Below are 228,357 nucleotides of genomic sequence, written 5' to 3'. Positions count from 1 at the left end.
CCGGCAAGCGGGTGTTCGACGTGAGCATCGAGGGCAGCAAGGTGCTCAGCGCCTACGACATCGTGGCCAAGGCCGGGGCGGGCAAGGCGGCCGCCGTGGAGAGCTTCACGGTGAACGTCACCGACGGCACGCTCAACATCGCCTTCGCCCGCCTGGTCGACAACGCCCTGGTCTCCGCCATCGAGGTCATCTCCAGCTCTGGCGGTGTGGCTCCAAGTAGTATTGCTTCTTCCTCCAGCAAAGTAGTACTGGAACCTGCCTCTCATAAGAACCTTGAAGCGAGGGTTCATCCAAATCCATTTGACGAAAACATTTATATACTCCTTAACTCAGAGAAGGAAGATGAAGAGTATGAAGTGAAGGTGTATGATGTTTTAGGGAATACTGCTTATAAAAAGTCTTTCAAACCTAATGCCATTGGAGAAAATGAATTTGAAATCTCTCTGAAAGACTCACAATTAAGCGCTGGTGTTTACTTGCTCTATGTGGTTAGCAAAGACAAAAGCTTCAATAGAATGTTCAAGGTTTTGAAAAAGCCTTAATGAGAAGGTAGGTGTTTGTTTTACCCATTGGAAAAGTTAAAAGGGCTTTTTGAATTGGCATGTGCTTGCCTTGTTTAAATCTAAGCGAATCCTAGAACAGATGAGCTTTCATAATTAAGTTGAATAAATCGATGCAGGAGTTACTTGCATCGATTTATTTTTTTTGTGCCTTTTTTAAAGGTAAAATTTACAATTAAGTTGTAATTGTAAGGTGTTTTAATGCTGAAATTATTATTGGAATAATTTGTCCGTTTTGAATTTTAATAAAATTATAAAGTAGTTATTATTTGTAAACAGGTGTGTATTGTGTTTGAGGTTTATATTTAGTAATATAGTGTAGTGGCTATGGGCTGGTGTTTGGGATTCTTTTGCTGTGGCATTCAGGAATGTAGTTAAAGAGATGGAGGGGAATGGTTTTGGTTATGTTTGTTGAAATATTTTTATGTAGTATTTATGTATATACTCTGATTTTTTGTAGCTGTAATATTTAAGTTTTAAGCTTGATATTTTTATTTTATAAATAATTGAATTTGCTTTATTTTAATAGTTGTAAGGTGGGTTTGGGGGAAATGGGCGGTTGGTTTTATCTGGTTTTAGATATGTTTTTAAAATTTATGCTTTAAATAAGAATGTACAACAAAGATACAGTTAGTGGTCCCTCTTTTTCTATTTACAACCGACTATTCAGATTGATCTGGCAAATAGCTGCTTCACTATTTTTTGCTTATACCCCTAAGCAACTGCATGGGTGGAGGTCTTTTTTGTTAAGGTTATTTGGCGCTAAAGTGGGTAGAGGTGTACACGTTTATCCTAAAGTGAAAATTTGGGCGCCTTGGAATCTTCAACTGGAAGATCAATGCGGGATAGCAAACGGAGTTATTCTGTATTCGCAGGGTAAGATCATCATTGGGAAAAGGGCGGTTGTCTCCCAGGGAGCGCATCTTTGTACAGGCACACATGATTATACAGACCCGGGTTTCCCTTTAGTCACCAAACCAATAAGGGTAGGTGATTTTGCTTGGGTGGCCGCAGAGGCATTTGTGCATCCTGGGGTTACCATTGGAGAAGGGTGTGTTATTGGGGCAAGGTCGGTTGTGACAAAAGATATGCCACCTTGGATGGTATGCTCAGGTCACCCGTGCAGGCCCATTAAAGGAAGGGTGGAGGAGGAACTGAAGCAAAAGAGGTTCTTAGAACCTGTTTCTTGATAATATGTTGACAACAGTAGCTGTCTTTTTTACATATTCTGATTAAAATGGCACGTAAACTCGATCTTACAATAGCTATCCCAGTAAAAAACGAAGAAAGGAATTTGCCTGATTGCTTAAAGTCTATCGGGCAAAATCTGGCACAGCATGTTGTAATCATTGACTCAGGAAGTACTGACAATACGAAAGAAATTGCAAAGGCCTACGGGGTAGAGGTCATAGATTTCGTTTGGGATGGCAGATACCCTAAAAAGCGTAATTGGTTTCTGAGAAACCATACCCCTAAAACCAAATGGGTGCTTTTTCTAGACGCTGATGAATATCTAACCGATGATTTTAAATCTGAACTCAAGGCTACTCTTCATAACAGTGACAAGGTAGGGTTCTGGCTTAATTACTCAGTCTATTTCTTAGGAAAGCAATTGAAAGGAGGTTATCCTTTGAAAAAGCTGGCCTTGTTCCAGGTAGGTACTGGGGAATACGAGCAGATAGATGAAGATAAGTGGACCCAGTTAGACATGGAGGTGCATGAACACCCAATTCTGCAAGGAAAAGTAGGTGTCATCAAAAGTAAAATTGACCACCAAGACTTCAGGGGCATATCGCATTTTGTGGTAAAACACAATGATTATGCAGAGTGGGAAGCTGCCCGGTTTCTGAAAGCTTTCACAAATTCTCCTTCGCTACATTCCTGGACCTGGAGGCAGCGGCTAAAGTATCAACTGATGCAAAGTATTTTTATTGGCCCTGTGTTCTTTATGGGAAGTTACATCTTCTTGGGCGGATTTAAAGACGGAGCAAGAGGCTTTGCTTATGCTGTTCTTAAGATGTCTTATTTTATGCAGGTTTATTGTAAAATAAAGGAGAATAAACGGAGGATACACTTGGTAAAACAAGTCGGGTCTTTGGGAACTGGGGATGTTCTTTCAGATAGGTTAATTACCTGGCGCGAGAATTAAAATCTCTTTTCTGCAACCTGAAACTGCCTCGGTTTATTTAGAAGGATTCAATGCCCTTTCAGGTGGATAGTCACTTTTTTTAAGTGTTATACAGGCGTCTTTAAAGTTGGTTTACTAAATGGAATTTAGGTTATGAAGAAAAGAGTTTTGCTCATAAGTTATAACTTCAAACCAGAACCAACGGGTATTGGAAAGTATTGTGGCGAGCAAATTCAGTGGTTAGCAAACAGGGGGTATGATTGTACGGTGGTCACTACCTATCCCTACTACCCTTACTGGAAAGTTCAAGAACCTTACTTTAGTAATAGGTTTCTGTATTCTTCAGAAATCCAGTATTTTGAGTCTGGAGGTAGAATCAAGACTTTGCGGTGTCCTATCTACGTGCCAGCAAAACCGTCTGGTGTAAAAAGAATCATCTTAGATTTTACCTTCCTCCTGTCGGCGGGATTGAGGGTGCTGGGTTTGGTTGCCTCTAAAAAGTTTAATGTGGTCATTACCGTGGCCCCTTCTTTTCTGATTGGGTTTCTAGGGGTAATGTACAAGGCGATAAGAGGAGCAAAACTTATATATCATATCCAAGACCTGCAAATAGAAGCGGCCAGGGATTTGCAAATGATAAAGAACCAAAGAATGGTAGATATGCTGTTCAAATTAGAGAAAATTATCTTCAATAAGAGCGATGTGGTGAGCAGTATCTCAGAGAGCATGGTGGATAGAATCCAAAGCAAAGCAAAGAAGAAAGTATTTCTGCACCCTAACTGGACCGATACTTCTCAATTCTACCCAATCAATGATCAGGAAAGCCTGAAAGAACAGTTCGGGTTCCAGCCTATGGATAAGGTAATTTTGTATTCCGGAGCTATAGGAGAGAAGCAGGGCCTGGAAGCCATCCTCCAAGCCGCACATAGGTTCCGGGACCAGGAACACTGGAAATTTGTTATCTGCGGGTCTGGGCCTTGTAAGGCACGCCTTATGGACTTGGCCCAAAGCCTGAGCCTGCAAAACCTTGTTTTCTTGCCCTTACAGCCTTTTGAGAAGTTCAACCAGTTTTTGAATATGGCTGACGTTCATTTAGTTATTCAGAAAAGTATTGCCAGTGATTTGGTTATGCCTTCTAAACTGACCACCATTTTAGCCGTTGGTGGCTTGGCCTTGATCACCGCCAACCCCGGTACCGGCTTGTATACGCTTGTTAATAAGCATAAGATGGGCATTCTTGTGGAAGCTGAAAATCAGGAGGCATTGAATACTGGTATATGGAATGCTTTGGCTGGTGCCAGTAATGAAAGTATCAGGTCTGCGGCTTGTGCGTATGCAGAAAAGTACCTTTCAATTGAAAACGTCATGCAATCCTTTGAAGAGCATGTGTTGTCAAATTCCACAGATTTTAGCACAACCACTAACGCAGCTTTGGCACCCAATGAACAGGAGTTGCTTGAGGTGAATGGCTAGAGCTGGTGTTGGACTTACGGGAACTACCTGTTTTTGCCCTTATTTTATGAAAAGAGCTAAAAATAGGAATGGTCAGGTAGCAAAATCAGGGTGCAGGAATGGACCTCACAAGCGGGGATGAGGGTGGAATTGAAAGTAGGTTCAGTCTGACTGTTTTCTCCCCACTATGATTGCTTCAGTGCTTGCCACACCCTTAACGCATGTGGCTTGATGGCAAAAAAATCTTCGTAGGCATCTCTGGCGTTGTTTCTCATTTGGCCTCTCTCTTCTTCTGATAAATCAATCCAGGTGCTTAGTAGCTCTTTTGTGCCTTCTTCTGTGTCTTTTGCTACCAAGCCGCCTCCAACCTGGGCAATTTCCCTCCAGATATTTACCTGGTCAGAGATTAGAACTGGTTTTCTGCAAGCCAGTGCCTCCACCACGGCAATGCCAAAATTCTCTTGATGGCTTGGCAGAATAAAAGCCTCGCAACCATAAAAAGCCCCCCATTTAGAGTCACCTGCCAGCATGCCAGGAAAGTAGATAGACCTATTGCCCGACCGGGCAGTTTCTTCGGCTTGTTTCTGTAGCATTTTCCCGTAAGGTGTGTCCAAACCCGGTCCGGCGATCACAAGGGCTGGCCATTGCCTGGTAGGTGCGAGTGTGCTGCTAAGAGATACATCATCTGCTTCGGCTAACTCAGGAACGGGCTTAAGGAGGTGGTGACGAATGGTCAACTCAGAATAAGCTTTAACGAGAAGATCAATGCCTTTTTTTTCGTGTATTCTGCTTAGGAAAAGAAGGTAAGGACGGGTCTGCAATTCAGGGCAAAGCGTGAGGAAAGATTCCTGCATGCTTGTAGTAAGCTTTGGGGGTTCAGGAATACCATAGCCTACGTTTACCTCCCTTTTCGGGAAATAAGGCCTAAAAGGCTGGCGTGCCAGGCTAAGCTCAGCTTCACAGGTAAATAGAACTCCAGCCGCTTCATTGATGATACGGCCTTCAATCAGTTTCCAATAAACCCAGTTCCTTAGGGCCTTTAATTTTCTACCCGCCGCTTTCTGGAAGTAGGGATCCAGCATGCCATGGGGCATGACAAAAAGGTTGGGTAGTTTGTTGCTTCCGGGTTGGGAGGCTGTTTTTCTCAATCTTAACTTATTTAAGGCTTTCCTGACGGCATAACCATGATGAAGCCAAAGGCCGTGCACAATGACCGCATCAAACCGGGGGAGGTTTTCAAGAAGCCAGGGGGTAAGTTTTGGTGAGTAGTTCCAAGGTCCTTTACCCTGCCCCAAGGCATGGATTGTAAATTCATCTTTTCCCATAAACGATGCCTCTGGAACGTCTAAACAAACTACCTCATTGGATACTCCCAACTTTTCAAGCTCAGGAATAGAATTCCGGATACCCTGGCAGGGACCACCGCTTGCCGGATTCATACTACCAATTACCCGTAATATCTTCATCAGAGATCCGCTTTAAGTTTTTACATCAATGAACAAAGCCCTCTGCTCTGGTAAAATACTTTGCGTGTTGGGGAATTTCACTAATCGCCTTTGCCGGTACCCCGCCGTACAGGGTCCACTCATCTTGCTGCGGTTTGTTAAGCAATGACTTTGCACCCAAAACAGAGAAAGAAGGCAAAAAGGCCCCTCCCAGTACCACCACATTGGTCCCCACAAAAGCATATTCTCCAATAAAAATAGGAGCGCAGTCTTGCCTATTCTCAAACACGTTGATGGAGTGGGTGAGAAATTGGGAATTATAACCGGCTATGGTGGAGTATTGCCCAATGGAGATGGTGTCTGTACAGTCAATATGGTGGTTTTTTGTGATGGCCGCACATGCACCCAACCTAAGTTCGGCTTTCCTTCCGGTGTTGTGTTTGAAATGAAGCGAACCACTTTTTGTAGGAAAGCCCGTGATCCAGTTCCCTCTGCCTATTTTTGATTTTTGGCCCATCTCAATCAAATCCAGGTTTATAGCTACGGTTAAATGGTCTATTTGGGCTCCCGGTGCCATTATTAGCTTCCTGGGGAAAATCCATGCAAAACCAATACGGGCCGAAGGGTGTATTTTGTAGCCAAACCAGGCTTCCAGGGCTTTTCGCCTAAGAAACCAGGGAAGAAGAAAAGTAATGCACTTCAAGAACATATGAGTTGAGCTTCTTTTTGCTTGATGCCATGAAGCTCCAGATAGGAGCCAATAATCTGTTTTCTGGAAAAGCGGCTGCAATTAGCAAGGCCTCTTTCTATCAAATCTGTTTGGATGAAGGAATCATTCAGGGAGAGGAGGGCTGCCGCGAATTCTTCTGGTTTATTAGGGTCACAATGGAGGGCGGCGCCTCCGCTCACTTCAGGCATGGGAGCTATATTGCTTGCAATAACAGGGGTGCCGCAAGCCTGCGCTTCAATGACCGGCCAGCCGAACCCTTCAGAATGAGAGGGAAAAATAAAGGCTTGGCAGGTATTGTAAAGCGCCTCTAAGGTGGCATGGTTAGGATTGACAATGGAGAAAACCCTTTCCTCCAAACCAAGTCGTTGCACGTGTGCTACCAGGGAAGGATCAAGGGGTTTGCCGGCATAGCAGATGTTTCCTTTCCATTTGTCTCCAAGCTTGTCTACCATGTCTAAAAGAAGCTTTCTGTTTTTCCTAGGTAGCGCAGAACCTACATGGAGAATGAAGGGAGCATCAAGGGGAAGGTTTTTATTCTTTAAAGTTTCTATTGCTTTCTTTTCAGGTATAAGTTCAAAGTCGGCATTGAATGCATTGTAGATGACTTTCCAGTCTTTCTGTTCTGGTTTTGCGCCTACGCTGAGGTCCTTTAATTGGCTGAGCGTAAGGTTAGAAACGCATGCCAAAGACACCGCAGAACTTAAATGTTTTAAGATCCAGTTCTGTAAAATCTTCCCAAAACCCGAAGCTGTAACATAGGTGTCTGGGTAGCCCTTTGCAGCTCTTATGGCAATCACATCATGGCAGGTAATGCTGGTTTTAGAAGAAGGCAGATATTGCAGGTATGGGGCATTGGAATGATCGCAAATGTGAAACCTGACTTCTTTGTCTTTCGCCATGATCTGAGATACCCGCCACTGCAGCAGAAAACAAAAGAGAATCCATTTGTCCAGGTACCCCATCCATTTTCCTAAACCAGAGGTGGTGCTCTGGAACAATGCCCCAAAAAAGACGACTGGCCGCCAAATCTCAGAGGCATGCCCGGCCTCCTGAAAGCCATGGTGCAGCATCTGGGCAAACCTTTCCATGCTCTCCTGCTTATCCCGGGGGTAATTGCCTATCAATATGAACTTAGCCATATTTGCTCGTTAAGGTGCGTGTTGAATTCCTTTCTGGTCAGTTGAAATCAGTCTCTACTCTGGGAAGCCATGTACAAGTATGCTTCATGATATTGGGCTTTTAAGGAAGGAGGGTTTGGCTTTTTGAAGGCCTAAGGGAGGCAATCATCAAACCTCCGATAAGGGTAGAGAAACCGAGCGCGGAAGGTTGGGCCCACTGCCCCTGTGGTACTATCAATAACCCGAAGCTTAGGAGCATCCAAGGGAGTAAGTCTCCTGTTACCAGTTTTTTATAAGCGGCTACCGAAATTTTAAGACAGAACCCTAACCTGATCAGGATAATAGCCAGGCCAAGGAAAAGCCCTAACTCCCCAATCAATCTTCCCCATTCTCCTTCTGAGATAAGGAAAGTTTTGCCACCTGACAGAAGCATACTACCTACGTTGGTGCCCATTCCCATCCCATAGCCAAAGAAGGGCAGGCCCTCGTTGCCCTGCAGAGAGCCAATCAAGCCCCCTAAGTACCGGTCTAACAAGACGCCTTCCAAGCCGTTTTCATTGGTGGTGGCAAGTTCAAAGCGGGTGGTAAATGCCTCCATGGCTGTTCCAAAGAAGCTGGTTTGGCTTAGGAGTAAGAGGGTAACGGCCATACCAATACTAGCCAGGATAAATTTGCCCGCATATTTTGGTTTGCGCGACACCGCAATGACGGCAAAAATCAGACTTACCCCAATCTGGAAAAATAAGCCACGGCTAATAGAAAGCGGTATGGCGGCAATCAATGCAGAAGTAGCCCCAATTAAAATAGGTTTACTTATTTTTTCAGTATTGAACCAGAAGTAAATAATAAACGAGGCCGCAAAGCCGTAAAAGAGGGTGAGTCCGTTGGTAAAGGAGAAGGTGCCCGGAGGCCGGAGGTACCCTAATGCTCCGCTAAAGCCCGCACCCGCTACATCTCCTCCCACACCCCTGTTTACCCAAGCCGTTTGCGGGCTATAAAACTGAAAAGCTATCAAAACTGCCATAGGAATGGCCATCCAAAGGGTAACTTTCCCAATTCTGATCACATCATCCTGGTTGAAGAGCCGCCCTATGGCGAACATCATTGGGAAATGCAGCAGTAAGATACGGGCCCCATATAAGGCAACCATAATATTCCCGTGGCCTAACAACGTGGCGGTGAAAATGCTGACGATGCCAATCAGCACGGGACCCAGTAAATATGGGTGAGAAGGAAACAGGCCTCGGTGCAGGGTCTTTGCCACAATCCAAAGCGCTATGGGGTCCCGGACAATCAACAAGGGAGTTGCCAAACCCGGAAATACCCATTTGCGGATGGCGCCTTCAAAGATGAGCAGTATGAAGTAAAGCCAGATTGCCTTCTTTAGCAGCTGGTCTGATTCTGACAAAGACGGGTTTGCTCTATAGCGGAAGTTCTCAAGCGTTGCTGCCTGAGTATCTAAAATGCCCTGCGGATTTCTGGTATAAGCGCGCATGTTGTTGAAATAAACCTAATTATAATTTAAGACTGTAGTTGCCAATTCTCGGCCGTAAACTTCCCAGGGGCGTTTGCGAGCGGTTTCCATGGCCGCTTTCCCCGCAGATTTGATGGTGTCAGGGTGCCCGATAAGTTTTTCAATAGATGCTCTCAGGGCATCTGCAGACCCTGCCTCCACCAACCAGCCAGAATGATCATGGGTGATAAGATCAGGGCCAGCCGTTCTTTCGGTGGTGATGACCGGGGTACCCTGAGACATGGCTTCTGAAATTACCAGACCAAACCCTTCAAAAAGAGAGGGGAAAACAAGTGCGTCCTGGGTGCGCATAAGGGAAAGCACATCTGCATGCGATAAACTGGGAATCCAGCGGTGGTTTGCCAGAGCCGTATCTAATGCAGGGCAGTTTGTGCTGGGTTTTCGCCCCACAATGGTCAGTTCCACATGCTTTCCAAGCGGGGTCACGGCGGCAAACAAATCGGCGATGCCCTTACGCTGGGAAAGCCCTCCTACAAACAGCAGCTTCAACCGTTTGCTTCCAGAGCCCGAGGAATAGTCCCTGCCGTTGATTACTGGAGGAAACCCGTAGGGGATGATTTCTATGGGGGCAAGAGCACCAGGATAGTCTTGTAAAGTTTTGGCGGTAAATTGGCTGGCTACAAAAATCCGGTCGGCTAACCGTAGTTCTTCGTCTTTACGCGCAAGCTTCTCTTCTGAGTCCTGAAGGCCCTTCAGGGTAGAGGCCCATTCAGGTTTCTGGAGCCGCTCGTTTTCCCACAGCCTTCTGGCAGTTCTCCAGTATCCAATGGGCAGATCGTATAGGCAGTGGAGGTGTAAGTTCTTGGCCTTTTTAAAAGAGTCCAAAGCACCGTCTTCAAAGGCATAGACCGCATTGGCTCCCTTTTTCAGGCCCGAGGTTATCTTGGACGCTACATGCCGGTCAAATTTGCGGTAAACCGCATCAATGCAGAACAGGCCGGTCTCGTGTTGCGTGAAAGGAGAAAGACCTGCCTTCGTGGCCAGGAGCCGACCTGCTTCCATCCATGGCCAGGTTTTGGTGACTGTTTTCAGGCTGGGGTCAAACCGTCTTCTACGTATTTCCTTCAATGGCCCAATCCCGCCAAAATTATCCAAGGCACTCCCGGGAAAAGAAGCGATAGAGGTTCTGAATTCAGAAAGCATGCCCGCTTCCTGGAAGCCGCGCGCCGCTGCCCGTACATTAGCATTTCCTGTTGGATGGGATAGAATAACCATGGGGCCTGAACGCTAATTAGGTGTTAAATTCAGCTTTAATGCTTCTTTCCATCTCTGCACGACCGCAGGGGCGGAAAACTTCTCAGCATAGAGCCGTTTCTGGGTTTCTTTTGAAATCTTGCCTGCCGCAAGGTCGGCTGCGAACAGCTCCACTGATTTCTTGATCTGCTCATAATCTGAATTAGCCGGTATTACTCTGGTTGAAACAGGATCACAGGCTATATCAGGAACCCCGCCGCGGTCTGTTGCCAACCAGGGAGTGCCGGCACTCATCACTTCCAGAAGGCTTATCGGCAATCCCTCGGGGTGCACGGAAAGCAGCAAGAATCCATCCAGCAAACCCAAAACCTTTTTAAGCTCTGTTACACCGGAGAAAGGGCCATGGTACCGCACCCTGGGAAAATTTTCAAAGTAGGAGAACGGATAGGCTTCCCCTTTTCCCCATATGTGAAATTCAACGCCCCCTAATGCCGGTTCTTCACTTAGCTTGCACAACAGGTCAATACCTTTTTCCGGAATCAGGCGGCCGTAATAACCCAGCTTTATCTTCCCGTTTTTGGTAAGAGGAAGCGGTTCCACCTCAATCTCCCGGGAGAGGCAAGGGATGGTATCAATGGTCCGGCTTAAAGCAGCCGACATTTCCAGGGCATTTCTGTGCGAGCAGGCAATAACTGTATCGGCTTTCTTGAGGGTGCCTATATAGTTGCTCCCCCAAGTGGCCTGGTCTTCTTTGTCTCCCGCAGTATGATGGTGGTGAACCCAGGTTCCTTTTATTCTAAGCAGTTTAGGTAAAACACCAATGCTTTCTCCCTGACCGTTGGTGTAGAGGGCATCATACTGGTTAAACTTCAATCTAAAAGCCACGGAAACCAGCCAGATGAGTCTTTCTGCCGAGGATTTGTTTTTGCCTAGAAAAACGTTCCGGCATTTGGCCCGGTACAGTTCCTCTGTGGCCGGAGGTATTCTGGAGTTAAGGACAATCAGGTCAATGATGACAGATTTGTCACTCATTTTCTGGCAGAACTCAAGAAGATGGCTTTCTATTCCGCCGGTGGGTAAAAGCTGAGTGGAATAAACAACTATCTTTTTCATGGTCTTCCTTTTAATACCCTCCTCTAAAAAGCTTATGAGTTCACTTGTTCAATGGCTCTTTCTCTGAAAACCCTTTTCATCTGCTCGTTCGCTAACCCTGATGTACATGCCGCCTTAACTCCCATTCTGTAAAGCTTTGCCATTAAAGTAGCCCTTTGCTTTATTTTTTGGAGTGCTGCCGTATCTGGGTTCCGCATTACATTGCCCCCCATGGCCACAGATTTGCTTACAATGGAAGAAAGGAACTCTTTCCTTTTTATCAGGGCAGCCTGGTTGACAACCGGTTTGGAGAAAGCGTTAGCGGCCAGCACATCTTCATAGGAAATAATGTCCAGGAACTCTGCTACGGTGGCCAACCTGGGGTCTGAGGGGTTAGGATGAATCAGCATCACGTTTGCGCCCATTCCAAGACAAGGTAAGGCGCAATGAATTTTGGTGGTTACCACCAGGGCCGCCCTGCAATATCTTTCAAGAAGCGAATTCATGTGGGGTTCTGATTTCTGCATGAATTCCTGAATGGTTCCGCTTACATCTGGCGGGTCATGTGAAACCCTAACCATGGAAGTCCCCAGCAAACCTTCTAACTTCAGTTTTACCTTTTCAGGGATAGGGTGGTCAATGTTGTCAACGAGTAAAATTTCGCCTTCGCCGGTGGTATTGATGGGGGCTCTTTTTGCGGTGGTGATAGTTAGGCAACTGGAGTAGTAGGCGGGGATACCCCATCCTAAAAACAGTTTCAAGGTTTTTGCATCTCTGCACCCAATAGGTGCATGCTTCTTGAAATGGTCTCTGACTTTTCTGTTTAATAGTAGTTCTGACTGGGCAACGTGAACAGAGACGTAGACCGGTTGTATGTTATCAGGTGGAGGAAATTTGTCAAAGGAATGCATGTACCAGCCATTTGCCACGAGTAACCCAGGTTCTGCAGCATCTATCTCTGCCAAGGCTTCCCGGTTTACCACCAGAGCATTTTCTGGTAAGAAATACTTAGCCACCATGCCTTGTAAGACATCTCCAATATTATTCCTGAGGTCTCCCTCAATCTGGTAGTAATATTTCATAATAAGCAACTGATAAAATGAAGTAATTCAATCTGCGCAAGTACTCGCTTCTTTGGATAGGATAGGTGGAAGGATGTGTTTGACTTGTTTTAAGAATAACTGTTAAATAGCGCTACCAAATCATGCCGGTCTTTGGTCCAGGGGTGGTGTAGGAAATCTGGGCTATCTGGTTTTGCCCCGTTAAAATGGAGAATGTGTACATCTTTTGACGCCTCTATAACTTTTCTCCTAAATCTTATTGGAATTTGGTTATTTTCTATGGCATTAAAAAACCTTGCTTGAAAATTCATTCTAAAATCAAAGGAGATAGGCTTGTTGAATTTCTGCATCCACAGGTAAATGATTTCCTGGTCACCTACGGTGCTGGCCCTAAACTCCTTTAAGATCTTCAATAGCGCCCGGTATTTATCTGGGGTTCTGTCTTGAGGTCCAATCCTTAAAACGCCTGAGTTCATAGAGGCGAACGGAGGTAAAAAGATGCCCATGGCCAACGCTTTGCAATAAGCGTTAGCAAGCTTATAAGCCTTGCTCAGCAACGGACGGTTGAAGGAGAAGACAGGTAAAATCCGTTCGTTGGCGGCGCTTATCCCCAGAAAGGAATCCTCCACCATAAAGGCGCTTAAATCTTTCAGTACCAACATGTCTGCATCTAACACCAGAATGTTGTTGTATTCTGAGAACAGGTCGCTCCAGAAATTCACGATGAAGAAGCCGGCATCATTAAAAGATTTTGATTCAAACTTCTCATTCTTGTCTATAAGCAGCTCCCGGTATTCAAACGCTTGCGGGTTGAAGCGTTTTGGGGATACTTTAGGGATAAGAGAGAAAAAGTCCTCCAACTCCCTGTCAACATCTGGGGTGAGAAATAAAAGAATAGGTGGGTGATTCACCCAGTTCTTCTTAATGGAGTTGATTAAAGTCTTTGCGTAGCGCGCAAAATCCTGATTCACAACAATGGCAATCGCGTTCTCTTTTGATGGTTGACCAAGCATGGCTTAATGTATTTCAAGAGCTAACCTTGTTGACAAACTCCGCCTTGTTCAAGGATTCAATGAATTTCTGGGCTATTTCCTGCAGTCTGGGTTTGGGGGCTTGCTTGGCGAAAACAGCTTCAAAACCCGATTCGCAGAAAAGTAGTTGGTCTGTAAACAAGTCGGTGGAGGCGGGATCCAGAATCTCCAGGGGCATGCTGCCTCTGAGTAAAACCGGGAGCCCATGCTCCAGCATAGCCAGGGTTGCCCCGCTTTTACCCCACATGGTAAAGTCAGACCTGGAAATGCCCACGTCAGCTAACTGAAGTTGCAGGGAAATTTCATGGGGCGGTAAACGGCCTAGTTCCCGTACATACTCTTTGCCCAAAACAAGGCTAGCTGCCTTTAAGGCGGCTTCTGCATGGGGACCTCCCTCTCCAAAAGATACCAATTCAGCCTTCAACCCCTTGAATTGCGCCGCTTTAGACAAAAACAACACCTGAGATCTGAAATCATCCAGCAAACCGGTGAAACTTCCGAAATGGACTATTCTCAAGCGGTCTTCCTGCTTTCTGGCGTATCCGTCCACAGGAACGATGGGAATATTTCCGAACAGGGGAAGGAGCTTGGTTTCTGGTTGCGGCAGTTGTTTTCTGTAGATGTCAATGGTGGTAGTGATGTGGTCAGGGGCAGTCCTTCTGAGCAGATCCCTGATAATGAGTTTCTGGGCTTGTTTTAGCAAACCCATTTTAAAACCCACTTTACCGTCAACTCCCACCCAAAGTTCATGGAACATGATATGGAGTTTGCTTCCTTTGGTCAGTTCTTTTAAGGATAGATTCAGCAAAAAGGGCAATCCTTTTTCGTGAAAAGAAAAGGGAACGTATTGCAAGCTAATCCAGTCAGGTCCAAACTCCTCCAAGTGCGCTCTTGCCATAAAAAACCGGGATTTAGCGGCAACCCCCGTAGGTAGTCGCACAACCTGTATGGAGATACTGCCCACTTCCTGGGTTTCTTTTAGCGGTATAGAGCAATACTTATCGTTTAGGGCAATAATAGATACCTGGTGGGCTTGCTTGATCAATTCTCCGGCAAGTCGCCGGGTGTAATCGCCCACGCCATCGCAGTCAGGTTCAAGGGAGCCGCAAAGGAAAACTACTCTCATCTCTTTACAGGACCGGTTCAAGTACAGTGGCTTCTGTTTTGGCTCGCTCTGTTTCAGGTGCCTTTTTGTTAAAAGTGAAGACAACTGATTGCAGTTGTTCCTGGATGTAATGGAGCAGCGTATTGATTAGAAGGATGATACCGGTTATCTCCAAGGTTTCCTCAATGGTGAATATGACAGAATAGAGGATGCCTTCCCTTCCGTAGTTTTCTACAATCCAACCTCCCACCATTTCCATGCCCAGGGTGCCTGATATAAAAATTAGGCCGGCCAGAAAGAAGTTACGGCTATACTTAGCGGGTAGAGACAGCAGAAACCTGATATAGGCTATGCTGAAAATGACCACGAACAAGCCGGCTCCCAGTACCCAGGAAAACAAGAATATGCCTGTAGGCTTTAAAGTATTAAAAGGAATAGCCAACATTTCATGAAATTGAAAACCTTCGTCACAAGCCAGAAGGCAAAATATTAGGGAGAGCCCGGCCCAATGTTTATAGAAAGGGTCTCCCGTTGATTTCTTCGCTTTGGAGATCAGGAAGAATAAGAAAGCGGAAAAGAATAAGATGGAGGTTGAAAAGAAGGCCGGCACGTTTCCCTCACTGTCCATGTAAAATTTTTGAATGAAGGTGAAAACAGACTCATAGCCCAGCACATTTCTCAGATAGCAGGCTATAAGGTTTAAAGCCACCAAGACCAAAGTAGTTTTTATCAAGAAGGATATTACTTTGGAAGGGATTACAGGCATGATAATCTGGGTATCTTTATGCATGTCAATTTGAATTAAACTTATGAATCAAGCGGGTGATAGATAATCTGCCTTGTATAGGTTTATACAATAGTGGAGAGCTTAAATAGGTTGGGTTAGGTATGTTTAACTTGGGAAATTTTCAAGATGCTGAAAATGGTGTTGATGAGTACCTGTATAAAGGCTATGAAAATGTTGAATAACAAAATGCCCTGCAGGGTAGCCACATCAAAAAGGAAAGCTCCAATTACCAGAGAAAGGACATTGAGGGGGATGGAAACAAAGGGATTGATTGCCCAGCCCCTGCTTGTGTATAAACCATACGAGATGGTAGAAATCAAGCCAAGGCAACTTCCTGCTATTTGTAAAAAGACTTCATCTTGCAGATTGGTGTAGTTTTTACCTAAAATCCATAACACTTCAGAAGGAAACAGCCACACTATGCTTAGTATCATGGTGCTTAACAGCGTGACCATGAACTGAATCTGGACATAACGGCTGAAAAGTAGTCTGGCATTGTGTTGCAGGCGGGCAAACCGCGGGAAAGTAAGCGTACTGAACAGGACTCTTATTACCACCAACGCCAAAGAGAGCCTGCTCATGGCACCTACTTGGGCTACGGCTTCGGTGGTGCCAAAGCTGGAAATGAGCCACAGCGTTAACTGACCAGATAAGCAGTAATAGATAGATCCAGGAAGGATTCTAGAGACAAAAGTTAAGATCTCTTTCCTTACCGCTGGGTCTGGCTCTTGGTGCAAATCGGCGTAACGGGCAGATAGCCTATGCAGTTTTAAGTTTGCCCAAATTTGGGGTAAACCACCAGCTAGCACTGCTACAAAAGCCCATGGGAAGGCAAACATGGTTAAGCCAATAAGGGTTAGCCTCCCTAAATTTACCTGGATATGGTTTTTCTGAAGGGGCACAATATCCTGGCGTAGCTTCAGGGCCGTTTCAAGCAGGGTGCCCGACAATGCTGATAAAAAAGCAGGGATCAGACTAGCCGTGATCAACCCCGCCATCAACCAGCTTGCCTGGTGGTGTCTCAGCAGATAGAGCAGGAGGGGAACGGCGATAGCCAGGCTGCCAATGGCAAACTTTTTTCTTAGCTCCAGCCCTGTATTTATGACAATGCCCAATTGCTGAGGGTTTTTCCACACCTTTCCACCTTGGGCCATCACGCCGGTGGAGATGCCCCCATCTGCTAAAATGGTCATTGTGCCAAGCATGGTGTTTGCCAGTGTATAAAGGGCATACTCATGCGTGGGGAGCAGCCGAATGACCAGGATGCCGCTCAGAAACCCCGTGATTTGTACCAGTAACTGAGCCGACCCCGTAAGGGTAATCAGCTTCCCCCATTCAATAGCCTTAGAATAGTATGACTTCTTGTATTTATGTTCAGCAACTGCTCTCATGACCTAAATAAATGAAAAGCTGATGTTCTGACTTAAATCACTAGTATGTTTTTGAGCGACTTTCAGCGATTTCAGCTTAAAACGGCAATGCCATTTTGAATACTTTGTTCACTTTGAGGTGAATTCTTTGGGGGAGAGTCCAGTGATTGGTCCAGTGTACCTGAAAGGAATTCCATCTCTTGATTTCAAGTTGCCTGGTGGTTGCCGGGGAGGTAGACAAGAGTTTTATAAGAGAGTTAGCCAAGTAGCCCGCCACCACCTCCGGGCTGAAATATTCTTTCCAGTACTGGTAAGCAGCCTGGCCTAACCTGCTGTAACTACCTTCTTGCTCTTTCAGAAAAGAATAAAGCTGGTCTGTTTTGTTCTGGGGGTAAAACAAAGCAAACTCGTTCCAGTCTGGCCCCGGGGGCGGAACAAACTCATCGGCAATGATCACGGGACATCGGCCAAGGGCCATGCTTTCATAAATCCTGAAGCTAACGGGGGCCCACCCTGCGGGGCAGAGTGAAAACTTGGCGTTCCGGATAAGTTGAATGTATCGTTCCTTTTCTTCTTGCTGGTGGTTTAGCCAGCTGTCTGTGGCCTCTATCTGGAATTCTGGATTTGATTTCAGGCTTTTGATGAGCTCTACTCTTATTTTGTTTGACTTGGTGTTTCCTCTCCAGCTGGCCAGGAAAAAAGGTGGCTCATCAACCAGGCTTTCTGAGAAGATTAGTTTGTTGGGGTACTCCATGTAAGGAACAGAGGCATGGATAGCTCCATCAAATCGCGTTTTAGGTAAGCTGGTGTATAGGCCTCTTAAAAGCCCGGTTGCGCAATCATCCCTATTGATAGTGTAGACCTTGGAAGCAAAGTCATTGATTAATGCATCTTTCAGTAAGCTCTTGATATATCTGAAATCTTTGTAAGACTCTTTTTCCTGGATTATGAGGGCATCGGCGGTGTCTGGTGAAAAGACTTCCTCCACAGATCCAGTACTCAAAAGCGCTTCCTTTACATTGGTAAGCATCTTTGAGTCAGGATCAGCTAGAGGTGATAAGTCGCTGGTTATGAAAAATAACTTTAGTCTCATCTATTCCGGATAATTTTTGAATATATGCCATGATATAATCTTGATTGCTTATTTAAAACTCAATGCTTCATTTGAAGTGATAAGCATGGGGTAGTTTCTTGTTTGTACAATGTGATATAAATAAATAGGCTGAAGAATTTAGAATAGAATATAAAAGTCAGCTGGCTGACTAGCTTAGAAGTTCTTTAGAGGGGGTAGGCGATTGATATTTGTTTTCATAGCCGTAGCCATACCCGTATCCGTATCCGTATCCGTTGCCGTTTTCTTTTCTGGCATCGTTCAGCACAATCATTGGATGAGGCAGGGTTTTGTTTCTGTAAATCTCATCAATCATTTCAATCTGTTTCCTGAAGGTGTAATTGTACCTCATTAAGTAAATGGTTGAGTCCACCAGGGTGCTTAACACCAAGGCATCTGCTACCTGCCCAATTGGGGAGGTATCAATAATGATATGGTCAAAGCTTTGCTTTACTTCATTTATCAAATGGCCTAGTTTTTTTGATACCATCATTTCTGCAGGATCTGGAGGAATGGGCCCCGCCGAGATAGCATATAACTCTGGTACCATTTCCGTTAATCTGATCAGATCATGAATCTGAACTTTATCGGATACCAGGTAATTGCTTACCCCAAGTCCTGTTGACAGACCCAGTTCGGCTGAAAGGCGCGGAGATCTTAAGTCAAGGTCAATGACTAGTACTTTTTTTCCGGTTAGCACCAGGCTGGCGGCCAGGTTGATCCCAAAAAAGGTTTTCCCCTCGCCACTCATGCTGGATGTAATAAGCATGACCTTGTTTTCTTTGTCTACTGCGGCAAAGTGAAGTTTTGCCCTTATAAGCCGGAACAACTCTACAATGGGTGCCCGGCTTCCTTTCTTAACAACCACAAAGTCTGGTGAATCCTTTTGGCATAACTCACCCAGAATTGGGGTGTTAGTGGCGTCTTCAATCTCTTTCTTCGTTTGAATTTTGTTTTTTAAGATGTTTTTCAGATAAATCCCTGCAAATGGAATGAGCAAGCCCAATAAAACTGACATCAGGTAGACAGTAGATTTACTGGGCAATACTGAAAATCCTTCCACAATAGCGGGGTCAATGATGCGGATGTGGGATACAGAGGAAGCCAGTGACAGGGCTGTTTCCTCCCGTTTCTGTAAAAGATACAGGTAGAGGTTCTGCTTTATACTCTGTTGCCGGTTAATCTCTAATAATTGCCGCTCCATTGAGGGCACTTTCTTAATCTTTGATTTGAATTGGCTTGAGGTTGCCTTTAGTTTATTACTGGTAATGAGCAAGCTTCTTTTTATGTTTCCGAGGTTCTCCAGCAGGTTTACCCTGAGGTTGGCAAGTTGCTCGTTTATGTTTTGGATTAAGGGACTGTTGGGGTTGGTTGTCCGGAGCATGCGCTCCCGTTCTAATTGCAATTCATTGAATTTGGCAATGAGGCTCATTAGGGTTTGGTCCTGAATGCCTAATGAACTTGGTACCATCCGGTATTCCCCTTTAGCCTGGCTGAGGTATTTCTCTATTGATCTGAGGATATCTATTTGGATGGCCCATTCGGAAAGCTGTTTATTATAATCGCTTGCCTGCGCCAGATAGTCACTTGCCTGGGTATTGACATCGGTGACTTCATTTTGGCTTTTATATTGTTCTACATTCTTCTCAACACCAGAGAGTTCGGTAGTTAAGTATTTAAGCCTGTCGTCTATGAAAGCGAGGGTATTGGTAGCCAGAACGTTTTTGTCTTCAATAGATTCTTTGTTGTAGAGTTCAACCAGCTTATTAAGAATATCTTTGGCTCTTTCTGGCTTGGAGTCTGTGAGTTCTAAACTGATTACGTTTGTCCAGGTCTTGCCTGCCTGCATTACCTTGATGGAGTTATGATAGCGGCTGGCAACATCTTGAATGTTCTTGAATTGAACCTTGACCTGGTTTAGGTTAGAGGAAGGGGTGGGGTTCAGTTTATAGGTGGCCAGCACGGTAAAGGTGCCATAGGGCTTTTGAATTCTCTTGCCAAAACTATGGATGCTTCTCTTGCCATCTTGTTCTTCAAGTACAAAACTATTGTTATCCTTGGTATAGATGGTGAGTTCTTTGTTGTAACCTGAGCTATTCAGGCTCTCCACAATTAGTTTTATCGGCAACTCCTTTCCATAGATTTCTATATCTTGGAATTGACCCTCAATGTAATAGTTGGTGAATAGCTCCAGGTCTTTGACCACCCTTTCCATCAAGGTTTTAGAGTCTAGAATCAAGATTTCATTGTCAACTACCTTCGTAGAGTTAAACATATCCAAGTCACTGAAAGCCCCTGCCCCAGAAATACCCTGTCCTCTTTGGTAGTCTTTTATAAGCAACTTGCTGACCACTTTGTACTGAACACTGGTGTGGTAGCGTAAGTACATAAAAGCAGCTCCCACACTAAAGAGGACGCCAATTAAGAATAAATACCAGTACCTGGAGTACTGGATGAAGGTGTTTCTAATATCATTGGTCTCCTTTTTCTCCGCTTTCAACGGAAACAACTCCTCTGTTCCTGCCAACCTTTGCATATCCTTTAACTTTAAATGAGTCTGGTAATAATGATGCTTATAAGCGAGATAATGGAAAGCCCAATAGAGATATTGCTTCTGGTATTACTCAATTGAGCATCACGGGCTTTGCTTGGCTCTACATAAACAATGTCATTTTGCTGTAGGTAATAATAAGGTGAATTTAATGCCTCTTTTTTGGTTAAATCTAACCGTGCGGTGCTGCGTACCCCATCTCTTTCTCTTATAATTAATACGTTTTCTCTCTTGCCATAAATGGTCATATCACCGGCCTGGCCCAATGCCTCTACTATGTTTACTTTTTGAGTGGGGGCTATATACGTAGAGGGTTTATTTACTTCACCCAGTACCGTGTATTTGAAGTTTATAAAACGGATATTAACAATTGGGTTTTTGACATGTTTTTTGATTTCATCGGTCATTCTTAGGGTGGCTTCAGCTTTCGTTAGGCCTGCCAACCTTACCTTGCCCAACACCGGGAAATTGATCTCCCCATTTTCCTCCACCAGGTACCCCTCCGTTGATACAGTTGCCCTGACTCCATCGTTTGTCATGCCCGGAGTCACCAAACTGCCCCCGTTGAACAATATGTTAGATTCTGGATTCAAACTGCTCACTGTTATGCCCAGTATATCACCTGATTGGATCTTGGGTTCATTTGCGTTGGAAATGTCTGTATTAGTTTCGGTGGAAGATATGTTTTTTAAATCTTCAAAATAGACCAGGTTTTTAGAGGGGCTGCATGAAGTAATTAAGAGTAGTAATATGGTATAAATGAATAGGTGTTTTTTGATTTTACGTAATCTAATGTTGACCTCCATGCTATTTTATTGATTAATGTTGTGGTTCCTGTTTTGTGTTTGAAATTATGAATTGGCCTTCTTTTAATTGCAGGCCCAATTCATAACCATCGGTAGTTTGGTGGTGTTTTTTGGTGACTATTGTGGTATATAAGTTTTAACTTTTTATATGGTGAATTTTATTTGGGTATATAATGCATGCTTGTTAAGGCTTTATATTATTTCTTATTTAAATAGAAGGTGCTTTGTTTTATTTAATCTAACTGAACTTGAGCTAAAGTAAATCTGCAGTTACTTTAGATAGGTAGTTATTTTCACTTTCTTAAAACGTGAAAGTGAAGAGGAGTAAAACGCGGTTTCTTTGGGTCTCTTTATCTGTACTCAGCTTAAATTCTATTAGGTATTACAACTGGGGGTTTCAGCAGATCTTGAGTATATCGCAGAGCAACAATCCATATAAAGGTCCACGCATTACAATTTTTTTGGTGTTTTAAACAGATTATACCCTATCAGACTAAATGTTGTACAAATTACTGTCAGTAGACTTTCCTGAGCTGACCAAGGGAGAGCAAGTAGAGGTTGTAGGTTTAAATTATGCAATTGTAACTTAATATAAAAATATTTTTCAAAATGATAAAAATAAATTATTGAGTTAGTTATAAATATTATAAAAATGTTTATCTTGACGGATGTTTAATGAGCTTTTTGTAGTAATTCTTAAAATTTAGGCGATTTATACCTATAGAGTAGTAAAAACCGAATAGAATAGCTAGTGATCTGGAGTGCCTTTTGTAGCCTATGTGTTGTACTAGGTGGCAAAAGGTTAATAGATTACCCTATGGGTAAATTGTAGTTTCGTTTGGCTTTGCTTCTATAATAGTACGCAATACCTTGCATCTTTCTTATGGCAGGATGTAGTGTGTTGTTGCTCAAAATAGGTTTTGGTTGTTGTTTACCGGATTGCATCTTTCTTCCCCCATTCGCACCGCCATGGCCCGCATCCCGTCCACGCCCCCGCCGGTCCCGCCCGTTCCCCCGGGGGAGCACAGGCCCCTGTGGTCGGTGATGATCCCGGCCTACAACTGCGCCGGGTTCCTGGCCGAGGCCCTCAGGGGCGTGCTGGCCCAGGACCCGGGCCCGGCGCTGATGCAGATCGAGGTGGTGGACGACGCGAGCACCGACGCGGACCTGGGGGCGCTGGTGCGGGAGCTGGGCCGGGGCCGGGTGGGCTACCACCGCCAGCCCCGCAACGTGGGCAGCCTGCGCAACTTCGAGACCTGCCTCACCCGGGCCCGTGGCCGGCTGGTGCACCTGCTGCACGGCGATGACCGGGTCCGGCCCGGCTTCTACGCCAAAATGGAGTACCTCTTCCAGCGCTTCCCCCAGGCCGGCGCCGCCTTCTGCAGAAACAGCTTTATAAATAATAAGGGAGTTTGGTCACATGATACCCCGCTTGAAGCCAATGATGACCTTGTCTTAGATAATTGGCTTCTTCGCATTGCGGAGAGGCAGCGTATCCAGTATGTATCTATTGTGGTCCGGCGAGAGGTGTATGAAACGTTAGGTGGCTTCTACGGGATGCCCTACGGCGAAGACTGGGAGATGTGGGTACGCATTGCCAGATTTTACCCGGTGGCCTACTCACCCGAAGTCCTTGCCGAATGCCGGATGCATGCTAGTTCCATCTCCAGCCGGTTGGGTACTTCTGGCCAAAGCCTTCCTTATCTGATCAAATGCCACACCCTGATTCAAGAGCATATCAGACAGGCAGATCTACCGGAGAGTTTGAAGGCCAAAGCTATTGCCAAGGGCAAGCTGCATTGTGCCTTATATTGCCTTTCGTTAGCAAAAGGAATTTACAAGAGAACCCAGGATAGCAGATTGGCTATGGGATATATTAAATCGGCTTTACAGTTAAGTAATCACCCCCTGGTCTATGTCAGGGTTCTGAAGCTTTGTGTCAAACTTGCCCTTCTGAAACATCAACTTTACTTCCTGTAGCAGAGTCATATTAGTTCAGGGGTTACACCGTCTTTCGCACCGCCATGGCCCGCATCCCGTCCACGCCCCCGCCGGTCCCGCCCGTTCCCCCGGGGGAGCACAGGCCCCTGTGGTCGGTGATGATCCCGGCCTACAACTGCGCCGGGTTCCTGGCCGAGGCGCTCAGGGGCGTGCTGGCCCAGGACCCGGGCCCGGCGCTGATGCAGATCGAGGTGGTGGACGACGCGAGCACCGACGCGGACCTGGGGGCGCTGGTGCGGGAGCTGGGCCGGGGCCGGGTGGGCTACCACCGCCAGCCCCGCAACGTGGGCAGCCTGCGCAACTTCGAGACCTGCCTCACCCGGGCCCGTGGCCGGCTGGTGCACCTGCTGCACGGCGACGACCGGGTCCGGCCCGGCTTCTACGCCAAAATGGAGGGCCTCTTTCAGCGCTTCCCCCAAGCCGGCGCTGCCTTCTGCAATTATGATGATATAAATGAGTCTGGTGCATATCTCAGAAGCTATGCGCCTGTACTGGAACAGGCCGGAATCCTGACAAACGGCCTTTTAACTGTAGCGGGACAGCAGCGCATTCAGTACGTTTCTATGGTAGTGCGGCGAGAGGTGTATGAAACATTAGGAAGCTTCTATGGCGTCACCTATGGCGAGGATTGGATCATGTGGGCTCGAATTGCAAAGAAATACCAGGTAGCGTACTCACCTGAACCTCTTGCCGAGTATCGTAAACACAAAGGTTCTATCTCTTGGCCTAAAGCAGAAAATGGGCAAACTACCAAAGACTTGGCTTATGTCATCAGGCATATAGAAGAGATGTTACCCCTTGAGGGGAAGTACGTCATGGCAAATGCAAAAAAAGGCTGCGCGCTTTACTGCATGGCCAAGGCTAACGTAATTTGGAAGCAATCCAAGAATCTAACGGCTGCCCGTGATCAGGTAAAATTGGCTTTGAGTCTGGACAGATCTGCCAAACTTTACTACCACATTTCTAAGTTTTACCTGAAGGTAGCGCTAGGGTAAGGTGCTTACCTGGCAGGTTTATAGTGGCATTGGTGTCATTATCCTTTTTGGATTCAGCCATATAGTAAATGAACCCTACTTTTGTGAACGTCCTTCTCTTCTGCCTTGAATAATTTTAGATTGGTTTTTTAGAACGCCTTAATAAAATTGAGGTTATTGCATCCTTCAAAACTTAAATCTATTGCTTCCTTCCAGCGGAAATGAGTAGGCCTGAAGGTCAACTGTTCCAGGAGAAGTTCTCAGGGGAAAGGCCTGCCAAAACCTTTCCCTTGATACAATGCATAACACGCCACAGAAGTACCATGGTCATATCATTACAAGTAAAGAGAGCCACCTTGGCCGGTCTGCTTCTGGCAACCGGTCTGTTGGCTTCCTGCCAGAAATTACCAGGAGCGAATACCATCACCGTGCAGAACCGTCTGGACCTGGACCGGTCCTCAGAGACCATCTCAGTTCCTGTTTCCAAAGTGCAGGCCCTGGTGGCGCAATTTGGGGCGGAGAACCTTCTGGTCAGGGATGCCGAGACCCAGCAGATCCTGGTAAGCCAACCACTTGACAAAGACCTGGACGGCACCGTAGATGAAATCCTGTTCCAGACCGACATTAAAGCCCGGGCCATCAAAAAGTTTTATGTGCAGGGTGCCACGAACGGAGCCGCTTCCCAGCCCAAGGCTGAAGTCAAAACCTACTCCCGGTTTGTGCCGGAACGCACCGATGACTACACCTGGGAGAATGACCGGGTGGCTTTCCGGACCTACGGACCCGTGGCGCAACAGATGGTGGAGCGGGGAGTGCCCGGCGGAACCCTCACCAGCGGCATGGATGCCTGGCTGAAGCGGGTGAGTTATTCAATCATTGATGCTTGGTACAAAGGATACCTGAACAACTCCAACTTTTACCACACCGACCGGGGTGAGGGGTATGACCCTTACCATGTTGGTCCCAGCAGAGGCATCGGCGGCATTGGTGTCTGGGAAAACGACTCTTTATATGTCTCCAGAAATTTCACCAGCTACCGGAAAATAGCGGACGGACCTATCCGGACCATGTTTGAGTTGACCTATGCGCCCTGGCAAGGCAACGGGAAAACCGTAACCGAGAAAAAGACCATCAGCCTGGACCTGGGCAGTAATTTGTCCCGGTTTGAGGTATCTGTTAAAAGCGATAAGCCCCTGCCCAACGTAACCGTCGGAATCACCCTGCATGACAAAAAAGGCGAAGCAAAGGGAGACCAACAAGCCGGTTGGTTCCGGTACTGGGAACCCATGGACGGTTCTTTCCTGGGCACCGGGATTGTCATGGCGCCTGCGGCGGTACAGGCATTCAAAGACCATCGGGTGGAGACCAAAGACATGAGTCACCTGTACGTGATGGTAACGCCTAAAGAAGATAAAGTGATTCACTACGCCGGATTTGGCTGGGTGAAAAGTGGGCAGTTCAAAACCGTGCAGGAGTGGGATGCTTACCTATCCGATTTCGCCAAACGGATTGCCTCGCCGCTAGAGGTGACTTTCTAGAGCCAATTGAACCCGCGTCTGCTTACAGGAAAAACCTGAGGGCACACCAGCGCAACTGCCTCCGGTTTCAGGGCCTTTTCATAAAAAAGGCCCTGAAACCGGAGGCAGTTTTTTTATCTGTAAATCTTCCCTTATTCCCAGGAAAGAAGGTTCTTAGGCCTTTGGCAGGTGCCTTTGTGTTGATCAAAGGGGATCTCGAAAGGGTAGCTATGTAGATTTTGAATCTTAGTAAATAATAATTGTTTTTAAGACACCTATTGCATAAATGGTAAAAGAAAGGCAGTTTTACATCAATTCATCAAAGACGAGGAGAAATTAAACAGCGGTATTAGCTTTTAGTGATTTTTGACTCTTACTGGAAGCGTATCCTGAACCCTGGATTTTTGAACTACTGGCTTTCCGGCCTGGCGCAGCCTTCTCTTTCCAGATTTCCTGTAAAGGGTTGTGCTGCTGCTTGTAACCATCATCCGGAGATGACCTTCGTTCCTTTTTGATATGATTTCTGTACATAAGGGCCTCCCTGGATGGGGCCTTGGTTAGATAAAATAATACACGCCGTCCTTCATGCGTGAATACTGAGGCGGGTGCCTGGCCTGAAAGCAAAGTTGGGCACCCGCTACTTTTATATTAACAGCAACCCAAAAATGTCGCCTACCCCCAAGGTTCTCTGTTCATGAAACTCAAGCTACTGGTTCTTGCCTGCCTTTTTCTGTCTTTTCTGGCAATATCAGCGGAGGCGCAACAAAAGAAAGCCGCAAAGACCAATGATAGAGTGGTTTGGCTCCGGCACCTGGACAAAATCGTTCGGCCGGTACTGTCCAATCTGGCAGAGGACAAGTTGAAGGAGAAAATGCCGGTGGCGCTGTCTACCAAGATCGACAATAAAAGCTCCCGTGAGAAAGTGTCTTACCTGGAGGCATTTGGAAGGATCATGAGCGGTATCGGGCCATGGTTGAACACTGAGGGCGGCTCGAAAGAAGAGGTGACGCTCCGGAACCAGTACCGGCAGTGGGCTTTGAAAGCGGTGGCCAATGCCGTGAACCCAGCCGCAAAGGACTATATGCAGTGGAACGGCGGACAGCCTTTGGTAGACGCCTCTTTTCTGGCTTTGGGATTGGTGCGCTGTCCTTGGCTCTGGGAAAACCTGGATGCGGGGGTGAGGGAGCAAGTCATCACAGCCTTCAAGACCACCCGCGAGACGGTGCCGGTGTTCTCCAATTGGGTGCTGTTCACCAGCATGATAGAGACTTTCTTCTGCCAGTACGGTCTGGAGTACGACCCGGTGCGCATTGAATACGGCGTGCGGGAGTTTGCCAATCATTGGTACCTAGGAGACGGCATGTACTCAGACGGGATGAACTTTGCCCAGGACTACTACAACAGCTACGTCATTCAGCCTTACCTGGCCACTATTGTGCGGGTAGCCCACGAAAAGAAGAAAAACTACATCTGGTACGTACCCAACCTGCTCAAGATAAACCAGCGGTACGCCGAACTCCAGGAACGCATGATCCACACCGATGGTAGTTTCCCGGTCATCGGGAGATCCATCACTTATAGGGGCGGAGCCTTCCATCACCTCGCTGATATGGCCCTCCGGAAGCAATTACCAGAGTCATTGAGCCCCGCGCAGGTAAGGAGTGCCCTCACGGCGGTGCTGAACAAGACCATGGAAGCGCCTTCTACTTTCACTAAGGACGGTTGGCTGAACATCGGGCTGTACGGGCACCAGCCAGATGTGGCAGATTTCTACATCACCACCGGGAGCCTGTACCTGTGCGCCACCATCTTTTTGCCCCTGGGCTTACCCGAATCTGATAAATTCTGGTCTTCTCCAGCCGAACCCTGGACGGCGGTGAAAGCCTGGAGTGGGCAACCGGTGCCGGCAGACCATGCCCTGGAATTGAAATAGCGTTTCTGAAAATAGAAGCCCCGCCTTTATGATGCGCCAACTGAAACCCTTGAAAACTATACCGCCGGTACAAAAGGCATTGTCGGGGCTTATTGCAGGGTTAAAGCGGTACCCTGCTGTTTTGGGCCTGTTTTCAGGAAAACGAGTCCTAAATGGTGGGAATGATTATGCGCTGCATTCAGCGTATGCCTTGCGGGGCACATTTATTTTGGCAAACTTCCATGTACAAAGAAGAAGGAAGCTATTACTTAGGAAGGGGCAAGGTTGATGGTGATTGGAGTAGGTGTAGTTTTGTAAGGCGGGAATTGAAGAATTGAAAACCAGCATTAAGCATATCATAAAGGGGCACAAGGTACGGCTGTCTCTGTATTTGAAAGTAATCCAACTCAGCATTCTGCTAGGGGTTGCTATTCCTTTGGCCTCCTTTTTGCCAAATCAGCCTAGAAACATCATCCGCCAGTATGGCGTGGAGGAAGGACTATCCCTGGGCATTGTCACCAGCATCAGCCAGGACCAGCGGGGTCTCATGTGGTTTGCCACTGAAGACGGCCTCAACCGCTTTGACGGCTATTCCTTCAAAGTCTTTAAATATGACCCGGCCCGGGAGAACAGCCTCACCGGAAACTTCATCCGCAAAGTCTTCACCGATTCCAAGGGAATGGTGTGGGTCTCCTCTCGCCACGGCCTGAACCGCTTCAACGCCAAAGGCGAGGCCTTCGTGCATTACAGTTACCGGGCCGGGGTTATAGGCTCGCTCGCGGGCGATGACATCAGTGACATCGCGGAGTCTAAGTCAGGTAATTTGTGGGTGGCTTCCTACAGAGCCGGGGTGTCTTTCTACCATCGGGGGAAGAACCAGTTCAGGGCTTACCGGAAAAAGGACTTGCCGGGCCTCCCCAGCGATAAAATCATCAGCCTTTTTGAAGACAGCAAAGGATGGCTCTGGATAGGCACCCAGGAAGCCGGCGTGCATGTGTACCAGGTGAAGGAGGGAACCGTGCTGGGCAAAGTTCCGCTTCCCGCCGCAGAAGGTTTAGCCGGAGCCAGCGTGTCCTGCATCTATGAAGACCGGTCGGGGCATGTTTGGCTGGGTGCCTCCACGGGCCTGTATCTCTATGCCGGAGACAACAGAAGTTTTACCGCCTTCCCGGGTTCAGAATACTTCCGGAATAGCAACATCGTCCTTTCGGTTTTAGAGGACAGCAAGGGCATGTTGTGGGTGGGCCTGCAAGATGGCGGGGTGTACCAACTGGATTTGCGCCATTTAAGGAAAAACGGCCCGGAAAAAGCCATCTTCACCGAGGCGCAGGGCAAAGACGGGCGTCCGCTCACCCAGCGGTCGGTGCAGGCCCTTTTTGAAGACAAAGACCAGAACCTGTGGGTAGGCACCTACGGTGATGGTATTAAGATGGTAGCCCGGGAAAATGAGAAGTTCATCAAATTCCGCCTTTCTCAGGACATTTCTGGGAAATCGGCCCCAAACGAGATCCGCTACTACGGCATCTGTACCGATGCGGAAGGCAATCTATGGCTGGGCACCGATGGCAACGGCATCTACAAATGCGATAAAACGGGCAGGATACTCAGCCATTATGCCAGCTCCCAGCCTGGAAAAGGCTTAAGTGACAATGCCATTCTCAGTGCGCTAAAAGACTCCAGACAGAACCTATGGTTCGGCTCCTATGCTAAAGGCTTGTTCCTGTATAAGAAAGAGACCGACTCTTTCCAGAATTTCCAGCATAACCCGGCCAACGTAAGCACCTTAAGCGGCAATGATGTGCGCGCGCTTTTCGAGGATTCAAAGAAAAACCTGTGGGTGGGCACCAACGGCGGCGGTCTGAGCCTGCTGCAACCCGCAGGGCAGGGTTTCAAGAACTTCAATACGGCCAACAGCGGCATTACCTCCAATGACGTGCGGGCCCTTGCCGAGGACAAGGCCGGTCGCCTGTGGATTGGCACCTACGGAGGAGGCTTAAGCTGTTACTCGCCCGGCACCCGGACCTTCAAAAAGTATGCTTACGTTGAAGCGAATGGCCGAAACCCCTCCAGTGAGGTGGTGCTGGCGCTTTTCGTGGACCAGAAGCAAAACCTCTGGATCGGGACGGAAGAAGATGGTCTGTTCAGGTACAACCTGGCTACGAACAAGATACAGCAGTACAGAGAAAAAGACGGCCTGGGAAACAACACCGTTTACGCCATTCAGGCAGACGTCATCGGGAACATCTGGGTGAGTACGAACCGGGGCTTGACCAAAATAGACGCCCAGACCGGGAAGCTGTATAACTATGGGCTTTCTGATGGTTTGCAGAGTGGGAAATTCAACCCGGGCTCGGTACTGGTAAATAGGGAAGAAGGGCTCCTGGGGTTTGGCGGTACCAAAGGCCTTAATCTTTTTTACCCCGGCCAGATCAAGGAGACCGTTTCTGCTCCCCGGGTCCTCATCACTGGGCTGCAGCTTTTCAACAAACCAGGCAGCCAGCAGCAGGAACAGCTCATTGAGGAAAACCAAACCCTCACCTTAAGGCCAGACCAGTCGGTTTTCATGATTGAATTCGGGGCCCTGGACTATGCGCATCCGGCCAAAAACAACTACGCCTACCGGCTGGAAGGCTTTGACAAGGACTGGAACTATGTGGGGCAGCAGCGCTCGGCCACGTACCGGTACCTGAGCCCCGGCACCTACACGTTTCAGGTGAAAGCCTCTAACCAGGAGAACGCCTGGGACCAGGAGTATACGTCTTTGAAAATAGTGGTGTCGCCTCCTTTCTGGCGGACGTACTGGGCGTATTGCCTGTATCTGATTTTGATTATCGCCACGGCGTTTGGGGTTTACACTTTCCTGGCCCGGCAAAAGAAACTCCGCCGGAAGTTAATGATGACTAAGGCGCAAAGCCGCAAAGAGCGCCGCATTGCCCGCGAAAGGCTGAGCTTCTTTACCGAAGTTTCGCACGAGTTCAGAACCCCGCTCACCTTGATGCTGGGTCCGCTGGAGGATCTGGTCAACAAGGAAACCACTTCTGAGGCGGGTAAGAAACTGCAGATGGTGTACCGAAATGCCCACAAACTCCTGACGCTGATCAATAAATTGCTGGATTACCGGAAAGCGGAAGCGGGTAGCCTGGTCCTCAAGGTGCAGGAAGAAGACATAGTGAGCTTCGTGAAAGAGATTTACATTTCTTTCCAAGATATGGCCTCCAAAAAGCAAATTCAGTACGAACTGGAGGTGCCAGAGGCGCCGGTGCCGGTTTGGTTTGACCGCGAGAAGTTGGAGATGGTCTTAAGCAACCTGCTGTCCAATGCTTTCAAATATCTGGGAGAGGGCAACCGCATCACGGTGGCGCTCACCATTGACCACGCCTCCGCCACGGTAGAGGTGAAGGACAGCGGCAGGGGCGTGCCGGTGAGCCAGCAGAAACACATCTTTGACTGGTTTTTCCAGGGAGACCCAGTCACGCCGATGAGTTCGGGACTGGGGTTGGCGCTGGCCAAAAGGCTGGTGCTGTTGCACAAAGGCGATATCTACGTCCAGAGTGAGGAGGGAACCGGGGCTACCTTCGGGTTCAAAATACCTTTGGGCGTGGAGCACCTGGATGCTGCCTCCATGGTGAGCCCCGAGGAGACGCCTCTGTTACCGGAAACCAAGCCGGAAGGGATTCCTGCCTTGCCTGACGTTTTAAGCCTGGATTCTGGAAATCACCCCAAAAAGGGCCAACGGAAGATCCTGATTGTGGAAGACGAGGAAGACATCAGAAAGCTACTGAAATACTATCTGAGCGAGCAATTCCACATTCTGGAGGCCTCTAACGGCAAAGAAGGGTTGGAACTAGCCCTGGCGCACCATCCTAACATCATCATCAGTGACGTGAAGATGCCCGTGATGGACGGCATACAGCTGTGCCGCGAACTGAAGACCAACATCAGAACCAGCCATATTCCGGTGGTACTGCTCACGGCTAGAACCGCCTTCGCCCACCACAAAGAAGGCCTGGATACCGGCGCCGATGCCTACCTGACCAAACCTTTCAGTCCGGAGCTGCTGCAGATCAAGATCAAGAACCTGCTGGAGTCTCAGGAGAAACTGAAGAAGTTTTACCTCAACCTGTTCAACATCAACAGTCCGCAGCCAGAAAAGGAAACCAACTCTGTTGATGAGCAATTCCTGAAACGCATCTATGAGGTCCTGAAAGAAAACCTGGACAATTCTGAATTCAACGTCAATGACCTGGCGGCGGCCCTGAACATGAGCCGGTCCCTGGCTTACAAGAAAATCAAACTTCTGACCGGTGCCTCACCCGTAGAGTACCTCCGCACCCTCAGGCTGCAGGAGTCGGCCAAGCTCCTGAAGACCGGCAAGTATAAGGTGTTTGAGGTGGCCTGCCAGGTGGGCTTCAATGATGATAAGTATTTCCGGCAGTGCTTCTCCAAGGAGTTTGGCTGCACCCCCTCAGAATTTGTTAAAACAGCAGATATATGCTGACACACAGGGGTGTTTTTGATAAAAATACACATATGCCCCCGTTTAAATAATAGTTTGTCACCTCTCTAATGAGGAAGGATGATGTTCCTTTGACATAGAAAAGCAAGCGAAAAGGTGCGCTGCCTGGCAGTTCAGAAAGTGCCGCCGCCTAAGCCTGCAATTCAAGAATTCGCTTAAGGAATTGTCAAACTAACCCATTCTTCCAAATGCTACAAACATTACTCAAAACAAAGAGGTACCTCCTGGTACTACCTCTTCTGCTCTTTCAGATGGGGGTGGCCCTGGCACAAGGCCATACCGTGAAAGGCAAAGTAACCGATGAGACCGGTACAGGCATGCCGGGGGTGACTGTATTGCTGAAGGGAACTTCCACTGCCGCCCCCACCAGTGCAGACGGAACGTACACCATCCAGACCCCGTCTGGCGAGGGAACGCTCGTGTTCTCCTTTATCAGCTACCAGACCCAAGAGGTAGCCATCAATAACCGGACTACCATTGATGTTACCATGAACACCGATGCCAAGGCTTTGGACGAGGTAGTGGTAGTGGGCTACGGTACCCAAAAGAAAGCCACCGTTACTGGGTCTATTTCTGAGGTAGGCGGGGCAGCCATCAATAAAAGCCCTCAGCCAAACGTGTCTAACGCCCTGGCAGGTCGGGTTTCTGGGGTGGTCATCAACAACCGCGGCGGTGAGCCCGGTTATGATGGTGCCGAAGTAAGAGTAAGGGGCCTGGCCACTACTGGTAACAACGATGTACTGATTGTGGTGGACGGCGTTCCCGGCCAGATTGGCGGCCTGGACAGACTAGACCCCAATGACATTGAAAGCATCACCGTGCTGAAAGACGCTTCGGCGGCAGTTTACGGAAACCGGGCCGCAAACGGCGTAATCCTGGTAACTACCAAAAGAGGAACCACCGGTAAGCCAACTGTTTCCTACAGCTACAACCAGGGATTCTCTTCCCCAACCCGCTTGCCTAAGTTCGCTGATGCCGCTACGTATGCCTCTATTCTCAACGAGATTGACTACTACAACAACACCGCCGGTGGGTTGAACCAACGTTATACCCCAGAGGAAATCGAGCTTTTCCGGAACGGTTCAGATCCTTTGAACTACCCCAACACCAACTGGCTGGATGAGGTACTTGATCCTTATGCCCTGCAAAACAGACAGAGTCTTTCTGTAAACGGAGGAACGGAGAACGTGAAGTACTTTGCTTCTTTGGGTACCCTTTCCCAGGACGCCCTTTATAAAGATGGTGCTACCAAGTACAACCAATATAACTTCAGAACCAACCTGGACGCCAACATCACTGAACGGTTCAGTGTGGGGTTGTCTTTGTCAGGCCGCCAGGAAGACAGACAATTTCCTCAGTTTGGCGCCGGCGGAATCTTCTGGCAAACGTACCGCGCCTATCCGTTCATCCCGGCCCGCTATCCTAACGGTCTGCCCTCGCAAGGGGTAGAAGGGGGTATCAACCCGGTGATGATTGTAACCGATGCCGCTGGCCTGAACAAAAACCAACGCCTTATCTTCAACGGAATCCTGAGAGGCCGCTATGACTTCGGCTTCCTGGAGGGACTGTCGGTAGACGGTTTCTACTCTGCAGACAGAGGCCAAAGCTTTACCAAATCCTTTGTGAAGCCTTACCTGGTGTATTCTTATGAAGGCAATGACACCTACAAGCCTATCACCGTTGGTGAGCCGAAAGCTTCCCTGTCACAGATCCAGGAGAATACCAACCTGCTTACGGCCAACATCAAATTGAATTTTGAGCGCCACTTCGGCGACCACGGCATCAACGCCTTTGTGGGCTATGAGCAAAGCAAGAACAGCCTGGAGCATTTAGAGGCTGGCCGCAGAAACTTCCCTACCATCCTTACCCCTGAATTGTCACAGGGTGGAACCGGACCTAATGACAGAAGCAATGGTGGCTGGAGCTGGGTGTTTACCAGAAGAAGTTACCTGGGCCGGGTTGCCTACAACTACAAAGAGAAGTACCTGGCAGAATTGCAGATGCGCGCCGATGGCTCCGCTAACTTCCCTAAGAACAGCCGTTGGGGTTACTTCCCGGGTGTTTCCCTGGGCTGGAGAATCTCTGAGGAGGGATGGTTCAAGAACAGCCTGCCTTTCATGAACGAACTGAAGCTTAGAGCTTCTTATGGTGAGCTTGGAAACGATAACGTAGGCTCCAACCAGTTCATGAACAACTACTCCTTTGACAACCGCTACGTGATTGGCGGAGAGGTGTACCCTGGCCTGAACCTGGTGAAACTAGCCAACCCTAACATCACCTGGGAAGTAGCCCAGAAAACAGACGTAGGGGTGAGCGGTATCTTCCTGAACAACTTCAACTTTGAATTCATCTATTTCCAGCAGAAACGGAAAGATATCCTGGCTAACAGAAACGCATCGGTGCCATTTGTAACCGGTATCGTGAACCCTTGGGGCTCAGATGCGCTGGTGCCTTCTGAGAACATAGGTCAGGTAAACAACAATGGTATAGAGGCCACCTTAGGGTTTGATAAAAATGCCGGTGACTTCAGATACAACATCTCCGGTAACATCACTTACGCCAAGAATAAGATCGTATTCATAGATGAGGCGCCAAGTATCCTTGATTATCAGAGACAAACTGGTGGTCCGATGAATACCTCCCTACTGTACCGTTCTATTGGCATCTTCCGGACTCAGGAAGATCTGGACAAATACCCGCATCCATCCGGAGCCAAATTGGGAGACTTGATCTATGAAGATTACAACAAGGATGGCAAGATCACAGCCGATGACATGGTAAGAACCGATCTGGGCAATATTCCACAGATCACCTACGGTCTGAACCTGGGCGCAGAGTACAAAGCCTTTGACTTCTCGGTTCTCTTCCAGGGCCAGGCCAAAGTAAGACAGTACGTGTTGCCAGATGTAGGACTCAGCGGAAACTTCTTCAGCACCTGGGCAGATAACAGATGGAGCCCAACCAACCCTAACGGTTCTTATCCAAGGGTAGATACCCGTACCGGTTCTGCGGTGAGCGGCGGGCTTTTCCCAAGTGACTTCTGGTTGTACAACACCGCTTTCTTAAGGGTGAAGAACGTTGAGTTAGGCTATACCCTGCCTTCTACTTTACTGTCTAAAATCAAGATTGAGAATGTGCGGGTGTATGCCAACGCTTTCAACCTGGCCACTTTCACCAAGGTGAAGGATTTTGACCCGGAGACCAGCTCAGGGAACGCACAATTCTACCCGCAGCAAAGAATCATCAACCTGGGGGTAAATGTCAAATTCTAATTCCAAGCACATCATGAAACTGAAAATATTTTCTGCCTTTGCCTTAGGATTGGCAATGTGCATGACCTCTTGTAAAGAAGATTTCCTGGAAGTAACGCCTACCGACAGGGTATCTGACGAAGCCATCGTGGGAGATTCAGTCCTCTTCGAGTCCTTCGTGATCAACCGCTACCTGGGCGCCCGGTTACAGGACAAAGAAGCAGACGGAGCGCCTCCGGGCTTTGGCAGGGGCTGGGAATACGCCTTGTGGTCTTCCCTTACAGATGAATCTATCTATAGAAGCGATGATAACACCTGGTTGGTGCAGCGCGGGCAGCTGGCTCCTGAGAATACCGGTATCACAGGTACTTTGTGGGGAAGAAGCTACCGCAGCATAAGAGAGGTGAATTACGCCCTGGCCAACGTGGACAAGGTGCCCATGAGCCAGTCGCACAAGAACCTGCTGGTGGCCGAGCTGAAGTTCATCAGAGCGTTCCGTTACCATGACCTGATCCGTAACTACGGCAAGGTAGTACTGGTGGGAGACAAGGTTTCTCAATTAGGCGAGGATTTCACTGATCCGGCCCTGTTTCAGCGGGCTCCGCTACAGGAGAGTATCGCTTATGCCACCGCGCAGTTAGACCAGGCCGCCGCTGCCTTACCGGCAGAAAACAGCAACAGTTGGCAGAAAGGAAGAGCCACCAAAGGTGCCGCTTTGGCCCTTAAATCCCGCCTGATGCTCTATGCCGCCAGCCCATTGTATACCCAGAACGGAAGCACGGTAACCTGGCCGCAGGCTGCCCAAGCGGCAAAAGACGTGATGGATTTGAATCTGTACACCCTGGATCCGCAGTACGCCAATATGTTCATCAACGAGGCCGGTAGCAGCAAGGAAATCATCTTCGCCCGCTATTACAACCTCAATTCACGCCATACAGCCCTGGAGATTGCCAACGGACCCAATGGGTATGATGGCTGGGGTGGAAACGCGCCTCTGCAGAACCTGGTGGATGCATATGAGATGTCCAACGGAAAGATGATCTCAGACCCAACCTCAGGGTATAATCCGCAGAACCCGTATGCAGACAGGGACCCTCGTTTCTACGCCACCATCCTTTACAATGGGGCGCAATACAGAGGACGGGCCGTGGAGACCTTCACCCCCGGCGGAAAAGACAGCAAGGATGGTCCGTCTAACTGGAATACTTCCCAGACCGGCTATTACCTACGCAAGTTCATGGATGATACTAACCCTATCCAGAACCCCTGGAACGTGGCCGGAAGACAGCCCTGGATTTATTTCCGCATTGCTGAGGTCCTGCTGAACTACGCCGAGGCCCAGAACGAAGCCGTTGGTCCGGATGCCACAGTCTATTCCGCCATCAACATGATCCGTCAGCGCCAGGCAGTGAACATGCCACCACTTCCCGCGGGACTTTCCCAGGCCGAAATGCGCCAACGCATACGCAATGAGCGTCAGGTGGAGTTAGCCTTTGAGGAGCATCGGTTCTATGATGTGCGCCGCTGGATGATCGCCGAACAAACAGAAAACACTCCTGCTTACGGCATGGAGATCACCAGACAGGGTACCAACTTCGTGTTCAACCGCAAGGTAGCCCTGGAAGGCCGTAGTTTCCAGAATAAGCATTACTGGCTGCCTATTCCTAGGGCAGAGATCCAGGCCTCCGGAAATAAATTAGAACAGAACCCGGGCTACTAAGCCTTCAGTAACAGATCTCCCATGGTGCACTTGCGTGGCGCCATGGGAGTCTTTACGCTCATGGTGCAAACCAAAAGGAATTTACTATGCTTACAGCTATACCCCGGGTCTTAAAAGAATCTGCTTTGGTTAAATCTCTCTTCCTCTCCACCCTTTTCGCATTCCTGGGCTGCACCGACGATGGTTCCACCGGGGCAGGGGATGATCCTTCCACCAACGCCTCGGTGAAAGTGACGGCTACCATAGACGTGACCAAGCGGTTCCAGAAGATAGACAACTTTGCCGCCTCAGACGCCTGGTCCTGCCAGTTTGTGGGAAATTGGCCCGAAAACAAGAAGAACGCCATTGCTGACTTGCTGTTCAGTACCGCCTCTGATGCCAACGGACAGCCCAAGGGAATAGGTTTGTCTTTGTGGCGGTTTAACATGGGCGCCGGCAGTACTCAGCAAGGTGAACAAAGCGGGATCAGAGATGAGTGGCGCCGTGCCGAGTCTTTCCTAGACAGTAACGAAAGCTATAACTGGCAGCGCCAAGCCGGGCAGGTTTGGTTCCTGAAAGCCGCCCAGGCCCGCGGCGTAAGTAAGTTCCTGGCTTTCCCCAACAGCCCTACCGTGAACCTTACCCGCAACGGGAAAGCGTATGCCTCCAACGGCAATCCCAACCTTGACCCCGCCAAATTTGAAGCCTTCTCTGATTACCTCGCCGATGTGATCCAGGGCATGCAACGGGTGCATGGCATCACAATGGACTACATCAGCCCGGTGAATGAACCGCAGTGGGACTGGAGCGATGGCGGACAGGAGGGAACCCCTTTCATGAATGAGGATGTGGCCGGCATTGTCCGGGCGCTGAACACCTCCTTGGCCAGAAGAAACCTACCCACTAAAATAGACATAGCGGAAGCCGGCAAGATAGATTACCTCTACCAGCAAGCCGATAAACCCAACCGCGGAAACCAGATTGACGCTTTCTTCTCCAAGAGTTCCCCGCATTACGTGGCAGACTTACCCCACGTGAGCAAGGTGATCTCCGGGCACAGCTATTTTACCACCTCTCCCCATGACCAGGCCGTAGCCAGCCGGAAACAGTTGGCCAGCAAAGTGGCCGAAGTGCCGGGTCTGGAGTTCTGGCAGTCTGAGTACTGCATCCTGGGCGACAATGCCGGCGAGATAGACGGCAACAAGCGCGCCTTGGGCATTGACCCAGCCATTTACCTGGCCCGCGTCATCCATAACGATTTGGTAGTAGCCAATGCCACTGCCTGGCAATGGTGGCTGGCCATCTCGCCCTACAACTACAAAGACGGCCTCATTTACATTGACCAGAACAAAACCGACGGCAATTACTATGACAGCAAGATGCTGTGGGCCCTGGGTAATTACAGTCGCTTCATCCGGCCGGGGGCTGAGCGCGTGGACCTGCAGGTAGCCGGCAATAACAAAGGAAACGATGCCTTGCTGGCCTCAGCTTACCTGGACACGGAGCAGAAGAAGCTTGTGTTGGTGGCCATCAACTCCAGCATTTCTCCTGTGCAGCTGAACATGCAACTAAAAGGTGCCACCCTCCGCAACATCAAGCCCTACGTCACTTCTGACAAGGAGAGCCTGAAGCCAGGTGCCACCTTGGAAAAGCAGGAAGACATCACCCTGGCGCCCCGCTCCATTGTCACCTTCGTGGCCGATGTGCAGCTTTGATAAAGCCAGGATTTAATGCCTGTTTTCAGGAAAACAGCCTCAAAACGGCTCCAGAGGAAAACATCAAATCAAAAGAGACAACTTGAAAGAATAGCATCATTTAATTCCCCTATAAATGAGAAATAGAATTTTACTCGTCTTCTTCACCACGCTGTTGATGTATACCTCGCAGGTATTCGCACAGCAGCCGCGCACCAAGGCGCTCTTCAACGACAACTGGAAATTCCACAAAGGCGACGTAGCCAAAGCCGAGGCGGTTGGTTTCTCTGATGCGCAATGGCGCAGCCTGGACCTGCCGCATGACTGGAGCATTGAAGGGCCTTTCAGCCAGGAATGGGCTAGCGCCACCGGTTATCTGCCGGGCGGCATAGGCTGGTACCGGAAGACCTTCAAAGTGCCCGCTGCCCAACAGAACAAACAACTCTTCCTCTACTTTGACGGGGTTTACAAGAACAGCGAAGTCTGGATCAACGGCCATGCCTTGGGCAAAAGACCTAACGGCTTCACGCCCTTTCAGTACGAGATCACCAAGCACCTGAACAAGACCGGAGACAACGTGGTGGCGGTGAAAGTGGACCATACCCAGTTCGCCGATTCCCGGTGGTATACCGGCTCTGGCATCAACCGGAATGTCTACCTCGTGGCAGTAGAGCCCGTGCACATCAGCCTATGGGGCGTGGCGTTTACTACCCCGGAGGTATCCGCGGCCAAGGCGTTGTCCAACGTGAAAGTATCGGTGACCAATGCTTCCGCCAAAGCAGCCGATGTACAGGTGAAAGCCGAGTTGCTGGACAAAGGAGGCAAGGTGGTGAACCAGGCCCAGAAGCAGGTAAGCGTCACCGGCGGGAAAGAAGCCGAAGCGGCCTTGTCCTTCCAGGTGAACAACCCCAAGCTGTGGTCGGTGGAGCAGCCTGCTTTGTATCAGTTGCGGGTATCTTTGTTCGTGAACGGCAAAAAGACCGATGAGACCGTGGAGCAGGTGGGCTTCAGAAGCATTGCCTTTGATGCGAACAAAGGTTTCTTCCTGAACGGGAAAAACATGAAACTGAAAGGTGTCTGCATCCATGATGATGCCGGCGCTTTGGGCACGGCGGTGCCGGAGGAAGTTTGGGAAAGAAGACTCATCACCCTGAAAGAAGGTGGCGTTAATTCCCTGCGCATGAGCCACAACCCCCACGCCGATTACCTCTATGACCTCTGCGACAAACTGGGCTTCCTGGTACAGGACGAGGCCTTTGACGAATGGGAAACCGGTAAAAACAAATGGATTGCCGGTTGGAACGTAGGCACCCCGGGCAAAGACGGCTACCACGAGCATTTCAAGGAATGGGCCGATAGAGACCTGGCGGAAATGATCCTGCGGAACCGCAACCGGCCTTCTATCATCATGTGGAGCATCGGGAACGAGATTGATTACCCCAATGACCCTTATTCACACGAGGTGCTCAACACGGGCAACAACCCGCAGATTTACGGCAAAGGCTACCAGCCCAACAATCCGCCGGCCAGCCGATTGAGCGAGCTGTCCAGGCATCTGGTGGAGGTGGCGAAAAAGCATGATACTTCCCGGCCTATCACGGCGGCCCTGGCCGGGGTGGTGATGTCCAATTTCACCGATTACCCCAAAGTGCTGGACATTGTAGGCTACAACTACCAGGAGCACCGCTACCCTGAGGACCACGCCAAATACCCAGACAGAATCATTTACGGCAGCGAAAACGGCATGCGCCTGAATGCCTGGGCCGCCGTGGACACGAATGACTATATTTCGGCGCAGTACCTCTGGACCGGTATTGACTATATGGGCGAGGCAGGAAAATGGCCCAGCCGCAGCAACGGCGCCGGTCTGCTGGATCTGGCCGGATTCAAGAAGCCCGAGTATTTCTTCCGGCAAAGCCTGTGGTCAGACAAACCTATGGTGTACATCGGGACCTCTCCGGTTCCTAAGAACCAGGACAACGGCATCTGGAGCCACCGGAGGGCAGACCCCACCTGGAACTGGAAAGCCAACGACAGCGTGCGGGTGAGTTGCTTCACGAACGCCGATGAAGCAGAACTCTTCCTGAACGGCAAATCGCTGGGCAGAAAATCGCTGGCCCAGAGTCCTCAACGCTCGCTATATTGGGACTTTGTGTATGCGCCCGGCGAGTTGATGGCCAAAGCCTACAAGAACGGGAAAGAGGTAAGCCGTGACGTGTTGGTTACCGCCGCCGCCCCCGCCGCCATCCAGGCCAAAGCCGACAAGAAAACCCTGACCGGAAAAGGCGTTGCGCATGTGGAGATCAACGTGGTAGACAAGAACGGCAACCTGGTGTACGGCGCCGAAAACGAGATGACCTTCACGGTAGAAGGACCCGCCAAGATCCTGGGCCTGGAGAACGGCAGCCATTCGGGCCTGGAGAACTACCAGTCTGAGAAGCGGAAAGTGCTGCGCGGGAAACTGCTTGCCTACGTGCAGGCAACCCAAAAACCCGGAAAAGTCAAGGTCACCATCCAGTCGCCCGGCCTGACGCCTCAAACGGTAGAGTTTACGGTAAAACAGGCCCAAAACGGAATGTCAGGTGGCGCCAGTTCAGCATCGGTGAAATAAAGATTGCGAGATTAAGGCCAGGAATTCTGTCCATTTAACAGCGTGGGAGGCTCTATCCAAAAGAGATTCCCCAACCATAGAAGTACCTATTTACAACTCATTTTTACAAAATTGCCCATGATACGCACGCGAAAGTTACTCGCTCTTTGTCTCCTCTTCCTGTCACAGTTCGCGGTGGCACGGCAAGGGGTCAACGAATGGGAAAACCCCAAGGTGTACGAGCGGAACAAGGAGAAACCCCACGTGGACTTCATGCTGTACGCCAACGCCGCAGACGCCCGTAAAAACGATTACAGCACGTCTCCCTACCATCAGTCCCTCAACGGAACCTGGAAGTTCTCCGTCGTGAAATCAGTGGCTGAGCGGCCTCAGGATTTCTACAAGCCTGGCTTCGATGACAGTAAGTGGGCCAACATTCAGGTGCCGTCTAACTGGGAGCTGCAGGGCTTCGATATTCCCATCTATACGAACCTGAAGTACCCTTTCCCGCCCAAGCCGCCGTACATCGACCAAACCTATAATCCGGTAGGAACCTACCGCCGCAATTTCACCCTGCCCGCCGCCTGGAACGGGCAGGAAGTGATGCTGAACTTCGGGTCTATCTCCGGGTACGCGCGGGCGTTTGTGAACGGCCAGGAAGTGGGCATGACCAAAGCCGCCAAATCGCCAGCGGAGTTCAACGTGACCCGGTTCCTGAAACCCGGCGAAAACCAACTGGCGGTGCAGGTGTTCCGCTGGCACGACGGCAGCTATCTGGAAGACCAGGATTTCTGGCGCCTGAGCGGTCTGGAGCGCAACGTGTACCTGCAGGCCCTGCCCAAACTCACCGTCTGGGATTTCTTCCTGAAACCCGATCTGGACAACACCTACAAAAACGGGTTGTTCAGCGCTGAGGTAGACCTGCGCAAGTTCGCCGGCAAGACCGCAGACAAAGCCACTGTGCTTTTGGAGCTGTTTGACAAAAACAACGCGAAAACGTTCTCCCAGGAAAAGAGCATCAGCACGAAAGGAACCGGTAAGCTGCAACTCAAATTCAACGGCACCCTCAACAACGTGCTCACCTGGAACGCCGAACAGCCCAACCTCTATGACTGCGTGATCACCCTCAAAGACGCCAACGGCAAAACCATAGGCGTAACCGGCAGCAAAGTGGGTTTCCGCAAGGTGGAGCTGAAGAATTCGCAGATGCTGGTGAACGGCGTGCCCGTGCTGTTCAAAGGCGTGAACCGCCACGAGCATGACGAGGTGAACGGCCGCACCCTAAGCCGGGAGTCCATGGTGAAAGACATCGAGTTGATGAAGCTCTACAACGTCAACGCCGTTCGCACCAGCCATTACCCCAACGATCCCCTGTGGTACAAACTCTGCGATGAGTACGGCCTGTACCTGGTAGACGAAGCCAACATCGAGAGCCACGGCATGGGCGCCGAGTGGCAAGGTAAATTCGATAAAAGCAAGCACCCGGCCTACCTGCCGGAGTGGGCTCCCGCGCACATTGACCGCATTGAACGCCTGCTGGAGCGCGACAAAAACCACGCCTCGGTGGTCATCTGGAGCATGGGCAACGAGTGTGGCAACGGCCAGGTTTTCCATGACGCCTACAAGTGGATCAAGACCCGCGACAACTCCCGCCTGATCATGTTTGAACAGGCCGGCGAAGACTGGAACACCGACATTGTGGGGCCCATGTACCCCAACATCAAGGACATGAAATCCTACGCTGCCGCTAAAAAGGAGCGCCCTTACATCATGTGCGAGTACTCGCACGCCATGGGTAACAGCAACGGTAACTTCCAGGAGTACTGGGACATCATCAACAGCAGCAAGCACATGCAGGGCGGCTTCATCTGGGACTGGGTAGACCAGGGCATCAAAACCAAGAACGACAAAGGCGAAACCTTCTGGGCCTACGGCGGAGACCTGGGCAGCGACCACCTGTACAACGACGAGAACTTCTGCGCCAATGGGGTGGTATCGGCTAACCGTACGCCCAAACCGGGCCTGAACGAGGTAAAAAAAGTGTACGCCGGCGTGCAGTTCAACGCCAAAGACGCCCGCAAAGGCGTGATCACCGTGACCAACCAGTACGGCTTCACCGACCTGAACCAGATCGCCTTCAGGTACCAACTGATCAAAAACGGGGTGGTGCAGAAAGAAGGCGATTTTGCGGTGACGGCGGCTCCGCTGCAAACCAAGGAGGTGACCTTGCCTTTGCCGGCTTTCAATCCGCAACCGGGCGAGGAGTATTTCGTGAATGTGTTCGCCTACACCAAAAACGCCAGTGCGTTTGTGCCGGTCGGCCATGAGGTAACCCGCGACCAGTTTGCCATCAATGAGAAAGCCTATTTCACCAAAGCCACTGCCGAGGGGAAACTGAAAACCAAAGCCAAAGGCGACAAGCTCACCTTCACCTCAGGTAACGTGTCTGGCGAGTTTGACCTGAAGACCGGGAAACTGGCCTCTTTTCAGAAAAACGGCCTTAGAACGATAGAGAAATTCCCGGAGCCCTACTTCTGGCGCGCCGCCACTGACAACGACTTCGGGAACAACATGCCGGAGAAACTGGCGGCCTGGCGCAACGCCCACCAGAACATGAAAGTGGTCAGCGTGGAGGTGGGCAAGCGCCTAACCCAGGGTCAGCCTCTCAAAGTGGTGTACGCGCTTACCGACAAGCAGATTCCTTACACCGTGGACTACCTCATCCAGAACGACGGCTCGGTGCAGGTGACCGCTTCTATAGACATGACCGGAATTGAGATGCCTGAGTTACCCCGCTTCGGGATGCGCCTGCAACTGGATGACAAATACGAGAACCTGCAGTACTACGGCCGCGGACCCTGGGAAAACTACAGCGACCGTAAGTTCTCCTCACTTGTGGGTCTGTACAAAGACAAGGTAGAAAACCAGTACTACCAATTCTACATCAGGCCGCAGGAAAGCGGAAACAAAACCGATGTGCGCTGGGTGGAACTCACCAACAACGCCGGCAACGGCATTGTGGTGGAAGGCCTGCAGCCCATCAACTTCACCGCCCTGAACTACCTGGCCGAGGACATTGACGAAGGTCCTAAAAAGATCAACCGCCACCCGGTAGACCTGAAGAAGCAGGATTTCGTGAGCCTGCACATTGACTTGGCGCAAAGAGGCCTAGGCGGTGATGACAGCTGGGGACGTCTGCCGCACGACCCTTACCGGTTAACGGAGAAGAAATACACCTACAGCTACGTCATCCGGCCTGTTACCAAGGAAACGTCCAAGCTGACCATCAAATGAGAAGGTTGAAAGGGTGCCTTTTCCTTTTACTGTGGCTGGCGGGGAGTACCTCCCTGCCAGCGCAGAAGAAGGAGCATTCATCGGGGAAAACACAGCGGCTTGAGTTAGCCCAAGGGTAGGTTCATCCGCTCAGCAGTGATTCATGGTTGGTCATTTACATACATTCATAAAAGCTTTTTCCCATTTCCTCGCCGTGGCGTTGGTGCTGGGTGCCCTTTCCTGCCGATTTTCCAAAAACGCCGCTGAAACGAAAGGCAGTGATGTGAAGATTACCCACGTGTCTGACGGTTGGGCGAATAACTCCGTGAACGTGGTGGCCTTCCGGAAAAACTCGCTGGTCACCTTTAAAGATACGCAGTACACCGCCTGGTATGCCGCCGACCGCTCGGTGATGCTGGCCAAACGCAAAAGCGGGGCCGCTACCTGGGAGATCCAGAAAACCAGCTTCAAAGGCAACACCGCCGATGCCCACAACACCATCAGCATTATGGTAGACGGCAAGGGTTTCCTGCACCTTTCCTGGGACCACCACAACAACCCGCTCAATTACGCCCGCAGCGTGCGCCCCGGCGCCCTGCAGATGACCGAGAAAATGCCCATGACGGGCCAGCGCGAAAAAGTGGTCTCTTACCCTGAGTTCTACCGATTGCCCAACGGCAACCTCCTGTTCTTCTACCGCGACGGCGGCTCGGGCCAAGGTAACCTGGTCATCAACGGCTATGACACCAACACGCAGGAATGGACGCAACAGCACAGCAACCTCATCAATGGCGAGGGGAAGCGCAACGCCTACTGGCAAGCCTACCTGGACAAGAAAGGCACCCTCCACGTGTCCTGGGTGTGGCGCGAGAGCCCCGATGTAGCCAGTAACCATGACCTGGCCTATGCCCGCTCACTTGACGGCGGCAAGACCTGGGAGAAATCCACCGGCGAAAAGTACACTCTGCCCATCACCGAAGCCACCGCCGAAAAAGCCCTGGTGATTCCGCAGAACAGCGAACTCATCAACCAGACCTCCATGGCTGCTGATGAGGAGGGGAACCCCTTCATCGCCACGTACTGGCGGGAGGCGGGATCTACCATTCCGCAGTACCATCTGGTGTACCACACCGGCAAGACCTGGCAAAAACTGGCGCTGGATTTCCGGGAAACGCCTTTCAGCCTGAGTGGGGTGGGCACCAAACGCATTCCCATCGCGCGGCCGCAGATCATGGTGAAAAACGCCGGCGAGAAAGCATCGGTGCTCCTGATTTTCCGGGACGAGGAGCGGGGCTGCAAAGCCTCGGCGCTGGTCATCAATAGAATGTCAGACCCTAAATGGATTATTCAGGATTTAACCCCGGAATCACTGGGTTCCTGGGAGCCCACCTATGACACCGAACTCTGGAAGGATAAGCAGATCCTGAACCTGTTCGTGCAGAAAGTAGACCAGGTAGACGGGGAGGGACAGGCCAAGATCGCGCCGCAGCCCATCCAAGTGGTGGAGTGGAAGCCGAAGTTTTAAGCCTGTTTTCCGAAAAGTATAGATAAACCGGGGCTGTTCCCCGCATGGAATAAGCATGATTCAAAAGAACACCATTTTAACGCTGTTGCTGCTCTTGGGCACCTGGGCTACCTCTGGGGTGGCCAAGCACAGGCACCCTTTGCTGCCGGCCTCCAAAAAAGAAGTAGCCGACCAACTGAATAAAGCCAACGCCTACTGGCAGAGCACCAACCCCACGCCCGGTTGGGCTTTCTGGGATGTGGCCGCCTACCACACGGGCAACATGGAAGCCTATAAAATCACCAAAAACGAAGCTTACCGCCAGTACTCCGAGGTCTGGGCCGAGCAGAACCAGTGGATGGGCGCCAAGTCAACCAGCAAAGCTGATTGGAAATACTCCTACGGCGAGAAAGACGACTACGTGCTGTTCGGGGACTGGCAGATCTGTTTCCAGACCTACATTGACCTTTACTGCCTGGATGGCGCCAATGACGACCGCAAAATCGCCCGCGCCCGCGAGGTCATGGAATACCAGATGGGCACGCCCCAAAACGATTACTGGTGGTGGGCCGATGGCCTCTATATGGTGATGCCCGTCATGACCAAACTGTACCGGGTCACCGGAAACAAACAGTACCTGGAGAAACTGCACGACTACCTGAGCTATGCCAACTCCATCATGTATGACGAAGAGGAGAAACTCTACTACCGCGATGCCAAGTACGTCTACCCCAAACACAAAAGCGCCAACGGCAAAAAGGATTTCTGGGCCCGCGGTGACGGTTGGGTGTTTGCCGGTTTAGCCAAGGTTCTGCAGGATCTGCCCAGAAAAGACCCGCACCGCAAAGAGTACGAGCAGCGCTTTAAAGACATGGCCAGCGCCATCGCCCGCTCGCAGAGACCCGAAGGCTACTGGACCAGAAGCATCCTGGACCCGGCGCACGCGCCCGGACCGGAGACCAGCGGCACTGCCTTCTTCACCTACGGTTTCCTGTGGGGCATCAACAACGGTCTGCTGGACAAAAAAGAATACCTGCCCGGGGCGGCCAAAGGCTACTATTACCTGACCAACACCGCGTTGCAGCCCAACGGCAAGATCGGCTACGTGCAACCCATCGGGGAGAGAGCCATCCCCGGGCAAGTGGTAGACGTGAACTCCACCACCGGTTTCGGGGTAGGGGCCTTCCTGCTGGCTGCCTCGGAGATGTACCGGCTGCTGGATTAGGTAAATCCCAGGTAGCGTGTTTTAACCCCGATTTCCTGAAAACAGCTCTAAAACGGCTTTGCTGGAAATACCTGATGAACCAAGAGATCAAAAGAATCAAACATATTAACTCCATGCGGTACCGTGCCAGTGTTCTTCTGCTGATTGTCTCCATGTTGTTCAGTACCCATCTGTGGGCGCAGTCAGAGACGAATCCTGCAAAGGCGGGAGCGGGCCGGAAAACCTTCCAGGTCATCAACCCTGACTTCAAGACCAGTCCGCACACGGGCATGACCCGCCAGCACTGGAAAGACGCGGCGCACTACCTGCTGGAGGGCGCGTTCCAGTACGTGAAGACCGTGGAGGACCCTATGGTGTTCCCCAAGCAACCCGGCAAAAGCTACCCGCTCGACGGCGTTCATACGCCCACCGAGATGCTGGAAGGCCTCTGCCGCACCCTGTTTGTGGCGGTGCCCCTGCTCAAGGAAAACCCCAACCTGCAAATCAACGGCATAAAAGTAGCCGACTATTACCGGCGCCAACTGGTGAAACTGACTGAGCCCACCAGTCCTACCTATGTGAAACCACGGGCAGCTGATGGCGGACCGAGCCAGATTCTGGTGGAGTTCGGCGGATTGGCAGTGTCATTGTTCTATGCTCCGGAAGTTCTCTGGAAGCCGTTGACCGCTCCCCAAAAAGAGGCTTTGGCTAAGACCATGCTCAGCTACGGCGATGGTCCTACCGTGGGTTCCAACTGGCGGTTCTTCAACATCTTCGTGCTGAGTTTCTTCAAGGAGCAGGGCTACGGGGTAAACGAGAAGCTGATGCTCGAATACCTGGATCAATCGCTGGAGCAGTACCGCGGCCAGGGCTGGTACCATGACAGCCCTGCCTACGACTACTACAGCATGTGGGCCTTCCAGATGTATGGACCGCTTTGGTCAGAGTTCTTCGGGAAGAAGCATTACCCCGAATACGCCGCCCGTTTCTTGGCCAATTTCAAGGAACTGGATGAAAACTACCCGTACCTGTTCAGCCGCGACGGCAAGATGATCATGTGGGGCCGCAGCATCGCTTACCGCTTTGCCGCCGTGGTGCCCTTTCCACTTATGAGCCTGGTGCAGGAAACCGGCACCAATTACGGCTGGATGCGCCGGATCGCCTCGGGCACCCTACTCCAGTTCCTGCAGAACCCTGATTTCATGGCCGCCGATCACATTCCCACGTTGGGTTTCTACGGCGCCTATGAACCGGCCGTGCAGATCTATAGCGCCCGCGCCAGCGCCTTCTGGATGGGCAAAGCGTTTCTGGGTTTGCTCGTGCCCGAAGGCAATCCGTTCTGGACCGCCGTGGAAAACGAGGGCGCCTGGGAGAAAGAACTGACCAAAGGAAAGGTCTACAACAAGTTTCAGGAGGGTTCCAAGATCCTCATCACCGATTACCCCAACCTCAGGGCTTCTGAGGTCCGGGCCTGGTGCCATGAAACGGTCGCCAAAGACTGGCAATTGTTCCGGTCCACCGAGAACTACAACCGCCTTTCCTACCACAGTGCTTTCCCCTGGCAGGCCGATGGCCCCAACGGCGAGGTGGCCATGAACTACGTGGTCAAAAATAAGAAGAACCAGTGGGAGGCCTTCCGGCTCTACACCTTCAAAAAGTTTGAGAACGGCATCTATTACCGCGATGTGGTGCTGGAGACCGACGAGAATGTTCGCTTCAGCTTAGCAGATATTCCCTTGCCCAACGGCATCCTGCGGGTAGACCGGAACCTGAGCAAAGAGGCGGTGCAGGTGCGACTGGGCCACTACGCGTTGCCGCAGAAAAACGGACCCAGCAAAAAAGAAACCCGCCAGGTGAAAGGCCACCAGGTGCAGATCATTGACAACGGCGAGTACCAACTGGCCATGGTCTCGCTCAAAGGTTGGGACGGTCTGGAAAACCTAAACACCACCGGTCTGCACCCCGAAAGCCAGGAAAGCACGCTCCTGAACGCCACCGATAACTTCCAACCCGGGCAAAAGGCAGACCCCTATGTAATCCTCATGCTCTGGAAGAAATCCGGGGAGAAATGGACCGAAGACGAGTTGGTGCCCGTGCAGAAAATTGAGCATTCTTCTAAGGACCAAAGCATCACGGTCTCCTTCAGAAAAGGCGAGAAGAAGATTGTGCGGTTTGATTAGATCATCACAGAACTAGAAAACAAAAGCTTGCGGCCCTCGGGCGAAGCACCTCATCATAAGTTTACAGAAGTACAACCATGGTTCAAGACATCATCACCACCTTTCAGAAACTCTACAACCAGGAGCCCATCGTGATCCGCTCGGCGGGCCGGGTGAACCTCATCGGGGAGCACACCGACTACAACGAGGGCTTCGTATTGCCCGCCGCCATCGACAGGGAGCTCTACTTCGCCATCGCCCCGAACGGGACCACCTCTATGCGGGCCTATTCTTTTGACCTGCACGAGAGGGGTACCTTCAACCTGGAACAGGTGGCACCCACCCAGACCGCCTGGGCCAATTACCTCCTGGGCGTGGTGGCGCAGTTCCAGAAAGCGGGGCACACGGTGCCGGGCTTTGACCTGGTGTTCGGGGGCAACATCCCCATGGGCGCGGGGCTTTCCTCCTCGGCGGCAGTGGAATGCGGCCTGGCGTACGCGCTCAATCATCTCTTCGGTTATGGACTGGAGAAGATGGAACTGGTGAAGATGGCCCAGAAGGCCGAGCACGAGTACGCCGGGGTGATGTGCGGCATCATGGACCAGTTCGCCAGCATGTTCGGGAAGCGCAACCACGTCATAAGACTGAACTGCCGCTCCTTGGAGTACCAGTACTTTCCCTTTGACATGCGGGACTACCGCCTCGTGCTCTGCGACACGCAGGTGAAGCACTCGCTGGCCTCCAGTGAATACAACACCCGCCGTCAGGAATGCGAAACCGGCGTGGCCCTGCTGCAGAAACACTACCCACAGGTGAATAGCCTCCGCGATGTATCCCTGGAAATGCTGGAGGAGCACAAAGACGAGTTTAACCCCGTGGTGTACCGCCGCTGCACTTACGTGGTGCAGGAGAACCTGCGGGTGGAGCAGGCCTGCCTTGACCTGGAGCGTGGTGATCTGAAAGCCTTCGGGCAGAAGATGTTCGCCTCACACCAGGGCCTGCAGCACGACTACGAGGTGAGCTGCCCCGAGCTGGACTTCCTGGCCCAGGTGGCGCGAGGGTGCGAAGGCGTGTTGGGTGCCCGCATGATGGGCGGCGGCTTCGGGGGTTGCACCATCAACCTGGTGAGACTGTCCGGACTGGAGAAGTTCACCGAGACCGTAGAGAAAGCCTACCTGCAGCAATTCAACCGTTCGCTGCCCATCTACATCGCCCGCATTGTGGACGGCACTGGTTTGGTGCAGACCGCCAAACCCGAGGCCACCGGCAGAGAGGCCGAGTGGACCCGCTAGTTTCAGGCCCATTTTCAGAAAAACAGGCTTGAAATCCGGCAATATTACCTCAATCACCCAAACAGAACCTATGACAACCTTCGATATCACCGAGCACTCGCACCGCCGCTTCAACCCGCTGTTAGGGGAGTGGGTGCTGGTCTCGCCGCACCGTTCCAAGCGCCCCTGGCAGGGCCAGCAGGAGTCTACCGAGCAGGACACCCGCCCCGCCTACGACCCCACCTGCTACCTCTGCCCGGGGAACGTGCGCGCCAACGGCGAGACCAACCCCCAGTACCCCTCCACCTTCGTCTTCACCAACGACTTCGCCGCCCTGCAGGCTGACAGCCCCTCGGGCTCCTTCACTACAGGAGGCCTGCTGCAGGCCCAGAGCGAGCGCGGCATCTGCAAGGTCATCTGCTTCTCGCCCCGCCACGACCTGACCCTCTCGGACATGGAGACCGCCGAGATCAAAAAAGTCGTGGACCTGTGGCAGGCGCAGTACCTGGAGCTGGGCGCCATGGAGGAGATCTCCTACGTGCAGATCTTCGAGAACAAGGGCTCTGTGATGGGCAGCAGCAACCCCCACCCGCACGGGCAGATCTGGGCCCAGTCCTCCGTGCCCGGCGACCCGGCGCAGGAGACGGTGCAGCAGGAGAATTACTTCCAGGAAAACGGCCGCAGCCTCCTCTCCGATTACCTCGCCCTGGAACTGGAGGAGCACACCCGCATCGTGGCACAGAACGGGCACTTCGTGGCGCTGGTGCCTTTCTGGGCCGTGTGGCCCTTCGAGACCCTCGTCATCCCCCGCCGCCACTTCGGGCACCTGGGGGAGATCTCGGAAGACGAGAAGCTCGCCTACGCCGACATCATGAAGCGGCTCTCCTCAGTGTACGACCGGCTGTTCCAGACCTCCTTCCCGTACTCGGCGGGCATCCACCAGGCGCCCACCGACGGCAAGGACTACCCCGGCTGGCACCTGCACATGCACTTCTACCCGCCGCTGCTCAGGTCGGCCTCGGTGAAGAAGTTCATGGTCGGCTACGAGCTCATGGCCGAGCCCCAGCGCGACATCACCCCCGAGAACGCCGCCGAACGCCTCAGGGCCCTGCTGTAGGCTGCCGTCGGGATTTAGATAAAAATGAAAAGACCAGGATGAAGTACAGAAAGAAGTTACAAGTGAAGGGCAAGTATATTTTAATGGCAGTCGTGTGGTTGGCCGTAGTGGCCTGTTCACCCGCTCCCCTGCAGAGAACAGGGAAGCAGGGAGGCGGCTGGCAAACGCTCTTCAACGGCAAGGATCTGAAAGACTGGACCGTGAAGATTCACCACCATGAAGTGGGCGACAATTATGCCCAGACTTTCCGGGTGAAGGACAGTGTGTTGCAGGTGAACTATGATGACTACGGAACCTTTAATGAACGCTACGGGCACCTGTTTTACAAAGCTCCGTTCTCTTCTTTCCACCTGAAATGGGAGTACCGCTTCACCCACCAGTGGTTGAAAGATGCGCCTTCCTACACCTACCGGAACAGCGGCATTATGTTCCATTCACAGAGCCCGCAGTCCATTCTGAAAGAACAGGATTGGCCTATCTCCGTGGAGTTTCAGCTGCTGGCGGACGCCGGAGACGGCAAACCCCGCCCCACCGGGAATATGTGCTCCCCGGGTACCGATGTGGTATACGAGGGCAAAATAGATGACCGGCACTGCATCAACTCTTCCTCGGCTACCTATGCGTGGGATCAGTGGGTGAAAGCCGAACTGATTGTACTGGGAGATTCCTTGGTGACGCACCTCATCAACGGTGACACGGTGCTGCAGTATACCCGTCCGCAGATCGGGGGAGGGGTAGCCAACAACTATGACCCCAAAGTAAAGCAGGATGGCGAGCGCCTGACACAGGGCTACATAGGCCTCCAGAGCGAAGGCCAGGGAATTGAATTCAAGGATATCAAGATCAAGCGATTAGACTAGGAAAGAACGCTGCAGGACGGGAGGTTCATGCCGTTTTTAAGGGTGTTTTCCCCAAATGAGACTTAAACCTGAATAGCAGATTATTTTATGCGCCATAAAGATTGAACCGATGTAACAGCCACCAATAAGTATCCCCCAGAAATAACCGGATGCGGCAGGTACTTTTCCCTCGGGAAAAAGAGGAGGAAGATGCCGGCATCAAAAGCTTACCCTTTACCATTAACTTACCAGTAATAATGAATCAAACCAGGTCTAAACTTTACATACTGCTTCTCTTGCTTCTGCTCAGCCTCACCGGACAGGCCCAGCAGCTCAACGGGAAGCCTGGCACCTTTACCGTCGGGAACAAGGAGTTCCTGCTCAACGGCAAGCCCTTCGTGATTAGGGCGGCGGAGCTGCATTACCCCCGTATCCCGCGTGAGTACTGGGAGCACCGCATCAAGCTCAGCAAGGCCATGGGCATGAACACCATCTGTATCTACCTGTTCTGGAACCTGCACGAGCAGCAACCGGGCCAGTATGATTTCAAAGGCCAGAACGACGTGGCCGAGTTCGTGAAACTGGCCCAGAAAAACGGCATGTACTGCATTGTGCGGCCCGGCCCGTACGTGTGCGCCGAGTGGGACATGGGCGGCCTGCCCTGGTGGCTCTTGAAGAAACAGGACGCTCAGGTGCGCACCCTGCAGGACCCCTACTTCATGGACCGCACCAAGCTGTTCCTGAAAGAGGCGGCCAAACAGCTGGCTCCGCTGCAGATCCAGAACGGCGGGAACATTCTCATGGTGCAGGTGGAGAACGAGTACGCCACCTTCGGCGACGAGCAGGCCTACATGGAGGCTACCCGCGATGCCGTACGTGAGGCCGGTTTTGACAAGGTGCAGCTTTTCCGCTGCGACTGGCCCTCCAACTTCAACAAGTACAAACTGGAAGGAGTGGCCACCACCCTCAACTTCGGGGCGGGCACCAACGTGGAGGAGGCCTTCAAAACCTTCAAGGAGCTGAACCCCACCGCGCCGCTGATGTGTAGCGAGTACTGGTCCGGCTGGTTTGACCACTGGGGCCGTCCGCACGAGACCCGTTCGGTGAGCAGCTTCATCGGCAGTCTGAAAGACATGATGGACCGCCGGATTTCCTTCAGTCTCTACATGGCCCACGGCGGAACCACCTTCGGGCAGTGGGGCGGGGCCAACGCGCCACCCTACTCGGCCATGGCCACTTCCTATGATTACAACGCGCCGGTAGGCGAGCAGGGCAACACCACTGAGAAATTTTTCGCCGTGCGCGACCTGCTCAAGAACTACCTGCAGGAAGGCGAGACACTGGGCGAAATCCCCACGGCTAAACCCATCATCGAGATCCCCGCTTTCAACCTGACCAGGAGTGCGGCCCTGTTCTCTAACCTACCAGCTGCCAGGAAAACCGAGAAAATCCAGCCCATGGAGAACTTCGACCAAGGCTGGGGCCGCATCCTGTACCGCACCACCCTGCCGGCCTCGGCTTCCGGGCAGAAGCTGGTGATCACTGAGGTGCATGACTGGGCCAACGTGTTCGTGAACGGGAAGTCCATCGGTAAGCTGGACCGGCGCCGGGGCGAGAACACCGTGACGCTGCCCGCCTTCCAGGGAGATGCGCAGCTGGACATCCTGATTGAAGCCACCGGCCGGGTGAACTACGGCAAGGCCATCATCGACCGAAAAGGCATCACCGAAAAAGTGGAACTGAACGACGGCCGGAAGAACACTGAACTCAAAAACTGGCTTGTCTACAACTTCCCCGTGGATTATAAATTCCAGAAGAAAGCGAAGTTCAGGAAAGGCACCGCAGAGGGCCCGGCTTGGTACCGGGGCACGTTTGAGCTGAATGAGACCGGCGACTCGTTCCTGGACGTGAGCAAGTGGGGCAAAGGCATGGTGTGGGTGAACGGGCAGAATCTGGGCCGTTTCTGGGAAATCGGGCCGCAACAGACGCTGTTTGTGCCGGGCGTATGGCTGAAGAAAGGCCGCAACGAGGTGGTAGTGCTGGACGTGGACCAACCGGAGGCGACCACCATCACGGGCTTGAAAGAGCCTATCCTGGACCAGCTTCGGGCCGAGGAGTCTCTGACGCACCGCGCCAAAGGGCAGACCCTGGACCTAGAAGGGGAGAAGGCGATGGCCACGGGCTCGTTCCCGGCGGGCAGCGCCTGGCAGGAAGTGAAATTTGATAAGGCCGTGCAGGGACGCTACCTCTGCTTCGAGGCCCTGTCTTCGCAGAAATCCGATGATCCTTATTCCTCTATCGCGGAGCTGGAGCTGGTGGACGAGAAGGGGAACCCGATTTCCCGCCTGAAATGGAAAGCCGTCTACGCCGACAGCGAGGAGGTGACCGGCGCCAACAACGCCGCCGACAAGGTCTACGACCAGCAGGAATCCACCTTCTGGCACACCCAGTACTCCGGCGATAAACCCAAGCACCCGCACCAGCTGGTGATTGACCTGGGCGAGAACGTGACCGTGAAAGGCCTGCGCTACTTGCCCCGGTCAGACAAAAACACGGGCGGCATGATAAAAGACTACCGCATCTATCTCAAGACTAGCCCCTTTAAAATGTAAGACACTATGAAAATGCCCCGAAGGGAAGGCTGGCCGGCTTTCTCTTCGGGCTTTCCTGTTTCAGAGAGGTTTCAATAAAAATAAGTTATAAACCGCTTCGTCTGGGCTGGATGTCACTTTCCCAGATGAAGCATTTCTTAAGAACTCCACCACCACATGAACAAACAACTTTCCAGAAACCTGGCGAAAAACTGGGCGGCCTTTTGCCTGGCCATCGGGGTATTGGGCTCAGCCTGCTCTCCGCAGGTGGTAAAAAAATCCGGGTCTGAGCAAACGGGGGCAGAACAGAGTGCCCCGCAGGAGAAGTACAGCGGGTATCTCTTCACGTACTTTACCGGCAATGACAAAAGCGAAGAGGCCATCCGGTTTGCGGTCAGTCCAGACGGCTATCATTACCGCGCGCTCAACGGCAATAAACCCATCATCTCTTCAACCCAGATCAGCTCCACCGGTGGCGTGCGTGATCCGCATATCCTGCGCGGCGCCGACGGCAAAACCTTTTACATGGTGGTGACCGACATGGTATCTGCCAACGGTTGGAGCTCTAACCGGGCCATGGTGTTGCTCAAATCCACGGACCTGATCAACTGGACCTCCAGCGTGGTAAACATCCAAAAGAGATTTGCCGGGAACGAGAAACTGCTGCGCGTGTGGGCCCCGCAGACCATCTATGACCCCGAGGCCAAAAAGTACATGGTCTACTTCTCCATGAAGCACGGCGACGACCCCGATAAAATATATTACGCCTACGCCAACCAGGATTTTACCGATCTGGAAAGTGAGCCCAAGCAACTGTTTTTCAGCCCCACCAACGGCGCGGCCATTGACGGAGACATCGTGCTGAAAGACGGCAAATACCACTTGTTCTTCAAAACCGAAGGCGAGGGTTCGGGCATTAAGATCGCGGTGTCTGATAAACTGACCGGCGGCTACGTGTTGCAGGACAAATATGTGCAGCAGACCAAAGACCCCGTAGAAGGGGCTGGTGTGTTCAAACTTATCAATGAACCCGGCTACATCCTGATGTACGATGTGTACACCAAAGGCCGTTACCAGTTTACCAAAACCACCGACCTGCAGAACTTCACGGTAGTGGACACGGAGGTGTCCATGAACTTCCATCCGCGCCATGGTACCGTCATTCCCATCACCACCAGAGAATACGAGGCTTTGGTTTCCAAGTGGCTGACGGCAGAAGAAGTGCTGCTTACCGCCAAAGCGCCCGAGCTGAAGCGGTTCAACGTGGCCTTGGACTCCGCTAAAAGAACCCTGCATCTACCGGTAAAACCCGGTACAAACCTGGCTTCCTTTAAACCGCAGTTCGATTCTTTTCCGGGCGTGACTGTTTCTCCTTCTGCGGCCGATTTTTCAAAAGGAGGTGTAAACTACACGGTGGAAATTAAAGGGAAACAACCCCAGACGTTTGCCGCTACTACCCGCGAAGACCATAACCCGGTACTGGATGGCTTCTTCGCCGATCCAGACATCATTTACGCAGAAAAGACCGGCAAATACTACATCTATCCTACCAGCGACGGGTTCAACGGCTGGTCGGGGACCTACTTCAAGACCTTCTCGTCTACTGATCTGGTGAACTGGAAAGATGAAGGCGTGATCCTGGATTTGCCCAAAGACGTGAGCTGGGGAAAAAGAAACGCCTGGGCTCCGGCCATCATCGAGAAGAAAGTAAATGGCCAGTATAAGTACTTCTATTACTTCACGGCGGCCCAGAAGGTAGGCGTAGCCGTATCGGATAGCCCCACCGGCCCCTTCGTGGATTCAGGGAAACCGCTGGTAGATAAACTTCCGCCAGGCGTGAAAGGCGGCCAGCAGATTGACCCCGATGTGTTCACTGACCCGAAGACCGGCAAGAGCTACCTGTACTGGGGGAACGGCTACATGGCCGGGGCCGAGCTGAACGCCGATATGGTGTCTATCAAACCTGAGACCATCAAAGTCCTGACCCCAGATAACACCTTTAGAGAGGGAACGCACGTGCTCTTCCGCAAGGGCACCTACTATTTCCTGTGGTCAGAAGACGATACCCGCAGCGAGAACTACCGGGTACGGTACGGCACCTCCACCTCGCCGTTGGGCAAGATCAAGGTTCCCGCCAATAACCTGGTCATCGCCAAAGACCCGGCCTCCGGGATTTACGGCACCGGGCATAATTCCGTAATTCAGGTGCCCGGCAAAGACGAGTGGTACATTGTCTACCATCGGTTCAACTACCCCAAGGGCATCACCATGGGCGATGCCGCCGGCTTCAACCGCGAGGTGGCCATTGACAAGATGGAGTTCAACGCAGACGGGACCATCAAGCCGGTGAAGCCTACCCACGGAGGAGTCAAACCCCTGCGGTAACCTTAAGCCTGATGCCGGAGGAATATTGCCTAATTAGCAGTATCTTTTTGACTTGTAGATTCCTCTGGTTTTCCTCAATCATTACCTGTTGATTTATATGAAGAAATTTTTAGCGCTGTCGGGGCTTTACGTGGGAGCGGTTATATTTCAGACCGCCCTGGCCGGCCCCGGGAAAACGGTGAACGAACCAGACTCGGTGTACCTTTTCTCTTACGGCACCGAGAAAAACGGCGGCCGGAACGGGCTGCACTTTGCCTGGAGCCGCGACAAGGAGAAGTGGTTCAGTATCGGGAGCGAGTATGGCTTCGTGCGGTCAGACTACGGCAGGTGGGGCGCCGAGAAGCGTATGCATACGCCGTATGTGTTCCGCAGACCCAACGGGGTCTGGCAGGCTGTGTGGAGCCTGAACGATCGGGAACCGCTTTTCGCGCACAGCGCCTCTCCGGACCTGGTGTATTGGGGACGGCAGAGCTACCCGATGGTGCAAGGAAGCGCCAATGTGCTGCGACCGGTGGTCCAGTATGAGGCCAAATCAGGGAACTACGCCATCACCTACGCAGACGCTTGGGGTAAGTATTACCGGGTCACCACCAAAGACTTCAAAGCCTTTTCGTCGGCCACGGAAGTACCGGCAGCCCAGTACCGGGACAACAGCCAGAAGGTGACCTTGCCGGAGGGCAACGCGACCGGGCAGGTACACCGCGTGGCCTGGGCGGAGGTGGACAGGCTGGTAAAAACGTATGAGCAGAAGCAGTTCAAAAGCAGCCAGTACAGTGAAACCATGGCGCAGGATGCCCAGCGCTTTGCCGGGCTCAAACCGGTGGAGGCTAAAATCACGATAGAGGCGACCAAGGCAAAACCCATCAGCGATCTGCTGGTAGGCGTCTTCTTTGAAGACCTGAACTACGCGGCCGACGGCGGACTGTACGCCGAGTTGGTGCAGAACCGCGGGTTTGAGTACTCGCCCAACGACAAGGAAGGTCACGATAAAAGCTGGACCAGCACCCACTCCTGGAGCCTGAAAGGCGAGAACACTTCGTTCACCGTGGAGACCGCCGCCCCAGTGAACCCCAACAATCCGCATTACGCGGTACTGGAGACCAAAACGCCGGGGGCCTCATTGGTAAACGCCGGGTTTGATGGCATCTCCGTCCAGAAAGGGCAACGTTATAACCTCTCCCTGTTTACAAGGCATTTACAAGGAAAGAGCCCCAAACTGGAGGTGCGCCTGGTCAGCGAAAAAGAGGGTGTTTTGGCAAAAACTACCCTAAACGCTCCTGCAGGCAATTGGAAGAAACTCACTGCGGTACTGACGCCCAACAAGGCCGCCGCAGATGCGCGCCTGGAACTGCAGCCGCTCACTGAAGGGAAGCTGGCCCTGGATATGGTCTCTTTGTTTCCCCAGCAGACCTTCAAAGGCCGGAAGAATGGCCTGCGGGCCGATCTGGCGCAGACCATTGCTGATTTGAAACCGCGCTTTGTCCGGTTCCCCGGGGGCTGCGTGGCCCACGGCGACGGCCTGGAGAACATCTACCACTGGAAAAACACCATCGGGCCGCTGGAGACCCGCAAACCGCAGCGCAACCTGTGGGGCTACCATCAGTCCCTGGGCTTGGGCTACTTTGAGTACTTCCAGTTCTGCGAGGACATCGGGGCACAGCCGGTGCCGGTGGTCGCGGCGGGCGTGCCCTGCCAGAACTCCGGCAGCGGTCCCCACGGCGGTGGGCAGCAAGGCGGCATCCCGATGAGCGACATGGACGAGTACGTGCAGGATGTGCTGGACCTGGTGGAGTACGCCAACGGCAATGTGACCACCAAGTGGGGCAAGAAACGGGCCGAGGCCGGCCATCCCAAACCGTTCAACCTGAAATACATTGGCGTGGGCAACGAGGACCTCATAACCGATGTGTTTGAGGAGCGCTTCGTGATGATCTACAAGGCGTTGAAAGAGAAGCACCCCGAGATCACGGTCATCGGTACCGTAGGGCCTTTCTCCGAGGGAACCGACTACGTGGAGGGCTGGGACATCGCCGATAAGATGGGCCTGGCCATGGTGGATGAGCATTACTACCAGCCGCCGGGCTGGTTCATCCACAACCAGGACTATTATGACCGCTATGACCGGGGCAAGTCAAAAGTATACCTGGGCGAGTACGCTGCCCATTTGCCCGGCCGTCCCAACAACCTGGAAACCGCCCTGTCTGAGGCCCTGTACCTGACCTCGGTGGAGCGCAACGGCGATGTGGTGCACATGACTTCCTACGCGCCACTGCTGGCCAAAGAGGGCCACACCCAATGGAACCCCGACCTGATCTACTTCAACAACACCGAGGTGAAGCCCACGGTGGGCTACGAGGTGCAGAAACTCTTCGGCCAGAACGCCGGCAGCGAATACCTGCCCAGCACCGTGAGCCTGTCCAACACCCAAGAGGCGGTGACCAAGCGGGTAGCCGTATCGGTGGTGCGAGACCCCAAGAGCAAGGACGTGATCCTCAAACTGGTGAACCTCCTGCCCGTGGCTGTCACCTCCTCAGTGGACCTGAAGGAATTAGGTTCCTTTAACGGCAAGGCCACCAGAATCGTGCTGCAGGGAAACCCCACTGACAAGCTCCTGAAGCCAGCGGAAACTACTGTGGCACTAGCCGATCTGTCAAACACCGAGTTGCCGGCTTACTCCTGCACCATCATCCGCCTGAAGTCTAAATAGACCTGGTAAGATAAAACCTCCGTTTTGAAAGCAGCGCATCCTTTTGGGGGGGCTGCTTTTTTTATGGTTTTGGTATGCTGCGCGTGAAAGGTGTTCCGTTTGCGGTCTGATTTTTCAAACATAGCCTAAAAACAGGGTTGCATAGGAGAGAGGAAGGCGGCTTCTGCATGGAGAACCCAAGCGTAGGTTGGACTCTATGAATTGTTTATTGAGCGCGACGTTCGCCGGCTAGCTGGAGGACAAACCATTGGGGAGTACGGGCATTTGACGGAAGAAATTGTTAAGAGTCCGTTTTCAGGCTGCTTTTCTAAAAACACCTCCATAACAGAAAAAGGGTGCGTGGGGCAGGCGGCATACCTCGCTAGGTAAGAGGTAAATTGGGCTTCGCCTCTTGCACGAGGGCGCCGTATATACACTAAATCCAGGGCGAATATATCCTGATTATCTAAAACCTATAAAGATGAAGAAAGTACTCAGCACCCTCCTGCTTCAATTGCTTGTGCTTTCCTGCTTTTGCCAGGATAAAACCGCCACCGGGGCCACAAGCGGAACCACCAGCGGTCCTCCAGCCTGGATCATGCAGGGCAACATCTATGAGGTGAATGTGAGGCAGTATACGCCGGAAGGCACCCTGAATGCTTTCGCCAAACACCTTGACCGCCTGAAAGAGATGGGCGTGCAAACGGTATGGTTCATGCCGCTTCACCCCATCAGCAAGGTGGACCGGAAAGGCTCGCTGGGAAGCTACTATGCCGTCTCGGACTACACCGCCGTCAACCCGGAGTTCGGCACGATGGCAGACTTCAAGCAGGTGGTGCAGGCTATCCATGACCGGGGCATGAAAGTCATCATCGACTGGGTTCCCAACCATACCGGCGGAGACCACCGCTGGCTTACCCAGCACCCTGATTTTTTCGTGCGGGACAGCACCGGCAAAGCGGCCATGGCAGTAGACTGGGCCGACACGAGGCAACTGGATTATAAGAACCCGGTGATGCAGGACAGCATGATCGCCGCCATGAAATACTGGGTCTCCAGCACAGGCATAGACGGTTTCAGGTGCGACGTGGCCTGGAACGTTCCCGCCTCCTTCTGGCGCCGGTGCATCCCTCAACTAAAGGAGATGAAGAGCCTTTTCATGCTGGCCGAGGGAGACAGCGCTTATCTGCCCAAGAGTGGTTTTGACGCGGTCTACCCCTGGCACATGTTCAAGATGATGGAGAAGGTGGCCAAGGGCGAAAGGCCGGCCTTTAGCCTAGATAGCGTGAAGCAGGAGAATGACAGGATGTACCCCGCCCATACCATCCAGATGTACTTCACCAGTAACCACGACGAGAACAGTTGGAACAAGGCGGACTATGGGACTTTCCCTGGCCCGGTGCATGCGCCGTTCGCGGTTTTCACCCAAACCATGGCCAGCAGTGTTCCCCTGATCTACGGCGGACAGGAAGAACCAGTCCTGAGGGCCCTGAAATTCTTCGACAAGGACCCCATGGCCTTCGGTAAACTCCAGAGAGCCTCGTTCTATAAGACCCTGCTGAACCTCCGGAAAAGGAACGCCGCCCTATCCGCAGACGCGTCCTTCCGGAAAGTGAGCGCGGGGGATGAGAAAGCAGTGTATGCCTTCGTGCGGGAAAAAGGGAACAAAAAGGTATTGGTGATCCTTAATCTGTCCGGTACCCCACAGCCGATCACCATAAAGGAGAAATCGTTGATAGGGAGCGCCTACAATGTCTTCAAGGGTGCAAAGGAGCCATTAAGCAGCAAAAAGTGGAATATGCAGCCATGGGGATATGCGGTGTATGAATACAATTCCAAATAAGCCATTATAGGCCTGTTTATTTATTGAGGCTTCAAGCAGCACAAACCAATCAGTCTATTGGTGGAGAGATTATGATTTGCATTTAGAGCCTAGTTTCCTGAAAATGATGCAAAAATAGAAGTTGTAAGTCAGTAGTAGTGCCAAAGAACAAACACCTGAATGTCAGCCACGGCTGAGGGAACTCCTGAGCCTTTAGCCCAACAGTAAGTTAGCAGCAATTCATCTAATGATTACAATCTTAATGCTTGTTGCATATGGCAGAGACAATTAACCAGCGCATGACTGTTAATCTGGAGGGCGATTTTGTGGTGTTCCTGATTGGAATGCGTATCAATCGCTTCTGGAAATTTCATAAATGGATACCAGTGGCCAGAGCCATGCCTAAGATGCTGAAAGAGCTTTCTCAGAAACCGGAGAGTGGTTTTTTGGGCTTTCAATTTTACGGCGGCATTCCGCCGGTGATTGTTCAGTACTGGAAATCTTTTGAACAACTGGAGGCTTACGCCAAAGACAGAACGGGTTACCATTACCCCGCCTGGAAGGAGTTCAACACCAAAATAAAAAGCAACGGTGATGTAGGCATCTGGCATGAAACCTACAAGGTCAGGGCCGGCGAGTACGAGTGTATTTACAACAACATGCCCAGATATGGCTTAGGTAAAGTTGGTGACTTAGTGCCGGCTGTGGGTAGTAGAGAATATTCTGCCCAAAGAATTTCCCTAAAGAGCACTGGCAGCCGCTAACGTATCGGCGCTTTATGAGTGCAAGCCTTATGTACCATTTTTCAACCGGGAACTGACATCAACAGGAGAACTAAATTTGAACTGAGATTTTCCTAATATTCCACCTTCACAAAGTGCTTGTCCAGAAGCATGGCCTTTCCCTCACTGCTGGGAGGAGAAGGACATGCTCCTGGACAAGCACTCACCTCAGAATTCCAGTCTCCAGACTTGGTTTGAAAGGGACATTAAATTCCCTCCAAAGGTGGCGCCCCCCGCCAGGTAGACTTCATTGCCAGCGGAGACGATAGTTTCATATTGGATCGCATCCTGGGGTAGTACCCCGATCGACCAGGTGCGGGTCCCCAGGTCATAAATATCGAACCTGTGGGCGTCCTCCCCTATATTCCGGAAGAAGAGCAGCTTGTTATCCTTCACAACGGCGTTGTTCATCATAAACCCGGGAAGGGCGGGCTGGAACAGCGGAGCGAATGAAATTTCCCCCGTAGTCGCGTTCCATTTCTCCATAGCACAGCCTCCCAGCCAGTAGACATCGTCTGCCACGGCAAGGCCGGCCAATTGCCCCAAGGTATAATTCAGAGAGGCCGTGGACCAAGAGCCTGTGGCACCGTCATACACATCCACCTTATTTGAGGGGGTTGGCTCCCACGTGCTGTCCTTGTATCCACCCGCAAAAAACACCTTACCGCCCGCTGCCACGGCGGTGATAAGCCCTCGGGGCTCGCTCAGAGTGGCGGTGGACCATTGCCCGGTAGACAAGTCGTAGATATCCACCCGGTCAGAAGGGGTGAAATTCGCATCCTTCTCCCCACCCGCGAAAAACACCTTATCGCCCAAGGTTGCCGCCGAGACGTACGCCCGCGGCTCGCTTAGCGAGGCCACCGACCAGGCACCAGTGGCCGCGTCATAGATATCTACTGCGGAGAAATGAAGGTCGGGGGTGCCAATGTCGCCACTGGACAGCCTGCCTCCGGCAAAAAACACCTTGTTACTGACTGCCACCGCAGCAATGGCGGAGCGCGCCTCGCTCAGCCGAGCCGTCGACCACCGCCCAGTAGCCGCGTCGAAGATATCCACCCGGGAGGAGCCGTGGCTATTGACACCAGCGGCAGAAAATGTGGCGCCCGCAAACAGCATCTTAGTGCCAACCGTCACTCCTGCCATCATTGCCCTGGCCTCTGACAGGGTGCCGAAGGGTACTAGCCGGGCGGTGACCAAGGGCCGGCCGGTGCTATCGCAGGAGACATCTACGAACCCTGGGTTCACCGTCACCTGCACGGTGTCCCTGGCCACTCTGCCCGCCGCGTCCCTCACGGTCAGGGCAAATCCGTAGTTGCCCGGGACAAGGTTGTAAACCTCAGTCCTAGTGGTATTTTTGGATTCTATCCGGAAATAGTCTGGACCGTAGGCTTTAGTCCATTCATAGCCTGTGATTTGTGCGTTGAGGCTGGTGGAGTTGCTGCCGTCAAGAACGACACTGTTCGGCGGGGGAGTGATGTTCTGGTCCGGGCCGGCGTCTGCTTTCAAGGCCATATCCGGTCCGGTGCCTTCGTCATCATCATTGCAGGAAGCGAAGGGCAGGATCGCCAGCAGCAGGGCCATAGATGCTTTCAAGAGTGGTTTCATAAAAGCGGCTTTTTAATGTGCTTCGGTTAAGGAGAATGGCATAAAACAATCCGCCTTGGCGATGCAGAATGGGATTTCAGGGAGGCTGCGGGTACTCAATGGGGAAGCTAGGAGCGGAGCAGGTTGCCGATATATCTGTCAACCTGGGGTGGTCCCTACTTCGTGCCGGCGACCGTTTTGCCCTGCTTCGTATCGGCCCGCTGGTAGGTCACGCCCCACTCGTGTGCCTTGCCGTTCGCTGCCGAGGTGGTGGTGCCCCTCAGCACGAGCCTGTCCCCCTCCACTTTGGCCGTGATGTCAAACTTGTCCTTCTCGCCAATCATCGGGGGTGCCAGGAGGAATCTGGGCTGGAGCTTGCCCCCGGTGTAGGTGTAGGAGCCAACGGCCACGGTCCTGGGTTTGTCCCCGTCTCGCTCCACCCACATGAAGTGCGTAGGGGTGATGAGCTGGAACTCCTTCATGGGCCGGTCGTCCACTCTCTTGCCCTCGGCCATGTGGTAGGAGGAGACCAGGTTCCAGGCGCCCACCAGTGACTTGTCTGCGTTAGGGGTGCCGCTCACCCTCCGGTACACCTCGTGGAGCTCCACCTTCTTGCCGTCGGGCAGCAGGATATGGCCGTCCTGGAAGAGCCTGTCCCCCTCCACCCGCATGGTGAAGTCGGTAGTGGCGGGGTCGCTGAGTTTCTCGACGTACTTGTTGCCCGTCAGGGTGTAGGTCCCATAGCCACCTTCCATCCGCAGGGTGTCCTGTATTATCCCCTTCACCACGTACATCCAGTGGGTGGGGGTGATGACCTTATATTGCTTCACCACGTTTACGTCCCGGTTGATGGGTTCGCCGTTTTCGTTTTTCCCGGTCATGGAGAGCATCTCCCAGGTTCCTACAATGGAAGGGGAGGTTTGGGCTTGCAGCTGTGCTACGATGACACAGAGCAATACCACAGCGAGAATGGTTTTCCTTTTCATGATACTGCTTTTTTGACTGTGAATAGATCTTGTGATCCCTTATTTAATTTACATATAAGATCTGACAGATGAAAGGTAATTGCAGGGTATATTGTCTGTTGTTCAGGAAGTTATGAGGAGTAGCCTTTGCGAAAGGAGGGGGGCGGTGCGAATGTAGGTAGCGGGTGTGTAGGTTTAAGAAGGGCAGAACAATGGGAACCGATTCCTGCAGGGATTGCGGAGCCGCAATCAACTGAATAGCTATTAAGGCTGGGCAGGGACGCCATGGACGTGCGGGGCCTCATCCTGGGGCTGACCGCCTGGGGGGTGTGCACCCACGTGGGGAACAAGAACCTGCGCTCGCTGGACAAGCGGAGGAGGAAGGACAATGTCACGATGATGTTGCTGGGCATCCTGGCGGATCTTGCCGAGATGGAGCGGGAGACTACCGTGGAGCGTATCGTCTCAGGGCAACAGGAGGCCAAGCGGCCGGGCAAGCACATTGCCCGGCCCAAGGGATCAACCAAGAGCGCAGAGAGGTCCCTGGAGGAGAACAAGAGAGAGGTAGACTACTTTAGGGAAGACCGATGTTCCGTGCGGGAAATCGCCACCCTCTGCGGCGTCTCGCCCAACACAGTGTTGAAGGCCAAACGGGCTCTTAGTGCAGAAAGTGCAGGAAGTGCAAGCCTCTGATTTAATTTTCGACAATTTTTCAGGCCTTGTATTCAGTAACATGTCTCCAAAAGAGTTGAAAACACCGGTTTTCCTTTTGTAGCGTATGTCCATTAAAAGGCGGCTTACCTTCCCCATGAAAATAGACTAGCATGGCTATTTTGGGCCTACCCGGTCAGACCCAAAGGGCTTCCATCAGGAGAGCACACCCCCACCTTTCAAATACAAGCCCCTGTCAACTATTCCCATCTCCTGGATTTCCTTTTAGATTGTTTGGCCTTATTATTAACATAACAAGCATTATATGCAAGGTGAGGCTCCGGCAAGTTTTCTAAAAAAATCCGCTGTGCAACACCAGCATACCAGGCATTCCCTTCCAGAGCGCTGTATAACCCCATGCCTTTTGCCATTCTCACATGAAAGGATTTGTCTGGCAACCCCTGCCTCAAACATAGCCGGCACGGCCTTGCCCTGTTCCAAGAGGCGTGGTGGGCAGGTGCGAAAGTTGGCCACCGGGCAAAAAAAACTACTCAATCGCATCTTACTGTAGACCAATGGTTTAACTGCTGTATTCCTGGGCTGCCCTATGGATTCTCCTCCTGGATTAAAAAAAAGACACAGGTTCGCCTAAGGAATTGCCCTTTTCCCCGACTAACCGGGAAACACCGAGCATCTTGAAAGAGCAGTTCCTCCTCCTTATAGAAAACCATCAGGGCCTCCTCCATAAGGTCTGCAACCTGTACTGCAACTCCCCGGAAGACAAAGAGGACCTCTTTCAGGACATCGTGCTGCAGCTCTGGCGCTCCTACCCGTCCTTTAAGGGAGAATCCAAAGTCACGACCTGGATGTACCGGGTGGCCCTCAACAACGCCATCACCCGGCTCCGGAAGGAGACCAAGGCGGAGAGGTTTGCCGAGCTGGGCCCCGAGGCGTTTCAGGTGCCGGCCGTGGAAGGCGACATGGGGGAGGAGATGGCGGCCATGTACCAGGCGATCCAGCGGCTCTCGCAGGTGGACCGGGCCCTGACCTTGCTCTACCTGGATGACTGCAGCTACCGGGAGATCGGGGAGGTGCTGGGGATCTCGGAATCGAACGTGGGGGTAAAGCTCAACCGGATAAAGGCCCAACTGAGGACACTCGTAAGCAAAGAATAGCATGGAACTGGACGAATTCAAAAATCGCTGGGGTGCCACCCAGAAAGTGGGAACCCAGCATCAGGGGCATACCCGGGAGGCGATTGACAGGATCATTAAGGGCAACACCAGCTCCCTGGGGGAGCTGAGGGAGAAGAGCGCCTTCTGGAACAGGATAGGCGGGTGGAACTCCACCCTGCTGGTCCTTCTGGCAGTAGGTTACCTGGTTTGGCAATTTTATTTAGGCATGGAGGGGCGCACTCTGGCCGGGAAGCTTTCCCTGGTTATTGTACTGGTGGGTTTCGCTCTGTTCTCCAGTTGGACCTACCGCCGGCAGGAGGAGATCTTCTTGGAGAACACTGACGCCAGCTCAACAGAGGCGCTCCGTAGGACCCTGTCGGATTTTAGGAAATACTACCGGTTCTCCAATACCGTCTTCCTGGTCATTTCCCCGGTGGCCTTCTACGCGGTGTTCGCGGTCTTCCTCCCCGGTTGGGGCCTGTCTTTTGCCGTGACCGGCCTGGCATCCGTCGCCTTGACCGGCTTCTCCTTCCTGTTCAGGTACTGGTATTACCGGGCCGTTTTCTTCAGCAGGATCAGAGCGATGGAAGCCAACCTGCGCGAACTGGAGGACACTCCGGGGGCGATTGAGCCACCCGCCAGCCATTCTCCGGCAAAGTAAAGCCCAACTGCCAATAGACCTTTTCTACAATCTTAATTCCTAAACCCTTAAACTTTTCAAAATGAAACAAATTCTATTTACCGTGGCCCTGGCTTTGATTTGTCTGGTAGCCCCAGCGCAGAGCTTTGAAGGGAAAGTTGTGTATTACAACACCTACAAGAGCAAAATCCCTGGCCTCTCCGATGCGCAGCTGAGTTCGATGATGGGGAATCTACAGAACTGGTACATAAAAGGCGGTGATTATAAGTCTGAGACCAACGGGGAGCAGATGGTCTGGCAGCTGTACCGGAACAGTGACAACAAAATCTACAGCAAGCTATCCAGCTCAGCCACCCTGCTCTGGAATGACGGCGCCTTGAACCCCGACAGCGTAATGAGCACAACGCTCCGCAAAAATGCCACTGAGATATTAGGCTATAAATGCGACGAGCTGACCTTGGTTTGCAGAAGCGGGGTGCAGAAATATTACTTCAGCACTAAACTTCCAGTGAACCAGGAACTATTCAAGGTACACCAATTCGGCAACTGGTACGCTTACCTCTCGAAAGCAGGTGCAGTTCCCCTGATGATGGTGATTGAGACCCCTCAGTTCACCATGGAGAGTGTGGCATCTAGTGTGCAACCCATGAAACTGGATAAAGCATTCTTCGCCCTCCCCACGGATGCACAGACCATGAAGAGCCCTTACTGACAGGTCGTTTGGGTACTCCATGCATCCCAATATGAGAGTTCCCCATTACGGCCCTGCCGCTTTTATTTACATTGCCGCCCTACTCTCCTGAAAAGAATATGCCATTATAAATTATTGAAGAGCAAGCAATTATGCTTTTTGTATGTCATGTATTATCTGTAATTTCTATCAGGGATCAAATGGTCTCCTCAACCCTCTTAAAAGCCATTAGCATGAAAAAGGCAGCAATTCTCGCAATGGTATTGCTCTGTGTTGTAGCATCACAGTTGCAAGCCCAGAAACCTTCCGCCATCGTGGGCACCTGGGAGATGGTCTCCATGTCCGCGACCGACGGAACCAGTGAGCCTTACACCCGGGACGTGAGCACCCTCAAACAATACAAGGTCATCACGCCCACTCACTGGATGTACATTTTAAAGGGGGTGGAACAGGACACCATGCGGGTGGGCGGGGACCACGGTACCTATACCCTGGTGGGCGATAAGTACGTCGAGAAACTGAGCGGTGCCACCACCGCCTTCACAGTGAAGGTGGAGGGGGACAAGCTCTACCAGGACGGCACCCTTACCCTTGATGATGGCAGGAAAATCGTGCTACATGAGGTGTATCGGAAGGTGAGTGGCAAACCTAACCCTGATAGATCATTGGTGGGGGCCTGGAACCTGGTGAGCGCCTATCATATGGAGAACGGCAAGAGGGTGAACGACCCGGCCACCAAGGAATTCCAGCTTATCACCCCCACGCACTTCATGTTGGTTGAGAGAAACGGGGAAGAGGTAAAAGCAGTGATCCTAGGCTCCTACACCCTCTCCGGGAAAAAGATGGTGCCCAAGTTCATTTTGGCGCACCCACCGGCAAATGAGACAGACAAAATAGACGTAACCACCAGAATCCAGGGAGACAGGTATGTGATGAAATTCATTGTCACCACCTTGGCCGGCAAGGTGCATGAGTGGGGTGCGACCTACCAGAGGGCCGACAGGAAACCGGCAAAAGCGGTGGCCGGCACCAAATAACCACGGCTATGCCTTCCTGAATCCCCCTGTCTGATATAGCCTGAGAGTTCTTTGAGTGGTGTAGTCATTGCCTTGTCTCCTCTTGTTGCATTTCGCCGTGGCCACTATGGTTGTGGTTTGCCCTTGAATACGCTGACATGCCTGCCTCAGAAAACCGGGGACAAGGAGAGAGACAACCATTGTATGGAGTGCCAGTGGGCCATCTGCGCAAGCCATGCCGATGTTCCGTTTTGGCATGGCTTGCGCTTCGCCTGGCCCCTCTACCCGCAGTTAACTTCCTTGGCTTTCCTCCAGTACTGTGTCAAAAAAAGTATTGCAGAAACTCATGCCTCTCAGCAGCGGCAGGGGCTTCTATAACTGGCTTCGATGCGTATCACGGAAAGCTATATCTTTTATTGATACATATACGTATATTGAGGTTCTCAGACCATAACCCCAGCGATATGAAAGCAGTCCTCTACCTCCGCGTCTCCACCGCCAAGCAGAACACGGATCGCCAGCTGAGCGAACTCCAAGACTATGCCAACAAACATGGCTTTGAGGTAGTGTATACCGCCTGTGAGACGGTCTCCGGCACGAGGCACCGCTACCAAAGGCCCGGCATGGAGAGGGTGCTGGAGATGGCCCTGAAGGGCGAGATCACGGAGGTGGTTTGCTTGGAGCTGTCGCGGCTGGGCAGGGATGCCATGGATGTTCGCAATATCATCCTGGAGCTGGCCGCCTGCGGTGTCTGTACTCACGTGGTGAACCGAAACCTGCGCTCGCTAGACAAACGCAGGAGGAAGGATCATGTCACGATGATGGTGCTGGGCATCCTGGCTGACCTGGCCGAGATGGAGCGGGAGACTACCGTGGAGCGAATCGTCTCGGGCCAACAAGAGGCCAAACGGCAAGGCAAGCACATCGCCCGGCCTAAGGGATCAGTGAAGGGCACGGAGCGGTTCTTGGAAGAGAACAAGAGAGTGGTAGACTACCTGAGGGAAGGAAGATGCTCCATCCGGGAGATTGCCACCCTGTGCGGCGTCTCGCCCAACACAGTCATGAAGGCCAAGCGCGCGCTTAGTGCAGGAAGTGCAACGGTGTGACGGACTGTTCTGGATCGAAAGCCTTCATAACCAGCCGGCCTAGTGTGTTTGTAAAGAATGATTGGGCACGATTCTATTTTCAATGGCTGCCATATACATCTGAAACTTGCCCGCCTTCAAACGGAAAAAAATAAAAACTTCAAAAACAGACCCACCCGGTCTGACCCAAAGCGTTCCAATCGGACATACGCCCCCCACCCATCAAATACAAACCACTACTTTATATACCCCTCAGTTATTTTGGTGGGCTTAGTCCTTAGTGGCCGGCTTCATTCCTTGACAGGTAAGCTACACGATTTGTGCCTTAACTGCACGGCTGCAAGGGTAACAATTTGAAAATTCTTTAAAAGAGAGTACTTTAGAGGTGGGTTAATTAAGATTTTTTTGGCTTTTTAAAACTGATAATTTCAAAAAGCCAAAACTTCCGCTAATAAATCTGAAACCTTATGGTACATGACAAAGATGGCATTTGAGAAATGGGTATTTGGGTTCTTCCTATTGGTAAGTACGTTTTTAATTTCCTGTGATAAGACAAAGGAGACAAAGGAGTTTACCATAGGCTTTTCCCAATGCACAGAGGGAGACGCCTGGCGGAAAGCGATGCACAAAGAGATGGCCCGCGAAGCATCTTTCCACCCTGAGCTCAGCCTGCAGATAAAAGACGCCAAAAACAGCAGTACCACCCAGGTAAAGCAGATCAGAGAGTTTATAGATCAGAAGGTGGATTTGCTCATTGTGTCCCCCAATGAGTCTGAGCCAATTACGGGGGTGGTGGAGGAAGCCTTTGAAAAAGGAATTCCCGTGATTCTGGTGGACCGCAAGATCAACTCCTCTTCTTACAGTTCATACGTGGGCGCCGATAATTTCCAGATAGGAAAACTGGCCGGCGATTATGTGGTCAATCTGCTGAAAGGCAAAGGCAAAGTCATTGAGGTTTGGGGATTGCAAGGTTCCTCACCCGCCATTGAGCGGCACAAAGGTTTCCAGCAGGCCATCAGTAAATTTCCGCTGGTGCAGGTGGTGGCCAAGGTGAAAGGGGAGTGGGAAAAGGAAATCGCAAAGCAACGTTTCCCAGCTGTTTTTCGACAGCATCCTGACGCCGATCTGGTGTTTGCGCACAATGACGTGATGGCGCTAGGCTCTTTTGAGAGCCTCAACGGCGAGGAGGCCCAAAGTAAGTTGAAGTTTATCGGGTTTGATGGACTGGGCGGACCAAACGGCGGCTTGCAGTTGGTGGAAGACGGTATCCTGGATGCCACTTTTCTGTATCCTACAGGCGGGGAGGAGATCATCCAGCTGGCGTACAACATTCTGCATAACCGCCCTTACAAGAAGGAGAACATCCTCAACACCACCGTAATTGACGAGCGCAACGTCCATATTCTCAAGCAACAGACCAATAAGATCCTCAGCCAGGAGGAGAACATCAACCGGCAGCAAAACAAGATCAACGAGCAGATCAAGATCTATAACAACCAGCGTACCCTGCTCTACATCCTGGTATTTAGTTTAACGGTGATCATTGTGCTGGGTGCCTATGCGCTGTATTCGCTGAAGGTGCGGCATGAGACTAACCGAGCCTTGATCGCCAAGAACCGTGAGATTTTGCAGCAGCGCAATGAGATTGCCGAAATGGCCAAAAAGGCCGAGAAAGCCAACGAGGCGAAGCTCAAGTTCTTCACTAACGTGTCACATGAATTCCGGACGCCGCTTACCTTGATTCTGGGGCCGGTGGAGGACGCGCTACAAAGCAATATTTCAATTGGACTCAAGAAAGACATGCTGCTGGTGCGGCAGAATGCCTTGCGCTTGCTCAAACTGGTGAACCAACTCATGGATTTCAGGAAGATGGAGCGAAAGAAAATGCGCCTGCAAGCCACCGAGAACGAGCTGGTGAAGTTTGTGGAAGACGTGGTGGAGTCTTTTGAACGGCTCGCCCGCAAACGCCACACCCAGTTGAAAGTCATCTCCAGGCTCAAGGAGATCAACGTGTACTTTGACAAAGACAAGATTGACAAGATCCTGTTCAACCTGCTGTCCAATTCCTTCAAGTTCACGAAAGAGAATGGCCGCATCACGCTTCTGATTGAACTGTCTGATGACCGGAACCATGTACTGGTCACCGTGGAGGACAATGGTAAGGGAATGACGCCCGTGCAGGTAGCCAACGCCTTTGACCGGTTCTACACCGCCGAGGACAATGCCAGTTTAGGAACCGGATTGGGGTTGGCGCTTTCCAAAGAGTTCATCAAACTGCACCATGGCGAGATCTTCGTGGTGAGCAAAGAGCGCGAAGGCACCCGTTTCACATTTAGCCTTCCTTTGGGAAAAGACCACCTGAAAGAGGAGGAGATCGTTCTGGAAACCCCAAAAGCGGAGCAGAGTGCGCCTTTGATCGCCGGCGTGCTGGATGCGGACCTGGAATTGCACACAGGTCTACTGCCCCAGGAAGATGCTGCCACCGTAAAGGAACACACCATTATGGTGATTGAGGATAACAAAGAACTGCGGGAGTTCCTGGTCACCAGGCTCTCTACAGATTTCAACGTGGTAGATGCCCCGCAGGGGAACTTCGGTTTGCAGCAGGCCTTCGACCTCATCCCAGATCTGATTATCTGCGATGTGAACCTGCCCCAGAAAAACGGCCTGGAAATTACCACCTCGTTGAAGAACGATATGCGTACGTCTCATATTCCGGTGATTTTACTTACCGCCAAAGATGGCCTGGAGCATAAGATTGACGGCATCCAGGCCGGGGCCGATCTGTACGTCACCAAGCCATTCAGCTTCCTTTACCTGCTGGAGCGGGTAAAAGGCCTCCTCAGGAACCGCGACCTGCTCAAAGTCTACTATAACAGCGCTATCTCGGTAGACACCAAAACGCAGACAACCCACCCGAAGCAACTGGACAAGAAGTTTATCAATGAGGTGGCCGCACTAGTGGAGAAAAACCTGCAAAATCCCGACCTGAGTGCGAACGACATTGCTGCCAGCCTGGGCATGTCCAGGGTGCACGTGTACCGGAAGATGAAGGCCCTGCTGGGTTACTCCCTGAACGACTACATCGTGAATGCCCGGCTCAAGAAGGCCCGCCACCTGCTGCTGAACAGCCAGATGAACATCTCCGAGATTGCATACGAGGTGGGTTTCTCCTCGCCGGCCTACTTCTCTACCGCGTTCAAGAATCACTTCAACATGAGCCCCTCTGAATTCAAATCCTCCCGGCAGGGCAAAGAGAAAAGCAAGGTGTAATATAAGAGCATTCCCTACCAGAAAGATACCTCCCGTTTAGGAGCCAATTTTAATAATCGGCCCTTAAACGGGATTTTTATTTATTGAAAAGACGTAAACTGCTTTCCTCGTATTGAAGCTCAGAGCAATAGGGTAAGGAAGCTAGAGACTTAGATGCTCCAAGTGAGATTTTAGCAAACTCGCAAAATGTCTGGTAGTTGGGTTCTCCTTTCTGCATGATTTTCAAAAAACGGCCTCTAAATAAATAAACCTGATTTTGCCTTTGGGTAAAAGCCTTTGAAAATGTATCAATTTTGTAACACGGGTTACAATTATGAAAGAGACTGTGGATTTTTAAATTTATAAAATCCTGAAAATCAGCTTGTTTTTTGGTTTGTAGTTTAAGTATCAAAATGAATGTTATTTGAGATTTTAGTGAAATAGAGAATTCCCCAAGGCGCCTACCTTCGAGAAAAACATTTAAGTTCATGGTAGGTAAAAAAGTATTTTTCTGGTCCATTGTGGTAGCATTGGGCGGATTCCTCTTCGGGTTTGATACCGCGGTTATTTCTGGGGCCGAAAAGGCGATTCAGCAGTTGTGGCATCTCAATGTATTTGAGCACGGCCTCACGGTAGCTATTGCTTTAATAGGAACGGTGCTGGGCTCTTTAACCGGTGGTATTCCCTCAGACAAGTTTGGGCGTAAGAACACCTTGTTCGGGATTGCAGTCCTTTATCTATTGGCCTCGGTGGGAACGGCCCTGGCCCCAGACTGGTATACCTTCCTTATATTCCGCTTTCTGGGCGGGATAGGCGTGGGGGTTTCATCGGTAACCGCTCCGCTTTATATCTCAGAAATCTCTCCGGCCAAATCACGGGGCAAACTGGTGGCTTTGTTCCAGTTTAACATCGTGTTCGGGATTCTCATGGCCTATGTGTCTAACTACGCTTTTGCCGGGGTAGGGGAACACGATTGGCGCTGGATGCTGGGCATACAGGCGGTTCCTTCCATCATCTTCCTGGTGACGGTGCTCATGGTGCCCGAAAGCCCCAGATGGCTCTTGCTCAAACGCGCCGACAAGGTGGAGGAAGCCAAAAGAACCCTGCAGATCGCTAACCCCGGGGCCAACGTGAACCAGATCGTGGCCGACATTCTCATCTCGGCGCAGGAGCGCGACGACCATGGCAAAAAGCCGGCTTTGTTCTCCCGGAAATATTCTTTACCCATCACGCTGGCAGTGCTGTTCGCCTTCTTCAACCAGGTATCGGGCATCAATGCCATCATTTACTATGCACCCCGCATTTTTGAAATGGTGGGTTTGGGCCAGGAATCGGCGTTGCTTTCCTCGGCGGGCATAGGCTTGGTGAACTTCCTGTTTACACTGTTGGCTATGAACGTGATTGACCGGTTCGGGCGGCGCTCACTGATGCTCATCGGGTCTGCAGGGTTGATCCTTACTTTAGGGCTGGTGGCCAAGGCCTTCTACCTGCAGGAGTTCAACGGTATTGCGGTTCCAATCTACCTGTTTGTGTACATCGCCTTCTTCGCCTTCTCCCAGGGAGCGGTGATCTGGGTGTTCATCTCCGAGATTTTCCCTAATCAGGTACGTGCCTCAGGTCAGGCTTTGGGCAGCTTTACCCACTGGATCATGGCTGCCATGATTGCCTTCAGTTTCCCATACATCTCTGAGACTCTGGGTGGCGGCAACACCTTCCTCATCTTCACCGGCATGATGGTGCTGCAACTCGTGTTTGTGTGGCGTCTGATGCCCGAGACCAAAGGTACCTCCCTGGAGAAAATTGAAAAAAGCGTTGTGTTCCATTAATCTAAACCCTTTATGAGCGAGAAAATAGTTTGTTTCGGAGAAACCTTATGGGACATCCTGCCCAGCGGAAGAATGCCTGGTGGTGCGCCTATGAACGTAGCCATCCACTTGCACCACAACGGCTTTGATCCGGTGGTGGTGAGCCGGGTAGGCAGCGATGACCTAGGAAAAGAACTGGTGGCTTTTCTGCAAGCGCAAAAGATCAACACAGATTATCTGCAGACCGGTCAGACCCACCTCACCGGCATTGTCAAAGCCAACATCTCAGACCGCAATGAGGTCACCTACAAGATTGTGGAACCTGTGGCCTGGGACTACATCCAGTTTGAGGAGCGCACTGCCCAATTGGTTTCTGAGAGTGACCTTTTCATCTACGGCAGCCTGGTAGCCCGCGGCGCCACTTCCCAAGAGGCCTTGCTACAGTACCTGTCATTGGCCAGGAAGAAAGTCTTTGACGTGAACCTTCGGCCGCCTCATTACACCACTGAGCGGGTGCTGGCCTTGCTGGGTTTAGCCGATGTGGTAAAAATGAACCACCAGGAACTGGCCGAGATCTGTACCTGGTTGGGAGCCGAGGGCGACATGGCGCAGCAGATGCAGTTTATCAAGGAGCATCTCGGGTTGGAGTTGGTCATTATCACCCGCGGCGATAAAGGAGCCGCCGCTTTTTCCCAGGACGGGTTCTTTGAGCATGAAGGTTACCATGTGGAGGTAGAAGACACCATTGGCAGCGGCGATGCTTTCCTGGCCACTTTCTTAACCCATTACCTCCGGCACAAGCCCATGAACCAGATTCTGGAGAGAGCCTGCCTCACTGGTGCTTACGTGGCCACCCAACGCGGAGCCACTCCCACTTATGACCCGGCCAGCATCACCCCTGATTGCCTGATGAAAGAACCTATACACTTTAAGCTTCACCTCTAAAACCAAACCATATGAAAAGAGTCTTACACTTAGTCCTCATTTTGTTCTGCATGGTTCAGGCCGTGAAAGCGCAGGATGTGGGGGAGATAACCGGTCAGGTTGTTTCAGCAGACAAGAATGAACCATTGATAGGGGTATCGGTGGTGGTGAAAGGCACCACCACGGGCGCAGCCACTGATGCCGACGGAAAGTTCACGGTAAGAGCAGTCAGCAACGCTGTGCTGGTGGTTACCTATATTGGTTTCATCTCGCAGGAAGTACCCGTGAACGGCAGAAGCAATGTGCAGATCAGCCTGCAAACCGACGCAAAAGCCCTGGAGGAAGTGGTGGTGACTGGTTACACCAGTGAGAAGAAGGCAGATATCACCGGAGCGGTTTCTGTAGTGAAGATGAAGGATATCACCAGCATCCCAACGGGTAACGTGATGTCTTCCCTGCAAGGCCGCTTGCCTGGAGTAACTGTAGTAACCGACGGAACACCCGGTGGGGTAGGAACAGGGGTTTCCATCAGGGGGATCACTACCATCAACAACAGTACTCCTTTGTATGTGGTGGATGGCGTGCAGACCAGAGCCAACATTGCCACGCTGTTGAACGCAAATGATGTAGAGTCCATCCAGGTGTTGAAAGATGCCGCTTCGGCTTCCATTTACGGTACCCAGGCCGCCAACGGGGTAATCATCATTACCACCAAGAAAGCCAGGCAAGGAGAGATCAAAGTTGATTTTGACGCGCAGCTAAGTGCCCAGTACTTCCACACCGGTATTAAAATGCTGAATGCCCAGCAGTGGGGCGAAGTCTACTGGAAGGCTTACCAGAATGACGGCGTTCAGCCGCGGCATGACCAGTACGGCAGCGGACCCACCCCGGTAATCCCTGAGTTCATTGACCTGAACAAAACCATCAGGGCAGGCAATACCAACTGGGCAGACGAGGTGTATAAAACCGCCCTGCTCCAGAACTACAACGTGTCTGTTTCCAAAGGATCAGAAAACGGATCGGCTTCTCTCTCCTTCAACTACTTTGATCAGGATGGCTTGATCAAGTACACCAACTTTAACCGGTACAATGTGCGGTTAAATTCAGACTACGGCTTTTTCAAAAATCGGCTGAGAATAGGGGAGAATGTCAATGTGAGCAGATGGACCGAGAAGTTCAAGCCCGGCGGGATTGAAGAACTGGTGATTGCTCAACACCCCTTGATTCCAGTGTATGATATCAACGGAGGCTATGCCGGACCCACTCAGGGCCTTGGCGATAAGCCCAACCCCATCCGGTTGTTGAATCAGCAAAGAGATAACCGTTCAAACCAATGGCGGATCTTCGGGAACCTGTTCGCTGAACTTGAGGCCATCAAGAACCTGAGACTGAGAACCAACCTGGGCCTGAATTACAACAACAGCTTTGCCTCCAATTTTGAACCCAGATGGAGAGAAGGTGACCGCACGGTTGATACCAATATTCTCAACGTCACCAACAGCAACAACCTGGAATACATTTTCACCAATACCGCCAACTACACTGTTCAGTTAGGAGACCATTCTTTGACTGCCCTGGCCGGGATGGAAGCCAAAGAATTCACCAGCGAAGACCTTTTCGGCCGCCGGGTGAATTTCCTGATCGAGGACATTGACTACCGGTATTTGAACGGGGGAAGCGGGGCGCAGCTCAACGGGAATTCAGCCTCCCGCACCGCCATGGTGTCTTACTTCGGGAAGTTGAACTACGCCTTCATGGACAAGTACCTGCTTTCCGGGACCGTGCGGCAGGATGCTTCCTCCAGGTTTGGGAAGAACAACAACGAGGCCGTATTCCCGGCCATCTCCGGTGGATGGAGAATCAGTGAGGAGAGCTTCCTGAAAGATGTTTCCCTGCTGTCTGACCTAAAACTAAGAGCCAGCTGGGGTAAAACCGGGAATGACCTCATGGATAATGAAGCTACTTACACCAAATACGGCATCAACCTGAACACCGCGGGTTATGACCTGAGCGGCGTGAACCAGGGAGTGATCCCTACCGGGATTGTGAAGATCAGGTCCGGTAACCAGAATATCAGGTGGGAGGTCACCACCCAAACCAACTTCGGGGTAGACCTGGCCATGCTGAACAACAAGTTGAGCATAACCCTGGACTACTTCAACAAAAACACCGAGGACATGCTCATTGACCGGCCTTACATCGCCATCATTGGCGAAGGTGGGTACATGGCCTACAACGGGGCCTCCATGAACAACAAGGGTTTTGAGAGCATCATCAACTGGCGCAGCAGCATTGGCAGTGATTTCAACTATGACATTACTTTCACCGCCTCGGCCTACAAAAACAAGATCACCTCACTGCCAGAAGACATCTTATATACCTGGGGTGGAGGCAATGGACTTGACCAGAGTATAGTAGGCCAACCGCTCGGCTCCTGGATGGGATACAAAACCAATGGCCTTTACCGCACCGAGGCTGACCTGAACGATGAAATCACGCAACCAGGCAAAGGCCTAGGCCGCATCCGGTACGTGGACATCAACGGAGACAAGGTGATTGACAACAAAGACAGGACCTGGCTTGGTACTGACCTTCCCAAATTCACCGGTGGCCTTAACTTGGGCATGAACTACAAGTCCTTTGATGCCTCCATCTTCTTCACCGGCATGGTAAGGGACGCCTGGAACAACGCCAAGTTCTACACCGATTTCTTCCAGCTCTGGACCGGAAACCATGGCACCAGATTACTGGATGCCTGGAACCCTGACGAGAACTTTGACTCCGACATTCCTGCCTTAACCGCGGTGAACCTGAATGATGAAGGGCGCGGGTCTGAGTATTTCATTGAAGACGGCTCCTATATCAAACTGAAGAACCTGGTGGTGGGCTACACTTTACCAGCCTCGGTTTCTGGCAGGTTACGGGTGAAGAACCTGAGAGCTTATCTGCAGGCCCAGGACTTGTTCACCCTGACCAAATACACTGGTGCTGACCCTGAGACCCTGGGGTATCCTTACCCAATTCCGCGCACCGTCACTTTTGGGGTAAATGTTGGTTTCTAAGCCTTTCAATCAATCCAAAGACTTACTATTATGAAATATAACTGCATCATACTGGCATTACTCTTAGTCTTCTCCTCCTGCTCAGACGATTTCCTGGAATCAAACCCCAAGGGAACGCTCAGCGAGGCAATCCTGAAATCGCCCAACGGGGTGGAAGCCCTTTGCACGGCAGCCTATTCAGCCTTGGCTGGACCTGAGGGGTCAGAAGCCGCCTTCTTATCGCCCACTTCTAACTGGGTGTACGGCGACGTGCGGGCGGAAACCGCCTACAAAGGCGGCGGAGGTATTGGTGACCTTTGGGAGTTCAACGCCTTTGAAACGTTCACCGGGGTTTTCCCCAATAATGGATTGCTGGACCGCAAATGGTACCACTTGTACATCAGCGTGCAGCGTGCCAACAGCGCCATCAGGGTGCTGAATGCCATGACTGACCAGCAGTTTCCATTGAGAAGCGTTCGGCTGGGAGAAATGAGATTCCTGCGGGCCCACTACTACTTTGAGCTAAGCCGATTGTTTAACAAAGTCCCTTATTTTGATGAGAATGTGCCCACCGAGGAACACATCAAGATCAGCAATAATGAGTTTACCCGCGACCAGATCCTGGAGAAGATTGCAAGTGAATTTGCCGCGGCCGCTGCGGTGCTGCCCCCCACCCAACCCGAGAAAGGCAGAGCCAATAAGTACGCTGCCCTGGCTTACCAGGCCAAAGCCACCTTGTACCGGGCTTATAAGCAGGATGAAAACCACAACGTGATCAGCGTAGACCAAGGCTTGTTGAGCCAGGTAGTGAGCCTCTGCGACCAGGTTTCCCAGGGAGGGTATGACCTGCTCTCAGACTTTCAGCAGCTGTCCATGGTGGAGCATGAGAACGGGATTGAGTCCATCTTTTCCATCCAGTACTCCATTGGCGACGGCACCACCAATGGCCGCATCAACTGGAGCAACCTGCTGAACGCCCCCAAAGGCCCGGCCTACAACGGCGATGGTTTCTTCCAACCCAGCCAGAACCTGGTGAACTCCTATAAGACCGATGCCAATGGTTTGCCGCAGCTAGATACCTACAACAACTCCGACCTGATGACGGTGCAGGATGCCTTCGAGAACTCTGTGGACCCCCGCCTAGACTTCACCGTTGGGCGTCTGGGAATCCGCTGGAAGAACTTCACCGGTGGTCCTTACAATGAATCCTGGGCCCGGGAACCGGCTACTTACGGCTATTACAGCACCAAGAAGTTCCTGGTGTCACCGGAGTCTCCTTACATGGTGAAAGGTTGGCCCTGGGGCGGATCGGCGCTGAACCAGCAGCTTATCCGCTACGCGGATGTGCTGCTCTGGAAAGCCGAGGCGTTGATTGAATTGGGTCGTCAGGAGGAAGCCGTGCCATTGATCAACCGGGTACGGGAGCGTGCCAAGAGCAGCAATTACGTGCTGGCCTGGAACAACAACGGCCCCACAGACTACGCCGCTAATTATCAGATCGGGCTGTACCAGCCGGGCGTGAACGTGAACTGGACGCAGGATTTCGCCCGCCGAGCCTTGCGGTTTGAGCGGAAGCTGGAGCTGGCCATGGAAGGTGAGCGCTTCTTTGACCTGGTGCGTTGGGGAATCGCGGACCATGTGCTCAACAACGAGTTCTTCGCGCAGGAAAAGGACGTGAGAACGTACCTGCAGAACGCCCGCTTCGAGAAAGGCCGTGACGAGTACTTTCCCATTCCGCAGGCCCAGATCAACTTCTCCGGCGGCCTATACGCCCAAAACCCTGGCTATTAATCATTAATTCAAGGAATCGGGCAGAAGCCATTTTCTGCCCGATTCCTTAAAAGTAGCCCTAAAACACAGCGGGGGATCCCTGATTATTATTGCCCTTAATGCTCTTGAGACTGGGTCAATCCGGCCAACTGTTTTAAAGCCGTTTTTAGGAATTCAGCCCCAAAACAGAAACACGGATTTTCAGTGGTGAATTGCCCATTTCAATCCGCTGGAACACCCCTTGGCTTTTCTAACCTCTCCCATCAGCAAAGTGAAACCGAATGAAAAAAATCTACCTTCCTGTACTCTTCACCTGGATGGCTTCCGTGGTCTCCTTTGGGCAAACGCCCAAACTGCACTTTCCCTTTGACGAGGCCAGCGGGGCAGCCACGGCGGTAGAGTCTGTTTCAGGGGCGAGTTTCCCCATCAAGAACAATTTCAACAAACCTGAGCGGGTAGAGGGCATCAACGGAAAGGCGTTACGGTTGGACGGTTTCTCCACCTGGGTAGAGGCAAGTTCCAGCCTCAACTACAAAAAGCAGTTTTCCCTGGAAACTTGGATCAACCTGGAAAGCTACCCCTCAGATGCGGAGGTGCCTTTTGCCTCTTTAACCCCATCGGCGATCATCAGCCAGATGAGCGGGGCCAACGGGTTTCAATTGGGAATCAATACTTTTGGTAACTGGTTTTTTAAAGCCAGCATCAACGGGAGAATCTACACCTGCCCCGCCAAGGATCTTTTTCCGCTGTACCAGTGGGTGCACGTGGCCGCCGTGATAGATGGAGAAAAGGGGCATATCAAACTTTACCTCAATGGGGCAGAAGTCGGCACCCTCACTATTCCAGTCAACGGAGAGCTAACCGAGGCCACTGGACCTCTGCTTCTTGGGAAAAGTACCACCGACCGGAAGGACGGGATCTTTCTGCTCAACGCCCTGAATGCTGCCATAGATGAAACCAAATTCTACGACCAAAGCTTAAAGGCCGCCACGGTTTTGAGCCATTATGAAAGCGAAAAGACCAAAGCTGGCAGTCTGGGAGTAACCTCACTGGAAGTACCAAAAGAACGTTTCGACCAGGATTTGCAGCGCCCCATCTTCCATGCCCTGCCACCGGCCAACTGGACAAATGAGCCCCATGGTTTGGTGAAGCACAACGGCCAGTACCACCTGTTTTACCAGCGTACGCCCAATGGACCGTTCAAAACCCAGATGCACTGGGGACATATGGTGAGCCCCGATCTGGTGAACTGGACCAACGTGAAAGATGCGCTGTGGCCCACCTTGGAATCATCTTCCACCGCTGGCTATGACATGAAAGGGATCTGGTCCGGCGATGTGATCATGCATCAGAACAAAGCCTACGCTTTTTACACCAATGTGAACCACTCCGGGTCTTATAACCCGGGGATAGCTCTGGCCACCAGTTCTGATCCAAACCTGGAAACCTGGGAAAAGCACGGGCCGGTGATCGGGAAAGAAAACGTGAATGATTTCCGGGACCCGTTTATTTGGCAGGAGGGCAACACCTGGCACATGATCATCGGGGCGGCCTTAAACAGCGGGGGAGGACTGGCCTATTACACCTCCCCGGATTTACTCAACTGGACCTTTAACCCCACCTTCGCGTCAATTCCCTACAGCCAGATGGACATTGGCTCCGCTATCTGGGAGATGCCGGTGTTTGCCTCTTTAGGGAATGGCAAGCATGTGCTGGTGGTGAACCCCATTGGCGGCAGCATTGGCAAGTACGGACCCAGCAAATACACCCGGGCCGTGTACTGGACCGGCGTGTGGCAGAACGGCAGGTTCACGCCAGATTATGCCCAACCCAAAATGCTGGACCTGATCCATGGCCACCTTTCACCTACCATTGAGACGGATTACCAGAATAACTTGGTAGGCATCGGGATTGTGGATGAGCGGCGCTCTTCCGAGGCGCAGCTGGCGGCGGGCTGGGCGCACCTGTTTTCTTTGCCTCGGACCTGGTACCTGCTGCCCGATGGTAAAACCCTGGGCCAAAAGCCGCTGGCAAGTTTGGCCAACATCCGGCAGGCCGCCACTTACAAAAAGTATTCTGATTTGTCGGTGACGGCCACTACTCCCATGCCAGATCTGGCTGGAAAGAGCAAAGAACTGGTGGCGTATGTAGATACTACCGCCACCGGAACCCGGTACGGCTTCAACCTTCGGCTATCCCCGGCGTGGGACGAGGTAACTACCCTGTATTATGACACCCAACAACAGAAAGTATTCCTGGATAAAATGAAGTCATCCAAATCTGTGCAGGCCGAGGAAAAAGTGGTTTTGTCTGGGAGCTATGACGTGAAAGCCTTCGGGAAACCCCATAAATTCCAGATTTTCATGGATCACTCAGTGGTTGATGTGTTCATCAATGATGCGGCGGCCTTCTCTTTCCGGATCTACCCAACCCAGGCCTCCAGCGAGGGGGTAGAACTGTACTCGCAGGGAGGGACCACCAAATTTACCTCGGTAGAAGGGTGGGGCCTGGCGCAATCGGTACCAAATGCAACTCCGGGTGAATTTCCGGTGAATTATCTGCGCTATGATTTGGAAGGGGGGAATCTGAGCGACCTGGTGGTGACAGGACAGGCCTTTAGCCCAGCGGATATTTCCACCGCGAACGGATGGGAGGGAGGAGGCCCCTTCAACCAGCAAGGCCAGCGGCACCTCTGGGGAACCAAAGACGGGGGCGATGCCCAGACCGGCGAGCTCCAAACCCCTGAGTTTATCCTGGGCGGCGATGGCAAGATCACGTTCCTGTTGGGTGGCGGCAATAACCCAGGTCAACTCTATGTCGCGCTCGTCAGGGCTTCTGACAACCAGGTGCTGGCCAAGGTCACCGGTAAAAACCAGGAGCACTATGAACGGCAAATCCTGGACGGCGGGGCTTACGTGGGCACCAGGTGTTTTTTAGCCATTGTAGACAAAGCCACCGGAAATTGGGGGCACCTCAACTTAGATGACATCCAGATCCCTTACCGACTAGCTGTTTCGGGGCTGGTTTTGGAAAAAGAGGCGATAACCTTGTCGGTAGGTGCCAGGACCAACCTGTTTGCCGCCGTGCAACCCGCCAATGCTTTTAATAAGCAGGTCACCTGGAGTTCCAGCAATTCGGCCGTCGCCATCGTTGACGCGGGCGGGGAAGTGACGGCCCTTTCCACGGGCACGACAACCATCACCGCCACCACGGAAGACGGGGCATTCACAGACCAAAGCACCCTCACCGTTTTGCCAGGAAGCTCCACGGGTTACCTAAAGTATGATTTTGAGCAGGGGAACTTCAGTAACCTGACGGTGACGGGGCAGGCGTTTAGCCTCGCGGATATCACCGCCGAAGCGGACTGGGGCTGGGGCGGTCCTTTCAACCACCAGGGCAAATTCCACCTCTGGGGATTCAAAAGCGGCGGCGATGCCCAGACCGGCGAACTGAAGACCCCGGAATTCACCCTGGGCGGCGACGGGAAAATCACCTTTCTGCTGGGCGGAGGAAAAAACCTGAGCACCCTATACGTTGCCCTGGTACGGGCCTCAGACCAGGAGGTGTTGCTAAAAACCACCGGCCTGAATGATGAAGGCTATGCGCCCAAGGTGCTGGAAGCGGAAAGCTACGTGGGTACCAAATGCTACCTGAAGATAGTAGACAACGAAACAGGCGGCTTCGGGCACCTGAACCTGGATGACCTGGTCATTCCCGTTCTCAGCCAGGTGACAGGCATGCAAGAGGAGGAGAGTTTGTACAAAGCGGTCCGCCTTTTCCCCATGCCCGCCGAAGAAGCCTTCACCCTTGACTTATCCAGCTTAAAAAATGAATTGGTACACCTGGAGCTTTTTGACCTGCAGGGCCAGAAATGGCAGGAGCAGCCCATCAGATCGGGTACCCGGGTAGTGGTTCCGGTGAAGGACCACCTGGCCAAAGGGCAGATCTATGTAGTGCGCGTCACCACTTCGCAGGGCGCTTTCACCAGAAGGGTTCTGATCAGATAATGGCCACCTTATCTGCCTTTTGGTTTACCCCGGTAGCTTTCCTTGAGACAACATCTACGGTATGGTTTTTCCCCGATTTTTAAAAACGAGCTTAAAATGAATAGCATTCTCTCCAGGACTTTGATGGGGCTATCGCTGGTGGGTGTTTTAGGCCTTCTTTCGGCAAAACTGCCCCAAAACAGCGAGAAAGGCCTCACCTCCCATTGGTCTTTTGACGAAGGCAAAGGCAAGATTGCCAAAGACACCCCCGGTCACCAGACCGATAGCGTCCATTTTGTTTTTAACAAGGCAGAGTTCAAGCCCAGCAGTGATCCATCGTGGCGCGCCAGCGGCATTGTGAACGGCTCCTTGCAGTTCGATGGCTATTCTACTTGGCTGGAGAGGCCCGCCGCCTCGTTCAAGACGCCTACTCAGGCAATTTCCATCAGTGTCTGGGTAGCGCCCCGCACCTTTGAGCACGGGGCCGAAGGAAAGTTGTCGGCCATCGTTAATCAGCATAATAAGGGGAAGATGGAGGGGTTTGCTTTGGGCATGTTCCGGCACGGGCGCCTGTCTTTCCAGGTAGGTACCGGCCACCAGTGGTTAGAGGTATGGGAGGAAAAGAACCTGCTACCGAGAAACACCTGGTCTCAAGTAGTGGCCACCTATGATGCCGCCACTGCCCGGGCCACTTTATACCTGAATGGCGAGAAAGTGGCCGAAAACGCAATCCCCAATCCTGCAGGCGGAACCAGCATCCGTCCTTCCTCTGTGAACCTGCTCATCGGCAAGCACAACCAGAACGAGAAGCTGGCCCGGTACTTTGACCTCAATATGTTCAACGGGCTGATGGATGAGCTCAAAATCTACAGCAGGGCGCTGTCTGCAGCCGAGATCCGGCAAGCGTACCAGGCCTACCTCAAACCCCACGGAGGCAAGATACCGGAGATCAGGCCGCAGGACATCCATTTAGACCCGGCGCAGTTTGCCGGCGACCGGCACCGTCCGCAGTTCCATGCCATAGCCCCGGCGCACTGGATGAACGAGCCGCACGCGCCGTTTTATTTCAACGGAAATTACCACCTGTTCTACCAGCACAATCCGCTGGGGCCTTACTGGGGGCAGATCCATTGGGGCCATTGGGTGAGCCCTGACATGGTGCACTGGAAAGCCCTGCCGCCGGCGCTGTACCCAGAGAACGACACCCTGTCGCCGGACGGGATCTGGTCAGGGAGCGCGAGCTATGACCAGAACGGAGAACCGGTGTTGTTCTTCACGGCCGCTAATGACAAAGCCTCGCCCAACCAGCGGGTAGCCTTGGCCAGGCCTAAAAACATCAAGGACCCCATGCTGGTAGAGTGGCAGAAGCATCCCAAACCTTTGATCACCCAACAGAAGGGAGTGGGGCTGTTCGGGGACTTCAGGGATCCCTTTGTGTGGCGGGACGAGGACGATAAAAAATGGTATCTGCTCAACGGATCGGGCCTGCCCGGCAGCGGCGGAACGGCTTTGCTGTACAGTTCCAAAGACCAGCTGAACTGGGAATACCACGGGCCGTTCTACCAGTTCAATTACCAGCAATACCCCAACCTGGGGCCCATCTGGGAACTGCCTGTGTTCCTGCCCATCGGGAAGTACCCAAATGGTGAAAAGAAGTATATTTTCCTGGTGAGCCCCGTCGGCAAAGGCGCCGATGTGGAAGTGTATTACTGGCTGGGCCGCTTTGATAAAAGCCAACTCAGGTTTGTGCCCGATGGGGCAACCCCGCAGTTGATTGATCTGGGTGATTTCCACTTTACTGGCCCCAGCGGCATGGTAGACCCCAAAACCGGACGCGTCATTATCTTCACCATCGCGCAGGGCAACCGGAATTCAAGAGAGGAGCATGCCGCCGGCTGGGCGCACAACGCAGGGCTGCCGGTACAACTCTCTTTGAACAAGGAGGGTAGATTGCTAGTAGAACCCATTGACGAGTTGAAGTCCCTCAGAAAGAAAGAGCTCGTGAACTTCTCGGGCAAAAAGATATTGGAGGCCAACCGACTGCTTACCGATGTGAAAGGCCCTATGCTGGAAATCCAGGTAGAGATCAATCCGCAGCAGGCGCAGAAATTCGGGTTGAAAGTAGGCTGCTCTCCTGATGGCGAAGAGGAGACTTTGATCTACTATGATAAGGCTACCGCCAGCCTTATGACCGATCGGAGCAAAACCAGCAAGACCAGAATACAGGGGCTGGAAGGAGGCAAGCTGGACATAGGCAGGGAGAACCTGAAACTCCGTATTTTCCTGGATCACTCCATGGTGGAGACCTACGCCAACTCCTATCACAGCCTCACCACCCGCATGTACCCCTCGCTGGCAGACACCTTGGGCATAAAAATCTGGTCCGATCAGGAGGTTCTGATCGAAAAAATGCAGGTTTGGGAATTGAAACCCATGAACGAAACCCAGGAAGCAGAAAAGGCCAAAGGCTTCTAGAAGATCACCTAAACCCTTGTGGCTCCTGATGTAATTGAATCACACGCACCCCACGGTTTTAGGCCTCTTTTGCTTGAAACACATCAAAAACAAACCCCAAAGAAAAGACAAACCGAAGAAATATGAAACGTACAAAAGCCCTACATCTTTTTAGCGCCCTGCTGCTAGCCGGCACTATGGGTTGCAACCTTAGCCGGGACGCTGCCTCCCAAACCGGTCAGGATGTCGTGAGCCGCCAGGTCACCGAGCAGCACCGCCCGCAGTTCCATTTCACGCCCCCGGCCAAATGGATGAACGACCCCAACGGCATGGTGTACCACAAAGGCGAGTACCACCTGTTCTACCAGCACCACCCCGGAGGCACCACCTGGGGACCCATGCACTGGGGCCATGCCGTGAGCAAAGACATGGTGAACTGGAAGCATCTGCCCATTGCGCTGTACCCCGATGAAAACGGGACCATCTTCTCGGGCAGTGCCGTGGTGGACGTGAACAATACCTCGGGCCTGGGCACCAAAGAGAATCCTGCCATGGTTGCCATTTTTACTTACCACAGCGAGAAACTGGAGAAAGCCGGCAGAAATGATTTCCAGACCCAGGGCATGGCCTACAGCTTGGACAACGGCCGCACCTGGAAGAAGTACGAGCAGAACCCCGTGCTCAAGAACCCCGGCATCCGCGATTTCCGGGACCCCAAAGTCTCATGGAACGAGGAAGCTGGGCAATGGGTCATGACCCTGGCGGTTCTGGACCACATTGAATTTTACGGTTCCAATAACCTAAAAGAATGGACCAAGCTGAGCGAGTTCGGGAAGACGGCGGCGGCCCACGGTGGTGTGTGGGAATGCCCGGATTTGTTCCCGCTTTCCATAAACGGTAAACAGAAATGGGTGCTGTTGGTGAGCCTGAACCCAGGAGGACCGAACAAAGGCTCGGCTACCCAGTACTTCATTGGGGATTTTGACGGGAAAAATTTCAAAAGCGATAATCCCATGAAAACGACCCTTTGGTTAGACTACGGCACCGACAATTACGCTGGTGTCACCTGGGCCAACGTTCCTAAATCAGATGGACGTCGCCTGTTCTTGGGTTGGATGAGCAATTGGCTGTACGCAAACGAGGTACCCACCGCTACCTGGCGTAGTGCCATGACCGTTCCTCGCGAACTCAAGCTACAGCAAATGAGCGAAGGCGTAAGGCTGTTTAGCACGCCGGTGAAGGAACTGCAGAAACTACGCACAGGGACTGCCTCCCTCAAAGCCCAAGAGGTAAACGGCACCCTGAACCTGAGCGAGCGCTACAAACTGAATTCCTCCCTGCTGGAGCTGGACCTGAACCTAGATGTTTCACAAGGGCAAGAGGTAATTATAAGGTTCTCTAACACAAAAGGGGAGCATATAGACATTGGCTACTCTGTCACTGGAAAAGAGCTTTACATTGATCGTACTAAATCAGGCAAGATGGGCTTTAAGGATACCTTCCCCGGCAAACATACCGCTCCATTAACCTTGGAAAATGGAAAATTGAGGCTGCATCTTCTAGTAGACGTAGCTTCCGTGGAAGTTTTTGCGAATGACGGTAAAACGGTAATGACAGATATATTTTTCCCCACAGAAGAATTTACGAAAGTGGAGTTGATCTCAACGGGTACTACAAGGTTACAGGATAGCAAAGCATATTCTTTGAAGTCAATCTGGAATAACCCTGCTTAGGTAGAATGCCTTGAAAATAACAAGTCTCCCCTGTTGCGGCATATTGAAACAGGGGAGACTTTATCAATGATAAAGAGCAGAATCTAATAGCAGAATAAATTTGTGTTTTGCGATTAGTGGGGCTTACTATTGCAACATACCAAGTCCAGTGATAGTGCCTTTTGCTTATGGGAAAAACGAAGGTGAACTACATCAGGCTGAAGTCCACGGAACGGGCCTCCTGGTACCTGGCCGGGTTTGGGAACAAGGAAGTCCTCTTTCTAGGCATGGGCTTCGTCTACACCAAACTGGGGGACCGCTACGGCAAAGTGTTCGAGGATGAGCCTTGCGGCGTGAAGCCCGCCCTGACCAAGCAGTTCCTGGACATGCAGCCGGGCCTGAACGGGTACACCTCCACTGACTGGATGACCTACCTCAACACGAAAGAGAAAAGCCCCTTCGCGGGCGATGCGCTAGGCAGTCTCAGGAGTGCGTTAGACCTGTTCAGAAAACGGTATGGCTATAATGCTGGTGTTCAGCGTGGTAAGGGAGTAGCCAAAAGTTAGGCAGAATTAAGTAGGGGAATACTTAAGCCGCAGCCTGTGCTAATAGAAAAGCAGCAAGATCCTTTATCTGTTATACCGGAACTTGCTTAAACCATCCGTTTATAAAATGCACCTTTATATGGTTTATGCATCCCTCCCAGTACTTATGTTCTTTGCTGCGCAAAAGAGTAGATGCGTAAAAATTTACGCACTGTCTAATTGATGGTACTAGAAATAAGAAGGACAGCAGAAGTTGTACGTATATGTGAACGCATAAAAAGAAAACAGCCTGTAAGAAATTGTCTCACAGGCTGTTTTAAATAACAATGTGGTCGCGTAGGGAGTCGAACCCCAAACCTTCTGATTCGTAGTCAGATGCTCTATCCAGTTGAGCTACGTGACCAGTTATTTAGTGATGCAAATGTAGAAGCTTTTACGGAGCTGCGCAAGTCTTGGGGTGAAAAAAACTTTAAAAAAATGCTATCTGCTTCTGTTTAAGGCTTTTTTAATTGCATTGTTCAGCAAGAAATAGAGGCCTCCCAGGGAAATCACCACCAAAGCGCCCAGCAATAACTTCCCTGAGGTGCCGGCGTTGGGGTCTTTCAATAGGGCCAGCAGGTCCTGGGCCTGGGTGCCCATCCAGAAAAAGAAGATAGTGCGGGGCAACATCCCCAGCATGCTGGCCAGCAGGAAGCGACCCCGAGGCACTTGCACCAGCGACAACACAAAGGTCATGAAGGCAAATGGCAGCACCGGCGAGATGCGCGTGAGAATGATCAGGCTGAGGCTGTGCCCCCGCAGTTCATTCATCACCCCCTCGGCCTTGGGGAACTGGTGCAGGAAAGCCGTCATCTTGCCATGGTCAATAAGCCTTGCCACTGCATAGCCTATCAAGGCCGCCACCCCATAAGAAACCACCACGCCCGGGAAAGTACCCCAACCGAAGAAGAAGCCGGTGGCCAGCGCCACAAACGTGGTAGGCGTGACGGCAAAGGCCATGGTGAGGGAGACAATCAGAAAATAGAGAATCTGCTGCAGCGGGGAGAGGGATTGGAGCAGTTCCTGGTTATGGTAAAGCCAGAGGGCCAGGCCGGAACTGGCCAAAACCGGGACCACTACCAGCAACAGAGAATAAAGAAGCGTACCAGTATTTTGTTTCAGGAGTTTCTTCCACATAAGCGCCGAATATCGGGTATTTTCTGGAGAGTACGGGAAAACCGTCTCCGCCGCCGAAGAAACCCGAACTGGAAACTTGCCTCCAATTCTCTAACTTGCGCCGCTACTACCGTATAAGACTTCTATGAAATTCGGAACAAAGACCATACACGCTGGCGTATCGCCAGACCCTACCACTGGCGCCATCATGACGCCCATCTACCAGACATCCACCTACGTGCAGCGCTCCCCCGGCGACCACCAAGGCTATGAATATTCGCGTACCCACAACCCCACCCGCAGCGCCCTGCAAAGCTCTATCGCGGCGCTGGAGAACGGAAAACACGGCCTGTGCTTCGCCTCGGGCATGGCCGCCACAGACTGCATCATCAAGATGCTGAAGCCCGGCGATGAGGTCATTGCCACCAATGACCTGTACGGCGGCACCTACCGCATCTTCACCAAAGTGTACCAGGAGTACGGCATCAAGTTCCGGTTCGTGTCCATGGCCGATATCAGCAGCATTGAGCAGTATGTCACCGAGAACACCAAAATGGTGTGGGTGGAGACGCCTACCAACCCCTTGCTCAACATCATTGACATCAAAGGCGCCGCCGAGATCTGCCAGAGACGCAACCTGCTGCTGGTGGTGGACAACACCTTCTCCACACCGTACCTGCAGACGCCGCTTGATCTAGGCGCCGATATTGTGATGCACTCGCTCACCAAGTACATGGCCGGTCACTCAGACGTGGTGATGGGCGCCATTGTGGTGAAGGACGATGAACTGGCCGAGCGCCTGGCGTTCCTGCAGAATGCCTGCGGTGGCACACCCGGGCCGCAGGACTGCTTCCTGGTGCTGCGCGGCATCAAGACCCTGCACATCCGTATGCAGCGTCACTGCGAGAACGGCCGCAAGATTGCCGAGTACCTGCGCCAGCACCCCAAAGTGGGCAAAGTGTTCTGGCCGGGTTTCCAGGACCATCCTAACCACCAGATCGCGCAGGACCAGATGCGTGATTTCGGGGGGATGATCTCGTTTGAGTTGAAAGATGACCAGATCCAGGCCGCTATCCAGGTGCTGGAGAAGCTGCATTACTTTGCCCTAGCCGAGTCATTGGGGGGCGTGGAGTCGCTCTGCGGTCACCCTGCCACCATGACGCACGCCAGCATTCCGCAGGTAGAGCGCCTCAAAGGCGGCCTGTCAGACTCACTCATCCGTCTGAGCGTAGGTATTGAAGACGTGGAAGACCTCATCGCCGATCTGGAGCAGGCCATTGGTTAATGGTTGATAGAGTGATTGAATGATTGAGTGAATTTGGGTTGCTGAATTCCTGTCAATAGAGAGAAAAGCCTGTCTGGTGTTGGTGCCGGGCAGGCTTTTTGTTTTAGCCCGATTTTCTGAAAAACAGACTTGAAGCAGCAGCCGTTTCTGTGGTTTGTAGGGGCAATCCCTTGTGGTTGCACTGGCGCATTCTACCGCAGTGCTGGTTGTTGGTGAGAACACGCAACAACGGCGGTATTCCTTTCCTAAAACATAGATAAAAACAAGCACGCATTTCGTCCCCCTTTGAAGGGGGTAGGGGGATGACAAAGGCGCTTGAAGAACCATCTGCAACAGGCATGAAACGATTCATAATGTATCTCGGAAACGCCAAACCAGCACGAGCAATCATCCCCCTACCCCCTTCAAAGGGGGACGATCAGGTATTGTATCTAAAAAGTGAGTATTCGGAAAGTGGCCATTAGTGGTATGTTAGTCGTTGTTGGTGTTATTACGGGCAAACGAAACTGCACTCAGCACCGAACAAGGGCAACCACAAGGGATTGCCCCTACATATCATCATTAGATTCTGAAATAGTTTTTGTGCCGGTTTTCTGAAAAGAGGGCTAAAACAGCTAAGGAGCCAGATTCCGGCTTCTGATGGATAACCTTCCAAAATTCAATCCCGTTTTTATAAGGAAAGAAGATAAGGACTTTCGTGCTTATCAGAATTCAATTTTGTATATTCAGTTACCCAATGGAAAGGAGCGTGACCGATGGTATTAGCCAATTGCCGAGCTCAATTCACTGCCAATGATTTTGATTTCGTGGCCAGCGTGTTGTCCAGCCAAAAGGGGCAGCGCATCAGTCTGGTAGAGCTGCTCAGCGACCCTGAGTGCCGAGACGAGATGCTGGACCATGAGGCCCTGCCCAAAGCCCTGCTTTCCAGGGAAGGGCAGGTAGCGGTATCGCAGCAGCTGTATTTCTATGTGCTGGCCCGCACGGTACTGCGGCGGCAGGGCATAGAAGACCGCGAACTCGCCGATTACATTGGCGCCCTGCTCTGGCAATTCTCCTCGGTGCAGCGCATGCACTCGCCCCACGAGAAAATGCCCCAGCAGTTCCACTACATCGTGGAGATGCTGGAGGCGCTGTCCAAGGCATCGGCCGCTGAGGCTTTTCTCATCAGGGTTCATATAGGAAATTACGCGCTATTCCTCTCCGGCATGTTCCACGCATGGATTGAGAAACGGCAGCAGCGCGGCGCCCCGGATTCTTCTTTCTATGAATCGGTGGGGAGGTCCAGTTTCAAGACAGCTGCCAACCATAAACTCGCCTATCAGCTGGAACTAGCGCAGGTGTACGCTCTCCTAGCCGAAGGTTTCAGAGGCACGCGTCTGGCTTTGAACGAGCTGGCCCAAACCATCTGGAGAAACCAGGAGAAACCACCGTTCACGCTATAAAGGAAGTAATTCCATCCTGAAGGCTAGGTGTGAGGTAGGCCGATCCATTCTGTAGTGAAGCTTTCTTTTCCAAATCGGTGGAGCCAGTTTGAGGCTGTCGCCTCACGAGATTTGCAAACTTTCCGGCAATGGAGGTTTAAGTTGAAAACTTGAACCAGGGTTTGTGCTTGAACCAGGATTTCTACTGGAGGAAACAGCCAGAGCCGCTTCTGGTAATCTAGTCTATCCCGTAGGTGGCGTGGCAGGTGCTGCTGAAAATGATGAGGTCCGGGGTCATGCGCAGCCCGGTAGTGCCTATGCCTTTGGCCTCCAGCCGCATATTGGTTTCCTCGGCCATCACCGCATCGCCAATCATGGAACGGCCTCTTGAGTTGTAATTAGCCATCTCCAGCAGTTGGCCCTTGCTCACGTTTGAGGTGCGGCACAGTTGGTCGGCGGTTTTGGAGGCTTCTTTAAGGGCCAATAAATCGGCTTCGCGCTGCAGACTGTCGGCCTGGGTGTGGGAGTAGCGGATGTGCTGGATGCGGTTGATGCGGGTTTTCAGCAGGCCCTCCATGAAAGACTCCAGTCGCTTGAGGTTGGTGAGTTTGATGGTGATGGACTGCGAGGTGTTGTAACCTATGAATTTGGTCTGGTCTCGCAGATATTGATACTCTTTGTTCGCCGAGACACTGCTGATTCTGATGTCCTCGGGCTTGGATGTGAATTGCCGGGACAGGGCCAGCACCTCCTCGGTCACCATCTTCATCTCCTGCACGGCGTCTCGCATAGCGGGTTTGGTAAAGGAGGATTCCACGGTGATTTCGGCCAGGTCTGGGTAAGAAGTAACGCTGCCGAAGCCCAGCACCTTTACGTTCCGGGGCGGAGCCGCCGCCTGCGGACTGCAAGCTGATAGGAGAGCCAATACTAGAAGAGACCACACCTGGAGCGCGGCGAACGGGCGGAGAAGATATTTTTTCATATGGCAGGGAGAAAGAGGTTTATGTCAACCACCATGATGCTGGTTTGCGCCGTTTTCCATAAAAACGATGAAGAAATGTTTGGCGCCAGGTCCCAAAGGAATTCCAAACTAGCAGAAGGGTACTACAAGAAGAATGGCTATCTTTAGATACACCAAACCCCTGAGCCAATGAGTCGTCACGTGAGCAGATGCCTGAGCCTACTGAGTATTTTCCTGATGGGCTTTCTGGCTTCCGCCCAGGCGCAATCCAAGGATGAAAAGCAGGTGGCCGCCGCAGTGGAGCAATTGAAAAAGGCCATGATCGCGGGTGAGCGCCTGGCATTGGAAGCGATGGTGGCGAATGCCCTGAGCTACGGGCACTCCAGCGGGAAAGTAGAAAACAAAGCGGCCTTCGTGGAAGCCATTGCGAGCGGCAAGTCTGATTTCGTGACCATGGACCTCACCGAGCAAACCATCCAGGTGACCGGCAAGACCGCCATTGTGCGGCACAAGCTCATGGGGCAGACGAATGACAGCGGCACTCCCGGAAGCGTGAAGATGGGCGTGATGCAGGTGTGGCAAAAACAGGGCAGTGCCTGGAAACTGCTGGCCCGCCAGTCTTACAAACTGTAAACCGATTTTTCTGGTCAAGCCATAAAAGCAAAAACGCCAGCTACTATAGCTGGCGTTTTTGCTTTGTTTTCCTGAAAAGAGCCTTACAACTATTGGTTGGCTTAGCATTGCGGTGCTTGCCTAAGGATTGATTCGGGCCTTCAAATTAGTGTCTTCTACAGAGCGGAGACGTTGCCGAAAACCGGTTTGGTTTTCACACTCATAGCTTTGGAGTAGGTCTCGCCTTTGTGCTGGACTTTCACCCGCACCTTGCCGGGTTTCTTGCCCCAGTTGATGACTACCTCCGGAGAGTTCTGCCCGCTCACCAGGGTTGCTCCTGAGGGAAGTTTCCAGTTGTAAGTGGCGTTGGCCAGGCGGCTGGCTCTGAAGGTGAAAAAGATGACCTGCCTGCAGCCGGAGGCCAGCGCAAAACCAATCTCACCTGGGTATTGGCTAAAAGATTTGAGAAGCTTTTCTTTCATGAGCCGTCACTTTGCAGTTGGTTTTATTTGCCGCCTGTATAGGTAGGCAGGCTGAACGGATACGCTACGCAAGAGGCTACATCAAATGGGCTTGGGCCACTACATCAGAATTATATCAGGCAGGGAAGAAAGGCATTTTGGGGTAGTTGTGTTGGTTTATTAAAAAACTTAGACTTATAATTAAATATCCATAAATACATCATTACATTTATAGACTAAAATTCTAAAGTTGCATTAAGTATGCGAAGCAAAGGGGTTCTGTTACGGTTAGTTCTGGTCTGGCTGGTGATGGCGGTCACCTCAACAGTCCAGGCCCAGCATTACTTCTTCGGCAATCCTATCATCCGGAATTACAAGCCCGAGGAGTTCAAGGGAGGCATCCAGAGCTGGGGCATTGTGCAGGATGACCGGGAGGTGCTGTACATCGCCAATAACTTTGGGTTGCTGGAATTTGACGGCGCCACCTGGCAACTGCATTCTTCCAAAAACGGCATTAAAATGCGGGCTGTGTATGTGGGCAAGGATAATCGGGTCTACGTGGGCAGCCAGGCCAACTTCGGGTTCTACAAGCCCAACAAGCAGGGCATACTCCAGTACTTCTCTCTCGCTGACAGCCTGCCTCAGAAATACCGCAACTTTGACGAGGTCTGGCGCATCTATGAGCAGGATGGCCAGGTTTACTTTTTCACCTTCAAGAATATCTACGCCTATACCCCGGGTAAAAAGCTTCAGGTCATAGCCCCGGGCAGCCCCTTGAGTTTCTCCTACCAGGTAAACAAAGAGATCTATACCCTCATGGTGGGCAAGGGACTGGGTCTGTTAGAGAACAATAAACTACGTCTGCTGCCCGGCACAAGCTTCTTCGCGGAAAAGCCCATTGCCTCCATTCTGCCCTTCGCCAAAAACCAGCTTATCATCTTCACCATCCGGGATGGGGCTTTCCTGTACGACGGTCAGTCCGTGACTCCGTTCCAGATGGCGCCGGACCTGACCGGGGGCGGGCTCATCATTAACCAGGCGCTATTGCTAAAAGACGGGAATTTTGCCCTGGCCACCCAAAACAAAGGGCTGGTGCTGGTGAATAACCAAGGTCAGTTGCTCTTGAACACCACCATGCAGGAAGGCCTGCTGGACAATACCATCCACACCGTGTACCAGGACACCCAGGAGAACCTTTGGCTTGGCCTGAACAACGGCATTGCCATGGTAGAGTTGAGCTCGCCTTTCAGTCGGCTGGACGGAACCACAGGTTTGTCTGGGACCGGCTATGCGGCTTTGCAGAAGGGGAATGCCTTGTATGTGGGTACCAACAGCGGCTTGTATGTCTCTGAGGTATCAACCAATAAGAAGCGTTTTTCCCTGGTGCCCAACAGTACCGGTCAAGTCTACCACCTGGACCAGGTGGGAGGGCAGGTGCTCATGGGCCACCACAACGGGCCTTATCTGATCAAAGACGGGCAGGCTACCCTGCTGAATGCGGCCACCGGAATAGGGGCTTGGGAGTTTGTGCCGCTGCCCAACGCCCCTGATAAAGTGGTGATGGGTGGCTACAATGGCATAGGCCTGCTTTCGGCCACAGAGCAGGGAGTAAGTTTCCTCCGGAACCTGCCGGGCCTGGATGAGTCGTCCAGGGTGCTGGCCTTTGATAAAGACGGCGAACTTTGGATGGCCCACGGCTACAAAGGCATTTTCCGGATAAAGCTGGACCAGAAACAGGAGAAAATCGCCTCCGTTAGGTTCTACAACTCTAAAAACGGCTTGCCCTCAGACCAGTTGGTGAACATGGAGAAGATAGGCAACGAGCTCATCTTTCCCGCGCTCGTTGGCGTGTACCGGTTTGACAAGGCCAAAGACCGGTTTGTGGAGGACAAGCAGTACTCAAAGTTGTTTGCCCCCAATGAGCACGTGATTGAGATGGAACAGGACGTGCAGGGCAACATCTATTTCATCTCAAACCAGCGCGTGGGCAAGATCACATTTGATAAATTCGGGAAGCCGACGCTGGAGGACCAGCTGTTCAAGAACCTGCGCGAGCAACTCAATGATGACCTGAGCTCCATCCAGGTGCTGGACATCAACAACGTGCTTTTCGGGGCCAAGGAAGGATTCATCCACTACAACGCGGCCAAAAGTAAGCGCATGGTGCCGTTCCATACGCGCCTGGCCCGGGTGTACACCATCTCCAACGAGGCAGATTCGCTCTTACTTTCCGGCCGCCTGCTGGACAATGCCGCCGATACCGAGCTGCCTTTCGCACTCAACTCGCTGCGGTTTGTGTATGCGGCCTCTTTTTACGAAAAGCCCGAGAAAACGCAGTTCCAATATTTCCTGAAGAACTTTGACACCGGCTGGTCTGAGTGGACCACCAAAACCGAGAAAGAGTACACCAACCTGCCCGAGGGGACGTATGTTTTCCAGGTGCGGGCGCGTAATATCTACGGTACCGTGAGCCAGGCCAAAAGCTTCACGTTTGTGGTGAACCCGCCTTTCTACCGCACCACCTGGGCCTATATGGTATACACCATTGTGGGGCTGCTGTTGCTGGGAGCGGCGTTTTACCAGTTAGACAAGCGGTTCAAGAATGAGAAACGCCGCATTCTGCTGGACAAAGAGCGCAAGCTGGGTCAGAAGGAAATTGAGATCAGGCACATCACCAACCAGAGCGAGCAGGAAATTGACCGCCTGCGCAACGAGAAGTTCCAGGCCGAGCTGGACCACAAAAACCGTGAGCTGACCTATTCCACCATCCACCTCATCAACAAGAACGAGCTGCTGAGCAACGTGAAGCTGGAACTGCAGGAGATCCTGACCAACGGCGGGTCCGTTGCCCCGCAGGAGGAATTGAAAAAGATCATCCGAAGCATTGACCAGAACATCACCAGCGAGGTAGACTGGAAGCAGTTTGAACTCCACTTCAACCACGTGCACGGCGATTTCATCCACCGGCTCCAGGACCAGTTCCCCAACCTCACCCCGCAGGAAATCAAGCTTAGCACCTACCTGCGCCTGAACCTCACCACCAAAGACATCGCGCAGTTGCTGAACATCTCGGTGCGGGGCGTGGAAATCAGCCGTTACCGTTTAAGGAAACGTCTGTGCCTGGACCGTAGCGAGAACCTCACCGATTTCATGCTGAAGTTTTAAGCCATTTCTGGTTTTCGCGTTAAACAAACCGCCCTCGGTTTCAGGCCTGTTTTACAGAAAACAGGCCTGAAACCGAGGGCGGATGCATATTACCTACAAGGTAAAGTCTTAGGTAGGTTTTAGTCACGGGCTCTTTGGTATTGCGGCGGCCACTCCAGGTCCACGCCCAGCTGTTTGGCGGCCCTCAGCGGGAAGTAGGGGTCTCTGAGTAACTGCCGGGCCAGCAGCACCACATCGGCCTGGCCGCTGGCCACTATGTTTTCCGCTTCCTGCGGGGTGGTGATCATGCCCACCGCACCTGTCATGATACCGGCCTCTTTCCTGATTTTCTCCGAGAACTGCACCTGATAACCCGGTCCCACGGGAATACGCACCTTGGGCACGTTGCCGCCGGTGGAGGTGTCAATGAGGTCCACCCCTTTGTCTTTGAGAATGCGGGCCAGCTCCACAGAGTCATTCTCGTTCCAGCCGTCTTCTACCCAATCGGTGGCCGAGATGCGGACCCACAGCGGGTAATCCTGGGGCCAGACTTCCTGCACGCTGGCCACCACCTCCAGCAACAGTCGGATGCGGTTCTCAAAAGAGCCGCCGTATTCATCGGTGCGGTGGTTACTTAGCGGAGAGAAGTACTGGTGCAACAGGTAACCGTGCGCGCCATGAATTTCCACCACCTTGAAGCCTGCCTCCAGTGCCCTGGCCGCCGCCGTTCTGAAGTCTGTTATCACCTTTTGGATGCCGGCTTGGTCCAGTTCCAATGGGGTGATGCCGCCTTCCTGGAAAGGGATGGCACTGGGGGCCACGGTGGTCCAGGCGCCTTCTTCGCCGGGGTGCAGGGCAGAGCCTCCTTTCCAGGGCGAGCGGTGGCTGGCCTTTCTGCCCGCGTGCGCCAACTGGATACCGGCCACCGAGCCGTTCGCCTCCAGGAAAGAGACAATCCGCTGGAGTCCCGGCACGTGCTCGTCTTTCCAGATGCCCAGGTCATCAGGGGTGATGCGGGCCTCCGGCGAGACGCCCGTGGCTTCCAGGATGATCAGTCCTGCGCCACCCACGGCCCGGCTGCCCAGGTGCACTAAATGCCAGTCATTGGCAAAACCATCCTGGCTGGAGTACTGGCACATGGGTGAGACCACAATGCGGTTTTTGAGTTGTATGCTTTTTATCTGCAGGGGAGAGAAGAGAGTGCTCATAGAAATGTGAATTGGCAAGGTTGATTTATTCCCAGTGCTTACGAGTTTGATGGCGGCTTGTGTATGCAGGATGAACTTTTAATGCCCGAAAAGTGAAATCCGTTTTAGGGTTGTTTTGTAGAAAACAACCCTAAAACGGATTTCCCAAAGGTGGACACTCGGCAAGTTTAGCCTACGTATTGTTCCAGTTCGCCTTTCTCAGAGGCCTTGATCACTTTCTTCAGCTCGCCGGTTTGCTTCACCTTGTAAGTGGGGTTGGTGCTGTAAGTCACCAGGGTTTTCAGCGCATTCAGCTTGACGGCTTTGGCGTCTTTGGCCAGGCTGCGGTTCTCAATGCAGAATTTAGAGGCACAGGCCAGGTACAATCCCAGTAGGTCAGAGTTTCCGCTGGAGATCTTTACCGGGGTTTCGTCAATCTGGAAGGTGAAATCCGGGGTGCCTTCCATCCACTTCAGAATAAACTGCATGGCCCGGAGGCGCTCTGGATTATTCTTGTCAAAAGGCGTTGAGATAAGATAATCGGTGGCTTGCAGGACGGTACTTTCGGCTTTGGCGTAATCTTCTTTGGCCGCCAGCGATACAGCCGAGTAGTTGGGTACTTCCTGGGCAAACACGGTGAGGGTGCACACGCTTAGCACCAGCAGGAGGAAAAGTTTTTTCATGAGGGTTTAGGTTTAGTAGAGGAGGTAAAATACAAAACGGAAGAAGAAGTTTGGTAAACCGGAAAGAAAAATTGCCGGCAAAGCAGAGAAGGCGCTTCGCCGGCAATTTTGTTACAACTTATCAGAAAATGTTCTGATGGCGTTTCCTCTTTCCAGGGAGTGGTGCTGTTCCCACTGGTCCCGGGCTAGCAGAGCCGCCTGCTGTAGGTGCCAATGCCAAAGCTTTTCCTGTAAGCGCTCGCGGGCCTCGGCTTTGTTCTGGTGCTGCGAGCGCCTTTCCGAGGCTACCACCATAAGGCCTGATGGCAGGTGCCTGGCCCGCACCGCAGACTCGGTCTTGTTCACGTGCTGACCGCCCGGACCCGAAGCTCGCATGCTTTCATACACCACATCCTTCTCTTGCCAGCTAAAAGCTTGTGCGGCGTCAATGACCTGAATGCCTATAAACCAGTTCTTGCGTTTGTGGTACTTCCGGAAGGGGCTGGGTGATATCCATTGCACCGTTCCCTGCCACTGCTTTAGAAATTCAGCTGTGCCTGATCCTTTCACCAGAAGCAGGGAAGACAGCAGCGTGTTGGGCAAATGGCCCGGCACAGATTCCAGCACCTGTACCTGCAGCCCTTGTGCGCGAGCTTCTTTGAACAGAATTTCTTGTACCCGGGCTACCACTCGCCAGCATTCTTCAGGCCCCCGGCCCGAGGTGATTTGCATGATCATTTCCATCTCTCTCATGGGCTATTCTTTGTTCATGCGTACCACCTTGGGCAGAAACCTGCCCTGAATGTCTACCAACTGGGTCTGCGCCTGCATCACCGCTTCAATGTCTTTGTAGGCCAGCGGGAACTCTTCGGTACTACCCCCAATAAGCGTAACCCCAGCGCCTGCAACCGCCTTCTTCATGGCTGACATGGTAAAGCTCTCTTTGGCTCTGCCTCTGGATAACCTACGGCCTGCGCCGTGCGAAGAAGAATACAGCGCATCGGCGCAGCCTTTACCGCTGACCAGGTACCCTGCCGTGGTCATGCTGCCGGGGATGATGCCCAACTCACCTGCGTGGGCCGGAGTGGCTCCCTTGCGGTGGATGATCACGTGGCGGCCATTAGGTAGGGTGTCTTCCCAGGCGAAGTTGTGGTGATTCTCTACCTGCGCCAACGGTTTCTCACCGATGGCTTTGGCCAGGTTCAGGTGGATGCGGTCATGGCAGGCGCGGGCGTAATCACCGGCCAGGTTCATGCTGAGCCAATACTCTTGCCCGGCCTCGCTGTCCAGGGAGAGCCAGGCCAGTTGCTGCGCCTCGCGGGGGAGTTTGCAGGTGTCCACGGCCAGGTTGGTGTAATGTTTGGCCACCGCAGCGCCCAGCCCGCGGGAACCGGAATGCGACAGCAGCGCCACGTACGTCTGGGCCGGTAAGCCCAGGCTGTTGTTCTCGGCCATCTCAATTAAGCCGAACTCCACAAAGTGATTGCCGCTGCCCGAGGAACCCAATTGTCTTACCGCTTTGCCGTGCAACTTCCGGAGTAACTCGGTTTGCTGAAATTCCTTTCGGTCCAGCACCTCGTGTTCCTGGGCAAATTCCAACCCGCCGGTAATGCCAAAGTGGGTGAATTCCTTCAAAGCTTGTTTCAACTGGTAGGTGTTGCTCTGCAGGTATCTCTCCGGCAGATCAAAAATGGAAAGTGCCATGCGGCAGCCAATGTCCAGCCCCACCGCGTACGGCAGCACCGCATTTTCCACGGCCAGCACGCCGCCAATGGGCAGTCCGAACCCGGCGTGCGCATCGGGCATGAGGGCACCTTGTACCGCCACCGGCAAGCGCATGGCCAGCTCCATCTGCTTTTTGGCCGCGGCTTCAATGCCCTGGTTTCCGTAGATTTTCACCGGTCCGGCGGTGGGTAGCAGCGTGTGCGATGTAAAGGATTTCTGTTTCTGAGGCGGAGCCAGTTTCAAGGCCAGCGGGGCCAGAAACGGATGCTCCTGATAAGCCTCGGGCTGCAGCAGTACCTCCTGCAGCACCTGTATTACTTCCTCTTTGGGGGTATGCTTGAAATGACGGGCGGCTAGGTTCATAGCCAATCCTCTTGCCACATCATCGCGGTACCCGATTTTACTTAAGTCCTTAGACTTGATAGAATATTTGCCCATAGGCGATGTTTGATTCTTCTTTTGTCTGTTTCTTTTGAAAATACAGCCTTTGCGTTTTGCGGCTGTTTTAGAGAAAACAGACCGATTTCTGAAACCAGGTCTGCCGATTTTTGAGGAATGACCAACATAGCGGTAAGGTGTTAAAGGTTAAACAGGATTGATAAACAGGTTTGTTTACCGGCATTTTGAAAAGCCCCGTTGCCGGTAAATACCTATCAAGATAGACCGCCTGATGCGCTGAGATTAGCACAAAAGTGCGTAGCCAGGCTATAAGCAAGCAGGGGAGAGAGGATAGCTCTATTGTAGAGTAAAATGAGATGTGCTACCTGGGCTATGAATTAACTCATTCCCTCTTTTCGTAGAGAAAGGCACAGAGGGCCTGTTTTCTTGAAAACGAAGAATCAATCATCTGCCTGGAAAGCAGCCGGCAAAGCACACGGAGGCTATTAGCTAATCAGAAAAGGTCTGAAAATATAGGTAATAGAGGTTGCCTTGCTGTTACTAAGCAATGAGCAGGAGGGGCGATATGTTGCGTACTTCTAGCATGGTTTTTCCTCCTGTAGTTTAAGGGTTGTACTTAAGAGAGGAATAATAGGAGCGCAAATCTAAACTTACGGATTTATATTGGCAAGTAATTATCAGTTTTTAATTGAGCAGATACTAGCGTATAAAAGAGGGGCATGTGCAAAAAAATAGTGCGCAACCATCGCTGCGCACTATATAGAACTTGAACTTGCCCTTTAAAGGGTTTGCCTTAATTGAAATGGTACAGGAACGTGATGATGCCGTTGAAAGCCGGTTTTTTGCTGCCTTCAATCTCCATGGTCACTTCCAGACGGGCCTTGATCACGCCCCTCAGGTCTTTGGCCGAGAGCAGTTTCACGCGCAGGCGCAGGGCGCTGTCTACGGTTACGGCCTGGTTGAAGCGCAGGCTCTCAATCTCATAGTTCACCTGCATCTTGAGGTTCTCAATAGTGATGATCTGGCCCCAAAGGAAAGGCAGCAGCGATACCGTGAGATAACCGTGCGCGATGGTGGTTTTAAACGGTGATTCTGTTTTCGCCCGCTCAGTGTCCAGGTGAATCCATTGGTGGTCTAAAGTGGCATCGGCGAAGAGATTGATCTGCTCCTGGGTAATGGTGTGGTAGTCAGACACACCTATTTCCGTTCCTTCGTACTGTTGCAAGTCCTGGAAACTGCGGATGGTAATCTTGCTCATGAAATCTCTTTTCTTACTGGAATTTGCGGGGATGAAGGGCTAAAGGTAACCTCTTTTATGTATTTGTGAAAGTCTAGCCGAAGAACCCATGAAACTAACATGCCCAGCTAGGCAAATAGCTAAAAAGGAAGAGCCAAAACGCAGGTGAATGTTACCAGCGTTTTGGCTCTCTTTTCGGAAAACGACCTTAAAGCGTCCTTCCATTTGTCATCCTGTTCTACTTGTCATCCTGAAAGGAACTTGGTCGCGAACGGTAAAAGCGTGTATTCTCTGCTTTTCTAGCTTGCCCACAAGATCCTTCCAGGATGACAAAGGGAAAGAATGGACAGCCTACCTATTAAAGCAATTTGAGACCTTTTCGAAATTAGTTCGCCTCCAGAATCTGGAAGAGTTCATCCAGTTTAGGCGTGAGGATGATCTCGGTGCGGCGGTTTTTCTGGCGGGCATCGGCGGTTTTGGCTACATCCAAAGGCACGTTTTCGGCGCGGCCCGATGGGGTAATCTTGGTTCCGGCCAGTCCGGCGGTGGTCAGGATGCGGGTAATCTCGGTGGCGCGCAGTACGCTCAGGTCCCAGTTGTCCTGCATGCCGGCGGTGCCTCTAGCCACGGGTACGTCATCGGTGTGGCCTTCCACTACCACGTTCACGTCCTGTTGGTCTTTGAGGGCGGTAGCCAGTTTGCGCAGGGCGTCCTGTCCTTTCACGTCTACTTTGGTGGAACCGGATTTGAACAGCAGTTGCTCAGAAAGCGACACGTACACTTTACCGTTGCGCACGTTCACCGACAGGTCTTTGCTGTTGAAGCCCAGCAGGGCGTTGCTTACTTTGGTGCGTAGGGCGTTCACCGCCTTGTCTTTCTCGGCCAGGATGCGCTCCAGTTCATTGAGGCGGTCTTCGCGGGTTTTGAGGTCTTTGCTCAGTTGGTCCAGCTGCGAGCGGTTCTTGCTCAGGGTCTCGTTCAGTTTGTTTAGTTCCTCATCGCGGCGCGAGAGGTCTTTGGAGAGTTTGGAGGACTCCAGCGCACTGTTGGCCATGAGGCGGTCATGGTTTTTGATGAGCTTGTCATAGGTGCTGCTCAGATCTGCGTAGAGGCTCTGCGTTTTCCTGAGAGTGCTGCCCAGCAGGGTGGTGTCGGCGGCCAGTTGGGAGCGGTACTCGGTGAGGTCAGCCACCTGCTTAGAGAGATCGGCGCTTTCCTTCTTTGATTTGGAGAGGGCACTCTGGCAATCGGCTTTGTCGCGCTCCAGCTTTACTTTCTGGGCCAGCACGGCGTTGTATTTCTTGGTAGTGGTACACGAGCCTAACAGGAACGTGCTCAGGAGGGCTACCCCGGCGTAGCGGAGCAAGGGTTTGTGAAACATGAGAGGGCTTTGTAAAGTTAAAAATGCAAATTCAAGGGTTGTAGTGAGTTTGGGCCAGACAGTGAGGAGCAAAGAAACAAGTGCCTTGCCATCCAGATGCCGGCAGATACCCAAAGATAAGCAGGCAGGGATGTTAGCCAAAGCCGAGGCTCCGTTTTTAGGCTATTTTCCTTAAAAAGGGCCTAAAACGGAAGAAGCCGGACTTAGCGCCCGGCTTCTTTGATTAATGCTGTTTTGCAGCTTTCGTCTGTCTATTATAATAAAATCAGGACTATGGCCAGAAACTTAGTTGTTCTGGATCAGTTTCAGGATTTTGTCAAAGTTAGGCGCCAGGATGATCTCGGTGCGGCGGTTGCTTTGGCGGGCTTCCGGCGTGCGGGTCATAGCTACCGGGGTGTACTGTCCGCGGCCGGCGGGCACTACCATCTGGGGCGGCACCCCGTTGTTGATGAGCAGGCGGGTGATCTCGGTGGCGCGCAGCACGCTCAGGTCCCAGTTGTCTTTGTAGGTCACGTTGTCCGCGGCTACGGCCACGTCATCGGTGTGGCCCTCAATCATGATCTCGGTATCGCGCTGCGAGCGGATGGCGTTGGCCAGTTTACCCAGCGCACTCTGCCCATTGGGGTTCACCTTGGTGCTGCCCGAGGCGAAGAGCAGTTTCTCCGGCATGGTCACGTACACCTTGCCCTCACGGATGGCCACAGTCAGGCCCTGCTCCTTGAAGCCGGCCAGCGCCTCGTTCACAGATTCGCGCAGCTCGTTAAGGATTCTTTCTTTCTGAGCTATCTGCTGTTGATACTGCGCCAGTTTGGCGTCACGGTCACGCAGATCGGCGTTGGCTTGTTCCAGGCTGCGCTGAGCAGCGGTTTTCTCGTTTTCCAGCGCATTTTTACTTGCTTCCAACTCCTTGTACTTCTTACTAGAGACACAGGAACCCAGGACAGCTACTCCCAAAACTAAGGCGGCGGCGGATGAGGCGAAACGTGTTTTCTTCATAGGTGCTTATTTTATACTAATGGTTTGGTGACGACGTAAAAGAGCCCGGCGGCGGCTGGTTAGCTACCCCCTGAGACCCGGCTTTGAAACGGACGCAAATAAATAATAATTGCCTTAAGTATTCTAATTTACTTTCTGTTCGTTGTAAAGTATTAAGCTAGTGAGGTTTATGGAAGACGCATTCCGGAACCTGGCAGAAGCTTAGGCGTAAACGGCAATTCCTAGAAGACGGGCATTCCGGGGAAGACCCGGGCAATGCACTTTCTGTTTTAAGGGTGGTTTCATGAAAACAGCCGCAAAAGAGCGCCGATGCCAAGAGGGATGAGGGGGAGTGCGAGGCAGAAAAACCCAATCCGTGGAAAGCTTAATTCTTCTGGCACAAGGGAAAACAAATAGGACGGAAAACGGGTACAACTTCTCTGCACAGAGAAAGAGTTGGTTTTGGATGGTAAACTAGGGAGCTATCTTTTCTTTTTTATCTTTGCACGCGTATTGTAACTGCTTGCGGTTTCCCCACTGGAGGCTTCATTGTTGATAAAAACCTTTAGAGCATCATATGGCTTGGTTTAAAAGAGTAGAAAAAGGGATCGTCACCCCAACGGAGCAGAAAAAAGAAACCCCAGACGGTCTGTGGCACAAGTGCCCCGAGTGTAAGACCGTCATCAGCACTGCCGAGCACCGGCAACAGCTGTATACGTGTGCCAAATGCGATTACCATGACCGCATCAACTCACAGGAGTACTTTGAGGTGCTGTTTGACGAGAACGAGTTCCAGGAGCTGGATGCCAACCTGAGCTCCTCAGACCCGCTGCACTTCGTGGATACTAAGCCTTATCCAGACCGTATCAAGGCCACCCAGCGCAAAACCAACCTCAAAGACGCCGTCCGTACCGCCCACGGTACCATCAACGGCCTTGACCTGGTGGTAGCCTGTATGGACTTCAACTTCATTGGCGGGTCTATGGGCTCCGTGGTGGGCGAGAAGATTGCCCGCGCCATTGACTACAGCCGCGAGAACAAGATCCCGTTCCTCATGATCTCTAAATCGGGCGGCGCCCGGATGATGGAAGCCGGTTACTCGCTCATGCAGATGGCCAAGACCTCTGCAAAGCTGGCCTTGCTTTCTGAGGAGAAGGTACCTTATATCTCCCTGCTCACTGACCCCACCACCGGAGGGGTAACGGCCTCCTTCGCCATGCTGGGAGACTTCAACATCTCAGAGCCGGGTGCCCTCATTGGGTTTGCCGGGCCGCGCGTGATCAAAGAAACCATAGGAAAAGATTTGCCCAAAGGCTTCCAGAGCGCCGAGTTTGTTCTGGAGCACGGGTTCCTTGATTTCATTGTGCACCGGAAAGAACTTAAGGACCGCATCCATAGCCTTTTAACCCTGCTTAAGCCCGAGGAAATTCCGGCGCCGGTAGAGAACGAGAAGAAAGCTGTAACGGTGAAATAAGCCTTTCTGGGTCCAGAAAATCAGAGAAGACCCGTCTCCGGAAGAGGCGGGTCTTTTTATTTCAGGTCTGGCACGATTATTATTGCACTCCCAATAGACAGGGGATGATTGGGAACATTTTATTTAAAATTCAGTATGTATCCCCGATACTAACCAACTTTAAGCTTTCGTTTACAACCAAAAACCAAGACTATGAAAATTTTAAAAGGAACATTCACCGCCATGTTAGTAGGAAGCTTGCTTTTCTCTTCCTGCAAATCTAGCCAGACGGCAACCACTGATACGACCACGACTACCCAGAAAAAGGGCATGAATAAAACAGCCAAGGGCGGTATCATTGGAGCTGGTGGCGGTGCCATCTTAGGAGGTATCATTGGTAAAGCCACCGGGAACACTGCCCGTGGTGCTATCATTGGGGCTGCCGTAGGAGGTGCCACTGGTGCTGTGATCGGACGCCGTATGGATAAGCAAGCCGAAGAACTTGAGCGCGAGATGAAAAATGCCCAGGTAGAGCGCGTAGGTGAAGGTATCAAAGTAACCTTTGACGCTGGTCTTCTTTTCGCTACCAACTCTGCAGAGCTGCAGGCTTCTTCTAAACAAGACATCCAGAAATTGGCCGAGACCCTGAAGAAATACCCAGGTACCAACGTGCTCATTGAAGGTCACGCCGATAACACCGGTACCGATGCCATCAACCAACCTTTGTCTGAGCGCAGAGCCCAGGCCGTTGCCAACTACGCTACTTCCCTTGGCGTAGAGCCTAGCCGTCTGCAGACCCGCGGTTACGGTTCAACCCAACCAGTGGCTGATAACTCAACTGCCGCCGGCCGTCAGCAGAACCGCCGCGTAGAGGTTGCCATCTTCGCCAGCGAAGAACTGAAGAAAGCCGCTGAGCGTGGCGAGATTAAATAAGGAAACTGATCTCTCTTTATAATAAAGGCTAGCCAATCGGCTAGCCTTTTTCTTTTTGCCCCAGCCAAACAGCCGCCACGGCAGTTCCAGCATCAATAGCGCTGCTAAGCGAATTCCCCCTCCCTTGAGGGGCAGGAGTAGGTCTGTCCATTCTCAAAAATGAGCCCAATCCGCAACCATCATCCCAAACCCATTTTCAGCCTGTTTTTCCTAAATCAACGCTGAAACGGCTTGGTAGCCAGGCAAGGCGGGGCTAACCTCGCGCGGTTTTCCGCGTTTAGGGGAGGAAACCAACAAAGCGAAGAGAATGGGAAAATTAACGAACGGGCTTTTTCTGGTGCTTTTTCTTTCTGCATTGGGAGCCTGCGACCGGGTCAAAGAAAAGGAAGCGGTAGCCGATCTGCCTAAAACCTCAACGGAAGATACGCTGGTCCTCACCCCGGATACCCTGGAAGTGGATACTGTCTTGTCAGAGACCGACACAGCTGACTATGCCGGCGCAGGGGATTACGATGAATATGAAGAGGAGGAAACAGCCTCCGGGGCCTTGGCCAATAGAGGAACCGCAACGGCTACCTCCGCAAATTCTTCTTCCGCGGCTCCCGCTGAGAGCGGAGTGGCCAGGTCTACATCTGCCTCTGCTTCTGCCCCAAGGGCCACTTCCAGCAAAGGCAGTACCGCCAAAAGAAAATATGTAAGGCCTACCCGGGCGCAGTTGCAGCAGGCCCTGGCGCGGGATGCCCGGCGGTCAAACCAGATGGATCTGCCCCAACTGAGAAACTACTGGCTCCGGCGGCAGCACTATTACCGGCGCGCCTCCAAAGACGTGAAGTACGTGGCCGGTGACACCAAAATCAAAATATCAACCGAGGAAACCAAGATTGAAACCCCGCGCGGGAAAGTGAAGATTGAGGGGAACGATATCAAGATTAAGTATGATGATTAAGCTCCGCTGAAGGCGGCAGGCTTTCTGCGCCGCTGATTTGTTTTGAAGCCGTTTTAACAGAAACAGGCGCAAAACAGATCAGCGGCTTTCTTTTTTACGGGAGAAGCGCACCGCAGACATGGTAATGGCAGCGCCCAGCAGCGCCACGGCAATGTCTTTCTGGGCATCCCAGACATCGCCCTGGGTGCCCAGGTAGGCCATGCCGCGGGTGGGGAAAAAGACATCGGCCACGGCCCACTCAATCAGTTCATAGATGGCGCCCAGGCTAATGGTCAGTTCAATGGGCAGAATGTAGCTGAAAAAGGGACTTACCTTGGTTCTGGTCTTGAAGATCTCATGCATAGGGTAAGACAGGAGAAACCCGAACCCGAAGTGCACCAAGCGGTCATAGTGGTTGCGTTCCAGGTGCAACTGGTCTTTGACCCAGTACCCGAAAGGGTTCTCGGCGTAGGTGTACTGGCTTCCGTAGACGTGCAGCATCATGAACAGAAACATGCAGGTATAGCTGAAATCTGAGAACTGGAAGTATTTGTAATAGGCCACCAGAAAAATGACCGCACTCAGCGTGAGCGTGTTCTCCAGCCACCAGTTCTTCAGGTCTGGGGTGTTAAAGCCGGTATAGGTCCAGAAAGCCCCAAAAAGGACAGCATACAGGATAAGGAGCGGGTTTCTTAGGAAAGAGGTATGGTGTTGATCGGTCGCGAAGGTGAAGGCCATGCCGAAGGAGGTCTTTTTCTGTACAAGAAATCAGAAGCGGCCTGAAAGCAGGGGCCGGCTTCTGGGGAATCTCTTAGGTGAACGATGAAGTTGTAAATGGGTTAGCCTACCGCTTCCTCCAGCCGGGAAGAAAGCAGTAGCTCCGGCCGGTGATATACCAGGGGCAGCGGATTGTCCTCCGGGTTCTGGGTAGGGTCACAGTGGTAGCCCAAGATGTGGTAGTCCTGCGCCAGCGGAATCAGTTTCTTATAGTGCGTGTGGGCGGGGTTCCCCTCAGAGAAAGTGATGTCATGGAAAACCGTGGTGGCTTTGGGCGGCATGCCCCGAAGAAACGCAAACAATGACTCGGGTTGACCCAGGTCTCCTGAGAAGACAATTCTTTCTCCGTTTTCTTCAAATATGTAAGCGTATGATTGTAGCCGCTCCGCGTGCTGGCCAAAGGTGTCCACGGCGGTGATGCCCGGCAACTCTGAGAGCGGGATAAAATCGGCGTACTTCTCTGGTTTTTGTATCTGGAGCCGCAGGAACTCATAGATCTCATCCCGGAAATCATCATCGGGGTAAAGAATAGAGGGCCGGCAATGGGTGTTGAAGTAGTGGCAGTGCAGCAGAATATTGGCCAGGCTGCCTGTATGGTCATTGTGCAGGTGCGTGAGCAGAATGTATTCCAGGTTGCGGGTGAGCTGGTGCTGCCGTAGCGTGGGGTATACGGTAAAGCCACAGTCCAGCAGAATGGAGTGCCCTTTAAATTCCACAATGGCCGCGGAGTTGCCGTAGACCACGTCAAAAGCTCCGCCTGTCCCTAAGAAGGTGAATTTCATAGTCGTTTGTTCTTCAAAACACGCATTTGTACTCAATCTGGAAGAGTATTTGACGCAAACCTTACCACCGGGGGACCGTTTAGAGGAGAAAATAAAAGATTATGGCTGAAGCGCATCAGCAACTTTCTCCTGCTGAAAAGATATGGCAAGTTCATATACGGCTGAATGAAGTTTTCGGTCATCTTTCAGGGCATCCGCGCCGCGATCCCATGCGCGAGCTCATTTCCACCATGCTCTCGCACCGCACCACCCATGCTAACGAAGAGAAAGCCTATTTTCAGATGCTGGAGAAATTCCCTTCCTGGCAGCAGGTGATAGACGCGCCGGTAGAAGAACTCACCCTGGCCCTGGCGCCCGCCGAGTTTCCGGGGGCCAAAGCGGTGAACATCCAGAAAGCGCTGCGCCTCATCCAGCAAGACCACCCAGATTTCTCCCTTGACTTTCTCCATGACCTGGATGTGCCCGAGGCCATGGCCTGGCTTATGTCTTTGCCTGGAGTCGGGCTTAAAACCGCTACCCTGGTGCTTTTGTTTAACTTCCATAAGCCCGTGTTCCCGGTAGACACGCATGTGCACCGCATCAGTCAGCGGGTGGGGCTCATTGGTGCCAAGGTCACCCATGACAAAGCCCACCAGATTCTGCTGGACCTGCTGCCCAAAGATGCGCTGGTGCTCTATAACCTGCACCGGCACATGCTCAAACACGGTCAGAAAATCTGTACCTGGCGCGCGCCCAAATGCGAAGTCTGCGTGCTGCAAGACCTCTGCAACTACTACCATGACGTGCGCCTGAAAGGTCTTGATTAAGGAAGAACCTACTTCATCTTGATGGCAAAAAATGGATAAGGCTTACGTTGTTTTCTAAGCCCCTGTATTTATTGGCTGATTTTCAAAAAGTATTGCCAAAGGGTTTTGCAGTACTGCGCTCTATTCGTTTGGGCCTTTTAAATACTGGGCAAACAATTACCTCCCGTTCTGGTTTGCCTTCTAAAGGCTCCTGCTCTTCGTTTACATCACCATGCATAGATTTTACGCGCTCTTTTTCCTGATTTCCTTTTTCCTTGTTTTTCAGGCGCAGGCCCAAAACACCGGCAGAATCACCGGCGTGGTGCGCGATAGAAACACCCAGGAACCGGTGATTGGCGCCACGGTGACATTGGAGGAAACTACTCTTGCCGTCGCCACGGATGCGCAAGGCCGGTACCGGCTGGAGAATGTGCCCACGGGCAACTACAACCTCAAAGCTTCTTACCTGGGCTATGAACCGGTGACGCGGTATAACGTGCCGGTGACCTCGGGCAACGCCCTTACCCTCAACTTGGAGATTACCCCCAGCCAGAATAAGCTGCAGGAGGTGAACATCACGGCAGACCGGTCCATTAGGGCCGCAACGCTGGAGACCCCGCTGTCTATCCAGAGTCTGAGCAGCGAGGAAATCAAGAGCAACCCGGGCGGTAATTTTGACATCTCCCGCGTGATTCAGACGTTGCCGGGCGTGGCCGGGGCAGGTAGCACGGGCGCCGGTTTCCGGAACGACATTGTGATTAGGGGCGGCGGACCCGGCGAGAACGTCTTCTTTCTGGACGGGATTGAGATTCCGGTGATCAACCACTTTTCTACGCAGGGCAGCAGCGGGGGGCCGCAGGGAATTTTAAATGTGTCCTTTATTGAGGATGTGACCCTGAGCACCAGCGCCTTTGATGCCCGCTATGACAATGCCCTCTCTAGTGTATTTCAATTTAAGCAGCGGGACGGCAACCCCGACCGTCTGCAGGGCAACGTTCGCCTGAGCGCCACCGAGCTGGCTGGTACCCTGGAAGGTCCGCTCGCGCCTAAGACCACGTTTTTGGCCTCAGCGCGTCGTTCTTATCTGCAGCTGTTGTTCAAAGCCATTGATTTACCTATTAGACCTAACTACTGGGATTTTCAGTACAAGGTCACGCACCAACTGGATTCCAAAACCACTCTCACGGCCTTGGGTATTGGAGCCATTGACGAATTCAGGTTTGGTATACCCAAAAAATCATCACCGGAAAATGAGTATATATTGCGGTCTAACCCACTCATTGACCAATGGAACTACACCGTGGGCGCCAGTTTGAAGCGCTCACTGGAAAACGGTTTTGTGCAGGTGGCTCTGAGCCGGAACGTGTTTAAAAACGGCCTGGACCGCTTTGAGGACGCGCAGTACGGAGATGAATCCCGCAGGGTGCTCAAGGCCCGGTCGCAGGAAAAGGAGAACAAACTGCGGATAGACGTGAATAAGTTCGTGGGCGGCTGGAAGTTCTCTTACGGGGCCATCGGGCAGTACGTGGGATATACCAATGACTTCTACAGCCAGATACGGCAGGAAGTGCGTGACCAGAATGGCAACGTGGTGCAACCCCGCATGGTCCTGGATTTTGATACCGATTTGAATTTCTTCCGCTACGGCATATACGGGCAAGCGTCCAAAGGCTTTTGGCAGGACAAACTGAGCCTATCCCTGGGCGTGCGCACCGATATGAACTCGTTCACCTCTGACGGAAATAACCCGCTCAAGACGCTTTCGCCGCGGATGTCCGCATCTTACGCATTAGCCGAGCAATGGAAAGTGAACGCCTCCGTGGGGACTTATTACCGTCTGCCCATCTATACGGTGCTAGGCTACAAAGATGCCACCGGCGCTTACGCCAACAAGAACAGCGATTACATCAGATCCACGCATTACGTAGCCGGTTTTGAGTTTCTGCCTACCATTGCCAACCGCCTTACCGTAGAAGGTTTCTACAAGCGCTACGCCAATTATCCGGTTTCGCTGCGCGATGGGATTTCCCTGGCCAACCAAGGAATTGAGTTCGGGGCGATTGGGAACGAGGCGGTGGCTAGCGTGGGCAAGGGACGTGCCTACGGGGCCGAGTTCTTTTTCCAGCAGAAACTTACCCGCGGCCTATACGGCTCGATTTCCTACACACTGGTGCGAAGTGAGTTCACGGGGCTGAACAATGATAACTACATTGCCTCGGCGTGGGACAATAGGCATCTGGTATCGGGGTTGCTGGGTTTGCAGTTCGGCAGGAACTGGGAACTGGGCGCCAAATACCGCTTCGCCGGAGGCTCGCCCTACACGCCGTTTGACCTGGAGGCCTCGCAGCGGAACTATGCTTCTTTGGGCACCGGCCTGTTGGATTATGACCGGCTCAACACCCTTCGGCTGCGCTCCTTCCAACAGCTGGACGTGCGCCTGGACAAGAAGTGGAACTACAAACGCACTACCCTCGACCTGTACGTAGACATCCAGAACATCTTCCGGTTCAAGGGCCCCTCGTTGCCGCAATACACTTTTGAGCGCAACGCAGACAATACCGGCTTCGCTACCACAGATGGTCAGCCGCTCCAGCCCAACGGCGCCAATGCCATTCCGCTGATCCTGGATGAAGACGAGGTGACCTTTCTGCCTACCATAGGATTTGTGCTGGAGTTTTGAGTTGAAACCCTCTGGGTGTTGAGGCGTTTTAAGTCGTATTTCCAGAAAACAGGTCGAAACCAGATCAGGCAGGATAAGGGCTGGGCACCGCCAGTAAGTTAATTCCGTAAGCAATGCGTACCTTGCAGGTGCTAAGGCAGCCGTTTACCAGAATATGCGCTTAATTTCCCACCCCGTCCTGTGCAATTACTACGTTACCTACCGGTGTAACGCCAAATGCTCATTCTGTGACATCTGGGAAAAGCCATCGCCCTATATTCAACTGGAGGATGTCAAAAAGAACCTGGCTGACCTGAAGAAACTGGGCGTGAACGTCATTGACTTTACCGGCGGTGAGCCTTTGCTGCACCGGCAGATAGATCAGTTCCTGGAGGTGGCCCAAAGCATGGGGTTCATTACCACCCTTACCACCAACGGCCTGCTGTACCCCAAATGGGCCGAGCGCCTCAAAGGCAAGGTAGACATGTTGCACTTCTCGCTAGACTCAGCGGATAAAACCGAGCATGACACCGGCCGCGGTGTGGCCTGCTTTGATTTCGTGCTGCAGTCTATTGAGATAGCCAAAAGCCTGGGTGAGCGCCCAGATATCCTATTCACCGTTTTCAAGCACAACCTGGACCAGATTGAGCGGGTGTACGAAGAGATTTGCCTGCCCAACAAGCTCATGCTGCTTCTGAACCCCGCCTTTGAGTACAACCAAGTAGAAACCGGGGACCAGCTTTCTGCCGAGGAACTGAATTACCTGTCTGCGTTCAGCAAAAAGAAGTGGGTGTACCTGAACGAGGCCTTTGTGCAGCTGCGCAAAGATGGCGGCAACCACATAGACAAACCCATCTGCAAAGCCGCCAGCTCTACGTTGGTTATTTCCCCGGAAAACGAACTGGTCCTGCCATGTTATCACCTGGGCGCGCAGAAGTTCCCGGTGCAAGGAAACCTGTACGAGCTGTACAACTCCCCCGAAGTAAAGAAACTCATTGCACTGGAAGGTCGCCTGCCCGCCTGCGAAGGCTGCACCATCAACTGCTACATGCAACCCAGTTTTGCCGTGGAAATGAACAGCTACTGGTGGAAAGCCCTGCCCAGCACCCTTAAGTACAGCCTCCGGAAAGGCACCTGGAAACGCATGCTTTCCTGAATCCTGTTTTTGGCCTGTTTATTCCAAAGATGGCCTGCTCCATTTCCGGACTTTACCTGGAGAATTCCTCTATTTTCCCGTTTGAGGGCTCTTTTTCAGAAATATTCTAGAAACTGCAAAAGCGTATGGGGGTAAGCCGTGGTTCAACTGTCCTATAAAAGGCGTGGCTACACCTTGCCCAATACTTTTTTGCCTTTTTTCTGGCTTAAAGGCTTCTTTTGGGTGGTTGAACACAGGGCTTTGGTGCAGACCAGAAGTATTGGCGTTGCGTCCTTAGACCTTTAATGATGATCCTAGTTTGTATGATGTTAGATTTACCAGACTAATTCTTTTTAAAGGACATTGTTTCGGAAAGGGTAGGCAATCGATGTTGCCGGATTTAAGACTGATGCTGTATTAGGCCTTAATTCTATAAACTGGTGCTAAAGGACAAATAAGTGTAACTTTCTAAAGCTCAGATGCCCCGGTAGATTTCTTAACCAGGACGAATGAGTATGTGAACAAAGCCTCGGTAGATAGGTCGTAGCATTCTTTTCAGGTATGGTCCGGTTTATCAGAAAATGATGTTTTTATCCTGTATGTTTAGGGAGATATTCAGCTTTTGTTCCATTTAAACTTAGAATATGTCCTACATTTTACCTGTTAAAGGGGTTCACCCAGTTATAGGGGAAAATTGCTTTGTGGCTCCTAATGCAACTGTTGCCGGAGACGTGGTCATGGGTGACCAGTGCACCGTTTGGTTCAATGCCGTGGTACGCGGCGATGTAAACCAGATCCGCATCGGGAATAAGACCAACATTCAGGACGGTGCCGTCATTCACTGCACTTACCAGAAGACCGGCACTTTCATAGGCAACAACGTGAGCATCGGGCACAACGCCATTGTGCATGGCTGCACCATTGAAGACAACGTGCTTATTGGCATGGGGGCCATTGTCATGGATAATGCCGTGGTGCAGGAGCACTGCATTGTGGCGGCCGGCGCGGTAGTATTGGAGAAAACCATCTGTGAGGGGGGCTTCATCTACGCCGGGGTGCCCGCCAAGAAAGTGAAAGCGCTTACCCAGGAGCAGATCTCGGGCATGGCCCAAACCGCCAGTAACTATGTGATGTACGCCAGCTGGTTCCAGGAAGGGGAGGAGGAAAAATAAGCTGGACTGAGGTGACCAGCCTGCTTCGGTGAGCTAGTAGAAGCGAGTGAGTTCAATAAAAATTAACAAGCATATACCATTTTGAATATTTAAATTGTCCCGTATTGGAGTTTCCCTCAAGCTTGCCCCTTACTCTATGATTATTCTCCCCCGCCAGCTATGGCTCTTCGTGCTGACTTTTCTTTTCTGCCTGCGAGGCTATGCCCAGGCACCCACAGAAATCCTTTTCACGGGCAGTTACCAACAGGCCCCCCTCACCCAGGTCCTGCAGGAAATCCAAGCCAAAACCCCGGTCAGGTTCTACTTTAAGCCAGAATGGGTAACCAACCTCAAGGTGACCAAGAACTTTGAGCGCGAGAAAGTGACCACCGTGGTGGAGGCGCTGCTGGAGAACACAGAACTGGAGGCGGCCTGGTACCATGACTATGCGGTGATGCTCTTCCCGTCAGCGGCCCACCACCCGGCCATCGTCTACAAAGACAATGAAGGCAAACCCCTGAACCGGTTGCTCTTCGGGTTGCCTAAAAACGCCCAGGACGATAAGAAGGTGGTTCTGCGGGGCAGGGTGACCAGTGCAAAAACCGGCGAACCCGTGGTAGGCGCTACCGTTTCTGTGCCGTCTCTGGCCATTGGCGACCAAACCGATGCCAATGGTGAGTACCGGCTTTTATTGCCCATGGGCGAGCACCTGGTATCCTACAAATCCATTGAGTTATTGCCCGAAGAAAGACAGGTGGGCCTCTATGCCGCCGGTACCCTGAACCTGCAGCTCTATCAGTCTGTGGTTGCCCTGAATGAGGTGGAGGTGCGCGCCGATGGTCTGAACGACCGTAACGTGAACACCGTGCAGATGGGCATGAACAAACTGAACATAGGGGTAATCAGAAAGATGCCCACGTTCATGGGCGAGGTAGATGTGGTAAAGAGTGTGCTGCTGCTGCCTGGGGTAAGTTCTGTGGGCGAGGGCTCGGCGGGCTTCAACGTAAGGGGCGGCGGCTCTGACCAGAACCTGTTGCTTATGGGCCAGATTCCCATCTATAACCCTTCGCATCTTTTCGGCTTTTTCTCGGTCTTCAACCCAGATGTGGTCAAGGACCTTACCTTTTATCGCGGCGGCATTCCCCCTAAATACGGCGGGCGCTTGTCATCGGTGCTGGAGGTGCAGCAGAAAGAAGGCCAGAATACCAAACTCAAAGGCAACGGTGGCGTGGGGCCTATCACCAGCCGGTTGGCCCTGGAAGGTCCGCTGTTCTCCCCAAAGACTACTTTCTTGGTGGCAGGCCGGGCTTCTTACCCCAACTGGGTTTTGCATAGCCTCAAAGACAAACAGTTAAGCCAGACCCATGCCGCCTTTTATGACGGCAACGCCAACGTGACCCATACGTTCAGCGCCAAAGATAAAATCAGTTTCAACAGTTACGTGAGCCATGATGCCTTCGGGTTCACCCAGGACAGTATCTATTCCTGGCAGAACATTGGCGCCTCGTTGAAACACACCCATTCCTTCAGTGAGCGGTTAGTGGGTTCCTTGAACGGGGTGTTCAGTAAATACCGGTTCGGGATCGAGGACCAGGACTCTACCAATGCCTCTAAGTTCAGCAACGGCATATGGTCGGCGAGCATAAAGGCCGAAGGGAACTACGATGCCCGCCAGCACCAACTTGCGTTTGGCGCGGAAGGGATTTACCATACCTTTCAACCAGGCAAACTGGAACCGGCCTCGGCCAATTCCGGCGTGAACCCCATTGCCCTCACCCAGAACCAGGCCCTGGAAGGCGGAATCTTTGCCAGTGATGAATACACCATTACCCCGCAGTGGACCGTCATGCTGGGGCTGCGCTATTCTTTTTACCAGAACCGTGGGCCAGGGCAGGTGTATGTGTATGCGCCGGGCCAGCCCAAACAGGAGCGTACCATCATAGACACGCTGTCTTACGGGTCTGGAGAAGGGATTGCGTTCTACCATGGGCTGGAACCCCGCATTTCCCTTAAGTACAGCATCACAGAGGTTAACTCCATCAAGGCCGGTTACCAGCGCATGCGGCAATACCTGCACCTGGTATCAGGCGCTATGGCCGTGGCGCCCATTGATTTCTGGCAAACGAGCAACACGCACCTGAAACCGCAGGTAGCAGACCAATGGTCTATTGGGTACTTCCACAACTTCTCGGGCAATTCCATTGAGTTTTCGGTGGAGCCTTACTTCAAGCGCATCCAGAACCAACTGGACTACAAAGAAGGCGCGGAGCTGTGGCTGAACCCCACCATTGAAGCCGATTTGTTACCCGGCAAAGGCCGCACCTATGGCGTGGAGGTGCAAGTCGCAAAAAAGAAAGGTGATTTGACCGGGTGGGCCAGCTATACCTATTCTAAATCAGAGATCCAGGTGAACGGGGCTTTCCCAGAGGAGCAGGTGAACAAAGGGGCTTTTTACCCTACCAACTATGACAAGCCGCACACCGTGTCTGTGGTGGCCGCTTACCAGTTAACCAAACGGCTGGCATTTACCTCCAATTTCATTTACAGCTCAGGTAGACCTACCACGGCACCTATCGGACTTTACATGGTTGGAGGGGTAGAGGTGCCGGTATACGGCGACCGCAACCAGGCCCGCATCCCGGATTACCACCGCCTGGACCTGTCCATGACCATTGAGCCCAATCACCGGAAAGACAAAAAATGGGAAGGCCGCTGGAGCGTGTCGGTGTACAATGTGTACGGCCGGCAGAACGCCTATTCGGTCTTCTTCCGCCGCGATGTGGGCGCCCCGCCCCAAGGGTATAAGCTCTCAGTGGTGGGGGTGCCCCTGCCTTCCATTACGTATGACTTCAAATTCTAGTCCCCCATGGCAACGCATAAACTCTATTTGAAAAATAGCTTTCTCTGGCTTCTTGCGCTCGTGCTTTTCTCCTGCGTAGAGCCCGTTGATTTAAAACTGCCCGCCAACGTGAGAAGTCTGGTGGTGGAGGGCTTGGTGACGAATGAACCCGGCCCTTACACCGTGAAACTCGCCATGACCTCACCCTACGGAAGACCCACCGGGTTGAAGGACCAGGAATTGGAAAGAGCCCAGGTGGAAATAAGCAGCAGTACCGGCGAACGGGAAATATTGATGGAGCATGGGTTAGGCATTTTCAAGACCTCCCCCAGCGGATTGCGGGGAAAGGTAGGCGAGGCGTACACCCTGCACGTGAAACTAAGAGACGGCCGGTCCTATACCTCCACTGCCCAATTGCTCACCGCCAGCCCTCCGGTAGAAAACATACAGCTGCAGTTCCAAAAGCTGCCCGTGAAAGAGGGGGAAGAGACGCCCAACTACCGGTACGAGGTCTCGGTGGATGTGACCGATCCCGCCCGGGAAAAGAATTTCTACCGCTGGGAGTGGCGGGGGATTTTTGAAGTATCTACCCAGCCCTGGGACTATGAGTATTGGCCACCGCTGGGCAATGGACCTATTCCTATGCCCAAACTCTGCTGCAAAACTTGTTATGTTTATGATACCACCAAGGTCACCGAAGTGGGAGAAGACCGCTTGTTTGACGGCAACCGTTATCGCCAGATCATTGGGTACCTGCCTTTGACGGCGGAGAACATCAATGTTCGGTATCATCTAGAGGTGGCCCAGTACTCAGTTTCCGCCGAGGCCTATGATTTCTGGCGGGTTTTCATCAGTCAGACCCGCAATACCGGTTCTGTGTTGGATCCGCCTCCGGCCAATCCCAGAGGCAACCTGTCCAGCATTACTGATCCTGATGAAACGGTGTATGGGTTCTTCGGGGCTTCTGCGGTTACCAGAAAAGCAATCTTCATCAATCGGTCAGATGTGCCGGTGGTACCGCCCCTCTTGAAGTACCCCGATGATTGCCTCACCATGAAGTACAGTACTACCATTCGCCCCCCTTTCTGGTAAAAGTATGAGCCCAAGCATTGCCTATAAAAAGTGTATGGAGAAGTCTAAACCAGCACTGTTGTTCCTGTTTCTTTTGCTCCCGTTAATGGCGTTCACCTCCTGGCGGTCTGGTTCCTGGAAAGGGATATTGGCCGGCAGAGAGGGAGAAGGACCGGAACAGGTCCACGTGCGCTTTTCCCAGCCGTACTACGCAAGTGGCGATACCGTTTGGTTCAAAGCCTACGTGTTCGCGGCTGCTTCCCTGCAACCCTCGTTTCAGAGCCAGATTCTGGAAATTGAGTTTAAAACGACAGCTCCGGGTACTACCCAGCACCTGCGGTTCCCCATCACGCAGGGGATGGCCACCGGCAGCTTTGTCTTGCCAGACACGCTGTCCCGCGGCCAGTATGCCGTAATGGCTTACACCCCAGCGATGATCCCCGGAGGGAAGAAAGACGCTTTCCAGACCAGGTTAAGGATTCTGGGGCCTGCCTCCGCTAAAGCCAAAGTTGATCCTGAGGCTTTGAAAAAAACAATCGCCGTAAACTTGCAGGCCTACCCAGAGGGTGGGAAATTGGTAGCGCAGGTAGAGAACAGACTGGCCATCAAAGCCACAGACCAGGAAGGCAACGGCGTAGCCACCAAAGGCCTGATCATGGGTGCTGCGGGAGCCGCAACGGTATTCAAGACAAACCACGAAGGAGTAGCCCTGGTGCAGTTTACCCCGCAGGAAGGCCAGCAGTACCAGATGGTGCTGGAAAACAAAAACACTACGGCCGTTCTAAAGGGAAGCAGATTCCCCGCGGTAGAATCCCAGGGCATCAGCCTGCGGGTGCAGTCCCAAACCGACAGCGCGCTGCACGTAAGATTGCTGCCAAATTCGGCCTGGATTCAAAAAAGAGGCGATAAACGAGTGCAGGTCAAGGTGCTTGCCGGAAACAGGACAGTTCAGGCAACAGAGGAAAAGCTTAACCGCGCAGAAGGCGTTGAGGTCATGATCCCGCACGGGAAATTACCGGCCGGCTTATTAACCTTATCCGTTGCCAACGCAGAGGGGCAGGTAGAGGCGCAGCGGTTCGTGCTGGTACAACATCCCAGGCAACTGCGCATCCAATTGAAAACAGACCGGATCAGGTATGGCCGCCGGGAGCCCGTGCGCGTGACTGCCCTGGTGACAGATGCAGCCGGCAAACCGATAGAAGCCTCTCTGGCTCTTGCGGTGCGTCCCCGCGCGCAGTCACAGGAACTGTATGCCTCCTCTTTAGAACGGGAGATTTTCCAGGGCGTGGCTCCCCGGCAGAGTTTCACGAAAGTTATGGTGCCGGCGGTGGATTCTACCCTGGAAGTCGCGCTGCTGGCCCAGACGCCGTTCCGTAACTTTGTGGCTGGCCCAACGCAGCAGATGCCGCCAGATACCGCCCTTACCTTGTCAATTGAAGGGAAAGTGGTGGATGACAAAGGCGCTCCGGTGCCTACTACCACCCTGCTGATGTTTGGCCGCGGCAGCACCGAACCCATGCTCCAGACCCCCGGACCAGATGGCAGCTTTGTGTTTCAGTCCTCTGATTTCGTGCATCCAGACCAGTTCACGTTTGAGGTGCTGCGCTCCGGGGAAAGGGTCAAAGACGCAAACCTTGTTTGGTCAAATCTGCCTTCCTTCACCAAGGCCACAGTCTTGCCTTTGGTTTTAACGGAGCCTGAGGCTCAGTACCTGAGACAGACCGCCCTGCGCAAACAAGCCACTGCGCTTTTCGGGGTGAAGGGAGGCATTGCCCAGGAAAAGGACAGTACCGCGGCCTTGCTGGAAGAATTGGGCACGCCAGACCAGGCTTTTGACATGAGTCAGTATGTGACCTTCAAAGATCTGGCCGAGGTGATAAAAGAAACCATTCCGCTGGCCAGTGTGGTGGAGAACGATAAAGGACGCAGCATCCGGATTTTCTCCCCTGAGCGGAACGGTGCCCGCTACAAAGAGCATCCGCTTTATTTTATTGACGGAGTACCCACCTTGAACAATGACTGGATGCTGCAACTGCCCGGCACTGCCATCAAGAAGATAGACTTGTTTTATGCCCAGCGCAAACTCAGAAACCTAGGTATGATAGCGCGCCACGGGGTGCTGTCTATCACCACCAATGCCCCGCATCCAAAACCAGCCGAGTTCCAGAACAACCAGACCCTGGCCTGGGCCGGAATAGCGCCTATGCATCCTTTCAAGGTGCCTTCCTATGAATACAATATTCCCTCGCCGGCGCCAGATCTAAGGAGCATGCTTTTCTGGGCGCCAACTGTTGCCACAGATGCCAAAGGGCAGGGAACCATCAGTTTCTACACCTCAGATGACATTGGGGAGTTTGAGATAGAAGTGGAGGCGTTCACCAAAACCGGGTCTCTAGGCACCCAATACCTGCGGTTCTCTATCACCCCAAACCTGTAGCCCAGGAAAAGTTACGTATCTCTGCTACCACGTCCTTTTAAAACTTAAGGCAAACCTGGTGGTTGTGAAGAGATAGCCATCTAAAGTATAAATCAGGTAAGGTCAGGCATTCTCCTGGTCTTTCCTGATTACTTTTGCGGCTATACCTGAGGGTGATTCCATACAGCCAACCAACCGGCAGAAACGTATTGTCCTTTTTGGTCTCCTGAACCTGTGAAACCGATGCTGTTATCCATTATTAAAATAGTGGCCCTGTTGTACGTGGCTATCTGCGGGCTGCTGTATTTCTTCCAGGAGAAGCTTATTTACTTTCCTGTAAAGTACGGGAAAGATTACAGATTCAAATTTGGGCAGAAGTTTGAGGAAATCAGCATTAAAACCCCGGATAACCTCTTGCTGAATGCCCTGCTGTTCAAGGCAGAGAAGTCCAAAGGCGTGATTTACTACCTGCACGGCAACGCCGGTTCCCTGGCCAGTTGGGGGATTGTAGCCGAGATTTATACTGATCTGCAGTATGATGTGTTCATGCTGGATTACCGCGGATTTGGAAAAAGCGAAGGCAAAATCAAAAGCCAGGAGCAATTCTACCAGGACGTGCAGACCGCCTATGACCTGCTGAAAACCCGATATGATGAAAGCCAGATCATCGTGTTGGGGTATTCCATTGGCACCGGCCCGGCCACCAAGCTTGCCGCCGAGAACCGCCCCGGTAGGTTGATTCTGCAGGCTCCGTATTATAGCGTCACAGAGCTCATGAGGCGGCGGTTGCCCATCATTCCCACGTTTATCCTGAAGTATAAATTTGAGACGTACCAGTACCTGCCAAAGTGTACCATGCCCGTGGTCATTTTCCACTGCGAGCAGGATGAAATCATAGACTACGAATCATCGGTGAAATTACACCAATGGCTGAAACCAACAGATAAAGCCATCATCCTGAAGGGCCAGAGCCATAACGGCATGAGCACCCATCCGCAGTACATGAGTGAAATCAGGCAGGTCCTCCGGTGATCGCTTGTTTCTGGAGAGGTTTTTTGGGGTGTCTCCTTTCCTGCATTTTTCTAAGAAGAGACAACGGCCAGCTTTGTAGCTCGTAGTAGGCAATAATTCAGATTCTACGATATTCGGTGATCTTAATGAATTGAATCTTGTCAGTTGGAGGGCTGTGCCAGGCACTAATTAAAAGCCCTTTCCAGCCTAAAAACACCGCTACTCAAACCCCTTAATGCCTGAACGCGTGCCGTTTACCCGTGAGGCGCAGGCTACGTATGAAACTATGATAGAAGCAGTTAAATTCTGGAACGAACCAAACAACAAATCACACTGGGCTTACGAGATTGACCCCGAATGGAAGATTTTCGGGGAAATGGTGAGACTGGCTGCCAAAGCCTGTAAAGCCGAGAAGCCCGAGATTACCCGCGTGTTAGGAGGTATCTCGCCTATTGATCCGCATTTCATCAAGACTTTGGAACGGCATGGTACCCTGGAAGACCTTGATGCCGTAGCCGTGCACGGTTTCCCGCTGGACTGGAACCTCTGGAACATCAACGAGTGGCCCGATAAAATCGCTGAGATTGAAGCCGTCACCAATTTGCCCGTGTGGGTAACCGAAGTGGGGATTTCTTCATTCGGGGCCGAGGAAGTGCAGGAATTTGGGTTGCGCCGTACCGCCGAGTTGTTGATGGGCCGCGTGGACCGCGCTTTCTGGTACAGCCTCTATGACCTGCCGCAGGCCTGGGAAGCCACCACGCGCCACCGCGAGGCTGAGGGTTCTTCTTACTACCGCCACTTCCACATGGGCTTGCTCAAGGAAGACGGAACCCCAAAAATCGCTCATAAACACTTCGCTGACTACACCCCTGAGTTCGGGATCTGCCAGTGGTTCCACTTTGAAGACCACCGCCTGGACGATGCCGTACAGCACCTCCGCAACCTGGGCGTGAAGAAGCTGCGAACCGGCCTGAGCTGGGCCGATTGGCTGCGTCCGGATGCCGAGAAGTGGTTTGACCACGTCATGAAGAAGCTGGATGAGTTTGACGTGACCGCCACCTTCTGCTTCACCCCAGAGCACAAAGGCGTACAGCCGCACCATACCAGCCCGCCCCAGCATATTGAGGAGTTCGCTGATTTCTGCGCCCTTATGATGCGCCGTTACGCCTAGTACCTTTTATCTGAATTCTGTAAAGCATCTCTGTTTAACGTCCGTTTTCTCTAAAACAGGGCCTAAACAGAGATGCTTCATTTCAAGAAAATATCAACCGCCTTATGAGCCAGGAAACCCAGGAAGAAACCCCCGATGTTTGGATGCTAAACATGCGCCGGGGTACGTTTGAAGAAGCTTGGAAGCACAGCGATGCCGTTCTGAAAGAGCGCGCCGGAAAACCCTGCTGGCACTGGCCCCGCCACTTCCAATACGTCTGGGACGGCTCCTCTTTGCAAGGTAAACGGGTGCTGGTGCGCTGCTACCACGGCCTGGGCGACACCATCCAGTTCATCCGGTTCGCGCCGCTCATCAAAGCCATCGCTAAAGAAGTTATTGTGTGGGCCCAGGCACCATTGATCCCGCTACTGGAAACCATTCCCTCCATAGATAAGCTCTTGCCCCTGCATGACGGGACTCCTGAGGTGGAGTATGATGTGGACGTGGAGGTCATGGAATTGACGCACATCTTCAGGACCACCCTGGACACCATTCCATCCCAGATTCCTTACCTCCAGGTAGAGCACCTGCCGCTTCCCGGCAATCAGGAGAAACTGAACGTAGGCCTGGTCTGGAAACCCGGCGACTGGAATCCGCATCGGTCTATTCCGTTTGATTTTCTGCGGCCGCTGGCCGAGGTGCCAGGCATCAACCTCTATATCCTCCAGGAGAATGCCGCCAACGCCGGTTGGCAGGAAGGTTTCGGTATCCATCCCGGGGAGTTCAGTTTGTATGATTACGGGCGCGTTATCAAAGGTTTGGACCTGCTCCTTACCGTAGATTCCATGCCTGCTCACCTGGCCGGTGCCCTCAACGTTCCCGTCTGGACCCTGCTGCACGCCAACGCAGACTGGCGCTGGATGGATGACCGCGAAGACAGCCCCTGGTACCCTTCCATGCGCCTCTTTCGGCAAGAAGTAGCCGATGACTGGACAGGCGTGATCAACCGGGTAGTAGTTGAGCTGGAAAAGCTTACAAAGGAAGTGCAGGTGGCGAAGTAAGAAGTTGAAGGTGCATAGTTTTAGGCCTGCTTTTAGAAAAGGAGGCCTAAAACTATGCAATAAAAAAAGCGGAGGGTTTCCCCTCCGCTTTTTTTATTCTCCTTTCAACTGTTTATACCGGTTCTTTATCTCACCAAGCTTACCCTGGTGATAGGCAAACCCATGATACGCTGCCAAAGCCATTGCGGCCCAGTTGATGTACAGTTTAGGGGCGTCCAGTTGGCGGGCCAGCCTGAACATCTTGTGGCTACCCATGGAAAGGTAATAGCGCATGCGGTAAATTAGCTTGCGCTGGGCAGTGGGAGTTTTGTCGTCTGGGGTGACGCGTTTGCGGGGTTGTACGCCGCTGCGGGGCCAGGTGAGACGGTAAGCTAGACCTTCGCGGCGTTGCCGGAAGCCGGCGGCCTGGGTCTGCTCCACAAAGCGGGCATCTACCGGCTCCAGTTGCAGGCGCCCTGCCTGGATAGCATTGGTCACCAGCTGGTCTACCAGTGGCGAGCGGACCACCACTACGTTCGTGCCGCGGCCATCGGAGGAATACGGTTCCACCCAGGCATCGCCGAAGGAGATGTCTGAGGTCTCTGCCACCACGTCATCGCAGTAATTGCAGGCCGAGTTCATGTAGAAGCCTGCGCCCCAATCCCCATCAGCCAGGTGCCACCAGTCGCGGTTCACACTACTGCCGTCGCGGAGGGTGAGTTTGGCGTTGTACCAGTTGGCTGGTCGGTTGGGGTCTTTCTGGCGGTACTCTACCCGTTCAACCTGGTTTACCGGCACGTTCATCTGCCAGGCAAAACTCTCCACAAAACGGGCACTCTTCATGTGGCCGCAGAAAAGCCCCAGGGTGTACTGGATGCGCTCGCGGTACATGGGGTTTTCCTGGCGCAGCAGTTGGATCGCCTTGATAAAGCACGGAATGCCCACCACGGCGTAACGACCCGGCACCTCCCTGATCAAAGAAAGCACCTCAGACAGTTCAATGGGGTAATAGCGTGACTTGGCCCCCTCACGGATCTCAGCCTCGGTGCGTGCGATGCGGTAGCGGAAGTAGCGGCCGTCCTCCTGCGGGTCTTGGGTGGCGATCACGTGGGCCACACCGTCAATGAGGCCCTGGCGCATGAGCTCAGTGGCTACCCAGGTGACCATTCCCCCGGAACTACCCTGCATTCTGAAATCCTCCTCAGACACGTGGCCCACGTACGCCGCCTGGAAACGCCCCATGGCATTGTCCAGTATGGGGGCAGTGGGGAAGAGGTGGGCACCCAGGTAATCTTCGTTTCTGGACCCCGGCGAGAACGGGCAGGTTCTGGTGAAACTAGCAGACTCACGTTTGTACCAGGAGTTAGGCCCCTGAGGTTTCAGTTGGCCGTAGGCGTCAAAGTCCATCTGGGTGTCTGGCAGGTTGGCCTGGGCCACACAGCTGCCGCAGCCAATGCACAGACCAGACTTGACAATATCACGGGGGCTCAGCAGGTCTTTCATGCGTATTGAACTTGTTTTAACGCCAGCGCCCTATCAAGGTACGCATTGGAGGTTTGCCGCAGCTGCTCAATCTTCTGCGTGATCTGCGGGTTCAAAGGGGTACTCAGCAAGGTCTCGTACTGGGCGTAATCTGAGCCCTCGGGTAGCAGGTGATGCTCGCCGCCTATCTTGGCCATAAGGCCCTGCAATTTATGCCTGCGGTACGGCGATGACTCACACACGAACGGTTTGGCGTTGCGCAGGGCAAAGACGCAGCCATGGAAAAAATTGGTGGCCACGGCTTCTGCTTTGGCCATGAAATGCGCGAAGTCATGCGGATCTGTGGTGATCCACTGCTCGTCGGCGAAGTCGTTGCGGTACCCGAAACTGATGAGCGGCAGGTTCCGGCTATCGGCGTACTGCCTGATCTCGCGGGCGAATGATTCTGAAAAGTTATGACCGTAGACCGCAATGTAGGGTTTCTGCAGCAACTCGTGGTCACGGTCCTCCGGTATGATGGGGAACTGCAGGCAAGGGTCCAGCACCATCTCGGGCTCAAAGCCCAGGGCGTCTTTGATGATAGTTTGGGAATTGGCGTCGCGCACGGAGATGGACTCAAAGTTGCGCAGCTTATCGGCCCAGAAAGGGTGCATGCCCCAGGAGGCGTCATAATTTCCGAAACTGGCGGCGTACGAGATCAGGTGCTGGGTTTTCAGGCCATCGCCGTAGAACAAGGGGCAGCAGCCGTACCAAGGGTGCGAGAGGTTCCAGACCTCATCACTGCCTACTACCACCACATCGTAGTTCTCCATCTGGCTGGGGTCTTCCAGCGGGAAGCGGGGCGATAGGGGCAGGGTATCAAAAACGCGGAAGAATTTTCTGATTTTCTCGCGGTACAATGGGCGGTCAGACGCGGGTACCGGCGTAGGCAACACCGGCTGGAAAGCGCATTTCCATTCTACCAAGTTCACCCGCTTAGAGTCGTGGTCCAGGATCACGGCTTCGTGGCCGCGCGCCTGCAGCCCCTCGGCCAGGCAACGGGCCTGCCAGTAACTTCCATAGTTGATACAGCGGTGAAAGGTCAGGACCCCGATCTTTAAAACGTTCTTATGTTGTAGGTTCTCCAAAGCTTTTCTGAAATAAGGGTAGAAGCCGGGCCGGCAGGCTGCGCTGTAGGCACAGCCCACACCCGGGAAATGGTAATTCATGCCAACGGCATACATTTGGTTTAGGTTATATATTCATCTCCTTAAATTGCCACTGGGGCAGCGTGTTTGTCTTAAAGTGCAGAACCTCAAACCAGAAGATTAACCGGGAATAAATGGAGGCAAAAGGCAGGAAGCAGGGTTACTCAAAGAAAACGGTTTGCGGCTTTGGCCGTTTAAAGACACGGCTAAAATTTTCCTTTGCTTTTTTGCCTTGCATTTCAAAAAACAGGCGCTAAACTGCACGCCCGCGCTTTCAAAAACAGACTACATGACCAAAATTTTATTGATCCGCCACGCCACCACAGACTCAGTGGGCAAACGTTTATCTGGCCGCACGCCGGGTGTTTTCCTGAACGAGGAAGGAGTGGCGCAGGCGCAGCAGCTGGCCCAAAGATTGGCTAATTTTCCCGTTGACGCGCTTTACAGCAGCCCTCTGGAGCGCACCCTGCAGACCGCCGATTTCGTTGCCCAGGCGCAGCAGCTGCAAACCATTCCCATGGAGGATTTCCTGGAGATAAATTTCGGGGAGTGGACCAATTGCACTTTTGAGGAGCTGAGTGGCGACCAGCAATTTCAACGGTTCAATTCCTTCAGAAGCGTGACCCGCATTCCGGGTGGTGAGCTGATGCTGGAGGCGCAAGCCCGTGTCATTGCGGGGCTGCAGAAACTTTGTGCGCAGCACCCACACGGAACGGTGGCGGTGGTAAGCCATTCAGATTTGATCAAAGCCGCGGTGGCCTATTACGCCGGCGTTCATCTGGACATGTTCCAGCGCCTGGAGATCAATCCGGCCTCAGTGAGCATAATTGAAGTTTACGAAGAAACCGCTCGGATTCTGCTAATAAATGACACCGGAGAATTAAAACCTTAAAGCGGTAAATGGAGTAATGCGGGTTAAAGCGGTGGTACAAAGCTTGGCCTACAGGTGAAAACCAGGTAAAACCTTCTTTTAGAGCCCTCAGCCGCGGTCATTTACATTACCCTTGTCTTATCGCATACCATTGATGTTTTCGTTTACGGGCTGTTTTTTGAAAACGGCAAGAGAAAAAGAATTTGTCTTTTACCTGCCTCGGGTCTGTGCCTGCCAAACTACAATTGATGCCAGAACCGAGGTGAATTGAAAACATCTTCTCTCAAAAGCCAAGGCCGATGGGAGACACCACCAGTAGCTTATAACCTAATACTACACTCTTTATTACCCACCCATAAACTCGTGTTACATGCATAATGTCGTAGAAAAAGCAGAAGGAAAACTAGGTTTGTTGATGCCCGGTTTAGGCGCCGTGGCCACCACCCTCATTGCCGGGGTAGAAGCCGTTAAAAAGGATCTGGCGCAGCCGGTTGGTTCCCTCACCCAGATGGGAAGCATCAGGTTAGGAAAACGCACCGAGAACCGGTATCCTAAAATCAAAGAGTTTGTTCCGCTGGCTGATCTGAATGATATTGTTTTCGGGGGCTGGGACGTGTACTCAGACAACGTGTTTGAGGCCGCTATGAAAGCCAAGGTATTGGAGCCCATGATGCTGCACGCCGTGAAAGCCGAGTTAGAAGCCATTAAGCCCATGAAAGCGGTTTTTGACAAGGCCTATATCGCTAACCTGGACGGCGACCACATCAAGGAGGCGGCCACCAAAGCCGAGCTGGCCAAGGCCCTGATGGACGACATTGAGAACTTCAAGGAAGCCAACGACTGCGCCCGCCTGGTGATGGTGTGGTGCGGTTCCACCGAGAAGTACATTGAGGAATCTGAGGTTCACCAAAGTATTGAGGCTTTTGAAGCAGGGCTGCAGAACAATGATCCGGCCATCGCGCCATCAATGATCTACGCCTACGCCGCCATCAAACTGGGCGTGCCGTTCATGAACGGAGCCCCGAACCTTACCTGCGATATCCCTGCGCTGATTGAACTTGCCAAGCAAACCGATACCCCAATTGGAGGTAAGGATTTCAAAACCGGTCAGACGTTGATGAAAACCATCCTGGCCCCAGGTCTGCACGCCCGTGCTTTGGGCGTGAAAGGCTGGTTCTCCTCTAACATCTTAGGTAACCGCGACGGGTTGGTTTTAGACGCGCCCGAGAACTTCAAAACGAAAGAGGTCTCCAAGCTGAGCGTGCTGGACGAGATCTTCCGTCCCGAGTCCAACCCCGAGCTGTACGGCGATATGTACCACAAAGTGCGCATCAACTACTACCCACCCCACGGCGACAACAAAGAGAGCTGGGACAACATTGACATCTTCGGATGGTTAGGCTACCAGATGCAGATCAAGATCAACTTCCTGTGCCGTGACTCCATTTTGGCCGCGCCATTAGTCCTTGACCTGGCCCTGTTCAGTGACCTGGCCAAAAGAGCCGGTATGTCTGGCATCCAGGAATGGTTGTCTTTCTATTTCAAGTCACCGCAAACCGCCGAGGGCCTCAACCCTGAGCACGATATTTTCAAGCAATTGATCAAACTGCAGAATACCCTTCGCCACATGATGGGCGAGGACCTCATCACGCATCTGGGTATGGACTACTACCAGGATCTTGTAGAGGCAATGTAAGCTGATTTTTTACAAGAATCCTGGTTTAGAATTCTAAACCAGGATTCTTGTCTTTATATCTTTTGTCATCCTGGAAGGATCTTGTGGGCCAACTTGAAAAGCAAAAACCAAGCGGTTTTCCCTCTGCCAGCAGGATCGTTCCAGGACGATAAAAACCTGAGTTAAACCTTAACTAATAGCAATAGCTCCTTTGTTTTAAAGCCGTTTTCATGAAATTGGCTTTAAAACAAAGGAGCTATTTTTTTTCCGTAAACGAAGGGAAATACTAAGTAAATTGTAGCCAGGCAAACCACCCGCAACTCTAGAAAAGCAGAAGCCAAATGGACTTTACCACTTTCCAGCAAAGCATCTCCGCGCCAATGCCCCCGGCAGGAGCTTCCGTCTACCTGCAGGCGCTGTGGCATGATGCCCAAAATAACTGGAAAGAAGCACATGAACTGATCCAGGATTTACCGGATAAAAACGCCGCCTGGATTCACGCTTACCTCCACCGCAAAGAAGGTGACCTCTGGAACGCTGATTACTGGTACAATCGCGCGGGCCAAAAAAGGCCCTCCGGCACGTTGCAGGAGGAATGGGAGCAACTGGTGAAAGCGGTCCTTTGATTCACATATTGGGATTTATCATACACGCATTCCGTCTCCCTTTGAAGGGGGTAGGGGGGATGATTACTCGTGCAGGTTACGCATTCCTGATATGTAGGGGCAATCCCTTGTGGTTGCCCTTGCAGGAGAAGCACCATTGAAGTCTCCGCTCTGTAGCAAAGCCAATGGTTCTACAAACGGCCTTGTCATCCCCCTACCCCCTTCCAAGGGGGACGAAATGCGTGCTTGCCTATATCTGCTGTGATTAACAACTCAGTGCTTGGGCCAAACTTCAAGATACTTTCACCACCGCCACAGCTACATCAGTGCGTACTTCCGGGATGGAGAAACTGCAATTGCCATCCTGGGCTTCAACTTGAAACTGTTCCCGCATCTTGCCTTCCAAGGTGTTCCAGGTGGTAATCTGGTAACGGCCATCTTGCAGGCCAGGGATCTGCACTTGTAATGTGAGAACAGAAGCATTGGGATCCATTAAGCGCTTGCGTTGGTAAAGTGCGTCTTTTCTAAGAAGCCAAACCACGCCTTGTCGGTCATCGGCGCAGCCGAACACCGCGAAGGAGGGTTCTGAGACCTTGATCTCCTGGTTCAGGTTCTTGCGCCGGAAAGTGGGCCAATGGATGAGCTCCAGGAAACCGGTCATGTTCTTCTGGGCCACGCGCATGCCGGGCGTGAGAGTATGCGGATGGCGGTTGGGCCAGCGCATGCCGCCGCCGGCTGCGCCAGAGGCCAGGTGCGCCCATTGGATGTGCCGGAAATACTCATCGTCAAACTCGGGGGCAAGGGTGTGCTTTTTGTCTTTGAACAGGTGAATGGGGCCGTGCTCAGAGTCAAAGAAAGGGCGGTTATCGGGGGCGTGTTCCAGGGCCTCGCGTACCAGTTCGCCTACCTTAATGGCCGAGTCTACCGTGTTCTTGGGGTAGTCAATGGTCTTGGCATCATAGAAGTGGGTGCTGGCGAAATCAAGCAAAGGGTGCCGGAAAATGGTATCGGCGGTGTCTGGGTGCGTGTGCAGGATAGGCCCGAAGATAGACACGGTCTGGGGGTGGGAACGGCCGTAGAGGCGCAGTTCCAGTTCGCGCACGTGCTCGCTCAGCTCGGTAGCTACCCGGGAGAAACCCTCTGAATTGTTGCCCATGTGGGCCGGGTGCATCTCGTTCCAGAGGTCCCAGGCAAAGAGCACACCGCTGCCGCCCCAGCGCTCCACCACAAACGTGAGCCGCGCCTTGATAACGGCCATAGTATCTGGGCATAGAAGCCACTGGCCTCGGGTGGCGCAGGGGCCACCCAGGCTTTTGTTGTAAGGGTGGTACTTCCACTTAAGCCACATCCAGAAGGTGTCATAGGGCGTGAGCAGGATGCGGAGGCCGTACTTAGCACAGAGTGCGAAAAGATCGTCCCAGAGTTTGACCATACTAGGGTTGAAAGTACCCGCCGGTTTCTCAAAGTAGCGGTGCTTTACCTGGGCGTATTCCAGCATGAGGCGAAGGCAGGTTACGCCGTGCTCTGCGAGATAGGCCAGGTATTCTTCCACGGCGGCCAGATTCTTCCGGCGGAATAAGCCTTCCAGCTCGGGCCAGGTAATGGCATCGTTCTGGCCCACGGGCGTCCAGGGCTGACCGTCCTCGGTGATAAAATAGGGGGCGTCTGGAGCCACTTGGATCCAGGGCAGGGAAGCGATTTTGAGTGGGTTGGAAATCTTAGAAGCAGGAGCAGGTTTTAAGATGGAGGCTTGACGCATGATTCTTTGCTTGCTATATATCGGTTAATCCTAAGCATAGGAGGGTGTACCCAACTGATGCTTTGGTTTAAAGGTCTTGGGATATGGGACAATATTCTTACCGGCGAAAATAGAATTAGCCCGGCATGGTTTAACGTAAAGAGGAAGGTTGGGGATGATGAATAAATACTGTACTATGATATGGCCAGGTGTTTAGTAGAACAACTGCGTGATCACGAAGGAGATCACCGACACCACAAAGCCCACCATGAAGAAGATGTAGGCAAACCGCAGGCTGGTGTATTTCTTCTGCAGCACCACACCCAGGTGGTAGTTGTCTTTGATCATGCTGCCGTACAGTGTTTTGGGGTTAGACATCATCTCAGTGATGCCTTCTTCATATTCCAGAAGGCTGATGCTGTGGAAATCTCCGAAGAACATGAGGTTAATCTTGTCTTTGCTCAAATCCCGGTTGGGCTGGTCTTTCTTAATGCGGGGCATGGTTACCAGAATAGCCAGCACCATGGTGCAAAGGGAGGTGAAAAGAAACAGGATGGCCGGCACAATGAGCTGGGGTTCCGTGTCCAGTTTCCTGAACAGCACCGACAGCAGGATAGACACAATGATAGAGTTGATGGTAAGCAGAATATGCGCCTTGTTGTCTGCCATGTCACTGAGCCGCATCTGGTTCGCGGCCGTGATCCGGAACATGGTTTCTGTGCCCCGCTGGGTTTTCTGTGCCTTATCTTTTTTCTTTTTTCCTTCAGGGAGTGCACCCTCGTTCACTTCAGCCATTGCGCTGCGGTCTTTTAGTATGGTGGGGATAAACGTAACCGCAGACCTGCAGAAGGCTGAGCTGCCAGAGTTCTTCCGCGGTTACATTTCCCTATACTTAGTTTTGGTGCTGTGGTTGAGATCTAGGGGTAATTTCTTTCGCGGCTCCGTCGATGAGATTGCTTCCCCGGTTTTCGCTATAACGCCTGTAGATGCCGCAGCGCCAGAAAGCACAGAGACACCGAGCCTGAAACGCAGATCTCTCCGTTCAGCACCTTGGGCAGCACTTGGTCCAGCGGCACCCGTACCACCTCAATCTCCTCGGTGACGTCTAAGGCCTGTTCCTGCTCCACGCGTACATTCTGGGCTAGGAAAAGATGGATGCGGCTGGTGTCTTTGGCCGGGTTGTCATGCAGCACGCCCAGCGGCACCATCTCCTGCGTAAGTACGGCGCCGGTTTCTTCCAGCAGTTCGCGGGTGGCGGCGTCCTGGGCCTGTTCCTGGTCTGGGTAGAAGGAGCCGGCGGGCAGCTCCAAGAAAATCTTGCCGGCGGCGTGCTTGTACTGGCGCACAAAAAGCACCTCGTTCGTTTCCGTAATGGGGAAGACATAGGCGCCGTCGGGGCGCTCGCTTACAAAGAAATCATCTACCACGTGGCCGCTGGGCAGTTCCACCTCATCGCGGCGTAGGGTGTACCATTTGTGTTTGAAGGCGATCTGGGAGCTAAGCAATCGCCAGGGGCGGGGGTAAGGCATGACTTTAAACTAAATGAAAACAAAGATGCTCGTTTTTGGCTTTCTTTCCAGAAAGAAAGCCAAAAACGAGCATCTTTTCTGTAAAAGAATTAGCGAGTGAGCGTGCGGTTTTTGCCTTCCACTTTGGCGGCCACGGCCTCTTGCCAGGCTTGCCCGGTAGCCGAGAGCAGCTCAGAACTGTTCCAGGTGTGGGTGCTGTTCTGGTTCTCTGGGTCAGGCTCGCAGAGGTAGATTTCGTGGTCTGGTTTCTGGGTTACTTTCAGGCCGCAGGAGCGCAGCATGGCCTCAATGCAGGCGTGGTTGGGCGCCCACCAGTTGGTGACATCGCCGGCCAGTTTGTGCTCAATAAAAGCCATTTTAGGGTAACCCTGCTCCAGCATCACCTCGCGTTCGTTGAACTCAATATCAGCGGGTATCTCGGCCACTTCCTCGCCGGGCATGGTCAGGGTCTGGAATACCATCAGGCGCGTGGTTTTCTGCGAGAGGATGTCCAGCGACAACAACGGATAACGCAGATGATACATCACGCCCATGTACCAGATAAGATCAAATTTCTCCTGCAGATGGGCCACATCGTACACCTGCATCTGCCGGAACTCCACTTTGTCATCCAGCCCGAACTGCTGTGCAACCCAGGTGGCCTGCCGCAGGTAATGCGGGTCTACGTCAATGCCCAGCACCGAGGCGCCTCTTTTGGCCAGTTCCATGGTGTAAAAACCAGCGTTGCAGCCCACATCCAGCACCCGCCAGCCGCTCAGGTCCTGGGGGATGTATTTTTTGATGTGTTCCCATTTAAAGGACGGGAAATCGCCGAGGCTATGGTTGGGGGCAGTTTGGGTGCCGTCTGGCAGGTGCAGGTTATGAAACCAGGGGCCCAGTTGGGCTATTTCCTGAGTTAGGTCCATAGGGGATGATTGGGTTAGTTTGTGTTCACACGCTTGTACGGAAAACAGGATAGTAAAAGTTATATGTATGTGCGGCCTCTGCTGAAGGATTCTTTAAAGAAGTACATATTCTTTTGCTAGGCACCCAAGACCTTTTGTTTTTGGCTTGTTTTAGGAAAAATAGGCGGGAAATGCAGCGTTTATGGCCGAGTTCCTGTAACTTATGGCAAACTTGTTTTTCAAATAAAAAGCCATTCATACAAACATAATGATCCTGAAAAGAACCCTTACTTTCCTGCTCTGCTTGGCGAGCGTCTCTGCTTTCGCGCAGGACTGGAATAAGAAGAAATGCGCCGTGGTCCTCACTTATGACGATGCCCTCAACACGCACCTGGATAAAGTGATTCCCGCCCTAGACTCCCTGAAACTGAAAGGCACCTTCTATCTCATCGCCTCTTCCCCCGCATTCACCAAGCGCCTGCCCGAGTGGCGCAAGGCCGCTGCCAACAAGCACGAACTCGCCAACCATTCGCTATTCCACCCCTGCGACGGCCGCCAACCCGGCAGAAGCTTTGTGATCCCAGACTATGACCTAGCTACCTACTCCGTGCGCCGCATCACCGATGAGATCAAGATGACCAACGCAGCCCTGGAAGCCGTGGACGGCAAGAAAGAACACACCTTCGCCTATCCCTGCGGTGACACCAAAGTGGCCGGCGTAAACTTTATAGATGGCCTGAAGGGTGACCTGGTAGCGGCCCGCGGCGTGCAGAGCGTCTATGTCCCCCATACGCAGACCGACGTCTACAACGTAGGTTCTTTCATGATCAACGGACAGACCGGCGAGCAACTGATTGAAATGGTGAAGAAGGCCATGGAAACCAACAGCATGGTTGTGTTCCTCTTCCACGGCGTAGGCGGCGAGCACGCCCTCAACGTTTCCCTGGAGGCGCACCGCCAGTTACTGCAGTTCCTGAAGAAGAACGAAAAAGACATCTGGAACACTACCTTCATTGAGGCCGCCAAACACCTGAAGGCAACTGCTTCAGCGAAGAAGTAGTCTGATTATCCTTAACAAAACGGGGCCGACCTTATATTTCTCCTCCAGCTGAAAGAACAATCTTAACTAGCGAGGTTAGGGTTGCAATAAGCCACCACCTTTTCCCTGATTTCCTCCAAGGTCTCTGGTGGAAGACCATCCTTATGGTTGTTTATTCTCAAGACTTCCTTTCTCTTATGATAGAACGTCAAGGTGAGCGGGATTTCTTTCATCTGAAATTTCGTGACGGGCCTGGAGACTTGAAGATTCGTTTCGCTAAAAGGGATTGCCTGTCTTTTTAAATGATTTCCAAACGTATTGGTTTCTATGATGATTTCTTTCCGTTGGGTATCAAAGAAAAGTTGATGTAGTCTCCTTTTACTGTACAGGTCCACCAAGGAGCTCAAGGAAAGTGCCCCCACTACAAAATAATAGCTTTCCCAAACTAGGTCCGTTTTGAACACAAAGTCTATTGCAGGAAGCAATCCATAGACCGGTAAAAAGAACAACCAGTCCTTCAGTACCTTCTTCTTGAGCGCTCGTAAGTCGGTTTTATAGTGAAGCATCCTCGCCTGAAAAGTCTTAGTTAAAATACGCCGCATACTCTTTTGGCATCTCGTCCAACTCTTTCAGCAGGATGTCTTTGTAGTACACCTCGGCGGCTTCGCTTTGGATCTGGATTTTGCCTTTGGTGAGCGGGGTGGCTTTGTCGTTCTCTACGTAGCGGGAGTTCTGCAGCACCATCACCACCTGGCCGTTCACAATGTGCAGGCTTTTGCCTTTGTAGCAGACCAGTTCAATCTGGGTCCAGTCGCCGTTTTTGCTTTCGCGGTTTTCGCTGCGTAGGCACAGCCCGTCTCGGCCCGAGCCCCGCCCGAAGCCCAGGAACGGCTGCTTTGCATCGGCTACGGAGTTCATCATGCCTTCAGGGAGAAACGCCCGGATATCAATGGCAGAGTTGGCGATGCTCCAGTAATCGCCGGTGTGGCCTTCCATGATCTGGAACTCCTGCGAGAGCATCCAGGCGCGCCAGTAATCTTTCCCGCTTTCGCCAATGCTGTGGTACAGCACCCCCGAGTCTTTGAGCAGGTCTTTGCGGGGCTCAAACTTGTTCTGGCCCCATTTGTATTTGAGCTTGAGGTGGTAGTTCTCGTACTCCTGTTTGGTATAGACGCAGCCGTAAATTTCGCCACTCACCTTCAGCATGGGTTCACCTTTTTCCTCCATGTACGTGAACACTGTCTGGCCTTTCTGGTTGTAGCCGATGGGGGCAATCTCCTTGCCCTGCGCATCGGTGGGCACCTTGCCGTTGTACCCCAATTTATGCCGATAACTCAGGTACGTTTCCCACTGCGTGAGATTCTTGTCCAGCAAAGGCGTCCATTCTTTTTTTGGTAAAAACGAAGATAATCCGAGGCAGGTGAAGAGTAAGGTGGTAAACCAGAGAGTCGGTTTTGTTTTCATAGGGCGGCGGGGTTGATAGAATATGGTATCTCGTTTTAAGGGTGTTTTTCAGAAATATGGGCTAAAGTAAGCATAAAAAGAGAAAGCCATCTGCCAGAAAAAGAAGCTCTTGAAAAGCTGCGTTCTGACAGATGGCTTTACTGGCTTATGAGGAAAGTGACTGGCTATTTCTTTGCGTTCAGCTCATCCAGGAGCAGGTAGCGGCCGCGGTTTTTCTCGGTGACGGTTTTAGTGTTCACGTCAATGACCTGGTACTGCGCGGCGTTGCCGGTGGCGATAGGCCATTTGGGCAAACTGCCGCCGTTGGGGTTACCGGTTTTGATAAAGTTGGCGAAGTACTCCTGCATGGTTTTGGAGACTTTGTGATCCTCCGGGGTCCAGGCAAAGACTTTGTTCGTGGCCAGGTTGCCCATGGCGTACTCAATCTCGGCGGAGTGCACGGCACCCGTGGCGGGTGGGGCTTTGGGTGCGTTGGAATCCTTTACCACGCCGCCGGCCAGGCCAGCAGTGGCGTTGCCCATCTCGGGTACCATCTCAGGACGGGGGCGGGAGTACAGGTAACGGTACACGGGTTTGCCGCTGGTTTTGCCGTGCAGGTCAATCCATTTCCAGGTGCTGTAAGCGATGAACCGGTCGCCGGACAAGTCAGTGGCCACTTGCGCGACATCAGCATCAGTAGCGGCGGCATATTGTTTCAGGACCTCCTCGGCGCGGGCGCCATACAGTTTCTGCACCAGCTTGGTGTAGTTTTCCTTGGTGGGCGCATCCTGCCCGAAAAGGGCGCGGTAGGTCATTTCCTCTGAGTTCCAGCCGGCCAGGAGCGGAACCTTGGCTTGCTCACCCGCCGCGAAAACGGCGGCCGGAGATTTAGGGAAGAAGTAGCCGTCCAGGGTGGGTAGGAAACGGCCCATGCCGGGTTTTCCGGCCTCGTTCAGAAGCTGTTTGGCGTCCATGGCCCGCAAGGCTGCCAAAGAAGTAGCCCCGATGCTGGTGGCGAATTTAACGCCGTTCTGCTCGGCCTCGGCCAGCGGAATAGGATCGAGGCCCGAGTTCACCAAAGCCCCACTCTCACCGATAGCGCCCGCCATGAGGTTCTTAGACAACGGAGACGCCATCTGCGCACTCACTGAGATTGACCCCGCCGATTCCCCGGCAATGGTTACCCGGTTTGGATCTCCGCCAAAGGCCGCAATGTTCTCTTTGACCCATCGCAAAGCCGCCGCCTGGTCCAGGAAACCGTAGTTGCCCGAGCCCTTGTAAGGAGAGGCCTGGCTCAGCTCCGGGTGCGCGAAGAACCCAAACACGCCCAATCGGTAATTCACCGTGATGGCCACAATGCCTTTCTGCGCCATGCTCTCGCCGTCATAGCGCGGCTCAGAACCATCGCCGGCGATAAAGCCGCCGCCGTAGAAGTACACCAGCACCGGCAGCTTCTCTTTCCCGGTTTTGGCCGGCGTCCAGACATTGAGGTACAAGCAATCCTCGCTCACCCCGTTGCTCCGGAAATTCATGTCCCCGAACACCGGCAACTGCATGGCCCTCGGCCCGAACTGCGTCGCCTTACGCACGCCCTGCCAGTTCTTCACCGGCTGCGGCTCGCGCCAACGCAACTCGCCCACCGGCGGCGCAGCAAACGGCACCCCCTTGAACGAACGGATGCCGCTTTTCTCCAGGGTGCCTTCCACCAAACCATTGGCGGTTTTTACCTGATTGGCGGCGGAAGTGGAAGCTCCAGAGGTCTTGCTTTTGGTTTGTGCCCATGCGGTGGGTGCCACTAGCACAGCCACGAGGAGCAGGAGGAAGATTTTGTTTAGTCTATGGTTCATAATTTCAAGCGTTATGGCAGATAGTTCTTCTTAGGAATGGCAAGTAACAAGGAAAGGCTGAATTCTTTCACATTTTCAGGAGTTCATTTAGGCGGGTTTCAATACCACCTGAATCTGGGTGAGGGGCGTTAGCATTGGCGATTCTACCTTCTTTGTCAATAAGAGTATAATGGGGAATTCCGTTTATCTTTAACAGTTTCCTTACTTCAAGGCTTTGTTCTTTATTCAAATAAATGATGGTGCCTTTTAGGCCTAGTTTTTTCGCGGCAGCCTCAAACTTACCTCGGTTGTCATCAATATTGACATATACAATCTCCAAGTTCTGGTCCTGATACTTTTCCTTAAGTCGCTTAGTGTAAGGAAAGCTTTGGATACAAGGACCACACCAACTTGCCCAGAAATCTAAATACAAGGTTTTCCCTTTAAGATGGGAAAGGCTCTCCATTAAGGAACCAGTAAGCTGCTCAATTTTTATTTCCTGCTTAGGATTGCCTTTCAGGGCTTTATACTGGTTGTAATATTGGAAAGCCAGGCTCCGGTAGAAGGGGTCTTTGCAATCATTTAAGTACTCTTTAAACAAAGGCTCTGCTGCTGTGGAACCAGTACTCAGAAGGCCTACTACATGGCGCGTTAAGGTGATGTTCTTTACTTCTGGGTGGGTGATAGTGGAGAGGATTTTTCTGTAAAAGAGCTGATTGTAGGAGTCTGATTCCACATCAAAATCTTTCCTACTGTACCACTTTTTCTCTAGTCTCAGTTTAAGGTATACCAGAACACCAATAGCCTTGTTATAATCCAGAGACACCTTGGCAGCGGCGACATCATCTAAGGGAAGCGTGTGCATGAATTGGTAAGCGTCGCTTTGGATAGAATGCCCTGCATTTATATAATCAGACCATAGAAAAGTGTAGAGCGCGTATTTTGTCCTGTAACTGAAGTAGTCACGCTCACATGCCTCCAGTGAAAAAGGCCTAATTAACGCAGGTAACGCAGCCAAGTTTTTCTTCTGCACTTTGAACAAAAAATCCGTGACTTCTTTGGTTTTGGCCGTGTCAAAGCCCTGGCTTTGGGCATACGCTATGCTGTATTTCCCGAGGATGTCATGACTTAAAACTGGCTCCCAGAGATTGTAATCCCCGGTAACACCTTTGTATTTGAGTTTGGCTGAATCCAGGTTGACAGTTAGATCAGAGCCCGGGCACAAGTAGATTTGAGCAAAAGGGAAATCATTAGCGAACAGGGTGAAATTATTAGGTTGATTTAGTTCTGCCTGGATCTCAAACCGACCAGAATCCAGGAGGATTCCTTCAAACTCATCCTGAGCACCCGTCAAGGCGCTTTCCTCGCCTCGTAAGGATATTTTGGAAACATTTACCCCCTTCAGCCTGCCTTTTACCACCGAGATTTGCTGACTGTTTGCTTCTGAGATAGATAAGATAATAAGTAATAGAAGAGATAGGTATTTCATGCAAGCTTTCAGGGTATATTGGGTTGTGGGATAAAATTGTTTAATGCTAGTATAGGTTAATTTATTCTATTGAATTTGGTGTTGTTTTCTGGAAAAGTGAATGCTTGAAACTTGGAGATAAGATATTCTCCCTGCTGATCAAGTTAGGAAATTAAATAAGGAAATACAGGATTTTGCTTCCTTTTGGATTTACAAGAAAGGTCAATTCCAGCTACTTCAGGACAATGTCTCTCTTCCCAATCCAGGTGTTGCTTGAGTTCTTTTTAACTTCTACAATGCCTGTGCCCCCTACGTCTGTAAACAGTGATGCCAGGTATTTATCATTCACCAGGTCATCGTCTCTGAAAACGAAATCACTGATGTAAAAGGGAGCGCCATTCTCTGGTTTTATGGCCGCGTGGATGTGGGCGGGCATGGAATTGTCCGGGTAACGGGCGGGCCTGATGGATTTGATCTCATAAGAACCGTTTTGGTCTGTCTTGCACCAGCCGTGCAGGTGCCCGTGCCATTTCTGGACTCCTGTTTCATTTCCTTTCTTAGAATAATGACCAGTATTGTCGGTCTGGTAGGCGTAGAGGATGGCATTGGTAAGAGGCGTTTTACCGTTCTTTTTGAAAATCCGGCCGGAAATCACCAGCCGTTCCCCGGGCTCTGCCGCACCCGCGATGGTCATGGTGCGGGTGAGTTTCTGGGGCATTTTTAGGAAACAGCATTCGATAGCGGCATCGGGATTGTCGCAGCTGTCAGCAACGGTTTGGACAGCCGCTTTCTCTGGCTGGTGTTGCGTCTGCGAGGAGGAAGATTCACAGGCGGAACCCAGCAAAAGCAACAGGAAGCTACTCACCCAAATGTGCAGTTTTGTTCCCATGATCTTCTTTATACGTGTAAAAACCAAGCGAATCTATTCCTTGCCAAAACAATCAAAGAGGGGAAAAGCTATTTACACCAAGCCGATTAAAGGTGACTGTATAGGTCAGGATTGTGAGGGCATAAAAACGTTTTCGGCCTGCTTTTCTCAAAACAGGCCGAAAACGACATTCACTTACGTTGAAGTAAAAACTAATTTCCCAACTTCATTTCTTCTTTGCCACTCAGGACTTTTGACTCAGAACTCAGGACTTCATAAATATAGCTTTCCAACTCCTGCGCGCGGTGCGCGGCGGTGTGGTGGGCTAGGACTTTCTGGCGGGCGCGTTCAGCGATGGCTGTGCGTTCGTCTTCCGGTAAATGAATCAGGAAATTAAGCGTGTCCTCAGCAGAGTAGGAGACCAGAATCTCCTTGTTGAATTCAAACAGTTCATCCAAGCCGTCCCAGTAATCGGAGATAATGGGCGTACCACAGGCGGCGGCTTCAAAGAGGCGCACGCTGGGCGAGTAACCGGCCTTGATCATATCGGCGCGGGTGATGTTCTGGGTGAAGCGCTGCTGGTTGTAGAACTTCCGGTGCTCGGCGGGCGGCAGGTGGTGGATGTACTCACAGTTCTCGGGCCACTGAATGGTCTCGGGATACTGCGGACCGGCCACTACGAAGGAGCCCAGCGGCCACTCTCGGGCGGCATCCAGCATGAGTTTCTCCAGCGGCGGCTGACGGTCATCTGAGTACGTACCCAGGTAGCCCAGATCCCACGCTTTCTCTTCCTGCGGCTCGGGGAAGTACAACTCCGGGTCAAACGAACAGTACAGCGGACGGGCCATAGGCGAGCCGAACTCCTTCTCCAGTTTCTCCAGCGTAGGTCCGCCGGTGAACGACAAGTACATGTCGTACTGCGGAATGAGGCGGGGGTGCAGGTACTCGTAGTCCTCGCGGGCCAGTTTGGCCAGGGTCACCGGGGTGTCGATGTCATAGAAACCGGTCACACCCTGCGCGGTCTGGATAGCCCATTCGCCTACGGCTACTCCCTCAGGAACGTAAGAACCTACCAGTACGAAATCAGCGGTGCGCACCTGCTCCGTGAAGCGGGTCTGCAAATCTTCCAATGACTGGTAGAGCTCGGTCTGGCAGTATTCAGGATTGGGTAAATCACGGTTAGAGGCGTACCATGGCACATCGCGCTCCAGGAACAGGATGTGGTGGCCCCGGTTGCGCAATTCGCGCACCAAGCCCCTAAACGTGGTAGCATGCCCGTTTCCCCAACTGGAGGTAATGGACAAACCCAGGATAACTATGTTCAACGGTTTTTGACTCATGTGGAAGATGTTAGTATCTAAATGTTAGATGCTAGACTTTTATTTTTTCGCTGGCGCGAGCGTCCCGCTCGTGTCCGCACGCATGGCAGGTCCTCTTTTTGTCATCCTGAAAGGATCTTGTGAGCGAACGGTAGTGGCGTTTCTTAAACGTGTTTCTAGTTCGCCCACAAGATTTTCCCAAGATGACAGGAGAGGTGTGCACCGAATGCTCTCAGGAATGCGTGCGGACACGAGCGGGACGCTCGCGCCAGCGGTTTGGTTAGTTTCCGTTTAGGGGCTGTTTTTAGAAAAGCAGTCCCTAAACGGATTGTGCCTAGGACACTACTTCTTTCGTGTCTGTGGCCGTGATATCAGTTTTGGTGCGGGGCGTGGTGAGCAGCAGTTGCTCCAGTTCATCGGCGCGGTGGTCATAGGTGTGCTTGGCCAGCACTTTCTGGTACGCAGCTTCGCCGATGGCTTTGGCGCGTTCTGGCGTTAAACCTTGTAACAACTCGGCTACTTCGGTACCGTCTTTGGCCACCAGAATCTCCGTTTCCGGCTCGAAGAAGAAGTCGATGCCTTCCCAGTAATCGGTGATGATGCAGGCTCCGGCACCTGCGGCCTCGAACACGCGGGTGGCGGGGGAGAAGCCGTAACGGGCCATGCTCTCGCGGCTGATGTTCAACACTGCCTTTGGTGTGCAGTTGAAGGCGTTGTGCTCCTTGGTGTACACGTGCCCGATGTAGTTCACGTTGGCGCTCATGGGTTTGTCGCCCCAGCCACTGCCACCGATGATGAATTGCTGCTCGGGTAGTTGCGCGGCTACTTCCAGGAAGAACTGCTCTACGCGCGCTTCGCGGTCGGGTAGGCGGTTGCCTAAGAAGGCGAGGTCGCATTGGAAACGCTCCTCAGGCTCCACTGGGTAATGCGTGGCCGTGTCTAAGGCGTTGTAGATCGGAACGCATTTCTTCGCACCTAATTTGGCGTACGCGTTGATGACCGGGTCGCCGCCGCCGTAGGTCAGAATGAGGTCATATTGCGGAACATGGGCTCTAAACGGGTCGGCGGGGTCGTTCTCTACGCGGTCCAGGGTTGCGGGCGCGTCTACGTCCCAGAAAATCACCAGGCGGTTCTCCGACTGCAGTTTCAGCACCTCGGCTTCCAGCAATTCATCAAACACGCCCACGCCGCTGGCTTTCACCACCACATCGGCGGAGGTGGCGTCTTCCAGGGCTTTGTACACGGCTTCCTCGGTGGCCTGATACACGACTACTTTGGCGTACTCGGGGTCAGGGATGTCGCGGTTTTCCTGGCGCTGGTAGGCATCGGGTTCATAGAAAGTAACCTGGTGGCCGCGCGCGTGCAGGGCCCGCACGATGCCGCGGTAGTAGGTGGCGGCCCCGTTCCAGTACGCGGAAACCAGACTAGAACCGAAGAAGGCGATATTGAGCTTTTTATTCTGCATGGGTCACAGGGGATTTTGAGGATGGATAGATTTTTTCGGGCGCGATGCCCAGTTCTTCGCAGATTTCCTCCAGCTCGTTCACGCGGTGCGAGCAGGAGTGCCTGCGGTTGATGGTGCGCAGTCCGTCGGCAACCATGTCCTGGGTGCGGCGGGTGTCTTTAAGTACGCTTTGGAGGTGTTTTTTCATTTCCTCGCCGTTTTTGGCCACCAGGAAATCCTCGCCCGGGGTGAACAGACCTTCAGCATCTTCCCAAGGCGCGGTAATCAACGGGATACCGCAAGCCAGCGCCTCAAACGGACGGATGGTAGGAATGCCGGGCAGCGCCTCTACGTACGGACGACGCGGCACGTGCACCGTCACTTTGTACTTGGCGAACACCTCGGGAGCTTTGTAGTTGGGCAGCCACTCGCCGTATTCAATTCCGGCCTCGGCTAGTGATTTGATGGCGTGAACTGGGTAACGAACGCCGTAGACTTTGGCTTTCAGGCCGAGTTCTTTCACCGGGTTCAGCAGGAATTCGTGCAGTTCGGCGGTGCGCTCTTCGTCGCCCCAGTTGCCAATCCAGACTAAATCGCCTTCCTTCTCGGTAGCCGTGCGCGGATAGAAAATGCGGGTGTCGGCGGCTTCGTGCCAGGTCCAGGCTTTCTTTGCCCAGCCTTCGTTCAGGTACAGTTCCTTGATCACATTCCCGAAGGCCAGTACGCCATCGTAGTGGCTAAGGTCATAAGCGGCCATGCTCTCGCGCTCAGTCACAGCCCGGTGATGGGTGTCATGGAAGAGCAGGCGGTAGTTGTTTTTGCTGCGGTGCTCGCCCACCAGGCGCACTAGGTCATGGTCGTTCCATTCGTGCACCAGCACCAGATCGGCACCGGCCAGTACCTCGTCTAGATTGAGGGTGTCCAGCTCGTAGAAATTGGTGTCCAGGCCCGGGTAGTATTGGTGAAGTTCCTCAATTTTTTCCTCTCCGTACTGTGAGATGAGGTTGCTGAGGCTCCAGCCGTCTTTAGGTTCGTAGACCTGCACGTCATGGCCTCGGCTTTTGAGTTCCTGCACAATACCGCGCAGGAAGTGGGCATTGCCGTGGTTCCAGTCTGAGAGCAGGGAGTGGTAGAATAATACCAGTTTCATAGTTTTTAGTTAGATGCTAGTAGTTGGATACTAGTATTTTGGTTTCGTTTTGTTTGTAGGGGCAATCCCTTGTGGTTGCCCTTTCACGTTTGCACCGCATTAGGGCAACCACAAGGGATTGCCCCTACATTTTTTTCTCTGGTTCAAGTCTGTAACTTGGACCTAAAATGGTGGCAGTTTGTAACTGCCGTGGGGCTTTTTGCTCTTCAGCAAATCATTTGAACAGCAGCGTGTGTTTTGAGGCTGTTGCCTCACTGAAGTTGCAAACTTCAGGTCATGTTGGGTCCAAGTTGAAAACTTGAACCAGTAGTTAGATTTACAACGTCTCCACCTGATCAGGCGCTTTAGGCTTCACGCGAGTGGGCAGGGTGGCGTAGGCTTGCAGGTATTCCTGGGCCATGAGCGCGGTGGTATAGTCTTGCGCTTTCTTCACCGCCCGGCAAGCCATGATGTTGCGCAGAAATTCATCGTCAATGAACTTGTTGATGATGGTGGTCAATCCTTCCACGTCGTTGGTGTCCACGTATTCCGCTGAGGTGCCCCAGATTTCCTTGAGGCTATTGATTTTGCCCAGCACCAGCGCGCAGCCCGAGAAAGCGGCTTCCAGAATAGATAAACCGAACGGCTCATACTTGGCGGGCAGCACGTACAGAGAGGCCCGGGAAAGCCAATCAGCTACTTCGCGCTGGGAGAGTTTGCCCAGGAAATGCACGTTCTTGAACAGCTTGCTGTCGCCGGTTGCCGGATGCACGGCATCTCCGGCGATGTAAATGGGCCAGTCCACAGCATCGGCTACCTGGGTGAGCAGGGCGATGTTCTTGGCTTCGTCCCACACGCGGCCCATGCTGAAAATGAACGGTTCTTTGCGCCCGAAGTGGAAGGCGTGCGGGTCGCGGCCGTTGTTTATGACCTGTTTTTGAGAAAACTGCCCATAAACGGTTTCGGCCTCATCCAACATGGCTTGGGTAGGCGCAATTACCAAATCAGCGGCGTGTAGACCATCGCGTACACGTTCAAAGTAGTAGTGTCTGTCTGCCGGGGCGTTCTCGCCTTTCATGGCACGCCACCAGGTCTGCACGCAGGAGTGGATGACCATGAGCACCGGTTTGTTCCAGGGCAAATGGCCGTGGCAAAAGTTGTTCAGGTGGATGAGGTCTGGGTTGAGCTGTTCGTTCAACTCTAGAAGCCATTGACCCGCCAGGTCTACCTCGGTCCAGGGGTTGTCCATCCACTCCAGCTGGTACTCGCTCTCGTACACCGTCACGTTGGTGAGCGCCGCCAGTTCCTGCCGTTGCTGCAGGGTGATGGCCGCGCCCATGGTGGCCAGGTAAAAGTGCACGTTGTAAGGCGCCATCGCGCGGATGAGCTCCAGACTGTAGGTCCAGACGCCGCCCACGCTGTCGGTGGTCATGAGTACGCGCCGATGCGGTTTATCTACCATAAATTTTGTCTAGTACTTCTGCTACTTTCACAAACTGCTCGGCTTCTTCGCTGAACTTCTCGCCGTTGGCGACGCGCTGCGCCCATTCCACACCGGCCCGTCCGCCCCAGGCATCTGGCGGCGAAACCAGCGTCTCGGTTTGGGTGCCCCAGAAGCGCTCGGCCACGAAGTCATAGAAAGAGCCGTTCACGTTTTTGAAGGCCGCGCCGCCTTTGGTGCCGTAGAAAGTGGCGCTGATGATGGCTTCCTGCCCAGCGGGCAAGTTCCAGGAGCAAGTCAACTGCACATGCGGACCAGTCGCTAACTGAATGCTGGCGGTGGCGTAATCTTCCACGGTATCTTCGGAAGACGTCATGCGTTTGCCTTTGGAGAAGAGGCTGCTGGTTACAGTTTCCACTTCGGGGAAGTCTAAGGTCCAGAGCGCTAAATCTACTAGGTGCACACCCAGGTCAATCACGCAGCCGCCGCCGGAGAGTTTGGGGTCATAGAACCAGGGCTTGTCGGGGCCATAGGCGTTGTGGAAGACCAACTCCACGCCGTAGATGTCACCCAATTCCCCGGATTTCACCAGTTCGTAGACTTTGCGCATGGCCACGGTGCTGCGGTAGGAGAGGTCCACGCCTAGCAGGGTATCAGCTTTGCGCGCCGCTTCCACTACGCGTCTTGTTTCCTCCGCAAAACGGCCTAAAGGTTTCTGGCAGAAAACGGCTTTCCCACTTTCCAAGGCCTGAATGGATTGGTCGGCATGGAACGCACTGGGCGTGGCAATCACTACGCCGTCTATTTCATCAGTCAGTAAGTCTTCGATGGTGTTGCCCACTTTGGCGGTTGGAGCGGTTTTCTGCGCTTCCTCCACGTTTTGCGGTGCCGGGTCCACCACGGCGGTCACCTCAGCCACGCCAGCATTGGCAATGGCTTCCATGCGGTTCCGGCCAATCCAGCCGATTCCTAGGAAGCCTAATTTCAACGTATCGGTAGGAGCAACGGTGGGGGCTGCTGCTTCTTGGGTGGGTTCTAGTAAAGTATCTTCAGCCATAGGTTGAAAGGGTTTGTTTCCAGGTTGTTCAGCTTCTTTGTAGAAGCAAAAGGTTTCCCACCTGTTTTTGGAAAAAGAGGTGGGAAACGGGTTGGTGTCTTGTGGTGAGCGTCCCCCTTTGAAGGGGGTAGGGGGATGATTACTCGTGTTGAGTAAATCATCCCCATTTTCGTTTTTTTAGTCTCTTGCTAGTAGCCGGAGCTAGTTGAATCTTGAGCGGCTTTGTCATCCCCTACCCCCTTCAAAGGGGGACGGAATGCGTGCCATTCAGTAAATGTTACATCGTCACAATCGCCTTCATAAACCCGTCTGGGCGGTCAGTCAAGGCGGCAAATGCCTCGTCCATTTTCTCCAGCGGGAAGGTGTGGGTGTAGAGCATCTCGGGTTTCAGGCGGCCGCTTTCCACAGCTTCAACCGCTTCTTTGATGCCGTCTAAGTACATCTGTGGGTCACGCTCGTGGGCGTTGATGACGTCCAGGCCGCGCCAGTTCCAGAGTTGGAGGTTCACCTGGCGCATGCCGTCCTGGTGGAAACCGGCGATGATGAGGCGGCCACGCTCTTTGCACAGTTCGCCGGCCAGGTTCAGCGGCCATTCTTTGCCGGTGCACTCAATCACGCGGTCGCAGAACACTTCGCCGGTGAGTTCTTTCACGCGCTCAATGATTTTGTAGTGATCATCCATGGGGATGATTTCATCGGCGCCGCATTGCTGGGCGATGTCCAGAGAGAACGGACGCTGGGAGATGGCAATAACCTTGGCGCCCGCCTCTTTGGCTAATTGTACCAACAAAGCCCCCAGAAACCCGATGCCCAGAATGGCCACGGTCTGTCCGGCTTTGATATCAGAGCGTTTGAAGATGTTCATGGCGCAGCCCAGGGGCTCACCGGGGAACGGTTTGCCCGCTAGTGACTCCGGTAACTTCACCACCGAGGTGGCTTCGGCTACGTCATAGGCGGCGTAGGAATTATAAGATAGGGCGGCTACGCGGTCGCCTACGTTCAGGTCTTTCACCTCAGCGCCCACGGCGTCAATGACTCCCCAGCCTTCGTGGCCCGGATTGCCGGCCGGAATAGGGTAGGAGAACCACTCGCGGCCTTCCCACACGGGAATATTGGAGGCACATAGCCCGCAGCCTTCCAGCTTGATGCGCACTTGAGTGGTGCTTGGTTCTGGCAGCGCCACCTCCTGGATTTCTACTTGTTTAGGAGCGGTAATCACCGCTGAGGCCATGGTGGTGGCAGCGGCGGTATCAAGGGTTTCTTGGAATAGGTCGGTTTGCATGATAGGGTATTAAGCTACTGCTACGTTATCGGTTTCTTGTTCCACAGCGACGGGAGCTTTCAAAGACACTTCAATGCCTCTGGTCTCGCAGAGCCATTGATAGAGTTTGGCCACGCCTTCCTGCACGCTGTTTTTAGGGTACCAGCCGGTGGCCTCGTGGAACTTCCGGATGTCAGACACATAATAGTGCTGGTCGCCGGGACGCCAATCTCCAAAACTCAGGTTTACTTTCTTGCCGCGGTAGTTTCCAATCAAGTCCAGCAATTCCAACAAACTGGTGGTGTTTTTCACACCGCCGCCAATGTTGAACGCTTGCCCGGATAGGTCTTTCATGTTCTCCTGCGCGAGCAAAAACGCATCAACTAAGTCTTCCACAAACAAGATGTCACGCACCTGCTTGCCGTCGCCGTAAATGCTGATGGCCTTGTTCTCAATGGCTCGGATGGCGAAGTGCGCCACCCAGCCCTGGTCTTCGTTGCCGTATTGGTGCGGACCGTAGATGCAGCTCATCCGGAACACCACGGCCGGGATGCCATAGGTTCGGGCGTAATCTACCACGTATTGGTCAGCAGCGCCTTTAGAGCAGCCGTACGGGCTGTGGAAATCCAGGGGACGGGCCTCTGAGATACCGTTGGCTTTGATATGCTTGTCTGACGGGTTATAACGTGTGCCGTTCGGGATGAAGCGCAAATCTTCCAGGCCGCCGTATACTTTATTCGTAGACGTGAACACCAGCGGCGGCGGATTATCCTGCGCCCGGATGGCTTCCAGCACGTTCACCACGCCACGGGCGTTGATTTCAAAATCCTGAATAGGGCCGGTGAGCGAAGTAGTTACTGCTACCTGCGCCGCGAAATGGTAGACCTCGTTGGCGTACTTCATCACGCGTTTTACCGCCTGCAGATCACGGATATCGCCTACGTACACTTCCAGCCTATCACCGTAGTTCTGGTGCAGCCACTGCAGGTTGCGCTCCACGCCGGTGCGGGAAAGGTTATCGAAAATGAGCACGCGCTTGCCTTGTTCCAGCAAGCGTTTGGCCAGGTTGGTGCCCACGAATCCGGCGCCGCCGGTTACCACGGAGTAGCGCTCCTGGTCAGAGAAATCTTCTTTCCGGCGGATGAAAGAGAACTTGTCCAGTCCATCCAAGCCGTTTTCAGTCCATAATCTGTAAAGCAGTTTAGGGCTGCCGTCCACGTTCTTTAACCCGAAGTGGTATTTCCGCTCATCGGCATGAAACTCTTCTGAGCTGTTCATATCCAAATCCTGCACGCTTGACCAAAAGATTTTGGTCACGGGCGCTTTGCACACTTTACGGAACTCCTGGAACTGCTTGAGTTCATCGTGCTGCCAGGTAGAGAAACCAGCTTCGGTTATCCAGATTTCGGCTTTTGAACCCGTGTTGCTCAGCACTTCGCGCACGCGCTGGATGTTGGCGTCCCAGCCTTCCCACTCGAGGTCAAAGACATCGGGGAACCCGTGGATTCCTACCGAGTCAATGTGCTCCAGCACCCCGCGGTTATACATCAATTGCAGCCAGTTGGGGTCAATGGGACTCATGCCGCCCAGCACGGTTTTCTTGCCGCGTTGCTTGACTACCTGAGCGGCCACGGCAATCATCTGGGAGAACGTATTCCAGTTCTGGTCCAGCGTGTAGTCGTAGTGGGTTTTGTTGTTGGGCTCGTTCCAGAGTTCAACCCACTCAAAGTGAGTGCCTAGGTCCACTAACACGGTGTCCAGGAACTCGGCAAAAGCAGTAGGGTTTTGCGGCGGGGCAGAGGTCTTGGGAGCTACCGCCAAAGAAACCGGAGTCTCATGAAAGCAAGGTAATACCTGTACTTGTTTGGCTAAGGTTGGGATGAGCCAGTTGTACCAGGCCTTGCCTTCCTCAGTGGAATAGGCGGCCCAGGAGATGCCAGTGCGCAGTTCCGTGACGCCCAACTCCTTTACCTCCGCCAGAACGGTTTCTACGCGGGCGTGCTCACCAGGCTGGAACCATTGTACCAAGCCGATGGTGGGGGCGGCCAGGGGGGTATGTTTAGGATGTGTTTTGGCGATTCTTGTCATACGGTTTTAAGCTTCTTTTTAGGAAAACAGGTCAGAAACGCAGCGCCTAGACGGTTAAGCCCCGGGAGGCTAACTCGGCGCTCGCCTCATTGACGCGGTCGTACGCAATCTGTCCCTCCAGCCAATCGGCCAGCTCAGTTAAACCGCTGTTGAATTCTACTTGTGGATAAAAGCCCAATACTTCTTTGGCCAGGCTGATGTCTGCGTAGCAGTGGCGGATGTCGCCTACCCGGTACTTACCGGTAATCTCAGGGGTTAATTCCTGTTTGCCCATGACCTCGGCCAGACGCTCACCAATCTCTCTAATGGTGTAGTTGTTGCCGCTGCCTACGTTGAAGACCTGCCCGTTGGCTTCTTCTTTTTCCATGGCCAGGCGGCAGGCCAATGCCACATCGCGCACATGCACGAAATCGCGCTGCTGGTTGCCGTCCTCGAAAATCATGGGGGCGTTGTTGTTGAGGAAGCGTGAGGCGAAGATGGCCAGCACGCCGGTGTACGGATTGGAAAGCGCCTGCCGCGTGCCGTACACGTTGAAGAAGCGCATGGCCACCGTAGGAATATTATAAGCACGGCCCACCATCAGGCAAAGACGCTCCTGGTCGTATTTAGAAAGCGCGTAAACGGATGACAAGCACGGGATCTTAGACTCTGGTGTAGCCACCGGCGTCAGCACATCGCCTTGCTCGCTTTTCAGTTCCCAGTCACCGGCTTTGAGTTGCTCCAGGCCACGCTCGGCGGCAATCACTTTCTCGCCGGTGGCGGAGGTGTACAGCCCTTCGCCGTAAATGCTCATGCTGGAAGCCACCACCAATTTGCTTACCGGTTTCTCAATCAGGCACTCCAACAGTACGGCGGTTCCGATGTTGTTCACATCGGTATATTCTTTGATTTCATACATGCTCTGGCCCACACCCACCATGGCGGCGAAATGGAACACGGCATCTACGCCTTCCAGGGCTTTCAGCACGGCGGCTTTGTCGCGCACATCGCCCACCTGTAGTTCAACGGCGGGATTCAGGTACTCCGGGCGCTCGCAGTCTTTGCCGTGTACCTGCTCAGAAAGGTTATCCAGGGCGCGTACCTCATATCCGAAGTTAATCAGTTCATCTGCCAGGTGCGATCCAATAAAGCCTGCACCGCCCGTTATCAATACTTTCTTTTTCATAGTTGTTAGTAGGTGGTTTTAAGTGTTACAAATGGTGCGGAGCGGAACTGGGTTTTCCCAGAGGGAGCGTAGCGGGTGCCGTATAGGAAACCGCCTCGGGAGGTCGCCTTCTTAGGGTTCAAGGCTCCGGACCAGATGAATTCAAATGTGTTATTTACAGGATTGGTGTTGTCAAAGACGCCAAGGCCGGTGAGACCCTGGAATTGGATGGCAGCGTAAGGGAGTTTTTCTATCTTTGGGGTACCCATCAAAGGCGCTCTGCCTTTTCCGCTGCCGGCCATATCCTTCCTCGCTATGGCCTTACGTATTCCGCACGCGCCGCCACATAAGGCGGAAACAGACGTTAAAGGAACAGAAAGGCTTTTAACCATAGAAGAAGATGCTGAGGAATTAATATATAGCTTTTATTCATTTTTATGGAAAGGAACGAAGAACATCCTCCTTGGGTTATGTTTCGCTATTTTCTTGGTACTTATACGGATATCAAATAAGTAGTTTTACTTGAAGAAGTGGGTTTGACTTGGCTGTGAATAGATGAAAATTGCGATTGATATTTAGGGAGATAGCGCCTAGATGGCATAAGAAGGCTGCGGATGATTTCAGTTTCCGCAGTGTGGAGAAAGTTTACAATGGAGGGTGAAAGAAGTATTTATGGTATTTGAGAATACCTCTTTAGTAGAAAACCTCAGCCAAAATCAGGGTTTATTATTTTGGCTGAGGTTGTATTATCTTATGCATCTACTTGGCTTCGACAAACCAATATGCAAAGGCAGGCATAAATAAAAGGTGCGTAATGTTACCCTAAGAAGGATAGCCTTATAGGCTTTGGTTTCTTTCCTTATGAAAGCTTGATTTTACAAGTTTGTAGCCCAAAAAGAAGCCTGTAATCCTTAACACCAAGGTTAAGGAAAGTTCTACCAATCTTTCGTTTCCTGTAAAGGCAAAAGAGATTCCTTCATTCAGCTTTGAGGTCAGGTAAACTAACCAAAGACACAAAAGGAATAAGGCTACTACTCTTAAAAGCTTGAAGGCAATGATTTGCACCTCTCTTTCAAGGAGCAAGAAAAACAAAAAGGTAAGTAAAACAGGAGGAATTGAGTTTGCAAGCAGGATGAAAATCAAGCCTTTGCCAAAGTCTTCTCGCAAAAGGTGGCCGTAGCCTTTCATGAAACCTTCTCCTCCATGGAGGAAATAGGCATTTAAATAGAGGTTCATCAACACCCAGAACCCAGCCAGAACGGCAATAGGAATTCCAAACGCTACAGCGGTTTTAAGATGCTGTTTTAAGAAGCCCTTCATGGAAAATTTTCAGATTCTGTTTAGCGCCTGTTTTCTTAAAACAAGCCCTTAAACAGCCTACAAGATATCGTCGCGTTTGTCTTCGGTGACGGTGAGCAGGACGGATTCCACGTTACGCTCGGTTTTCTCCAAGATTCTGAACTCGTAGACGCCGTGTACCGCGGTTTCGCCTATCTCTGGGATGCGGCCGTAGATCATGTTGAGGTAACCGCCTACGGTTTCGTAGTCTTCGCCCTCGGGGAGCGGATAAGGCAGGTCATCGTTCACATCCAGGATAGAGGCTGAGGTGTCTACCTTGAATTCAAAGTCGTTCAGTTTCTCTACCAATGGGGTTTCTTCATCGTACTCGTCCTGGATCTCGCCTACCAGTTCTTCAATGATGTCCTCAATAGTGACAATGCCTGAGGTGCCGCCAAACTCATCTGAGACCACGGCAATGTGCATGCGGTTGCGCTGGAAGTCTTTGAGCAGTCGGCTGATTTTTTTGGTCTCAGGCACAAAGTAGGCCTGGCGCATAAGTTTCTCCAGGTCCACCTTCTCGCCGGACCGCAGCACTACCAGCAAGTCTTTCACGTACATGATGCCCACAATATTGTCAATGGAGTCGCGGTAGACGGGCATGCGGGTGTAGCCCTCGTTGAACACCACTTCAAAAATCTCTTCCTCGGTAGAATCAATGTCCAGGGCCACTAGTTTGGTGCGCGGCACCATGATCTGCTTCACCATGCGCTCGTTGAACTCAAACACGTTCTCAATCAACTCCTGCTGGCTGCCGCCAATCTCGCCGCTTTCGGCAGATTGTTCAAAAAGTAGGCGTAATTCGTCTGCGGTGTGTACCTCTGAGCCGTGCATAGGCGTGATGCCTACCCGCTTCAGAATGAAGTTGGAGAGACCGTTCAGAATCCAGATAAAGGGTAGTAGCACGAAGTACACCAGGCGTAGCGGAACCGCTACCGCTAGTGTGGTAGACTCAGGCCGTTGAATGGCCAGCGATTTTGGGGCCAGTTCCCCGAAAACGATGTGTAAAACGGTAATGACAGCGAAGGAAACGGGCAGCGCGATCTGGTGGGCCAGCTCCGGGTCTGGGGCCGCCCCAAAAGCGTGCATGGCCCCAATGATAATCTCCGATACCACGCCCTCGCCAATCCAACCCAGGCCCAGTGAGGCCAGCGTGATCCCTAACTGGGTGGCGGAAAGGTAAGCATCCAGGTGCCCGATCATGTGGTGGGCTATTTTGGCCAGTTGGTTTCCGGCCTGCGCTCTAAGTTCAATCTGAGAGGCTCTTACTTTTACCAGGGCAAACTCGGCGGCCACGAAAAAACCATTCAGGGCAACCAGCAGAAGGGTAAGGAAGATGTTTAGGATCATAGTGGGAGGCGGTCCTTTAAGGGTGTAAAAGGGTCGCTTGCATCAAATTTAATGGTTTATCAGCACTATCAAAGTGTTGAGACACGTTTCCTCTACGTGAACCGCGGTAGAAAGTAGGTGGCTAGTATCCTTTAAAAGGCAGGCTTTGTACTGGTTTGTTCGGGTTTACGGCGGATTTGTAGTAATTTGCCACTCTTTACCAGAAGCTGAAAATCAAATGATAATTGTTTGGAAACGCGTTGTGCCTTTGCTGCTGCCTTTGCTGTTTTTGGTCATGGCGGCCCAGGCCCAGGCCCAGGTGCTCAAACCTTCTACCTGGAGTTATGACGTGTCTGCCCAAGAAGTGAAGGTAGGCGAGGAGGTGGAACTCATCTTCAACGTCAAAATTATTCCGGAGTGGTACCTCTACTCCTCAGACTTTGACCCTGACCTGGGGCCGATTGTGACCACCTTTACTTTCCAGAAGCATCCTTCTTATGCGCTGGTGGGTAAGATTAAACCGGTGAGCCCCAAGAAGAAGTTTGACCAGACCTGGGGCGGTGAGTATACTTATTTTACCAAAACGGCCCAGTTCCGGCAGAGGATAAAGGTATTGCAGCCCACATTGGTGGTGAAAGGAAACTATGAGTTCCAGGTCTGCTCTGAGGTGAACGGCCAGTGTATTCCCGGGGAGGGCGATTTCAATTTCACCCAGATAAAGGTATTGCCCGGGGCCGCACCCGCTACGAACACCCCAGTTCCAGATGCCGGCACCAATAACGGTGGCACTACGCCAGGCGCATCAGCACCTGCGGGCGGAACCGGTAGCAATACACCCAACTCAGGTAAGGTAGCACCCATCGCACCATCGGCTACAGCTTTGTCAACAGATACTTCCGGGCTAACGTCCGATGTCCCGACTACCGCTTTTCCCCAGGCCAGCGACAGCAACCGCGCCGTGGCTTCGGTTAACCCGCAACCTAAAACTGATTTGGCCGGGATGGCTATGGCTTCAGACGGGCAAGCGGCACCAATTGGTTTATGGGAGTTTATGATCGGGGCCTTCTTATCGGGGTTAGTGGCTTTGCTCACGCCTTGTGTGTTTCCTATGATACCTATGACCGTGACCTTCTTCACCGGCGGAAGCGCGAACCGTTTCAAGGGTATCATTAAGGCTTTGGTTTACGGCTTGTCCATTATCGCTTTCTATACCCTCATAGGTACGCTGGTATCTAAACTGGCCGGTCCAGAGGTAGCCAATTTCCTGAGCACACACTGGTTTCCTAACCTGCTGTTCTTTGTGGTGTTCCTGCTGTTTGCCATGTCTTTCCTGGGCATGTTTGAGATCACGTTGCCGCACTGGTTAGTGAACAAAGCCGATGCCCAGGCCGATAAAGGCGGTTACTACGGTGTGTTTTTCATGGCCATCACGCTGGTGCTGGTGTCTTTTTCCTGCACCGGCCCCATTGTAGGTTCCATCCTGGTGATGTCGGCGGGTGGCGAAACCCTGAAGCCCATCTCCGGCATGTTTGCTTATTCCATGGCCTTCGCGCTGCCGTTTACCTTGTTCGCGGTTTTCCCTAACTGGCTTAGTTCTTTGCCTAAATCTGGTGGATGGTTGAACTCGGTGAAGGTTTGCCTGGGGTTCATTGAGCTGGCGCTGGCGCTTAAATTCCTGAGCATCGCCGACCAGGTGTACCACTGGCGGCTACTGGACCGGGAAGTGTACCTGGCTTTATGGATCGTGATTTTCACCCTTATGGGGTTTTACCTGCTGGGCAAACTCAAATTCTCCCATGACTCAGACTTGCCCTATTTAGGGGTACCCCGGCTGTTGATGGCCGTTGCAACCTTTGGCTTTGTGGTGTACATGGTGCCTGGTTTGTTCGGTGCACCCTTGAAAGCGCTGTCCGGGTACCTGCCGCCGCAGGCCACGCAGGACTTCAACCTCACTGCCGGGATGTCTTCTAGTGGCAGCACCGCCAGCACCATCTGTGAGCAACCCAAATACGCCGATTTCCTTAAACTGCCCCATAATCTGCAGGGCTACTTTGACCTGGAGCAGGCCAAGAAATGCTCTGAGGAACAAGGCAAACCTATCTTCGTGGATTTCACCGGCCACGGCTGCGTGAACTGCCGTGAGATGGAAGCCAACGTGTGGTCAGACCCCGAGGTGCTGAAACGTCTCCGCGAGAACTTCGTGATTGTGGCCCTATACGTGGATGACAAGAGCGAACTGCCTCAGAGCGAGTGGTACACCAGCACCTACGACCAGAAACAAAAAACCACCCTGGGCAAGAAGTACGCCGATTACCAGATCACCAAGTTCAACGTGAATGCCCAGCCTTACTACGTGCTCATGGACGGCAGCGAAAACCCCCTGGTAACGCCCATCGCCTACGAGCCCAATGTGCAGAACTTCATTAAGTTCCTGGATGCCGGCGTAGCGGCCTACAAAGCGCGTAAGCAGCCGGTGATGTAGATTGAGCTTCAGAAACTCCAATACCTTTTGGGCCTCTGTTTTGCGGGTGTTTCACAGGAAACAGCTTCAAAACAGAGGCCCAATCGTTTAGGCGTAACCTAAACATTGCCTTTCACTCCTGCCCAAAACTGCGGCGTTTTGCGCTTCTTTTGGAGAAAATAAGACTGAAACTACTTCTCATAGTATCTGTCCCGGAACTCCTGTTTCTGCCGAAGGTACTCGGGGTGGTCTTTGGCTTTGAACCAATAGTCTTTGAAGATGGCGGCGGCCTGTGCTTTCTCATTCGTGAGGGCGTCTGTCTCCTGCGGGAGAACCTCATTTCCTTTGTGGGCGCTGCCCGAGGAGTAAGGATAGGGCAGGCCTTCGTTGTGCGCCTCTGCCGAGGGCGTGTATTTGCGGCCGCCTTTGTGGTTGGCGTAGCGGCGCGCGCGCGTGAAGCCCATCTGCAGGAACTTGCGGGCCATATCGGCGCCCACAAAATCATGCTGGGCCAGGTACGCCTCAAACAGCCCGTAGATTTTCTCTGCCGAGGTCTGCGCTACCTCCACATTCCTGAACCGCCAGTAGGGCAGGATCTCGCTTTTATAGGGTTCCACCAGCAACACGCCTTGTTCGCCCACTCCTACCCGGTACAATTCGGGATGTTGCCGGAAATCGGTGGTCTTGAAGTCCAGGGAATAGTTGAAACCGTTTTTTGCCATGTACATTTGCGCCAACCATTCAATAGCACCCAATCTGCCTTGGCTTGCGTATGGGAGGTGACTACATTCCTGTTTTACTATGAAACGAGCAAATCTGTTTTCCATAAACCTGACGGCGGTTCCCTGCCTGCTGCTCACGCTGCTACTGACCGCCTGTGACACCACGCCCAACCAACGCAAGGAGATGGCCTCCCGCGAACTGGACAAACTGGACGAAAAAGCCAATGCCGCCGCCGTTAAAACCAAAGATGAACTGAAGGAAGCCGGCAGAGCCCTGGCCAGGCAGCGCGCCGAGCGCAAATTGCGGGAAGCCCGCGGCCCCGTAGCCGGAAAGCAGGCGCAGATGGAAAGAGAACTACTAGGCGACTACCGCAATTTGTCCCAGTTATCGGCCGATAGTATCCGGGATGCCTATGTCCATTTCCTGCAGCAAGTGCGCGCCCGCAAAGAAGTCTGGACCACCGAGGACTGGGACTACGCCAACGCCATCTACAAACGCCTGAATGACCGCGAGCGCGCCCTCCACGGTGACATCATCCTCCGGCACGCCACCAAGATCAAAGCCCTACAAGCTGAGTATGTGGCTATAGAGAACAAAGCAGATCTGAGAGATTACCAACGCATCAAGAAAGAACAAGCAGGGCAGTAGTAATGTGCTAATTGGTTAATGTGTTAATGTGTAGATTGGGAGATGTGAAGATGAGGAGATTTGAAAATTGAGGTTGTTGCTGTGTGCTGAGGAGTGATTCTTGGTTGAGTTTGTTTTAAAGCTACTTTCAATAAAAAAGGCCGGAAATGAATCCGGCCTTTTTGCTTTATCTAAAACTGTCTTTAGGTAGCGTAAAGAGTTTCACTTTCCCTTTTTGGTCCAGGAGCTTTGCGGAGGGGAAGAGTGGGAGGATGTCTTTTTCTCGTTGCTTGATCATTAACTCAGGATGTTCCAGGACTCCGTTGTTGATCAAGAGGAATATGGTGTCTGCCGATTGAGTCGAAGTAGTTGGATAAGCGGAATACTTTTGAAAGGAATAGTTTTTTGGGACATCAAAGCCGTAAAAGTATTCATAGCGGTTTAATAGGGTGGAGTCCATCAGCACCACATACTTCCCTTGTGGGTGGTTTAGGTGTTGGTCAACTATTTCTTTCTGCTCAGAATAATAGGAGACCGTTGGTTTCAGCATAAAGTAAACTGGTCTAATGGCTAATACGCCTGCTACTGCCATCAATCCCATCCAATGTGGCCACGGCCGATTCCAAAGAAACAACCCGGCAAAGAAAAGGGCCAGCGGCGCATACATCACCAACATCTTTTGATCTGAGAGCAAAGCACAAGCGCCAAAAAGCAGGGTCAGGAGGAGAAATTGTGAGCGTTTTCCCCAGGTTTGCTCTATGGCCAAACCGGCTACGAGGCAGAAGGCAGGAAGCAGGGGGTGAAACATGCGGGGCAACAGCGGCATGGGTTTGTAGTATTCCAGGGAAACCGATCCAAACCAGATGGGCAGCAGCATGCTAAGGGCGGCTAGGGTCCAGAAGGTAAGCGAGTGAGATAGCCGCAGGGAAGCACTTCTTTTGTTGAAGAGCCCCGTCACTGCAAAAGCCACCGGAAAAACCAGACCAGAACCCACGAAGAACAGCAGCGGGGCATACGTGAGCCGGGGTAATAGCGAAGCAGCGCGGGAAGCAAAATATTCCTCCCCGGTATCTGCCCGTCCGGCCGCGGCTATGTCTTTGAACCTTTGCAGGGCATCGCCGGAGAAGATCTTGTAAAGAAGAAAATAGCCTGCCAACAAGATTACACCAGTTAGGCCGGCGGCTAGCCAAAACCGCAGGTTCTCCCGCTTAATTACCTGCACTACCAAAAGACACAGGTAGAAAGGAACCGTGTAGACAATGGTCTCTTTGGTGAGAAAAGCCAGCAGGTTGAGACCGGCAAAAGCGACTCCCCAGAATATTTCCTGTTTGGCGGATGACAGTAGGTTTCTGGCTTTGTACAGCACCAACAGGCAGGCCGTGGTAAAGAACAGCAGGATGTTGTCTGGGTAAAGGTAGTTGACGGTATTCAGCTGGAAGTAATACAGGCCTAGCAGCACCAGGGCCCAACTGATGGCTACCGGATGGGTTTTCCGGAAGGTTAGATACAGCAGGAGCAGCGTGCCGAGGGTGCACAAAAGCGGCCATAGGGTGGTGGTGTACACGTTCATGCCCCAAAGCCAGTAAAACAAGGCCGTGGGCACAAACACCATGAACCGGTGGCAGAACGAATAATCGTCAAAGTGGAAACCGCCGTGCAGCATTTGGTGGGCATACAGGCTATAGGAGTAATCGTCTCCGTAGTAAAAGCCTTCGTGTGCCAGAAAGAAATAAGCCAGGGTAAAGCCAATTACGGCCAGGAACCAAAAGCAGGGAGAGGAGAGCGTGCGCTGAAACAGGGAAAAAAGCTGGGGCACTGTTTGTAGTATTCTTTGAAAAGGGAAAGTTCGCGAGAAAGAATACACAAAGCAACAGGCTATTCCTTTGGCAATGGGCAATTTAGGAGCGAACTTTGTGGTAGAGGACACGCGTTCAGGCCACCAACCTGCGTTACCCAGGAACAGATACCAAAACCAGTGCATACATGAAGTCAAGCCTTACCCGCTTCCTGCTGCTTTTTCTGGTGCTGTGCGCCTTCACGGGCCAGGCACAGGACATGATCCAGACCCGTTTGGGCTACAACTACTTAGATAAGTTTGAGTTCACCGATGAGTGGCAGTACCTCACCACCGACATGTACCTGTTCAACCCCGGGCAGTTCTCCCGGGTCATCAACGAGCTGGAACAGGGTACCACCAAAGCCCGCCGCCGCGACTACATCAACCTGGAGTCGCTTTTTATCTCGGCGCAGCTCAAGAACGCCAAGCTTTTCGGGCAGGAGCCGGTGGTGTACCCATTGTACAATTTCGCCATTGAGCCCGCCAACAATAACAAAAACTACTCCTCGCGCATCTCCGATAACATTGAGGCCATCCGGATCATTGACAAACTGCCGCTAGCCGCCGATGAGCGCAACATAGACGCCACCGTGGAGGCCAAGCTGTTCACCTCAGACAGCCGCGAGATTTTCTTCAGCCTCATCGCGAACCAACTCACTAACATTTCCAAACTGATGACGCCGCAGGCGGCCATGCTGTCGCTGGTAGGCGAGTTTGGGAACCTGATCAGAAACGCCGCCCAACGGAAGGAATACAAGTTCAGCTCCACCATCAGGCTTTATGAAGGACAGAACTTTGACACCCGGCTGCACTCGGTGCGGGTGTACGTGTTTGTGCCCTCTTTCGCAAAATTGCCCGCTTTACGTACGGTTCGGCTCACGGAGTTGCTGAGCAACAGCCCGCAGGGTTTTGAGCTCCAGAAACTAGAGGCGGCACTCAACTTCAAAGACTATCCGGTGCTGGTGGTGGCCAACTACAAATCTCTCTACAAAATGGATGCCCTCACCGGCAGCGACATCACCTCTGAGACCATTGAGAAACGCCGCATCCGGATAGAGCAGGCCTTTGCCGCCGGTCTGGTAACCGAGGACGCCTACAAGCAGGAAAAGCTGTTTGTGGAGTTCCTTCGCAATTTCTCTGACCTGAAACAGAACCTGAACAACTACCGCCTCAACTACAAAAACAACAGCCCCGAGGCCAATGCAAAGACCATGTTTGCGGTGGTGCAGGATTACAAGCGCCTGAAAACGCTGGCCTACCAGCGCGAGCGCGAGTTCTCCCGCAACTACACCTACCAGCGCATCTTCAAGAGCGAGTACAACTCCATTCTGGCCAATGCCGACAGCTACATGGAATCTGACTTCAACCTGAAAAACGGCAAGGAAATGGTGAACACCCTCCTGGACCTGGACCAGGAGCAGGCCAAAACCTACTCTGTGGCCCAGCGCGAGCAGTACCTGAACAAACTGTACTCAGTGGAGCTGCCCAATCCCGAGTTCCTGGCCAGCACGCTGGAGGGCGAAGGCTTGTCACGGCACCTGAACCGACTGGAATCCACCCTCTACAATGAGGTGTACGCCAAAGAGGTAGCGCGCCTGCGCGATATGACTCCTACGGAGGAGAACATCAGTTTCCGGAATAACCTGCTGGAGAAAGCCAACGCCACCAAATGCCGCACCTGCCGCGAGGAAGTGAAGCAAGCTGCTCGCTTGTTCAACCAGCGTCTGGATGAGCAGCAACTGGAGAAGGAAAAGGCCCGTTTGCTGGACCTGAACCAACAGGTAGAACGCAAAATCCTATCCTATCTGAAGCAGGACGCCTGCATGGACAACGCCTTCAAAACCCAATACCCTGCTGAGGCCCTGCCTGAGTACGTACAACGTTTGTACGAGAAGAAACTAGAGCTCCGGAAAGTAGTAGGCGATCTGGAAACAGCCCAGAAAACACCACCCACTGAGATGAAACTGGACCCGGTAAAAGAGCATAATCAGCGCCTCAGCGGTCTCCTGCGCCGCCTGGACCAGGGTTACGCCGATATTTGTGCTGCCGAGAAGAACCTCTGCGGCTGTGACTAGCCAAAGAGAACCTCACAGTCTCCTTTAGGCCTGTTTTACTTAAAACAGGCCTAAAATAAGAAAGCCGCCCCTGAAAAGGAGCGGCTTTCTTCGTTATATAAAAGCAGGTAATGCTTACGCTAACTGGCCTTCTAATTTCTGGGCCAACACGTTTTTAGGAACAGCACCTACTTGTTTGTCTACTACTTGTCCGTTTTTGAAAACCAACAGGGTTGGGATGCTACGGATACCGAATTTGGCGGAAGTCTGTGGGTTAGCGTCCACGTCTACTTTTCCTACCACCACACGACCTTCATAGTCGCCGGCCAGTTCTTCTACTACTGGGCCTACCATGCGGCAAGGTCCGCACCACTCTGCCCAAAAGTCTACCAGAACAGGTTTATCTGAATTGATGATCTCCTCGAAGTTCGCATCGGTGATCTCGATTGCTTTATGTGCCATAATTGTCTGTTTATATAAGTATCATGAATGATGAAAGTCTCAGTTCAAAAATAGAACCAACTCCAATGCAACAGTAAATCTAACGCTTTTGTGTCATGTTTGCCGCTATCCTAGAGGATACCGTTTTAGCATCGGTTTCTGAAAAGCGGGCCAAAAACCTAGTATATCTACTGAATCATAAGGAAAAGGTTGGGGCTGAGGAAGAAAGAAGCTTAAATGACAGAATGGCGGAGCCGTTGGCCTCTGTGGACAGGCTTCTGCCTTTTCAGGAGGCCTCTTCCAGTACCTTCCTGGCCGGTTCAGGCTTCTTTTCTGCTCCGGTAAGCAGCGTGGGCAAATGCCGGAAGGTAAGCCCCAGAACCAGCAGCCACAGGGCATTCCAGACATTCACCAGCACCGGGCTTCCCAGGATTCCCTCACCAGCTAAGACACCTTTGTGGAGCAACCCATTGGCCAGCCTGTTCATCAACACCGATTCTGCCAGCAGCGGGACCGTCAAAAAGCCCACGAAGACAAAGAACCGGTACCTGGGGTGCAGCAACTGCCAGGCCCTGAACAGCACCGGAACGGTGAGCAGGAACACAATGGCCATTTCCGTACCCCATGACATCACCGTCATAGATGTTTTCTGGATAATCTGGCGGGTTATAAAGGATTCATCGCCCTCCCGGTCCAGCACCGGCAGAATACGCCCCAGCGGCAGATTGGCGAACAGCAGCGCCCATCCCAGGACCTGTTGCCCGGCTGTTTTCCAGGAGGACATGAGCCAGAAAGATACCCACATGAGCCCATAGGTGAGAAACGGCCCTGCAAACGTAATCCAGGGAATGGTAACGGAGGGTGGACAAGCAATGCAAACTTCCCAGCCCTCAAAGTCCCGCTCTCCAAAACAGCCGCACAGAAAATACCCGGTTAAAATATGAACAAGTTCATGCAGCTCATGGGACACAAACAAAAGCGCCAGAAACGCTATGGTGTTTTTGAGGGTGAGGGAGAGGCGCATGGCGGTACCGCTTTGGGTCAGAAGTGCTTAGTAAATATATCTGAAATGCTATGAATTAAAATGTTCCAAGGTGTTGCTTCTTTGATTTTCTGCCTGTTTTTACCAAAATAGGCTAAAACTAGAAAGTCATGCCTTCTCCATGGCCTGTCCCCTGACAGGCCATCCTCTATTAGAACCTGTTCTGGTAATGGGTAAGAATATCAAACGCATCCTGACCTGTTTCATAGAATTTGGCAGAAGACCAATCATATTCTTCTGGAGAAACAGCCAGTTGCCAATGTTCTTGCAATGGATTAAGGTGAAGGTAATTCAATTTCTGTTCTAGCTTCCGCTTTGAATCTAAGGCTACTGCAAGCGCATCCCGTTGCCAGAACCTGTGCTTTCTTTCTCTGGATTCATCCACAAAGGAAGTCAGCGCCAAAGGATGGTGTACGCGGAGATCTTTTAGGAAGCTACTGCTGGTCCATTTGTTAAAAGAGGCGTGCGGCATTTCCTTCCCGTTCAACTGGAGCATTTCCCAAATGAAGTGCAGGTGGTTGGGCATGATGACATAGCCATACACGGCTACTTTCTTTCGCTGCACCAGCCATTGTAGTTGCTCTAGAATCACCAACTTGTATTTATCTGGCTTCAGTAAGTTCTTCCAGTCTTTGATGGTGTTGGTCCAGAAATACACCTCACCCAGCCGCATCTGGGACTTACGGGGAGAAGCGAACATTTCTGCATCCATGGAAATGAATACGTGCAAACGTAAAAGATGTGGCCTGTCAGGCGACAGGCCACGGAGATAGATTGATGAAATCACCTATATAGTCCCATCGTCGCCTCGGTCTGTCCCCTGACAGACCGAAACCATTGTGCAGCAGTTACTAACGTGGAAGTGGTCTGTCAGGGGACAGACCACGGGACCGAATTGTGGTAAGCAAAAGTCGCATTTCTGTTTATTACTCATTTTCCCCAAAACAGAAAGCCCCGCCATGAACTGCTTCCATGTCGGGGCTTTCATTATAGTGTTACATGATACTATCTTATATCAACTGACAAGTCGCCACTTCCAAATCTTTCACGTTGTTTAGGAACGCCTTCGGGTCTATGCGGTAACGGCGGGAGAACAGTTCCACAGATAAGCGTTCGCCGGGCTCCGTCAAGACCAGTTCAAGTTTTTTCTGGCCGGGGCTGTTGATAGCGGCTTCCTCCAGGCGGTCAATGAGCATGGCGTTGATGTTTCTTATGTCAATGTCCATGCGCACGCCTTTGGCCATTTTGTCGGCCACGTCACTTAGCAACTGCATGGAAATCGGCTTCAGCTCCCACTGGTCTTCAGACTTGTAGCGCAGCGTTACTTTGGCTCTTATGAACAGGTACATGCCTTCTTTCACGTAGGGCGAGAACTTCACGAAATCCTCCCCAAACAAGGCTAAGCCCATGGTGTTGTCATAATCCTCCAAAGAGAAGAGCAGGAACGGGTTGCCGTTTTTACCGGTGCGCATGACCACGTTGCTGATGATACCGGCCACGTTCACGTCACGGTTCTTGAACTCGGCAATTCTATCTAAACTACAGGTGCAATAAGAGTCTATTTCCAGTTTGAACTGGTCTAGTGGGTGACCTGAAAGGTAGAAACCAATCACCTCTTTCTCCCGCCGAAGCATCTCGGTCAAAGTCCAGGGCTGCACGTCTGGTACTTTGGGCAATGGCATGTCCACGGCACCGCCTCCGCCGAAGAGCGATTGTTGGGCAGCGTTCTTCTCGGCCTGGAACTGGTTTCCGAAGCGCACGGCTTTCTCAATCAAGTTGATGCTTTCGCCTTCAGGTGTTTCTAAGTACTGGGCGCGGTGGTAGCGTTCAAACGAGTCGAAGGCTCCGGCTTGGGCCAGGCTTTCAAAGGTCTTCTTGTTCACGGCACGCAGGTTCACGCGCTTCGCGAAGTCAAAGATGTCGGTGTATGGGCCGTTCTTCTCGCGTTCCTCAATAATGGCTTCTACGGCAGCCTCGCCGGTGCCTTTCACGGCGCCCATCCCGAAACGGATTTGCCCCTGCTGGTTCACGTTGAACTGGTGGATGGATTCGTTTACATCAGGACCCAGTACCTGAATCTGCTGCTTGCGTGCTTCCTCAATAAAGAACGTCACCTTCTTGATGTCGTTCATGTTGTGGGTCAGCACGGCGGCCATGTACTCGGCAGGATAATGCGCTTTGAGGTAACCGGTCTGGTAAGCGACCACGGAGTAAGCGGCGGAGTGCGAGCGGTTGAAACCGTACTGCGCAAACTTCTCCATCACGTCAAATACCTCAGAGGCGTGCTTGGCCGGGATGTTATGGATTTCTTTGGCACCAGCCACGAATTTCTCGCGCTCCAGGGCCATTTTCTTCATGTCCTTTTTACCCATCGCACGGCGGAGCAAGTCGGCACCACCCAGAGAGTAGCCTGCTAGTACCTGTGCCGTCTGCATGATCTGCTCCTGGTACACCATGATACCGTAGGTGTTTTTCAAGAGCGGTTCCAGCAAGATGTGCGGGTATTCCACTTCTTCCTTACCCTGCTTCCGGTTAATGAAGTTCGGGATGAACTGCATCGGGCCCGGACGGTACAAGGCGTTCATGGCAATCAAGTCTTCAATGTTGGTCGGCTTCAGGTCTTTGAGATACATGCGCATCCCCTCAGACTCGAACTGGAACGTCCCGATGGTATCGCCGCGCTGATAGAGGGCATAGGTTTTCTCATCGTCCAGCGGAATGTTGTCGATGTCAATCTCCACGCCGTGGTTGCGTTTGATCAAAGCCATGGCGTCTTTCAGGATGGACAGGGTTTTCAGGCCAAGAAAGTCCATCTTCAGCATGCCCGCGCTCTCAATTACCTTTCCATCGAACTGCGTCACCAACAGGTCAGAGTCCTTGGAGGTAGACACGGGGATGTAGTTGGTGATGTCATCCGGCGCGATGATTACCCCCGCCGCGTGGATACCAGTGTTCCGAACGGAGCCTTCCAATTTCTCGGCTAATTTTAGGGTTCTGGCCTTTAAATCGTTTCCGTCCCGGATGGCAGCCAGCTCCGGCGATTCAATAAAAGCCTTGGCCAAAGTAGTGCCTGGGGCTTCCGGTACCATTTTGGCCAGTTCGTTCGCCTCGGACAAAGGCAAATCCAGCACGCGGGCTACGTCTTTGATAGACGATTTGGCGGCCATGGTACCGAAGGTGATGATCTGGGCCACCTGCGTTTTGCCGTACTTGTCTACCACGTAGTCAATCACGCGCTGGCGGTTCACGTCATCAAAGTCAATATCAATATCGGGCATGGACACCCGCTCAGGATTCAGGAAGCGCTCAAACAGCAACGAGTACTTAATAGGGTCGATGTTGGTAATCCCCACACAGTAAGCCACCGCGGAACCAGCCGCCGAACCCCGGCCTGGACCTACGGCCACGCCCATGCTGCGGCCTTTGTTGATGAAATCCTGGGTGATAAGAAAGTAACCCGCAAAACCCATGGTCTCAATGATGCCCAGTTCGTAGTTCAGGCGTTCCTCTACCTCGGGGGTAATCTCATGGTACCGTTTCTTGGCGCCCTCAAACGTTAAGTGGCGCAAAAATAAGTCGGCGGTGGGGTGCTCCGGAGGAAGCGGGAAGTTGGGCAACAGGATATCTCGCTGCAGCTTGGGCGGCGTGATCTTGTCTACAATCTCGTTGGTGTTGTCTACCGCAAATGGCACGTCCGAGAACAGCTGGTTCATCTCCGCCTGGTTCTTGAAGTAGAACTGGTCATTTGGGAACCCAAAACGGTCCTGCGGACGCGGCTTCTGTTGCTCTTCTTCAATGCGGTACAACATGCGGCGCACGTTCTCGTCGCCTCCGTAGGTGTTCCGGATGTTAGTTAAGGTGTCATAGATCACCTCGCCGCTGCCGGACATCATTCTAAAGTACTGCGTCTGGAAATCGCCCACGGGCACGGTTTCCTGCTCACCGGTATTCACGCACAGCAGAATGTCATGCGCGTTCCAGTCAGATTTCTCCACGTAATGGGAGTCATTGGTACAGATGACCTTGACGTTGTATTTGATGGCCCACTTGAGCAGCACCTGGTTCACGTCTTCCTGGCTCAGGCCAGTGCCGTCAATGTTCATGAGGCCGTGGCGCTGAATCTCAATGTAGAAATCGTCACCAAACAAATCCAGCCACCATTTGAGCAGCTTCTCGGCTTCTTCTTCGCCTTTCCAGAGGATGGCCTGCGGAAGTTCCGCACCGATACAGCAGGACGTGGCAATCAAACCTTTGTGGTATTTCACCAGCAGTTCCTTGTCAATGCGGGGCCACTTGCTGTACAAACCGTCAATGTAAGAGTAGGAGCAGAGCTTGGCCAGGTTCTGGTAGCCTTCCTGGTCTTTGGCCAAGAGCAACTGGTGGTGGCGCACGTCTTTCTGCTCTTTGGTAAAGGTCTTTTGGTGGCGGTCATTTACCAGGTAGAACTCACAGCCCACAATGGGTTTCACGTTGTACTTGTTGGCCTCTGCCACGAAGTTGAACGCCCCGAACATGTTACCGTGGTCGGTCATGGCGATGGCTTTCATGCCATCGGCCGAGGCCTTTTTCATAAGCGCGCCAATGCTGGCGGCTCCGTCTAGCAACGAGTACTGGGTGTGGGTATGGAGGTGGGAAAAATCTGGCACGGCGGTAAAAAGTAAAGAGTTCTGAGTCTTGGGCCCGGAGTTGAAAATGGACCCGAAACGGACTACGAAGATACAAAGAAAACACCGGAGCGCGGCGGAAAAGTTGCCCATTTAATCGGCGTTTTTACCCTGTTTTCCGGAAATCAGGCCCTAAACGGAATAGGGGAGAACCGGCCTGAAAATCCGGGTACCTAAGCAATTATCTGGCGGCCGTTGGGCAATAGGCGTGAGGTTTAGGCGCTTGTGGCGTACCTTTGGGTTTTCAAACCTTTAAGTTCATGCATTTCTCTTTTGATACTCCCCTGAACCGTTTCCGGTCCATTGCCATTTTAGAAGGTATTTCATTCTTAGTTCTGTTAATTATTGCCATGCCTATGAAGTACCTGGCCGGGATACCCGAGCCGGTGAAATATGTGGGTTGGGCGCACGGCGTGCTGTTTGTGCTGTTTGTGGGTCTGTTGCTGCAGGTGTGGGTGACCTACAGATGGTCCTTCGGGAAGGTGGTGCTGGCGTTTGTGGCCTCGCTGCTGCCCTTCGGGACGTTTGTGCTGGACCGGAAAATTGGGCAGGAAGAGGTAAGACGCTAAAAAGCGTTTCGGGGCTGTTTTCTGGAAAATACGCCCGAAACAGGTAAGCTAGCCTGCTTCTGCTTTGGCTGAAAAAGGGAAGAGGCAAAACAACCTTTGCGCCGGGTTGTTTTCCTTGCACAACACCAATAACGAACCAACACACGTCTATGGGGCAGAAGATTTTAGTTGTGGAGGATGAGGCCAAGCTCGCCGATATGCTCCAGCGGGGCCTGAAACAGGAGGGCTATCAGGTGAGCGTAGCCATGAACGGCACCACCGGACTGGAAATGGCCCAGGCCTTTCACTTCGACCTGATCATCCTGGACATCATGCTGCCCGAAATAAGCGGGCTGGAGGTCTGCAAGAAACTCAGGGAAGGCGCGCTGGAAACCCCCATTCTCATGCTTACCGCCCTGGACTCGCCGGAGAACATAGTAACCGGGCTAGACAGCGGCGCCGATGATTACCTGGTCAAACCCTTTGACTTTGCGGAACTGGGCGCCCGCATCAGAACCCTTACCCGCCGCATACAGAACGGAACCTCTACCAAGCACCTGTTGACCGTGGCCGACCTGGAAATCAACACCCAAAGCAAAACCGTGACCCGCGCCGGAAAGGCCATCACCCTCACCGCCACCGAGTACCGGTTGCTGGAGTTTCTGGTGCAGCGGCAGGATCTGGTGCTGTCCAGGATTGAGATTCTGGAGAATGTCTGGGACATAGATTTCAACCTGGGCACCAACGTAGTGGACGTGTACATCAACTACCTCCGTAAAAAAATAGACAAGCAGTTTCAGCCCAAGCTCATCCACACCATCATAGGCATGGGCTATGTGCTCAAAGTAGGAGCCGAGGCATGAACATCCAGACCCGGGCCACGCTGCTGTTCTCTATTCTCACCTCCATGGTGGTGCTGCTGTTCAGCGGGTTCATGTACGGCATCATCAACCATTATGCCTTTGAGGATTTCTACAAACGCCTGGAGACCCGGGTGAACATTGCCGCCGACCTGCACCTGCAAACCAATACCTCGGTGAAAGACCGGCAGAAGATTCAGCAACTGCGCCAGGAATACCTGGAGAAACTCAAAGACGAGAAAACGTACCTGGTGGAGATCCCGGCCGGAAACTCCTTAGGGAAAGGAGACCATGCCGGGTTGCCGTCTGAGTTTGTGGAGGAAGTCATCGCCAACGGGAAAGCCCGCTTTAGGAAAGACCACACCTTTTACGCCGGCCATTTGCAACTTGCCAGGGGCAAAACGTACCTAGTGTCTGTGTCTGCCCGGGAACCGTTCTGGCTCCAGGAAATAAATAAACTCTCCAGAATCCTCATCGTCGGTTTCCTTATTCTGGTGGGAATTGTGTACCTCATTGGCCGTCGCTTTACCTGGCACACCTTCAAACCCGTGCGCGATATCATTAAAAACGTGCAGGGCATCACCGCCGAGAACCTGAACCTGCGCCTGCCGCTGAGCAACAACAAAGACGAACTCACCGAACTGGCCCAGACCTTCAATGACATGCTCACGCGCCTGGAGACCGCCTTTGAAACCCAGAACAACTTTGTGAGCAACGCCTCGCATGAACTGAGGACCCCCTTGACCATTATCAAAGGCGAGGCAGAACTCACCCTGGCTTCTCCCGGACTTTCCCCGGAGCAGCGCCAATCGGTGGAGGTGATTCTGCAGGAGGCCCAGGTCCTGCGTGACATTCTGGCGAGTTTGCTGGGGATGGCCCAAAGTGGTTTTGACGGCAAAAAGCAGAACTGGGAGATGCTGCGCCTGGATGAACTGCTCTGGCTGGTGAAAGCCTCTGCCGACCAGCTTTATCCGGGCAACAACATCCGGTTAGACTATAACTCGCTGCCCGAAGATGAGCGGCTGTTACAGGTGCAGGGCAATGAGAACCTCTTGAAACTGGCCCTCAGTAACATCATGATGAATGCCTGTAAGTACTCCCACAACCAGGAGGTGACCGTGCGGCTCCAGCCCGAGAACGACACCATTACGGTGGTGGTGCAGGACAAAGGCATAGGCATTCCCGAGGAGGAACTACCTTACGTGTTCGTGCCTTTCTTCAGAGCCTCCAACACCACTGATTTTGAAGGCCATGGTGTGGGCTTGCCGCTGGCGCTTAACATCATCCGGCTGCACCGGGGCAGTATTGGCATTTCCACCCGTGAGGGCGCCGGTACCGAGATGCGAATTCTGCTGCCCGTGGCGCCCGCTTCTGCCTCTTCCTAAGTTCCTTTTCCGTACCGGCCTTGGGTTGTTTTTAAGGCGTTTTCCGGAAAACAGGTTAAAAACCGCCTTCGCTTCTGCTCTTAATTTCTAATAAGAAGCCTTCCTGAAGTGTATTTAATTTGCTGTTTATAAGCTTTTAGTTGATGTTTTAAATAAATTAAGTAACTGATAGTCAATTGAATAAGAATAAAGTTAAAAACGTGAATTCATTCTAATGGCATTTTAATTTGGCTCTTATAGTAGCCTAATGTGGCGCCCGTAGGTTTGGGTAAATCAAAAGCAAATTTACCTACGGCCATGATCCACGTGTTAATACCTTCCAATTTCAAGGCAGACTCTCTCCACTGCCTTTCTGAACTCACCGAGACTTTTCCGGGGCTGCCGCTCAAAGTCATTTACTTTCATGCCTTCGGGTTGTCTAGCTCTATTACCGAGTTGCTCATGCTCTCGCGCCGCAGCAAGGAGGAGGAGCTGATCTGCTCGCATTTTACCCGCCTCTGCCGCCAAGTGCAACAGGAGGAAGGATTGGTGCAGGCCATTGAACACACCTGGTTCTACGGTACCACCATGGCAGCCTTCCGGAATTTCCTCAAAGCCAACGAGATCAGCTTCATCGCGGTGCCAGCCAACTTCCGGCACCAAGCTTTGGGCAAACTGAGCCAGGACCCCAGTCCTTTCCTGGAGAAATGCGGGTTGCCGGTTATTTCTGTGGCGCCGCGGGTATCAGAAACCACGCAGGTGCTGGCGCACGCCGGATAGGCGATTTCACGTCATCGCCAGAATTCAATTTTTCACCTTTACCTAATGAAATACCATGTTGCTGAAGAAGAATATCCCTATTAGATATGTGTTTGGGAAGATAAAAGTAGAGGTACTGATGGTTTTTGTATACGCCCTGGTAGTAGCCGTGGCCTATGTGAACCTGCATTTTACCAGAATCTCTATTCCCATTGCGGTGCCTACCATGCTGGGTACCATATTGTCGTTGTTGCTGGCGTTCAGGTCAAACCAGGCCTATGACCGCTGGTGGGAGGCCCGTACGCTGTGGGGCGCCATCGTGAATGATTCCCGTACCCTTACCCGGCAGGTTTTGAACTTCGTGGACACCCCCTATAACTCCGTGGAGGCGCTGTACTTCAAAGAGATGTTTGTGAAGCGTCAGATTGCCTGGTGCTACAGCCTGGGTCAGTCGTTGAGGGACCTTTGCCCCTTAAAAGACATGGAGAAATTGTTGTTACCAGAACAGCTGGCGTATCTGCAGGAGTACTCCAACAAACCCGTCGGGCTGATGCAACTGCACGGTGAAGACCTGCGGCGGGCCTACAAAGAGGGTTGGATAAACAAATACCAACAGGTGGAGCTGGACGGCACCCTTACCCGCCTGGTGAACGCCATGGGAGGCTGCGAGCGCATCAAAAAGACTGTTTTCCCGGCTACCTATAGCCTGTACACGCACCTGGCCCTGCTGTTGTTCATCCTCTTACTGCCTTTTGGCGTTATCAATGACTTTGGCCTGATGATGGTGCCGTTTGTGGTAGCCGTGGCGTCGTCTTTCCTGCTCATTGAGAAGATGGCCATCCACCTGCAGGATCCGTTTGAGAACAAGCCCACCGATACCCCTGTGACTTCCATCGCCCAAACCATCGACCGTGACCTGAAACAGATGATGCGCGAATACAGGGAGGTAGAGGCGCCAAAGCCGCAGGACCATGTGGCCCGTTTCTACATTCTCTAGCCCTTTTCCAGCGGCCAGTTCTTTGTTGGTTCGCTGCTGATAAAGCATAATATCTGCGGCAGAAGAGCACAAAAATTCTCCTGCTGCCACGGCCTTTGCGCTGCACTAAGAAAACGAATGAAACCTGTTCCGGAGCTGTTTTTCCAAAATCGGCCCCGGAACAGGTTTCTTTTTTACTGTACCTGAACTCTTTGGTACCCGGGAATTATGTATTTGTCTTCATCGCCCAGCAAGTGCACCTTCAGGCCTTTGGCCGTGAAAGGCTGGCCGTTGGCTATCTCATAGATGTTGGTTTCCGTGATGCCCATGCCGTCTACTACCGTTACCAGGCCGCTGCCCACCACTTCTACGTGGCCTCCGTCAGTGACCAGGATGGCGGTGTCTTCTTCCAGGCCAATGCCTATGCACTCTGGGTTGGTGCAGATGGCCTGGGTCATGCGCACAATGCGGCCCCGGGTAAGAAAGTGCGTGTCAATAGCAACATTCTTGAGTAGTTCCAGACCGGTGGTGAGGCGCACATCGCCTTTGATATACCCGCCCTGCGATTCTCCCTCGTAGATCATGGGCGTAGACATGGCAGTGGCGCCGGCGCTGGTGCCCGCAATGATGATATTGGTGGTAATGTACCGCTCTTTCATGGACCGCAGCACCTCGGTGCCGCCCAGAAGCGCCGTCAGGCGGAGTTGGTCGCCGCCGGTGAACATGATCCCAGATGCGTTCCTGATCATCTCCACCATTTCTGGTTTGTTTGCATCCTGGCGGGTCCGGATATCGGCTACCTGCACGTTATTGGCTCCTAGTTCCTTAAACAGCTTCACGTAATCCTCCGCCGATTCCTCCGGGATCTGGGAGGCCGTCGGGATGACCACCACCAGCGGGTCCTCGCCCTTCAGTTCATTTACAAAGCGCTTCAGAATCTGCTCACTAATAAAGTTGATGTTTTCGACCTGGTCTTTGGGCTGGCCACCTCCCTTGTTTTCTTTACCGCCAATGGCTAATAGTTTCCCCTTGGGAATAATTCTGGTGATTTTTGAGTCTGGGACGGAGGCGATGTTTGATTTAGCCATAATTGGTCGCAAAAGTTTAGATGATGTGTAGGCAATGACTTTATTCTTAAGCCTTTTAGTATACGGATGGTTGGTATTCTGATAAGAGTAAATAGCTGTATTTTAAATAAAAGATTCACGGTGCCTTACTTACCTGGCTTCATCATCCCATTGGGCATAAAATTAGCTTGAATTAATTAAAAGTCTGGGCTAGAAGTCGTTTGCCTTTTAGCAGCGATTTTTCAGGAAAAGCCCTAAAACAGCAGATTCCCGGCCTCTATTTAACCCAGATTATTTCAACTCTGCGGTTGATTCTTCTCGTACACAGACACGGCCTCAAAGGCCTGAGATTACATGGAAGAAACCCTCACCACCGATAAACCTTCGCGCCTTGGCGGCATGTTCCGGGCTTTGAAGTACCGCAACTATCGCCTCTTTTTCATGGGGCAAAGTATCTCCCTTATTGGCACCTGGATGCAGCAGATTGCCATGAGCTGGCTCGTCTACCGCCTCACCGATTCCGTTTTCCTCCTGGGCATGGTCAGTTTCGCGAACCAGATTCCCTCTTTTCTGTTGGGGCCGTTCGCGGGCGTCATTTCAGACCGATTTGACCGTCATCGGGTGTTGCTGCTCACGCAGTTTCTCTTTCTGCTGGAAGCCAGCACCCTGGCCACACTGGTGCTAACCAACAATGTCACCATCCATTACATTCTGGCGCTGGGCGTCTTCGCCGGTATTGTGAACGCGTTTGACATGAGTGCGCGGCAATCTTTTGTGGTGCAGCTGGTGGAGAAACGCGAGGATATGAGCAATGCCATCGCCCTTAACTCTTCCATGTTCAACATGGCGCGCCTGGTGGGGCCCTCTGTAGCCGGCGGAATCATTGCCACGGTAGGTGAGGGGATGTGTTTCCTGGCCAACGCCATCAGTTACCTGGCCGTATTGACCTCGCTGCTCCTGATGCGGGTACCCAAGGCGGAACGGCAGCGCCAAGACACCCAGGTGCTCAAATCCCTGCGAGAGGGCTTTACCTACGCCTTCGGGTTTGCGCCTATCCGCGATATCCTGCTCCTCATTGCCACGCTCAGCCTCTTCGGGATGCCGTTCACGGTACTCATGCCCGCTTTCGCGCGCGATGTCCTGCACGGGGACGCCAGTACCCTGGGCCTTCTGATGGGTGCCTCCGGGGTAGGTGCGCTGCTGGGAGCGCTATATCTGGCTTCCCGGAAGTCGGTGCTGGGGCTGGCCCGCGTCATCATCTTCGCCTCGGTACTGTTCGGTATAGGATTGACGGCTTTCGCCTTCACCACTACCTTGTTATTGGCCATGGTCAGCATCTTTGTGGTGGGCTTGGGTATGATCCTGCGGATGGCCTCCAGCAACACCCTTATCCAGACCATTGTGGACGAGGACAAACGCGGCCGGGTCATGAGTTTCTACTCCATGGCGTTTATGGGCATGGCGCCTATTGGTAGTCTCCTGGCCGGCTGGCTCGCGGAGCGGATTGGGGTGAGTTATACCCTGCTGGGCTGTGGTGTCATCTGTCTCTTGAGCATTGTGCCCTTTGTGCTTAGCTTGCCCCGGTCCCGGCAGTTGGTTCGGCCCATTTACCAGCGACTGGGCATTCTGCCCGAGATTGCCAATGGGTTGCAGACGGCGTCTAGTTTATCTTCTCCTCCAGAGGGGGGAAGGATGTGATTTTTTAGGTGCTTTTTTGGTGTTTTAGGCTTTAAACGGAAGCGTTCTTTGGAAGAGATTTGTCCTTTGAAGGACGGCATCCATACAAAGACTTTTGCTGTTCCTAGGGCTTTCGTAGTCCGTTTTATCTGGCGTGGCGCTGCTGATTGCGTGGGTTTATGAGCTTTGTTGTTTCATCTCTGGGCTCCGTGCGCTCACGGCCGCGAGGCCCCGCCTTCCGGCCTCGCGCTGCTGTTTTAGCCTTGGCCGGTTGGCCTGCCTGCGGCACCAGGTCTAAAACAAAGGCGCTCAACCGAAAGGCTGGAAAAGGGAATGCGCCAGCAAGAAGGCCTCAAACCTCACAGGTTTTGAAAACCGGTGAGATTTTCTCTGCTGAGAGATTCTCCCCTTTAGGATTGCCCAAACGAGAGTTTGAGGCAGCGAGCGTAGCTCTGAAGAGGGGGTGTTTAAACCTGCCGATCTGAGCATTCCAATATTTGCAGCAATTGTAGAGACCAGGCACCGCCTTGTCTCCCACGTGTCCTCAACATCAATTGCTATATACAGGTGCTCTCGAAAAACACCGGCCATTGGCACAGACGCTCGCAGGACCTGCGGACGCTGCGAGGTCTTTTGAGCAGGCGAAACTACAGACGGAAAAAGACACACGCATTCCAGAAATTCCCCTCCTCGGAGGGGTAGATTTACATTCCCTTCCCTTTTTGGTGTTCTCACAAACAACTAAAAATTTGCTTTTAACGCTGAGAACCTCACCAACTCCATATAATGATCATTACCCGTTTTCAACAAAACAGTCCTAAAACAGAAAGGCCCGCAATCTTGCGGGCCTTTCTGTTTTAGGACTGTTTTGTAACTTATTGTTTCGGTTTGATCACCAGGCTCTCACCTACTGACACGTTGTAGTCGGTTTTGTTGTTCCACTCCTGGATCTGTTGGATGGTCACGCCGTATTTTTTGGAGATGCCATACATAGACTCGCCCGGGGCCACTTTGTGGGTAATGGTTTGGGTAGCGGCGGCAGGAGCAGCGGTGGCACTATCAGTTGGCATTGCAGTCTGGGTCTGTGCGGCGGCTGGGCTGGCCACTACCAGTTTCTGCCCTACGGTGATAGAGCCGGTACCCAGGTTGTTCCAGGTCTGCAGATCCGCTACTGATACGCCGTACTTGCGGGAGATCGCATACAAAGTCTCGCCAGGGGCAACGGTATGTTCTGCTGCGGTTGAAGCAGTGCTCGTTGTGGCCGGAGTTGCTTTCACGGGAGCAGTGGTGGTGGCAGGGGCAGCAGCCGTAGTAGCGGCGGCAGGTGTAGTGTTAGTAGTGGCAGGCGCGGTGGTAGTGCCGGTCAGGGTCAGTTCTACACCCAATCCAAGCGGTGCGCTACCATCCAGGTTATTCCAGGCCAGCAGGTCTTTCACCGGGATGCCGTATTTGCGGGCGATGGAGTAGAGGGTCTCGCCTTTCTCTACCACGTGTTTGCCGGTGGCTGGGATAGGCATAGGGGCAGGCTGGGCAGCGGTGACTTTTACATCAGAGATCACAGCTTCTTCAGGGGCTCTGCGCTCAATGGCTGGGGCTGGTTTATTGGCGGTAACCGGTGTTTTGGCAGGATAGGTGGCGGCAGGTGCCTCGTCCGTAGGAGTTTTCTTTACATAAGGCGGCACGCTGGTATCCTCTACTTCCACACTGATGGCGCCGGGCTTAGTGGTCGTTGCGGTGGTTTTAGGAGTAGTTGAAGTTGAGGTAGTTGCTTGAGAAGCTGCAGTGGTTTGCTGGGCCATTACTGGAGTAGCAGGGGCGGCTTCGTCCTCCAAAGGTCTTATCTCCACCGGAATGCTGCTAGGTCTGGTTTCCTGCAGCCAAACCACGCGGCCTGGCTCTGGGTTCTCGCCCTTCTGCATACGGTTTTTAGACAAGAGCTTGTTCAGCTTGATGGTGTATTTCTGGGAGATGTCGTGCATGGTCTCGCCGCGCTGCGCCACGTGGAATTCCGTATCCTTAGCTTTGCCGCGTTTGGCTTGCAGGTAGTACGGTTTGCCGGCCACAATGGCATCGGTGGCTTGCAGGTCGTTCACGCGCTGGAATTTGCCGGTGGAGATGTTCCCTTGCAGGGCCAGCATTTCTTTGGTGTCGCCGGGTTGCGCTACGACTGATCTTGGCTCATACGTGTTGTTTAGCTTGGCCTTAAGGGTCTGGAAAAAGCCTTTAATTCTGCTCACGCTGTCCTGAGGCTTGCCCACTGATGCGGTTCTGGCAGACGTGCTGGATTTTCTCACCGGTCCGGCTGCCTGGGCCAGTACCGGACGTTGGGCCCCGGAAATGTACGGCACCATGACGGTGTATTCTTTGTCGGCGGGCACGGTAGAGGCCATGAGCCATTTGTTGTAACGCTCTACTTCGGCAGCATCGGCCTGGGCGGCCATAGCAATCTCGGTGAGGGTTTGGCCTGGAGTGGCTTTCACCGGCTGCAGGGTAATGGTAGGGTTAGGGTTCTTCCCGATGGCGTTTTCATAGGCCACTTTATGGGCCAGGAAGGTGAGTAGGTATTTGTTTGTCTGGCTCGTGATCTCCATTTTCTTCACCCCGATGTCTGAGGTCTTGGTCAGGGCTTTGGTGCCGTTGAGTCCCTGGTAATAAGAAAGCAGGGTATTGAACCAGTTTTTATAGTAGGCATTGCTGCGCAGCATGTAGCGGGCCGCCCCGTGGCTAGACGCAATGATGTGCTTGCGCTCATCCACGTTGCTGTTCACCTTGATGCCCAGTTCCGTAGCCGATCCTTCCTTGAACTGCCAGAAACCCACGGCGTTGGACGTGGACACGGCATCAGACACCAGGCCGCTTTCCTGCAAAACCAGGTATTTGAAATCGGCGGGCACGCCTTCTTCTTTCAGGGCCTGCTCCACAAACGGGAAATAGGCATCGGCTAATTCTACTTTCTTCTGGAAGTAGCCGGGATGCTTGGTGAGGGCATCCACTACTTTCTGGATTTCTACGCGGGCACCGTCCTGGATCTGCAGGTGGATGTCTGCGAAGTACATATTGTTGGGAACTACCGGGCTTTGGGCTTGCGCCACCCAGCATAACAGGCTGAGTAACAGGAGCGATAATGATTTTTTCATCTGATTATCGTGGGGATTGATAAAAGAATAGGAGAAAACCTATGTTCTTGTAAAACTGGAATTACGGCCCTCTAAGTGGCTATTGGGTAACCAGTTGTACCAGTAGGTTCTATACAAAGTAGGCGATTTTGGGAAGGGAATGGAAGGGAGGGGTGGGTAAAAATTTATCCACCCGCTTTTCCACGGGGTTGTCCACAAGTTGTGGATTACTTTTTCCGGGCCACCAGAATGCCGTCCCTGATGGGCAAGAGCAGGTTTTCTACCCTTGGGTCCTCGTGCACCTTGCGGTTGAAATCCAGAACCAGCTCGGTGTCCTTGTCCAGTTTAGGCCGGAATTTCTCTACCACCTTGCCGCTCCAGAGCACATTATCGGTGAGAATGAAGCCCCCGGGCCGCACTTTGTCTATGACCATGTCAAAGTACAGGCCGTTGCTTTTCTTGTCGGCGTCAATGAACACCAGATCCCATTGCTCGTCCAGGGTGGGGATGACCTCAGCGGCCTGCCCGATGTGCAGCTGGATCTTCTCCTCCAGACCCGCCTCCGCGATGTACCTCCGTACCATGTCTTCCAACTCATCGTTCACATCGATGGTGTGCAGCACGCCATCCTCGGCTAGTCCCTCGGCCAGGCACAGCGCAGAGTAACCCGTGTACGTGCCTATTTCCAGGATGCGGCGCGGGCGCATCATCTGCGAGAACATGGCCAGCGTACGCCCCTGCAAATGCCCCGAGAGCATGCGCGGTTTCATCACGTTCAGGTGCGTCTCGCGGTTCAGCCGGTGGAGGAGGGGCGTCTCGGGCGTAGTATGGGCCTCTGAGTACGCGTGCAGGTCTGGGTCCAGGAAATCCATTGTATCAAATTTGGAATCAAGAATTAAGAATTAAGAATGGGCAAAGGTAAAGCCGCGGAATCTTAGAAGCCTGATTTGGGGCTGTTTTCTTAAAAGGGCGCGCAAAACATAAACCTACTCCAGGGAATTTTCTTTTGCAGCCGCTAACCGCTAGGCAAGGCCTTAATATCCTAAGAAGGCTTAATGTAGGGGCAATCCCTTGTGGTTGCACTAATTGATTCCTGACCGCAGTTGGAGTTGTTGGTGATAACACCAACAACGGCGGGCGATATTACAGAAGCTCCCTGTACAGACGGCAGTTTCCAAGGCAAATGGAAAAGCCTGCCACAGAAAGGGCAGGCTTTAGGTCGGGTTTCTGTTTAGGGGCCATTTTTTGAAAAGCAAGCCTAAAACAGCATTTCGTTAGAACCGCTTAATTGAGCAGCCGGTGGCCCGGTTCTCTGAGTTGGCTACGGAACGACCCGCCAGCAGGGCATCCAGGGCGGTGGCCAGGTGGCGCTGCTTCACGAAGTTCTCGGCCTGCGGATTGTCATCAATGGCGCCTTTGTAGCGGAGGTAGAAGCCATCAGCGGAGTTTTGTAGCACAAACACCTCGGGCGCCTTGGTGGCTCCAAACTGCTTACTTAGTTGCTGTCCTTCGTCAATGAGGTAAGGGAATTTCTCGGTGCTGGGGCGATCCGGTTGGGGTTTGGCGGCCTGTCCGCCTTCCTCCAGACCAATGTTGGTATTCACGTACACAAACCGGGTGCCTTTGCCGGCATAGCTCTGGGCGAGGTTCTGCAGGCGGTTTTCGTAAATTTTGGCGTAAGGGCAGTTCACGCTGGTGAACACCACCACCAGCAAGGGCGCATCTTTGAAGTTAGACAGCTCCACAGCCTGGTTCTGGGCATCCTTCAGGGTGAAGTTGTCTACTTTGGAGCCAATCCGGTATCCGCTTTGGGCAAAGGCCGCGCCGCTCAACAGCAGCGCCACGAGTAATGTAAAATATGTTTTCATAGTTTCTTGGTTTAAGGCCTCTGGGCTTATCATAATGCGCAGAGAGCCACTTTTACTATCTGGGCCCCAGCACATACGTGAGCACAAAATCCGGGTGCATTTCGTAATGCACCTCGTAGCTTTGGTCAAACGTATCGGTGACCACCCTTCCGGCGAAGGCGCCTGCTGGTTTTCTTTCAAAGTCCTGCAAGCGCAGATTCTCCTGGAAATCAAGCTTACGGTTGCGGTACACTTTGTAGAGCGTTTCTTTGGCGCTCCAGTAAAGGTGCACTTTTTCCGGGTCTTCTGCGGCGGCGGCCAATTCTTCCTCGTTCAGGAAGCGCGGGGCCAGCCGCGGCGCTTTACTGCCTATCATTTCAATATCTATGCCAACTTGGTGCGCGCAGGAAACCAGCGCGCCCACCCACGGCCCCGAGTGGGTGAGTGATACGTGCCAGGCATCGTCTGTACAGATGGGACCGCCTGTTTCCTGGGTCTGCAGATACATCTCCGGGGCCTCTAGTTTTTCCAGCAACTTGTACGCCAGGACGCGCGCCGCCAACCATTCCTTTGTACGGGTTTCGGGTTTGAACGCCGGGATTTCATGGTCTGGCCGCATGGAAAGCAGTTGCGCCCGCAATTCTTCTATGGATTCCTCTATTCGCCAAAGGCCTAGTAGTGAAGCAAAAGAGACGGGTTTGTGCTGGAAAAGGGGCATAGGGGCAAATGGGCGGAAACTGTTTTCAGGCTGATTTTGGTAAATTTAGGCAAAAATAGCTTTCGTCCCTTTTCCCGCACGCCATGGCCAGTCCCTTTCAGGTTCAGAAAATCACCACCCTCACCGGTCACCGCGACTGTGTTTACACCCTGGAACGCGCGCCTGAGCCCCAGAAGTTTTTCTCGGCCGGGGCCGATGGCATGGTGGTGCAGTGGGATTTGACCAACCCCGAGCACGGCGAACTGGTGGCCCGGGTGAGTTCCAGCGTGTACGCGCTCAAATACTTGCACGAGAAAAACTGGCTCCTCATTGGCCACAACCACAACAGCCTTGAGATCCTGGACCTAGCCATGAAAGCCATCGTGAAAACCATTCCTTTGCCGCCGGCCGCCATCTTTGATATCCAGTATTCCTGGGAGCGCCAACAGGCCTACCTGGCCCTGGGTGATGGTTCTCTGGTGGTGGTAGATCTTGAGAAGTTACAAGTAGTCAAGGTTTTGCTGTTTGGGGAGAAAAGCGTGCGCTGCGTAGCGGTGCACCCTGAGAAACCAGAACTGGCGCTAGGCCTGAGTGACTTCAGAATTTTAATTCTAGACCAGGAGACGTTCAGCGCAAAGAAGACGTTAGAGGGGCATACCGGATCGGTGTTCACGGTGGCGTACACGCCAGATGGCCAGTACCTGCTCAGCGGCAGCCGAGATGCCCATCTGCGGGTCTGGGACGTGGAAAACGGGTACCAGGAACACGCCAGCATTATCGCCCATCTGTTCACCCTGAACCACATCGCGTTCAGCCCCAACGGGCGGCTTTTTGCCACCTGCAGCATGGACAAAAGCGTGAAGGTATGGGATGCCCAGACCTTCAAATTATTGAAAGTGATTGACAAAGCCCGCCACGCCGGCCACGGTACGTCAGTGAACAAATTGTTTTGGTCGGCTCATTGGAATCAGTTAGTTTCGTGTAGTGATGACCGCAGCATTGCGGTTTGGGCGTTAACCTTGAAGGAAATATGAAGATTACTCCGTTAGAAATCAGACAGAAAACGTTTGAGAAGGCGTTTAGGGGCTTGGATAAAGAAGAGGTGCAGGCGTTCTTACTTACCTTGTCCCAGCAGTGGGAGAAGTTGCAGGACGAAAACAAAGACCTGCGCGTGAAGTTGGAAGTGGCCGGCCGCGAAGTCCAGAAACTGCGTGAGGTGGAATCATCACTTTACAAAACCCTCAAGACCGCCGAAGATACCAGCACCAGCATTGTGGAGCAGGCCTCCAAAGCCGCTGATCTACAAGTACGTGAAGCCCAACTCAAAGCCGATCAGGTGCTGGAGTCCGCCCGCCAGAAAGCCCGCAGCGTGCTGGAAAGTGCTTACATGCAAGCCGACAAAACCGTAGCAGAAATGCATGCCGAGGTGAAGAGCCTGGAGCAGGACTACCTGCGCCTGGAAGACTACCTGGAGAACATGGTGCGCGACCTGCAGAACCTGGCTTCTGATGCCCTTGATAAGGTAGAGAAAACCAGGTCAAAACCTAAAGCCTCTCTTGCCAGTATCTTACAAAGAGCCGCTCAAATTAAAGCGCAGCGGCCCGATGACGAAAAAGACACGGCCATGAACGCATTTGCATCAACCCCCATACCCGCTGTAACCCCAACGCCTAAGCAGGCCAATGTGCCGGTTTCAGCCTTTGTAGACCAACCGCAGGCAGACGGATACGAAATAGGAGGCGGTGGAAGCCGCGAGTCTATCCCGGCAACGCCAGGAACTATCCCGCCGGTGCATACGCCCAATCCGGCCCCGGATGTGCATCCTCGTACCCCCGAGATCGTGCCGCCGCATATCCCAACGCCGTCTATTGATCCTCCCAGAAGAGAAGAGCCTAAACCTGATATTCCGCCGGCCCCATCACCTTCGCCTGTGACAGAACCGGAGCCAGAGCGTGAGAATCCGCTACCCGAAAAACCAGAGGTGCAGCCTCCGGGAACAAGCCAGGCCAAGCCTGCCCCTGCGGTAGCTGCCGGCGGCGGTTCTTTCTTTGACGAAATCTAGTCTCCTTAAAGATGGGGCAGATTGCACTGGAAGGCATGGAGTTTTTCGCCTTCCACGGGTTTTATGACGAGGAGCAGAAAATAGGCAACAAGTACGGTGTGGACCTTTACATCCAGACGGACCTGCACGCCGCCGCCGCCTCAGACAACCTGGACGAGACGGTGAACTATGAGAAACTCTACAAAGTGGTCCTCCACGAAATGGGCTCACCCGCCCGCCTACTGGAGCACCTGGGCCACCGCATCATAGAAGGCGTGTACCAGGAGTTCCCTTTCGTGCAGCAGGTCAAAGTAAGCGTCTCTAAGTTCAACCCACCGCTAGGTGGTATCTGCCACAAAGCCAAAGTCACGCTGGAGAGAACCAAAGAGTAGCATAGACTAATTGCTATTTTAAGTCAGATTCAAAGTAAATAGGCAGAGAATAGAATCATAGCAAAACGCCTCATCCGTTTTAAAAGGGTGAGGCGTTTTTGTTTGAGGAGGTAAGTCACTCACATGTGGAACGAATTCCTTGCTAAGCGCAGATTCTCCCCTTGAGGAGAGTTAGAGGGGTGTTTACACTTGCCGGTCACGCATTCCGTATACTATCTCTGATGCCAAACAAAGTCATTCCATATCGCCCGGACCTAAGAGATAAGGCAAAACAACTGCGCAATAACAGTACGCTGGCGGAGGTGCTGCTTTGGGAAGAGATCAAGAACCGGAAACTTGGATATCAATTTCACCGGCAGTGCCGCTCCTCAACTTCATTGTGGATTTCTATAGCCAAGAATTGCGGTTAGCTATCGAGGTGGACGGGGATAGCCATGACAACAAGGTGGATTATGATCAAAAAAGGGAACAGGAACTACGTGCCTATGGGGCTAGCTTTCTCAGATTTGAAGATCTTAATGTAAAGAGAAAGATGGCCTATGTTGTGCAGGAGATACTTGATTGGATTGAAGATTTCAAGAATCAGCAAAAGTAAGTTCTCCTATGTAAACACCCCACTTTATCTCCCCTCAAGGGGAGAATCTGCATTTAGAACGGTTAATGAGGTAATTAAAAGTCCCTTAGTAAGTTAGCTCAGTGGGATGCAAATTCTAATGCCATTTGCTAATTCCTCACATCTTCCAATCTCCCAATCTAATCCTCCCTTCCCCAACGGCCACGTCCATTTCCTTTTTCCCTTCTTTTCTCAAGTTCTTTCTCCAGCTTCTTCTGCCAGTCTTTTTCGCGATCTTTCTCCTTGTTCTTCTTGTCCTTTTTGCCTTTGAAGAGGCGTTTAAAGAAGCGCTCAATGCCTTTGTCTTCCTCTACTACCGGAGGAGCCTCTACTACGGGGCCTTGATAAGGTGGGCAGTTAAGGTAGCTCTGCAGGTGCGGCGGCAACGGGGCGAACTGGCTATAGGCGTAGCGGCGGAAGGCGCGGTCTTGGCTCAGGCGTTGGAAGAAGGTGCCCCAGATGGGCAGGGCAGTGTTGGCGCCCCCGCCTTGTTCCAGGTCCCGAAAACGGATGCGGCGGTCCTCGCCGCCCACCCAGGACCCGGCCACCAGATCAGGGGTGAAGCCTATGAACCAGCCATCGGCGTGCGATTGGGTGGTGCCGGTTTTGCCGGCGATGCCCATACCCAGACCGAAGTCGCGGCGGAGGCGGCGGCCGGTGCCCTCGTTGACCACATTCTCCAGCATGGGCCGCAGTAAAGCAGTGGTTTGGCTGGAGAGCACGTGCTGGCCTTGCCCGTTGGAATTGGTCTGGTCCAAGAGGACGGTGCCTTGCCGATTGGTGATGCGGAGGAGGTAGCGGGGCTTGATCTGATAGCCACCGTTGGCCAGCGCCGCGTAGGCCGCCACCATCTCCAGGAGGCTGGCATCGGCGGTGCCCAGAGCCAGGGAGGGCGTAGAAGGCAGTTCACCAGAGATTCCCAGGCTATGCGCCGTCTGAATCACGCTGGGCAAACCTGCCTGCAGCGCCACGTTCACTGATACCGTGTTGATGGAATGCGTGAGAGCGCCCAGCATGGAGTAAGATCCACCATACTGCTCATCTGCGTTTCGGGGTGACCAGTTCTCATACTCGGGGAAGACGCGGCGGTCATTTGAGAAGTAGGAGCAAGGGGCAATGCCTTTTTCCAGAGCCGTGGCATACACCAGGGGCTTGAACGTGGAGCCCACCTGCCGGCGCGAGCGCACGTGGTCGTACTGGAAATAATTATGGCTGATGCCGCCTACCCAGGCCCGCACATAACCGCTGTTGGGTTCCATGGCTACAAAGCCGGCGTTGAGGTAGCGTAAGTAGTGGCGCAGCGAGTCCATGGGGCTCATGGTTCGGGTGACCTCGCCGCGCCAGCGGAACACCTGCATCTTGCGCGGCGTGTTGAAGATCTCGGTGATTTCGTCCTCAGAGAGACCTGCCGCTTTGTGGCGACGGTACCGGAGCGACCGTTCCTTGGCTGCTTTCAGGATATCTGGTTGGCCCGACCAAGGGGCCTTTTTGGCCCAGTGCTTGTCAAAATCTATTTGCAGGGCCTTCATACGCTGCCGCAAGGCCAACTCGGCGTGGCGCTGCATGCGGCTGTCAATGGTGGTGTAGATTTTGAGGCCATCGGTGTAGAGGTTGTAAGGCTCCCCTTCAGCGTCTTTCTGCTGGGCTGCCCAATGGCCCAACTCCTCACGCAGGTGCTCCCTGAAATAGGCGGCCAGGCCGCTGTGGTGGGAGTAAGGGTTATATCTGAGTTTAAGGGGTAGCTTCTGCAGGGAATCTTTCTGGGCCGGAGTGAGATAGCCGTATTTGGCCATTTGGGCCAGCACCACGTTGCGCCGCTGCAAAGAACGGTCGGGGTACAGCTTGGGATGGTAATAGGTAGTGCCCTTGAGCAGACCTATAAGCACAGCGGCCTCCTCGGTCTTGAGCGAGTCTGCCGAGGTGTTGAAGAAACGTCGCGCCGCCGATTCAATCCCGTACACGTTGCCGCCCATGGGCACGGTGTTCAGGTACAGCCCCAATATCTCTTCTTTGGTGTAAATGGCCTCAAAACGGCGGGCCAGAATGGCTTCGCGCAGCTTGTTCACGGGCATGGAAAGGTATCCCAGGCTTTTGCGCGGGAACAGGTTTTTGGCTAGCTGTTGACTAAGGGTACTGCCCCCGCCGGAGCTTTCTTCCTGCAGGAGCAGACTTTTAATGAGCACGCGGGCCAGGCTTCGGTAATCCACGCCATCGTGCTCGTAGAACCGCACGTCCTCAGTGGCGATGAGGGCCTTGATGGCGGGCTCGGCAATCTTGTCGTAGGCCACGTTGGTGCGGTCCTGGATAAAATAGCGGCCAATGAGCACGCTATCGGCGGTGTAGACCTCAGAGGGCATGTTGTTCTGCACGGCTTTGAGCTGGCGCTTGGTAGGCAACCACCCAAACACCCCGAAGTACACGGCCAGGTAGAACAAAAACAGCAACAGCAGAATGACCAGCATGAATTTGCTTAGAATGCGGAGCCAGCCCTTCCGGTCCAGGGATCGCCAATAGGTCAGACTCAGCTTCTGCCCATGGCGGGCAATCCAGCGCTTGCGCCGGCTGTTGATCCAATCTGAGAAGCTTCCGAAATAAGAATTGAAAAAGGGCATGCGCTAAGAACGTATAAACTGCGGCAAAGGCTATGCTTACCTCAAGGATACTGCCAAGGTTTCACCGTTTTTGGGTCAGTTTACACAAATTGGCCGTAAAACAGAGGCAAAGCCCAATATCGGCATCCTTTGGAAGCCTCTTTGAAACCCAACCGACGCAGATGAAAGAAGCTAGAAAGATAAAATTGAGTGTGCTGGACCAGTCGCCGGTGCGGGAAGGCGGCACCGCCGAGCAGGCGCTGCAGGAAACGCTGGAACTGGCCAAACTGGCCGATAGATTGGGCTACACACGCTATTGGGTATCTGAGCACCACAACTCCCTGGGCCTGGCGGGTCCATCACCGGAGGTATTGATTCCCTATCTGGCGGCGCATACGCAACATCTGCGCGTGGGCTCGGGCGGCGTAATGCTGCCCCACTACAGCGCTCTCAAGGTAGCCCAGAACTTCCGCCTGCTGGAGGCTCTGTACCCCAACCGCATTGACCTGGGCATTGGCCGGGCTCCCGGCACCGACCGCAAAACCGCGGCCCTGCTCAATCCCTACAACCAATTCAACGAGCAGGATTTTGTGACGCAGCTTATTGACCTGGACCGCTACCTGCAGGACGGTCTCAACGGCTCTGAGGCTGCCGAGGTGAAGGTGACACCCCGTTCAGCTACCACGCCGGAGTGCTGGCTGTTGAGTTCCAGCGGCCAAAGCGGCGTGTTTGCGGCCCACTTCGGGATGGGTTTCTCCTTCGCGCATTTCATCAATCCCAACGGAGGCCCTGAGATGATGCACAACTACCAGACCCGGTTCACGCCCTCGGCGATGCTCAAGAAACCTGCCGGTAACTTCGGAATCTTCGTGCTCTGCGCCGATACCCAGGAGAAGGCCGAGGAACTGCAGCTTTCCATGGACATGCTCATGCTGCACATCCGGCAGGGCAAAGCCGCCGGCGTGCCCTCGCTGGAGAAAGCCAGAGCGTTCTATGAAGACCTGGACGAAAGCGAACTGGCGCACATCCAATATAACCGCCAGCGTATGGTAGCCGGTACCCCAGACCAGGTCAAAGCCAAACTAGATGCCTTGGCCGAAGCCTACAACGTGGACGAGATTGTGGTCGTCACCATCACCCATGACTTTAAAGATCGCTTGCGCAGCTATGAATTGCTGGCCCAAGCCTATGGGCTGGAGCCGCAGGGTTAGTTGTTGATTGTGAATTGCAAATGGTTGTTTCTGGGCTGTTTTTCAGAAAGGAGCAAGAAGATAATACAAGCGGTTCTGCCGCTATTCCGTAGCTTTGCCCCATTCACTAAGAATTGGTTCTATGGAGCAGCGGGTCATAACGGTTTTGAGCAGGGTGGAATACCCGAAGCCTGGCAACAACCAGGTATCTTCCAACGATACTACCAGCCAGGTGGCGCAATTCCTGGAAAACGGGTTTGAGATACAGATGGTGTCTACCCAGTTGAGTCCCGGGGTGGATGAGGGAACCCGGCAAAACGCCATTTTGGCCACAACCTACCTACTGGTCCGGCATTCTTCCTGAGGGAGAAGCGGCCGCAAAGGTTGGACAGAGCAATACTGGGGACCTGAGGAAGTCTTTTTTTCTTTGGCAGGAAAGATAATTCCGGTGAAGTCCCTGGGTTATCCGTATCTTTAAAGATGATGGAAAATCTATATCCCCAGGGCTCAGCCGTATTCGCCAAAGTAAATCCTACCATAAGGTTAACCATAAGACGGTACGCCAAACGCGTGTATTACTGCACGGTGGCGGACAAACCCTCTCACCCCGATCTGGTGTACTATGAACGGGAACTTGTGCCGCCCACTGGCGCAACGCAAGCATAAGAGAACGCAGCTAACGGCCTAAAAACTGTTAGCTGTTTTTTTTTACCAGTTCCTGCAGCCTGATGGCGTTGAAAGGCGCGTGGCTCCCAATGTCATTATCAAAATACACAAACACATCTTTGCCTTGATCAGCCCAGGTGCGGCAATGGGTCGCCCAGTGTTGTAGTGTCTCTTCTGAGTAGCTTCCGGCGTATTTTCCCTCGGGACCGTGGAGGCGCACGTACACGAAATCGGCGGTGACTTCCAGGGGCGAAAGGTGGCCAGCCAGGTCATAGATGCAGAAAGCGCAGTTGTATTGCTCCAGCAAAGCGTTTACCTCGGGATGGTACCAGCTTTGGTCCCGGAACTCAAAGGTATAGCGGTGATAGGGCGGGAGGGCTTTGAGGAAATCCTGAAATCTTTCCAGGTTCAGCTTCCAGGCGGGTGGCAACTGGAAAAGGATGGGACCGAGTTTCTCCTCCAGCGTCTGGGCATTGTCAAGAAATTGTGCTAGGCTCTGCTGCGGGTCCTTCAGCTTTTTCATGTGCGTGATAAACCGGCTGGCCTTTACGGCGAACAGGAAATCTGGCGGTACGCTGGTGCGCCAGGCAGCGAAGGTCTCTGCGGAGGGCAGCCGGTAAAAGGAGTTGTTGATCTCCACCGTCCGGAAGAAGCGGAGGTAATACTCGGTGAACTGCTTGGCGGTGACGCCCGGCGGGTAGAAGTTGCCTTTCCAATGGTTGTAATGCCAACCCGAGGTGCCGATATAAATAGTGCCTTTTTCCTGCATTGCCCTACTTATACGCAAGCGTGCGGGCAGGTTAGGAAAGCTGTAGTGTTTGGAGGAGCTTTTTGGAAAATCGGACCTAAAGCAGTTGGAGGCTTATTTGTTCAGGAACTTATGGAAAAACCAGCCGCCTAAGGCATAGAGGGCCACATCCAGCAAATCACCGGTGTAGCGCGGCATGAATTGGGGTAAGATGAGTTCGAAGACCACGGAGACATACACCACCACAAACCCGATGTGATATTTGGTGAACCGTACCTGCGGGCCGTACAGCATCCGCATCAGAAACAAGGTGACGGTGAGTAGGAGGGGAAGGCAAAGAAGGTCATCGAGGTAAAACCGGACCCAGGAGAGTCTGGGGAGTTGAAGCCAGGCCACGGTGCGGTGCGCGAGGTAAATGGCAGCCAGCGCGCAGAACAAGGGCGAAAAAGTAGCCCAGTTTAACCGGCCAACAACGCGAGAAGCCATAGAATAAAGGAGACGATGCTGACAAAGGCTATCTGGAAGCCCAAACCAATGCTTTTGTAAAACTTGGTGAAAGGCGGGTCTTTGGGATCAATCTGGATAAAATCTACCGTGAAGTGCTTTTTCTCTTCCGCCTGTCGCGCTACCTGGGCCTGCTGTCGGTCAAAGGCTCCTGGGTCCAGCAAACCCTGGCAATGCTCGCACCGGTCTATGGCGTTGTGGTGCCAGCCAGACCATTGGCCGCAATGGGGACATTTCTTGCTGGCACTCATGCGGTAGCCTGGGGAGCAAGTCTTTCCAGCAGAGACTCCAACGAGGGGGAAAGAATGGTGAGTAGTAATTCCAAAAGGTGTGGGTTTGGGAGTGATTTCTTATGCAACAGCGCCACTACACCCATCAGTTCATCAGAGGAGTTCATAAGTGGTGCCCCAAAGTAACTGTCAATCCCGTACTCCCGCAAATAATTATCCATTGGGAAGCGGTCCTTCACCCCCGAGGCAAAATACAGCACCCCGTGGCGGGTCACATTGGCGCAGGGTGTGCCCTCTATGGGGTAAGAGGCATTGACCGGAAGCACCTGTCCCTGGTGCAGAATGCGCAGAATCTTCATGTCGCCCCCCGTGCCGGATTTCTGGCAGATCATGATCACATCGGCGGCGGAGTGCTGGTACAGAAACAAAAGCACATCAGATACATAGGAGGCCTGGTTCACGTTCTGGCTCAGCAGGACCGCGGTATCCAAAACCACTTTGTCATCAGCGGTCCAGACAACCTCTAATCTAGGGTTCCAAGTCTCAATCATCTTCAAGCCGTTTAGGTATACTTTCAGAAAAGCAAAAGCCGTGCCTTTCAAGCGATTTTCCGTTGAATAAGGGCCTGAAAAATCAAGGATAAACCGAGGTCCGGCAAGGAGGCTCCAAGGTTTGGTGGAAGTTCTTTCAAATAGTCCTAAAAGTGTTGTTCCATCGTTTTAAAGCCGTTTTCTGGGAAATAGCCCTAAAGTAGTGCTTCGGGTTAGTATCTGGCTTGCGAAAGGGAAGAGGTTTGAATAAGTTAAGTCCAACTACTCTGGATTTGGTCTTGTTTTGGAAATTGGGGCAGAAAACGCCGGGGCAGATAAGCGCATTTAATTGAAGGCGGTAGCAGGCTATTTTTTATCTTTGCCTAAACCACTTTTGCCGTGTACAAAAAAATCATCCGTCCGTTACTTTTCCAGTTAGATCCCGAGCAGGTGCACCACCTTACCACCTCCGCGCTGAAGACCGGTTTTCAGCTACCGCTGGCCAAATCCATCAGCCGGAGCGTGTTCCAGGTTTCAGATAAACGGCTGGAAAGAAAAGTTTTCGGGCTCACCTTCCCAAACCCGGTGGGTTTAGCGGCTGGTTTTGACAAAGACGCCCGCATGATTGACGAGTATGCCGAGCTAGGTTTCGGGTTCATTGAGATTGGCACGCTTACGCCCAAGGCGCAGACGGGCAACCCCAGGCCGCGTCTGTTCCGCCTGCCGCAGGACGGGGCCATCATCAACCGCATGGGCTTCAACAACGAGGGCGTGGACCAGGCCGTGGAGCGCCTGCGCAGCCGCAAAAGCAATGTGATCGTGGGCGGCAACATCGGCAAGAACAAGGTCACCCCCAATGAGCAGGCCCTGCAGGATTACCTCTACTGTTTTGATGCCCTGTATGACGTGGTAGATTATTTTGTGGTGAACGTGAGCTCGCCCAATACGCCTGATCTGCGTGCGTTACAGGAAAAAGAGCCGCTGCGTGATCTGTTGAGCAACCTGCAGAACCGCAATCAGGGCAAAGCCAGGCCCAAACCCCTGCTCCTGAAAATAGCACCAGATCTGAACCAGGCGCAGCTGGATGATATTGTGGAGATTGCGGCCCAGACCCAGCTTTCCGGCGTCATCGGGACCAACACCACCATCAGTCGGGAAGGGCTGCAGACCTCGGGCCAGAAAATTACTGAGATTGGGGCCGGCGGGCTGAGCGGAAAACCTTTGACCAGCGCCTCTACCCAGGTCATCCGCTACCTGCGGCAGCAACTGCCCCAGGAGATCAGGATTGTGGGCGTGGGCGGCATCATGACCCCCGAGGACGCGCTGGAGAAACTTTCGGCCGGGGCCGATTTGGTACAATTATACACTGGTTTCATTTACGAGGGGCCTGGATTGATCAGGCAGATTAACGAGCGGTTACTCAGGTAAATACTATATTTTGAAAACCATATACTGGTAATTTGTTCAAGGCTTATTGAACGGAATAGTGTAGATTTGAAGTTTGGAGACAGCATGGCAACGAACACATATAAACGGGATGTAGGGACTGGTCCGCGGCCTAAGAATGCGCCCAGGATTCAGAATGAACCTAAGGGAAAGAGTGAGAGCAGAGCCCCCAAAGAGGCCAAACCCAGGAAGTCGCTTCCCAAACCCCAGTTATCCTTCAACTTTCTAAAAGACCGTCGGCTGCAGCTGTTCATCGGGTTTTTCTTCCTGCTTTCCTCGCTGTACCTCACCATCGCGTTTGTCTCCTTCCTGTTCACCGGCACCGCCGACCAGAGCATTGTGGAGTCAGTGACGCCCGAGGAAATGAAAGCTGCCGGGCTAGAGTCTGAGAACTGGCTGGGCCTATTTGGCGCCTGGATCTCAGATTACTTCATTAACCGCTGGTTCGGGGTCGCCTCGTTTTTCTTTGTGCCGGTGGTGTTCTACATCGGCTATAAAATCGTTTTCCGGCGCACGTCCATTACCCTTTCCTCGGTGGTGACCTTGTGCCTTTTCGGGTTGCTGTGGGGCTGCGTGACGGCGGGCTATTTGGTGCTCCTGTACCAGGCCACGGATACTTATGGATTTATGAGCGGCGGCATAGGCTACGAGACTGCGCTGTGGCTGCAGAGCCTTCTGGGCTGGGGAACCGGCCTTCTGATGGGTTTTGCACTCATCGCCTTTGTCATGTTCTTCTTCAATATCACCACGCTGGGCCGCCCAAGATTCCCTAAAACAGAGACAGCGGCGCCTGCGCCTGCCATGGCAGCTGCGGCCAGGCCAGAAACCGGCGTGTATGCTTCGCCCTCTGCGGGCATGAACCACCTTACCAATCCCAGCGGGACGTTTGAGCCTCAGGAGGAAGAACCGGCGTTTCCGGCCCCTTTTCTGGTAAAACAGGACGAACCGGAAGAAGAGGAGGAGGATTTTGACGACGAGCAATCCCAGGATGAAGAGTTCTATGATGACCAGGACGACGAGGAATTTGAGGACGAAGAAGTAGAAGAGCCGCAGGAAGATTTGTTCGCTGTGAATGAATTGCCGGTGACACCAAGAGCCTCCGTGCCGCTAGCGTCTGTGCCGCTGGCCCTGGAAGTAGAGCAGGACGATGTACTGCTGGAAGAACCAGAGGAAGAAGTAGAGCTGGACATTGCTAACCTGGCACCTTTGGAAGAGGAAGTGGACAACCTGGAGGTGAGCGAGAACTATGATCCCACCCTGGATTTGCCGCGCTACCAATACCCGTCTATTGACCTGCTCACTGACTACGGCGTGGCCAAGGTTCAGGTAACCAAGGAAGAACTGGAAGCGAACAAAGACCGCATTGTAGAGACGCTTGGTAACTACAACATCGGTATCGCCAGCATCAAAGCCACCATCGGGCCAACCGTGACCTTGTACGAGATCGTACCGGAGGCTGGGGTACGAATCTCCAAAATCAAGAGCCTGGAAGATGACATCGCGTTGAGCTTGGCAGCCCTTGGAATCCGGATCATTGCGCCCATTCCGGGTAAAGGAACCATTGGTATTGAGGTACCGAACAAGAAAAAGGAGATGGTGCCCATCAAGGCCATCCTGAGCACTGAGAAGTTTATGAAGAGCGAGATGGAACTCCCCATCGCCTTCGGGAAAACCATCACCAACGAAGTCTTTATCACCGATCTGGCCAAAATGCCGCACTTGCTCATGGCAGGGGCTACGGGTCAGGGTAAATCTGTTGGTCTGAACGCGATCCTAACTTCGCTGTTGTACAAGCGCCATCCTTCGCAATTAAAGTTTGTCCTGGTAGACCCTAAAAAGGTGGAGCTCTCCCTGTTCAATAAGATTGAGCGCCACTTCCTGGCCAAACTTCCGGATACCGACGAGGCCATCATCACCGATACCAAGAAAGTGGTGAACACATTGAACTCGCTCTGTATGGAGATGGACCAGCGTTATGATCTGCTCAAAGACGCCGGTTGCCGCAACCTAAAGGAATACAACCTCAAGTTTGTGGAGCGCCGCCTGAACCCCAAGAAAGGCCATAAGTTCATGCCGTACATCGTGCTGGTGATTGACGAGTTAGCCGACTTGATGATGACTGCGGGGAAAGAGGTGGAAACGCCTATCGCGCGTCTGGCGCAGCTGGCCCGCGCCATCGGGATTCACCTGGTGGTGGCCACGCAGCGTCCATCGGTGAACGTGATCACGGGTATCATCAAGGCCAACTTCCCGGCGCGTATTTCCTTCAAGGTAACTTCCAAAATTGACTCCCGCACCATCCTGGACACCGGCGGAGCCGACCAGTTGATTGGTCAGGGGGATATGCTGTTCTCTCTGGGCTCTGACCTGATTCGTGTGCAATGCGCGTTTGTGGATACGCCAGAGGTAGATAGAATTTGTGATTTCATTGGCGAGCAGCAAGGGTATTCAGATGCCTATCTGCTGCCTGAGTTCCTGGGGGATGAAAGTGGCAACGAGAAAGCCGAGTTTGACCCCAGCAACAAAGACGCGATGTTTGAGGAAGCCGCCCGTATTGTGGTCACGCACCAGCAGGGAAGTACCTCCTTGCTGCAGCGCCGCCTGAAACTGGGTTATAACCGGGCCGGCCGTCTGATTGACCAACTGGAAGCCGCCGGCGTGGTGGGTCCGTTTGAAGGCAGCAAGGCGCGTGAAGTTTTAATTCCGGATGAATACAGTTTGGAACAGTTATTGAATAACATGCAACCGTAAGCAAACAATTGCAGTTACCTTAACTTAAAAAAAGACCCATGAAACGATACTTTTCATTTCTGCTCGCCCTGCTGACGGTGGTTCAGATTGCCCAGGCGCAGAATGTGCAGAAAGACCCCCAGGCAGAGAAGATTCTGGATGCCATGAGCAAGAAATACCAGGCCATGAACGCCTTCAAGGTAGGGTTCACCCAAACCATTGAAAGCCCATCGGCGAAGGCAAAAGAATCTATCAACGGCGATATCACCGTTTCCGGAAACAAATACCGTCTGGCCGTAGCCGGGCAGGAAATCATCAACAACGGCGCCACCATCTGGACCATCATGAAGAAAGAGGGTGAGGTCACCATCTCTGACAACGACCCGGATGAGCAGGAGCTTACGCCCAACCAAATCTACTCGCTTTACAAGAAAGGCTACCGCTACGTGTATGCCGGCGAGGAGAAAGAAGGCGGTGAGGCCGTGCACGTGATTGACCTTTCCCCCGAGGACCGCGACAACCAAGTATTTAAGGTGCGGCTACACATCAGCAAAAAGGATAACACCTTGAAATCTTGGAAGATGTTCCGCAAGAACGGCAACCGGTACACCTACAAGATCAACAAATTCACGGCCAACACCCCGGTAGACGCCAATACCTTTGTGTTCAATAGAGCCAAGTACAAAGGCCTGAAAGTAGTGGACCTCAGGTAGTATCTCGTAGCAAGTATCACGATGTTAAAAGGCTCCTGCTGAAAAGCGGGGGCCTTCTTCGTTTTAGGGCTTTTTTCCGGATAATGACGCCTAAACGTAATTTGGATTAACTTTCTGGAGAAAGGAAGCTGCTTCCATTTTTTGCCTCTTTTCCCCAAAACAATAAGAAAACACTTTAGCTTTGTGCCAACCTACTGTTTTGCCTCATGACCAGACAAGAACTTTTTGAACAGATCCAGCGCAAACGATCTTACCTATGCATTGGGCTGGACACGGACATCAAGAAGATACCGCCGCACCTGCTCCAACTGGAAGACCCCATCTTTGAGTTCAACCGCCAGATTATTGAAGCCACCCAAGACCTGTGCGTGGCCTATAAACCCAACATCGCGTTTTATGAGGCGCACGGCCCCAAGGGCTGGGTGAGCCTGGAGCGTACCCTGAGCGTCATCCCGAAGGATGTTTTCACCATCGCCGATTCCAAGCGCGGTGACATTGGCAATACCTCTGAGCTTTACGCCCGCGCCTTCTTTGACCAACTGAGCTTTGACTCGCTTACCGTGGCTCCGTACATGGGCATTGATTCCGTGACGCCGTTTCTGCAGTTCCCCAACAAATGGGTCATTTTGCTGGCGCTCACCTCCAACCCCGGTCACGATGATTTCCAGCTCCTGAGCGTGGTGTCTGAGGGCAAATCTTACTTCATGTTTGAGAAAGTCATCCAGAACAGCCAGGCATGGGGCTCCGCCGATAACTTGATGTACGTCATTGGTGCCACCCGCCACGATTATATTGAGCGTGTGCGTGAACTAGCTCCCGATCACTTCCTGCTGGTGCCTGGCGTAGGTGCCCAAGGTGGAGATTTGGGTGAGGTTTCTCGCTACGGCATGAACAAACAGTGCGGCCTCTTGGTGAACTCTGCCCGCCAAATCATATACGCCTCCCAGGGTGAGGATTTCGCGGAGAAAGCCCGTGCCGCAGCTCTGGCTGTGCAGCAAGAAATGGACCGTTACCTGAACGAGTACCTGCCTCGCTAACCTTTCACAAACAATCCGGCTCTGCCGATTCGTTTTGAGGCCGATTTTTAGGAAACGGCTTAAAATCAGCAGACTATCAGATATAACCGGAACAGCCTTTGACATCTTTCTGCGTATGTACACAGATGGTTTGAAAGGCTGTTCCGGTTTTCTATGAAAGAGGATTTCCTACACTATATATGGCGCTACCAGTATTTCCGGAAGGAGCAGCTATGCACCACAACAGGTGAGGAGTTGCTGGTGCTGCACCCCGGCTTCTACAACCGCTCAGACGCTGGCCCCGACTTCTCTGGTGCCCGCCTCAAGATAGGAGACACGGAGTGGGTGGGCAGCGTGGAAATCCACGTGAAAGCCTCAGACTGGCGCCGGCACCAGCACCAGCATGACGACAAGTACAACCAGGTGATTCTGCATGTGGTCTGGGAAAACGAGGAAATGGTTTGGCGGGAGGAGGGCACCACTATGCCTACCCTGGAGCTGCAGGGCAGGATAGCCTTGCCCCTGCAGGCAAAGTACCAGGAACTGACCTGGAGCAAAGAGGAAATTCCCTGTGCTGCCCAGGCCATACAGGTTGACCGCATTTTCAAATCCGCGATGATGGACCGCACTCTACTGGAGCGGTTTGAGATTAAAGCAAACCTGGTGCTGGAACGATTAGAACAGAACCGCCAGGATTGGGAAAGCACCGTTTACCAAACCTTGGCCGCAGGATTTGGTTTCAAAGTGAACCAGGAAGGCTTTTTGCGGCTCACCTGGGTACTTCCCCTGAACCTGGTAAACCGCTACCGGTCTTCTCCCAAACAGTTGGAGGCATTGGTGTTCGGGCAAGCGGGGCTGTTGGAGACAAAGGAAGGGCAGGAGCCCGAAACGTACTTGCTGGATTTGGCAAAAAAACGCCTTTACCTGGCCCAAAAACACACCCTGCCAGAGCCATTGCCCTCTGCCGCCTGGAATTATCTCCGGCTCAGGCCCTCCAATTTCCCGGCGGTAAGATTGGGGCAGTTGTTGGCGGTACTCCAATCGCAATCGCATCTTTGGTCTGGCATGGTGGCTTGCGAAACCAAAGAAGATTACCTCCGCTTCTTCCGGCAAGAACCCCCATCTTATTGGCAGCAGCATTACGCTCCCGGCAGACCATCGGCGCAGCCATTTGGCACCATCGGGGAGGAAAGCATCCAGGGGCTACTCATCAATGTGGTAGCGCCTTTGTTGGTAGCCTACAGCCGCCGCATGGACAACGTAGCCTACCAGGAGAAAGCAGTCGGTTTGCTGGAATGCCTGGGCAGAGAGCAGAACAAAGTTACCCGCTTGTACACCCATCTTGGTTTTCCGCATACCTGCGCCGGAGACTCTCAGGCCTTACAGGGCCTGTACCAATCATACTGCGCTCCCCGGAAATGCGTACATTGCGTCATCGGGCACCGCCTGATGAAACAGAACTTCCCTACTGCATGAACCTTCAGCACTGGCTGCACTTGCCGGTTTTCCTCTTCCTTGTTTACCTGCTTAGGCGCCAGGCGCGACACACCGAGGGGCTGCAAACCTTCTTTTGGGCTGGGTTGGCTTTGAAGTTGGTAGCAGGGCTGCTGTTGGGTTACCTGTATCTGGAGTATTATGGCGTAGGAGATACCTGGGAGTTCCACAAACAGGCCAAAGCGGTAAAGGAGGCGGCAGAGCTTAATGGAAACCAGTATCTCCGGTTGTTATTGTTTAATGAAAAAGGAGACCTCCCCATGGGGTTTACCAAATGGCCTCAGTATTCTAACACTTTCTTTTTTATAAAACTGCTAAGCCTGCTTTATTTCCTAACGGGCAGTTCTTATTGGGCCAGCAGTTTGTATCTTTCCTTGTTCAGTTTCTGGGGATGTTGGTTTTTGGTGCAACAGCTGCAAAAGCATTATCGGGCATACGGTACCTCAGCCGTAGTAGTGTTTTTGTTCTTCCCTTCAGTGGTGTTCTGGACCAGCGGGGTTACGAAAGATTCGCTGTTCATAGGAAGTCTTTGCTTTACGGTTGGCCTGTTCCTGCAGCTCTATAAAACCAACAATGCTTCTGTAGCGGTGAAAAGGTCTATCCTGCACCTACCTTCCATTTACCTGCTATGGCGGATAAAATTTTTCCTGGCAGCTGTGCTGATGGTGCTGCTTGGGGCACTTTTGGTCACCAAGTGGGTAGCTCACAGGTTCCCTCAACTTCATTCCCGGTCAAGGCAATGGATGCTGTGGGCTGGGATTCTAGGCATTGGAGCCTTTATAGCTTCCTTCGCGCATCCTACGTTCAACCTTAGTTTTTTTGTCCGGCACATTCTCTGGAACTACAGGAATATAGTGGCGGCTTCAGGTCCTGATAGTCTGCTGTTGTCATTCCCGCATTTACAGCCAACCTTGTGGTCAGTGGTAGCCCATGCGCCATTGGCTGTGTTCCAGATGCTCACCAGGCCTTTTCTTTGGGAGCCTGCTCCGTTGTTCTACAAACTGGTGGCGGTAGAGAACCTGTTGTTTTGTCTGCTGGTCTTGCTAACCATTGTCCATCTGCTACGGCACAGGAAATTGCCGAAGCTGCCTTCTTTTCTAGCGGTGTTGCTGGTGTTCTTCTTTATTTCGGCGGTGCTGGTGACACTGCCCACGCCCAATTTAGGGTCTTTGCACCGCTACCGGGCGCCGCTGTTGCCTTTCTTTTTCCTGGTAGTGGTGGCATGGGGACCATTGCCTGTTTGGCTGGATAAACTGCTCAGGCGCCGGGGCTAACCTATTCCGTTTCTTTGCCTATTTTTGCAGGCGCATCCGTTTTGAGCTTAGTTTCTTTGAATTAGGCTTAAAATGGAAACTATCATGCGCCCTTTCAAAACAGAGAGGGGAAGTGCAATCGGTTTTCTGGGGGAAGTACCCGTAGAAAACTCCAATTAACTTAAAGAAGCTTATGCAAAATCCCGTTATCATATTAGGTGCCCAGGAACTGGGTGTATTGGCGCTGGATGCCTTCCAGAGCAACGATGTTGTGGTATATTGTTTTCTGGATGACCAGGTGGCCCTGCAGCAGAAAGAGGTGAACGAGATCACCGTCATGGGCAACACAGAGGACGAGAACATCCTCAAGCTTTTGGGCAAGAAGTGCGACGTGTTTGTGGCCGCCGAGGATTCCGCCGCCCGCAAGAGCCTGACCAAAATGCTCAAAGAAGATTACAAAGTGGTGCCGGTGAATGCCATCCATAAATTCAGCTATGTCTCTGAGCATGCCTGGCTGGGCCACGGAAACTTCATCCAGGCCGGGGCCATCGTGAACTCCAATGCCAAGGTGGGGGATAACTGCATCATTGGCTCGCGTGCGGTGGTAGAAGCCAACGCTGTTCTGGAAGACCACGTGCAACTGGGATCGGGTGCCATGGTAAACACCGGGGTGACCATCTCCGAGGGAGCCTTTATTGGAACCGGTGCTGTGATTGTGTCTGGCGTGAAGATTGGCAAAAACGCGCGCGTGGGCGCCGGGGCCGTGGTAGTAGCCGATGTGGCCGCAAAGCAAACCGTTTTCGGGAACCCAGCCAAGCCTGTTTAAGGAAGACTTCAGGCGCATGATTTTGGACCTTAGGCTTCTATAGTCCTGATAAAGAAGACTCAGGACTACAGACTCGGGACTGACAAAGGTCATTTTCCGTTTCCGGGCTGTTTTCCTTAAATTCGCACCAAAACAGAAAAGCTGTTGTTCATTAGCACATCAGCACCTTAAACCATTAGCACATTCAACTTTACACTTAGTCTGAAACTAAGCCGTATGAAAAAGTACAGTATCCTACTCTATTACCACTACACCAAGATTGAAGACCCCGAGTTGTTCCGCGAGGAGCACCATCTGCTGTGTCTTAACCTGAATTTGTTGGGTCGCATCATTGTCGCTCCGGAAGGATTGAACGGAACCGTTTCTGGCCTGGTGGAAGACTGTGAATCCTACATGGCCGCCGTGAAGGCAGACCCTCGCTTTGAAGGCATCGACTTTAAGGTGGACTATGCGGATGACCACGCTTTCACCAAACTGCACGTGCGTCACAAACCCGAGATTGTGCATGCCGGCCTGCGCAACATTGACCCCACTGAACGTACCGGCGTACACCTTTCGCCGCAGGAGTTCAGGGAGATGAAAGACCAGGAAGACGTGGTGGTGCTGGATGTGCGCTCAGACTACGAGCACAGCATGGGCAAATTCAAGAACGCCGTCACGCTGGACATTGAGAATTTCCGGGAGTTCCCTGAAAAGATTGACGAGCTGAAGGAGAAGTATGAAGGTAAGAAAATCTTGACGTATTGCACCGGCGGCATCAAATGCGAAAAAGCCAGCGCTTTCCTACTGGAGAAAGGCTTTGAAAACGTGTACCAGTTGCACGGCGGCATCATCAAGTACGGCATGGAAGCCGGCGGTGAGGACTTCGAGGGCAAATGCTACGTTTTTGACAACCGCGTGGCCGTGGAGGTGAATACCGTGAACCCAGTGGTGATCTCCAAGTGCTACGTGTGTGAATCGCCCTCCGCCAGGATGGTGAATTGCGCCAATCCGCACTGCAACCTGCACGTGCCCATCTGCGAGAGTTGCGGGACTAAGATGGACGGTGCCTGCTCCACCACCTGCCAGGAGCACCCAGACAAACGCCCATATGATGGTACCGGTTACTACCAGAAAAACACGAACGGCTACAACCCGTACAAAGGCTTGAACCGCCGCAAGACGGAGGCACCAAAGGCCGTTTAAGCGATAAGCATTTTAAAAGGAAAGGCGCCGCCAGTTGCTGCAAGGCAACCAGGCGGCGCCTTTTTATTTACCTTCGGCGAGACCCCCAAAAGGCACGCCACTAGATTGAAGCTCCATTTTCCACCTAAAACTATGAAACCATGGCCCGTATCCCAGAATCTGAATTAATCCTGAACGCCGATGGCAGCATTTACCACCTGAACCTGCTGCCTGAGCAGATCTCAGATACCATTATCACGGTAGGTGACCAGGACCGCGTGGCCCGCGTGAGTCGCCATTTTGATTCCATTGAGGTGGAAGTGGCCAAGCGCGAATTTGTGACCCATACGGGCTATTACAAAGGCAAACGGATCTCGGTGGTGTCTACCGGCATCGGGACGGATAACATTGACATTGTGATGAATGAACTGGATGCCCTGGTGAACATTGATTTCGTGAGCCGCGAGCCGCTGGAGCATGAGGACCGCATCTCCCTCAAGATTGTGCGTATTGGTACTTCCGGCGCCTTGCAGGAAGATGTGCCGCTGGGCAGTCATCTGGCTACGGAGTATGCTTTGGGTTTGGACACGCTCATGCAGTTCTACCCGCTCATGGAAACTGGTTACGAGACCGAAATCGCGGTGAACATGCAGCTGGCGCTGGGCATTGGTTTTCTGCCGTACTGCGCCAAAGGCTCAGACATCCTGCGGGAGCAGATTGCGGGGAGTGACATGCTCCACGGCAACACCATCACCTGTCCGGGTTTCTATGGCCCCCAAGGCCGATTACTGCGCCTGCAACCAAAAATTGAAGAGGTGATCCAGAAACTGAACGCCTTCAGGTTTGAGGATGTGCGGTTCACCAACTTCGAGATGGAGACCGCCGGTATCTACAGCCTGGGCCGCTTGCTGGGCCATGAAGTCCTCTCTCTGAATGCCATTGTGGCCAACCGCATCACTCACCAGTTCGCTCCTAACGCAGATCAGGTAATTGATGACCTCATTGTGAAGGTTCTGGAACGCATTTAACAAAAAGAGCCTACAAACGCATCGGCCTTTGGTTTGTACCAAAGGCCGATGCGTTTGTAGGCTTTAATAATGTGAGCAGGGCAAAGCCGCCCTTTAGGAGCGGTTTACTCCTGAGTTTGAAGTCGTCAGGCCGATTACTAGAAGAATTCCACCCCTAAAATTGCGTGGGTGGGCAAAGTGACGCCAGACTTGATGGTGGTGAATTCCTTATCAGCTTGCCAGATGGTAGTCTGTACCCTCAGAACCTCACCGGAGGCCACCTGGAAGGTGATTTCCACTTTCCCGTGGTAGCCATTACCCAGGCGGCTGGCCCGTTCCAAATCAACTTGACGTCTTACTTTAGATTCTTTATCCGACAAAACATCTTGAGTGCCGAACTGTAATTGCGGGATGCTTTCCTTCTCAATAAGCTGGTAATGGAGCACGGTGTTATTTTCCATGGTACGCGTGTTTGGTGTTAGTCTGTGGACCAATGAAGAAAGAATTTCTTACATCTACAAACGGTATTTAACACAATAAGTCTATGAAAAAACAGTTAACCATACCCAAAATGGTGTTTTAAGGCTATTTTCTGGAAAATAGCCTTAAAATATTTTTTACAGGCTCTTCAGGAATTCCATGGTGTCCACGCCATCGGCGTAATCGCTTACTGACGGGCATTGCGCCTGCCCGAAAGCGTAGCTGTTGGGCCAGAGTGCCTCCTGCGAAACCACGCACTGCAGCTTCTCCTGGATGGTTTCCAGTTTCTGTTCCAGGTCCTGGTCGCTGGTATACGTCTCATAGAACAGCACCGAGATAGGGGAGACCAGCTGCTGGCTCTCGGTAACCATCAGGAAACCGTTATCCAGGTGCGGCACACCGTTGACCAGGTAAATAGACTTGTTGTAGTCGTAGTTGTTCTGGTACTTGTGGTGGTTTACTACCTCTTTCTTGTATTCCATGGCCTCAAAGAACGGGGTGAAGTCATACTCAGCGGGCACAAACGCCTTTGCCACGTTGCGGCAGCCCAGACCGTAGTAGCGCAAAATGTCATCGCCAAGGGCGGTCAGTTCTTCTTTTGTCTCTTTCCCGGTGAGCACAGCCACGCTGGTGCGGTTTTTCCGGATGATGTGCGGACGCTTGGCAAAGTAGTATTCAAAGTAGCGGGAGGTGTTGTCTGAGCCTGTGGCAATGATGGCATCTGATTCCTTCATCATCATCACCAGTTGAATCTGCTCCTGAAAGCCGGGCTCAATCTCCACCAGTTTGTTCAGAAGGTGCGGAAGCAGAAACGAATCCTCGGAGCTGGGTTTGGCCTGAAGGATGTGCCCGTTCAGCAGAATGCACAGCGCGTCATGGAAACCCACGGCCGGAATATTGCCTGCCATCACCACGCCTACTTTCTTAGGCGCTTCGTTCAACTGGGGCAAATCATAGCGCGCTACCCAGGCAGTCAGTTGGTCTTCCTCCAGCATGCTGGCAATGCCATCCAATGCCGCCGAAACATTGGGCAGGTCAAAGAAGTTATTGAGTTGGCCCGCCCGGCGGGCCAGGTATTCGCGTTCCTCCAACGGTAAGTGCCGTAGGTAATCGCCTAATTTTATGAATGCGGAAAGTCTGTTTTCTAAAGTTAGCATGAAGGGGTAACAGTGGATGCGTGAGAAACGTTTGATACAATGCGTGCTACGTATTACTTTTGCGCGCAGAATGGCGTACCTATATTGGTGCAAAATTACTAAAAAGAAACAGGAGATACGATTATGGCGATAATGATCACGGATGAGTGTATCAACTGCGGCGCATGTGAGCCGGAGTGCCCCAACACTGCTATCTATGAAGGTGGCGTACAGTGGACGTGGGGAGATGGTACATCTCTGACCCAGGTAGAGATTGACGGTGGAATAGTGGTAGACGGCAAGGCCCCGCAACCCCCCATCTCTGATGAATTCTATTACATAGTCTCTGACAAGTGCACCGAGTGCTGCGGTTTCCATGAGGAGCCCCAGTGTGCGGCCGTCTGCCCAGTAGACTGCTGCGTCGATGACCCGGATTACCGCGAGACCGAGGAAGCCTTGTTAGCCAAGAAAGAGTGGTTGCACGCCGCAAGCTAAACTTTCCCTAAAAGCTATTCAGGAACCCGCCTCGTGCGGGTTTTTTTGTTATTCAAGCTGCTTTAGGGCCGTTTTCTGAAAAACAGGCGTAAACCCTGAAACCGGCGCCGGTTGGCGGTTCTACCGGTCTGTAGCGGCGTTACACTGTAACGCCGTGTTGCCATGGAACTGAAGCGATTCAATTAGAACAGACTTTTTTAAACGGCCAAGGAATCCATTGCAAATGCAGATTTGGGTGATTGGAACCTTTGCTGCTGCGTAGAACCACGGCGTTACAGTGTAACGCCGCTACATTGATCGGCAAAGCCCAGGACCTCGTAGGGTCCGAAGGTCCTACGGGTATCTCGGCCAGCGCCGTTTCTTTCCTGTTTTCTCAAAATCAGCGCGAAATCAGGAGCTTTCCCGCAGAGCCGGCCAATAACTGATAACTCACATCGGCTAATTTGCTATTTTTGCAGGTACACGTGACATGTGCCGGTTCTGCTAGGATAGCACATCAGCACATTAACACATTAGCACATTACCCAAGATGTCGATTCCGAAGACCTATAACCCCAAAGAAGTAGAAGACAAGTGGTACGCCACCTGGCTGGAGCGTGGCTTTTTCAAGTCCAAACCAAACCCAAGAAAGCAGCCCTACACCGTGGTGATTCCGCCGCCCAACGTAACAGGCGTGCTGCACATGGGCCACATGCTTAACAATACCATTCAGGATGTGCTGGTGCGCCGCGCCCGTATGCAAGGCAAAGAAGCCTGCTGGGTACCGGGTACGGACCACGCGTCCATCGCGACGGAGGCCCGCGTGGTAGCCATGCTCAAGGAAAAAGGCATCAACAAAAGTGACCTTACCCGCGAGGAGTTCCTTCAGTACGCCTTTGAGTGGAAAGAGAAATACGGCGGCATCATTCTGGAGCAGCTGAAAAAACTGGGCGCCTCCTGCGACTGGGACCGTACCCGCTTCACCATGGAGCCCGCCTTGACCGATGCCGTGATTCAGGTATTCGTGGACCTGTACCGCAAAGGCCAGATTTACCGCGGCGTACGCATGGTAAACTGGGACCCACAAGGCATGACTGCCCTTTCTGACGAGGAAGTAAACTTCAAACAGGTAAACGGAAAACTGTACTACCTGCGGTACGGCGTGGAAGGTTCTGACGAAGTGCTGACGGTGGCTACCAAGCGCCCTGAGACCATCATGGGCGACGTGGCCATCTGCGTACACCCTAAAGACGAGCGATACAAACATTTGGCCGGTAAGAAAGCCATTATTCCGCTGGTGAACCGCCCCATCCCTATCATCTTTGACGAATACGTAGACCGCGAGTTCGGAACCGGGGTGTTGAAAGTAACGCCGGCGCACGACATCAATGACTACGAACTGGGTCAGAAACACAATCTGCCTAGCATAGACGTGCTCAACGACAACGGCACCATCCATAAGCGCGCTGGCCTTTACGTGGGTGAAGACCGCTTCGTAGTGCGTAAGAAGATCACGAAGGACCTGGATGCCCAGGGGCTGTTGGAGAAAGTGGAAGACTCCGTGTCTAACGTTGGTTTCTCTGAGCGCACCGATGCCGTAATTGAGCCGAAGCTGTCTATGCAGTGGTGGTGCAAAATGGACCAGATGGCCAAGTCCGCGCTGGAGAACGTGATGAACGACACCATCAAGCTGCACCCGGCCAAATTCAAGAACATGTACCGTTCCTGGATGGAGAACGTGCACGACTGGTGTATCTCGCGCCAATTATGGTGGGGACAGCAGATTCCGGCTTATTATTTGCCAGACGGCACGTTTGTAGTAGCGCGTACGGCCGAGGAAGCGCTGGAAGAAGCGCGTACTAAGACTGGAAATCCAGAGTTGCAGTTAACGGACCTTCGTCAGGACGAAGACGTGCTGGATACCTGGTTTTCTTCCTGGCTGTGGCCTATCTCGGTGTTTGATGGTTTCAAAGATCCGGACAACGCCGATATCCTGTACTATTACCCTACGAATGACCTAGTAACGGCCCCTGAGATTCTGTTCTTCTGGGTAGCACGCATGATTATGGCTGGCTACGAGTTCCGCAAGGAGTTGCCGTTCCAGAACGTGTACCTTACCGGTATCGTGCGCGATGCGCAGGGCCGCAAGATGTCCAAGTCACTGGGTAACTCACCAGACCCGTTGAACCTGATTGAGCAATATGGCGCCGATGGCGTTCGTGCAGGCATGCTCTTCAGCTCACCGGCCGGTAACGACCTGCTGTTTGACGAGAAGCTCTGCGAGCAGGGCCGTAATTTCAGCAACAAAATCTGGAACGCCTTCCGCCTCATCAATGGCTGGGAAGTAGACGAGACGTTGCCAAACCCGAACGAGAAAGCCATCAAGTGGTTTGACTCTAAGTTAAACGAGGCACTCAATGTTCTGGAAGACCACTTTGACAAGTTCCGGATTTCGGATGCCTTGCTTACGGTCTACAAATTGGTATGGGATGATTTCTGCTCCAATTACCTGGAGATGATTAAACCAGCCTTCGGGTCACCTATTGACGCGGCCACCTTGCAAGCTACCTATGAGTTCCTGGAGAAACTGATGAAAGTGTTGCATCCGTTCATGCCGTTCATCACCGAGGAAATCTGGAACACCATGAAGGCCCGTGCGCCTAAAGACTGCCTGGTAGTAGCGACTTGGCCAGAGAAAGGTAGAATTGAGCCAGATTTGCTAAAACAGACCGAATACGTTCTCAACGTGGTGGGCCAAATCCGAAACCAGCGTAACAGCAAGAACATCTCTCCGGCCAAAAAGCTGGCACTCTATGTGCGCCTGACCGAAGGCAAAAACGCAATTTCCGGCTACGAAACCCTGGTAAGCAAGCTGGCGAACCTCAGTGAGATTCAGGAAACAGAGCAGCCGTTGGACAACGCCTTGTCTTTCGTGGTGGAAAGTGCTGAGTTCTTCATCCCGATGGAGGGTAACATTGACGCCGCCGCTGAACGCGAACGCATCCTGAAGGAGCTGGATTACACCAAAGGCTTCCTGGCCAGTGTAGCGAAAAAGCTGAGCAACGAGCGTTTCGTGAGCGGAGCCCCGGAAGCGGTGATCAACGCAGAGCGCAAAAAGCAATCAGATGCCGAAGCCAAAATCGCCGCCCTGGAGCAAAGCTTAGCTGCGCTTCAAACTGAATAAATTTGATATCTGATGAATAAAAAAACGGCTGCTCTAATAAGGGCAGCCGTTTTTTGTTTACAGGTTATAAGTTATAAGTAGTTTAAAGTTACCATGATCTGTAAAGGCAATAGCTAAGCCCAGACTCTCCCCTTGAGGGGAGATAAAGAGGGGTGTTTACACAGGAGAGCACGCGTTGTGATTTACATTACCTTGTCACCCTGAGCTATCTCTTCTTTTCCGGATATCTAACTTCTTTCAGTTGGGGACGCCATGATCAGCAGGTGTAAACACCCTCTACGCTCCCCTCAAGGGGAGAATCAGCTCGTAGTTGATACACTCGGAATTGGGATCAATCTTGATTCCTTTTCTGACCTATTTTCTAAAAGTAAGTCCTGAAACCCTACAAAGTAGAAGAGTCCAGTCTGGTCCAGGTGATGGCGCCGTTGTTCACGGTGTAGCGCAGGAGCAAGTAACCGCCGTTGTGGCCATCCTCAAAGTAAGCAAGGGCGTGGCGGTCGTTGAGGATTCTCACATCCTGGATGGCCATGGTGCCGCCGGCCGTGCCAGTGGTGGGGAGCAGGGATTTCTGCTTGCGCATGAGGTCGTTCATGAGGTCGGCCTCGGGGTTCTTTAGCCCCTTGTTTTTCAGGCGTTGCACCTCACCTTCGCTCAACGTGCCGATCTCCTCCTCAAAAGAGGTAGACTCCGGTGGGGTGACTTTCTCCTCAGCCTCTGAGGGGATGGTATCGGGTTGGGTAGACTGGGTAGGCACGCGGGGTTCACCGGGAACGTTGTGGGTGAAGCGGCGGACCTGCTGCTCCAGGCTGGTGATTTTCTCGTTGGCCATGGCCAGTTGGCTCTCGGCCTGGCTTTGCTTCCAGTAGAAGAAGATGGCCAGGAACAACAGAAAGGCGATAACCAGCAGTAAAAGGGCGTTTTTCATAAATCAGGAACGGATAAGGTCGGGTTGAACCTCGGTAAAATAAGACTTTTACTATATTCTGCAGAGGTGGGTTGTGCTTTTCTGTTTCAGGGCTGTTTTTACCAAATCGGGCTTAAAAACGAGGGTGCAAAAAAGCCCCTCCGGTAGGGGAGAGGCTTTCTAAATGGGAAGATCATTTTCAAATCTCCCCATCTCCAAATCTTCAAATTAAATGCTGGTATTCGGGTCGAAGGCTTCCAGGTAATCGGCAACGCGGCGCACGAACATACCGCCCAGCGAACCGTCTACTACGCGGTGGTCATAGGAGTGCGACAGGAACATGAACTGACGGATCCCGATCAAGTCACCCTCAGGCGTCTCAATCACGGCAGGCTTCTTCTTGATGGCACCCACGGCCATGATGGCCACCTGCGGCTGCATGATGATAGGCGTACCCATCACGTTGCCAAAAGAACCTACGTTGGAAATGGTATAGGTTGGGTCAGCCAGATCTGCCGGAGTCAGTTTGTTGATGCGGGCACGGTTGGCCAAATCGTTCAGGCGCTTAGAGATGCCGTTCAGGTTCATCTGGTCGGCGTTGTGGATTACGGGCACAATCAGGTTTCCGGAAGGCAAAGCCACGGCTACCCCTATGTTGATGTCGCGCTTCTTGATGATTTTATCGCCGTCTACGCTCACGTTGATCATCGGGAAGTCTTTGATGGCTTTCACGATGGCCTCAATGAAGATAGGCGTGAAGGTGAGGTTTTCGCCTTCGCGTTTCTTGTAGGTATCTTTGGTTTTGTTCCGCCAGTTGACAATGTTGGTCACATCGGCCTCCACAAACGAAGTCACGTGTGGAGAGATGCGCTTGCTGTCTACCATACGCTGGGAGATCATCTTGCGCATGCGGTCCATCTCAATAATTTCTACGTTGCCGCTGTAAGACTGGGCCGGAGCCGTAGAGACCTGAGTCGCAGGGGCTACCGGAACAGCTTGTGGTTGTGGGGCGACTTGCGGTTGTGGAGCCTGTACCTGAGGCGCTGGCGCTGCGGCTGGTTGAGCGGCAGGAGCCGTGCCGTTCTGGCGACTGGCTATATAATCAAGGATATCTTTTTTAGACACCCGGCCTTCTTTGCCGGTACCCGGGATGTACTCCAGTTCCTGCATGCCAATGCCTTCTTCGCGGGCGATGTTGAGCACCAGCGGGGAGTAGAAACGGCCGGAGGCGGGTTGCTCCAGGCGCTGGGTTGCGTGCGCTACGGCCTGCGGTGCTTCGGCAGCTTGGGCTACCGGGGCTGCGCTGGCCTGGGCTACTGCAGGGGCTTCCTGCTGGGCCGGAGCCGAGGTGGCAGGCTGGTCATCGCCGCCGGTGCTGATGATGGCGATAGGTGCGCCTACGGCTACTACCTGGCCCTCTTGTACCAGAATCTCCTGCAGCACGCCGCCCTGGATGGCAGGCACCTCGGTGTCTACTTTATCGGTGGCTACTTCCAGAACAGACTCATCTTGCTCAATGGTATCACCTACTTGCTTCAACCATTTCAGCACGGTGCCTTCCATGATACTTTCGCCCATTTTGGGCATCACCATTTCTACAAGAGCCATAGATAAGAGTATGTCAGTTTTTTGGGTTATTGAGATCAGAATACCGCAGTCAGGACAGGGAGCCGGTTGGTGCAATGTTACAGAAAAACAGCGAATAATCACTGGAAAGCCGTAAGCGGTTCTCGGAACCTAACTGTTGTTAGGCAAATTTAGGCTTTTTTGTTTATTCCTCAACCCGCCGGCGCAAACTTTGCCTTACCAGGTCCAGGACTTGCAGCGAGGTGTACTCAATATTGAGCAGGCGGGTTTTGTTGTAGCTGATCTTGCGGGCCACGGTTTGGTGGGCATCGGCGTAGGCGATCCAGATGGTGCCCACGGGTTTATCAGGAGTGCCGCCGTCTGGCCCGGCAATGCCACTGGTAGAAATCCCTATGTCGGTTTTCAGAAGTTGGCGCACGCCCTGGGCCATGGCGCGTACGGTTTCCTCGCTCACGGCGCCATGGTTTTCAAGTGTCTCGGCGGGTACGCCCAACTGCGCTTTTTTGACCTCATTGCTGTAGGCCACCACGCTGCCCAGAAAGTACGCCGAGCTGCCGGGTACGCTGGTGAGTTTATGGGCCACCAGGCCGCCGGTGCAGCTCTCGGCGGTAGCAATAGTGAGGTTCTGCTCTTTCAGGAGTTGTCCAATGGCTTCTTCCAAGCTGACTTCGCCGTAGGCAAAGATGTGGTCTGGAATGAGTGCGGTTAGCTTGTCTACCTGTGCCTGAAGTTGGGCTTCCAGGTCTAGCCCGTTCTCAGAAAACCCAGTGAGGCGCAGGCGCACGCCGGCCAGGTAGGGCAAATACGCCAGCTTAAGGTTAGCCGGCAGGTTGTCTTCCCAATCGGCAATCGTCTCTGCCAGAAAAGACTCTCCAATCCCGATGGTCTGTACTACTTTATGGATGATCTGCGGCAGGGCAAAATGCTGTTGCAAATAGGGCAGTAAAGTATCAGTAACCATGCGCTTCATTTCAAACGGCACGCCCGGCATAGATACGATCACGGTATTCTGCTCATGGAACAGCATGCCCGGCGCGGTGCCCAGCACATTGCGGATGGGCGTGCACGTAGCCGGCAGAAAGGCTTGTTGGCGGTTCACCTCCAGCATAGGCCGGTTGTAGCGCCTGAAAATGGCCTCCACATCTTCCAGAGAAGGTGGGTGCAGCTGCAGTTCGGTATTGAAGTAGCGGGCCAGCGTGTGCTTGGTGAGGTCGTCTTTGGTGGGGCCCAGGCCGCCGGTGATGAGTACCACATCGGCGCGGGAGATGGCTTGGGTTAGGGCTTCCGTTATAGCGTCTGGGTTGTCTGAGATGCTGGTAATCTGCTTTACCCTGATGCCTATTTTACCCAGTTCCTGCCCCAGCCAGGCAGAATTGGTGTCTATGACCTGACCATACAGCAGCTCATCGCCGATGGTCATGATTTCTGCCGATATTTCCTTTTTCATTTATTTGGCTTGATTTATGCATATACCCTTTCAGACCATCGTTGATCAAAAGTAATAAACATGTACGCACGTATGAAGAAACTTGTCTCCCCATTATTTGTTTTAGGCGGTTTCATTTCAATCGGATTCACTTCCTGCACTACCGCGCAGATTGAGCAGGCCCTAGGCACGGTAGCCCAGCAGACCGGACAAACAACACAGTCTGGGGCACTAACCCAATCTGAGGTGGCCTCGGGCCTGAAGCAGGCGCTCTCGCAAGGCATTAACAAAGGTGCTACGCAGGCATCCCAAACCGATGGTTTCTACAAAAACAGTCTCATCAGGATTCCTTTTCCGCCGGATGTGCAGCGCGTGGAGAACACCCTCCGCACTTTGGGTTTAGGTTCTGAGGTGGATAAATTCGTGCTGACCCTGAACCGGGGCGCCGAGGATGCTGCCAAAAGCGCCGCCCCTATTTTCCTCAACGCCATCAAGCAACTTACCTTCAGCGATGTCTGGAACATCCTGCGCGGCGAGAAAGACGCGGCCACCCAGTATTTGAAGCGCACCACCACGAGCCAACTGACCTCCGCTTTCAGCCCAATCATGCGCAACTCGCTGGACAAGGTGAACGCCACCAAGTACTATTCTGAGTTGGTGAACCGCTACAACAAGATCCCGCTGGTGAAGAAAGCCGATCCTAACTTGGAGTCTTATGCTACCCAGAAAGCCATTGACGGGCTGTTTACCCTGGTAGCCCAGGAAGAAGCCAACATCAGAGAAAACCCCATCGCCCGTACTACTGAGCTCCTGAAACGAGTATTCGGGTCAAGGCAATAATTTGTAATAAACCGGTAGAAAAGGGAAGCTGTGCAAAACATGGCTTCCTTTTTTTGTGCCTTTTACCTAAAGAAAGTCAATAACTTAAACTTGGCTAAAAGCCCAGGCTAGTATCCTGTTTAGGAAGGTAGTTAATAAGTTTTAAATCGGTAAAAGGTTGGTGGTGAGTTTGCTATAAGTTAGTCCTGCCTTTGGGATATTTTGAAATAATGACACAACCCAAAGCTTTCGCTTAGAAAGGTCGCAGTAATTAGGTTATTCTAAGAATGGAAATTGGCATTTACTTTCCTTTCTACCTTTTTCTGAAAAAATAGGCTAAAAACGGGTAAACTTTCCCAACGCATGAGGGGTAAAAGGCAGGGAGTTCATTTTTCCCCTATTATCCATGACTTATTCAAAACTGCCGTACCACCGGCTGGAGAACAAAGCTGATCTAGATATTCTGCTGGACGATATTGGTGATGCCCGCATTGTAATGCTGGGAGAGGCCTCGCATGGCACCTCTGAGTATTACGCCTGGCGCACCGCTATCTCCAAGCGTCTCATAGAGGAGAAAGGCTTCACCTTCATCGCGGTGGAAGGCGACTGGCCAGACTGCTACCAGATAAACAAGTTCATAAGAGGTTACTGCAAACCCGGCACCAAGGTGTCTGACGTGCTCAAGCATTTCAACCGCTGGCCAACCTGGATGTGGGGTAACTGGGAAGTGGCGGCCCTGGTAGAATGGCTCAAAGAGAACAACGACCGGCCCAATACCACCAAGGTAGGTTTCTATGGTCTTGACGTGTACAGCCTCTGGGACTCTCTGAACCAGATCATGAAGTACCTGGAGAAGAAGGACGGCCATGCCGTGAAAGCAGCCAAGGAAGCCTTTAAATGCTTTGAGCCCTACAGCTCAGACCCGCAGGAGTACGCCCGGGCCGTGGCCTACGTCTCTGAAGACTGCGAAGACGAGGTGCTTTCCATGCTGCAGGAACTGGGCAAACGCGAAAGGGGAGAGCCTTCCAACGCAGAAGCTGTTTTTGATGCCGAGCAGAACGCGCTGGTGGCCGTGAACGCAGAGCGGTACTACAAAGCCATGGTGCGGGGCGGCGGCAATTCCTGGAACGTGCGCGACAACCACATGATGGAGACCCTGAACCGCCTGCTTGAATTCCACGGACCCGATTCCAAAGCCATTATCTGGGAGCACAACACCCACATAGGCGATGCCCGCTTCACCGATATGGCCCGCGCCGGCATGGTGAACATCGGCCAACTGGCCCGCGAGCAGTACGGCCGCGAGAACGTGTACCTGGCTGGTTTCGGGTCTTATGAAGGCTCCGTGATTGCTGGTGATTCCTGGGGTGCGCCCATGAAAAAGATGGAAGTGCCGCCTGCGCGCAAAGGCTCCTGGGAAGACTGGCTGCATAACCTTGGCGCCACCGACAAACTATTACTTTCCAGAGAACTGCGCGAGATAACCGAAGTGCGCCTGCAACTAGACCATCGGGCCATTGGCGTGGTGTATGACCCTAACCGCGAGAAGTACGGCAACTACGTACCTACCATCATCCCGGAGCGCTATGATGCCTTCCTGTACCTGGATGAGACGGAAGCCCTGCGGCCCTTCATCGTCAAAACCAAAGAGAAAGAGCCACCAGAAATGTACCCGGCCAACGAATAAACATATAAGCATTTTCTCTGTTATAAAACAGAATCTGCGCCATCTTACTACATATATGGGAAAGCCACCGCTTGGGTGGCTTTTTTCATTTCAGGCGTTTGAAGGCTGGTTTTCATAAAGTAGGCTGAAAGCGGATGTTGTGTAGGGGCAATCCCTTGTGGTTGCCCTTGCGGTAGCAAGAGCATGATGGTTCTTGATGTGCTTTCGTCATCCCCCTACCCCCTTCAAAGGGGGACGAAATGCGTGCTTGTTTCCTTTGTTTGATGGGCTTGGTAATCTGCTGTTGAAAGGCCTTTTCCGTTGTTGGTGTTATCACCAACAACCAAAATTTAGATGGAATGCGAAAGGGCAACCACAAGAGATTGCCCCTACATTCACCTATCGTGGCCTGTTTTGGTGCCACTTTTTCCAAACAGCCTCTAAACGCCTCGGGCGCGTTATGCTCTTTTACGCTCCGGGGCTTTGTAGTGGTATTCGTTGATGGGCAGTTGCTCGTCGCAGAAGCTGTATTCGTGGGGTACGTTGGAGCCGATAATGACCAGGCGGTTCTGGCGGTTACGGGCCAGGTGTTCCAGATACCAAGCTACGCCAGCCTGGTCCAGGTTGGTGGTAGGCTCGTCCAGTAATAGGAGCGGGGTGTCTGAGTACAAGGCGAGGCCCAGTTTCAGGCGCTGGCGCATGCCCGAGGAGAAATCACGTACCAGTTTGTGCTTGGCGGCCTGAAGTTGCAGCAAATCGGGGAGCTGCTGGGGCGTGATGCCGCGCAGCGGTTTGAAGCGGGTATGGAACTGGATCATTTCCACCAGCGTGAATTCCTCCAGTAGATCCTGGTAAGGGGCCGCCATGGACAAGTAATGGTACAAATCCTCCACCGGAATGGCTTTGCCGCCTATCTCATAAGAAACAGAACCCTCGGTGGGCAACTGGTACCCGCTCAGGATAGAAAGCAAAGTGGATTTCCCGGATCCATTGTGCCCCAGTACGGAATACGCCTTACCCAAGACAAACTCATAGGACAGATTCCGGAAAATCCACTCGTAATTATAGCGCTTGCCTAAAGAGGAAAGCTTAATCTGCATCTCTCTGGTAACCTTTGATAATGCCCCGGCCAGAGTTGCGCACAAAGTTCACAATCTCATCACGCTCTGTGCTGGGCGCTAAGTCAATCTCAATCTTCTCCACCGCAGAGGCCGTGTTCAAGCCACTCATGAAGAGGATGCGGTAAATCTGCTGGATGTCGTTGATTTGCTCGTTTGAGAAGCCTCTGCGGCGCAGGCCAATAGAGTTCACGCCCGCATAGGACAACGGCTCACGCGCGGCCTTGATGAACGGAGGCACGTCTTTGCGCACCAAAGATCCACCGGACACCATGGCATGCGCCCCGATGCTCACAAACTGGTGTACCGCCGAGGTGCCACCAATAAACACGTGGTCATGGATCACAATGTGGCCGGCCAACTGCACGCCGTTGGCCACAATCACGTTGTTGCCGATGATGCAGTCATGCGCCACGTGCACGTACGCCATAATGAGGCAATTGGAGCCAATAGCGGTGGTGTTCTTGTCCAGCGCGGTGCCCCGATTCAAAGTCACGCACTCTCTGATGATGGTATTGTCCCCAATGGAGACGGTAGAGGGCTCTCCTTTGTATTTGAGGTCCTGCGGTGGGGCAGAGATCACCGCACCCGGGAAAATCTGACAGTTCTTCCCTATGCGCGCACCTTCCATAATGGTCACATTGGGGCCAATCCAGGTGCCTTCGCCAATCTCCACGTTTTTAGAGATGGTGGTAAAAGGCTCCACCACAACGTTGGTGGCGATTTTGGCTTCTGGGTGGATGTAAGCTAGTGGCTGGTTCATGCGTCTTTTCTTACGATACTTGCTAACATCTCGGCCTCCATCACCAGTTGGCCGGCCACGTAGGCCTGACCCTGCATTCTGGCAATGCCGCGTTTAATAGGCGCCAACAGTTCGCATTTAAAAATAATGGTATCTCCGGGTACTACTTTGCGGCGGAAACGGCATTTGTCCACGCCCATGAAGTAGGTCCAGTAGTTCTCTGGATCCGGAACGGTGCTGAGTACATAAATCCCGCCAGTCTGGGCCATGGCCTCAATCAGGATTACGCCCGGCATCACCGGATTGCCCGGAAAGTGACCCTGGAAGAAGGACTCGTTCATGGTCACGTTCTTCACGCCAGTCACGGTGGTTTCATCCAAGTGGATGATCTTGTCAATAAGGATGAAAGGGTAACGGTGCGGCAACGTCTGCGTGATGCGGTTAATGTCCATCACCGGCGTTTTCTTAGGATCGTACACCGGCACGTTCTTCACAGACGTTTCCTTGATGTATTTCTTGATCTTCTTCGCAAACGCCACGTTAGACGCGTGCCCCGGCCGGGCCGCCAAGATCTGGCCTTTCAACGGACGACCCACCAGCGCCAGGTCACCAATCAAATCCAGCAGTTTATGGCGGGCGGGCTCGTTTTTATAGCGCAGGTCTACGTTATTGAGAATTCCTTCCTTCTTCACGGCCACTTTGGGCTTTTTAAGAAGGTCAGACAAATAGTCTAGTTCGTTTTCTTCCACCACGCGGTCTACCACCACAATGGCGTTGCTCAGGTCTCCGCCTTTGATCAGGTTCTGCTTGAAGAGCATTTCCAGCTCGTGCAGGAAGCAGAAGGTACGGCAAGAGGCAATCTCATCTTTGAACTGACGAAGGTCAGTGAGAGAGGCGTGCTGAGAACCCAGAACAGGCGAGTGGTAATCTACCATCACCGTTACGCGGTAATCGTCAAGGGGAAGAATGGCGATCTCGGTCTCGCGGGAACCGTCGCGGAACATAATCTCCTCCGGCACCTCAAAGAAGTTACGCAGGGCGTTCTGCTCTTCCAGGCCTACTTCCAGCAATGGTTTCACAAAAAGGATAGAGGAACCATCCATGATGGGAGGCTCAGGGCCGTCAATCTGGATGAGGACGTTGTCAATCTCCAGGCCCACCAAAGCGGCTAAAACGTGCTCCACTGTATTTACCCGGGCGCCGTTCTGTTCAATGGTAGTTCCGCGGGAGAGGTCCACCACGTTGTCTACATCGGCGTCTACAATAGGTTGTTCTGGCAAATCAATGCGCTGGAATTTATACCCGTGATTGATGGGAGCGGGCAAAAACGTCATGTTTGACACCACTCCTGTATGCAATCCAATCCCGGATACCGTTACCGGCGCCTTTATGGTATGCTGTTTATCGTTCATGAAGCACTAAATAGGTAAAGAGGGGCTAAAGTTAAAGCTTTTCTCTGAGTTCCTCTACCTGTTTCTGTAACTCGGGGAGTTTCCGGAAAACGGCCATGGCCCTAAGATTTTGTTTATAGTCAAAGGCGGGCGCTCCCTGCACGAAAGTCCCTTCTTCTTTTATGTTTTTAGAGATACCGGATTTGGCTCCTACAATGGTTCTGTCTGCAATACTGATATGGCCTACCACGCCCACCTGACCGGCAATAGTACAATAGTTACCCACCTTGGAGGAGCCGGCAAAAGCCGTCTGCGCAGCCACCACCGTATGGCGCCCGATCTCCACGTTATGGGCCACCTGCACCAGGTTGTCTATCTTGGTGCCGGTCCTGATGATGGTGGAACCCATGGTGGCGCAGTCTACCGTAGTGTTAGCGCCAATGCGCACGTGGTCTTCCAGCACCACGTTCCCTATCTGCGGGATGGCTTTATAGGAACCGTCTTTCTGCGGCGCAAAACCAAACCCGTCGCTGCCGATGACGGCACCCGCATGGATGGTGCAGGATGCCCCAATCACGCAGTCGGCATAGATCTTGGCCCCGGCGAACAACACGGTGTTGTCCCCGATGGTGACATTGTCGCCAATATACACGTGCGGGTAGATGTGTACTCCCGTCCCGATTTTGCAATTCTTGCCTATGTAGGAAAATGCGCCGCGGTAATGCCGCTCTCCGATGCTGGAGTTCTCGCCTATGAAGCAGGGTTCTTCCACGCCGGTACGGGCGGCGGCCACTGCCTGTTGGTACACTTCCAAAAGGGTGGAGAAGGAAGAGTAAGGATCATCCACCAAAATAAGGTTGGCAGAAACAGGTTGTTTGATCTCCAAGGTTTTGGCCACTATCACGGCCGTGGCGCCTGTTGAGTACAGATAGTGCTCATACTTGGCGTTGGACAGAAAAGAAAGAGAGCCCGGGGTGCCTTCTTCAATCTTCGCCAGGCGGTTTACCGTGGCGTTACCGTCTCCGTGCACCTGGCCCTGGAGTAAATCAGCAATCTGTTGTACCGTGAATTCCATAGGGGCAAAGTTAAGGAAACAATTTTTAAACGAAGACACCTTCACCGTATTGGACAGCCCAAGGCCCAACCGTGAACTTTTTAGATTAGTACAAAAATCATGCTCAGGTAACCTACAAAGGCTTAAATCTGTTTTGAAACCGTTTTCTGAAAAACAGGACCAATACGCCACTGCCTTTAAAGAACTACCTGCGCGGAGAAGTAGCAGAAAGGAGGAACGAGCTTTTTTAGTAGGCGATGGGCTTGATGATGAACAATGGGCTGCATTGGGTTTTAAGCCAAGTTTTTAGAAAACAGCCCAAAATCGATCTAAGTTACCTGCAAAGGTGCGGGCCCATTTTCTGTTCAAATGATTCAGACCAAGGTCTTGGTTGGTCTGCTGCGGGTTCTTCTCAAAGAAAGTCTATTTTACTCTGTTGCGGTTTTGATAAAGAGAAGCAGTGAGATTGGGTGGTTACTGGGCCTTTAGAAGGAATTTCTTTAAAAATTTATTAAAAATCTTATCTTGCAAGAGCTTTGAGAAGTGTTGGGTGGCTGTTCCTTCCAAAGGAAAGCCGTTCCGGAAAGGGTGAAAATCAGGCGACGGTCAAAAGCGTGGAAGGATTACTAGGAGAAGGCTGGTTCAGATGCTTTTTTCTGTAGCTGGCTGGTTTACAAAGGGAAGGGGTGTTCCCACAGGTGAAGTTTCAAGTATGTCAATACGTTTTCTTTTACATATTGCCTTTGCCTTAGCTTTACTGGCCAACGTTGAACCCGTGTTCGCTAACCAAGCCGATCAACGTAGGTTCCTGCACCTGGATGTGAATAACGGACTATCCCATAACCAGGTCAACTGTTTCCTGAAAGACAGCCAAGGCTACATCTGGATTGGGACCTCGGCCGGACTCAATCGCTTTGACGGTTACGGAGTCAAAGTTTTCCGCCACAACTCCCGGTCTGCCGCCTCACTCAGAGACAACAGCATCAGCAAACTCTTTGAAGACCCTGAAGGCAACATCTGGGTCTCCTCCCAGAAAGGGTTGACAGTGTACCATCCGCGGGAAGACCGGTTTGAGAGAAATTATGCGACGCTGCTGAAAAAGTATGCGCTGCCGCAGGCGCCGGTAGAAGACATTGTGCAGGACAAAGCCGGTAACTTCTGGTTTCTGCAGTCCGGCCACGGACTCACCAGGTACAACCCTAAAACCAAGGTCTCCACCCCGGTTCCCCTGGCGCAGGCCAAGCCGGTTGCAGGGAATACCCGCCTGATAGATGCCATTGCTTTCACGCCGCAGGGCGATCTCTGGATTCTGCACACCTCTGGCCTGTTGGAGAAACGGAACGGGAAAACCCTGGCCGTGGAGGCCGTGGAAAAAGGCTTGCAGGAAAGGTTCAAAGGCCAGGCCATGAATTACGGCATGACCATTGACCGCGCCGGTGGCCTGTGGCTCTATTCCCTTTCAGAGAGCATCGGGGCTTTGCTGTACCGGCCTGCCACCAAGGCCTTTAGCCAGTTCCATGAAAACGCACCTAAGTTAAAGCTCAATTCCAACCTGGTGCGCGGCATCGTGGAGAACGAAGACGGTAACCTTTGGCTCGCCACGGACCACGGCGGCATCAACATCGTGGATAAAAAAGACTTTTCGGTGCGATTTGTCCAAAACTGCCCCGAAATAGAAAACAGTCTTTCGCACAACAGCCTTATCTCCATTTACAAAGACCGCGAGGGAATTATCTGGCTGGGCACTTACAAAAAGGGTGTCAACTACTACCATAAGAACCTCCTCCGGTTTCAGCACCACCAGCACCAGATTCTGGTGAAAGGCAGTCTACCCTATGATGACATTAACCGGTTTGTGGAAGATCCCCAGGGCAACCTCTGGATAGGCACCAACGGCGGTGGCCTCTTGTACTGGAACCGCAGCACAAACCAGTATACCCGTTACCAGCACAACCCTAAGGACCCCACCAGCCTCAGCAGCAATGTGGTGGTGAGTCTTTTACTGGACAAAGACCAGAACCTGTGGGTGGGCACGTACCTGGGCGGCCTCAATAAGTTTGACGGTCAGAAATTCACTCGCTTCAGACACAACGCGCAGGACCCGTTCAGCCTGGGGCATGACAACGTCTGGGAATTGTTCCAGGACAGCCAAAACCGCATCTGGGTAGGCTCCTTGCGTGGCGGTCTGCAACAGCTGGATTCCGGCACAGGCAGATTCTACCCATACCACCGGACGGCTAATCAACCGGGTATTGACGCCCTTTACGTGGCTGCCATCGCCCAGGACCAGAAAGGTCGGCTCTGGGTGGGCGGCGATATTGGGGTGGAGGTTTTGGACCTGAATTCTAAAAAACTGCTCAAATACCAGAATGACCCCAAAAATCCGAAAAGCCTGAGCAGCAACGCCGTGCTCAGTATTTTTCAGGACAGCCGACAGCAGATGTGGGTGGGCACCAACGAAGGCCTGAACCTTTTCAACCCTAAAACCAATTCTTTCCGGCTGTTCACCAAAGAAAACGGGCTACCGGACAACATCATACTCAATATCCTGGAAGACCAAAATCGCCATCTCTGGATCAGTACGCCCAATGGCATTTCAAAACTGGAGATTTCCGGGCACCAGGCTGCTGATCTGTACTTTGTGGTGCGCAACTTTGATGAGTCTGACGGGTTGCAAGGCAAGGTCTTCAACGAGAACGCCGCTTTCCTCACCCGCAAGGGTGAAGTGGTTTTTGGCGGGCCTAACGGGTTCAACCTCTTCCAACCCCGAGAGCTCACTACCAATAAAGTCATCCCCAACATTGTCTTCACCGATTTCCAGCTGTTCAGCAAGAGCCTGAAAGTGGGCGAGGAGGTAGGCGGCAGCGTCATTCTGCCCCAGGCCTTGTCTGATGGAACCCAGATCACGCTCCAGCACGACCAGAACATGTTCACCGTGGAGTTTGCCGCGCTCAATTTCTTCCACTCAGAGAAAAACAAGTACCAGTACAAGCTGGTGGGCTTTGACAAAGAGTGGCACACCACTGATGGCGACAACCGCCGCATCACCTACACCAACTTAGACCCCGGCGAGTACCAGTTAATGGTGAAGGCCGCCAACAATGACGGCATTTGGAACAAAAAGGGCATCGGTCTGGATATTGAGGTGCAGGTGCCGTTCTGGCGGTCAGATGTGGCCTACGTTTGCTATTTCCTGTTTGCTTTTCTGGGCCTGATGGTGGTGCGATGGGTAGAGAAACAGAAAGCGAACCAGAAATATGAGCTGGACCGGGAGCGACGCGAGGTAAAGCACATGCGCGAGTTGCACCTCATGAAAATAAAGTTCTTCACCAACATCAGCCATGAGCTGCGCACGCCGCTCACCTTGATTTTGGCGCCCCTGGAGAAGCTGTTGGCTGGCTCGCAGGATGAACAGCAAACGCGGCAGTTCCAGATGATCAACCGCAACGCCAAGCGCCTGCTGTATTTGGTGAACCAACTGCTGGATTTTCGCAAACTGGAGGTGGAGGAAGTGTCCTTTGCGCCCTCGCACGGCAACATTGTCAAGTTCATCAAGGAGGCAGTGTATTCCTTCACAGATTTGTCTGAGAAAAACCACGTGCACCTGTCTTTTGAGAGCAGCATCCAGGAACTGCAGGCCTCTTTTGACATGGACAAACTGGGCAAGATCCTGTTCAACCTGCTCTCCAACGCCTTCAAGTTCACCCCGGAAAACGGAAACATCAAAGTAGAGGTGAATTGCCATGAGAACGATTCAGATTCGGCCGGTCTGCACCTGCTGGAGATCAAGGTTTCTGATACAGGCATAGGCATTTCCAAAGAAAACCAGGAGAAGATCTTTGACCGATTCTTTAGGGAAGACGTGCCTGATAACCTCATGAACCAAGGCAGCGGCATAGGCTTGTCCATCACCCGCGATTTCGTGAAGATCCACGGGGGTATGATCCAGGTGCAGAGTGAACTGGGCCAGGGCAGTTGTTTCACCGTTACCCTGCCTATCAAAGTCACCGGTTCCATTGTGGAGGGTTCAGACGCAGACCTGCCGGAAGGAGTGCAACCGGTTCAGGAAGCCAAACCCGAGGCGCCGAAACGCACCACAGAAGACGCGCCGGAAAATGAGCTGGTGGTATTGCTGGTGGAAGACAGCGAGGACTTCAGAACTTACCTGAAGGAGAGCCTGAGCGCCCACTTTACTGTGCTGGAAGCCAAAAACGGCAAAGAAGGTTGGCAGAAAGCTCTTTCCTGCCTGCCAGACCTGATTGTGAGCGACCTTATGATGCCCGAGCTGAACGGCATAGACTTCTGCAAGAAGATCAAGGCCGATGCCCGTACCTCGCACATCCCCTTCATTTTGCTCACGGCCCAGACTGCCGAGGAACAGAAGCTCAAAGGCCTGGGTATCGGCGCGAACGACTACATCACCAAGCCTTTCAATTTTGAGTTGCTGCTGTCACGGATGACCAACCTCATTTCGCAGTGCCAGTTGATGCAGAAAGCCTACGGGAAAAAGATCAGCGTGCAGACCAGTGCCATTGACATTGTCTCCCTGGACGATAAGCTCATCCAGAAAGCCATCAAGGTGGTAGAAGAGAACATTGACTGCCCTGAATTCTCGGTGGAGCTCATGGCGCGGGAGTTGGGTATGAGCCGGGTGTACCTCTACAAAAAAATTGTGGCGCTCACGGGCCAGTCGCCTGTTGAGTTTATCCGGAAGATCAGGCTGGAGCGCGCGGCCCAGCTATTGGAACGAAGTCAGCTCACCGTGGCTGAAGTGGCCTACGCGGTGGGTTTCAACAATCCCCGTTACTTTTCCAAGTACTTCAAGGAAGCCTACCATTTGCTGCCCTCCGTCTACGCCGAGAGCAAACAGTCCCATCCCATCGCATAGGTTTTCCTTTCATGCAAGTTCTTCTTTTGGCTTCCGCTTCAACCTGGCATCTCCATAAATGCCAGATTTTGTTTTGGGCCTACTTTTAAGAAAGGAGCTCTTAAACGTTGTTCCCGCCAAAAACCTTTTCACCACCCCGCCCTACGGGCATCCCTCCTAAACCAGGAGGGGAGTTTTAAGCTGCCAAAGCCGTCTACTCAAAAGACCTCGCAGCGTACGGAGGTCCTGCGAGCGTCTGTGCCAATCCTGCCCATTCCAAAGTCTGGCCATTTCAACCTTCCTTTCCCAAAAACGGCTCCAAAACAGGAGCCAGATTTTCCGCCCCCTACAGGTAGACCTTACAACTCTGGGAAATCCCTTCTTCTTTATTGCCCCTTTTTCTGAAAACAAGCCCAAACCTGCCACTTCAAGGAGCAACTGTAGGGTTTGTTAACATTTTGTAAAAATAAACCTGCATTTAAACGCTAAAAATGCGGTTTTTTCATTTGTTAACGGATACAACATAGATAGGAAACATTTGATACATATGCCCTCCTGGGGCCTTCCTTACCTTCATCCTGTTAATTTTTGGGCTCTTTGAGACCGCCAACTAAAGGCGAGTTGGCACCAGAAAATCACTCCTCAATCTTTACCATTTATCTAATGAAGCTTAGAAACACGCTTTGTTTTGCCCTCGTCTCTACGCTGTTTTCCTTTAAGGAGCCGGCGGTGAAAAACTACCAGAAGCTGGCCGATGGGGTGCTTGTGAAGCTGGACCAGAAATCCAGCGGTGACCCGCAGTACGTGCAGTTACGGGTGGTGGCAGACAACATTGTGCAGGTGCAGGCCACCCCAGAGGAGAAGTTCTCCCCGGAGCCCAGCCTTATGGTACTGGAAAACAAAAACGTGAAAACCGATTGGCAATTCCAGGAGAAAGGCAAAACCCTGGTGCTGAACACCAAGGACCTGCGGGTGGAAGTAGGCGCCGAGACCGGGGCGGTGACTTTCTTCGATAGAAACGGCAAGGTGCTGCTGCAGGAAAGCAACCAGGGGCAGCAGGCCTTCGCACCGGTGAAACTGGACAACGAACAGAGCTATCGGTTAAAGAAAGCCTTCACCGTGGACAAAGAGGAGGCCTTCTACGGTCTGGGTCAGCACCAGACTGGCCTAATGAACTATCGTGGCTGGCAGATAGATTTAACACAGTACAACTCGGTGGCCGTGGTGCCGTTCCTGGTATCCAGCAAAAACTACGGCATTTTGTGGGACAACAACTCCATCACAAAATTCGGGGATGTGCGGCCTTACCAGCAGCTTTCCAAGCTGAAGCTTTACGGCAAAGACCAGAAAGCCGGCGGCCTCACCGCAACCTACGCTTTTGATAAAAAGACCGGGAAAGCGCCCATCGTGCGGCAGGAGTCTGAGATCAACTACGAGTTCCTGGAAGACCAGAACAAATACCCGACTGGCTACACGCTGGAGGGCGGCCTCATGACCTGGGAAGGTTTTATTGAGAGCGATGCTACCGGTGACCACCGCTTTGAAATGCCTTCCAGTGGCTACGTGAAGGTCTGGGTAGACAATAAACTGCTGCTGGACCGCTGGCGCGAGGCCTGGAACCCGGGAATGTCGGTGTTCAAGGCGCCGCTGCAGAAGGGCAGGAAACACGCCTTCAAAATTGAGTGGAACCCAGACGGTAATGTGTCTTACCTGGCGTTGCGATACCTCACGCCACAAGCGACGGAAGACTTAAACAAGATTGCGTTCTCCTCTGAGGCCGGGAATAAAATGGCCTACTATTTTGTGTATGGCAAGAACCTGGACGAGGTGGTGGGAGGTTACCGCCAGTTGACGGGCAAAGCCCAGGTGATGCCTAAATGGGCCATGGGCTTCTGGCAAAGCCGCGAGCGCTACAAGACCCAGCAGGAGCTTCTGGACGTGGTGAAGGAATTCCGCAAGCGGAAGATTGGGTTGGACAACATCGTGCAGGACTGGTCTTACTGGAAAGAAGACCAGTGGGGCAGCCAGGAATTCGATAAAACCCGCTTCCCAGACCCGCAAGGCATGGTCAACGAGGTGCACGCGAACAACGCCCGCATCATGATCTCCACCTGGCCCAAGTTCTACGAGGGTATTGAGACCTACAAAATGTTCAATGACAAAGGCCTGCTCTACAAAACTAGCATCAACGAGCAGATCAGGGACTGGATTGGCAAAGGCTACGTGTCTACCTTCTATGATGCTTTCAACCCCGAGGGGCGTCGCATGTTCTGGAACCTGATTAATGAAAGGCTCTACAAAATGGGGATTGATGCCTGGTGGCAGGATGCCTCTGAGCCCGATATCCTCTCCAACTCCTCCATCGCGCACCGCAAGGCGCTCATGAACCCCACGTATCTGGGCTCGGCTGAGAAATACTTCAACGCCTATGTATTGCAACATAACAAAGGCATCTATGAAGGCCAGCGCGGCACCAATCCCAATGACCGCGTCTTCATCCTGACCCGCTCGGCCTTTGGAGGGTTGCAGCGCTACGGGGC

General features: G+C 52.5%; 168 protein-coding genes, 1 tRNA gene and 2 pseudogenes (1 of these 171 running past the window's edge). 94 read left to right on the top strand and 77 right to left on the bottom strand.

The features are described 5' to 3' along the window. The 4 genes from J3P34_RS08435 to J3P34_RS08420 form a co-directional block, all read left to right on the top strand. A partial coding sequence (locus J3P34_RS08435) for a malectin domain-containing carbohydrate-binding protein (RefSeq protein ID WP_210487843.1) occupies positions 1-542 on the top strand: 542 nt, incomplete at its 5' end. Positions 543-1,171: 629 nt separating this feature from the next. After that, a complete protein-coding gene (locus tag J3P34_RS08430) occupies positions 1,172-1,750 on the top strand; it encodes a WcaF family extracellular polysaccharide biosynthesis acetyltransferase (protein WP_246853605.1) in 579 nt (192 codons plus the stop codon). 47 nt (positions 1,751-1,797) lie between these two features. Beyond that, entirely contained in the window at positions 1,798-2,709 is a 912-nt protein-coding gene (locus J3P34_RS08425) for a glycosyltransferase family 2 protein (protein ID WP_210487842.1), read from the top strand. Between the two features lie 132 nt (positions 2,710-2,841). After that, positions 2,842-4,161: a WcaI family glycosyltransferase gene (locus tag J3P34_RS08420; protein ID WP_210487841.1), complete on the top strand. Its 1,320-nt coding sequence runs from the start codon at positions 2,842-2,844 to the stop codon at positions 4,159-4,161. A 164-nt stretch (positions 4,162-4,325) separates the two neighbouring features. Here J3P34_RS08420 and J3P34_RS08415 read toward each other — a convergent pair whose 3' ends face one another. The 14 genes from J3P34_RS08415 to J3P34_RS08350 form a co-directional block, all read right to left on the bottom strand. Continuing rightward, on the bottom strand, positions 4,326-5,606 hold the full coding sequence (locus J3P34_RS08415; protein ID WP_210487840.1) for a glycosyltransferase: 1,281 nt from the start codon (positions 5,604-5,606) through the stop codon (positions 4,326-4,328). Between the two features lie 25 nt (positions 5,607-5,631). Further along, entirely contained in the window at positions 5,632-6,294 is a 663-nt protein-coding gene (locus J3P34_RS08410; RefSeq protein ID WP_210487839.1) for an acyltransferase, read from the bottom strand. Further along, a complete protein-coding gene (locus J3P34_RS08405) occupies positions 6,285-7,385 on the bottom strand; it encodes a glycosyltransferase family 4 protein (RefSeq protein ID WP_246853604.1) in 1,101 nt (366 codons plus the stop codon). Before J3P34_RS08405 ends, J3P34_RS08410 begins: the two co-directional genes overlap by 10 nt. A gap of 169 nt (positions 7,386-7,554) precedes the next feature. Continuing rightward, a complete protein-coding gene (locus J3P34_RS08400; protein WP_246853603.1) occupies positions 7,555-8,928 on the bottom strand; it encodes a hypothetical protein in 1,374 nt (457 codons plus the stop codon). 15 nt (positions 8,929-8,943) lie between these two features. Further along, positions 8,944-10,182 (bottom strand): glycosyltransferase family 4 protein, encoded by a 1,239-nt coding sequence (locus J3P34_RS08395; RefSeq protein ID WP_210487835.1) that lies wholly within the window; start codon positions 10,180-10,182, stop codon positions 8,944-8,946. A gap of 12 nt (positions 10,183-10,194) precedes the next feature. Next, entirely contained in the window at positions 10,195-11,274 is a 1,080-nt protein-coding gene (locus tag J3P34_RS08390) for a glycosyltransferase family 4 protein (protein WP_210487833.1), read from the bottom strand. Between the two features lie 32 nt (positions 11,275-11,306). Further along, complete coding sequence (locus J3P34_RS08385) at positions 11,307-12,335, bottom strand: polysaccharide pyruvyl transferase family protein (protein ID WP_210487830.1); 1,029 nt, start codon at positions 12,333-12,335, stop codon at positions 11,307-11,309. 89 nt (positions 12,336-12,424) lie between these two features. After that, positions 12,425-13,327, bottom strand: a complete 903-nt coding sequence (locus J3P34_RS08380; RefSeq protein WP_210487828.1) for a glycosyltransferase — start codon at positions 13,325-13,327, stop codon at positions 12,425-12,427. Between the two features lie 13 nt (positions 13,328-13,340). Next, complete coding sequence (locus J3P34_RS08375) at positions 13,341-14,471, bottom strand: glycosyltransferase family protein (RefSeq protein ID WP_210487826.1); 1,131 nt, start codon at positions 14,469-14,471, stop codon at positions 13,341-13,343. Positions 14,472-14,475: 4 nt separating this feature from the next. Beyond that, on the bottom strand, positions 14,476-14,850 hold the full coding sequence (locus J3P34_RS08370; RefSeq protein WP_210487824.1) for a hypothetical protein: 375 nt from the start codon (positions 14,848-14,850) through the stop codon (positions 14,476-14,478). Positions 14,851-15,332: 482 nt separating this feature from the next. Beyond that, positions 15,333-16,628: an MATE family efflux transporter gene (locus J3P34_RS08365; RefSeq protein WP_210487822.1), complete on the bottom strand. Its 1,296-nt coding sequence runs from the start codon at positions 16,626-16,628 to the stop codon at positions 15,333-15,335. Between the two features lie 76 nt (positions 16,629-16,704). Further along, the gene (locus J3P34_RS08360; protein WP_210463532.1) at positions 16,705-17,610 is read right to left on the bottom strand and encodes an exostosin domain-containing protein; all 906 of its coding nucleotides are present in this window, start codon (positions 17,608-17,610) and stop codon (positions 16,705-16,707) included. 259 nt (positions 17,611-17,869) lie between these two features. Beyond that, on the bottom strand, positions 17,870-20,254 hold the full coding sequence (locus tag J3P34_RS08355; RefSeq protein WP_210487820.1) for a GumC family protein: 2,385 nt from the start codon (positions 20,252-20,254) through the stop codon (positions 17,870-17,872). 11 nt (positions 20,255-20,265) lie between these two features. Continuing rightward, a complete protein-coding gene (locus tag J3P34_RS08350) occupies positions 20,266-21,075 on the bottom strand; it encodes a polysaccharide biosynthesis/export family protein (protein WP_210487818.1) in 810 nt (269 codons plus the stop codon). Positions 21,076-22,119: 1,044 nt separating this feature from the next. Here J3P34_RS08350 and J3P34_RS08345 point away from each other — a divergent pair. The 21 genes from J3P34_RS08345 to J3P34_RS08245 all read left to right on the top strand — a co-directional run bounded on the left by J3P34_RS08345 (position 22,120) and on the right by J3P34_RS08245 (position 62,844). After that, positions 22,120-23,055 (top strand): glycosyltransferase family 2 protein, encoded by a 936-nt coding sequence (locus J3P34_RS08345; RefSeq protein ID WP_246853602.1) that lies wholly within the window; start codon positions 22,120-22,122, stop codon positions 23,053-23,055. A gap of 44 nt (positions 23,056-23,099) precedes the next feature. Next, on the top strand, positions 23,100-24,071 hold the full coding sequence (locus J3P34_RS08340; protein ID WP_210487813.1) for a glycosyltransferase family 2 protein: 972 nt from the start codon (positions 23,100-23,102) through the stop codon (positions 24,069-24,071). A 302-nt stretch (positions 24,072-24,373) separates the two neighbouring features. Next, complete coding sequence (locus J3P34_RS08335) at positions 24,374-25,588, top strand: DUF4861 domain-containing protein (protein ID WP_210487811.1); 1,215 nt, start codon at positions 24,374-24,376, stop codon at positions 25,586-25,588. Positions 25,589-26,261: 673 nt separating this feature from the next. Next, complete coding sequence (locus J3P34_RS08330) at positions 26,262-27,500, top strand: DUF2264 domain-containing protein (protein ID WP_210487809.1); 1,239 nt, start codon at positions 26,262-26,264, stop codon at positions 27,498-27,500. Positions 27,501-27,870: 370 nt separating this feature from the next. After that, positions 27,871-31,977 (top strand): hybrid sensor histidine kinase/response regulator transcription factor, encoded by a 4,107-nt coding sequence (locus J3P34_RS08325; RefSeq protein ID WP_210487807.1) that lies wholly within the window; start codon positions 27,871-27,873, stop codon positions 31,975-31,977. A gap of 206 nt (positions 31,978-32,183) precedes the next feature. Then, positions 32,184-35,267 carry a SusC/RagA family TonB-linked outer membrane protein gene (locus J3P34_RS08320; RefSeq protein WP_210487805.1) on the top strand — a complete coding sequence of 1,028 codons (3,084 nt, stop codon included), beginning with the start codon at positions 32,184-32,186 and terminating at the stop codon, positions 35,265-35,267. Next, positions 35,254-36,966, top strand: coding sequence for a RagB/SusD family nutrient uptake outer membrane protein (locus J3P34_RS08315; RefSeq protein ID WP_246853601.1), 1,713 nt, complete (start codon positions 35,254-35,256; stop codon positions 36,964-36,966). The genes J3P34_RS08320 and J3P34_RS08315 overlap by 14 nt, the downstream gene beginning before the upstream one ends. Before the next feature lie 86 nt (positions 36,967-37,052). Further along, a complete protein-coding gene (locus J3P34_RS08310; RefSeq protein ID WP_210487803.1) occupies positions 37,053-38,660 on the top strand; it encodes a glycoside hydrolase in 1,608 nt (535 codons plus the stop codon). A gap of 115 nt (positions 38,661-38,775) precedes the next feature. Beyond that, positions 38,776-41,250: a glycoside hydrolase family 2 TIM barrel-domain containing protein gene (locus tag J3P34_RS08305; RefSeq protein WP_210487802.1), complete on the top strand. Its 2,475-nt coding sequence runs from the start codon at positions 38,776-38,778 to the stop codon at positions 41,248-41,250. A gap of 117 nt (positions 41,251-41,367) precedes the next feature. Then, positions 41,368-44,523 (top strand): beta-galactosidase, LacZ type, encoded by a 3,156-nt coding sequence (gene lacZ, locus J3P34_RS08300; protein WP_210487800.1) that lies wholly within the window; start codon positions 41,368-41,370, stop codon positions 44,521-44,523. Between the two features lie 142 nt (positions 44,524-44,665). After that, positions 44,666-46,027: a BNR repeat-containing protein gene (locus tag J3P34_RS08295; RefSeq protein ID WP_210487798.1), complete on the top strand. Its 1,362-nt coding sequence runs from the start codon at positions 44,666-44,668 to the stop codon at positions 46,025-46,027. A 55-nt stretch (positions 46,028-46,082) separates the two neighbouring features. Then, positions 46,083-47,231, top strand: coding sequence for a glycoside hydrolase family 88/105 protein (locus tag J3P34_RS08290; protein ID WP_210487796.1), 1,149 nt, complete (start codon positions 46,083-46,085; stop codon positions 47,229-47,231). Positions 47,232-47,305: 74 nt separating this feature from the next. Next, positions 47,306-49,390: a DUF2264 domain-containing protein gene (locus tag J3P34_RS08285; RefSeq protein ID WP_210487794.1), complete on the top strand. Its 2,085-nt coding sequence runs from the start codon at positions 47,306-47,308 to the stop codon at positions 49,388-49,390. 77 nt (positions 49,391-49,467) lie between these two features. After that, positions 49,468-50,661 carry a galactokinase gene (locus J3P34_RS08280; RefSeq protein ID WP_210487792.1) on the top strand — a complete coding sequence of 398 codons (1,194 nt, stop codon included), beginning with the start codon at positions 49,468-49,470 and terminating at the stop codon, positions 50,659-50,661. 70 nt (positions 50,662-50,731) lie between these two features. After that, positions 50,732-51,757 (top strand): UDP-glucose--hexose-1-phosphate uridylyltransferase, encoded by a 1,026-nt coding sequence (locus J3P34_RS08275; RefSeq protein WP_210487790.1) that lies wholly within the window; start codon positions 50,732-50,734, stop codon positions 51,755-51,757. A 38-nt stretch (positions 51,758-51,795) separates the two neighbouring features. Next, on the top strand, positions 51,796-52,617 hold the full coding sequence (locus J3P34_RS08270; protein ID WP_246853600.1) for a 3-keto-disaccharide hydrolase: 822 nt from the start codon (positions 51,796-51,798) through the stop codon (positions 52,615-52,617). 236 nt (positions 52,618-52,853) lie between these two features. Beyond that, positions 52,854-55,208 carry a beta-galactosidase gene (locus tag J3P34_RS08265; RefSeq protein ID WP_210487787.1) on the top strand — a complete coding sequence of 785 codons (2,355 nt, stop codon included), beginning with the start codon at positions 52,854-52,856 and terminating at the stop codon, positions 55,206-55,208. 156 nt (positions 55,209-55,364) lie between these two features. Then, positions 55,365-57,572 carry a glycoside hydrolase family 43 protein gene (locus J3P34_RS08260; protein WP_210487785.1) on the top strand — a complete coding sequence of 736 codons (2,208 nt, stop codon included), beginning with the start codon at positions 55,365-55,367 and terminating at the stop codon, positions 57,570-57,572. A 97-nt stretch (positions 57,573-57,669) separates the two neighbouring features. Further along, positions 57,670-60,279 carry an alpha-L-arabinofuranosidase C-terminal domain-containing protein gene (locus tag J3P34_RS08255; RefSeq protein ID WP_210487783.1) on the top strand — a complete coding sequence of 870 codons (2,610 nt, stop codon included), beginning with the start codon at positions 57,670-57,672 and terminating at the stop codon, positions 60,277-60,279. 460 nt (positions 60,280-60,739) lie between these two features. Continuing rightward, the gene (locus J3P34_RS08250; protein WP_210487781.1) at positions 60,740-62,101 is read left to right on the top strand and encodes an alpha-amylase family glycosyl hydrolase; all 1,362 of its coding nucleotides are present in this window, start codon (positions 60,740-60,742) and stop codon (positions 62,099-62,101) included. Positions 62,102-62,355: 254 nt separating this feature from the next. After that, positions 62,356-62,844 (top strand): DUF4188 domain-containing protein, encoded by a 489-nt coding sequence (locus J3P34_RS08245; protein WP_210487779.1) that lies wholly within the window; start codon positions 62,356-62,358, stop codon positions 62,842-62,844. 186 nt (positions 62,845-63,030) lie between these two features. On the opposite strand, the gene J3P34_RS08240 is transcribed toward J3P34_RS08245, so the two are convergent. Next, positions 63,031-63,825 (bottom strand): Kelch repeat-containing protein, encoded by a 795-nt coding sequence (locus J3P34_RS08240; RefSeq protein WP_210487777.1) that lies wholly within the window; start codon positions 63,823-63,825, stop codon positions 63,031-63,033. A 133-nt stretch (positions 63,826-63,958) separates the two neighbouring features. On the opposite strand from J3P34_RS08240, the gene J3P34_RS08235 reads away from it, so the two are divergent. Then, the gene (locus tag J3P34_RS08235) at positions 63,959-64,174 is read left to right on the top strand and encodes a hypothetical protein (protein WP_210487775.1); all 216 of its coding nucleotides are present in this window, start codon (positions 63,959-63,961) and stop codon (positions 64,172-64,174) included. On the opposite strand, the pseudogene J3P34_RS22430 reads toward J3P34_RS08235, so the two are convergent. Together J3P34_RS22430 and J3P34_RS08230 are read right to left on the bottom strand one after the other, a co-directional pair. Continuing rightward, positions 64,165-64,374: pseudogene (locus tag J3P34_RS22430) on the bottom strand (PKD domain-containing protein); the annotation flags it as partial. The gene J3P34_RS08235 and the pseudogene J3P34_RS22430 sit on opposite strands and share 10 nt — an antisense overlap. 248 nt (positions 64,375-64,622) lie before the next feature. Further along, the gene (locus J3P34_RS08230; protein ID WP_210487773.1) at positions 64,623-65,408 is read right to left on the bottom strand and encodes a lipocalin family protein; all 786 of its coding nucleotides are present in this window, start codon (positions 65,406-65,408) and stop codon (positions 64,623-64,625) included. Between the two features lie 273 nt (positions 65,409-65,681). Between J3P34_RS08230 and J3P34_RS08225 the strand changes: the two genes are divergently transcribed. From J3P34_RS08225 to J3P34_RS08155, 15 genes are all read left to right on the top strand, one after another. Beyond that, positions 65,682-66,104: a recombinase family protein gene (locus tag J3P34_RS08225; protein WP_282597078.1), complete on the top strand. Its 423-nt coding sequence runs from the start codon at positions 65,682-65,684 to the stop codon at positions 66,102-66,104. 614 nt (positions 66,105-66,718) lie between these two features. Next, entirely contained in the window at positions 66,719-67,237 is a 519-nt protein-coding gene (locus J3P34_RS08220; protein ID WP_246853599.1) for an RNA polymerase sigma factor, read from the top strand. A 1-nt stretch (position 67,238) separates the two neighbouring features. Next, entirely contained in the window at positions 67,239-67,898 is a 660-nt protein-coding gene (locus tag J3P34_RS08215; RefSeq protein ID WP_210487769.1) for a hypothetical protein, read from the top strand. A gap of 61 nt (positions 67,899-67,959) precedes the next feature. Next, a complete protein-coding gene (locus J3P34_RS08210; RefSeq protein WP_246853598.1) occupies positions 67,960-68,589 on the top strand; it encodes a hypothetical protein in 630 nt (209 codons plus the stop codon). A gap of 212 nt (positions 68,590-68,801) precedes the next feature. Further along, positions 68,802-69,605, top strand: a complete 804-nt coding sequence (locus J3P34_RS08205; protein WP_210487766.1) for a hypothetical protein — start codon at positions 68,802-68,804, stop codon at positions 69,603-69,605. Between the two features lie 395 nt (positions 69,606-70,000). Next, complete coding sequence (locus J3P34_RS08200) at positions 70,001-70,690, top strand: recombinase family protein (protein ID WP_210487764.1); 690 nt, start codon at positions 70,001-70,003, stop codon at positions 70,688-70,690. A gap of 453 nt (positions 70,691-71,143) precedes the next feature. After that, positions 71,144-73,942 carry a hybrid sensor histidine kinase/response regulator transcription factor gene (locus J3P34_RS08195; RefSeq protein WP_210487762.1) on the top strand — a complete coding sequence of 933 codons (2,799 nt, stop codon included), beginning with the start codon at positions 71,144-71,146 and terminating at the stop codon, positions 73,940-73,942. Positions 73,943-74,409: 467 nt separating this feature from the next. Next, complete coding sequence (locus J3P34_RS08190) at positions 74,410-75,747, top strand: sugar porter family MFS transporter (protein WP_210487760.1); 1,338 nt, start codon at positions 74,410-74,412, stop codon at positions 75,745-75,747. A 12-nt stretch (positions 75,748-75,759) separates the two neighbouring features. After that, positions 75,760-76,671, top strand: coding sequence for a carbohydrate kinase family protein (locus J3P34_RS08185; protein WP_210487758.1), 912 nt, complete (start codon positions 75,760-75,762; stop codon positions 76,669-76,671). A gap of 11 nt (positions 76,672-76,682) precedes the next feature. Next, a complete protein-coding gene (locus J3P34_RS08180) occupies positions 76,683-79,712 on the top strand; it encodes a SusC/RagA family TonB-linked outer membrane protein (protein ID WP_246853597.1) in 3,030 nt (1,009 codons plus the stop codon). Between the two features lie 30 nt (positions 79,713-79,742). Beyond that, positions 79,743-81,482 (top strand): RagB/SusD family nutrient uptake outer membrane protein, encoded by a 1,740-nt coding sequence (locus tag J3P34_RS08175; RefSeq protein ID WP_210487756.1) that lies wholly within the window; start codon positions 79,743-79,745, stop codon positions 81,480-81,482. 260 nt (positions 81,483-81,742) lie between these two features. Beyond that, entirely contained in the window at positions 81,743-85,468 is a 3,726-nt protein-coding gene (locus J3P34_RS08170; RefSeq protein ID WP_210487755.1) for a LamG-like jellyroll fold domain-containing protein, read from the top strand. A 96-nt stretch (positions 85,469-85,564) separates the two neighbouring features. Then, positions 85,565-87,922: a GH32 C-terminal domain-containing protein gene (locus J3P34_RS08165; protein ID WP_210487754.1), complete on the top strand. Its 2,358-nt coding sequence runs from the start codon at positions 85,565-85,567 to the stop codon at positions 87,920-87,922. Between the two features lie 122 nt (positions 87,923-88,044). Then, a complete protein-coding gene (locus J3P34_RS08160) occupies positions 88,045-89,634 on the top strand; it encodes a glycoside hydrolase family 32 protein (protein WP_246853596.1) in 1,590 nt (529 codons plus the stop codon). Between the two features lie 167 nt (positions 89,635-89,801). Then, the gene (locus J3P34_RS08155; protein WP_210487753.1) at positions 89,802-90,179 is read left to right on the top strand and encodes a hypothetical protein; all 378 of its coding nucleotides are present in this window, start codon (positions 89,802-89,804) and stop codon (positions 90,177-90,179) included. 308 nt (positions 90,180-90,487) lie between these two features. Here the strand turns inward: J3P34_RS08155 and J3P34_RS08150 are convergent. Then, positions 90,488-90,561 (bottom strand) — tRNA-Arg (locus tag J3P34_RS08150). Positions 90,562-90,638: 77 nt separating this feature from the next. Beyond that, positions 90,639-91,334, bottom strand: a complete 696-nt coding sequence (locus J3P34_RS08145; protein WP_210487752.1) for a TVP38/TMEM64 family protein — start codon at positions 91,332-91,334, stop codon at positions 90,639-90,641. 124 nt (positions 91,335-91,458) lie between these two features. On the opposite strand from J3P34_RS08145, the gene J3P34_RS08140 reads away from it, so the two are divergent. Together J3P34_RS08140 and J3P34_RS08135 are read left to right on the top strand one after the other, a co-directional pair. Further along, the gene (locus J3P34_RS08140) at positions 91,459-92,598 is read left to right on the top strand and encodes a cystathionine gamma-synthase (protein WP_210487751.1); all 1,140 of its coding nucleotides are present in this window, start codon (positions 91,459-91,461) and stop codon (positions 92,596-92,598) included. Positions 92,599-93,353: 755 nt separating this feature from the next. Continuing rightward, complete coding sequence (locus tag J3P34_RS08135) at positions 93,354-94,040, top strand: hypothetical protein (protein WP_210463559.1); 687 nt, start codon at positions 93,354-93,356, stop codon at positions 94,038-94,040. A gap of 217 nt (positions 94,041-94,257) precedes the next feature. Here the strand turns inward: J3P34_RS08135 and J3P34_RS08130 are convergent, their stop codons facing one another. Continuing rightward, positions 94,258-95,001, bottom strand: coding sequence for an SIMPL domain-containing protein (locus tag J3P34_RS08130; RefSeq protein ID WP_210487750.1), 744 nt, complete (start codon positions 94,999-95,001; stop codon positions 94,258-94,260). Positions 95,002-95,169: 168 nt separating this feature from the next. Between J3P34_RS08130 and J3P34_RS08125 the strand changes: the two genes are divergently transcribed. Then, complete coding sequence (locus tag J3P34_RS08125; protein WP_246853595.1) at positions 95,170-95,613, top strand: nuclear transport factor 2 family protein; 444 nt, start codon at positions 95,170-95,172, stop codon at positions 95,611-95,613. A gap of 155 nt (positions 95,614-95,768) precedes the next feature. Here the strand turns inward: J3P34_RS08125 and J3P34_RS08120 are convergent, their stop codons facing one another. Beyond that, positions 95,769-96,074 carry a hypothetical protein gene (locus J3P34_RS08120; protein ID WP_210487748.1) on the bottom strand — a complete coding sequence of 102 codons (306 nt, stop codon included), beginning with the start codon at positions 96,072-96,074 and terminating at the stop codon, positions 95,769-95,771. 240 nt (positions 96,075-96,314) lie between these two features. Between J3P34_RS08120 and J3P34_RS08115 the strand changes: the two genes are divergently transcribed. Beyond that, positions 96,315-99,218, top strand: coding sequence for a triple tyrosine motif-containing protein (locus J3P34_RS08115; RefSeq protein ID WP_210487746.1), 2,904 nt, complete (start codon positions 96,315-96,317; stop codon positions 99,216-99,218). A 119-nt stretch (positions 99,219-99,337) separates the two neighbouring features. Here the strand turns inward: J3P34_RS08115 and namA are convergent, their stop codons facing one another. The 7 genes from namA to J3P34_RS08080 all read right to left on the bottom strand — a co-directional run bounded on the left by namA (position 99,338) and on the right by J3P34_RS08080 (position 106,784). Beyond that, entirely contained in the window at positions 99,338-100,405 is a 1,068-nt protein-coding gene (namA, locus tag J3P34_RS08110) for an NADPH dehydrogenase NamA (RefSeq protein ID WP_210487744.1), read from the bottom strand. Between the two features lie 167 nt (positions 100,406-100,572). After that, positions 100,573-101,067, bottom strand: a complete 495-nt coding sequence (locus tag J3P34_RS08105; RefSeq protein WP_210487742.1) for a hypothetical protein — start codon at positions 101,065-101,067, stop codon at positions 100,573-100,575. Positions 101,068-101,178: 111 nt separating this feature from the next. After that, positions 101,179-101,799, bottom strand: coding sequence for a peptide chain release factor H (prfH, locus tag J3P34_RS08100; protein ID WP_210487740.1), 621 nt, complete (start codon positions 101,797-101,799; stop codon positions 101,179-101,181). A gap of 3 nt (positions 101,800-101,802) precedes the next feature. Next, positions 101,803-103,209: an RtcB family protein gene (locus tag J3P34_RS08095; protein ID WP_210487739.1), complete on the bottom strand. Its 1,407-nt coding sequence runs from the start codon at positions 103,207-103,209 to the stop codon at positions 101,803-101,805. 754 nt (positions 103,210-103,963) lie between these two features. Continuing rightward, entirely contained in the window at positions 103,964-104,428 is a 465-nt protein-coding gene (locus J3P34_RS08090) for a MaoC family dehydratase (protein ID WP_210487737.1), read from the bottom strand. A 364-nt stretch (positions 104,429-104,792) separates the two neighbouring features. Continuing rightward, a complete protein-coding gene (locus J3P34_RS08085) occupies positions 104,793-105,788 on the bottom strand; it encodes an OmpA family protein (protein ID WP_210487735.1) in 996 nt (331 codons plus the stop codon). A 285-nt stretch (positions 105,789-106,073) separates the two neighbouring features. Then, positions 106,074-106,784, bottom strand: a complete 711-nt coding sequence (locus J3P34_RS08080) for an OmpA/MotB family protein (protein WP_210463570.1) — start codon at positions 106,782-106,784, stop codon at positions 106,074-106,076. Between the two features lie 556 nt (positions 106,785-107,340). Between J3P34_RS08080 and accD the strand changes: the two genes are divergently transcribed. The 3 genes from accD (at position 107,341) to J3P34_RS08065 (ending at position 110,095) form a co-directional block, all read left to right on the top strand. Continuing rightward, a complete protein-coding gene (accD, locus tag J3P34_RS08075; protein WP_210463571.1) occupies positions 107,341-108,237 on the top strand; it encodes an acetyl-CoA carboxylase, carboxyltransferase subunit beta in 897 nt (298 codons plus the stop codon). A 192-nt stretch (positions 108,238-108,429) separates the two neighbouring features. Next, entirely contained in the window at positions 108,430-109,149 is a 720-nt protein-coding gene (locus J3P34_RS08070; RefSeq protein ID WP_246850005.1) for a YiaD family glycine zipper/OmpA-like lipoprotein, read from the top strand. A gap of 307 nt (positions 109,150-109,456) precedes the next feature. Next, complete coding sequence (locus tag J3P34_RS08065; RefSeq protein ID WP_210487734.1) at positions 109,457-110,095, top strand: hypothetical protein; 639 nt, start codon at positions 109,457-109,459, stop codon at positions 110,093-110,095. Between the two features lie 78 nt (positions 110,096-110,173). Here J3P34_RS08065 and J3P34_RS08060 read toward each other — a convergent pair whose 3' ends face one another. Then, complete coding sequence (locus J3P34_RS08060) at positions 110,174-110,812, bottom strand: DUF2238 domain-containing protein (protein ID WP_210463573.1); 639 nt, start codon at positions 110,810-110,812, stop codon at positions 110,174-110,176. Positions 110,813-110,913: 101 nt separating this feature from the next. Beyond that, positions 110,914-111,633, bottom strand: a complete 720-nt coding sequence (locus tag J3P34_RS08055; RefSeq protein ID WP_210463574.1) for an MBL fold metallo-hydrolase — start codon at positions 111,631-111,633, stop codon at positions 110,914-110,916. A gap of 101 nt (positions 111,634-111,734) precedes the next feature. Here J3P34_RS08055 and J3P34_RS08050 point away from each other — a divergent pair, with 101 nt between their 5' ends. The 10 genes from J3P34_RS08050 (at position 111,735) to J3P34_RS08005 (ending at position 126,911) form a co-directional block, all read left to right on the top strand. Continuing rightward, positions 111,735-112,439, top strand: a complete 705-nt coding sequence (locus tag J3P34_RS08050; RefSeq protein WP_210487732.1) for an endonuclease III domain-containing protein — start codon at positions 111,735-111,737, stop codon at positions 112,437-112,439. Positions 112,440-112,650: 211 nt separating this feature from the next. Continuing rightward, positions 112,651-115,098, top strand: a complete 2,448-nt coding sequence (locus J3P34_RS08045; protein ID WP_210487730.1) for a TonB-dependent receptor — start codon at positions 112,651-112,653, stop codon at positions 115,096-115,098. Between the two features lie 154 nt (positions 115,099-115,252). Beyond that, positions 115,253-116,233 (top strand): radical SAM protein, encoded by a 981-nt coding sequence (locus J3P34_RS08040; protein WP_210487727.1) that lies wholly within the window; start codon positions 115,253-115,255, stop codon positions 116,231-116,233. A 623-nt stretch (positions 116,234-116,856) separates the two neighbouring features. Next, complete coding sequence (locus tag J3P34_RS08035; protein WP_210487725.1) at positions 116,857-117,384, top strand: gamma carbonic anhydrase family protein; 528 nt, start codon at positions 116,857-116,859, stop codon at positions 117,382-117,384. A 136-nt stretch (positions 117,385-117,520) separates the two neighbouring features. After that, positions 117,521-120,223, top strand: a complete 2,703-nt coding sequence (locus J3P34_RS08030) for a TonB-dependent receptor (protein WP_210487723.1) — start codon at positions 117,521-117,523, stop codon at positions 120,221-120,223. Positions 120,224-120,250: 27 nt separating this feature from the next. After that, positions 120,251-121,294, top strand: a complete 1,044-nt coding sequence (locus tag J3P34_RS08025; protein WP_210487721.1) for a DUF4249 domain-containing protein — start codon at positions 120,251-120,253, stop codon at positions 121,292-121,294. Positions 121,295-121,298: 4 nt separating this feature from the next. Further along, positions 121,299-123,710: a hypothetical protein gene (locus tag J3P34_RS08020; RefSeq protein WP_210487719.1), complete on the top strand. Its 2,412-nt coding sequence runs from the start codon at positions 121,299-121,301 to the stop codon at positions 123,708-123,710. Positions 123,711-123,932: 222 nt separating this feature from the next. After that, positions 123,933-124,721: an alpha/beta hydrolase gene (locus J3P34_RS08015; protein WP_210487716.1), complete on the top strand. Its 789-nt coding sequence runs from the start codon at positions 123,933-123,935 to the stop codon at positions 124,719-124,721. A 214-nt stretch (positions 124,722-124,935) separates the two neighbouring features. After that, on the top strand, positions 124,936-125,871 hold the full coding sequence (locus tag J3P34_RS08010) for a glycosyl hydrolase (RefSeq protein ID WP_282597077.1): 936 nt from the start codon (positions 124,936-124,938) through the stop codon (positions 125,869-125,871). A 104-nt stretch (positions 125,872-125,975) separates the two neighbouring features. Beyond that, positions 125,976-126,911, top strand: a complete 936-nt coding sequence (locus J3P34_RS08005) for a glycosyltransferase family protein (protein WP_210487714.1) — start codon at positions 125,976-125,978, stop codon at positions 126,909-126,911. Between the two features lie 93 nt (positions 126,912-127,004). Here J3P34_RS08005 and J3P34_RS08000 read toward each other — a convergent pair whose 3' ends face one another. Further along, positions 127,005-128,393: a Coenzyme F420 hydrogenase/dehydrogenase, beta subunit C-terminal domain gene (locus J3P34_RS08000; protein ID WP_210487712.1), complete on the bottom strand. Its 1,389-nt coding sequence runs from the start codon at positions 128,391-128,393 to the stop codon at positions 127,005-127,007. Next, complete coding sequence (locus J3P34_RS07995; RefSeq protein WP_210487710.1) at positions 128,390-129,580, bottom strand: polysaccharide pyruvyl transferase family protein; 1,191 nt, start codon at positions 129,578-129,580, stop codon at positions 128,390-128,392. The genes J3P34_RS08000 and J3P34_RS07995 overlap by 4 nt, the downstream gene beginning before the upstream one ends. 268 nt (positions 129,581-129,848) lie before the next feature. Here J3P34_RS07995 and J3P34_RS07990 point away from each other — a divergent pair, with 268 nt between their 5' ends. The 3 genes from J3P34_RS07990 (at position 129,849) to J3P34_RS07980 (ending at position 132,731) form a co-directional block, all read left to right on the top strand. Next, the gene (locus J3P34_RS07990; RefSeq protein WP_210487708.1) at positions 129,849-130,451 is read left to right on the top strand and encodes a histidine phosphatase family protein; all 603 of its coding nucleotides are present in this window, start codon (positions 129,849-129,851) and stop codon (positions 130,449-130,451) included. Between the two features lie 349 nt (positions 130,452-130,800). Continuing rightward, positions 130,801-132,126 carry an inositol-3-phosphate synthase gene (locus tag J3P34_RS07985; protein ID WP_210487706.1) on the top strand — a complete coding sequence of 442 codons (1,326 nt, stop codon included), beginning with the start codon at positions 130,801-130,803 and terminating at the stop codon, positions 132,124-132,126. Between the two features lie 320 nt (positions 132,127-132,446). Next, positions 132,447-132,731, top strand: coding sequence for a hypothetical protein (locus tag J3P34_RS07980; RefSeq protein WP_210487703.1), 285 nt, complete (start codon positions 132,447-132,449; stop codon positions 132,729-132,731). A 271-nt stretch (positions 132,732-133,002) separates the two neighbouring features. Here the strand turns inward: J3P34_RS07980 and J3P34_RS07975 are convergent, their stop codons facing one another. The 4 genes from J3P34_RS07975 to J3P34_RS07960 form a co-directional block, all read right to left on the bottom strand. Continuing rightward, positions 133,003-134,469: a glycoside hydrolase 5 family protein gene (locus J3P34_RS07975; RefSeq protein WP_246853594.1), complete on the bottom strand. Its 1,467-nt coding sequence runs from the start codon at positions 134,467-134,469 to the stop codon at positions 133,003-133,005. Between the two features lie 192 nt (positions 134,470-134,661). After that, positions 134,662-135,159 (bottom strand): Pycsar system effector family protein, encoded by a 498-nt coding sequence (locus J3P34_RS07970; protein WP_210463591.1) that lies wholly within the window; start codon positions 135,157-135,159, stop codon positions 134,662-134,664. A gap of 260 nt (positions 135,160-135,419) precedes the next feature. Next, positions 135,420-135,977, bottom strand: coding sequence for an NUDIX hydrolase (locus J3P34_RS07965; RefSeq protein WP_210487701.1), 558 nt, complete (start codon positions 135,975-135,977; stop codon positions 135,420-135,422). Positions 135,978-136,066: 89 nt separating this feature from the next. Beyond that, positions 136,067-136,882: a TIGR04290 family methyltransferase gene (locus J3P34_RS07960; protein WP_210487700.1), complete on the bottom strand. Its 816-nt coding sequence runs from the start codon at positions 136,880-136,882 to the stop codon at positions 136,067-136,069. 247 nt (positions 136,883-137,129) lie between these two features. Between J3P34_RS07960 and J3P34_RS07955 the strand changes: the two genes are divergently transcribed. Continuing rightward, positions 137,130-137,921: a polysaccharide deacetylase family protein gene (locus J3P34_RS07955; protein WP_210487699.1), complete on the top strand. Its 792-nt coding sequence runs from the start codon at positions 137,130-137,132 to the stop codon at positions 137,919-137,921. A gap of 62 nt (positions 137,922-137,983) precedes the next feature. On the opposite strand, the gene J3P34_RS07950 is transcribed toward J3P34_RS07955, so the two are convergent. The 16 genes from J3P34_RS07950 to J3P34_RS07875 all read right to left on the bottom strand — a co-directional run bounded on the left by J3P34_RS07950 (position 137,984) and on the right by J3P34_RS07875 (position 157,076). Then, complete coding sequence (locus J3P34_RS07950) at positions 137,984-138,502, bottom strand: hypothetical protein (protein ID WP_210487698.1); 519 nt, start codon at positions 138,500-138,502, stop codon at positions 137,984-137,986. Beyond that, positions 138,483-139,364, bottom strand: a complete 882-nt coding sequence (locus J3P34_RS07945; RefSeq protein ID WP_210487697.1) for a 3-keto-disaccharide hydrolase — start codon at positions 139,362-139,364, stop codon at positions 138,483-138,485. Before J3P34_RS07945 ends, J3P34_RS07950 begins: the two co-directional genes overlap by 20 nt. A 164-nt stretch (positions 139,365-139,528) precedes the next feature. Then, complete coding sequence (locus tag J3P34_RS07940) at positions 139,529-141,190, bottom strand: carboxylesterase/lipase family protein (protein WP_210487696.1); 1,662 nt, start codon at positions 141,188-141,190, stop codon at positions 139,529-139,531. A gap of 67 nt (positions 141,191-141,257) precedes the next feature. Then, positions 141,258-142,658, bottom strand: coding sequence for a TlpA family protein disulfide reductase (locus J3P34_RS07935; RefSeq protein WP_210487695.1), 1,401 nt, complete (start codon positions 142,656-142,658; stop codon positions 141,258-141,260). Positions 142,659-142,869: 211 nt separating this feature from the next. Continuing rightward, positions 142,870-143,526: a dioxygenase family protein gene (locus J3P34_RS07930; RefSeq protein ID WP_210487693.1), complete on the bottom strand. Its 657-nt coding sequence runs from the start codon at positions 143,524-143,526 to the stop codon at positions 142,870-142,872. Between the two features lie 191 nt (positions 143,527-143,717). Further along, a complete protein-coding gene (locus J3P34_RS07925) occupies positions 143,718-144,845 on the bottom strand; it encodes a CgeB family protein (RefSeq protein ID WP_246853593.1) in 1,128 nt (375 codons plus the stop codon). A gap of 313 nt (positions 144,846-145,158) precedes the next feature. Further along, a complete protein-coding gene (locus J3P34_RS07920; protein ID WP_210487692.1) occupies positions 145,159-146,289 on the bottom strand; it encodes a CgeB family protein in 1,131 nt (376 codons plus the stop codon). Continuing rightward, positions 146,279-147,418, bottom strand: a complete 1,140-nt coding sequence (locus tag J3P34_RS07915; RefSeq protein ID WP_210487691.1) for a CgeB family protein — start codon at positions 147,416-147,418, stop codon at positions 146,279-146,281. The genes J3P34_RS07920 and J3P34_RS07915 overlap by 11 nt, the downstream gene beginning before the upstream one ends. 316 nt (positions 147,419-147,734) lie before the next feature. Further along, positions 147,735-148,859, bottom strand: a complete 1,125-nt coding sequence (locus J3P34_RS07910) for a glycosyltransferase (RefSeq protein ID WP_246853592.1) — start codon at positions 148,857-148,859, stop codon at positions 147,735-147,737. Then, positions 148,849-149,895, bottom strand: a complete 1,047-nt coding sequence (locus tag J3P34_RS07905; protein ID WP_210487689.1) for a Gfo/Idh/MocA family protein — start codon at positions 149,893-149,895, stop codon at positions 148,849-148,851. Before J3P34_RS07905 ends, J3P34_RS07910 begins: the two co-directional genes overlap by 11 nt. Before the next feature lie 277 nt (positions 149,896-150,172). Beyond that, positions 150,173-151,177, bottom strand: a complete 1,005-nt coding sequence (locus tag J3P34_RS07900; protein WP_210487688.1) for an MDR/zinc-dependent alcohol dehydrogenase-like family protein — start codon at positions 151,175-151,177, stop codon at positions 150,173-150,175. A gap of 9 nt (positions 151,178-151,186) precedes the next feature. Continuing rightward, positions 151,187-153,244: an SDR family NAD(P)-dependent oxidoreductase gene (locus J3P34_RS07895; protein ID WP_210487687.1), complete on the bottom strand. Its 2,058-nt coding sequence runs from the start codon at positions 153,242-153,244 to the stop codon at positions 151,187-151,189. Between the two features lie 46 nt (positions 153,245-153,290). Next, positions 153,291-154,409, bottom strand: a complete 1,119-nt coding sequence (locus J3P34_RS07890) for an NAD-dependent epimerase/dehydratase family protein (RefSeq protein ID WP_210487686.1) — start codon at positions 154,407-154,409, stop codon at positions 153,291-153,293. Between the two features lie 5 nt (positions 154,410-154,414). Beyond that, positions 154,415-154,690, bottom strand: coding sequence for a hypothetical protein (locus J3P34_RS07885; protein WP_210487684.1), 276 nt, complete (start codon positions 154,688-154,690; stop codon positions 154,415-154,417). Between the two features lie 535 nt (positions 154,691-155,225). Beyond that, entirely contained in the window at positions 155,226-155,708 is a 483-nt protein-coding gene (locus J3P34_RS07880; RefSeq protein ID WP_210487682.1) for a hypothetical protein, read from the bottom strand. A 57-nt stretch (positions 155,709-155,765) separates the two neighbouring features. Next, positions 155,766-157,076: a hemolysin family protein gene (locus tag J3P34_RS07875; protein WP_210463607.1), complete on the bottom strand. Its 1,311-nt coding sequence runs from the start codon at positions 157,074-157,076 to the stop codon at positions 155,766-155,768. 217 nt (positions 157,077-157,293) lie between these two features. Between J3P34_RS07875 and J3P34_RS07870 the strand changes: the two genes are divergently transcribed. After that, positions 157,294-159,537, top strand: a complete 2,244-nt coding sequence (locus tag J3P34_RS07870) for a cytochrome c biogenesis protein CcdA (RefSeq protein ID WP_210487680.1) — start codon at positions 157,294-157,296, stop codon at positions 159,535-159,537. A 170-nt stretch (positions 159,538-159,707) separates the two neighbouring features. Here the strand turns inward: J3P34_RS07870 and J3P34_RS07865 are convergent, their stop codons facing one another. Beyond that, positions 159,708-160,238 (bottom strand): DUF4385 domain-containing protein, encoded by a 531-nt coding sequence (locus J3P34_RS07865; RefSeq protein WP_246853591.1) that lies wholly within the window; start codon positions 160,236-160,238, stop codon positions 159,708-159,710. 79 nt (positions 160,239-160,317) lie between these two features. Between J3P34_RS07865 and J3P34_RS07860 the strand changes: the two genes are divergently transcribed. Further along, positions 160,318-160,887, top strand: coding sequence for a hypothetical protein (locus tag J3P34_RS07860; RefSeq protein ID WP_210487676.1), 570 nt, complete (start codon positions 160,318-160,320; stop codon positions 160,885-160,887). Positions 160,888-161,053: 166 nt separating this feature from the next. Here the strand turns inward: J3P34_RS07860 and J3P34_RS07855 are convergent, their stop codons facing one another. Next, a complete protein-coding gene (locus J3P34_RS07855) occupies positions 161,054-162,682 on the bottom strand; it encodes a glycosyltransferase family 39 protein (protein ID WP_210487674.1) in 1,629 nt (542 codons plus the stop codon). 167 nt (positions 162,683-162,849) lie between these two features. Between J3P34_RS07855 and J3P34_RS07850 the strand changes: the two genes are divergently transcribed. After that, positions 162,850-164,778 carry a hypothetical protein gene (locus J3P34_RS07850; protein ID WP_210487673.1) on the top strand — a complete coding sequence of 643 codons (1,929 nt, stop codon included), beginning with the start codon at positions 162,850-162,852 and terminating at the stop codon, positions 164,776-164,778. Between the two features lie 114 nt (positions 164,779-164,892). Here the strand turns inward: J3P34_RS07850 and trxA are convergent, their stop codons facing one another. The 4 genes from trxA to dnaE all read right to left on the bottom strand — a co-directional run bounded on the left by trxA (position 164,893) and on the right by dnaE (position 170,886). Continuing rightward, positions 164,893-165,219, bottom strand: coding sequence for a thioredoxin (gene trxA / locus J3P34_RS07845; RefSeq protein ID WP_149089150.1), 327 nt, complete (start codon positions 165,217-165,219; stop codon positions 164,893-164,895). A 265-nt stretch (positions 165,220-165,484) separates the two neighbouring features. After that, positions 165,485-166,222 carry a hypothetical protein gene (locus J3P34_RS07840; protein WP_210487671.1) on the bottom strand — a complete coding sequence of 246 codons (738 nt, stop codon included), beginning with the start codon at positions 166,220-166,222 and terminating at the stop codon, positions 165,485-165,487. A gap of 169 nt (positions 166,223-166,391) precedes the next feature. After that, complete coding sequence (locus tag J3P34_RS07835) at positions 166,392-166,970, bottom strand: transposase (protein WP_246853590.1); 579 nt, start codon at positions 166,968-166,970, stop codon at positions 166,392-166,394. 280 nt (positions 166,971-167,250) lie between these two features. Further along, positions 167,251-170,886, bottom strand: coding sequence for a DNA polymerase III subunit alpha (gene dnaE / locus J3P34_RS07830; RefSeq protein WP_345890349.1), 3,636 nt, complete (start codon positions 170,884-170,886; stop codon positions 167,251-167,253). A gap of 278 nt (positions 170,887-171,164) precedes the next feature. Here dnaE and J3P34_RS07825 point away from each other — a divergent pair, with 278 nt between their 5' ends. From J3P34_RS07825 to J3P34_RS07805, 5 genes are all read left to right on the top strand, one after another. Continuing rightward, entirely contained in the window at positions 171,165-171,473 is a 309-nt protein-coding gene (locus J3P34_RS07825) for a DUF3817 domain-containing protein (protein WP_210487667.1), read from the top strand. A gap of 149 nt (positions 171,474-171,622) precedes the next feature. Next, positions 171,623-172,315, top strand: coding sequence for a response regulator transcription factor (locus J3P34_RS07820; protein ID WP_210487666.1), 693 nt, complete (start codon positions 171,623-171,625; stop codon positions 172,313-172,315). Continuing rightward, on the top strand, positions 172,312-173,697 hold the full coding sequence (locus J3P34_RS07815; RefSeq protein WP_210487665.1) for a HAMP domain-containing sensor histidine kinase: 1,386 nt from the start codon (positions 172,312-172,314) through the stop codon (positions 173,695-173,697). Before J3P34_RS07820 ends, J3P34_RS07815 begins: the two co-directional genes overlap by 4 nt. 297 nt (positions 173,698-173,994) lie before the next feature. Beyond that, on the top strand, positions 173,995-174,456 hold the full coding sequence (locus tag J3P34_RS07810; protein ID WP_210487664.1) for a hypothetical protein: 462 nt from the start codon (positions 173,995-173,997) through the stop codon (positions 174,454-174,456). Positions 174,457-174,511: 55 nt separating this feature from the next. Beyond that, positions 174,512-175,432 carry a bestrophin family protein gene (locus J3P34_RS07805; RefSeq protein ID WP_210487661.1) on the top strand — a complete coding sequence of 307 codons (921 nt, stop codon included), beginning with the start codon at positions 174,512-174,514 and terminating at the stop codon, positions 175,430-175,432. A 173-nt stretch (positions 175,433-175,605) separates the two neighbouring features. Here J3P34_RS07805 and J3P34_RS07800 read toward each other — a convergent pair whose 3' ends face one another. Beyond that, complete coding sequence (locus tag J3P34_RS07800; RefSeq protein WP_210463621.1) at positions 175,606-176,499, bottom strand: cyanophycinase; 894 nt, start codon at positions 176,497-176,499, stop codon at positions 175,606-175,608. A gap of 333 nt (positions 176,500-176,832) precedes the next feature. On the opposite strand from J3P34_RS07800, the gene J3P34_RS07795 reads away from it, so the two are divergent. Beyond that, positions 176,833-178,176, top strand: coding sequence for an MFS transporter (locus tag J3P34_RS07795; protein ID WP_210487659.1), 1,344 nt, complete (start codon positions 176,833-176,835; stop codon positions 178,174-178,176). Positions 178,177-179,030: 854 nt separating this feature from the next. Here the strand turns inward: J3P34_RS07795 and J3P34_RS07790 are convergent. The 4 genes from J3P34_RS07790 to J3P34_RS07775 form a co-directional block, all read right to left on the bottom strand. Continuing rightward, the gene (locus J3P34_RS07790; protein ID WP_210487657.1) at positions 179,031-181,292 is read right to left on the bottom strand and encodes a LysM peptidoglycan-binding domain-containing protein; all 2,262 of its coding nucleotides are present in this window, start codon (positions 181,290-181,292) and stop codon (positions 179,031-179,033) included. 206 nt (positions 181,293-181,498) lie between these two features. After that, a complete protein-coding gene (locus J3P34_RS07785; protein WP_210487656.1) occupies positions 181,499-182,143 on the bottom strand; it encodes an O-methyltransferase in 645 nt (214 codons plus the stop codon). A gap of 402 nt (positions 182,144-182,545) precedes the next feature. Then, positions 182,546-183,139, bottom strand: coding sequence for a redoxin family protein (locus tag J3P34_RS07780; RefSeq protein WP_210487654.1), 594 nt, complete (start codon positions 183,137-183,139; stop codon positions 182,546-182,548). A 55-nt stretch (positions 183,140-183,194) separates the two neighbouring features. After that, entirely contained in the window at positions 183,195-183,836 is a 642-nt protein-coding gene (locus J3P34_RS07775) for a 4'-phosphopantetheinyl transferase family protein (RefSeq protein ID WP_210463626.1), read from the bottom strand. Positions 183,837-183,919: 83 nt separating this feature from the next. Here J3P34_RS07775 and J3P34_RS07770 point away from each other — a divergent pair, with 83 nt between their 5' ends. The 4 genes and pseudogenes from J3P34_RS07770 to J3P34_RS07755 all read left to right on the top strand — a co-directional run bounded on the left by J3P34_RS07770 (position 183,920) and on the right by J3P34_RS07755 (position 186,843). Beyond that, positions 183,920-184,849 carry a WD40 repeat domain-containing protein gene (locus J3P34_RS07770; protein ID WP_210463627.1) on the top strand — a complete coding sequence of 310 codons (930 nt, stop codon included), beginning with the start codon at positions 183,920-183,922 and terminating at the stop codon, positions 184,847-184,849. Next, positions 184,846-185,877 carry a DivIVA domain-containing protein gene (locus J3P34_RS07765; RefSeq protein WP_210463628.1) on the top strand — a complete coding sequence of 344 codons (1,032 nt, stop codon included), beginning with the start codon at positions 184,846-184,848 and terminating at the stop codon, positions 185,875-185,877. The genes J3P34_RS07770 and J3P34_RS07765 overlap by 4 nt, the downstream gene beginning before the upstream one ends. Positions 185,878-185,888: 11 nt before the next feature. Then, on the top strand, positions 185,889-186,248 hold the full coding sequence (gene folB, locus J3P34_RS07760; RefSeq protein ID WP_210487652.1) for a dihydroneopterin aldolase: 360 nt from the start codon (positions 185,889-185,891) through the stop codon (positions 186,246-186,248). 221 nt (positions 186,249-186,469) lie between these two features. After that, positions 186,470-186,843, top strand: a pseudogene (locus J3P34_RS07755) (endonuclease domain-containing protein). Between the two features lie 158 nt (positions 186,844-187,001). On the opposite strand, the gene J3P34_RS07750 reads toward J3P34_RS07755, so the two are convergent. After that, positions 187,002-189,473, bottom strand: coding sequence for a penicillin-binding protein 1A (locus J3P34_RS07750; RefSeq protein ID WP_210487650.1), 2,472 nt, complete (start codon positions 189,471-189,473; stop codon positions 187,002-187,004). Between the two features lie 161 nt (positions 189,474-189,634). Between J3P34_RS07750 and J3P34_RS07745 the strand changes: the two genes are divergently transcribed. The 3 genes from J3P34_RS07745 to J3P34_RS07735 all read left to right on the top strand — a co-directional run bounded on the left by J3P34_RS07745 (position 189,635) and on the right by J3P34_RS07735 (position 191,308). Continuing rightward, entirely contained in the window at positions 189,635-190,663 is a 1,029-nt protein-coding gene (locus J3P34_RS07745) for an LLM class flavin-dependent oxidoreductase (RefSeq protein WP_210487648.1), read from the top strand. A gap of 121 nt (positions 190,664-190,784) precedes the next feature. Continuing rightward, a complete protein-coding gene (locus tag J3P34_RS07740) occupies positions 190,785-191,006 on the top strand; it encodes a hypothetical protein (RefSeq protein WP_210487646.1) in 222 nt (73 codons plus the stop codon). A 116-nt stretch (positions 191,007-191,122) separates the two neighbouring features. Next, positions 191,123-191,308, top strand: coding sequence for a hypothetical protein (locus J3P34_RS07735; protein WP_210487644.1), 186 nt, complete (start codon positions 191,123-191,125; stop codon positions 191,306-191,308). 28 nt (positions 191,309-191,336) lie between these two features. Here the strand turns inward: J3P34_RS07735 and J3P34_RS07730 are convergent, their stop codons facing one another. The 4 genes from J3P34_RS07730 to J3P34_RS07715 form a co-directional block, all read right to left on the bottom strand. Then, entirely contained in the window at positions 191,337-192,077 is a 741-nt protein-coding gene (locus tag J3P34_RS07730; protein ID WP_210487641.1) for a DUF72 domain-containing protein, read from the bottom strand. Positions 192,078-192,170: 93 nt separating this feature from the next. Continuing rightward, positions 192,171-192,542 carry a hypothetical protein gene (locus J3P34_RS07725; RefSeq protein WP_210487640.1) on the bottom strand — a complete coding sequence of 124 codons (372 nt, stop codon included), beginning with the start codon at positions 192,540-192,542 and terminating at the stop codon, positions 192,171-192,173. After that, complete coding sequence (locus tag J3P34_RS07720) at positions 192,515-192,811, bottom strand: TFIIB-type zinc ribbon-containing protein (RefSeq protein WP_210487638.1); 297 nt, start codon at positions 192,809-192,811, stop codon at positions 192,515-192,517. The genes J3P34_RS07725 and J3P34_RS07720 overlap by 28 nt, the downstream gene beginning before the upstream one ends. Next, on the bottom strand, positions 192,808-193,341 hold the full coding sequence (locus J3P34_RS07715; RefSeq protein WP_210487636.1) for a GAF domain-containing protein: 534 nt from the start codon (positions 193,339-193,341) through the stop codon (positions 192,808-192,810). The genes J3P34_RS07720 and J3P34_RS07715 overlap by 4 nt, the downstream gene beginning before the upstream one ends. A 378-nt stretch (positions 193,342-193,719) precedes the next feature. On the opposite strand from J3P34_RS07715, the gene J3P34_RS07710 reads away from it, so the two are divergent. The 9 genes from J3P34_RS07710 (at position 193,720) to J3P34_RS07670 (ending at position 204,990) form a co-directional block, all read left to right on the top strand. Further along, entirely contained in the window at positions 193,720-194,748 is a 1,029-nt protein-coding gene (locus J3P34_RS07710) for a quinone-dependent dihydroorotate dehydrogenase (protein WP_210463638.1), read from the top strand. Between the two features lie 84 nt (positions 194,749-194,832). Continuing rightward, positions 194,833-197,517, top strand: coding sequence for a DNA translocase FtsK (locus tag J3P34_RS07705; protein WP_210487635.1), 2,685 nt, complete (start codon positions 194,833-194,835; stop codon positions 197,515-197,517). A 38-nt stretch (positions 197,518-197,555) separates the two neighbouring features. After that, positions 197,556-198,209 (top strand): outer membrane lipoprotein periplasmic chaperone LolA1, encoded by a 654-nt coding sequence (gene lolA1 / locus J3P34_RS07700; protein WP_210463640.1) that lies wholly within the window; start codon positions 197,556-197,558, stop codon positions 198,207-198,209. A gap of 206 nt (positions 198,210-198,415) precedes the next feature. After that, the gene (gene pyrF, locus J3P34_RS07695; RefSeq protein WP_210487634.1) at positions 198,416-199,246 is read left to right on the top strand and encodes an orotidine-5'-phosphate decarboxylase; all 831 of its coding nucleotides are present in this window, start codon (positions 198,416-198,418) and stop codon (positions 199,244-199,246) included. 153 nt (positions 199,247-199,399) lie between these two features. Beyond that, positions 199,400-200,701, top strand: a complete 1,302-nt coding sequence (locus J3P34_RS07690; RefSeq protein WP_210487633.1) for a DUF2851 family protein — start codon at positions 199,400-199,402, stop codon at positions 200,699-200,701. After that, positions 200,698-201,993: a hypothetical protein gene (locus tag J3P34_RS07685; protein ID WP_210487632.1), complete on the top strand. Its 1,296-nt coding sequence runs from the start codon at positions 200,698-200,700 to the stop codon at positions 201,991-201,993. Before J3P34_RS07690 ends, J3P34_RS07685 begins: the two co-directional genes overlap by 4 nt. A 172-nt stretch (positions 201,994-202,165) precedes the next feature. Beyond that, positions 202,166-202,798 carry a NeuD/PglB/VioB family sugar acetyltransferase gene (locus J3P34_RS07680; protein WP_210487631.1) on the top strand — a complete coding sequence of 211 codons (633 nt, stop codon included), beginning with the start codon at positions 202,166-202,168 and terminating at the stop codon, positions 202,796-202,798. 216 nt (positions 202,799-203,014) lie between these two features. Next, positions 203,015-203,983 carry an oxygen-dependent tRNA uridine(34) hydroxylase TrhO gene (trhO, locus tag J3P34_RS07675; RefSeq protein WP_210487630.1) on the top strand — a complete coding sequence of 323 codons (969 nt, stop codon included), beginning with the start codon at positions 203,015-203,017 and terminating at the stop codon, positions 203,981-203,983. 140 nt (positions 203,984-204,123) lie between these two features. Beyond that, positions 204,124-204,990 (top strand): nucleoside phosphorylase, encoded by an 867-nt coding sequence (locus tag J3P34_RS07670; protein ID WP_210487628.1) that lies wholly within the window; start codon positions 204,124-204,126, stop codon positions 204,988-204,990. A 137-nt stretch (positions 204,991-205,127) separates the two neighbouring features. On the opposite strand, the gene J3P34_RS07665 is transcribed toward J3P34_RS07670, so the two are convergent. Then, complete coding sequence (locus J3P34_RS07665) at positions 205,128-205,430, bottom strand: hypothetical protein (RefSeq protein ID WP_210463647.1); 303 nt, start codon at positions 205,428-205,430, stop codon at positions 205,128-205,130. A gap of 156 nt (positions 205,431-205,586) precedes the next feature. Continuing rightward, the gene (locus tag J3P34_RS07660) at positions 205,587-206,606 is read right to left on the bottom strand and encodes an acyl-CoA reductase (RefSeq protein WP_210487626.1); all 1,020 of its coding nucleotides are present in this window, start codon (positions 206,604-206,606) and stop codon (positions 205,587-205,589) included. Between the two features lie 123 nt (positions 206,607-206,729). Between J3P34_RS07660 and J3P34_RS07655 the strand changes: the two genes are divergently transcribed. Beyond that, the gene (locus tag J3P34_RS07655; protein WP_210487624.1) at positions 206,730-207,080 is read left to right on the top strand and encodes a 4Fe-4S binding protein; all 351 of its coding nucleotides are present in this window, start codon (positions 206,730-206,732) and stop codon (positions 207,078-207,080) included. Positions 207,081-207,609: 529 nt separating this feature from the next. Beyond that, positions 207,610-210,243 (top strand): valine--tRNA ligase, encoded by a 2,634-nt coding sequence (locus tag J3P34_RS07650; RefSeq protein WP_210487622.1) that lies wholly within the window; start codon positions 207,610-207,612, stop codon positions 210,241-210,243. 382 nt (positions 210,244-210,625) lie between these two features. Here the strand turns inward: J3P34_RS07650 and J3P34_RS07645 are convergent, their stop codons facing one another. The 3 genes from J3P34_RS07645 to J3P34_RS07635 all read right to left on the bottom strand — a co-directional run bounded on the left by J3P34_RS07645 (position 210,626) and on the right by J3P34_RS07635 (position 214,181). Then, on the bottom strand, positions 210,626-211,168 hold the full coding sequence (locus J3P34_RS07645; protein WP_210487620.1) for a hypothetical protein: 543 nt from the start codon (positions 211,166-211,168) through the stop codon (positions 210,626-210,628). Between the two features lie 207 nt (positions 211,169-211,375). Continuing rightward, a complete protein-coding gene (locus J3P34_RS07640) occupies positions 211,376-212,755 on the bottom strand; it encodes a dihydrolipoamide acetyltransferase family protein (protein ID WP_210487617.1) in 1,380 nt (459 codons plus the stop codon). A 163-nt stretch (positions 212,756-212,918) separates the two neighbouring features. Next, positions 212,919-214,181 (bottom strand): competence/damage-inducible protein A, encoded by a 1,263-nt coding sequence (locus J3P34_RS07635; RefSeq protein ID WP_210487615.1) that lies wholly within the window; start codon positions 214,179-214,181, stop codon positions 212,919-212,921. A gap of 72 nt (positions 214,182-214,253) precedes the next feature. On the opposite strand from J3P34_RS07635, the gene J3P34_RS07630 reads away from it, so the two are divergent. Continuing rightward, positions 214,254-215,000, top strand: coding sequence for a DUF4197 domain-containing protein (locus J3P34_RS07630; protein ID WP_210487613.1), 747 nt, complete (start codon positions 214,254-214,256; stop codon positions 214,998-215,000). Between the two features lie 385 nt (positions 215,001-215,385). Beyond that, positions 215,386-216,666, top strand: coding sequence for an erythromycin esterase family protein (locus J3P34_RS07625; RefSeq protein WP_210487611.1), 1,281 nt, complete (start codon positions 215,386-215,388; stop codon positions 216,664-216,666). A gap of 437 nt (positions 216,667-217,103) precedes the next feature. On the opposite strand, the gene J3P34_RS07620 is transcribed toward J3P34_RS07625, so the two are convergent. From J3P34_RS07620 to lpxD, 4 genes are read right to left on the bottom strand one after another with little or no spacing between them, the layout of a single operon-like run. Then, positions 217,104-217,745, bottom strand: coding sequence for an ABC transporter ATP-binding protein (locus tag J3P34_RS07620; protein ID WP_210487609.1), 642 nt, complete (start codon positions 217,743-217,745; stop codon positions 217,104-217,106). Further along, positions 217,735-218,526, bottom strand: coding sequence for an acyl-ACP--UDP-N-acetylglucosamine O-acyltransferase (gene lpxA / locus J3P34_RS07615; protein ID WP_149089109.1), 792 nt, complete (start codon positions 218,524-218,526; stop codon positions 217,735-217,737). Before lpxA ends, J3P34_RS07620 begins: the two co-directional genes overlap by 11 nt. Continuing rightward, positions 218,523-219,917: a bifunctional UDP-3-O-[3-hydroxymyristoyl] N-acetylglucosamine deacetylase/3-hydroxyacyl-ACP dehydratase gene (locus J3P34_RS07610; protein WP_210463657.1), complete on the bottom strand. Its 1,395-nt coding sequence runs from the start codon at positions 219,915-219,917 to the stop codon at positions 218,523-218,525. Before J3P34_RS07610 ends, lpxA begins: the two co-directional genes overlap by 4 nt. Positions 219,918-219,948: 31 nt before the next feature. Then, positions 219,949-220,971: a UDP-3-O-(3-hydroxymyristoyl)glucosamine N-acyltransferase gene (gene lpxD / locus J3P34_RS07605; RefSeq protein ID WP_210487607.1), complete on the bottom strand. Its 1,023-nt coding sequence runs from the start codon at positions 220,969-220,971 to the stop codon at positions 219,949-219,951. Between lpxD and J3P34_RS07600 the strand changes: the two genes are divergently transcribed. From J3P34_RS07600 to J3P34_RS07590, 3 genes are all read left to right on the top strand, one after another. Continuing rightward, a complete protein-coding gene (locus tag J3P34_RS07600) occupies positions 220,961-221,260 on the top strand; it encodes a hypothetical protein (RefSeq protein WP_210487605.1) in 300 nt (99 codons plus the stop codon). The two genes, lpxD and J3P34_RS07600, sit on opposite strands and share 11 nt — an antisense overlap. Before the next feature lie 402 nt (positions 221,261-221,662). Continuing rightward, positions 221,663-225,838 carry a two-component regulator propeller domain-containing protein gene (locus J3P34_RS07595; protein WP_210487603.1) on the top strand — a complete coding sequence of 1,392 codons (4,176 nt, stop codon included), beginning with the start codon at positions 221,663-221,665 and terminating at the stop codon, positions 225,836-225,838. A 642-nt stretch (positions 225,839-226,480) separates the two neighbouring features. Further along, a protein-coding gene (locus J3P34_RS07590) for a TIM-barrel domain-containing protein (RefSeq protein ID WP_210487601.1) crosses the window boundary here: on the top strand, positions 226,481-228,357 show its 5' portion. It continues 979 nt past the right edge of the window; 1,877 of the gene's 2,856 nt are visible here — the first part of the coding sequence; it begins with the start codon at positions 226,481-226,483; its stop codon lies off the right edge, out of view.

It is taken from the genome of Rufibacter aurantiacus (assembly GCF_017916345.1).
Classification (GTDB): domain Bacteria; phylum Bacteroidota; class Bacteroidia; order Cytophagales; family Hymenobacteraceae; genus Nibribacter; species Nibribacter roseolus.
This window is presented reverse-complemented; position numbering and strand designations above follow the sequence as displayed.

What these genes read in the sequence shown, in the direction of transcription:
- J3P34_RS08430 (WP_246853605.1), top strand. Translation starts at nt 1,172, where the DNA reads ATGTACAACAAAGATACAGTTAGTGGTCCCTCTTTTTCTATTTACAAC.
- J3P34_RS08425 (WP_210487842.1), top strand. Translation starts at nt 1,798, where the DNA reads ATGGCACGTAAACTCGATCTTACAATAGCTATCCCAGTAAAAAACGAA.
- J3P34_RS08420 (WP_210487841.1), top strand. Translation starts at nt 2,842, where the DNA reads ATGAAGAAAAGAGTTTTGCTCATAAGTTATAACTTCAAACCAGAACCA.
- J3P34_RS08415 (WP_210487840.1), bottom strand. Translation starts at nt 5,606, where the DNA reads ATGAAGATATTACGGGTAATTGGTAGTATGAATCCGGCAAGCGGTGGT.
- J3P34_RS08410 (WP_210487839.1), bottom strand. Translation starts at nt 6,294, where the DNA reads ATGTTCTTGAAGTGCATTACTTTTCTTCTTCCCTGGTTTCTTAGGCGA.
- J3P34_RS08405 (WP_246853604.1), bottom strand. Translation starts at nt 7,385, where the DNA reads ATGCTGCACCATGGCTTTCAGGAGGCCGGGCATGCCTCTGAGATTTGG.
- J3P34_RS08400 (WP_246853603.1), bottom strand. Translation starts at nt 8,928, where the DNA reads ATGCGCGCTTATACCAGAAATCCGCAGGGCATTTTAGATACTCAGGCA.
- J3P34_RS08395 (WP_210487835.1), bottom strand. Translation starts at nt 10,182, where the DNA reads ATGGTTATTCTATCCCATCCAACAGGAAATGCTAATGTACGGGCAGCG.
- J3P34_RS08390 (WP_210487833.1), bottom strand. Translation starts at nt 11,274, where the DNA reads ATGAAAAAGATAGTTGTTTATTCCACTCAGCTTTTACCCACCGGCGGA.
- J3P34_RS08385 (WP_210487830.1), bottom strand. Translation starts at nt 12,335, where the DNA reads ATGAAATATTACTACCAGATTGAGGGAGACCTCAGGAATAATATTGGA.
- J3P34_RS08380 (WP_210487828.1), bottom strand. Translation starts at nt 13,327, where the DNA reads ATGCTTGGTCAACCATCAAAAGAGAACGCGATTGCCATTGTTGTGAAT.
- J3P34_RS08375 (WP_210487826.1), bottom strand. Translation starts at nt 14,471, where the DNA reads ATGAGAGTAGTTTTCCTTTGCGGCTCCCTTGAACCTGACTGCGATGGC.
- J3P34_RS08365 (WP_210487822.1), bottom strand. Translation starts at nt 16,628, where the DNA reads ATGAGAGCAGTTGCTGAACATAAATACAAGAAGTCATACTATTCTAAG.
- J3P34_RS08355 (WP_210487820.1), bottom strand. Translation starts at nt 20,254, where the DNA reads ATGCAAAGGTTGGCAGGAACAGAGGAGTTGTTTCCGTTGAAAGCGGAG.
- J3P34_RS08350 (WP_210487818.1), bottom strand. Translation starts at nt 21,075, where the DNA reads ATGGAGGTCAACATTAGATTACGTAAAATCAAAAAACACCTATTCATT.
- J3P34_RS08345 (WP_246853602.1), top strand. Translation starts at nt 22,120, where the DNA reads ATGATCCCGGCCTACAACTGCGCCGGGTTCCTGGCCGAGGCCCTCAGG.
- J3P34_RS08340 (WP_210487813.1), top strand. Translation starts at nt 23,100, where the DNA reads ATGGCCCGCATCCCGTCCACGCCCCCGCCGGTCCCGCCCGTTCCCCCG.
- J3P34_RS08335 (WP_210487811.1), top strand. Translation starts at nt 24,374, where the DNA reads ATGGTCATATCATTACAAGTAAAGAGAGCCACCTTGGCCGGTCTGCTT.
- J3P34_RS08330 (WP_210487809.1), top strand. Translation starts at nt 26,262, where the DNA reads ATGAAACTCAAGCTACTGGTTCTTGCCTGCCTTTTTCTGTCTTTTCTG.
- J3P34_RS08320 (WP_210487805.1), top strand. Translation starts at nt 32,184, where the DNA reads ATGCTACAAACATTACTCAAAACAAAGAGGTACCTCCTGGTACTACCT.
- J3P34_RS08315 (WP_246853601.1), top strand. Translation starts at nt 35,254, where the DNA reads ATGTCAAATTCTAATTCCAAGCACATCATGAAACTGAAAATATTTTCT.
- J3P34_RS08310 (WP_210487803.1), top strand. Translation starts at nt 37,053, where the DNA reads ATGCTTACAGCTATACCCCGGGTCTTAAAAGAATCTGCTTTGGTTAAA.
- J3P34_RS08305 (WP_210487802.1), top strand. Translation starts at nt 38,776, where the DNA reads ATGAGAAATAGAATTTTACTCGTCTTCTTCACCACGCTGTTGATGTAT.
- lacZ (WP_210487800.1), top strand. Translation starts at nt 41,368, where the DNA reads ATGATACGCACGCGAAAGTTACTCGCTCTTTGTCTCCTCTTCCTGTCA.
- J3P34_RS08295 (WP_210487798.1), top strand. Translation starts at nt 44,666, where the DNA reads ATGGTTGGTCATTTACATACATTCATAAAAGCTTTTTCCCATTTCCTC.
- J3P34_RS08290 (WP_210487796.1), top strand. Translation starts at nt 46,083, where the DNA reads ATGATTCAAAAGAACACCATTTTAACGCTGTTGCTGCTCTTGGGCACC.
- J3P34_RS08285 (WP_210487794.1), top strand. Translation starts at nt 47,306, where the DNA reads ATGAACCAAGAGATCAAAAGAATCAAACATATTAACTCCATGCGGTAC.
- J3P34_RS08280 (WP_210487792.1), top strand. Translation starts at nt 49,468, where the DNA reads ATGGTTCAAGACATCATCACCACCTTTCAGAAACTCTACAACCAGGAG.
- J3P34_RS08275 (WP_210487790.1), top strand. Translation starts at nt 50,732, where the DNA reads ATGACAACCTTCGATATCACCGAGCACTCGCACCGCCGCTTCAACCCG.
- J3P34_RS08270 (WP_246853600.1), top strand. Translation starts at nt 51,796, where the DNA reads ATGAAGTACAGAAAGAAGTTACAAGTGAAGGGCAAGTATATTTTAATG.
- J3P34_RS08265 (WP_210487787.1), top strand. Translation starts at nt 52,854, where the DNA reads ATGAATCAAACCAGGTCTAAACTTTACATACTGCTTCTCTTGCTTCTG.
- J3P34_RS08260 (WP_210487785.1), top strand. Translation starts at nt 55,365, where the DNA reads ATGAACAAACAACTTTCCAGAAACCTGGCGAAAAACTGGGCGGCCTTT.
- J3P34_RS08255 (WP_210487783.1), top strand. Translation starts at nt 57,670, where the DNA reads ATGAAGAAATTTTTAGCGCTGTCGGGGCTTTACGTGGGAGCGGTTATA.
- J3P34_RS08250 (WP_210487781.1), top strand. Translation starts at nt 60,740, where the DNA reads ATGAAGAAAGTACTCAGCACCCTCCTGCTTCAATTGCTTGTGCTTTCC.
- J3P34_RS08245 (WP_210487779.1), top strand. Translation starts at nt 62,356, where the DNA reads ATGGCAGAGACAATTAACCAGCGCATGACTGTTAATCTGGAGGGCGAT.
- J3P34_RS08215 (WP_210487769.1), top strand. Translation starts at nt 67,239, where the DNA reads ATGGAACTGGACGAATTCAAAAATCGCTGGGGTGCCACCCAGAAAGTG.
- J3P34_RS08210 (WP_246853598.1), top strand. Translation starts at nt 67,960, where the DNA reads ATGAAACAAATTCTATTTACCGTGGCCCTGGCTTTGATTTGTCTGGTA.
- J3P34_RS08205 (WP_210487766.1), top strand. Translation starts at nt 68,802, where the DNA reads ATGAAAAAGGCAGCAATTCTCGCAATGGTATTGCTCTGTGTTGTAGCA.
- J3P34_RS08195 (WP_210487762.1), top strand. Translation starts at nt 71,144, where the DNA reads ATGACAAAGATGGCATTTGAGAAATGGGTATTTGGGTTCTTCCTATTG.
- J3P34_RS08190 (WP_210487760.1), top strand. Translation starts at nt 74,410, where the DNA reads ATGGTAGGTAAAAAAGTATTTTTCTGGTCCATTGTGGTAGCATTGGGC.
- J3P34_RS08185 (WP_210487758.1), top strand. Translation starts at nt 75,760, where the DNA reads ATGAGCGAGAAAATAGTTTGTTTCGGAGAAACCTTATGGGACATCCTG.
- J3P34_RS08180 (WP_246853597.1), top strand. Translation starts at nt 76,683, where the DNA reads ATGAAAAGAGTCTTACACTTAGTCCTCATTTTGTTCTGCATGGTTCAG.
- J3P34_RS08175 (WP_210487756.1), top strand. Translation starts at nt 79,743, where the DNA reads ATGAAATATAACTGCATCATACTGGCATTACTCTTAGTCTTCTCCTCC.
- J3P34_RS08170 (WP_210487755.1), top strand. Translation starts at nt 81,743, where the DNA reads ATGAAAAAAATCTACCTTCCTGTACTCTTCACCTGGATGGCTTCCGTG.
- J3P34_RS08165 (WP_210487754.1), top strand. Translation starts at nt 85,565, where the DNA reads ATGAATAGCATTCTCTCCAGGACTTTGATGGGGCTATCGCTGGTGGGT.
- J3P34_RS08160 (WP_246853596.1), top strand. Translation starts at nt 88,045, where the DNA reads ATGAAACGTACAAAAGCCCTACATCTTTTTAGCGCCCTGCTGCTAGCC.
- J3P34_RS08155 (WP_210487753.1), top strand. Translation starts at nt 89,802, where the DNA reads ATGGGAAAAACGAAGGTGAACTACATCAGGCTGAAGTCCACGGAACGG.
- J3P34_RS08145 (WP_210487752.1), bottom strand. Translation starts at nt 91,334, where the DNA reads ATGTGGAAGAAACTCCTGAAACAAAATACTGGTACGCTTCTTTATTCT.
- J3P34_RS08140 (WP_210487751.1), top strand. Translation starts at nt 91,459, where the DNA reads ATGAAATTCGGAACAAAGACCATACACGCTGGCGTATCGCCAGACCCT.
- J3P34_RS08135 (WP_210463559.1), top strand. Translation starts at nt 93,354, where the DNA reads ATGGTATTAGCCAATTGCCGAGCTCAATTCACTGCCAATGATTTTGAT.
- J3P34_RS08130 (WP_210487750.1), bottom strand. Translation starts at nt 95,001, where the DNA reads ATGAAAAAATATCTTCTCCGCCCGTTCGCCGCGCTCCAGGTGTGGTCT.
- J3P34_RS08125 (WP_246853595.1), top strand. Translation starts at nt 95,170, where the DNA reads ATGAGTCGTCACGTGAGCAGATGCCTGAGCCTACTGAGTATTTTCCTG.
- J3P34_RS08120 (WP_210487748.1), bottom strand. Translation starts at nt 96,074, where the DNA reads ATGAAAGAAAAGCTTCTCAAATCTTTTAGCCAATACCCAGGTGAGATT.
- J3P34_RS08115 (WP_210487746.1), top strand. Translation starts at nt 96,315, where the DNA reads ATGCGAAGCAAAGGGGTTCTGTTACGGTTAGTTCTGGTCTGGCTGGTG.
- namA (WP_210487744.1), bottom strand. Translation starts at nt 100,405, where the DNA reads ATGAGCACTCTCTTCTCTCCCCTGCAGATAAAAAGCATACAACTCAAA.
- J3P34_RS08105 (WP_210487742.1), bottom strand. Translation starts at nt 101,067, where the DNA reads ATGAAAAAACTTTTCCTCCTGCTGGTGCTAAGCGTGTGCACCCTCACC.
- prfH (WP_210487740.1), bottom strand. Translation starts at nt 101,799, where the DNA reads ATGAGAGAGATGGAAATGATCATGCAAATCACCTCGGGCCGGGGGCCT.
- J3P34_RS08095 (WP_210487739.1), bottom strand. Translation starts at nt 103,209, where the DNA reads ATGGGCAAATATTCTATCAAGTCTAAGGACTTAAGTAAAATCGGGTAC.
- J3P34_RS08090 (WP_210487737.1), bottom strand. Translation starts at nt 104,428, where the DNA reads ATGAGCAAGATTACCATCCGCAGTTTCCAGGACTTGCAACAGTACGAA.
- J3P34_RS08085 (WP_210487735.1), bottom strand. Translation starts at nt 105,788, where the DNA reads ATGTTTCACAAACCCTTGCTCCGCTACGCCGGGGTAGCCCTCCTGAGC.
- J3P34_RS08080 (WP_210463570.1), bottom strand. Translation starts at nt 106,784, where the DNA reads ATGAAGAAAACACGTTTCGCCTCATCCGCCGCCGCCTTAGTTTTGGGA.
- accD (WP_210463571.1), top strand. Translation starts at nt 107,341, where the DNA reads ATGGCTTGGTTTAAAAGAGTAGAAAAAGGGATCGTCACCCCAACGGAG.
- J3P34_RS08070 (WP_246850005.1), top strand. Translation starts at nt 108,430, where the DNA reads ATGAAAATTTTAAAAGGAACATTCACCGCCATGTTAGTAGGAAGCTTG.
- J3P34_RS08065 (WP_210487734.1), top strand. Translation starts at nt 109,457, where the DNA reads ATGGGAAAATTAACGAACGGGCTTTTTCTGGTGCTTTTTCTTTCTGCA.
- J3P34_RS08060 (WP_210463573.1), bottom strand. Translation starts at nt 110,812, where the DNA reads ATGGCCTTCACCTTCGCGACCGATCAACACCATACCTCTTTCCTAAGA.
- J3P34_RS08055 (WP_210463574.1), bottom strand. Translation starts at nt 111,633, where the DNA reads ATGAAATTCACCTTCTTAGGGACAGGCGGAGCTTTTGACGTGGTCTAC.
- J3P34_RS08050 (WP_210487732.1), top strand. Translation starts at nt 111,735, where the DNA reads ATGGCTGAAGCGCATCAGCAACTTTCTCCTGCTGAAAAGATATGGCAA.
- J3P34_RS08045 (WP_210487730.1), top strand. Translation starts at nt 112,651, where the DNA reads ATGCATAGATTTTACGCGCTCTTTTTCCTGATTTCCTTTTTCCTTGTT.
- J3P34_RS08040 (WP_210487727.1), top strand. Translation starts at nt 115,253, where the DNA reads ATGCGCTTAATTTCCCACCCCGTCCTGTGCAATTACTACGTTACCTAC.
- J3P34_RS08035 (WP_210487725.1), top strand. Translation starts at nt 116,857, where the DNA reads ATGTCCTACATTTTACCTGTTAAAGGGGTTCACCCAGTTATAGGGGAA.
- J3P34_RS08030 (WP_210487723.1), top strand. Translation starts at nt 117,521, where the DNA reads ATGATTATTCTCCCCCGCCAGCTATGGCTCTTCGTGCTGACTTTTCTT.
- J3P34_RS08020 (WP_210487719.1), top strand. Translation starts at nt 121,299, where the DNA reads ATGAGCCCAAGCATTGCCTATAAAAAGTGTATGGAGAAGTCTAAACCA.
- J3P34_RS08015 (WP_210487716.1), top strand. Translation starts at nt 123,933, where the DNA reads ATGCTGTTATCCATTATTAAAATAGTGGCCCTGTTGTACGTGGCTATC.
- J3P34_RS08010 (WP_282597077.1), top strand. Translation starts at nt 124,936, where the DNA reads ATGCCTGAACGCGTGCCGTTTACCCGTGAGGCGCAGGCTACGTATGAA.
- J3P34_RS08005 (WP_210487714.1), top strand. Translation starts at nt 125,976, where the DNA reads ATGAGCCAGGAAACCCAGGAAGAAACCCCCGATGTTTGGATGCTAAAC.
- J3P34_RS08000 (WP_210487712.1), bottom strand. Translation starts at nt 128,393, where the DNA reads ATGAAAGACCTGCTGAGCCCCCGTGATATTGTCAAGTCTGGTCTGTGC.
- J3P34_RS07995 (WP_210487710.1), bottom strand. Translation starts at nt 129,580, where the DNA reads ATGAATTACCATTTCCCGGGTGTGGGCTGTGCCTACAGCGCAGCCTGC.
- J3P34_RS07990 (WP_210487708.1), top strand. Translation starts at nt 129,849, where the DNA reads ATGACCAAAATTTTATTGATCCGCCACGCCACCACAGACTCAGTGGGC.
- J3P34_RS07985 (WP_210487706.1), top strand. Translation starts at nt 130,801, where the DNA reads ATGCATAATGTCGTAGAAAAAGCAGAAGGAAAACTAGGTTTGTTGATG.
- J3P34_RS07980 (WP_210487703.1), top strand. Translation starts at nt 132,447, where the DNA reads ATGGACTTTACCACTTTCCAGCAAAGCATCTCCGCGCCAATGCCCCCG.
- J3P34_RS07975 (WP_246853594.1), bottom strand. Translation starts at nt 134,469, where the DNA reads ATGCGTCAAGCCTCCATCTTAAAACCTGCTCCTGCTTCTAAGATTTCC.
- J3P34_RS07970 (WP_210463591.1), bottom strand. Translation starts at nt 135,159, where the DNA reads ATGTTCCGGATCACGGCCGCGAACCAGATGCGGCTCAGTGACATGGCA.
- J3P34_RS07965 (WP_210487701.1), bottom strand. Translation starts at nt 135,977, where the DNA reads ATGCCTTACCCCCGCCCCTGGCGATTGCTTAGCTCCCAGATCGCCTTC.
- J3P34_RS07960 (WP_210487700.1), bottom strand. Translation starts at nt 136,882, where the DNA reads ATGGACCTAACTCAGGAAATAGCCCAACTGGGCCCCTGGTTTCATAAC.
- J3P34_RS07955 (WP_210487699.1), top strand. Translation starts at nt 137,130, where the DNA reads ATGATCCTGAAAAGAACCCTTACTTTCCTGCTCTGCTTGGCGAGCGTC.
- J3P34_RS07950 (WP_210487698.1), bottom strand. Translation starts at nt 138,502, where the DNA reads ATGCGGCGTATTTTAACTAAGACTTTTCAGGCGAGGATGCTTCACTAT.
- J3P34_RS07945 (WP_210487697.1), bottom strand. Translation starts at nt 139,364, where the DNA reads ATGAAAACAAAACCGACTCTCTGGTTTACCACCTTACTCTTCACCTGC.
- J3P34_RS07940 (WP_210487696.1), bottom strand. Translation starts at nt 141,190, where the DNA reads ATGAACCATAGACTAAACAAAATCTTCCTCCTGCTCCTCGTGGCTGTG.
- J3P34_RS07935 (WP_210487695.1), bottom strand. Translation starts at nt 142,658, where the DNA reads ATGAAATACCTATCTCTTCTATTACTTATTATCTTATCTATCTCAGAA.
- J3P34_RS07930 (WP_210487693.1), bottom strand. Translation starts at nt 143,526, where the DNA reads ATGGGAACAAAACTGCACATTTGGGTGAGTAGCTTCCTGTTGCTTTTG.
- J3P34_RS07925 (WP_246853593.1), bottom strand. Translation starts at nt 144,845, where the DNA reads ATGAGTCAAAAACCGTTGAACATAGTTATCCTGGGTTTGTCCATTACC.
- J3P34_RS07920 (WP_210487692.1), bottom strand. Translation starts at nt 146,289, where the DNA reads ATGCAGAATAAAAAGCTCAATATCGCCTTCTTCGGTTCTAGTCTGGTT.
- J3P34_RS07915 (WP_210487691.1), bottom strand. Translation starts at nt 147,418, where the DNA reads ATGAAACTGGTATTATTCTACCACTCCCTGCTCTCAGACTGGAACCAC.
- J3P34_RS07910 (WP_246853592.1), bottom strand. Translation starts at nt 148,859, where the DNA reads ATGGTAGATAAACCGCATCGGCGCGTACTCATGACCACCGACAGCGTG.
- J3P34_RS07905 (WP_210487689.1), bottom strand. Translation starts at nt 149,895, where the DNA reads ATGGCTGAAGATACTTTACTAGAACCCACCCAAGAAGCAGCAGCCCCC.
- J3P34_RS07900 (WP_210487688.1), bottom strand. Translation starts at nt 151,177, where the DNA reads ATGCAAACCGACCTATTCCAAGAAACCCTTGATACCGCCGCTGCCACC.
- J3P34_RS07895 (WP_210487687.1), bottom strand. Translation starts at nt 153,244, where the DNA reads ATGACAAGAATCGCCAAAACACATCCTAAACATACCCCCCTGGCCGCC.
- J3P34_RS07890 (WP_210487686.1), bottom strand. Translation starts at nt 154,409, where the DNA reads ATGAAAAAGAAAGTATTGATAACGGGCGGTGCAGGCTTTATTGGATCG.
- J3P34_RS07885 (WP_210487684.1), bottom strand. Translation starts at nt 154,690, where the DNA reads ATGGCCGGCAGCGGAAAAGGCAGAGCGCCTTTGATGGGTACCCCAAAG.
- J3P34_RS07880 (WP_210487682.1), bottom strand. Translation starts at nt 155,708, where the DNA reads ATGAAGGGCTTCTTAAAACAGCATCTTAAAACCGCTGTAGCGTTTGGA.
- J3P34_RS07875 (WP_210463607.1), bottom strand. Translation starts at nt 157,076, where the DNA reads ATGATCCTAAACATCTTCCTTACCCTTCTGCTGGTTGCCCTGAATGGT.
- J3P34_RS07870 (WP_210487680.1), top strand. Translation starts at nt 157,294, where the DNA reads ATGATAATTGTTTGGAAACGCGTTGTGCCTTTGCTGCTGCCTTTGCTG.
- J3P34_RS07865 (WP_246853591.1), bottom strand. Translation starts at nt 160,238, where the DNA reads ATGGCAAAAAACGGTTTCAACTATTCCCTGGACTTCAAGACCACCGAT.
- J3P34_RS07860 (WP_210487676.1), top strand. Translation starts at nt 160,318, where the DNA reads ATGAAACGAGCAAATCTGTTTTCCATAAACCTGACGGCGGTTCCCTGC.
- J3P34_RS07850 (WP_210487673.1), top strand. Translation starts at nt 162,850, where the DNA reads ATGAAGTCAAGCCTTACCCGCTTCCTGCTGCTTTTTCTGGTGCTGTGC.
- trxA (WP_149089150.1), bottom strand. Translation starts at nt 165,219, where the DNA reads ATGGCACATAAAGCAATCGAGATCACCGATGCGAACTTCGAGGAGATC.
- J3P34_RS07840 (WP_210487671.1), bottom strand. Translation starts at nt 166,222, where the DNA reads ATGCGCCTCTCCCTCACCCTCAAAAACACCATAGCGTTTCTGGCGCTT.
- J3P34_RS07825 (WP_210487667.1), top strand. Translation starts at nt 171,165, where the DNA reads ATGCATTTCTCTTTTGATACTCCCCTGAACCGTTTCCGGTCCATTGCC.
- J3P34_RS07820 (WP_210487666.1), top strand. Translation starts at nt 171,623, where the DNA reads ATGGGGCAGAAGATTTTAGTTGTGGAGGATGAGGCCAAGCTCGCCGAT.
- J3P34_RS07815 (WP_210487665.1), top strand. Translation starts at nt 172,312, where the DNA reads ATGAACATCCAGACCCGGGCCACGCTGCTGTTCTCTATTCTCACCTCC.
- J3P34_RS07810 (WP_210487664.1), top strand. Translation starts at nt 173,995, where the DNA reads ATGATCCACGTGTTAATACCTTCCAATTTCAAGGCAGACTCTCTCCAC.
- J3P34_RS07805 (WP_210487661.1), top strand. Translation starts at nt 174,512, where the DNA reads ATGTTGCTGAAGAAGAATATCCCTATTAGATATGTGTTTGGGAAGATA.
- J3P34_RS07800 (WP_210463621.1), bottom strand. Translation starts at nt 176,499, where the DNA reads ATGGCTAAATCAAACATCGCCTCCGTCCCAGACTCAAAAATCACCAGA.
- J3P34_RS07795 (WP_210487659.1), top strand. Translation starts at nt 176,833, where the DNA reads ATGGAAGAAACCCTCACCACCGATAAACCTTCGCGCCTTGGCGGCATG.
- J3P34_RS07790 (WP_210487657.1), bottom strand. Translation starts at nt 181,292, where the DNA reads ATGAAAAAATCATTATCGCTCCTGTTACTCAGCCTGTTATGCTGGGTG.
- J3P34_RS07785 (WP_210487656.1), bottom strand. Translation starts at nt 182,143, where the DNA reads ATGGATTTCCTGGACCCAGACCTGCACGCGTACTCAGAGGCCCATACT.
- J3P34_RS07780 (WP_210487654.1), bottom strand. Translation starts at nt 183,139, where the DNA reads ATGAAAACATATTTTACATTACTCGTGGCGCTGCTGTTGAGCGGCGCG.
- J3P34_RS07775 (WP_210463626.1), bottom strand. Translation starts at nt 183,836, where the DNA reads ATGCCCCTTTTCCAGCACAAACCCGTCTCTTTTGCTTCACTACTAGGC.
- J3P34_RS07770 (WP_210463627.1), top strand. Translation starts at nt 183,920, where the DNA reads ATGGCCAGTCCCTTTCAGGTTCAGAAAATCACCACCCTCACCGGTCAC.
- J3P34_RS07765 (WP_210463628.1), top strand. Translation starts at nt 184,846, where the DNA reads ATGAAGATTACTCCGTTAGAAATCAGACAGAAAACGTTTGAGAAGGCG.
- folB (WP_210487652.1), top strand. Translation starts at nt 185,889, where the DNA reads ATGGGGCAGATTGCACTGGAAGGCATGGAGTTTTTCGCCTTCCACGGG.
- J3P34_RS07750 (WP_210487650.1), bottom strand. Translation starts at nt 189,473, where the DNA reads ATGCCCTTTTTCAATTCTTATTTCGGAAGCTTCTCAGATTGGATCAAC.
- J3P34_RS07745 (WP_210487648.1), top strand. Translation starts at nt 189,635, where the DNA reads ATGAAAGAAGCTAGAAAGATAAAATTGAGTGTGCTGGACCAGTCGCCG.
- J3P34_RS07740 (WP_210487646.1), top strand. Translation starts at nt 190,785, where the DNA reads ATGGAGCAGCGGGTCATAACGGTTTTGAGCAGGGTGGAATACCCGAAG.
- J3P34_RS07735 (WP_210487644.1), top strand. Translation starts at nt 191,123, where the DNA reads ATGATGGAAAATCTATATCCCCAGGGCTCAGCCGTATTCGCCAAAGTA.
- J3P34_RS07730 (WP_210487641.1), bottom strand. Translation starts at nt 192,077, where the DNA reads ATGCAGGAAAAAGGCACTATTTATATCGGCACCTCGGGTTGGCATTAC.
- J3P34_RS07725 (WP_210487640.1), bottom strand. Translation starts at nt 192,542, where the DNA reads ATGGCTTCTCGCGTTGTTGGCCGGTTAAACTGGGCTACTTTTTCGCCC.
- J3P34_RS07720 (WP_210487638.1), bottom strand. Translation starts at nt 192,811, where the DNA reads ATGAGTGCCAGCAAGAAATGTCCCCATTGCGGCCAATGGTCTGGCTGG.
- J3P34_RS07715 (WP_210487636.1), bottom strand. Translation starts at nt 193,341, where the DNA reads ATGATTGAGACTTGGAACCCTAGATTAGAGGTTGTCTGGACCGCTGAT.
- J3P34_RS07705 (WP_210487635.1), top strand. Translation starts at nt 194,833, where the DNA reads ATGGCAACGAACACATATAAACGGGATGTAGGGACTGGTCCGCGGCCT.
- lolA1 (WP_210463640.1), top strand. Translation starts at nt 197,556, where the DNA reads ATGAAACGATACTTTTCATTTCTGCTCGCCCTGCTGACGGTGGTTCAG.
- pyrF (WP_210487634.1), top strand. Translation starts at nt 198,416, where the DNA reads ATGACCAGACAAGAACTTTTTGAACAGATCCAGCGCAAACGATCTTAC.
- J3P34_RS07690 (WP_210487633.1), top strand. Translation starts at nt 199,400, where the DNA reads ATGAAAGAGGATTTCCTACACTATATATGGCGCTACCAGTATTTCCGG.
- J3P34_RS07685 (WP_210487632.1), top strand. Translation starts at nt 200,698, where the DNA reads ATGAACCTTCAGCACTGGCTGCACTTGCCGGTTTTCCTCTTCCTTGTT.
- J3P34_RS07680 (WP_210487631.1), top strand. Translation starts at nt 202,166, where the DNA reads ATGCAAAATCCCGTTATCATATTAGGTGCCCAGGAACTGGGTGTATTG.
- trhO (WP_210487630.1), top strand. Translation starts at nt 203,015, where the DNA reads ATGAAAAAGTACAGTATCCTACTCTATTACCACTACACCAAGATTGAA.
- J3P34_RS07670 (WP_210487628.1), top strand. Translation starts at nt 204,124, where the DNA reads ATGGCCCGTATCCCAGAATCTGAATTAATCCTGAACGCCGATGGCAGC.
- J3P34_RS07665 (WP_210463647.1), bottom strand. Translation starts at nt 205,430, where the DNA reads ATGGAAAATAACACCGTGCTCCATTACCAGCTTATTGAGAAGGAAAGC.
- J3P34_RS07660 (WP_210487626.1), bottom strand. Translation starts at nt 206,606, where the DNA reads ATGCTAACTTTAGAAAACAGACTTTCCGCATTCATAAAATTAGGCGAT.
- J3P34_RS07655 (WP_210487624.1), top strand. Translation starts at nt 206,730, where the DNA reads ATGGCGATAATGATCACGGATGAGTGTATCAACTGCGGCGCATGTGAG.
- J3P34_RS07650 (WP_210487622.1), top strand. Translation starts at nt 207,610, where the DNA reads ATGTCGATTCCGAAGACCTATAACCCCAAAGAAGTAGAAGACAAGTGG.
- J3P34_RS07645 (WP_210487620.1), bottom strand. Translation starts at nt 211,168, where the DNA reads ATGAAAAACGCCCTTTTACTGCTGGTTATCGCCTTTCTGTTGTTCCTG.
- J3P34_RS07640 (WP_210487617.1), bottom strand. Translation starts at nt 212,755, where the DNA reads ATGGCTCTTGTAGAAATGGTGATGCCCAAAATGGGCGAAAGTATCATG.
- J3P34_RS07635 (WP_210487615.1), bottom strand. Translation starts at nt 214,181, where the DNA reads ATGAAAAAGGAAATATCGGCAGAAATCATGACCATCGGCGATGAGCTG.
- J3P34_RS07630 (WP_210487613.1), top strand. Translation starts at nt 214,254, where the DNA reads ATGAAGAAACTTGTCTCCCCATTATTTGTTTTAGGCGGTTTCATTTCA.
- J3P34_RS07625 (WP_210487611.1), top strand. Translation starts at nt 215,386, where the DNA reads ATGACTTATTCAAAACTGCCGTACCACCGGCTGGAGAACAAAGCTGAT.
- J3P34_RS07620 (WP_210487609.1), bottom strand. Translation starts at nt 217,745, where the DNA reads ATGCAGATTAAGCTTTCCTCTTTAGGCAAGCGCTATAATTACGAGTGG.
- lpxA (WP_149089109.1), bottom strand. Translation starts at nt 218,526, where the DNA reads ATGAACCAGCCACTAGCTTACATCCACCCAGAAGCCAAAATCGCCACC.
- J3P34_RS07610 (WP_210463657.1), bottom strand. Translation starts at nt 219,917, where the DNA reads ATGAACGATAAACAGCATACCATAAAGGCGCCGGTAACGGTATCCGGG.
- lpxD (WP_210487607.1), bottom strand. Translation starts at nt 220,971, where the DNA reads ATGGAATTCACGGTACAACAGATTGCTGATTTACTCCAGGGCCAGGTG.
- J3P34_RS07595 (WP_210487603.1), top strand. Translation starts at nt 221,663, where the DNA reads ATGTCAATACGTTTTCTTTTACATATTGCCTTTGCCTTAGCTTTACTG.